This is a genomic window from Vibrio sp. FE10, from assembly GCF_030297155.1.
GTDB classification, from domain to species: Bacteria; Pseudomonadota; Gammaproteobacteria; order Enterobacterales; family Vibrionaceae; genus Vibrio; species Vibrio apostichopi.
Map to the genome: position 1 here is coordinate 1 of NZ_AP028067.1, position 230,686 is coordinate 230,686.

Annotated in this window: 194 protein-coding genes, 10 tRNA genes, 3 rRNA genes, 5 pseudogenes and 2 riboswitches; of the genes and pseudogenes, 129 read left to right on the top strand and 83 right to left on the bottom strand. The window is 43.6% G+C overall.

What is annotated here, in order from left to right; genetic code table 11:
- The 5 genes from dnaA (at position 1) to QUF19_RS00025 (ending at position 7,139) form a co-directional block, all read left to right on the top strand.
- The gene (dnaA, locus tag QUF19_RS00005; protein ID WP_065111976.1) at positions 1 to 1,422 is read left to right on the top strand and encodes a chromosomal replication initiator protein DnaA; all 1,422 of its coding nucleotides are present in this window, start codon (positions 1 to 3) and stop codon (positions 1,420 to 1,422) included.
- An 81-nt stretch (positions 1,423 to 1,503) separates the two neighbouring features.
- The gene (gene dnaN, locus QUF19_RS00010; RefSeq protein ID WP_017107516.1) at positions 1,504 to 2,604 is read left to right on the top strand and encodes a DNA polymerase III subunit beta; all 1,101 of its coding nucleotides are present in this window, start codon (positions 1,504 to 1,506) and stop codon (positions 2,602 to 2,604) included.
- A gap of 82 nt (positions 2,605 to 2,686) precedes the next feature.
- A complete protein-coding gene (recF, locus tag QUF19_RS00015; protein WP_017111752.1) occupies positions 2,687 to 3,766 on the top strand; it encodes a DNA replication/repair protein RecF in 1,080 nt (359 codons plus the stop codon).
- 17 nt (positions 3,767 to 3,783) lie between these two features.
- Positions 3,784 to 6,201, top strand: a complete 2,418-nt coding sequence (gyrB, locus tag QUF19_RS00020) for a DNA topoisomerase (ATP-hydrolyzing) subunit B (protein ID WP_286295251.1) — start codon at positions 3,784 to 3,786, stop codon at positions 6,199 to 6,201.
- 503 nt (positions 6,202 to 6,704) lie between these two features.
- Entirely contained in the window at positions 6,705 to 7,139 is a 435-nt protein-coding gene (locus tag QUF19_RS00025; RefSeq protein WP_017107513.1) for an Hsp20 family protein, read from the top strand.
- A 139-nt stretch (positions 7,140 to 7,278) separates the two neighbouring features.
- Here the strand turns inward: QUF19_RS00025 and QUF19_RS00030 are convergent, their stop codons facing one another.
- From QUF19_RS00030 to glyQ, 4 genes are all read right to left on the bottom strand, one after another.
- Complete coding sequence (locus QUF19_RS00030; RefSeq protein ID WP_286295253.1) at positions 7,279 to 8,532, bottom strand: valine--pyruvate transaminase; 1,254 nt, start codon at positions 8,530 to 8,532, stop codon at positions 7,279 to 7,281.
- A gap of 254 nt (positions 8,533 to 8,786) precedes the next feature.
- Positions 8,787 to 10,874 (bottom strand): alpha-amylase, encoded by a 2,088-nt coding sequence (locus QUF19_RS00035; RefSeq protein WP_286295256.1) that lies wholly within the window; start codon positions 10,872 to 10,874, stop codon positions 8,787 to 8,789.
- A 202-nt stretch (positions 10,875 to 11,076) separates the two neighbouring features.
- Entirely contained in the window at positions 11,077 to 13,158 is a 2,082-nt protein-coding gene (gene glyS, locus QUF19_RS00040) for a glycine--tRNA ligase subunit beta (protein ID WP_286295257.1), read from the bottom strand.
- 2 nt (positions 13,159 to 13,160) lie between these two features.
- Entirely contained in the window at positions 13,161 to 14,075 is a 915-nt protein-coding gene (glyQ, locus tag QUF19_RS00045; RefSeq protein WP_009848159.1) for a glycine--tRNA ligase subunit alpha, read from the bottom strand.
- A gap of 210 nt (positions 14,076 to 14,285) precedes the next feature.
- A riboswitch (yybP-ykoY riboswitch) is annotated at positions 14,286 to 14,461 on the top strand.
- Between the two features lie 34 nt (positions 14,462 to 14,495).
- Here glyQ and QUF19_RS00050 point away from each other — a divergent pair.
- Positions 14,496 to 15,050 carry a TMEM165/GDT1 family protein gene (locus tag QUF19_RS00050; RefSeq protein WP_286295259.1) on the top strand — a complete coding sequence of 185 codons (555 nt, stop codon included), beginning with the start codon at positions 14,496 to 14,498 and terminating at the stop codon, positions 15,048 to 15,050.
- Positions 15,051 to 15,201: 151 nt separating this feature from the next.
- Positions 15,202 to 15,456 (top strand): hypothetical protein, encoded by a 255-nt coding sequence (locus tag QUF19_RS00055; protein WP_004736676.1) that lies wholly within the window; start codon positions 15,202 to 15,204, stop codon positions 15,454 to 15,456.
- 83 nt (positions 15,457 to 15,539) lie between these two features.
- On the opposite strand, the gene tusA is transcribed toward QUF19_RS00055, so the two are convergent.
- Positions 15,540 to 15,791, bottom strand: a complete 252-nt coding sequence (gene tusA, locus QUF19_RS00060; RefSeq protein ID WP_017055492.1) for a sulfurtransferase TusA — start codon at positions 15,789 to 15,791, stop codon at positions 15,540 to 15,542.
- 149 nt (positions 15,792 to 15,940) lie between these two features.
- On the opposite strand from tusA, the gene QUF19_RS00065 reads away from it, so the two are divergent.
- Both QUF19_RS00065 and QUF19_RS00070 read left to right on the top strand, forming a co-directional pair.
- Positions 15,941 to 16,126 carry a hypothetical protein gene (locus tag QUF19_RS00065; RefSeq protein WP_004736674.1) on the top strand — a complete coding sequence of 62 codons (186 nt, stop codon included), beginning with the start codon at positions 15,941 to 15,943 and terminating at the stop codon, positions 16,124 to 16,126.
- A gap of 156 nt (positions 16,127 to 16,282) precedes the next feature.
- A complete protein-coding gene (locus tag QUF19_RS00070) occupies positions 16,283 to 17,224 on the top strand; it encodes a LysR family transcriptional regulator (RefSeq protein ID WP_102569450.1) in 942 nt (313 codons plus the stop codon).
- A gap of 109 nt (positions 17,225 to 17,333) precedes the next feature.
- Here the strand turns inward: QUF19_RS00070 and acuI are convergent, their stop codons facing one another.
- From acuI to fadB, 3 genes are all read right to left on the bottom strand, one after another.
- Positions 17,334 to 18,314: an acrylyl-CoA reductase (NADPH) gene (gene acuI, locus QUF19_RS00075; protein ID WP_017103120.1), complete on the bottom strand. Its 981-nt coding sequence runs from the start codon at positions 18,312 to 18,314 to the stop codon at positions 17,334 to 17,336.
- 242 nt (positions 18,315 to 18,556) lie between these two features.
- The gene (fadA, locus tag QUF19_RS00080) at positions 18,557 to 19,720 is read right to left on the bottom strand and encodes an acetyl-CoA C-acyltransferase FadA (protein ID WP_065111981.1); all 1,164 of its coding nucleotides are present in this window, start codon (positions 19,718 to 19,720) and stop codon (positions 18,557 to 18,559) included.
- A 26-nt stretch (positions 19,721 to 19,746) separates the two neighbouring features.
- Positions 19,747 to 21,918 carry a fatty acid oxidation complex subunit alpha FadB gene (gene fadB, locus QUF19_RS00085; RefSeq protein WP_009848167.1) on the bottom strand — a complete coding sequence of 724 codons (2,172 nt, stop codon included), beginning with the start codon at positions 21,916 to 21,918 and terminating at the stop codon, positions 19,747 to 19,749.
- A gap of 227 nt (positions 21,919 to 22,145) precedes the next feature.
- On the opposite strand from fadB, the gene QUF19_RS00090 reads away from it, so the two are divergent.
- From QUF19_RS00090 to QUF19_RS00140, 11 genes are all read left to right on the top strand, one after another.
- Entirely contained in the window at positions 22,146 to 22,769 is a 624-nt protein-coding gene (locus tag QUF19_RS00090) for a YigZ family protein (RefSeq protein ID WP_004736669.1), read from the top strand.
- Positions 22,770 to 22,803: 34 nt separating this feature from the next.
- Entirely contained in the window at positions 22,804 to 24,261 is a 1,458-nt protein-coding gene (locus QUF19_RS00095) for a TrkH family potassium uptake protein (protein ID WP_012602960.1), read from the top strand.
- Between the two features lie 9 nt (positions 24,262 to 24,270).
- Positions 24,271 to 24,798: a menaquinone-dependent protoporphyrinogen IX dehydrogenase gene (gene hemG / locus QUF19_RS00100; RefSeq protein ID WP_050649805.1), complete on the top strand. Its 528-nt coding sequence runs from the start codon at positions 24,271 to 24,273 to the stop codon at positions 24,796 to 24,798.
- Positions 24,799 to 25,327: 529 nt separating this feature from the next.
- Positions 25,328 to 26,882, top strand: a 16S ribosomal RNA gene (locus tag QUF19_RS00105).
- A gap of 123 nt (positions 26,883 to 27,005) precedes the next feature.
- Positions 27,006 to 27,081 (top strand) — tRNA-Glu (locus QUF19_RS00110).
- Positions 27,082 to 27,083: 2 nt separating this feature from the next.
- Positions 27,084 to 27,159, top strand: a tRNA-Lys gene (locus QUF19_RS00115).
- A gap of 24 nt (positions 27,160 to 27,183) precedes the next feature.
- Positions 27,184 to 27,259, top strand: a tRNA-Ala gene (locus QUF19_RS00120).
- A 29-nt stretch (positions 27,260 to 27,288) separates the two neighbouring features.
- A tRNA-Val gene (locus QUF19_RS00125) sits at positions 27,289 to 27,364 on the top strand.
- A 309-nt stretch (positions 27,365 to 27,673) separates the two neighbouring features.
- Positions 27,674 to 30,566: ribosomal RNA gene (locus QUF19_RS00130) — 23S ribosomal RNA — on the top strand.
- A 134-nt stretch (positions 30,567 to 30,700) separates the two neighbouring features.
- Positions 30,701 to 30,816 (top strand): 5S ribosomal RNA (gene rrf / locus QUF19_RS00135).
- Together the 16S, 23S and 5S rRNA genes with 5 tRNA genes alongside form the textbook arrangement of a ribosomal RNA operon.
- Positions 30,817 to 30,887: 71 nt before the next feature.
- A tRNA-Ser gene (locus tag QUF19_RS00140) sits at positions 30,888 to 30,978 on the top strand.
- 118 nt (positions 30,979 to 31,096) lie between these two features.
- Here QUF19_RS00140 and ilvY read toward each other — a convergent pair.
- Entirely contained in the window at positions 31,097 to 31,987 is an 891-nt protein-coding gene (ilvY, locus tag QUF19_RS00145; protein WP_286295267.1) for an HTH-type transcriptional activator IlvY, read from the bottom strand.
- 146 nt (positions 31,988 to 32,133) lie between these two features.
- Here ilvY and ilvC point away from each other — a divergent pair, with 146 nt between their 5' ends.
- Positions 32,134 to 33,618 carry a ketol-acid reductoisomerase gene (ilvC, locus tag QUF19_RS00150; RefSeq protein ID WP_017105790.1) on the top strand — a complete coding sequence of 495 codons (1,485 nt, stop codon included), beginning with the start codon at positions 32,134 to 32,136 and terminating at the stop codon, positions 33,616 to 33,618.
- A 276-nt stretch (positions 33,619 to 33,894) separates the two neighbouring features.
- On the opposite strand, the gene ubiK is transcribed toward ilvC, so the two are convergent.
- The 4 genes from ubiK to QUF19_RS00170 all read right to left on the bottom strand — a co-directional run bounded on the left by ubiK (position 33,895) and on the right by QUF19_RS00170 (position 39,107).
- Positions 33,895 to 34,146: a ubiquinone biosynthesis accessory factor UbiK gene (ubiK, locus tag QUF19_RS00155; protein WP_009848085.1), complete on the bottom strand. Its 252-nt coding sequence runs from the start codon at positions 34,144 to 34,146 to the stop codon at positions 33,895 to 33,897.
- A 120-nt stretch (positions 34,147 to 34,266) separates the two neighbouring features.
- Positions 34,267 to 37,389 (bottom strand): multidrug efflux RND transporter permease subunit, encoded by a 3,123-nt coding sequence (locus QUF19_RS00160; protein WP_286295270.1) that lies wholly within the window; start codon positions 37,387 to 37,389, stop codon positions 34,267 to 34,269.
- Positions 37,390 to 37,400: 11 nt separating this feature from the next.
- On the bottom strand, positions 37,401 to 38,507 hold the full coding sequence (locus QUF19_RS00165) for an efflux RND transporter periplasmic adaptor subunit (RefSeq protein WP_192889684.1): 1,107 nt from the start codon (positions 38,505 to 38,507) through the stop codon (positions 37,401 to 37,403).
- A gap of 18 nt (positions 38,508 to 38,525) precedes the next feature.
- Positions 38,526 to 39,107 (bottom strand): TetR/AcrR family transcriptional regulator, encoded by a 582-nt coding sequence (locus tag QUF19_RS00170; RefSeq protein ID WP_102437824.1) that lies wholly within the window; start codon positions 39,105 to 39,107, stop codon positions 38,526 to 38,528.
- 180 nt (positions 39,108 to 39,287) lie between these two features.
- Between QUF19_RS00170 and rep the strand changes: the two genes are divergently transcribed.
- Positions 39,288 to 41,306, top strand: coding sequence for a DNA helicase Rep (rep, locus tag QUF19_RS00175; RefSeq protein WP_017112130.1), 2,019 nt, complete (start codon positions 39,288 to 39,290; stop codon positions 41,304 to 41,306).
- Between the two features lie 70 nt (positions 41,307 to 41,376).
- Here rep and QUF19_RS00180 read toward each other — a convergent pair whose 3' ends face one another.
- Positions 41,377 to 41,790, bottom strand: coding sequence for a c-type cytochrome (locus QUF19_RS00180; protein WP_286295271.1), 414 nt, complete (start codon positions 41,788 to 41,790; stop codon positions 41,377 to 41,379).
- A gap of 297 nt (positions 41,791 to 42,087) precedes the next feature.
- Here QUF19_RS00180 and QUF19_RS00185 point away from each other — a divergent pair.
- The 11 genes from QUF19_RS00185 (at position 42,088) to QUF19_RS00235 (ending at position 51,773) form a co-directional block, all read left to right on the top strand.
- Positions 42,088 to 42,164: transfer RNA gene (locus QUF19_RS00185), tRNA-Arg, on the top strand.
- A gap of 48 nt (positions 42,165 to 42,212) precedes the next feature.
- Positions 42,213 to 42,288: transfer RNA gene (locus QUF19_RS00190), tRNA-His, on the top strand.
- Positions 42,289 to 42,364: 76 nt separating this feature from the next.
- Positions 42,365 to 42,441, top strand: a tRNA-Pro gene (locus tag QUF19_RS00195).
- Between the two features lie 44 nt (positions 42,442 to 42,485).
- Positions 42,486 to 42,561, top strand: a tRNA-His gene (locus QUF19_RS00200).
- A gap of 55 nt (positions 42,562 to 42,616) precedes the next feature.
- A tRNA-Pro gene (locus tag QUF19_RS00205) sits at positions 42,617 to 42,693 on the top strand.
- A 1,004-nt stretch (positions 42,694 to 43,697) separates the two neighbouring features.
- Complete coding sequence (locus tag QUF19_RS00210; protein ID WP_286295272.1) at positions 43,698 to 45,425, top strand: dipeptide ABC transporter ATP-binding protein; 1,728 nt, start codon at positions 43,698 to 43,700, stop codon at positions 45,423 to 45,425.
- A gap of 96 nt (positions 45,426 to 45,521) precedes the next feature.
- Complete coding sequence (locus QUF19_RS00215; RefSeq protein ID WP_017112128.1) at positions 45,522 to 47,075, top strand: ABC transporter substrate-binding protein; 1,554 nt, start codon at positions 45,522 to 45,524, stop codon at positions 47,073 to 47,075.
- 178 nt (positions 47,076 to 47,253) lie between these two features.
- Positions 47,254 to 48,231 carry an ABC transporter permease gene (locus tag QUF19_RS00220; protein WP_017112127.1) on the top strand — a complete coding sequence of 326 codons (978 nt, stop codon included), beginning with the start codon at positions 47,254 to 47,256 and terminating at the stop codon, positions 48,229 to 48,231.
- A 2-nt stretch (positions 48,232 to 48,233) separates the two neighbouring features.
- The gene (locus QUF19_RS00225; protein WP_017112126.1) at positions 48,234 to 49,172 is read left to right on the top strand and encodes an ABC transporter permease; all 939 of its coding nucleotides are present in this window, start codon (positions 48,234 to 48,236) and stop codon (positions 49,170 to 49,172) included.
- A 187-nt stretch (positions 49,173 to 49,359) separates the two neighbouring features.
- Positions 49,360 to 50,328 carry an SPOR domain-containing protein gene (locus QUF19_RS00230; RefSeq protein ID WP_286295275.1) on the top strand — a complete coding sequence of 323 codons (969 nt, stop codon included), beginning with the start codon at positions 49,360 to 49,362 and terminating at the stop codon, positions 50,326 to 50,328.
- Positions 50,329 to 50,531: 203 nt separating this feature from the next.
- Entirely contained in the window at positions 50,532 to 51,773 is a 1,242-nt protein-coding gene (locus QUF19_RS00235; protein ID WP_286295276.1) for an NADH:ubiquinone reductase (Na(+)-transporting) subunit B, read from the top strand.
- A 76-nt stretch (positions 51,774 to 51,849) separates the two neighbouring features.
- Here the strand turns inward: QUF19_RS00235 and QUF19_RS00240 are convergent, their stop codons facing one another.
- The 4 genes and pseudogenes from QUF19_RS00240 to QUF19_RS26405 form a co-directional block, all read right to left on the bottom strand.
- The gene (locus tag QUF19_RS00240; RefSeq protein ID WP_029223702.1) at positions 51,850 to 52,101 is read right to left on the bottom strand and encodes a DUF6482 family protein; all 252 of its coding nucleotides are present in this window, start codon (positions 52,099 to 52,101) and stop codon (positions 51,850 to 51,852) included.
- Positions 52,102 to 52,452: 351 nt separating this feature from the next.
- Complete coding sequence (locus QUF19_RS26395) at positions 52,453 to 52,806, bottom strand: transposase (RefSeq protein WP_353505917.1); 354 nt, start codon at positions 52,804 to 52,806, stop codon at positions 52,453 to 52,455.
- Positions 52,752 to 52,916 (bottom strand): hypothetical protein, encoded by a 165-nt coding sequence (locus QUF19_RS26400; protein WP_353505923.1) that lies wholly within the window; start codon positions 52,914 to 52,916, stop codon positions 52,752 to 52,754. The genes QUF19_RS26395 and QUF19_RS26400 overlap by 55 nt, the downstream gene beginning before the upstream one ends.
- Positions 52,917 to 52,964: 48 nt before the next feature.
- A pseudogene (locus tag QUF19_RS26405) lies at positions 52,965 to 53,249 on the bottom strand (transposase).
- Positions 53,250 to 53,443: 194 nt separating this feature from the next.
- On the opposite strand from QUF19_RS26405, the pseudogene QUF19_RS00250 reads away from it, so the two are divergent.
- Both QUF19_RS00250 and QUF19_RS00255 read left to right on the top strand, forming a co-directional pair.
- Positions 53,444 to 53,608 (top strand): annotated as a pseudogene (locus tag QUF19_RS00250) (Tn3 family transposase); the annotation flags it as partial.
- A gap of 214 nt (positions 53,609 to 53,822) precedes the next feature.
- Positions 53,823 to 54,263, top strand: a pseudogene (locus QUF19_RS00255) (IS30 family transposase); the annotation flags it as partial.
- A gap of 134 nt (positions 54,264 to 54,397) precedes the next feature.
- Here QUF19_RS00255 and QUF19_RS00260 read toward each other — a convergent pair.
- The 4 genes and pseudogenes from QUF19_RS00260 to QUF19_RS00275 all read right to left on the bottom strand — a co-directional run.
- Positions 54,398 to 56,365, bottom strand: coding sequence for an alkyl/aryl-sulfatase (locus tag QUF19_RS00260; protein WP_286295278.1), 1,968 nt, complete (start codon positions 56,363 to 56,365; stop codon positions 54,398 to 54,400).
- A 590-nt stretch (positions 56,366 to 56,955) separates the two neighbouring features.
- Positions 56,956 to 57,516: a transposase gene (locus QUF19_RS00265; RefSeq protein WP_286295279.1), complete on the bottom strand. Its 561-nt coding sequence runs from the start codon at positions 57,514 to 57,516 to the stop codon at positions 56,956 to 56,958.
- Positions 57,517 to 57,534: 18 nt separating this feature from the next.
- Positions 57,535 to 57,729: pseudogene (locus QUF19_RS26410) on the bottom strand (hypothetical protein); the annotation flags it as partial.
- A gap of 620 nt (positions 57,730 to 58,349) precedes the next feature.
- A pseudogene (locus QUF19_RS00275) lies at positions 58,350 to 58,451 on the bottom strand (IS5/IS1182 family transposase); the annotation flags it as partial.
- Positions 58,452 to 58,500: 49 nt separating this feature from the next.
- Here QUF19_RS00275 and QUF19_RS00280 point away from each other — a divergent pair.
- The gene (locus QUF19_RS00280; RefSeq protein ID WP_286295280.1) at positions 58,501 to 59,100 is read left to right on the top strand and encodes a transposase; all 600 of its coding nucleotides are present in this window, start codon (positions 58,501 to 58,503) and stop codon (positions 59,098 to 59,100) included.
- Positions 59,101 to 59,458: 358 nt separating this feature from the next.
- Here QUF19_RS00280 and QUF19_RS00285 read toward each other — a convergent pair whose 3' ends face one another.
- The 6 genes from QUF19_RS00285 to QUF19_RS00310 form a co-directional block, all read right to left on the bottom strand.
- Complete coding sequence (locus tag QUF19_RS00285; RefSeq protein WP_286295283.1) at positions 59,459 to 59,896, bottom strand: hypothetical protein; 438 nt, start codon at positions 59,894 to 59,896, stop codon at positions 59,459 to 59,461.
- A complete protein-coding gene (locus tag QUF19_RS00290) occupies positions 59,868 to 61,982 on the bottom strand; it encodes an integrase (protein WP_286295284.1) in 2,115 nt (704 codons plus the stop codon). The genes QUF19_RS00285 and QUF19_RS00290 overlap by 29 nt, the downstream gene beginning before the upstream one ends.
- Before the next feature lie 11 nt (positions 61,983 to 61,993).
- On the bottom strand, positions 61,994 to 63,682 hold the full coding sequence (locus tag QUF19_RS00295; RefSeq protein WP_286295285.1) for a hypothetical protein: 1,689 nt from the start codon (positions 63,680 to 63,682) through the stop codon (positions 61,994 to 61,996).
- Positions 63,679 to 64,881 carry a tyrosine-type recombinase/integrase gene (locus tag QUF19_RS00300; RefSeq protein WP_286295286.1) on the bottom strand — a complete coding sequence of 401 codons (1,203 nt, stop codon included), beginning with the start codon at positions 64,879 to 64,881 and terminating at the stop codon, positions 63,679 to 63,681. The genes QUF19_RS00295 and QUF19_RS00300 overlap by 4 nt, the downstream gene beginning before the upstream one ends.
- An 88-nt stretch (positions 64,882 to 64,969) precedes the next feature.
- Positions 64,970 to 66,322, bottom strand: coding sequence for a glutathione-disulfide reductase (gene gorA / locus QUF19_RS00305; protein WP_286295287.1), 1,353 nt, complete (start codon positions 66,320 to 66,322; stop codon positions 64,970 to 64,972).
- Between the two features lie 188 nt (positions 66,323 to 66,510).
- Positions 66,511 to 67,350, bottom strand: coding sequence for a 23S rRNA (adenine(2030)-N(6))-methyltransferase RlmJ (locus tag QUF19_RS00310; RefSeq protein WP_286295290.1), 840 nt, complete (start codon positions 67,348 to 67,350; stop codon positions 66,511 to 66,513).
- Between the two features lie 279 nt (positions 67,351 to 67,629).
- Between QUF19_RS00310 and prlC the strand changes: the two genes are divergently transcribed.
- Positions 67,630 to 69,672 carry an oligopeptidase A gene (gene prlC, locus QUF19_RS00315; protein WP_102437834.1) on the top strand — a complete coding sequence of 681 codons (2,043 nt, stop codon included), beginning with the start codon at positions 67,630 to 67,632 and terminating at the stop codon, positions 69,670 to 69,672.
- A gap of 153 nt (positions 69,673 to 69,825) precedes the next feature.
- On the opposite strand, the gene asnC is transcribed toward prlC, so the two are convergent.
- On the bottom strand, positions 69,826 to 70,290 hold the full coding sequence (gene asnC, locus QUF19_RS00320; RefSeq protein WP_009848066.1) for a transcriptional regulator AsnC: 465 nt from the start codon (positions 70,288 to 70,290) through the stop codon (positions 69,826 to 69,828).
- Between the two features lie 126 nt (positions 70,291 to 70,416).
- On the opposite strand from asnC, the gene QUF19_RS00325 reads away from it, so the two are divergent.
- The 3 genes from QUF19_RS00325 to QUF19_RS00335 all read left to right on the top strand — a co-directional run bounded on the left by QUF19_RS00325 (position 70,417) and on the right by QUF19_RS00335 (position 75,234).
- On the top strand, positions 70,417 to 73,539 hold the full coding sequence (locus QUF19_RS00325; protein ID WP_286298789.1) for an EAL domain-containing protein: 3,123 nt from the start codon (positions 70,417 to 70,419) through the stop codon (positions 73,537 to 73,539).
- A 218-nt stretch (positions 73,540 to 73,757) separates the two neighbouring features.
- Positions 73,758 to 74,537 (top strand): class I SAM-dependent methyltransferase, encoded by a 780-nt coding sequence (locus QUF19_RS00330; RefSeq protein WP_017109237.1) that lies wholly within the window; start codon positions 73,758 to 73,760, stop codon positions 74,535 to 74,537.
- Between the two features lie 121 nt (positions 74,538 to 74,658).
- Positions 74,659 to 75,234, top strand: a complete 576-nt coding sequence (locus QUF19_RS00335) for a hypothetical protein (protein ID WP_286295294.1) — start codon at positions 74,659 to 74,661, stop codon at positions 75,232 to 75,234.
- A 147-nt stretch (positions 75,235 to 75,381) separates the two neighbouring features.
- On the opposite strand, the gene QUF19_RS00340 is transcribed toward QUF19_RS00335, so the two are convergent.
- Entirely contained in the window at positions 75,382 to 76,260 is an 879-nt protein-coding gene (locus QUF19_RS00340) for a carboxylate/amino acid/amine transporter (RefSeq protein ID WP_286295295.1), read from the bottom strand.
- Positions 76,261 to 76,312: 52 nt separating this feature from the next.
- Positions 76,313 to 76,747, bottom strand: coding sequence for a universal stress protein UspA (gene uspA, locus QUF19_RS00345; protein ID WP_102437838.1), 435 nt, complete (start codon positions 76,745 to 76,747; stop codon positions 76,313 to 76,315).
- Positions 76,748 to 76,934: 187 nt separating this feature from the next.
- On the opposite strand from uspA, the gene ftnA reads away from it, so the two are divergent.
- From ftnA to QUF19_RS00365, 4 genes are all read left to right on the top strand, one after another.
- Entirely contained in the window at positions 76,935 to 77,462 is a 528-nt protein-coding gene (ftnA, locus tag QUF19_RS00350) for a non-heme ferritin (protein WP_017109234.1), read from the top strand.
- 68 nt (positions 77,463 to 77,530) lie between these two features.
- Positions 77,531 to 77,854 carry a universal stress protein UspB gene (gene uspB, locus QUF19_RS00355; RefSeq protein WP_102437840.1) on the top strand — a complete coding sequence of 108 codons (324 nt, stop codon included), beginning with the start codon at positions 77,531 to 77,533 and terminating at the stop codon, positions 77,852 to 77,854.
- A gap of 236 nt (positions 77,855 to 78,090) precedes the next feature.
- Positions 78,091 to 79,284 carry a BaiN/RdsA family NAD(P)/FAD-dependent oxidoreductase gene (locus QUF19_RS00360; RefSeq protein ID WP_286295298.1) on the top strand — a complete coding sequence of 398 codons (1,194 nt, stop codon included), beginning with the start codon at positions 78,091 to 78,093 and terminating at the stop codon, positions 79,282 to 79,284.
- A gap of 525 nt (positions 79,285 to 79,809) precedes the next feature.
- Positions 79,810 to 80,700 carry a LysR family transcriptional regulator gene (locus QUF19_RS00365; protein WP_286295299.1) on the top strand — a complete coding sequence of 297 codons (891 nt, stop codon included), beginning with the start codon at positions 79,810 to 79,812 and terminating at the stop codon, positions 80,698 to 80,700.
- Positions 80,701 to 80,710: 10 nt separating this feature from the next.
- Here the strand turns inward: QUF19_RS00365 and QUF19_RS00370 are convergent, their stop codons facing one another.
- The 3 genes from QUF19_RS00370 to QUF19_RS00380 all read right to left on the bottom strand — a co-directional run bounded on the left by QUF19_RS00370 (position 80,711) and on the right by QUF19_RS00380 (position 84,709).
- Positions 80,711 to 82,243 carry an AbgT family transporter gene (locus QUF19_RS00370; protein WP_286295300.1) on the bottom strand — a complete coding sequence of 511 codons (1,533 nt, stop codon included), beginning with the start codon at positions 82,241 to 82,243 and terminating at the stop codon, positions 80,711 to 80,713.
- 56 nt (positions 82,244 to 82,299) lie between these two features.
- Positions 82,300 to 83,472: an amidohydrolase gene (locus tag QUF19_RS00375; RefSeq protein ID WP_286295301.1), complete on the bottom strand. Its 1,173-nt coding sequence runs from the start codon at positions 83,470 to 83,472 to the stop codon at positions 82,300 to 82,302.
- A gap of 328 nt (positions 83,473 to 83,800) precedes the next feature.
- Positions 83,801 to 84,709, bottom strand: a complete 909-nt coding sequence (locus tag QUF19_RS00380) for a DMT family transporter (RefSeq protein ID WP_102437844.1) — start codon at positions 84,707 to 84,709, stop codon at positions 83,801 to 83,803.
- Positions 84,710 to 84,847: 138 nt separating this feature from the next.
- On the opposite strand from QUF19_RS00380, the gene rmuC reads away from it, so the two are divergent.
- From rmuC to tatC, 7 genes are all read left to right on the top strand, one after another.
- Positions 84,848 to 86,380 carry a DNA recombination protein RmuC gene (gene rmuC, locus QUF19_RS00385; protein ID WP_286295302.1) on the top strand — a complete coding sequence of 511 codons (1,533 nt, stop codon included), beginning with the start codon at positions 84,848 to 84,850 and terminating at the stop codon, positions 86,378 to 86,380.
- 65 nt (positions 86,381 to 86,445) lie between these two features.
- Positions 86,446 to 87,225 (top strand): bifunctional demethylmenaquinone methyltransferase/2-methoxy-6-polyprenyl-1,4-benzoquinol methylase UbiE, encoded by a 780-nt coding sequence (ubiE, locus tag QUF19_RS00390; protein ID WP_029222994.1) that lies wholly within the window; start codon positions 86,446 to 86,448, stop codon positions 87,223 to 87,225.
- Between the two features lie 98 nt (positions 87,226 to 87,323).
- Positions 87,324 to 87,929 (top strand): ubiquinone biosynthesis accessory factor UbiJ, encoded by a 606-nt coding sequence (locus tag QUF19_RS00395; protein ID WP_286295304.1) that lies wholly within the window; start codon positions 87,324 to 87,326, stop codon positions 87,927 to 87,929.
- Complete coding sequence (gene ubiB, locus QUF19_RS00400) at positions 87,926 to 89,560, top strand: ubiquinone biosynthesis regulatory protein kinase UbiB (RefSeq protein WP_139684797.1); 1,635 nt, start codon at positions 87,926 to 87,928, stop codon at positions 89,558 to 89,560. The genes QUF19_RS00395 and ubiB overlap by 4 nt, the downstream gene beginning before the upstream one ends.
- 54 nt (positions 89,561 to 89,614) lie before the next feature.
- The gene (gene tatA, locus QUF19_RS00405; RefSeq protein WP_004735565.1) at positions 89,615 to 89,869 is read left to right on the top strand and encodes a Sec-independent protein translocase subunit TatA; all 255 of its coding nucleotides are present in this window, start codon (positions 89,615 to 89,617) and stop codon (positions 89,867 to 89,869) included.
- 3 nt (positions 89,870 to 89,872) lie between these two features.
- Positions 89,873 to 90,280, top strand: coding sequence for a Sec-independent protein translocase protein TatB (gene tatB / locus QUF19_RS00410; RefSeq protein WP_286295312.1), 408 nt, complete (start codon positions 89,873 to 89,875; stop codon positions 90,278 to 90,280).
- Positions 90,281 to 90,428: 148 nt separating this feature from the next.
- Complete coding sequence (gene tatC / locus QUF19_RS00415) at positions 90,429 to 91,184, top strand: twin-arginine translocase subunit TatC (RefSeq protein WP_017109229.1); 756 nt, start codon at positions 90,429 to 90,431, stop codon at positions 91,182 to 91,184.
- A gap of 315 nt (positions 91,185 to 91,499) precedes the next feature.
- Here tatC and QUF19_RS00420 read toward each other — a convergent pair whose 3' ends face one another.
- Positions 91,500 to 92,261: a TatD family hydrolase gene (locus QUF19_RS00420; RefSeq protein ID WP_286295315.1), complete on the bottom strand. Its 762-nt coding sequence runs from the start codon at positions 92,259 to 92,261 to the stop codon at positions 91,500 to 91,502.
- A 208-nt stretch (positions 92,262 to 92,469) separates the two neighbouring features.
- Here QUF19_RS00420 and hemB point away from each other — a divergent pair, with 208 nt between their 5' ends.
- The 4 genes from hemB (at position 92,470) to spfP (ending at position 97,741) form a co-directional block, all read left to right on the top strand.
- The gene (hemB, locus tag QUF19_RS00425) at positions 92,470 to 93,513 is read left to right on the top strand and encodes a porphobilinogen synthase (protein WP_017107915.1); all 1,044 of its coding nucleotides are present in this window, start codon (positions 92,470 to 92,472) and stop codon (positions 93,511 to 93,513) included.
- Between the two features lie 75 nt (positions 93,514 to 93,588).
- Entirely contained in the window at positions 93,589 to 94,023 is a 435-nt protein-coding gene (locus QUF19_RS00430; RefSeq protein WP_286295317.1) for a GNAT family N-acetyltransferase, read from the top strand.
- Between the two features lie 678 nt (positions 94,024 to 94,701).
- Positions 94,702 to 97,500 (top strand): DNA polymerase I, encoded by a 2,799-nt coding sequence (gene polA / locus QUF19_RS00435; protein WP_286295318.1) that lies wholly within the window; start codon positions 94,702 to 94,704, stop codon positions 97,498 to 97,500.
- A 193-nt stretch (positions 97,501 to 97,693) separates the two neighbouring features.
- On the top strand, positions 97,694 to 97,741 hold the full coding sequence (gene spfP, locus QUF19_RS26540) for a small protein SpfP (protein WP_438356636.1): 48 nt from the start codon (positions 97,694 to 97,696) through the stop codon (positions 97,739 to 97,741).
- Positions 97,742 to 98,006: 265 nt separating this feature from the next.
- Here spfP and QUF19_RS00440 read toward each other — a convergent pair whose 3' ends face one another.
- The gene (locus QUF19_RS00440) at positions 98,007 to 98,612 is read right to left on the bottom strand and encodes a GTP-binding protein (protein WP_286295320.1); all 606 of its coding nucleotides are present in this window, start codon (positions 98,610 to 98,612) and stop codon (positions 98,007 to 98,009) included.
- Between the two features lie 232 nt (positions 98,613 to 98,844).
- Positions 98,845 to 99,504 (bottom strand): ribosome biogenesis GTP-binding protein YihA/YsxC, encoded by a 660-nt coding sequence (gene yihA, locus QUF19_RS00445; RefSeq protein ID WP_009848045.1) that lies wholly within the window; start codon positions 99,502 to 99,504, stop codon positions 98,845 to 98,847.
- Positions 99,505 to 99,652: 148 nt separating this feature from the next.
- Between yihA and QUF19_RS00450 the strand changes: the two genes are divergently transcribed.
- From QUF19_RS00450 to hemN, 5 genes are all read left to right on the top strand, one after another.
- Positions 99,653 to 100,270, top strand: coding sequence for a c-type cytochrome (locus QUF19_RS00450; protein WP_017109224.1), 618 nt, complete (start codon positions 99,653 to 99,655; stop codon positions 100,268 to 100,270).
- A gap of 557 nt (positions 100,271 to 100,827) precedes the next feature.
- Positions 100,828 to 101,466, top strand: a complete 639-nt coding sequence (locus QUF19_RS00455; protein ID WP_017107910.1) for a class I SAM-dependent methyltransferase — start codon at positions 100,828 to 100,830, stop codon at positions 101,464 to 101,466.
- The gene (yihI, locus tag QUF19_RS00460; RefSeq protein WP_017109223.1) at positions 101,466 to 102,026 is read left to right on the top strand and encodes a Der GTPase-activating protein YihI; all 561 of its coding nucleotides are present in this window, start codon (positions 101,466 to 101,468) and stop codon (positions 102,024 to 102,026) included. The genes QUF19_RS00455 and yihI overlap by 1 nt, the downstream gene beginning before the upstream one ends.
- 6 nt (positions 102,027 to 102,032) lie before the next feature.
- A complete protein-coding gene (locus QUF19_RS00465; protein WP_004735578.1) occupies positions 102,033 to 102,521 on the top strand; it encodes a DUF2489 domain-containing protein in 489 nt (162 codons plus the stop codon).
- Positions 102,522 to 102,803: 282 nt separating this feature from the next.
- Positions 102,804 to 104,195 (top strand): oxygen-independent coproporphyrinogen III oxidase, encoded by a 1,392-nt coding sequence (gene hemN / locus QUF19_RS00470; RefSeq protein ID WP_286295324.1) that lies wholly within the window; start codon positions 102,804 to 102,806, stop codon positions 104,193 to 104,195.
- A 119-nt stretch (positions 104,196 to 104,314) separates the two neighbouring features.
- Here the strand turns inward: hemN and gepA are convergent, their stop codons facing one another.
- From gepA to glnA, 5 genes are all read right to left on the bottom strand, one after another.
- Entirely contained in the window at positions 104,315 to 106,891 is a 2,577-nt protein-coding gene (gene gepA, locus QUF19_RS00475) for a phosphodiesterase GepA (RefSeq protein WP_286295325.1), read from the bottom strand.
- Positions 106,892 to 106,998: 107 nt separating this feature from the next.
- A complete protein-coding gene (gene glnG, locus QUF19_RS00480) occupies positions 106,999 to 108,402 on the bottom strand; it encodes a nitrogen regulation protein NR(I) (protein ID WP_286295326.1) in 1,404 nt (467 codons plus the stop codon).
- 110 nt (positions 108,403 to 108,512) lie between these two features.
- Complete coding sequence (gene glnL / locus QUF19_RS00485; protein WP_286295328.1) at positions 108,513 to 109,589, bottom strand: nitrogen regulation protein NR(II); 1,077 nt, start codon at positions 109,587 to 109,589, stop codon at positions 108,513 to 108,515.
- A gap of 168 nt (positions 109,590 to 109,757) precedes the next feature.
- The gene (locus QUF19_RS00490) at positions 109,758 to 110,333 is read right to left on the bottom strand and encodes a DUF4124 domain-containing protein (protein WP_286295329.1); all 576 of its coding nucleotides are present in this window, start codon (positions 110,331 to 110,333) and stop codon (positions 109,758 to 109,760) included.
- Positions 110,334 to 110,713: 380 nt separating this feature from the next.
- Complete coding sequence (gene glnA, locus QUF19_RS00495) at positions 110,714 to 112,123, bottom strand: glutamate--ammonia ligase (RefSeq protein WP_017107904.1); 1,410 nt, start codon at positions 112,121 to 112,123, stop codon at positions 110,714 to 110,716.
- A 564-nt stretch (positions 112,124 to 112,687) separates the two neighbouring features.
- Between glnA and typA the strand changes: the two genes are divergently transcribed.
- On the top strand, positions 112,688 to 114,520 hold the full coding sequence (gene typA / locus QUF19_RS00500) for a translational GTPase TypA (RefSeq protein ID WP_102437869.1): 1,833 nt from the start codon (positions 112,688 to 112,690) through the stop codon (positions 114,518 to 114,520).
- Between the two features lie 569 nt (positions 114,521 to 115,089).
- Here typA and QUF19_RS00505 read toward each other — a convergent pair.
- Together QUF19_RS00505 and QUF19_RS00510 are read right to left on the bottom strand one after the other, a co-directional pair.
- On the bottom strand, positions 115,090 to 115,620 hold the full coding sequence (locus tag QUF19_RS00505; protein WP_102437871.1) for an AAA family ATPase: 531 nt from the start codon (positions 115,618 to 115,620) through the stop codon (positions 115,090 to 115,092).
- Positions 115,621 to 115,640: 20 nt separating this feature from the next.
- Positions 115,641 to 116,282, bottom strand: coding sequence for a DUF2959 domain-containing protein (locus QUF19_RS00510; protein WP_017107901.1), 642 nt, complete (start codon positions 116,280 to 116,282; stop codon positions 115,641 to 115,643).
- A gap of 205 nt (positions 116,283 to 116,487) precedes the next feature.
- Here QUF19_RS00510 and QUF19_RS00515 point away from each other — a divergent pair, with 205 nt between their 5' ends.
- From QUF19_RS00515 to QUF19_RS00525, 3 genes are read left to right on the top strand one after another with little or no spacing between them, the layout of a single operon-like run.
- On the top strand, positions 116,488 to 117,429 hold the full coding sequence (locus QUF19_RS00515; protein WP_286295331.1) for a virulence factor BrkB family protein: 942 nt from the start codon (positions 116,488 to 116,490) through the stop codon (positions 117,427 to 117,429).
- Positions 117,401 to 117,835 (top strand): D-aminoacyl-tRNA deacylase, encoded by a 435-nt coding sequence (gene dtd, locus QUF19_RS00520; protein WP_285953018.1) that lies wholly within the window; start codon positions 117,401 to 117,403, stop codon positions 117,833 to 117,835. The genes QUF19_RS00515 and dtd overlap by 29 nt, the downstream gene beginning before the upstream one ends.
- A 16-nt stretch (positions 117,836 to 117,851) precedes the next feature.
- Positions 117,852 to 118,787: a bifunctional GNAT family N-acetyltransferase/hotdog fold thioesterase gene (locus QUF19_RS00525; RefSeq protein WP_102437875.1), complete on the top strand. Its 936-nt coding sequence runs from the start codon at positions 117,852 to 117,854 to the stop codon at positions 118,785 to 118,787.
- 49 nt (positions 118,788 to 118,836) lie between these two features.
- On the opposite strand, the gene QUF19_RS00530 is transcribed toward QUF19_RS00525, so the two are convergent.
- From QUF19_RS00530 to hslR, 4 genes are all read right to left on the bottom strand, one after another.
- A complete protein-coding gene (locus QUF19_RS00530; protein WP_286295334.1) occupies positions 118,837 to 120,813 on the bottom strand; it encodes an AsmA family protein in 1,977 nt (658 codons plus the stop codon).
- Between the two features lie 153 nt (positions 120,814 to 120,966).
- The gene (gene pckA / locus QUF19_RS00535) at positions 120,967 to 122,592 is read right to left on the bottom strand and encodes a phosphoenolpyruvate carboxykinase (ATP) (RefSeq protein ID WP_009848030.1); all 1,626 of its coding nucleotides are present in this window, start codon (positions 122,590 to 122,592) and stop codon (positions 120,967 to 120,969) included.
- 337 nt (positions 122,593 to 122,929) lie between these two features.
- Positions 122,930 to 123,823: an Hsp33 family molecular chaperone HslO gene (gene hslO, locus QUF19_RS00540; protein WP_286295335.1), complete on the bottom strand. Its 894-nt coding sequence runs from the start codon at positions 123,821 to 123,823 to the stop codon at positions 122,930 to 122,932.
- An 18-nt stretch (positions 123,824 to 123,841) separates the two neighbouring features.
- A complete protein-coding gene (gene hslR, locus QUF19_RS00545; RefSeq protein WP_004735595.1) occupies positions 123,842 to 124,228 on the bottom strand; it encodes a ribosome-associated heat shock protein Hsp15 in 387 nt (128 codons plus the stop codon).
- 287 nt (positions 124,229 to 124,515) lie between these two features.
- On the opposite strand from hslR, the gene gspC reads away from it, so the two are divergent.
- The 12 genes from gspC (at position 124,516) to QUF19_RS00605 (ending at position 136,109) form a co-directional block, all read left to right on the top strand.
- Positions 124,516 to 125,439 (top strand): type II secretion system protein GspC, encoded by a 924-nt coding sequence (gspC, locus tag QUF19_RS00550; RefSeq protein ID WP_286295336.1) that lies wholly within the window; start codon positions 124,516 to 124,518, stop codon positions 125,437 to 125,439.
- Positions 125,440 to 125,480: 41 nt separating this feature from the next.
- The gene (gene gspD / locus QUF19_RS00555; protein WP_286295337.1) at positions 125,481 to 127,505 is read left to right on the top strand and encodes a type II secretion system secretin GspD; all 2,025 of its coding nucleotides are present in this window, start codon (positions 125,481 to 125,483) and stop codon (positions 127,503 to 127,505) included.
- Positions 127,505 to 129,007 carry a type II secretion system ATPase GspE gene (gspE, locus tag QUF19_RS00560; protein ID WP_286295338.1) on the top strand — a complete coding sequence of 501 codons (1,503 nt, stop codon included), beginning with the start codon at positions 127,505 to 127,507 and terminating at the stop codon, positions 129,005 to 129,007. The genes gspD and gspE overlap by 1 nt, the downstream gene beginning before the upstream one ends.
- A gap of 1 nt (position 129,008) precedes the next feature.
- Positions 129,009 to 130,229 (top strand): type II secretion system inner membrane protein GspF, encoded by a 1,221-nt coding sequence (gene gspF, locus QUF19_RS00565; RefSeq protein ID WP_061023680.1) that lies wholly within the window; start codon positions 129,009 to 129,011, stop codon positions 130,227 to 130,229.
- Positions 130,230 to 130,317: 88 nt separating this feature from the next.
- Complete coding sequence (gene gspG, locus QUF19_RS00570) at positions 130,318 to 130,761, top strand: type II secretion system major pseudopilin GspG (RefSeq protein ID WP_004735601.1); 444 nt, start codon at positions 130,318 to 130,320, stop codon at positions 130,759 to 130,761.
- A 100-nt stretch (positions 130,762 to 130,861) separates the two neighbouring features.
- On the top strand, positions 130,862 to 131,455 hold the full coding sequence (gene gspH / locus QUF19_RS00575) for a type II secretion system minor pseudopilin GspH (protein ID WP_102343936.1): 594 nt from the start codon (positions 130,862 to 130,864) through the stop codon (positions 131,453 to 131,455).
- Complete coding sequence (gene gspI, locus QUF19_RS00580) at positions 131,442 to 131,816, top strand: type II secretion system minor pseudopilin GspI (protein WP_065106060.1); 375 nt, start codon at positions 131,442 to 131,444, stop codon at positions 131,814 to 131,816. The genes gspH and gspI overlap by 14 nt, the downstream gene beginning before the upstream one ends.
- Before the next feature lie 4 nt (positions 131,817 to 131,820).
- On the top strand, positions 131,821 to 132,588 hold the full coding sequence (gene gspJ / locus QUF19_RS00585) for a type II secretion system minor pseudopilin GspJ (RefSeq protein ID WP_286298793.1): 768 nt from the start codon (positions 131,821 to 131,823) through the stop codon (positions 132,586 to 132,588).
- Positions 132,572 to 133,621 (top strand): type II secretion system minor pseudopilin GspK, encoded by a 1,050-nt coding sequence (gene gspK / locus QUF19_RS00590; protein ID WP_286295340.1) that lies wholly within the window; start codon positions 132,572 to 132,574, stop codon positions 133,619 to 133,621. Before gspJ ends, gspK begins: the two co-directional genes overlap by 17 nt.
- The gene (gspL, locus tag QUF19_RS00595) at positions 133,590 to 134,819 is read left to right on the top strand and encodes a type II secretion system protein GspL (protein ID WP_286295341.1); all 1,230 of its coding nucleotides are present in this window, start codon (positions 133,590 to 133,592) and stop codon (positions 134,817 to 134,819) included. The genes gspK and gspL overlap by 32 nt, the downstream gene beginning before the upstream one ends.
- Positions 134,820 to 134,839: 20 nt before the next feature.
- Entirely contained in the window at positions 134,840 to 135,328 is a 489-nt protein-coding gene (locus tag QUF19_RS00600) for a type II secretion system protein M (protein ID WP_286295342.1), read from the top strand.
- A gap of 1 nt (position 135,329) precedes the next feature.
- Entirely contained in the window at positions 135,330 to 136,109 is a 780-nt protein-coding gene (locus tag QUF19_RS00605; RefSeq protein ID WP_286295343.1) for a type II secretion system protein N, read from the top strand.
- A 198-nt stretch (positions 136,110 to 136,307) separates the two neighbouring features.
- Here the strand turns inward: QUF19_RS00605 and cysQ are convergent, their stop codons facing one another.
- From cysQ to QUF19_RS00625, 4 genes are all read right to left on the bottom strand, one after another.
- Complete coding sequence (cysQ, locus tag QUF19_RS00610) at positions 136,308 to 137,135, bottom strand: 3'(2'),5'-bisphosphate nucleotidase CysQ (protein WP_102437898.1); 828 nt, start codon at positions 137,133 to 137,135, stop codon at positions 136,308 to 136,310.
- A 36-nt stretch (positions 137,136 to 137,171) separates the two neighbouring features.
- On the bottom strand, positions 137,172 to 137,723 hold the full coding sequence (nudE, locus tag QUF19_RS00615) for an ADP compounds hydrolase NudE (protein ID WP_286295345.1): 552 nt from the start codon (positions 137,721 to 137,723) through the stop codon (positions 137,172 to 137,174).
- A gap of 315 nt (positions 137,724 to 138,038) precedes the next feature.
- Positions 138,039 to 138,623 carry a Fe-S biogenesis protein NfuA gene (gene nfuA / locus QUF19_RS00620; protein WP_009848013.1) on the bottom strand — a complete coding sequence of 195 codons (585 nt, stop codon included), beginning with the start codon at positions 138,621 to 138,623 and terminating at the stop codon, positions 138,039 to 138,041.
- Between the two features lie 109 nt (positions 138,624 to 138,732).
- Positions 138,733 to 139,446 carry a ComF family protein gene (locus tag QUF19_RS00625; protein WP_353505919.1) on the bottom strand — a complete coding sequence of 238 codons (714 nt, stop codon included), beginning with the start codon at positions 139,444 to 139,446 and terminating at the stop codon, positions 138,733 to 138,735.
- Positions 139,447 to 139,539: 93 nt separating this feature from the next.
- Between QUF19_RS00625 and bioH the strand changes: the two genes are divergently transcribed.
- On the top strand, positions 139,540 to 140,316 hold the full coding sequence (gene bioH, locus QUF19_RS00630; protein WP_286295347.1) for a pimeloyl-ACP methyl ester esterase BioH: 777 nt from the start codon (positions 139,540 to 139,542) through the stop codon (positions 140,314 to 140,316).
- Positions 140,317 to 140,491: 175 nt separating this feature from the next.
- The gene (locus QUF19_RS00635; RefSeq protein WP_017107878.1) at positions 140,492 to 140,965 is read left to right on the top strand and encodes a hypothetical protein; all 474 of its coding nucleotides are present in this window, start codon (positions 140,492 to 140,494) and stop codon (positions 140,963 to 140,965) included.
- A 250-nt stretch (positions 140,966 to 141,215) separates the two neighbouring features.
- Here the strand turns inward: QUF19_RS00635 and QUF19_RS00640 are convergent, their stop codons facing one another.
- Both QUF19_RS00640 and greB read right to left on the bottom strand, forming a co-directional pair.
- Complete coding sequence (locus QUF19_RS00640; protein ID WP_286295348.1) at positions 141,216 to 143,546, bottom strand: Tex family protein; 2,331 nt, start codon at positions 143,544 to 143,546, stop codon at positions 141,216 to 141,218.
- A gap of 693 nt (positions 143,547 to 144,239) precedes the next feature.
- Complete coding sequence (gene greB / locus QUF19_RS00645; protein WP_019826456.1) at positions 144,240 to 144,722, bottom strand: transcription elongation factor GreB; 483 nt, start codon at positions 144,720 to 144,722, stop codon at positions 144,240 to 144,242.
- 178 nt (positions 144,723 to 144,900) lie between these two features.
- Between greB and ompR the strand changes: the two genes are divergently transcribed.
- Together ompR and envZ are read left to right on the top strand one after the other, a co-directional pair.
- On the top strand, positions 144,901 to 145,620 hold the full coding sequence (gene ompR, locus QUF19_RS00650) for an osmolarity response regulator transcription factor OmpR (protein ID WP_009848007.1): 720 nt from the start codon (positions 144,901 to 144,903) through the stop codon (positions 145,618 to 145,620).
- Positions 145,621 to 145,787: 167 nt separating this feature from the next.
- Positions 145,788 to 147,083 (top strand): two-component system sensor histidine kinase EnvZ, encoded by a 1,296-nt coding sequence (gene envZ, locus QUF19_RS00655; protein WP_286295349.1) that lies wholly within the window; start codon positions 145,788 to 145,790, stop codon positions 147,081 to 147,083.
- A 248-nt stretch (positions 147,084 to 147,331) separates the two neighbouring features.
- Here the strand turns inward: envZ and recG are convergent, their stop codons facing one another.
- The 4 genes from recG to gmk all read right to left on the bottom strand — a co-directional run bounded on the left by recG (position 147,332) and on the right by gmk (position 153,074).
- A complete protein-coding gene (gene recG / locus QUF19_RS00660) occupies positions 147,332 to 149,410 on the bottom strand; it encodes an ATP-dependent DNA helicase RecG (protein WP_286295350.1) in 2,079 nt (692 codons plus the stop codon).
- Positions 149,411 to 149,892: 482 nt separating this feature from the next.
- Positions 149,893 to 152,019, bottom strand: coding sequence for a bifunctional GTP diphosphokinase/guanosine-3',5'-bis pyrophosphate 3'-pyrophosphohydrolase (gene spoT, locus QUF19_RS00665; RefSeq protein ID WP_286295351.1), 2,127 nt, complete (start codon positions 152,017 to 152,019; stop codon positions 149,893 to 149,895).
- Between the two features lie 39 nt (positions 152,020 to 152,058).
- The gene (gene rpoZ / locus QUF19_RS00670; RefSeq protein ID WP_009848003.1) at positions 152,059 to 152,331 is read right to left on the bottom strand and encodes a DNA-directed RNA polymerase subunit omega; all 273 of its coding nucleotides are present in this window, start codon (positions 152,329 to 152,331) and stop codon (positions 152,059 to 152,061) included.
- Positions 152,332 to 152,450: 119 nt separating this feature from the next.
- The gene (gmk, locus tag QUF19_RS00675; RefSeq protein ID WP_017109197.1) at positions 152,451 to 153,074 is read right to left on the bottom strand and encodes a guanylate kinase; all 624 of its coding nucleotides are present in this window, start codon (positions 153,072 to 153,074) and stop codon (positions 152,451 to 152,453) included.
- A 324-nt stretch (positions 153,075 to 153,398) separates the two neighbouring features.
- Positions 153,399 to 153,498: riboswitch (purine riboswitch) on the top strand.
- Between the two features lie 58 nt (positions 153,499 to 153,556).
- On the opposite strand from gmk, the gene QUF19_RS00680 reads away from it, so the two are divergent.
- The 4 genes from QUF19_RS00680 (at position 153,557) to cspE (ending at position 157,085) form a co-directional block, all read left to right on the top strand.
- Positions 153,557 to 154,927, top strand: coding sequence for an NCS2 family permease (locus tag QUF19_RS00680; RefSeq protein WP_102279022.1), 1,371 nt, complete (start codon positions 153,557 to 153,559; stop codon positions 154,925 to 154,927).
- 199 nt (positions 154,928 to 155,126) lie between these two features.
- Positions 155,127 to 155,552: a phosphate-starvation-inducible protein PsiE gene (locus QUF19_RS00685; RefSeq protein ID WP_017109195.1), complete on the top strand. Its 426-nt coding sequence runs from the start codon at positions 155,127 to 155,129 to the stop codon at positions 155,550 to 155,552.
- A gap of 218 nt (positions 155,553 to 155,770) precedes the next feature.
- Entirely contained in the window at positions 155,771 to 156,403 is a 633-nt protein-coding gene (locus tag QUF19_RS00690; protein WP_192889752.1) for an alternative oxidase, read from the top strand.
- Positions 156,404 to 156,872: 469 nt separating this feature from the next.
- Positions 156,873 to 157,085 (top strand): transcription antiterminator/RNA stability regulator CspE, encoded by a 213-nt coding sequence (gene cspE, locus QUF19_RS00695; protein WP_004735656.1) that lies wholly within the window; start codon positions 156,873 to 156,875, stop codon positions 157,083 to 157,085.
- A gap of 327 nt (positions 157,086 to 157,412) precedes the next feature.
- Here the strand turns inward: cspE and QUF19_RS00700 are convergent, their stop codons facing one another.
- Entirely contained in the window at positions 157,413 to 158,279 is an 867-nt protein-coding gene (locus QUF19_RS00700; protein WP_286295353.1) for a YicC/YloC family endoribonuclease, read from the bottom strand.
- 248 nt (positions 158,280 to 158,527) lie between these two features.
- On the opposite strand from QUF19_RS00700, the gene rph reads away from it, so the two are divergent.
- Both rph and pyrE read left to right on the top strand, forming a co-directional pair.
- A complete protein-coding gene (gene rph, locus QUF19_RS00705; protein ID WP_004735726.1) occupies positions 158,528 to 159,244 on the top strand; it encodes a ribonuclease PH in 717 nt (238 codons plus the stop codon).
- A gap of 214 nt (positions 159,245 to 159,458) precedes the next feature.
- Positions 159,459 to 160,100: an orotate phosphoribosyltransferase gene (gene pyrE, locus QUF19_RS00710; RefSeq protein ID WP_286295355.1), complete on the top strand. Its 642-nt coding sequence runs from the start codon at positions 159,459 to 159,461 to the stop codon at positions 160,098 to 160,100.
- A 138-nt stretch (positions 160,101 to 160,238) separates the two neighbouring features.
- On the opposite strand, the gene lpxL is transcribed toward pyrE, so the two are convergent.
- From lpxL to coaBC, 3 genes are all read right to left on the bottom strand, one after another.
- Positions 160,239 to 161,219, bottom strand: a complete 981-nt coding sequence (lpxL, locus tag QUF19_RS00715) for an LpxL/LpxP family Kdo(2)-lipid IV(A) lauroyl/palmitoleoyl acyltransferase (protein ID WP_286295356.1) — start codon at positions 161,217 to 161,219, stop codon at positions 160,239 to 160,241.
- 21 nt (positions 161,220 to 161,240) lie between these two features.
- A complete protein-coding gene (gene slmA, locus QUF19_RS00720; protein WP_016768952.1) occupies positions 161,241 to 161,831 on the bottom strand; it encodes a nucleoid occlusion factor SlmA in 591 nt (196 codons plus the stop codon).
- A 138-nt stretch (positions 161,832 to 161,969) separates the two neighbouring features.
- Positions 161,970 to 163,211, bottom strand: coding sequence for a bifunctional phosphopantothenoylcysteine decarboxylase/phosphopantothenate--cysteine ligase CoaBC (coaBC, locus tag QUF19_RS00725; RefSeq protein WP_286295358.1), 1,242 nt, complete (start codon positions 163,209 to 163,211; stop codon positions 161,970 to 161,972).
- 222 nt (positions 163,212 to 163,433) lie between these two features.
- Here coaBC and radC point away from each other — a divergent pair, with 222 nt between their 5' ends.
- The 5 genes from radC to mutM all read left to right on the top strand — a co-directional run bounded on the left by radC (position 163,434) and on the right by mutM (position 166,489).
- Complete coding sequence (radC, locus tag QUF19_RS00730) at positions 163,434 to 164,108, top strand: RadC family protein (protein WP_280612585.1); 675 nt, start codon at positions 163,434 to 163,436, stop codon at positions 164,106 to 164,108.
- A gap of 292 nt (positions 164,109 to 164,400) precedes the next feature.
- On the top strand, positions 164,401 to 164,637 hold the full coding sequence (gene rpmB / locus QUF19_RS00735) for a 50S ribosomal protein L28 (protein ID WP_004728407.1): 237 nt from the start codon (positions 164,401 to 164,403) through the stop codon (positions 164,635 to 164,637).
- A 13-nt stretch (positions 164,638 to 164,650) separates the two neighbouring features.
- On the top strand, positions 164,651 to 164,818 hold the full coding sequence (rpmG, locus tag QUF19_RS00740) for a 50S ribosomal protein L33 (RefSeq protein ID WP_002535344.1): 168 nt from the start codon (positions 164,651 to 164,653) through the stop codon (positions 164,816 to 164,818).
- Between the two features lie 292 nt (positions 164,819 to 165,110).
- Positions 165,111 to 165,677: a hypothetical protein gene (locus tag QUF19_RS00745; protein ID WP_286295367.1), complete on the top strand. Its 567-nt coding sequence runs from the start codon at positions 165,111 to 165,113 to the stop codon at positions 165,675 to 165,677.
- Positions 165,678 to 165,679: 2 nt separating this feature from the next.
- Positions 165,680 to 166,489: a bifunctional DNA-formamidopyrimidine glycosylase/DNA-(apurinic or apyrimidinic site) lyase gene (gene mutM / locus QUF19_RS00750; RefSeq protein ID WP_286295369.1), complete on the top strand. Its 810-nt coding sequence runs from the start codon at positions 165,680 to 165,682 to the stop codon at positions 166,487 to 166,489.
- Positions 166,490 to 166,514: 25 nt separating this feature from the next.
- Here the strand turns inward: mutM and QUF19_RS00755 are convergent, their stop codons facing one another.
- Genes QUF19_RS00755 through QUF19_RS00775 form a run of 5 tightly spaced genes read right to left on the bottom strand, consistent with a single transcriptional unit; the run spans position 166,515 to position 170,799 of the window.
- Positions 166,515 to 167,453, bottom strand: a complete 939-nt coding sequence (locus QUF19_RS00755) for a glycosyl transferase family 90 (RefSeq protein ID WP_286295370.1) — start codon at positions 167,451 to 167,453, stop codon at positions 166,515 to 166,517.
- Positions 167,450 to 167,929: a pantetheine-phosphate adenylyltransferase gene (coaD, locus tag QUF19_RS00760; RefSeq protein WP_286295372.1), complete on the bottom strand. Its 480-nt coding sequence runs from the start codon at positions 167,927 to 167,929 to the stop codon at positions 167,450 to 167,452. Before coaD ends, QUF19_RS00755 begins: the two co-directional genes overlap by 4 nt.
- Positions 167,926 to 168,957 (bottom strand): glycosyltransferase family 4 protein, encoded by a 1,032-nt coding sequence (locus tag QUF19_RS00765; RefSeq protein ID WP_286295374.1) that lies wholly within the window; start codon positions 168,955 to 168,957, stop codon positions 167,926 to 167,928. The genes coaD and QUF19_RS00765 overlap by 4 nt, the downstream gene beginning before the upstream one ends.
- A gap of 1 nt (position 168,958) precedes the next feature.
- Positions 168,959 to 169,741 (bottom strand): glycosyltransferase family 2 protein, encoded by a 783-nt coding sequence (locus QUF19_RS00770; RefSeq protein WP_286295375.1) that lies wholly within the window; start codon positions 169,739 to 169,741, stop codon positions 168,959 to 168,961.
- Positions 169,742 to 169,749: 8 nt separating this feature from the next.
- Positions 169,750 to 170,799, bottom strand: coding sequence for a glycosyltransferase family 9 protein (locus tag QUF19_RS00775; RefSeq protein WP_286298794.1), 1,050 nt, complete (start codon positions 170,797 to 170,799; stop codon positions 169,750 to 169,752).
- Between the two features lie 95 nt (positions 170,800 to 170,894).
- Here QUF19_RS00775 and QUF19_RS00780 point away from each other — a divergent pair, with 95 nt between their 5' ends.
- The gene (locus QUF19_RS00780) at positions 170,895 to 171,584 is read left to right on the top strand and encodes a 3-deoxy-D-manno-octulosonic acid kinase (RefSeq protein ID WP_286295377.1); all 690 of its coding nucleotides are present in this window, start codon (positions 170,895 to 170,897) and stop codon (positions 171,582 to 171,584) included.
- A gap of 94 nt (positions 171,585 to 171,678) precedes the next feature.
- Entirely contained in the window at positions 171,679 to 172,242 is a 564-nt protein-coding gene (locus tag QUF19_RS00785) for a YrbL family protein (protein WP_286295378.1), read from the top strand.
- A gap of 84 nt (positions 172,243 to 172,326) precedes the next feature.
- Here QUF19_RS00785 and QUF19_RS00790 read toward each other — a convergent pair whose 3' ends face one another.
- The 7 genes from QUF19_RS00790 to rfaD form a co-directional block, all read right to left on the bottom strand.
- A complete protein-coding gene (locus tag QUF19_RS00790) occupies positions 172,327 to 173,346 on the bottom strand; it encodes a glycosyltransferase family 32 protein (RefSeq protein WP_286295379.1) in 1,020 nt (339 codons plus the stop codon).
- Positions 173,343 to 174,602, bottom strand: coding sequence for a lipid IV(A) 3-deoxy-D-manno-octulosonic acid transferase (waaA, locus tag QUF19_RS00795; protein ID WP_286295380.1), 1,260 nt, complete (start codon positions 174,600 to 174,602; stop codon positions 173,343 to 173,345). The genes QUF19_RS00790 and waaA overlap by 4 nt, the downstream gene beginning before the upstream one ends.
- The gene (locus QUF19_RS00800) at positions 174,599 to 175,774 is read right to left on the bottom strand and encodes a glycosyltransferase (RefSeq protein WP_286295381.1); all 1,176 of its coding nucleotides are present in this window, start codon (positions 175,772 to 175,774) and stop codon (positions 174,599 to 174,601) included. Before QUF19_RS00800 ends, waaA begins: the two co-directional genes overlap by 4 nt.
- Before the next feature lies 1 nt (position 175,775).
- Positions 175,776 to 177,095: an O-antigen ligase family protein gene (locus QUF19_RS00805; protein WP_286295382.1), complete on the bottom strand. Its 1,320-nt coding sequence runs from the start codon at positions 177,093 to 177,095 to the stop codon at positions 175,776 to 175,778.
- The gene (gene waaF, locus QUF19_RS00810) at positions 177,092 to 178,120 is read right to left on the bottom strand and encodes a lipopolysaccharide heptosyltransferase II (RefSeq protein ID WP_286295383.1); all 1,029 of its coding nucleotides are present in this window, start codon (positions 178,118 to 178,120) and stop codon (positions 177,092 to 177,094) included. The genes QUF19_RS00805 and waaF overlap by 4 nt, the downstream gene beginning before the upstream one ends.
- Positions 178,117 to 179,106 carry a lauroyl-Kdo(2)-lipid IV(A) myristoyltransferase gene (gene lpxM, locus QUF19_RS00815; RefSeq protein WP_286295384.1) on the bottom strand — a complete coding sequence of 330 codons (990 nt, stop codon included), beginning with the start codon at positions 179,104 to 179,106 and terminating at the stop codon, positions 178,117 to 178,119. Before lpxM ends, waaF begins: the two co-directional genes overlap by 4 nt.
- A gap of 182 nt (positions 179,107 to 179,288) precedes the next feature.
- The gene (rfaD, locus tag QUF19_RS00820; RefSeq protein WP_286295385.1) at positions 179,289 to 180,230 is read right to left on the bottom strand and encodes an ADP-glyceromanno-heptose 6-epimerase; all 942 of its coding nucleotides are present in this window, start codon (positions 180,228 to 180,230) and stop codon (positions 179,289 to 179,291) included.
- A gap of 152 nt (positions 180,231 to 180,382) precedes the next feature.
- On the opposite strand from rfaD, the gene QUF19_RS00825 reads away from it, so the two are divergent.
- Both QUF19_RS00825 and QUF19_RS00830 read left to right on the top strand, forming a co-directional pair.
- Complete coding sequence (locus tag QUF19_RS00825) at positions 180,383 to 181,546, top strand: nucleotide sugar dehydrogenase (protein ID WP_286295386.1); 1,164 nt, start codon at positions 180,383 to 180,385, stop codon at positions 181,544 to 181,546.
- Between the two features lie 141 nt (positions 181,547 to 181,687).
- Complete coding sequence (locus QUF19_RS00830) at positions 181,688 to 182,326, top strand: TetR/AcrR family transcriptional regulator (protein ID WP_065207325.1); 639 nt, start codon at positions 181,688 to 181,690, stop codon at positions 182,324 to 182,326.
- 317 nt (positions 182,327 to 182,643) lie between these two features.
- Here QUF19_RS00830 and QUF19_RS00835 read toward each other — a convergent pair whose 3' ends face one another.
- The 5 genes from QUF19_RS00835 to QUF19_RS00855 form a co-directional block, all read right to left on the bottom strand.
- Entirely contained in the window at positions 182,644 to 183,795 is a 1,152-nt protein-coding gene (locus QUF19_RS00835; protein WP_286295387.1) for a murein hydrolase activator EnvC family protein, read from the bottom strand.
- 204 nt (positions 183,796 to 183,999) lie between these two features.
- Positions 184,000 to 184,821 (bottom strand): serine O-acetyltransferase, encoded by an 822-nt coding sequence (gene cysE, locus QUF19_RS00840; protein WP_009847961.1) that lies wholly within the window; start codon positions 184,819 to 184,821, stop codon positions 184,000 to 184,002.
- A 183-nt stretch (positions 184,822 to 185,004) separates the two neighbouring features.
- A complete protein-coding gene (gene gpsA, locus QUF19_RS00845) occupies positions 185,005 to 186,042 on the bottom strand; it encodes an NAD(P)H-dependent glycerol-3-phosphate dehydrogenase (protein WP_286295389.1) in 1,038 nt (345 codons plus the stop codon).
- Positions 186,043 to 186,220: 178 nt separating this feature from the next.
- The gene (gene secB / locus QUF19_RS00850) at positions 186,221 to 186,688 is read right to left on the bottom strand and encodes a protein-export chaperone SecB (protein ID WP_009847959.1); all 468 of its coding nucleotides are present in this window, start codon (positions 186,686 to 186,688) and stop codon (positions 186,221 to 186,223) included.
- A 106-nt stretch (positions 186,689 to 186,794) separates the two neighbouring features.
- Complete coding sequence (locus QUF19_RS00855; RefSeq protein WP_016786319.1) at positions 186,795 to 187,229, bottom strand: rhodanese-like domain-containing protein; 435 nt, start codon at positions 187,227 to 187,229, stop codon at positions 186,795 to 186,797.
- Positions 187,230 to 187,809: 580 nt separating this feature from the next.
- Between QUF19_RS00855 and QUF19_RS00860 the strand changes: the two genes are divergently transcribed.
- The 9 genes from QUF19_RS00860 to QUF19_RS00900 all read left to right on the top strand — a co-directional run bounded on the left by QUF19_RS00860 (position 187,810) and on the right by QUF19_RS00900 (position 197,460).
- Positions 187,810 to 189,318, top strand: a complete 1,509-nt coding sequence (locus QUF19_RS00860; RefSeq protein WP_286295390.1) for a lipopolysaccharide biosynthesis protein — start codon at positions 187,810 to 187,812, stop codon at positions 189,316 to 189,318.
- Positions 189,315 to 190,235, top strand: a complete 921-nt coding sequence (locus tag QUF19_RS00865) for a glycosyltransferase family A protein (RefSeq protein ID WP_286295391.1) — start codon at positions 189,315 to 189,317, stop codon at positions 190,233 to 190,235. Before QUF19_RS00860 ends, QUF19_RS00865 begins: the two co-directional genes overlap by 4 nt.
- Positions 190,232 to 191,221 carry a nitroreductase family protein gene (locus QUF19_RS00870; RefSeq protein ID WP_286295392.1) on the top strand — a complete coding sequence of 330 codons (990 nt, stop codon included), beginning with the start codon at positions 190,232 to 190,234 and terminating at the stop codon, positions 191,219 to 191,221. The genes QUF19_RS00865 and QUF19_RS00870 overlap by 4 nt, the downstream gene beginning before the upstream one ends.
- The gene (locus tag QUF19_RS00875) at positions 191,208 to 192,332 is read left to right on the top strand and encodes a polysaccharide pyruvyl transferase family protein (RefSeq protein ID WP_286295393.1); all 1,125 of its coding nucleotides are present in this window, start codon (positions 191,208 to 191,210) and stop codon (positions 192,330 to 192,332) included. Before QUF19_RS00870 ends, QUF19_RS00875 begins: the two co-directional genes overlap by 14 nt.
- A complete protein-coding gene (locus QUF19_RS00880) occupies positions 192,313 to 193,587 on the top strand; it encodes a hypothetical protein (protein ID WP_286295394.1) in 1,275 nt (424 codons plus the stop codon). Before QUF19_RS00875 ends, QUF19_RS00880 begins: the two co-directional genes overlap by 20 nt.
- Positions 193,577 to 194,545 (top strand): glycosyltransferase family 2 protein, encoded by a 969-nt coding sequence (locus QUF19_RS00885; RefSeq protein ID WP_286295395.1) that lies wholly within the window; start codon positions 193,577 to 193,579, stop codon positions 194,543 to 194,545. The genes QUF19_RS00880 and QUF19_RS00885 overlap by 11 nt, the downstream gene beginning before the upstream one ends.
- The gene (locus QUF19_RS00890; RefSeq protein WP_286295396.1) at positions 194,542 to 195,504 is read left to right on the top strand and encodes a D-glucuronyl C5-epimerase family protein; all 963 of its coding nucleotides are present in this window, start codon (positions 194,542 to 194,544) and stop codon (positions 195,502 to 195,504) included. Before QUF19_RS00885 ends, QUF19_RS00890 begins: the two co-directional genes overlap by 4 nt.
- Entirely contained in the window at positions 195,504 to 196,370 is an 867-nt protein-coding gene (locus QUF19_RS00895; RefSeq protein WP_286298795.1) for a glycosyltransferase, read from the top strand. The genes QUF19_RS00890 and QUF19_RS00895 overlap by 1 nt, the downstream gene beginning before the upstream one ends.
- A 340-nt stretch (positions 196,371 to 196,710) precedes the next feature.
- Entirely contained in the window at positions 196,711 to 197,460 is a 750-nt protein-coding gene (locus QUF19_RS00900; RefSeq protein ID WP_286295397.1) for a glycosyltransferase family 2 protein, read from the top strand.
- Between the two features lie 132 nt (positions 197,461 to 197,592).
- On the opposite strand, the gene wecA is transcribed toward QUF19_RS00900, so the two are convergent.
- Positions 197,593 to 198,678, bottom strand: a complete 1,086-nt coding sequence (gene wecA, locus QUF19_RS00905; protein WP_286295398.1) for a UDP-N-acetylglucosamine--undecaprenyl-phosphate N-acetylglucosaminephosphotransferase — start codon at positions 198,676 to 198,678, stop codon at positions 197,593 to 197,595.
- Positions 198,679 to 199,038: 360 nt separating this feature from the next.
- Here wecA and QUF19_RS00910 point away from each other — a divergent pair, with 360 nt between their 5' ends.
- The 8 genes from QUF19_RS00910 to QUF19_RS00945 all read left to right on the top strand — a co-directional run bounded on the left by QUF19_RS00910 (position 199,039) and on the right by QUF19_RS00945 (position 209,754).
- The gene (locus QUF19_RS00910; protein ID WP_286295399.1) at positions 199,039 to 200,163 is read left to right on the top strand and encodes an LPS O-antigen chain length determinant protein WzzB; all 1,125 of its coding nucleotides are present in this window, start codon (positions 199,039 to 199,041) and stop codon (positions 200,161 to 200,163) included.
- A 504-nt stretch (positions 200,164 to 200,667) separates the two neighbouring features.
- On the top strand, positions 200,668 to 200,913 hold the full coding sequence (locus QUF19_RS00915) for a hypothetical protein (RefSeq protein WP_102503145.1): 246 nt from the start codon (positions 200,668 to 200,670) through the stop codon (positions 200,911 to 200,913).
- 139 nt (positions 200,914 to 201,052) lie between these two features.
- Positions 201,053 to 201,757 carry a YjbF family lipoprotein gene (locus QUF19_RS00920; RefSeq protein ID WP_286295400.1) on the top strand — a complete coding sequence of 235 codons (705 nt, stop codon included), beginning with the start codon at positions 201,053 to 201,055 and terminating at the stop codon, positions 201,755 to 201,757.
- Between the two features lie 21 nt (positions 201,758 to 201,778).
- Positions 201,779 to 202,699, top strand: coding sequence for a capsule biosynthesis GfcC family protein (locus QUF19_RS00925; protein WP_286295401.1), 921 nt, complete (start codon positions 201,779 to 201,781; stop codon positions 202,697 to 202,699).
- The gene (locus tag QUF19_RS00930; protein WP_286295402.1) at positions 202,699 to 204,984 is read left to right on the top strand and encodes a YjbH domain-containing protein; all 2,286 of its coding nucleotides are present in this window, start codon (positions 202,699 to 202,701) and stop codon (positions 204,982 to 204,984) included. The genes QUF19_RS00925 and QUF19_RS00930 overlap by 1 nt, the downstream gene beginning before the upstream one ends.
- Positions 204,985 to 205,680: 696 nt before the next feature.
- Positions 205,681 to 206,817, top strand: coding sequence for a polysaccharide export protein (locus tag QUF19_RS00935; protein WP_286295403.1), 1,137 nt, complete (start codon positions 205,681 to 205,683; stop codon positions 206,815 to 206,817).
- A gap of 154 nt (positions 206,818 to 206,971) precedes the next feature.
- Entirely contained in the window at positions 206,972 to 207,412 is a 441-nt protein-coding gene (locus QUF19_RS00940) for a low molecular weight protein-tyrosine-phosphatase (protein ID WP_286295404.1), read from the top strand.
- Positions 207,413 to 207,582: 170 nt separating this feature from the next.
- Positions 207,583 to 209,754, top strand: a complete 2,172-nt coding sequence (locus QUF19_RS00945) for a polysaccharide biosynthesis tyrosine autokinase (protein WP_286295405.1) — start codon at positions 207,583 to 207,585, stop codon at positions 209,752 to 209,754.
- Positions 209,755 to 209,952: 198 nt separating this feature from the next.
- Here QUF19_RS00945 and QUF19_RS00950 read toward each other — a convergent pair whose 3' ends face one another.
- The 3 genes from QUF19_RS00950 to QUF19_RS00960 form a co-directional block, all read right to left on the bottom strand.
- Entirely contained in the window at positions 209,953 to 210,288 is a 336-nt protein-coding gene (locus tag QUF19_RS00950; RefSeq protein WP_286295406.1) for a hypothetical protein, read from the bottom strand.
- A gap of 187 nt (positions 210,289 to 210,475) precedes the next feature.
- Entirely contained in the window at positions 210,476 to 211,054 is a 579-nt protein-coding gene (locus QUF19_RS00955; RefSeq protein ID WP_286298796.1) for an N-acetylmuramoyl-L-alanine amidase, read from the bottom strand.
- Between the two features lie 32 nt (positions 211,055 to 211,086).
- Positions 211,087 to 211,569, bottom strand: a complete 483-nt coding sequence (locus QUF19_RS00960; RefSeq protein WP_286295407.1) for a hypothetical protein — start codon at positions 211,567 to 211,569, stop codon at positions 211,087 to 211,089.
- A gap of 344 nt (positions 211,570 to 211,913) precedes the next feature.
- On the opposite strand from QUF19_RS00960, the gene QUF19_RS26470 reads away from it, so the two are divergent.
- The 17 genes from QUF19_RS26470 to QUF19_RS01040 all read left to right on the top strand — a co-directional run bounded on the left by QUF19_RS26470 (position 211,914) and on the right by QUF19_RS01040 (position 230,613).
- Positions 211,914 to 212,135 carry a helix-turn-helix domain-containing protein gene (locus QUF19_RS26470; RefSeq protein WP_434784912.1) on the top strand — a complete coding sequence of 74 codons (222 nt, stop codon included), beginning with the start codon at positions 211,914 to 211,916 and terminating at the stop codon, positions 212,133 to 212,135.
- Complete coding sequence (locus QUF19_RS00965; protein ID WP_434784913.1) at positions 212,113 to 213,009, top strand: helix-turn-helix domain-containing protein; 897 nt, start codon at positions 212,113 to 212,115, stop codon at positions 213,007 to 213,009. The genes QUF19_RS26470 and QUF19_RS00965 overlap by 23 nt, the downstream gene beginning before the upstream one ends.
- A gap of 130 nt (positions 213,010 to 213,139) precedes the next feature.
- Positions 213,140 to 213,460 (top strand): hypothetical protein, encoded by a 321-nt coding sequence (locus tag QUF19_RS00970; protein ID WP_286295408.1) that lies wholly within the window; start codon positions 213,140 to 213,142, stop codon positions 213,458 to 213,460.
- 389 nt (positions 213,461 to 213,849) lie between these two features.
- Complete coding sequence (wecB, locus tag QUF19_RS00975) at positions 213,850 to 214,974, top strand: non-hydrolyzing UDP-N-acetylglucosamine 2-epimerase (RefSeq protein ID WP_286295409.1); 1,125 nt, start codon at positions 213,850 to 213,852, stop codon at positions 214,972 to 214,974.
- 17 nt (positions 214,975 to 214,991) lie between these two features.
- Complete coding sequence (gene wecC, locus QUF19_RS00980) at positions 214,992 to 216,257, top strand: UDP-N-acetyl-D-mannosamine dehydrogenase (RefSeq protein WP_286295410.1); 1,266 nt, start codon at positions 214,992 to 214,994, stop codon at positions 216,255 to 216,257.
- A gap of 2 nt (positions 216,258 to 216,259) precedes the next feature.
- Positions 216,260 to 217,519 carry a lipopolysaccharide biosynthesis protein gene (locus tag QUF19_RS00985; protein ID WP_286295411.1) on the top strand — a complete coding sequence of 420 codons (1,260 nt, stop codon included), beginning with the start codon at positions 216,260 to 216,262 and terminating at the stop codon, positions 217,517 to 217,519.
- Positions 217,497 to 218,948 carry a hypothetical protein gene (locus QUF19_RS00990; protein WP_286295412.1) on the top strand — a complete coding sequence of 484 codons (1,452 nt, stop codon included), beginning with the start codon at positions 217,497 to 217,499 and terminating at the stop codon, positions 218,946 to 218,948. Before QUF19_RS00985 ends, QUF19_RS00990 begins: the two co-directional genes overlap by 23 nt.
- A gap of 266 nt (positions 218,949 to 219,214) precedes the next feature.
- Positions 219,215 to 220,057: a glycosyltransferase gene (locus QUF19_RS00995; protein WP_286295413.1), complete on the top strand. Its 843-nt coding sequence runs from the start codon at positions 219,215 to 219,217 to the stop codon at positions 220,055 to 220,057.
- A complete protein-coding gene (locus tag QUF19_RS01000) occupies positions 220,054 to 221,331 on the top strand; it encodes an O-antigen polymerase (protein WP_286295414.1) in 1,278 nt (425 codons plus the stop codon). The genes QUF19_RS00995 and QUF19_RS01000 overlap by 4 nt, the downstream gene beginning before the upstream one ends.
- A gap of 4 nt (positions 221,332 to 221,335) precedes the next feature.
- On the top strand, positions 221,336 to 222,454 hold the full coding sequence (locus QUF19_RS01005; protein ID WP_286295415.1) for a glycosyltransferase: 1,119 nt from the start codon (positions 221,336 to 221,338) through the stop codon (positions 222,452 to 222,454).
- Positions 222,444 to 222,974: an acyltransferase gene (locus QUF19_RS01010; protein WP_286295416.1), complete on the top strand. Its 531-nt coding sequence runs from the start codon at positions 222,444 to 222,446 to the stop codon at positions 222,972 to 222,974. Before QUF19_RS01005 ends, QUF19_RS01010 begins: the two co-directional genes overlap by 11 nt.
- Complete coding sequence (locus QUF19_RS01015; RefSeq protein ID WP_286295417.1) at positions 222,971 to 225,112, top strand: bi-domain-containing oxidoreductase; 2,142 nt, start codon at positions 222,971 to 222,973, stop codon at positions 225,110 to 225,112. The genes QUF19_RS01010 and QUF19_RS01015 overlap by 4 nt, the downstream gene beginning before the upstream one ends.
- Entirely contained in the window at positions 225,109 to 226,923 is a 1,815-nt protein-coding gene (locus QUF19_RS01020; RefSeq protein ID WP_286295418.1) for a heparinase II/III family protein, read from the top strand. The genes QUF19_RS01015 and QUF19_RS01020 overlap by 4 nt, the downstream gene beginning before the upstream one ends.
- 65 nt (positions 226,924 to 226,988) lie before the next feature.
- Positions 226,989 to 228,194: a glycosyltransferase family 4 protein gene (locus QUF19_RS01025; RefSeq protein ID WP_286295419.1), complete on the top strand. Its 1,206-nt coding sequence runs from the start codon at positions 226,989 to 226,991 to the stop codon at positions 228,192 to 228,194.
- A complete protein-coding gene (locus QUF19_RS01030) occupies positions 228,178 to 228,789 on the top strand; it encodes a sugar transferase (RefSeq protein ID WP_286298797.1) in 612 nt (203 codons plus the stop codon). Before QUF19_RS01025 ends, QUF19_RS01030 begins: the two co-directional genes overlap by 17 nt.
- Positions 228,786 to 229,412, top strand: coding sequence for an acetyltransferase (locus QUF19_RS01035; RefSeq protein WP_286295420.1), 627 nt, complete (start codon positions 228,786 to 228,788; stop codon positions 229,410 to 229,412). The genes QUF19_RS01030 and QUF19_RS01035 overlap by 4 nt, the downstream gene beginning before the upstream one ends.
- A gap of 25 nt (positions 229,413 to 229,437) precedes the next feature.
- The gene (locus QUF19_RS01040; protein WP_286295421.1) at positions 229,438 to 230,613 is read left to right on the top strand and encodes a DegT/DnrJ/EryC1/StrS family aminotransferase; all 1,176 of its coding nucleotides are present in this window, start codon (positions 229,438 to 229,440) and stop codon (positions 230,611 to 230,613) included.
- Positions 230,614 to 230,686 lie beyond the last annotated feature (73 nt).

The following is a 230,686-nucleotide window of genomic DNA, read 5'->3' on the forward strand; positions in this document are numbered from 1 at the left end:
GTGTCATCTTCGCTTTGGTTGCAATGCTTGCAACAGCTTCAAGAAGAGTTACCAGCTACAGAATTCAGTATGTGGGTACGTCCGTTACAAGCGGAGCTCAATGGTAATACTCTAACTCTATTTGCACCAAACCGATTTGTACTCGATTGGGTGCGCGATAAGTACTTAAATAGCATCAACCGTTTGCTACAAGAATATTGTGGTAATGATATTCCGCATCTTCATTTTGAGATCGGAAGCAAACGAGTGACTGCTCCAAAATCTGAGACTATCGCCCCAGCTCGTACACGTACAGCAGCCGATGTGGCTGCTGAATCGTCAGCACCTGCTCAGTTACAAGCTCGTAAGCCTGTTCACAATATATGGCGTGATGAAGAGCCCGTAGCGGTTGACCTTAACCACCGTTCAAACGTAAACCCAAAACATAAGTTCAATAACTTTGTTGAGGGTAAATCAAACCAATTGGGTTTGGCGGCGGCACGCCAGGTTTCTGATAATCCAGGTACAGCCTATAACCCGTTGTTTTTATACGGTGGTACCGGTTTAGGTAAAACGCACTTGTTGCATGCGGTGGGTAATGCCATTGTTGACAACAAACCGAATGCTAAAGTGGTTTACATGCATTCTGAGCGTTTTGTTCAAGATATGGTGAAAGCGCTACAAAATAACGCGATTGAAGAATTTAAGCGCTACTACCGTAGTGTTGATGCATTGCTTATCGATGATATCCAATTCTTCGCGAATAAAGAGCGTTCTCAAGAAGAGTTTTTCCATACCTTTAACGCGCTGCTTGAAGGCAACCAACAGATCATCCTAACGTCTGACCGTTATCCAAAAGAGATCAACGGGGTAGAGGATCGTCTTAAATCTCGCTTCGGTTGGGGTTTGACGGTTGCGATTGAGCCACCAGAGCTTGAGACTCGTGTTGCGATCTTAATGAAGAAAGCAGAAGACCACCAAATTCACCTTGCGGATGAAGTGGCATTCTTTATTGCTAAGCGTTTACGCTCTAACGTTCGTGAGCTCGAAGGCGCATTGAACCGTGTTATTGCGAATGCAAACTTCACTGGCCGTCCGATCACGATCGATTTCGTGCGTGAAGCACTGCGTGACTTACTTGCCCTGCAAGAAAAACTGGTCACCATTGATAACATTCAAAAGACAGTCGCTGAATACTACAAAATCAAAGTTGCTGATCTATTATCTAAACGTCGTTCTCGTTCTGTTGCTCGTCCACGCCAATTGGCGATGGCACTGGCTAAAGAGCTGACTAACCACAGTTTGCCTGAGATTGGCGATGCATTCGGTGGCCGTGACCACACGACCGTGCTGCACGCTTGTCGTAAGATTGCTCAGCTGCGTGAAGAGAGCCACGACATTAAAGAAGATTATTCGAACTTGATTCGTACCCTTTCTTCTTAATACACAGTATTCTTAACCTTAATAAGCAGAATCTTGGCCACGTACTATTACGCAGTGCCATTTAGACCGTAAGAGCAAGATATGAAATTTACCATTGAACGTAGTCACCTGATTAAGCCATTACAACAAGTATCTGGCGCGCTAGGTGGCAGGCCAACGCTTCCAATTCTAGGAAACCTACTGATTAAAGTAGAAGATAACGTGTTGTCGATGACAGCGACGGATCTAGAAGTTGAACTGATCAGCCGTGTAACGCTTGAAGGTGATTTCGAAGCGGGCAGCATCACCGTACCTTCACGTAAGTTCCTAGATATCTGTCGTGGTTTGCCAGACAGCTCAGTGATCACTGTGGTATTGGATGGTGACCGTGTTCAGGTTCGCTCTGGTCGTAGCCGCTTCTCATTGGCAACATTACCTGCGGCAGATTTTCCAAACATTGAAGACTGGAGCAGCGAAGTTGAAGTGTCTGTGACACAAGCTGAATTACGCGGTCTTATCGAGAAAACACAATTCTCAATGGCGAACCAAGACGTTCGTTACTACCTCAACGGTATGTTGTTTGAGATTGAAGGTTCTATCCTACGTAGCGTCGCAACTGACGGTCACCGTATGGCGGTATCACAAGCTCAACTTGGTGCGGATTTTGCTCAAAAGCAGATCATTGTTCCTCGTAAAGGTGTTCAAGAGCTAGTGAAGCTACTGGATGCTCCAGAACAGCCAGTAACGCTGCAAATTGGTAACTCTAATGTGCGCGCTGAAGTGAACAACTATGTCTTCACTTCTAAACTCGTTGATGGTCGTTTCCCTGATTATCGACGCGTAATGCCGCAAAATACCACCAAGACATTAGAAGCTGGCTGTGATGAGTTACGCTCCGCATTTTCTCGTGCTGCGATTCTGTCGAATGAAAAATTCCGTGGTGTTCGCGTTAATCTTGTAGATAGCGAGATGCGCATTACCGCGAACAACCCAGAGCAAGAAGAAGCCGAAGAAGTGCTAGACGTAACCTTTGATGGTGACGCACTAGAGATTGGCTTCAACGTAAGCTACGTATTGGATGTATTGAATACGCTACGTTGTGAACAGGTTCGAATCTCAATGTCAGACGCGAATGCGAGTGCGTTGATTGAAAATGCACAAGATGACAGCGCGATGTACGTTGTTATGCCGATTCGTTTGTAAGCCGTGTTTGTTTATACATTATGTTTGCTTATCAACAACGTTTGTCTATCGAGCCGTGATTGAAGATTAATATGAAGACGTTATGCCTTTATCGCGCTTAATCGTAAAGCAGTTTAGAAATATTGAAGCCTGTGACATTCAACCGTCATCAGGCTTTAACTTTCTTATAGGGGCTAACGGAAGCGGCAAAACCAGTGTCCTTGAAGCGGTGTATCTGCTCGGACATGGTCGCTCGTTCAAAAGCTCCTTAACCGGTCGTATCATTCAAAATGAGTGCAGTGAACTGTTTGTGCATGGCCGTTTTATGACCTCGGATCAATTTGAGCTGCCAATTGGCATTAATAAGCAGCGCGATGGCACCACAGAGGTTAAAATAAGCGGTCAAACTGGGCAAAAATTGGCTCAGTTAGCTCAAGTCTTACCTTTGCAGTTGATTCACCCTGAAGGGTTTGATTTACTAACCGATGGACCTAAGCATCGCCGTGCATTCATTGATTGGGGAGTCTTCCACAGTGAGTCGGGCTTTTATGATGCTTGGGGCAGGGTAAAGCGCCTCAATAAACAGCGTAATGCCTTATTGAAAACGGCGACGAACTATCGAGAGCTGAGCTATTGGGATCAAGAATTGGCCCGTTTAGCGGAAAGTATCAGCCAGTGGCGTGCCACTTACGTTGAGCAGCTTAAAGAAGTCGCTGAAGAAATCTGCGCGACCTTCTTACCTGAGTTTGAGATAAAGATTAACTATTATCGAGGCTGGGATAAAGACACTCCATACGCCGAGATTTTAGAAAAGAATTTTGAAAGGGATCAGCAACTTGGTTACACCTTTAGTGGGCCAAACAAAGCGGATCTAAAGATAAAAGTGAACGGCACTCCAGTGGAAGATGTCTTGTCACGAGGTCAGTTGAAGTTGATGGTGTGCGCGTTACGAGTAGCACAAGGGCAACACCTCACTCAAATGACAGGTAAGCAGTGCATCTATTTGATAGATGACTTCGCTTCCGAATTAGATAGCCAACGCCGAGCACGTCTTGCTGAGTGTTTAAAGGCGACCGAGGCTCAAGTTTTTGTAAGCTCTATTACCGCTGATCAGATTGCAGATATGCATGACGAAAATAGCAGGATGTTTCATGTGGAACATGGCAAAATAGAGCAAGGATAATTAGTCAGAGAGTAACTATGTCAGATAATTACGATTCATCGAGTATTAAAGTACTGAAGGGTCTGGATGCGGTACGTAAGCGTCCTGGAATGTACATTGGCGACACGGATGATGGTACCGGTCTGCACCACATGGTTTTTGAGGTGGTAGATAACTCTATTGATGAAGCACTCGCTGGTCACTGTAATGACATCATCGTAACTATCCATGAAGATAGTTCTGTGTCAGTAAGCGATGACGGCCGTGGTATTCCAACAGAATTACACCCAGAAGAAAAAGTATCAGCAGCAGAAGTAATCATGACGGTTCTTCACGCTGGTGGTAAGTTCGATGATAACTCGTACAAAGTTTCTGGTGGTTTGCACGGTGTTGGTGTTTCAGTAGTTAACGCACTTTCTAAGCAAGTTACTCTTACTATCCACCGCGGTGGCAAAATCCACACTCAAACATACAGCCACGGTGAGCCTCAAGCGCCACTAGCGGTTGTGGGTGACACGGACAAGACAGGTACAGAGATTCGTTTCTGGCCGAGTGAAGAAACCTTCACTAACATCGAGTTCCATTACGATATTTTAGCTAAGCGTCTACGCGAGCTATCATTCTTGAACTCAGGTGTATCAATTAAGCTGATTGATGAGCGCGAAGAAGACAAAATGGATCACTTCGAATACGAAGGCGGTATCCAAGCGTTTGTTGAACACCTTAACACCAACAAAACACCAATCATCCAGAAGATTTTCCACTTTGATTCAGAGCGTGATGACGGCATTACCGTTGAAGTTGCGATGCAGTGGAACGATGGTTACCAAGAAAACATCTACTGTTTCACCAACAACATCCCTCAACGCGATGGCGGTGCTCACTTAGCGGGCTTCCGTGCTGCACTAACGCGTACATTGAACAGCTTCATGGACAAAGAAGGCTTCTCGAAGAAAGCGAAGACTTCAACATCTGGTGATGATGCTCGTGAAGGTTTGACGGCGATTGTTTCGGTGAAAGTGCCAGATCCTAAATTCTCAAGCCAAACTAAAGACAAACTGGTTTCTTCAGAAGTGAAGTCTGCCGTTGAGTCTACAATGGGTGAGAAACTGTCTGAGTTCCTAATTGAGAACCCAGGTGAAGCGAAAATCGTTTGTTCGAAAATTATCGATGCAGCACGTGCTCGTGATGCAGCGCGTAAAGCTCGTGAGATGACACGTCGTAAAGGCGCATTAGATTTAGCGGGTCTTCCAGGTAAACTAGCTGACTGTCAGGAAAAAGATCCTGCACTGTCTGAACTGTATATTGTGGAAGGAGACTCTGCTGGCGGATCAGCTAAGCAGGGGCGTAACCGTAAGAACCAAGCAATCCTACCGCTTAAAGGTAAAATCCTTAACGTAGAGAAAGCACGTTTCGATAAAATGCTATCTTCTCAAGAAGTTGCAACGCTAATCACAGCACTTGGTTGTGGTATTGGTCGTGACGAATACAACCCAGATAAACTGCGTTACCACAACATCATCATCATGACCGATGCCGATGTCGATGGTTCTCACATCCGTACTCTGCTACTGACGTTCTTCTACCGTCAAATGCCAGAGTTGATTGAACGTGGTTACATCTACATTGCTCAGCCACCACTTTACAAAGTGAAGAAGGGTAAGCAAGAGCAGTACATCAAAGATGAAGATGCGATGAACCAGTATCAAGTATCTTTAGCTTTAGACAATGCAGAATTGCACGTAAACCCTGAAGCGCCTGCGTTTGCTGGTGAAGGCTTAGAGAAGCTTGTTCATCAATACAATGCAGGTATCAAGCTAGTTGATCGTATGAGTCGTCGTTACCCACGCGCATTGGTTCACGAACTGATTTATGTACCTCGCCTAACGGCAGAGCAGTGTCATGATGAAGCAGCCGTTGAAGCTTGGGGTAAGCAGCTTGTAGAGCAGCTAAACGGCAAAGAAGTGGGTGCGAGCCAATACTCTCTTGAAGTTGAAAAACACGAAGAGCTAGGTTTGAGCGTTCCTAAGATTGTAGTGCGTACACACGGTGTTACTCACGAACACGTACTCAGCATTGACCTTATCAACTCGAAAGAGTTTGGTAAGCTAGCGGACCTTTCTGAAGCTCTTAATGGCTTGATCGAAGAAGGCGCTTACATCAAGCGTGGTGAGCGTACTCAAGCAGTTTCTAGCTTTGTTGAAGCTCTGAACTGGTTAGTGAAAGAGTCTCGTCGTGGCTTAAGTCTACAACGATACAAAGGTCTAGGTGAGATGAACCCTGATCAGCTTTGGGAGACGACAATGGATCCTGAAACTCGTCGTATGATGCAAGTAACGATTGAAGATGCTGTTGGTGCGGATCTGTTGTTTACAACGTTGATGGGCGACCAAGTAGAACCGCGTCGTAACTTCATCGAAGAGAACGCACTTAAAGTAGCAAACCTAGACGTTTAGTATCTTTGATACTTCGCTCTTTCGCTTAATTTCTGTGTCAGAGGTGCTCACATACATTCGTATGCTCCGCGCCTCTTCTTTGAACTAAAACGAAATAGCTTCGTTTCAAAAAACTAAAATTTTAAAAAGCACTGTCCTTTGGATAGTGCTTTTTTGTATTTGTAAGGTACTGAAAAATATTGGATTGGAAAAATAATTGAAAATAATCCCTTGAAACTATTTTGCTCAATCCACATATCTAGTTGTGAAGAGGATGACTGTCTTGCTCTACAAGAGAAGAAACAGAACCTTCATTACCGCTGACGAAGTATCGCTCAATAGAGGATAACTTTGGCAGCACACAATTTAAAAATTGATTCATTGTCATGTCCCAGAGTTGTCACCAAATGAGGTGAAACCCGTGGAATGCGAACTGAATCCCTTAGCTGTTTACTGAATCACTCACAGGTTCGATCTCAGTAAAAATCACAGCTAAGACTATTGCTTACTAAAAGGATAGCATTATGAGAACTGTAGATTTCACTCCACTTTACCGCAACGCAATCGGCTTCGATCGTCTATTCAACATGATGGAATCGAACACGTCGAAAAATACTTCTGGCGGTTACCCTCCTTACAACATCGAGCAAAAAGACGAGAACAACTACCGTATTACTATGGCAGTCGCTGGTTTTGCAGATGATCAATTAGACCTTACTCAAAAAGAGAATATGCTAATTGTTAAGGGTGAGCGTAAAGCAGAAGCCGAGAAAACTTTCGTATACCAAGGTATTGCAGAGCGCGATTTCGAACGTAAATTCCAACTGGCTGACTATGTAAAAGTGGTGGGCGCAAGCATGGAAAATGGTCTTCTTCACATCGACCTAGAACGCGAAATCCCAGAAGCGATGCAACCACGTAAGATTGCAATTAATGGTAATAGCCTACTAGAAGGCTAAAGCTATTGGCTTAGCTCAATTGAGTTAAAGCGTATCGGGAAGTAGAAGTGAAAGAGCACCAGAACCTTGAAGAAGGTAGGTGCTCTTTTTGTATTTGGGTTACCGTTTTTGTATTTGGGTTGCAGGAAGCTAAAAGGTCTTATTGCTGTTCTGAGTAAGCCTTTTTCACTTCCTCAGCAATGATCGCAATACCTTTCTGCATCGCTTCATCATCTTGTACGTAGTTCATACGCAAGCACTGGTGAGCATGATCCCACTCGTCTTCTTGACCGATAAAGAAGTATTCACCCGGAACAATCAATACGCCGCGAGCTTTGAGGCGGTCATACAGCTCCATAGTGGTGATCGGCAGTTCATCAAACCATAGCCATAAGAAGATAGCGCCTTCAGGTTTGTGAATACGGAAGCGTGGGTCATCGATAGCTTGTTGTAACAACTCAACCGCGCGCAAAGATTTCTCTTTGTAGAAAGGCTTAATCACTTCGCTGCTTAAACGCAGTAGGTCACCGTTCTCAATCATGTGGTTAGCAATTGCGGGACCAACGCTGCTTGGCGCTAGGCTGATAATGCCATTCATGTTAGTCAGCGCTTGGGTGACCTCTTCGCTCGCAATCACGATACCGCAACGCACACCCGGCAGGCCAAGTTTAGATAAGCTCATGCACAGAATGGTATTTTCATTCCAGAACGGTTCCACATCTTCAAAGATGATGTTTGGAAACGGCAAGCCATAGGCATTGTCGATCAGTAGCGGGATGTTATTTTCACGCGCCAGTTTATCCAGTTTACGTACTTCTTCGTCGGTCAGCACGTTACCGGTTGGGTTGGTTGGGCGAGAAGCACAGATAGCGGCAACCGAGTCATCAACTTTTAGCTGTTCAAAATCGACGTGGTATTTGAACTGTCTGTTTTCAAGCAGCTCGATCTCTGGGTGGTACGAGATGAAAATATCGTCATCAATGCCAGCATCGCCGTAGCCGATGTATTCCGGTGCGATCGGCAGTAGGATTTTCTTGTGTGAACCGTCGGGCTGTTGACCCGCTAACAGGTTGAATAGGTAAAAGAAGCCGCTCTGACTACCATTCGTCAGGCTGATGTTCTTCTCGCTGATGTCCCAGCCATAAGTCTCTTTTAGCATCGCCGCTAATGACTTAATGAAGCTATCTTTGCCCTGCGGACCATCGTAGTTGGCGAGGGCGGCGATGAGTTCTCCACTGGCGAGCATGTCGGCACTGGCTTGGTTAAAGTAATCGAGCATGGCTGGGATAGCGGCTGGGTTACCACCACCGAGCATGATTGCGCCTGGAGTGCGCAGGCCATCATTCAAATCATCCATTAAACGAGTGATTCCAGAGTAACGATTAAACTTTTCACCAAACTTAGAGAACTGCATTACTTATTTTACCTAATTCATTGTGATTGCTTGTTATGTGTCATTAAGGCAGACCTTATGCCTGCCATCAGTGTATTCCTTGAACATACCGCAATGCTTTTGCGACGCATAGCGCCAAATGCTCTAACACGGAAAAAACTTCTATAAAGTTTAGCTAATGAGTGTTCGCTTTCTTATTGAACGAGTGTTTTGTGATCAAAAAAGGAGAAGCTGAGCTTCTCCTTTTAGTTTCTACGGTTTATTTCTATCAGCGTTTATTTAGCGCCGGTATACACAACCAACACCTTGTCATCTTTATATTGGCGCTCGAAGGCGTAATAGCCTTTGCTGTTGCGAATGATGTGCTTACCTTGAGCGACGGCTGGGTGGCGTTGGCGGAATTGGCCAAGGGTTTGCCAGTGTTCTAACAGTTGCGCTCGTTCGCCAGTGATTTGATCCCATGGCATATCTGAACGGGTTCCTTGCATTGGGTCTGAACCTGTTGCGCCGAAGTCTCGTGCAATTTCATCGCCGTAATAGATCTGCACGGCACCGGGAGCCAGCATCAATGCGTTTGCGGCTTTGGTTTGCTTGGCAAAGTCGCTGCCGTGCTGTGTCCAGAATAGCGAGGTATCGTGAGACGATAGGTAACTCAACACGTTGAACTCGCTGTCAGTGTTGATCTTGTCTGCGTAGCGGAGGTAATCAGCATCGAGATCGGATAGACACTTAAGCGCCTTTGGTGCGATATCGCTTTGGAATTCAAAGTTAATGATCGAATCAAAACCGTTAGCGAAGTAATCTGATTTCACCACGCTATGTGCCCACACTTCGCCTGTCATCCAGAAGGGCAAGTCATCTAAGGCTTTGTCTGGGTTATTCTGTTTCCATTCAGCTAGTGCTTGATTGGTGCTTTCCTTCAATTCAGCCCAAGCGTCCAGTTCAACGTGCTTGGCGGTATCAACCCTAAAGCCATCAACGCCGTATTCACGCACCCAATCAGATAACCAAGTGATTAGATGTTCACGAGGCGTTTTAAGTTCATCGGTCGCGCTGGTGGACTTGTTGCGATAGAAATTAGGTAGCCCGGTTGTCTCTGTCGATTCTGTTTTGAAATCGGGTAGATGCGCTAAAGACATGGTGAGGTTGTTGTAACCTGGTGAGTCATAAGCGCCGATATCGCTGCGTAGCCAAGCTTTGCCCCACCATTTTTCCCACGCTTCTTTATCGCTGTAAGAGATGTAGTTATTGAAGTAGTGCCAATTCTGGCCTGATTCTGGTTGCCAGTCTGTCCAATTTTCACCGAGGGTTTGTTTAGCTTGTTCATCAGTAAGGTTGAGTTTGCCAAAGTCGAACTCTTGCATATCAGCAAGTGTGGCGTAGCCAGTGTGGTTCATAACCACGTCCCAAACAACACGAATGCCTTTGCTGTGCGCGGTATCGATGAAGGTTTTCAGCTCGTCTTCGGTACCCATGTTGTCGTCAAGCTTGGTCCAGTCTTGATGGTAGTAGCCATGATAGGCGTAATGTTTGAAGTCACCGCGATCACCGCCACCAACCCAGCCGTGGATCTGCTCTAGTGGAGAGGTAATCCAGATAGCATTGGCACCGAGCGATTCGATGTAGTCGAGTTTTTCGGTTAAGCCAGCCAGGTCACCACCGTGGAAGGTGCCGATTTCATCTTGTCCGTCTTGGCTGCGACCGTAGCTGTTGTCGTTGTCAGGGTTGCCGTTGTGGAAGCGGTCGGTCATCACGAAGTAAACCGTAGCGTTGTCCCAACTAAAATCGGCTTTGGTTTCTGGTTCTACTTTCTCTAGTAGTAGAACACCTTGGCTGCTTTCTGCTGGCTGCATAGTGACGCTGCCGTTGGTTACGGTAGTTTGTGTGCCTGAAAGAGCATCTCTTACCAGAGTACCTTCATCAAAGGTTTGAGTAACATCGATGGTGGTTGGCTGGTCACTAGGTACTGGGCAGGCAAAGCTTTGTACTTGTTGCTGCTTTGGCTTTACCTGAACCGTCAGCTCATTGGTTTGTGGGTTGAGCGTAAACTGGTAGGTGTTTGCACGAAAGACCTTAATCTCTATTTCAGATTTATCGGCACAATCGTCTAGGCGAAGGGGTTTATTGAATTTGATGCGACTCTCTTCAGCCAGCGCAAAGTTGGTACCACAGGTATTTTGAGCGTCGCTGATAGAGAAGGTATAGCTACCTTTAGCGAGTTCTTGTTCTGCGAACACGGTGCCTTTACCTGTCGATTCAAATACGATGGTGTCGTTGTCAATCGTCAGCAGTAGGTTGTTGTCACTGGTTTGGCTGCATGCGCTGAGTGCGAGTATTGAAAGCGCGAGTACTGTTTTTTTCATTGTTCCCTTCCCCTGAATAAACAGGTTAGTTATAGCAAACAATGCCCTCTACAGTCCGAGTGCTGTTTCATTCAGTTGGTCAATAACACCTCTACAAACAAATGCTTGGTTCACAAAAACAAAAAGGGAAGCTTTCGCTTCCCTTTGGGTGTTTACCTTTGGTTGCTCAGAGTATGACTTAGAGCAACCGTCTCACTCGTGCTTATTTTTGCAGTAGAGAGATGTCTGCAATCTGTAGGAACAGGTTACGTAGGTTGTTCAGTAGCGTTAGACGGTTCTTCTTAAGCGCTTCGTCATCAGCCATAACCATTACGTTATCGAAGAATGCATCAACAGGTTCACGTAGATCAGCAAGCTTGCTTAGGGCTTCTTGGTAGTTGCCTGTTGCGAATGCTGGTTCTAGTGCTTCTGTCATTACTTCAACATTTTCAGCCAATGCTTTCTCTGCGTCTTCTTGAAGAAGCGTTAGGTCGATTTCAGCTGGTAGCTCGCCATCGAATTTCGCAAGGATGTTACCTACACGCTTGTTCGCTGCTGCTAGTGCTTCTGCTGCTTCCAGTTCACGGAAGTGAGAAACCGCTTTAACGCGTTGGTCAAAGTCAGCAGGCTTAGTTGGACGACGTGCTAATACCGCTTGGATGATATCAACGCTGAAACCAGCATCTTGGTACCATGCTCGGAAACGACCTAGCATGAAGTCGATAACGTCAGCTTCTACGTTTTCGTTGGTTAGCTTGTCGCCTAGTAGCTCTTTCGCTTTACCGATTAGATCAGTTAGGTCTAGGTTGTAGCCGTTTTCAACGATGATACGTAGCACACCTAGTGATGCACGACGTAGAGCAAATGGGTCAGAACCTTTTGGCGCTTGGCCAATACCGAAGATACCTACGATAGTGTCTAGCTTGTCTGCCATTGCGACTGCAGATGAAATACCGGTGCTTGGTAGGGTGTCACCCGCGAAACGAGGCATGTACTGTTCGTAAAGTGCCAGTGCTACTTGCTCGTCTTCACCATCGTGCGTTGCGTAGTGCATGCCCATCACACCTTGAGTATCCGTAAATTCGAATACCATAGATGTCATTAGGTCACACTTAGCCAGTAGGCCTGCACGCTTAGATTTCTCAACATCAGCATCGATTTGCTCAGCAATGTAGCCAGCAAGCTCTGTGATGCGGTCTGTTTTGTCTTTGATCGTACCCAGTTGCTTCTGGAAGATCGCTTGGTCTAGTTCAGCAAGACGGTCGATAAGCGGACGCTTACGGTCTGTGTTGAAGAAGAACTCAGCATCAGCAAGACGTGGACGTACAACCTTCTCGTTACCTTCGATTACGTGACGAGGCTCTTTAGACTCGATGTTCGAAACGAAGATGAAGTTTGGCAGAAGGCTTCTTTCAGCGTCACCAATCTCATGCGAATAAACAGGGAAGTACTTCTGATCGCCTTTCATGGTGTAAACCAAGGCTTCAGAAGGCACTTTTAGGAACTCTTGCTCAAACTTAGCAGTAAGCACCACTGGCCATTCAACCAAAGAGGTAACTTCTTCAACAAGGTCATCTTCTAGGTCAGCAATACCGCCAACCGCGTCTGCTGCTTTTTTAGCATCAGCAAGGATGATCGCTTTACGCGCATCGTAATCTGCCATTACTTTACCGCGCTCTTCTAAGATCGCAGGGTATTGGTCAGCAGAGTCGATTGTGAACTCTTGTTCGCCCATGAAACGGTGACCACGGATAGTACGAGCAGAAGCTACGCCTAGGATTTTGCCTTCAACAAGCTCATCGCCTAGTAGCACTGTCAGTGTTTTCACTGGACGGATAAATTGAATGTCTGAGTTACCCCAGCGCATTGCTTTAGGAATTGGTAGGCCAGCCAGTGCTTTCGCAGCGATGTCCATTACCAATTCTTGTACTGGTTTGCCAGCCACTTCTTGCTTGAAAAGAAGCCACTCGCCTTTGTCTGTTTTCAGACGGTCAGCTTGCTCAACAGTAATACCGTTACCACGAGCCCAACCTTGTGCAGCTTTCGTCGCGTTGCCTTCTGCATCGAATGCCACAGAAATTGCAGGACCGCGCTTCTCAACGACTTTGTCTGCTTGGCCTTCAGCCAGTGCTGTCACTTTAAGTGCTAGACGACGAGGTGCTGCGTACCACTTGATGCCTTCGTGAGAAAGCTCAGCAGTTTTAAGACCTGCTTCAAAGTTAGAAGCAAAGGCTTCTGCTAGAGAACGAAGTGCCGTTGGTGGAAGCTCTTCCGTACCCAGTTCAATTAGAAAATTCTTCGCCATGATTATTTATCCTTCTTACACATTGGGAAGCCAAGCGCTTCACGTGACGCGTAGTACGCTTCTGCAACAGCTTTAGTCAGGTTGCGGATACGAAGGATGTAACGTTGACGTTCTGTTACAGAGATAGCTTTACGCGCATCAAGGATGTTGAATGCGTGACCTGCTTTTAGAATGCGCTCGTAAGCTGGAAGCGGCAGTGGCTTCTCAAGCTCAAGTAGCTCTTTACACTCTTTTTCGCACTGGTCGAAGAAAGTGAATAGGAAATCTACGTCTGCGTGCTCGAAGTTGTACGTTGATTGCTCAACTTCGTTTTGGTGGAAGATGTCACCGTAAGTCACGTTAGAACCGTCTGGTGCTACGTTCCATACAAGGTCGTAAACAGAGTCTACTTCTTGAATGTACATTGCTAGACGCTCGATACCGTAAGTGATCTCACCCGTTACAGGTTTACACTCAAGGCCGCCAACTTGTTGGAAGTAAGTGAATTGAGTCACTTCCATACCGTTTAGCCATACTTCCCAACCAAGACCCCATGCGCCTAGCGTTGGGTTTTCCCAGTTGTCTTCTACGAAGCGAATATCGTGAACAAGTGGATCGACACCAAGAACTTCAAGCGAGCCTAAGTACAACTCCTGGATGTTATCTGGAGAAGGTTTTAGAGCTACTTGGAATTGATAGTAGTGCTGCAGGCGGTTCGGGTTTTCACCGTAACGACCATCGGTCGGACGACGAGAAGGTTGAACGTATGCCGTAGACATTGGCTCTGGGCCAAGTGCACGTAGACATGTCATTGGGTGAGAGGTGCCAGCACCTACTTCCATATCTAGTGGTTGAACAATGGTACAACCGTTTTGTGCCCAGTAATCCTGCAGCGCGAGGATCATTCCCTGGAAGGTTTTGATATCGTATTTTTGCATAGTCAGGTTCGCGCGATTCTTTTAAATGAATGATAAAAATAACCTCTGAGTATACCGAGATATTGGTAAAGCGAGTAGGGGTAATCTTGTTTAATTAGTGGTCTAAAATGTCGTTTAGTGGATTTTTTTGCCTTTAATGTTTGTTTTTCGGCACAAGTGGATATTTTGATAACTTTGACACTTGTGTTTGAAAGCGTGGGTGATTAAAATCTCGCGGTCTTTGGGGAGTAGCTTACTTATTCATATCCTATTGAATGAGTTCGTCCGTCAACATAATTGATGCAAAATCATCATGGCGTTCGAGGCAACCACCACCTTGGTGGCGCTTAGCAAGACCTTAGACAAGCATCGTGAACCGGGATGGGGCGCGAGGTTTGTCTTTGGTTAAATATAATAATCTCCGTCCCAAATGAGCATGTCGTGAGCGTTTTAGCAATTTCAATTACAACTGTCGCCTTAGCCGAGATCGGTGATAAGACTCAGTTGCTATCCCTTTTATTAGCCAGTCGATATCGAAAACCGTTACCTATTATTGCGGCTATTTTCTTTGCCACTATAGCCAATCATGCCCTTGCTGCATGGCTGGGGGTTGTGATCGCCGATTATTTATCTCCTGAAGTGCTTAAATGGGTGCTGGTGGTCAGCTTCGTTGCGATGGCAGGCTGGATTCTGATTCCGGATAAGTTGGACGATGATGAGCAGATCTCGAACCGAGGGCCATTTGTCGCCAGTTTTATCGCTTTCTTTATTGCTGAGATTGGTGATAAGACTCAGATTGCGACCTCCATTCTAGGGGCTCAATATTCGGATGCATTAATGTGGGTAATTCTCGGCACTACCATTGGTATGTTGCTGGCGAATGTGCCCGTGGTGATCATTGGTAAGTTATCGGCAGATAAAATGCCTCTTGATCTGATTCGCAAGATCACGGCTTTGTTATTCGTGGGTTTGGCTATCGCAGCGGCGTTCTATTAAGCGGTGGTATTGAGTCTTATTATACTCAACCAGTAGAGTAATGTGTTGTAGGTCATACTCTTATAGTATTGTGGGGTTTATCGAGCGAATGGACATATAACTGTCATACTTGTCATGATATTTTAATCTTGTGAGTTAAGAACACGAGGGCATGATTATGTTGACGCGTTATATGGGTATTACTCCACAAAGCCAAAGTTATCTCTTTACCTTTGGTCTTGCACTTACACTATTAGGCATGGTGTTGACGGACATGTGGCTACCAATGGTGGCGGGTTCGATGATCATGACCGGGCTTGCGGTAGAAGCTTGGATTCGGGTCGCGCATATTATTCCTATGCGAAAAGATATCCGAGAAATTCAGCATCAGCTAGAGCATCTGCAAAACAAATCTAGAAACGAATAAACAAAAAGCCGCTCGTACTCTGAGTTCCGTTGAAGAACATAAGGTACGAGCGGCTTTTTTGATGCTTGATATTTAGGTGAGGCTTATGCCTCCAAACCTTTTCTTATCAAATATTGGTAAGGCAAAGCTTCAGTCGCTTGGCCGACTAACTGATGATCCATAAAACGACAAAAGCTCGGAATATCACGAGTTGTCGAAGGGTCGTCAGCTTTTACCAGTAACACATCGCCATCCTGCATGTTTCTAATTGTCTTCCTGACCATCATTACTGGTTCTGGGCAACGTAGGCCTTCAGCTTCTAAAGTGTGGGTTGCCAGTTCAGGTTTGAATGTCATGGTTTGTATCTCTATATCTATCTAACGAGTGAATAATACGTCTGCAGAAAAAATATGCAATAAGTGCTTGGCAAACAGAATCATTTCCTATAACTTAGTTAACAAGTTGATAACAACTTGTAACAAAGGCAACTAGCTAAGGAGTGGCGATGTTGACAGGATTAGATAGATTAACAATTTATTCAGTTCTCTGTTTTATTTCTTTTTGTGCGTTAGTACTACGCTCATCGACAGAGACCTCTCTAATGCCAATCTTTGGCATAGTAGCAACGATTATTGGTATTTGGGTAGAGATGCGCCGTTGGCAAGGCATAGCCGAGGAGCAAGAGCACTAACCCGGATACAACAAGCAAATTCCGATACGACAACATTCCGACACTATCCCCAGATTTTCTTGGGCTTCCCCGCGTAATTGCGGGATTTTTTTTATCTAAAGCATGCTATAAACAACTTAGTGACCAATGATAATTGTATACAGCTAGGTAAGTGGCGTGGAATTAGAAGACATCTATCGTAGAGACCTGAATTTACTGGTCGCCCTAAAGGTATTGATTGAAGAGGGCAGTGTTAGTCAAGCCGCGCTTCGTCTTAACTTAAGCCAATCGGCAACCAGTCGAGTATTAGGTCGCTTAAGAGAACTACTCAACGATCCCCTGTTTACGCGCCAAGGTCAGCACCTTATTCCCACCAAGAAAGCACTCGAAATCAGCCAGCGCATTGATCAGCCTTTAGAGTCATTCCGCCAACTGCTTAGCCCGAGTGATTTCGATCCTTACTATTGCAGTGAGCGTTTTCTGATCGCGACCACTGACTATGCGATGCAAACCATCTTGCCGTATGCGTTACCTAAGATTTATGAACAAGCGCCGAACATTTCTTTGGAGTTTGCGCCACTGCAGCATGAGCATTTGTTTAAGCAGCTCAGTACTGAACGTGTTGATATGGCGATTTGTCGCCCGAGCGGCAGCATCGCACCACTTCATCAAGAAGTCTTGGGGCCAGTGGGCGTATCATGTTTGTTATCTAAAAATCACCCGTTAGCCGATCGATCGTTAAGTCTTGAAGATTATGTTTCTTTACCTCACGCGATGATTGCGATCAGTGATGGTGTTAAGGCTTTACTCGATAACGCTTTAGCTAATCAACAGCCTCGCAAAATGGTACTGCGCGCGTACCACCTTGAAGCTGCATTGGCGATTGTCGATAGAATGCCATTAGTGATAACTGTACCCGCTGATTTGGCTTATTTGGTGGCAGAGCGTTATGACTTAGTCGTCAAGCCGTTGCCATTTGAGTTTATGCCGTTTGATTACTCACTGATCTGGCATTCGCGCTGCGATTCTTCTGCCTCGCAACAATGGTTAAGAAGGGTGGTGAAAGAGGAGTGTGGTGAGTTGATTCAGAAGCGTATTGCGGATGTTGGCTTGGGGTAACTTAACTTAGATCTAGCTTTGGTTTAGTCGATCCAAATGACAAAAATGCAAAAGGGCTGATTATTATCAGCCCTTTGTTGTTCTGGGATATTTGAGCTTTAGCTGATTATTAAAGCTTTATAACTACGCGACCAGTGATTTGACCGTTAGTGATGTCTTCTGCCGCTTGAATAGCGCCATCTAAAGATACTTCTTTAGTCGCTTGGCCGTAGAAAGATTCAGGTAGCAGCTCAGCAAGTTGTTCCCACGCTTTAATACGTTTCTCACGAGGGCACATTACTGAATCAACACCTTGCAGGCGAACGTTACGTAGAATGAATGGCATTACCGTTGTTGGTAAGTCAAAGCCGCCAGCTAGGCCACACATTGCAACCGCACCGTTGTAATCAATTTGCGCCAATACTTTCGCAAGTACTTTGCTGCCTACTGTATCGATAGCACCAGCCCACAGTTGTTTCTCAAGTGGTTTTGCTGGTTCTTCTAGTTCAGCACGCTCAACAATGCGTGTCGCGCCTAGTGATTTTAGAAGCTCGCCATTTTCTGAAGCACGGCCAGTAACCGCTGCCACTTTGTAGCCCAGTTGGTTAAGTAGAGTGATAGACACGCTGCCTACACCACCACTTGCACCGGTTACTAGGATTTCACCGTCTTCAGGTTTGATGCCTGCATCTACGATAGCTTGTACACAAAGCATCGCGGTGAAGCCAGCTGTACCAATCGCCATTACTTTCTTAGCGTCTAGACCTGCAGGCATTGGCACTAACCAGTCACCATTTAGGCTCGCTTTCTCAGCCATACCGCCCCAGTGGCCTTCACCAACACCCCAACCCGTTAGAACAACTTCGTCGCCTGCTTTGTAGCGCGGGTCATCAGATTGTGAAACCACACCAGAAAGGTCGATACCAGGAACCATAGGGAAGTTGCGAACAATGCGCCCTTTACCTGTTATCGCTAAACCATCTTTGTAGTTTAAAGAAGAGTAGCTCACATCAACCTTCACGTTACCTTCTGGTAGTTGAGACTCATCAATTTGAGAAACTGATGCGATAGTTTTTTTGTCTTCTTGGTTTAGTACAAGTGCTTTAAACATGATCTGCTCCGTAGGAGGAATATTAGGAAACTGAAGTAACTTTAGTTGAATCGTTGGAGAAAAAATAATGAAACATCAACATTGAATCTATGCATTTTGTGCATAGATGTAGGTGGTGCTTTTTCTTTTGCCAAGTTCGCTTAACGAATCGATAGATTATCGGATACCGAGTAATAAAAAGTGCAGCTATATAAATATAGCTGCACAAAAGATTACCCTTCAAGTATTACTGTCAGTGATCGCTATGGGCGTTCAAATACCGTTGCAATACCTTGGCCTAAACCAATACACATGGTCGCTAAGCCGTATTTCACGTCTTGCGCTTCCATTAGGTTGATTAGGGTGGTTGATATACGAGAGCCAGAACAACCCAGTGGGTGACCGAGTGCAATCGCACCGCCGTTAAGGTTAACTTTCTCATCAACCACATCCAACAGACCTAGGTCTTTAGCACATGGCAGAGATTGAGCAGCGAACGCTTCGTTGAGTTCAATAACGCCCATATCTTCAATGTTCAGACCTGCACGTTTTAACGCTTTTTGAGTCGCCGGTACTGGGCCGTAACCCATGATTGAAGGATCACAACCTGCGATAGCCATCGACTTCACGCGAGCGCGGATCTTAAGGCCAAGCGCGTTGGCTTTATCTTCACTCATGATCAGCATTGCCGATGCACCATCAGACAATGCTGATGAAGTACCTGCTGTTACCGTGCCGTTAGCTGGGTCGAATACAGGACGAAGTTGAGATAGACCTTCAACCGTTGTTTCTGGGCGAATAACTTCATCGTAATCCAGAGTGAACAGTGAACCGTCTGCTGCGTGAGCTTCTGTTGGTAGGATTTCGTTCTTGAAACGACCTTCTACTGTTGCAGCTTGTGCTCTAGCGTGTGAACGAGCAGCGAAGGCATCTTGGTCTTCACGGCTGATGCCGTGCATCTTGCCAAGCATCTCAGCCGTTAGGCCCATCATTCCTGCTGCTTTTGCTACGTGCTTAGACATGCCTGGGTGGAAATCGACACCGTGGTTCATAGGCACATGACCCATGTGTTCGACACCACCTATCAAGCAGATTTCCGCATCTCCAACCATGATTGAACGAGCTGCATCATGCAAAGCTTGCATAGATGAACCACATAAACGGTTCACCGTTACCGCACCAATTTCAATCGGTAGGCCAGCAAGCAAAGCAGCGTTACGAGCCACGTTAAAGCCTTGCTCTAGCGTTTGTTGTACACAACCCCAGTAAATGTCTTCAATTTCGACAGGGTTTACTTCTGGGTTGCGCTCTAAAATGCCTTTCATCAAATGTGCCGATAGATCTTCAGCACGAGTGTGACGGAAAGCTCCACCTTTGGAACGTCCCATTGGGGTACGAAGGCAATCAACAACAACTACATTATTCATTTTGCTATTCCTTTTCCAAATGTGGGTTACAGAGAACTGGCTTGTTGGCCGTCGTAAAAGCTTTCGCCTTTCGCTGCCATATCAAGCAATAGTTGAGGAACTTGGTACATTGCACCTAAGTCTTGATAGCTCTTCGCCATTTCAACGAAGTTACCAATACCCACACTGTCTAAGTAGCGGAATACGCCGCCTCTGAATGGAGGGAAGCCTAAACCGTAAACCAGTGCCATATCCGCTTCTTGTGGTGTCGCGATGATGCCTTCTTCTAAACAAAGCACCACTTCGTTGATCATAGGAATCATCACTCGTTGGATAATTGTCTGGTCATCAAAGTCTTGTGGCTGTTGGCATACGTCAGCCAAGATAGGAAGAATGTCTTCAGAGAAGGTTTTCTTCGGGCGACCGCGTTTGTCTACGCTGTATGTGTAGAAACCGCTGCCGTTCTTTTGGCCGTATTTTTCAGCGACGTAAAGTGCGTCAATTGCATCACGACCTTCTTTACCCATACGTTCAGGGAAACCTTGCGCCATTACTGCTTGTGCATGGTGTGCTGTGTCTAAACCTACAACGTCGAGCAAGTAAGCAGGGCCCATTGGCCAACCGAACTTGCGCTCCATGACTTTATCGATCTTAGTGAAATCAGCACCGTCGCGTAGCAACATGCTGAAACCGCCAAAGTAAGGGAAAAGTACACGGTTAACGAAGAAGCCTGGACAGTCGTTAACAACGATAGGGGATTTACCCATCTTCGCTGCGTAAGCAACCACGCGATTGATCGTTTCTTCTGAAGTATGCTCGCCACGGATGATCTCAACTAAAGGCATGCGGTGTACTGGGTTAAAGAAGTGCATGCCACAGAAGTTCTCTGGGCGCTTCAAAGATTTCGCTAACAGGTTAATCGGAATCGTCGAGGTATTTGATGTTAGAACCGTGTCTTCACCAACCAAACCTTCTACTTCGCTCAGTACGGCTGCCTTTACTTTAGGGTTCTCTACAACGGCTTCCACAATCACATCTGACTGCTCAACACCTGCGTAATGTAGGCTTGGAGTAATAGAAGACAGAATACCTGCCATCTTGAATCCATCGAGACGACCGCGCGATAAACGTTTATTCAACAGCTTAGAAGCTTCATTCATTCCTAGATCAAGTGATGCTTGTGCGATGTCCTTCATCATCACTGGCACGCCTTTCAATGCTGACTGGTAAGCAATACCGCCACCCATGATGCCAGCACCAAGCACCGCTGCACGTTCAGTCGCTTTGTTGGCAGACTTACCCGCTTGTTTCGCTAGGCCTTTGATGTATTGGTCATTCAAGAATAGACCGACCAATGCTTTTGCTTCTTCAGATTTCGCTAGCTTAACGAAGTGTTTACGCTCTATATCCAATGCTGCATCGCGATCGCTACGGGCTGCTTCTTCTATAGCGATAACCGAAGTGATTGGTGCTGGGTAATGAGGCCCTGCTTTTTGAGCCACTAAGCCCTTAGCCATGGTAAAGCTCATCATCGCTTCTAGTTTGCTTAATGAAAGCGCTGATGTTTTTTGTTTACGGCGTAGCTGCCAATCAAGTTTCTCATTAGCTGCTAGAGAAACAGTGTTAATCGCTGATTCTAGTAGTTGGTCGGTTTCAACAATCGCATCTAACAAGCCAACTTTAAGTGCTTCATCAGCACGACATGCTTTGCCTTGCGTGATAATTTCCATTGCGCTGTCAGCACCGATAACACGTGGCAGGCGTACACAACCACCAAAGCCAGGCATGATGCCAAGTTTGGTTTCTGGTAGGCCTATGCTGGTGGTCTTGTCACCGATACGGAAATCGGTCGCTAAGACACATTCACAGCCGCCACCTAGGGCATGGCCACGCATCATTGAAAGAGTTGGGACAGGAAGGTCTTCGAGCTTGCTGAAGATTGAATTCGCGAATCTTAACCATTCATCAAGTTCTGCTTCTGGCTTAGCAAATAGGCCAAGAAATTCAGTGATGTCTGCGCCTACGATGAACGCGTCTTTGTTTGAAGTTAAGATTAAACCACGTAATCCAGCGTGAGCATTAAGAGCATCTAACGCTTTATCTAGTGATTCTAAAGTAGCAAGGTCGAGTTTGTTTACAGAGGCTGGCGCACAGAAGCTAAGTTCTGCAATACCGTCTTGTAATTCCTTTACCTGTAAGGTGTTAGCTTGGTAAATCATTGTCTATCTCCATGACATACAATCCACGATTGTTTGAGAGAATCTTGTTATCTTTCTATTATTGTAGAATACCTGGTAAGACCAGTTATCTTAGTCTGTACCTCTGCTTGGTGAATTTCAATACATTTTTTAAACAATTGTTTAACATTGTGCGATAGCACAGATCCTCTAACCCTTATTATTCACGCGTGATACACTTCGCCGCTCTTATTAATTAAGTTAACGATATGAATGAACAGCCCTATTTAATACCGTCTGCGTCGGCTCTGTTTGAAGAAGAGATAAAGAAGAGCGTCTTCATTACTCATCTTGCTCATACTCCAAGTGTAGAAGCTGCTAAACAGTTCGTAGAACAGGTAAAAAAAGAGCATTCATCAGCACGACATAATTGTTGGGGTTTTGCTGCAGGGCGACCTGAAGACTCAATGAAATGGGGCTTTAGTGATGATGGAGAGCCATCTGGTACTGCGGGTAAGCCTATCTTGGCGCAACTGTCTGGTTCTGGTGTCGGTGAACTGACGGCTGTTGTCACTCGTTATTCAGGCGGAATCAAGCTTGGAACGGGTGGCCTAGTAAAGGCGTATGGTGGTGGAGTACAACAAGCTCTCAAGCTGCTTCAAACTATCGAGAAAAAAATAACCACAAAATTACGGCTAGAGTTAGACTATGGCTTTGTGCCAATCGCGCAATCCATTATGGCTCAGCATCAGGCTGTTGAAGTCCAAGCGGATTATGGTGTTCAAGTTGAGCTTATTATTGAAATAGAGCTCCTTCAGGTAGATTCGTTTACCCAAACCATGATCAATAAAAGCGGTGCTAAGGCACTGGTAACGAAAGTCAAAGACAACTAGGAAGTGTGAAGCATTTTGCTTCGTTCAATAGCTCATGCAATTTCGCTCAATTATTCGAATCGTCGGATTATTATTAGCACTTTTTAGTGTATCAATGCTCGCACCTGCGCTCGTCGCACTGATCTATAGAGATGGTGCGGGTGTGCCATTTGTGACGACTTTCTTCGTTCTATTATTTTGTGGAGCAACTTGCTGGTTTCCAAACCGACGCTATAAACATGAATTGAAGGCGCGAGATGGCTTTCTTATTGTGGTGTTGTTCTGGACGGTAATCGGTAGTGCTGGTGCGCTGCCGTTTTTGATCGCGGATAATCCGAGTGTTTCGGTTACTGACGCCTTTTTTGAATCGTTTTCAGCATTAACGACGACAGGTGCAACTGTAATTGTTGGTCTCGATGACCTGCCTAAAGCCATTCTATTTTACCGCCAGTTTCTACAGTGGTTTGGTGGTATGGGTATCATCGTATTGGCGGTAGCCATCCTTCCTGTTCTGGGTATCGGTGGTATGCAGCTGTATCGTGCTGAAATCCCAGGCCCTGTAAAAGACAGTAAGATGACTCCGCGTATTGCTGAAACGGCAAAAGCGCTCTGGTACATCTATCTGAGTCTAACTATTGCTTGTGCAGTGGCGTTTTGGCTTGCTGGTATGAGCTTCTTTGATGCAATCAGCCACAGTTTCTCAACCATTGCTATTGGTGGCTTCTCGACTCACGATGCAAGTATGGGTTACTTCAATAGCCCTGCTATCAACATGATTACGGTCGTGTTCCTTCTTATCTCTGCGTGTAACTATTCACTTCACTTTGCGGCATTTGCTTCAGGTGGTGTGCATCCTAAGTATTATTGGAAAGATCCTGAGTTCCGCGCTTTTATCTTTATTCAAGTCGTCCTGTTCTTAGTTTGTTTCTTATTACTACTGAATCATCACTCTTACGATTCGTATTATGATGCTTTCGATCAGGCGTTGTTCCAGACAGTATCTATTTCAACAACCGCAGGCTTCACCACCACTGGTTTCTCTGAGTGGCCGTTATTCTTACCTGTGCTGCTTCTGTTCTCTTCTTTTATAGGTGGTTGTGCAGGTTCAACGGGTGGTGGTATGAAAGTCATTCGAATATTGCTGCTTACCTTGCAAGGTGCTCGTGAAATGAAGCGTCTTGTTCACCCGCGTGCTGTCTATACCATCAAGGTTGGTGGTTCGGCACTACCACAACGTGTCGTGGATGCGGTTTGGGGCTTCTTCTCTGCATACGCATTGGTTTTTGTGGTTTGTATGTTGGCTCTTATTGCTACGGGGATGGATGAGCTCAGTGCTTTCTCTGCCGTGGCGGCAACATTGAATAACCTTGGTCCTGGTCTTGGCGAGGTTGCGATGCACTTTGGCGACGTTAATGACAAAGCCAAGTGGGTATTGATCGTGTCTATGTTGTTTGGCCGTTTAGAAATATTCACCTTATTAATTTTATTGACCCCTACGTTTTGGCGTAGCTAAGGACATATTGTGGCAAAAGCTCTATTTTTGTATTCAAGCCGTGAAGGTCAGACCAAGAAAATCTTGAACTATATAAAAGAAGAAATGAATGAGTTCGAATGTGAGCTTCAAGATCTGCACACTGTTAATAATGTCGACTTTGCTCAGTACGACAGAGTGTTGATTGGTGCATCTATTCGTTACGGCCACCTTAATAAGAAGCTATACCAGTTTATTGATGCCAATCTTGCTCAGTTGCAATCAAACAAGGTCGCTTTCTTCTGCGTTAACTTAACGGCTCGTAAAGAAGACCAAGGTAAAGATACTCCTGAAGGTAGCGCTTATATTAAGAAATTTCTTCTCAAGTCACCGTGGCAGCCGACCTTGATCGGTGTATTCGCGGGTGCCCTCTATTACCCTCGTTATAATTGGTTCGATAAAACCATGATTCGCTTCATTATGAATATGACAGGTGGTGAAACGGATACAACCAAGGAAGTTGAGTACACGAACTGGGAAAAAGTCTCTTTATTCTCTAAGAAACTGCAAGAGATGTAAGAGAAAAGCCTACTTTTGAGGCGTTTTGTGCTCTTTTTAATCGAACGAATAAAAAAAAGAGAAAAACTTCAAAAAGGGCTTGCCAGTGTGATCGAAATCTCTATAATGCGACCTCGTTGAAACGGGAAGGCTTCGTAAGAAACCAAAACGAATCAGCAGGTCAAATTAGCCAAGCTAAGCGCTTGAAAAAAGTTTTGAAAATAGTGGTTGACACTAAAACTTAAATCGCTAAAATGGCCGTCCGATTTGAGCGAAGCTCAAAAAGGAAAAGCTCTTTAACAATTTAAACCTATCAATCTGTGTGGGCACTCGTTGATGAATATCAAAACGTTTTATCTTAGATAAAACAGATTCTTCGGAATCAAAATTGATTTCAATGAGCTGAGTGACCAATACGTTTAACTACTTGTAGTTATTCGGCACAGTCAATTCATTACCATTCTGTTGGAATGGTAATAGCTTTAGAATTACATGTTTACTTCGGTAAATATTAGTTTTGAAGTCAGTATTCGTTGAGTCACAAAATCTTAAATTGAAGAGTTTGATCATGGCTCAGATTGAACGCTGGCGGCAGGCCTAACACATGCAAGTCGAGCGGAAACGACAACATTGAACCTTCGGAAGATTTGTTGGGCGTCGAGCGGCGGACGGGTGAGTAATGCCTAGGAAATTGCCTTGATGTGGGGGATAACCATTGGAAACGATGGCTAATACCGCATAATGCCTACGGGCCAAAGAGGGGGACCTTCGGGCCTCTCGCGTCAAGATATGCCTAGGTGGGATTAGCTAGTTGGTGAGGTAATGGCTCACCAAGGCGACGATCCCTAGCTGGTCTGAGAGGATGATCAGCCACACTGGAACTGAGACACGGTCCAGACTCCTACGGGAGGCAGCAGTGGGGAATATTGCACAATGGGCGAAAGCCTGATGCAGCCATGCCGCGTGTATGAAGAAGGCCTTCGGGTTGTAAAGTACTTTCAGTTGTGAGGAAGGGTGTGTAGTTAATAGCTGCGCATCTTGACGTTAGCAACAGAAGAAGCACCGGCTAACTCCGTGCCAGCAGCCGCGGTAATACGGAGGGTGCGAGCGTTAATCGGAATTACTGGGCGTAAAGCGCATGCAGGTGGTTCATTAAGTCAGATGTGAAAGCCCGGGGCTCAACCTCGGAACTGCATTTGAAACTGGTGAACTAGAGTGCTGTAGAGGGGGGTAGAATTTCAGGTGTAGCGGTGAAATGCGTAGAGATCTGAAGGAATACCAGTGGCGAAGGCGGCCCCCTGGACAGACACTGACACTCAGATGCGAAAGCGTGGGGAGCAAACAGGATTAGATACCCTGGTAGTCCACGCCGTAAACGATGTCTACTTGGAGGTTGTGGCCTTGAGCCGTGGCTTTCGGAGCTAACGCGTTAAGTAGACCGCCTGGGGAGTACGGTCGCAAGATTAAAACTCAAATGAATTGACGGGGGCCCGCACAAGCGGTGGAGCATGTGGTTTAATTCGATGCAACGCGAAGAACCTTACCTACTCTTGACATCCAGAGAAGCCAGCGGAGACGCAGGTGTGCCTTCGGGAGCTCTGAGACAGGTGCTGCATGGCTGTCGTCAGCTCGTGTTGTGAAATGTTGGGTTAAGTCCCGCAACGAGCGCAACCCTTATCCTTGTTTGCCAGCGAGTAATGTCGGGAACTCCAGGGAGACTGCCGGTGATAAACCGGAGGAAGGTGGGGACGACGTCAAGTCATCATGGCCCTTACGAGTAGGGCTACACACGTGCTACAATGGCGCATACAGAGGGCAGCAAGCTAGCGATAGTGAGCGAATCCCAAAAAGTGCGTCGTAGTCCGGATTGGAGTCTGCAACTCGACTCCATGAAGTCGGAATCGCTAGTAATCGTGAATCAGAATGTCACGGTGAATACGTTCCCGGGCCTTGTACACACCGCCCGTCACACCATGGGAGTGGGCTGCAAAAGAAGTGGGTAGTTTAACCTTTCGGGGAGGACGCTCACCACTTTGTGGTTCATGACTGGGGTGAAGTCGTAACAAGGTAGCCCTAGGGGAACCTGGGGCTGGATCACCTCCTTATACGAAGATACTTACGATGAGTGTCCACACAGATTGATTAGGTTTAGAAAAGCAAAGAGAAGAAGAACTCCCAAGGTTCTTCGAAGTTTGTTTCTACTTTTAAAGTAGAGATAAATTAGCAGTGTCCCGTTCGTCTAGAGGCCTAGGACACCGCCCTTTCACGGCGGTAACAGGGGTTCGACTCCCCTACGGGATACCATTGGGTCGTTAGCTCAGTTGGTAGAGCAGTTGACTTTTAATCAATTGGTCGCAGGTTCGAATCCTGCACGACCCACCATTTCCTCCCAAGGAAATAAAATATGGGGCTATAGCTCAGCTGGGAGAGCGCCTGCCTTGCACGCAGGAGGTCTGCGGTTCGATCCCGCATAGCTCCACCATTCCTTCCATAAGGAATTAAAACTTTTATGGGCGATTAGCTCAGTTGGGAGAGCACCTGCCTTACAAGCAGGGGGTCACTGGTTCGAGCCCGGTATCGCCCACCATCTTTAAGCATTCTCGTAAGAGAGTATTTAAAAATGGGTTTGAAAGTTTAATACTTAAAACTCTTGCTCTTTAACAATTTGGAAAGCTGACTGATTTGATTACTTACGAGTAATTCAATCAAATTTAAAAGTTCTCAATGTTTATCTTTCATTAGATAAACACAACAAACACATTCAAGTGTATTGTATTCGAATCAAATTTATTTGATTCAATTGAGTCCGGCAAACAGTCATTAAGAATTAACCCTTCTTAATGACAACCAAAAACCTTGGTTAGTTGCCATACACTAAGACCCTTTCGGGTTGTATGGTTAAGTGACTAAGCGTACACGGTGGATGCCTTGGCAGTCAGAGGCGATGAAAGACGTAATAACTTGCGATAAGCCCAGATTAGGTAGTAATAACCTTTTGAGTCTGGGATTTCTGAATGGGGAAACCCACGTGCATAAGCACGTATCCTGTTGTGAATACATAGCAACAGGAGGCAAACCGGGGGAACTGAAACATCTAAGTACCCCGAGGAAGAGAAATCAACCGAGATTCCGAAAGTAGCGGCGAGCGAAATTGGATTAGCCCTTAAGCTTTTAATGATGCAGGTGAAGCCTCTGGAAAGTGGCGCAACAAAGGGTGATAGCCCCGTAACCGACACATCATAATCAGTGAAATCGAGTAGGGCGGGACACGTGATATCCTGTCTGAATATGGGGGGACCATCCTCCAAGGCTAAATACTACTGACTGACCGATAGTGAACCAGTACCGTGAGGGAAAGGCGAAAAGAACCCCTGTGAGGGGAGTGAAATAGAACCTGAAACCGTGTACGTACAAGCAGTAGGAGCACCTTCGTGGTGTGACTGCGTACCTTTTGTATAATGGGTCAGCGACTTAATTTTAGTAGCAAGGTTAACCGTTTAGGGGAGCCGTAGGGAAACCGAGTCTTAACTGGGCGTACAGTTGCTAGGATTAGACCCGAAACCAGGTGATCTAGCCATGGGCAGGTTGAAGGTTGAGTAACATCAACTGGAGGACCGAACCGACTAATGTTGAAAAATTAGCGGATGACTTGTGGCTAGGGGTGAAAGGCCAATCAAACCTGGAGATAGCTGGTTCTCCCCGAAAGCTATTTAGGTAGCGCCTCGGACGAATACTACTGGGGGTAGAGCACTGTTAAGGCTAGGGGGTCATCCCGACTTACCAACCCTTTGCAAACTCCGAATACCAGTAAGTACTATCCGGGAGACACACGGCGGGTGCTAACGTCCGTCGTGGAGAGGGAAACAACCCAGACCGCCAGCTAAGGTCCCAAAGTATAGCTAAGTGGGAAACGATGTGGGAAGGCTCAGACAGCCAGGATGTTGGCTTAGAAGCAGCCATCATTTAAAGAAAGCGTAATAGCTCACTGGTCGAGTCGGCCTGCGCGGAAGATGTAACGGGGCTAAGCTATACACCGAAGCTGCGGCTACGTACCTTAGGGTATGTGGGGTAGGGGAGCGTTCTGTAAGCCGTTGAAGGTGGTCTGTAAGGGCTGCTGGAGGTATCAGAAGTGCGAATGCTGACATGAGTAACGATAAAGGGAGTGAAAAACTCCCTCGCCGGAAGACCAAGGGTTCCTGTCCAACGTTAATCGGGGCAGGGTAAGTCGACTCCTAAGGCGAGGCCGAAAGGCGTAGTCGATGGGAAACGGGTTAATATTCCCGTACTTCTTACAATTGCGATGGGGGGACGGAGAAGGCTAGGTGGGCCTGGCGACGGTTGTCCAGGTTCAAGTATGTAGGCGGAAAGTTTAGGTAAATCCGGACTTTCTTAACGCTGAGATACGATGTCGAGCTACTACGGTAGTGAAGTCATTGATGCCATGCTTCCAGGAAAAGCCTCTAAGCTTCAGATTGTAAGGAATCGTACCCCAAACCGACACAGGTGGTCGGGTAGAGAATACCAAGGCGCTTGAGAGAACTCGGGTGAAGGAACTAGGCAAAATGGTACCGTAACTTCGGGAGAAGGTACGCTCTTATCAGTGAAGTCCCTTGCGGATGGAGCAGACGAGAGTCGCAGATACCAGGTGGCTGCAACTGTTTATTAAAAACACAGCACTGTGCAAAATCGTAAGATGACGTATACGGTGTGACGCCTGCCCGGTGCCGGAAGGTTAATTGATGGGGTTAGACTTCGGTCGAAGCTCTTGATCGAAGCCCCGGTAAACGGCGGCCGTAACTATAACGGTCCTAAGGTAGCGAAATTCCTTGTCGGGTAAGTTCCGACCTGCACGAATGGCGTAATGATGGCCACGCTGTCTCCACCCGAGACTCAGTGAAATTGAAATCGCTGTGAAGATGCAGTGTACCCGCGGCTAGACGGAAAGACCCCGTGAACCTTTACTACAGCTTGGCACTGAACATTGAACCTACATGTGTAGGATAGGTGGGAGACTATGAAACCGCGTCGCTAGATGTGGTGGAGTCGTCCTTGAAATACCACCCTTGTAGTTTTGATGTTCTAACGTTGGTCCCTGAATCGGGATTACGGACAGTGCCTGGTGGGTAGTTTGACTGGGGCGGTCTCCTCCCAAAGAGTAACGGAGGAGCACGAAGGTGGGCTAAACACGGTTGGACATCGTGTGGTTAGTGCAATGGCATAAGCCCGCTTGACTGCGAGAATGACAATTCGAGCAGGTGCGAAAGCAGGTCATAGTGATCCGGTGGTTCTGAATGGAAGGGCCATCGCTCAACGGATAAAAGGTACTCCGGGGATAACAGGCTGATACCGCCCAAGAGTTCATATCGACGGCGGTGTTTGGCACCTCGATGTCGGCTCATCACATCCTGGGGCTGAAGTCGGTCCCAAGGGTATGGCTGTTCGCCATTTAAAGTGGTACGCGAGCTGGGTTTAGAACGTCGTGAGACAGTTCGGTCCCTATCTGCCGTGGGCGTTGGAAAATTGAAAGGGGCTGCTCCTAGTACGAGAGGACCGGAGTGGACGAACCTCTGGTGTTCGGGTTGTCATGCCAATGGCATTGCCCGGTAGCTAAGTTCGGAATCGATAACCGCTGAAAGCATCTAAGCGGGAAGCGAGCCTTGAGATGAGTTTTCCCTGGCACTATAAGTGTCCTAAAGGGTTGTCGTAGACTACGACGTTGATAGGCAGGGTGTGTAAGTGCTGCGAGGCATTGAGCTAACCTGTACTAATTGCCCGTGAGGCTTAACCATACAACACCCAAGGGGTTTTGTGGACTCAGATGTACCAGACCTTGAATGCGTTTGAAGAGAAATAACTTTTAGATAAGCTTTCCAGATTATTTTGCCTTCAGTTTTTAAAAAACTGAAAGTAAAAGCAAAATTTGCTTGGCGACCATAGCATTGTGGACCCACCTGATTCCATGCCGAACTCAGAAGTGAAACACAATAGCGCCGATGGTAGTGTGGGGTTTCCCCATGTGAGAGTAGGACATCGCCAGGCTTTAAATATCGTTACTTGCATTCGCAATTAACAACATCATTAGTGTACTAATCTATTGATGACAATTTGTTGGAGGGATGGCTGAGTGGTCGAAAGCACCGGTCTTGAAAACCGGCAACCGTTAATAGCGGTTCTAGGGTTCAAATCCCTATCCCTCCACCACCATTGAAAAGCCCGCTGAGAAATCAGCGGGCTTTTTCATATCTGTTATTTAGAAAAACAAAAAAGAGCACTAACGTGCTCTCTCTATTATTCTCTTAACCAACATATCTAAGGTTAACTAGTCAGGGAGATACTTTCCTTCGGCGACTTGCCAGAATGCTCTAATTAGTGGGTTCTCCAGTTGAGACCGTTTACAACAAACGCCTAGTTCGAACGGTTTTATCGGTTCTATTTTTAAACGATCGACTTTATCTCTCACTGGACTGTTGTTAATGACGACATCAGGAGCGATACCCACTCCACAGCCTAGCGCTACCATACTTACAATCGCCTCATGCCCAGACACCTGTGCGTAAATACTGGGCTTTATCTTCATCTTTTTGAACCATGCATTCGCACGCTCACGAGCAGTACCAGCTTCTGGAATGATAAAAGGCACTTCATTCCAGTTTGGTTTATCTGATTGCAGCTGCTGGCTAAAGCTACTCACGCCAGATGGAATGATCACTGACAGTGGTATATCGCTGATGGTTTCGAATTCTAATCTTGAAGGCAAAATGTCAGGTTTAGCTGAAATAGCGATATCAGCCTCATCATTCAGTATCTTGTCGATGGATTGTGCTGGATCACCGGTAGAGAGCTTAAACTCAATATACGGATGAATAGCCCTGAACTCGGTAATGAGTTCAGGAAGGTGACTGTAGCTTGCTGTTACGGAGCAGAAGATGCGGATCTCACCTTTAAGCTCCTGTTCTCCGCCTTTTAGGTGAAGATTATATTGCTGCCACTCGCCAACGATGATCAATGCCACAGGCAACAGATGTTTCCCTGCTGGTGTGAGGTCAACACTTCGATTATCCCTGATAAGCAGCTCTTGCCCTGTTTCTTCCTCAAGCTTTTGTATCTGACGACTAAGGGCCGAAGGACTAACGTGCATAGCAGCAGCTGTTTTGCTGAAACTTTTACTATCACATAAATGTATAAATAATTGTAGAGATTTTATGTTCATGTTTTGCGATCGTTTCCATGTTGCATTTATTGCAATAACTAATTGTGAATATATCACTTTCAGCAACGGGGTGTCTGTTTTAGTATGAAGTCATTCGATAGAGAGATATCGACCTTACGGACTTATTTTTAAAGGAGTGCCCTACAATGGCTAACTATTTCAATACATTAAACCTTCGTGAGCAACTAGACCAATTAGGTCGCTGCCGTTTCATGGATCGTGAAGAATTTACGACTGAAGCTGAATACCTTGAAGGTAAGAAGATCGTCATTGTTGGCTGTGGTGCTCAAGGCCTAAACCAAGGTCTAAACATGCGTGATTCTGGTCTAGACGTATCTTACGCTCTACGCCAAGCTGCAATTGATGAGAAGCGTCAATCATTCAAGAATGCTGACGAAAATGGCTTTGTAGTTGGTAGCTACGAAACGCTAATTCCTCAAGCAGACCTAGTGATTAACCTTACTCCTGATAAGCAACACACTAATGTTGTTGAGACAGTAATGCCTCTAATGAAAGAAGGCGCTGCTCTTGGTTACTCTCATGGTTTCAACGTTGTTGAAGAAGGCATGCAATTACGTGCTGACCTTACTGTTGTAATGGTTGCACCTAAGTGTCCAGGTTCTGAAGTACGTGAAGAGTATAAACGTGGTTTCGGTGTTCCAACATTGATCGCTGTTCACCCAGAAAATGACCCTAAAGGCGAAGGCTGGGATATCGCTAAAGCTTGGGCTGCTGGTACTGGTGGTCACCGTGCAGGTTGCCTAGAGTCTTCATTCGTAGCTGAAGTTAAATCTGACCTTATGGGTGAGCAAACCATTCTATGCGGCATGCTACAAGCAGGTTCTATCGTATCTTACGAGAAGATGATTGCTGATGGCATCGAACCAGGCTACGCAGGTAAACTTCTACAATACGGTTGGGAAACGATTACTGAAGCACTTAAGTTCGGTGGCGTAACTCACATGATGGACCGTCTATCTAACCCAGCTAAAGTTAAAGCGTTTGAGCTTTCTGAAGAGCTAAAAGATCTAATGCGTCCGCTTTACAACAAGCACATGGATGACATTATTTCGGGTCACTTCTCTAGCACTATGATGGCTGACTGGGCGAACGATGACGTGAACCTACTAGGCTGGCGTGAAGAGACAGGCGAAACAGCATTCGAAAACTACCCAACTTCTGACGTAGAAATCTCAGAGCAAGAGTACTTCGATAACGGTATCCTTATGGTTGCTATGGTTCGTGCGGGTGTTGAGCTAGCATTCGAAGCAATGACAGCATCTGGCATCATCGATGAGTCTGCTTACTACGAGTCTCTACATGAGCTTCCACTAATCGCAAACACAGTTGCTCGTAAGCGTCTTTACGAAATGAACGTTGTAATCTCTGATACAGCTGAGTACGGTAACTACCTATTCGCAAACGTAGCAACACCGCTACTACGTGAGCAGTTCATGCCTTCAGTTGCAACTGACGTAATCGGTCGCGGTCTAGGTGAAACATCTAACCAAGTAGATAACGCGAAGCTAATTGAAGTAAACGAAGCTATCCGTAACCACCCTGTAGAGTACATTGGTGAAGAGCTACGTAGCTACATGAGCGACATGAAGCGTATCGCTGTAGGCGGTTAATTAGTCGCTTAGATACTGATAAATTTGCATAAAAAGCAAAGCAGTATCACTAGCTCCTTACAGGTTGGAGCTTTAATTAAGCAATACAAAATCTAATAAAAAGGCTTGGTCGCCGTTGACCAAGCCTTTTTGCTTTTAGGCGCAAAGTTTCAAATCAGTAGAACGGACATTGCTTGATAGGTCTTAGACGTCGAATTTCAGTTCTTGATTAAGCCTTAGAAATACAAAAGGGTTGGTGTTTTCACACCAACCCTTTCAGTTTTCTTGCTTTGTGGCTTACTTGTCAGCAATCTTTGCTTCTAAATCCGCTAGCTTCTGTTCCATCTCTGTCAGTTTCTGACGAGTGCGTAGAAGTACTTGTGTTTGAACATCAAACTCTTCACGGCTCACAACGTCTAACTTGTTTAGTTGGCCTTGGATAACTTGGCGAACTTTTTGATCTACATCTGAACCAAGCTCTTTGACTGGTTGAGGCATAGAGTCGTGGATCTGCTTAGCAATCTGTTCTAGTTTTTTTGGATCAAACATATCAATTAAAACTCCTGAATATTTCCTACCATTCTATTTAATCACACCGAAGAAGTCGCCTCTGGCGTATAAAAAAAGGCCACCGAAGTAGCCTTTTTAATTGTTAACACGACTTAGAGATTACTTATTATCAGCTAATTCTCTGTGAGCCGCTTTTGCTTCATCGACGCGAGCTAGTTTTTCTAGGTCTTTGTCTTCAACAAATATAGGTAGAGGTTTGTGCTTCTCTGCTAGGTAGCTGTAGATTACTGGCAGTACAAACAAGGTAAACAATGTACCGATTGCTAGACCAGCAACGATTACAATACCGATACTGAAACGTTGAGCCGCACCTGCGCCCGTTGCATACATTAGTGGGATTAGACCCGCAATCATCGCAGCAGTAGTCATTAGGATTGGACGAAGACGAACCTTCGCAGCTTCCATAACGGCTTCAATACGCGTCTTGCCATTGTGCAGTTGCTCTTCTTTTGCTACTTCACAGATTAAGATACCGTGTTTGGTAATCAAGCCGACCAAGGTTATGAGACCTACTTGTGAGTAGATGTTCATGGTCGCCGCGCCCCAAGCCAAGGCAATAAGTGCCCCACAGATAGCAAGTGGTACAGATACCATGATAACCAATGGATCTTTTAGAGATTCAAATTGAATCGCTAGAACCAAGAAGATAATAGCCAGAGCCAAACCAAAGGTCGCGTATAGTGCGCTGCCTTCTGTTACGTACTGACGAGCTTCACCCATGTAGTCATGGTTGTAACCGCTTGGTAGCTTGGTTGCTGCAATGTCTTCAAACCAATTGATCGCATCACCCATGGCTGCGCCAGGAGCTGGTACTGCACCAATCGTTGCTGAGTTTAATTGGTTGAAGTGAGGAAGAGAACGAGGCTCTGCCACAACATCAATCGTAATTAAACTGCCTAGAGGAATTGCTTTACCATCTGCGCCACGAACATAGTAGTTGTTCATTGATTCAGGGTTTAGACGGAACTTACGTTCAACTTGAGGGATAACCTCGTAAGAACGACCATTCAAGTCGATACGGTTTACGTAACCATCAGACATCATAGTACCTAGAGTGATACCAATGTCTTGCATCGTCACGCCGTAAGCGCCCGCTTTGTCTTTGTCGATATGGATCTTCATCGTTGCTGAGTCGTAGTTCAAATCAAGATCTGAATAAACGAACAGCGGGTTAGTAGATACTTCGGCTAAGATCTCTGTCGTGATTTGGAATAGGCTCTCGAAGCTGTTCGGTGTTGTAATAACAAACTGAACAGGAAGGCCTGAACCTGCGCCTGGAAGTTCTGGCATTTGGAAGGCTGTTACGGCCATACCAGGAACATCTTTCACCAAGTTACCAACACGGTTTGCTACTTCAGACTGGCTTGCTTCACGCTCACTCCATGGAACCATTGATGCAATACCAAAGGCTTGGTTTGCATTAGGAACACCAGTAAACACCTGCGCATACGCGACTTCTGGCTGATCAGACAGAAGGCTATTTACGTCATTCATGGTGTTTTGCATGTAGTCTAAGTTCGCATTCGAAGGTGCTGTACCCATCAGCATGATTACACCTTTATCTTCCGAAGGTGCTAACTCACTAGGGATGAACTTGAATAACAGTGGCAAACTTGCAAATACGATGATAGCGAAGCCAATGAAGACTGGACGATGCTGCATTACCGCGCCAAGCATACGCTCGTAGCGATTGGTCATGCCGTCTAGTACGCTATGTACCTTCTTCTCAAACTTGCTTGGCTCGGCGTGAGCTTTGAGCATTTTTGAACACATCATTGGCGATAACGTTAACGCCACAATACCCGATACAAAAACAGCACCAGCCAGGGTTAGTGCAAACTCTTTAAACAATGAGCCTGTGATACCACCCATCATTGCGATAGGAGCGTATACCGCACCTAGCGTTAGTGTCATTGCGATAACGGGTACTGCAATTTCACGAGTACCGATGATGGCTGCTCGGAAAGGTGACTCCCCTAATTTTATATGCCGGTCGACGTTTTCCAATACAACGATGGCATCATCAACTACTAAGCCGATAGCCAGTACCATTGCCAGTAGCGTCATTAGGTTCCAAGAGAAACCCATCGCCTGCATTACCATAGCCACACCAATTAGAGATAGTGGGATAGTAACGATCGGGATAAGAACCGCACGGAATGAACCTAAGAACAAAGTAATTACGACCAGTACAATTAATGCCGCTTCAAGAATGGTTTTAATAACCTCTTGAATGGATTCATTAATCGCAATAGTCGAGTCATACATGATATTCATCGAGATGTTACTTGGAAGGTTCTTCTCTAATTGAGGAAGAAGCTCAAGAACATCAGCGGCAATGTTGATAGGGTTCGCACTTGGTGCCGCGTTAATTGCTGCAACAACCGCTTCCTTACCGTTTGCACTCGCTCGGTAAATATCGTGGCTTTTCTCTAAAGAAACCTTAGCGATGTCAGACAGGCGAATAATTTCACCTTCACCACTTTTAACGACCAAGTTCTCTAGCTCTTCAGTGTTTGATACTTGCGTATCGGCACTGCCGTTATAAAGAACGAATTCGCCGGTAGCTTGACCTGTCGCTGATTGGTAGTTGTTAGCATCCAATACCGACATAACATCAGTCGCGGTTAAGTTAACAGCTGCCATTTTTGACGGATCTAGCCATACGCGCAGTGCGTATTTCATACCACCATAAAGGTCGACTTTAGATACACCATTCACCGTAAATAGCTGCGGGTTGATTACACGCTCTAGATAATCGGTAATTTGGCTTGATACGAGCTCATCACTGGTAAAGCCAATATAAAGTACCGCGGTCGTTGAACCGGTCGACATGGTTACGGTTGGATCTTCGGCTTCTTTTGGAAGCTGAGAACGCACCGAGTTTGTCTTGGCCAGTATGTCAGACAGCGCCGCATTCGGGTCGGTGTTCAACTTCATGTTAACTGTGATAGTTGAACTACCCAGTACCGAAGATGAAGTCATATAGTCGATATTATCCGCTTGAGCCACAGCCTGTTCGAGGGGCTGGGTTATAAAGCCTTGGATAAGATCGGCACTTGCACCGTAGTAACTCGTTGTTACGGTTACCACGGTATTCGTCATTTCAGGGTATTCACGCACCTGCATTTTGAAGATTGCTTGTAGACCAAGCAGCGCAATCAAAAAGCTGATGGATACCGCTAGAACTGGACGTTTAATAAAAACATCAGTAAAGCGCATTATGCCTCCAGTTACAGCTTAGGTGTTTCAGATGGTGGCGTGATCGCATCACTTTCCACAACCTTAACTTTGGCACCGTTACTTAGACGAACTTGGCCAGAAGTTACAACCGTATCGCCCGCTTTAACACCCTCAAGGATGTGAGCAATATCAGCGGTACGTTCACCTACTTTTACAACATGTTGAGCAACACGTTGAACACCGTCTTCTTCCGTTAGGATGTAAACATTGTCACCGTATAGTGTGAAGGTGATTGCTGTTTGAGGTAGTGTTACTTGGTTCTCTAGCTTAGGCAGAATGATGTTGGCACGCGCGAACATACCGCTACGAAGCTTGCCATCATTGTTTGGAATGTCTGCTTGAACTTGGATCAAACCACTTTGGATACTTACTGCCGGTTCGATTGCGCTGATAGAACCTTCGAAAGGCGTCTCAGGGTAAGCGTCAACGAAGATATCGATAGCTTGACCGACATTAATGCGTGAGATGTCTGTTTGAGAAACCGTAAAGCGCAGGCGCATAACACTGGTATCTTCTAAACGAACGATATCAGTACCTGACTGCAGGTATTGACCTAGATACACATTACGGATACCGACTTTACCATCGAATGGTGCGCGGATTTCACGACGTTCGATCGACGCTTTCAGGCTTTCAATATCAGCCGATAGAGAGAAGTAGTTCGCTTCTGCTTCATCGTATGCTTCTTTAGAGATAGAGCCTTTCTTGAATAGACCTTGGTAACGCTTGTACTTTGCTTTTGCAGCAGGTAAACGCGCTTCCGAACTTTTCAGGTTCGCTTTCTCAACATCTGAATCTAAACGAACAAGTTGCTGGCCGTTTTTAACGTCAGTGCCTGATTCGAAAGAGATTTGATCAATAACGCCGCTGGTTTCGTTAGCCAGTGTTACACCTTGGTTTGGTTCGATGAAACCAATCGCTTCAATCACTGGAATCCAGTCGATCGGCTGAACTTCAGTCACTGTTACCGGAAACTCTGGCTCAGGACGGTTTGCCATGTACTCAGCAATTTTTTGTTGTTTGAACATGTTGAACCCGATAACGCTGCCGAAAAGCAGTACAGCGATGAGTAACATGAAGAAAGTCCACTTTTTCATTATGGTCAAAACTCCGATCTAGTGTGTAATTATTGCGTCCCAACTGGCTTCAATGGCTGCTTCTAATGCGGCCTCATCCATTTGGTAAAAACCTAAAGAGTGCTTGCGTGCAAGTGACACGCTAGCGGCTAAACTTAAACCACTTAAAATTTCATTATTGAGTGGTTTAAAAATTCCTTGCTCTTTACCCTCGTTAAACAGTAGCTCAACTTGGGCAAACATTTTTCTTTCAAGTTCCCTAAATGCCATGCTATTTATTGCAGGTAGAGAATCGTACTGAACCCTGTTTTTGATTGCTGCAGGGTTCGTGCCCGCTAGGTTCCATATGTTTAACCACATAGTTCTATAACGTAGCTTTATTGAATCTGAATCATTAACACCATTTTGAACAGCGTCCGCGACTCTTTGAGTTACCTGAATGCGAACATCTTCAATTAAATGGTCTTTATCATCGAAATATCGATAAATAGTACCGGCAGCCACACCTGCTTCTTTGGCCAGTTTTTGCATTGATAAGCCTTGAAAGCCTACCTCGGCAATTAACTTTTCCGCAGCAGAGAGTATCTGTAAACGTTTATCTTGAGATGTATTATTGGTCATAGACTAATCACTAGTGAATGAACGTTCATTCATTATAGCCTGAATTACGTACATTTGTGCAACAGAGTTTTGCATAAATAGAGTAAAATTCTTGTGTAAGAGAGCATAGCATTCGTACCGTTGCACCATTATTATAGGCGCGCGTGAACAAATAGACCTTTTAACCATGTTGAGAAAGTAATGAAACTGAACCCAAGACAAGATGAAGCTGTGAAATACGTCTCTGGTCCTTGCCTCGTTTTAGCGGGCGCAGGCTCAGGTAAAACACGTGTAATCACCAATAAAATCGCTTATTTGGTTCAGGAATGTGGTTATAAAGCTCGTAACATTGCTGCGGTAACTTTTACTAATAAAGCGGCACGTGAAATGAAAGAGCGTGTTGGACAAACTTTAGGGAAAGGCGAGTCGAAAGGACTTATTGTTTCGACCTTCCATACCATGGGCCTTACGATCATCCGTCGTGAGTACAAAGCGCTTGGCTTAAAAGCGGGTTTTTCTCTATTTGATGATCAAGACCAGTTAGCTTTATTAAAAGAACTAACCGAGAAACAAATCGATGGTGATAAGGATTTGTTACGTGCATTGATGAGCACTATTTCAAATTGGAAAAATGACATGCTCACGCCAGATCAGGCGAAAGCACGTGCTCAAGGTGAACAAGAGCAGTTATTTGCATTCTGTTTTGAGATGTATCAAAAACAAATGAAGGCTTATAACGCATTAGACTTCGATGATTTGATCGCAATGCCTGTTTTGCTATTGAAAACCAATCAAGAAGTTCGTGAGCGTTGGCAGTCACGCATTCGTTACCTATTGGTCGATGAGTATCAAGATACCAACACCAGTCAATATGAATTGGTTCGCTTGCTTGTCGGTGAACGCGGTCGTTTGACCGTTGTTGGCGATGATGACCAATCTATCTATTCATGGCGTGGTGCGAAACCACAAAACTTGGTGTTACTTGGCGAAGATTACCCAAATCTACGCCTGATTAAGCTTGAGCAAAACTACCGCTCAACCAGTCGTATCTTGCGTGCGGCGAACATCTTGATCGCCAATAACCCGCACGTTTACGAGAAGTCGCTGTTCTCTGAGATCCCTGATGGCGAAAAGCTCAAAGTACTTAACGCCAAGAATGAAGAGCACGAAGCCGAACGTATTACTGGCGAAATCATTGCGCATAAATTTTTGAATCGCACTGAATACAAAGATTATGCGGTGCTTTATCGAGGCAACCACCAGTCTCGATTGATTGAAAAAGCGCTGATGCAAAACCGTGTGCCTTACAAGATCTCTGGCGGTACCTCTTTCTTCGCTAGAGCTGAGATAAAAGACATCATGGCTTACCTGCGAGTATTGGTGAATCCGGATGATGACAATGCCTTCCTACGTATTGTGAACACCCCACGTCGCGAGATTGGCCCTGTTACACTAGAGAAGCTGGGCAGTTACGCCAATATGCGAGGCAAAAGCCTATTTGAAGCCAGCTTCGAAATGGGGTTAGAACAGACATTGACCGGCCGTGGTCTAGAAAATCTGCGACGTTTTTCTGATTGGATTGTTCGTATCTCCGATAATGCTGAGCGTGGAAACACCGTTGAAGCGGTAAGATCCTTGGTTCGTGACATCAATTATGAAGACTGGCTCTACGAAACCTCTCCAAGCCCGAAAGCCGCAGAGATGCGAATGAAGAACGTGTCTGATCTCTATAGTTGGATTGTTGCCGATCTAGAAGGCGATAATTACGATAAAGAAGAGAAGACACTTCGCGAAGTGGTTCAACGTTTAACCCTGCGTGACATGATGGAACGTGGTGAAGATAACGACGATGCAGACCAAGTTCAATTAATGACGCTGCATGCTTCGAAAGGCCTAGAGTTTCCTTATGTATTCTTGATGGGGGCAGAAGAGGGCATTCTTCCACACCAAACCAGTGTTGATGAAGGTAATGTAGAAGAAGAACGTCGTCTTATGTATGTAGGCATTACTCGAGCGCAAAAAGAGCTGACTTTCACTAAGTGTCGTGAGCGTAGACAGTACGGTGAGTTGATCAAGCCGACACAAAGCCGCTTCCTAGATGAATTGCCTCATGAGGATGTGGAGTGGGAATCGGTGAAAAAGCCGCAGTCGGCTGAAGAGAGAATGGAAAAAGGTCAGGCACACATTGCGAATATTCGTGCGATGTTTAATAAGAAGTAATAGACAGAGTTTCAGGTAATAAAAAAGGTGACCTCATGGTCACCTTTTTTATATATCAATCTGTTTTGGCTTACAGGCCAGCAATCATGTGCTCGATAGCATCTTTGATTTCATCGTCAGAACAGTCCATACATGAACCTTTAGCAGGCATTGCATTGAAACCGTTGATTGCGTGATCTGCTAGGATGTCTCGGCCTTGTGCAATTCGTGGAGCCCAATCACCCGCATCACCAGTTTTTGGCGCACCGCTCACACCTGATGCGTGACAAGCAATACAGAAGGTTCCGTAAACTGCTGCGCCATCACGAGGGCCTGTTGGTTCAGCAACGACTGGCTCACTACCGATTAGGTATACTTGACCAACTGGTTTGATGCGCTCAGCAATAAGATCTTGCTCCGCTTCACTTAGGCCTGAAGCCATAACGCCAGTAGAAAAGGTTAAAGCTGCGATAACAACAGTTAAAATTCGACGAGACATATCCATTAAACTCACTTTACATTCCCAAGGTAAGTACGTGCTTACCAATTTATAGTGTTAGAGGGGTGTGTTGATTTAAGTTGCAAAAAGCGACTGTTAAATCAATGTAAATAATGGGTGATTATATCCTGATAAGTTGTTGCAATAAACAACAACTTATAAGCTCCAGAGGGTTGTAGTACTCAAATAAGGGGTTTATCACATATTAACTGTCGAAAAAGAGACCAAACAGAAAAAAAAGTTAAAAAAGTACTAGACGACCTTAGGTGATATACGTATTATTCCACTCCGCCGACAGGGCATGCGCCTGTAGCTCAGCTGGATAGAGCGTTGGCCTCCGGAGCCAAAGGCCGAAGGTTCGAATCCTTTCAGGCGCGCCATCCGGTCTCTTACTTCGGTAAGTGAGAATTGGCAAAAAAGAAACAATGGTGGCTATAGCTCAGTTGGTAGAGCCCTGGATTGTGATTCCGGTGGTCGCGAGTTCGAATCTCGTTAGCCACCCCATTCTTTCTTTACAAAATAACGGTAGCTTCGGCTTCCAGTGTTGACTCATTATTCCCAGAGTCGAGACGAAATTAGTCGGTGAATAGCGCAGCTTGGTAGCGCATCTGGTTTGGGACCAGAGGGTCGGGGGTTCGAATCCCTCTTCACCGACCACTATTTCAATAATCGCTTGATAGCGGTTATATAAAAAATTAGTGGTGGCTATAGCTCAGTTGGTAGAGCCCTGGATTGTGATTCCGGTGGTCGCGAGTTCGAATCTCGTTAGCCACCCCATTAATTTTGGTAGCTTCTTTGAAGTTCCCTGTTTGAGAAATCAAACGAAACGTCTCGGTGAATAGCGCAGCTTGGTAGCGCATCTGGTTTGGGACCAGAGGGTCGGGGGTTCGAATCCCTCTTCACCGACCACCTTAAGAAGCCTCGTCAGAAATGACGGGGCTTTTTTGCATCTGGAGTTTCGAGAGTTTGGGACCAGAAGGCTGGTGCGCCAGCCCAGTGGATCGCCAATCCGCAGGAAGCCCTGCCGCGCCGAATCCCTCTTAACCGATCGCTTAAGAAGCCTCAACTAGCCGTCCGCGTCAGAAATAAAGAGGCTTTTTTACATCTATCGTATCGGAAACTCTTCAATTGTTGATTTTAAGTGCTGGGAACTCGCTCATTCCGATATCTTGCGTAGCACCACTTCACTCCAGCGCTCTCTATATAAAACACCCACCATCGATTTTCTAGATTTTCACGCCTTAATTGAGATCAATGCTTTATGAAATGTGCAGATCTATATCTAATTTTATATAAATAAATCACTCAATTATTCGACAGGTTAATGAGTTTGGTCTAAAGACTTTTATGAAAAGTGAAAACTGACCCCAAATTTGCTCACTAAGGCCTGTATTTAACAACTTTCTTTACACCCAGTTGCTCAAAGTCTTCTCTAATTTATTAAACCTTTCGTTTTTCTTGTTTGTATTTGCTGAAGCAATAGGAGAGGTGGAATGTATGGCTAAATGAGATCTATCTGGTTGTTTTATTTGCTTAAATTAATAAAGTTAGCGTTTGTTTCTATAGTGTTAATTGTTTTTTGGAATAATTATTTGTTTTTAGTGACTGACAGTGAGATCTGCTTTGAACCATAAGTTTAACTCTACAAGTAAGTAGTAGTAAGGGATTTGTGAGTGTTTATTACCAACAATATGATGTTGTTTTTTCTTACTATATGCTATCTACGTGAATACTTATGTGGTACTTTTGCTTGCTAAGCGTTTAATGTCGACTTTTTATCCTATTTTTGTTGCTTTTCTGTGAATTATTTGCCAAATTGTCAACCGTATAAAATATCAGAACAATATTCTGGTAAGAATGGATTCAATTTTGCAGACAGGGCAGAGAGCTGCCAAAGCAGTAGAGGTCTGGTAATGTCACTTTTAGAAGTAAAAAATCTTCGTATCGAATACCCATCACGTCATGGTGTACACGCTGCAGTAAAGTCACTGTCGTTTAGCATTGAACGCGGCGAGATTGTCGGTGTTGTTGGTGAATCTGGCGCTGGTAAATCAACAGTAGGTAATGCTGTGATTGATTTGCTAAGCCCTCCCGGTCGTATTGCGAGCGGTGAAGTGTTCCTTGATGGTGAAAAAGTATCGGGTTTATCTCCGGAAGAGATGCGTAAAGTTCGCGGCTCTAAGATTGGATTTATCTTTCAAGATCCAATGACTTCTCTTAATCCTCTATTTACCGTAGAACAGCAATTAAAAGAAACCATCCATGCCAATATGAAGGTATCGGATGCAGAAGCTTATCAGCGTTCATTAGACTTAATGAACCAAGTGGGTATCCCACAACCTGAAAACCGCCTTAAACAGTATCCGCACCAATTCTCTGGTGGTATGCGTCAGCGTGTGGTTATCGCGATTGCATTGGCAGGCGAACCTGACCTGATCATCGCCGATGAACCAACAACGGCTCTAGACGTATCTATCCAAGACCAAATCTTAGGCCTGATTCGCGATCTATGTATTAAGAAAAACGTAGGTTGTATGTTGGTAACCCACGATATGGGTGTTGTGTCTAACGTGACTGACCGTGTTGCGGTTATGTATCGTGGTGATCTGGTTGAATTCGGCCCAACGAAACAAGTATTGGGTACACCTGAACACCCATACACGCACAGCTTGATTTCAGCCGTTCCTCGCTCAGACCGTAAACTCGACCGTTTCCCTCTTGTTAGCTACATCGAAGAAGCACACGAGATGGAAACCTTAGATGTAAAAAATCACTGGTTAGGTCAAAGCCAAGATCATCGTGAATACACAGGTCCGCTACTGAACGTAGAAAACGTTAACCTACGATTCACGACAAAAGATTCTTTCTTCGAAAGCCGTCGCGAGTATGTGCAAGCTTCAAACAACGTAAGCTTTGAAGTGCATGAAGGTGAAACCTTTGGTCTAGTGGGTGAGTCGGGTTCTGGTAAATCAACCATTGCACGTGTCATCGCAGGCCTATACGCACCTAACTCAGGCAAAGTAACCTTTGAAGGTGTCGATCTTACTGGCCTTAAATCTGAAAAAGAACGTCGCCCAATGCGTCGTCAAATGCAGATGGTTTTCCAAAACCCGTATACGTCAATGAACCCGCGTATGAAGATTTTTGACATCATCGCAGAGCCTATTCGTTTCCATAAACTGACTCGCAACGAGAACGAAACTCGTCAGATTGTTCATGACTTATTGGATCATGTTGGCCTTGGACAAATGGCAGGGGTTAAATACCCGCATGAATTCTCAGGTGGTCAGCGTCAGCGTATTTCTATCGCTCGTGCTTTGGCAACGCGACCTCGCCTATTGATTTGTGATGAACCAACATCGGCGTTAGATGTATCGGTACAAGCGCAGATCCTAAACCTATTAAAAGATCTACAAGACGAACTCAACCTAACCATGCTGTTCATCAGTCATGATTTACCGGTTATTCGTCAGATGTGTGATCGTGTTGGTGTGATGCAGATGGGTACGCTACTGGAAGTGGCGCCAACTGAGCAGCTATTTAACTCTCCACAGCATGAATATAGCCAACACCTAATTTCTTTAATGCCTGAATTTACAGGCTTACGAGAAGAAAAAGCAGTGGCACAAGCCGCAATATAAATTTCAGCAGGTTAGAGGCTTAGCCTGCCTGAAATACAATAACAGACGCAAATACAACAACTAGGGATCTGGATTCCCGCATGAAGGAGTTATGCAATGAAAACCATGAAAAGCAAATTAGCAGTAGCTTTGATGGCAGCTGGCCTAAGCTTTAGTGCAGCAGCAGCAGATATTACTGTTGGCTACGCAGCTGACCCAGTGTCACTTGACCCGCACGAGCAGCTATCTGGCGGCACACTGCAAATGTCTCACATGGTGTTTGACCCTCTAGTACGTTTCACTCAAGAGATGGATTTTGAAGGCCGCCTAGCGACAAGCTGGGAACGTGTCAATGAAACGACTTTCCGCTTTAATCTACGTCAGGGTGTTAAATTCCACTCAGGCAATGAACTAACAGCTGACGATGTTGTGTGGACATTCGAACGTCTACAAGCATCTCCAGACTTTAAGTCTATCTTCACGCCTTACGAGAAGATGGTAAAAGTGGATGACTACACAGTTGAACTAGTCTCTAAAGCGGCTTACCCACTAGTACTACAAACAGCAACTTACATCTTCCCAATGGACAGCAAGTTTTACTCAGGCCAAACAGCCGAAGGTAATGACAAATCTGAGCTAGTTAAGCACGGTAACTCGTTCGCTTCTACAAACGTTTCAGGTACAGGTCCATTCATCGTAACTCAACGTGAGCAAGGCGTTAAAGTAACGTTTGAGCGTTTCAACGATTACTGGGATACAGAAACGAAAGGTAACGTAGACAAGCTAACATTGGTTCCAATCAAAGAAGATGCAACACGTGTTGCGGCACTTCTTTCTGGCGATGTAGACATGATTCACCCAGTAGCACCGAACGATCACAAGCGTGTTAAAAACGCTAAAAACATCGATCTAGTGACGCTGCCTGGTACTCGTATCATTACGTTCCAAATGAACCAAAACAGCAACGAAGCGCTTAAAGATGTTCGCGTTCGTCAAGCAATCGTTCATGCGATTAACAATGAAGGTATTGTTAAGAAAATCATGAAAGGTTTCGCTACTGCAGCTGGTCAGCAAAGCCCAACAGGCTACGCGGGTCACGATGATGCACTAGTACCTCGTTACGACCTGAAAAAAGCAAAAGAGCTAATGAAGGAAGCGGGCTACGAAGATGGCTTTACGCTAACGATGATGGCACCAAACAACCGTTACGTGAACGATGCAAAAGTTGCTCAAGCGTCAGCGGCAATGCTATCTAAGATTGGTATCAAAGTTGATCTTAAGACTATGCCTAAAGCGCAATACTGGCCTGAGTTTGACCTATGTTCAGCAGATATGATGATGATCGGTTGGCACTCAGATACAGAAGATTCAGCTAACTTCAGTGAGTTCCTAACAATGACTCGTAACGAAGAAACGGGTCGTGGCCAATACAACTGTTCTGGTTACTCAAACCCAGAGATGGATGCAATTGTAGAAGCTTCTAACACTGAAACTGACCCTGTTAAGCGTTCTGAAATGCTGAAAGGCGTTGAAGCAACACTTTACAATGACGCAGCGTTTGTTCCTCTTCACTGGCAAAGTGAAGCGTGGGGCGCGAAGTCTAACGTAGGTGCAGCAGACGTAGTAAACCCAATGGTTATGCCTTACTTCGGCGACCTAGTTGTAAAATAATCTAGCTTGCTAGAATCGAGAGCCTGAAGCTTTTCAGGCTCTCGAATTATTAAGAAATAGATTTAAGTTTCGGTATTTGGTCTTCCTTCAGTCTGGCTAAATACCTTTTTTAAGACTGAAATTTTTTATCTAGTCGCGGATTTTGATTAGATAGTCATGGATAGATAAGGGGCAAGGAATGGTTACGTTTCTGGTCAAGCGCCTGTTTCAGGCACTGATAGTGATGTTTGTGATCAGTTTGGTGGCGTTTGCCATACAGGATAACCTGGGCGACCCGTTGCGTGAGTTAGTCGGTCAATCTGTTTCAGAATCGGAGCGTCAAGCGCTACGTGATGAACTCGGCTTAAATGATCCCTTCATTACAAAATACACTCGCTTTGTAGGCGCTGCTCTACAGGGTGATCTTGGTACTTCGTACTTCTTTAAGCGTCCGGCTGTGGACGTAATTCTCGATAAGCTAGTAGCCACACTAGAGTTAGTGTTTGGCGCTTCTATTATTATTGTTTGTCTGTCGATTCCACTAGGCGTTTACTCCGCTATTCACCCTAAGAGCTTTTTTACCAAGCTGATTATGGCGGGCAGTAGTGTCGGTATCTCGGTGCCTGTGTTCTTGACGGCCATTATGTTGATGTATGTCTTCTCTATCGAGTTAGGCTGGCTACCGTCCTTTGGTCGTGGTGATACGGCAAACTGGTTTGGTTGGGAATCTGGCTTCCTAACACTTGATGGCTTGGCTCACCTTGTGCTTCCAAGTATTGCTTTAGCTTCAATCATGCTACCGCTTTTCATTCGTCTCGTACGTTCTGAAATGCTGGAAGTATTGAGCTCGGAATACATCAAATTCGGCAAAGCGAAAGGCTTAGCACTAAACAAAATCTATTACCAACATGCATTGAAAAACACCATGCTACCGGTACTTACCGTTGGTGGTGTTCAGATTGGTACTATGGTGGCATACACCATTCTTACTGAAACGGTTTTCCAGTGGCCAGGTACAGGCTTCTTATTCTTAGAAGCGATCAACCGTGTAGATACACCGCTGATTACCGCCTACGTTATTTTTGTTGGTCTTATTTTCGTAGTGACTAACACGATTGTTGATTTGCTTTACGGTGTTATCAACCCAACCGTTAACATCACAGGGAAAGGAGCATAATCATGGAACAGACATCGACAGTGCCGTCTCGCTGGGAACGTTTTAAGCAATCTGACATTGTGTATTACTTCTTACGCGACAAAGTGGCAATGGTGAGTTTCGCCATTTTCTCAATTTTCTTAGTGATGGCTCTAGCAGCACCTATTCTAGCGCCAACAGACCCGTACGACGTGACATCGATTGATATCATGGACTCTGAACTTCCACCATCATGGATGGAAGACGGCGAAGATCGCTTCTTGCTAGGAACGGATGAGCAAGGCCGTGATATTTTATCGACCATGCTTTACGGTTCGCGTTTATCACTGACCATTGGTTTCTTAGCGGTAGGTCTACAACTGACGCTTGGTATCATCATTGGCTTGTCTGCGGGTTACTTCGGTGGCCGTATTGATAGCTTCTTGATGCGTTTTGCGGATGTTCAGCTCTCTTTCTCGACCATGATGGTTGCGATCATTGTGTCTGCCATCTTTAAGGCAAGCTTTGGTAGTGACTTCTATGCGCAATACGCTGTTGTCATGCTGGTGGTGATCATTGGTATTGCAGAATGGCCTCAGTATGCGCGTACCATTCGTGCATCAGTATTGGCAGAGAAGAAGAAAGAATATGTAGAAGCAGCTCGCGTGATGGGCTTTAAAGCGCCACGTATTATGTTCCGCCATATTCTACCGAACTGTTTGTCGCCAATTTTGGTTATCTCTACGGTACAGGTGGCAAATGCCATCATGTCGGAAGCGGCACTTTCTTTCCTAGGTTTAGGTTTGCCAGTCGACCAACCGTCACTGGGTGCCCTGATCAGTACCGGATTTAACTACATTTTCTCTGGAGCATGGTGGATCACAGCATTCCCAGGTGTGCTTTTGGTAACACTCGTTCTAGTGATCAACCTATTAGGTGACTGGTTACGTGACGTATTTAACCCTAAAATTTATAAAGGGTGATAACACGGATTGATTTTTAGTAAAAAAAATCACTAAACTAAGAGCCGTAAGCAATTACGGCTCTTTTTTTGCTTAATGGATCTGGAACTTAGTATTATTGACATGGTCAATAATACTTAAAATGGAATTCATGTTTTATCGACATAGAATCGGTAACAATTAGCCCGAGAGGGTTTAAGTGGTGGTTATGAAATTGACAATGAATGCTGTATGTCGTGCTGTGAGTAAAAATTATCGTATGGGGCTTATTGCTGCATCCCTCTTGGCATCGAGCCAGGTTAACGCAGAATCGGTTCTATGTGATGCTACTCAAGCAAGCACTAATCAATTACCACAGCTAGAACAATCATGTCCGATCGGTAAGGGTGTTTGGGGCAGCAAGGCGCCTAAACGTCATTCAGCTAATGAACTGTTTTGGGTTCAATGTGGCCTGCTTAATAAGCCTTTGTCATTGAGCCGAGCTAAGCCTCTTTATGAAAAGATCTCGACCAATGTATGGATGAAGCCTGAAGGCGGCGATTATCGCTGTCTGATTGGCCCTTATTCGACATTCTCTGATGCGAGAAAAGATCTGGCTCAGGTGCGTAAAGTGTCTGGATACAGCGAAGCCTTCATTCGCATGGTTGATAAGTCTCAGACCTCATCACAGCCTATCGTTGCAAAATCGGCAGAGCCAAAAATGGTTAAGCCGAAAGCTCCTGTAAAACCAAAACCAGCAGTGAAGCCTGCAGCGAAACCTGTGGCCACTACTTCAGCGGTAGCCGCAACGAGTGCAGCCGCAATCCAAGCGATTCCTAGTAATGGTTCAAGTTCGGGCAATGATCTCGATATCGAAGTTCGTGTGACCGCTAATGTTGCGGGCAACAAGTATGCGGTGCCATATTTGTCGGACCATAAACAGCAGTTTTATATGGAGCAGGGAAAGCCTTGGAGCCGTTTGGATTTTGGTAGTGCCGAACTTGTGTGTAATCAGATCGGCATGAAGTTGATGAATGAGCAGCAGTGGCAGAGCATTCTTGGCTCTAAAGTCATGGAAAAGCAGAACTGGCCAATGCACCTACCTTATTGGGGAGCGGATAAAAAAGGCCTGTTCACCAACGGTAACGTAAATCAGCTCAAAGGCTCTTCATTACTCAATGTGATGTGCGTGAAGTAACAACGACCGCTATAAGACTAAACAAGCCTCAGCCATTGCTGGGGCTTTGTTGTTTATGCGTCTAACTTTCTCAACGTCGGTTTTGTTGTTGAATTCTGACTCGTTTCATCAATACAAATTTGATTAAAAATCGCTAAAAATTGTTCAAATAGAGCAGTTGGTGCGTAGAAAACCATAACTCAAGCAATAAGGTGATTGAGATTATGAGTTTGAAGAAACGATTAGAAGACGTAGCCCCGCGTTTTGAAGCCGGAGGTAAGTACGAAAAGCTTTACCCAGTCTATGAGGCGTTTGCCACCATCTTTTATACGCCCGGCAACGTAAACCGAGGCTTGACCCACGTTCGAGATAGTATCGATCTCAAGCGTATTATGATTCTGGTGTGGCTGGCGACTTTTCCTGCCATGTTCTGGGGGATGTATAACGTCGGACACCAGAGTGTCTCGGCACTAACATCCAGTTATCAACTCAATGAGCTGACCTTGGTTATCGAGAGCAGCTGGCGCTTGTCGTGGGCATTTGGTGATGCTCAATCCTTGATGGCAAGTGGCTGGGGAAGTCAGATGTTGCTCGGCGCTCTCTACTTCTTACCCGTTTACGCGACGGTTTTCGTTGTCGGTGGTTTTTGGGAGGTGTTGTTTGCCGTTGTGCGTAAACATGAGGTCAACGAAGGCTTCTTTGTTAGCTCGGTTCTCTTTGCCTTAATTCTTCCGCCGACTATCCCGTTATGGCAAGCTGCGCTAGGTATTACCTTTGGTATCGTTGTCGCGAAAGAGCTATTCGGTGGTACAGGACGTAACTTCCTTAACCCAGCCCTTGCTGGTCGAGCCTTTCTCTATTTCGCCTATCCTGCCAACATGTCGGGTGGCTTGGTATGGGTAGCGGCTGATGGTTATTCAGGCGCAACGCCTTTAAGCCAATGGTATGAAGGCGGCAGCACTTCGCTTATGAATAACATGACAGGTGAGGCGATCACTTGGATGGATGCCTTCATTGGTAATATCCCAGGATCGATGGGTGAAGTGTCTTCATTGCTCATCATGTTGACGGGTCTGATTCTGATTGTCATGAAGATCGCCTCTTGGCGCATTGTCGCCGGTGTGATTGTCGGCCTCGTCGTGACGTCGAGCTTGATGAACTGGATTGGCTCTGATACCAACTCGATGTTCTCGATGCCGTTCTACTGGCACTTTGTGTTAGGCGGTGTTGCTTTTGGTACTTTCTTCATGGCGACCGACCCAGTTTCTGCCGCTTTTACCAATCAGAGTAAGTGGGCTTACGGGATTCTTATCGGCGTAATGACGGTCGGTATTCGAGTGCTCAACCCTGCTTATCCAGAAGGCATCATGTTGGCCATCCTGTTCGCCAACCTCTTCGCACCATTGTTCGACTTTGTTGTGAAAGAGCAAAACATCAAACGCAGACAAAAACGCACAGTACGATAAGAAATAAAACCCCAACGAAAAAGGCTTGCAGATGTGCAAGCCTTTCCATTTTTATCGCGATTGCTTTGACGTTGATTTAACTCCACTTCAAATCAATCTCGAACGGTTGGGTGTTACCACAATGCTCACCACACATTTCGTCGTAGGCACTGTTGTGAACTAGCATTGCCGATGCCACGCCTTGATCGCTAAAGTGGTCGCGTGCTTGGTTAACACTCAAAAACTTCATTGGGTGCTGGTGGTCGTCTTTGATTAACTGTTTTTGCTCGCCAATGATTTGGTAAGCCAAGTAGATCCCGCCTTCGAATGATTCAATTAGTAGGTTCATAACAAACTCCATTGCTGTTCTAGATAGGTCAGTATCTGTGTTACGTGGAGTTGAGCGGGAAGGTTCAAGAGTGGGCATAAAAAAAGCAGGCACAAGGCCTGCTTTTTAAGAGTTATCAACAATAGGCGTTGATTATCTCATGGTATCCATTTACTATTTAGATGTCACTCTGGGAAAAGTCTGGAAACCTTTACTAGATAAAGCGTCATGATGGCTTTCCAGAAAAACCGTGAAATTGAATAAAATTAGAGAAAAAGAAAGTCTGGAAAACTGATTTTCCAGACTAATCAGGCCTTGTTGCGCAATTAAATTTAGAAATAGAGCCCCCCCCCTCCCTGTTTCGCATGCTTTTTAGTCAACACGACAAGTTTCAGGCATGCCTAACCCAGTGAGCTTGTTCAACGCTTTTATCATCGCGTAAGTTTCACCCACCTGTGCATTGTAATTTCTTAAGCTCAATCGTCCTCCTAGCAACTGTTTAACTCGATACATCGCCGTTTCTGAGAGTGAGCGTTTGTGGTAACCATACCGCTCTTTCCAATACTTATTTGAGCCGTATAACTTCTGGCAGCCTACTGCAAGATTTCGAGGATGACCACGCTCCCAGAAGGCAGCCCCTTCTCTTGGGGGAATAAGCGCAACGGCTCGCTTCATCTTAATAGCAGCGTGACACGCTCTCGTGTCGTAAGCACCATCACCAGACACCTCAAGGATGCTTCGGCGTGTTTGTTAAGGACTTCGCCATCTGTAACCGTCGATAAACTTAGCTCGGCTGCAATAATTTCATGAGTGCTTGTATCAACTGTAATATGCAGCTTTCGCCAGACTCTACGCTTGCCGTCCGTACCGTGTTTTTTGACTTTTCATTCGCCTTCGCCATAAACCTTAAGGCCAGTCGCATCAATGGCTAGGTGCTGTATTGCTCCTTTCATTTTAGTCTTAAATGAAACCTCAACTTGCTTTGCTCTACGACTGATGCAGTGTAATGCGGACAACTTAATGGAACATGGGCAAGTCCAAATACTGAGTCGATAAATCCTGCAGCGCTCTCAATGGCATAGAAAAACTCGTTTCACCATGAGCGCTGTCGTGATAGCCAAATCACTGAACCGACGTGGTCTCCCGCGCTTATTCTGTTTGCTTTGCACCCACCCGCTTATCGCCTCTTCATCAATCCAAAAGGTCAGAGACCCGCGGTTAATGAGTGATTAGTTGTATTGTTTCCAGTTGATTGTTTTGTAACGAGGTTTAGGCATAGAGCTACGAGAGGTCGTGGACGTAGCTGATCAGCTCGTGAGTTCTTGATTTAGTTACACTAAATTACGCAACAAAGCCCTGTGCAATAGGAAACCTTAACGGAGATCAGTTACGGGGTGGAAATGATTATCAGGTTGAGCAATGGAACGACTGTGCCCGTCTGATTGCCAACTGCATAATTTACTACAATTCAGCATTGCTATCTGCCCTTGTAGAAAGTTTCGAGAAGCAGAAAAATGATGATGTTATCAATCTCCTAGCAAATATTTCACCAGTAGCCTGGGGGCATATTCAATTGACGGGACACTACGTCTTTGAAGAAAAAGAAGACATGCTGAACTTAGGAAGTATGATCGAAAGTGTCCACCCAATTACCTCAAACGCTGAGTTAGGTGATATTACTTCTGTGACTTAACTTAGCCATAAAATGAAGAATAAGCTTTTCGGGGAAGTGTGCGCAATACCCTTATAAACGCTCAGGGAGGGTTCGATCTACGATTAAGAACAGAATCGACATTAGCCAGCGTCCAGCAATCGCCGATGAAAAAACGGAAATGGGTCACGTGGAAATCGATACTATCGTCGGTAAAAATCATAAATATCAATTACTCACCATCGTTGATAAGGCCTATAAAGTCGTGACAATAAGAAGAATTAAAAATAAGTCTACAGAGGCGGTTATTGAAGGGTTTAAAGATGTACATCAGTCCACTCCCTATGAATTTAAGACCATCACGGTAGACTATGGAACTGAGTTCGCTGGTCATCAAGAAGTCGCGGAGATAACCAATGCTGGTTTTTACTTTACTAAGCCGTATAGTTCATGGGAGCGTGGTCTGAATGAGCACACCAATGGTCTCATTCGACGATTCCTCCCGAAGGGAACGGACTTCAACGACGTCAGTGTTTAGGGTTTTATTCACCAGCTCCCTTAGCAGCACTTGAATGCTGCATAAGGGGGCTGGTGTTGCGTTTCATGTGGCGGAGGGCCATTTAACAAAGCCATCGAAAATAGTATGAACCATTCCGACTTTGTCGTTTATGGTGTAACTACGCCAAACCATAATTCGAATTGATCAAAGATCGACATTAACTGCTTAAATTTTGCGGGATCTGATACTTTCACTTCACCCGTTTTCATTTCTTCAAGCAAAGTTGATTGCTTAGTGATCATCTTTTCAAATACATCACGGCTTAGCGTCACGGTAAAGGTCGCATCATCAAACTGACGATCTTTGTACGATTTCAAGACCGAGTTATTCAGTGCCATCGAGTACTTTCCATCATCTGTGACGTCGATGTTCACTTTCATATCCATGCCTTTGGCTGCTTCCGGTTTTACTGTCACTCCCAAATATTTCAAGAACTGATCAAATGGCATATTCACTGCAATCGCGGCAGTGCTAGGTGTCGCCACTGGTTTAATTCCCTCACGCAGCTCTTTTGCACCACCCAAGTAGTAGTTACGCCATGGACCCGATTCGGCTTGGTAACCCAATTGTTCCATCGCGTCGGCTTCCAGATAACGTGCATCTTTGTTATCAGGGTTCGTAAAGGTTACGTTATTTAGTAAGGTAACCGCCCAACGGTATTCCCCTTTAGCAATCGCCTGCTTGGCTATTTCGATCACTTTATCTTCACCACCAATGGCTTCGACGTATTTTTTTCCTTCTTCAGTCGGTGTTAGAGGGTTCAAATTTGCAGGGTTACCGTCCCACCATGCACCAAAGTAAAAATCATATGTAGCACGTGCATTGTGCGATACCGTGCCGTAATATCCTCGGTTATACCACTCTTTGTCTAATGACTCAGGCAGCTTTATCGAGGCCGAAATCTCATTCGGTGTGTAGCCTTTATTTGCTAAGCGTAAGGTTTGGTCATGAACAAACTTGTAGCTGTCACGAGTCTTGCTCAGCTGTTCTTTGATTTTGTCTTTGCCCCATGTCGGCCAGTGGTGCGACGCTACCATCACGTCGGCTTTATTTCCGTATGTGATCAAGGCTTCATCCACGTATTCAGCCCACTTGGAAGCATCACGAGTTTTCGCTCCACGTAAGGTCGAAATATTGTGAATGGTGTGGGTCATAACTTCGGCTGCCATCAACGTTTTGTATTTTGGAATGTAGAACATGAATTCTGACGGCGCCTCAGACTCTTGCGCCATCATGAAATCAAACTCCAAGCCATCGATGGTCTCAATATCCCCAGTTTCCGATACAGTCACCGTTTCTTTCAGAATACCCGGTGCTCCTGTCGAGGTAGTTTTGCCTAAACCACCATCCACTTGCCCCTTTTCACTCGCCTGCAACAAGTTACCGTACATGTACGAAGCACGGCGAGACATGGTATTACCTGCCATCAGATTCTCTGCAATTGAATGGTCGAAGAAGCCTTCTGGAGCAATCACTTCCACTTTGCCATCTTTAACGGCATCCTCGGTAGCCACGCCTAAAATGCCGCCAAAGTGGTCAACGTGAGAGTGTGTGAAAATTACTGCGGAAACAGGTTTATCTTCCACATGCTGCTTCAACAAGGTTAACCCAGCTTCGGCTGTTTCTGGTGAAATCAGTGGGTCAATCACGACCCAGCCTTTTTCGCCCCGAATGAAAGTCATCACGGACAAATCAAAGCCGCGCACCTGATACACGCCATCTTTCACTTTAAATAGACCAGTGATGTTATTTAGCTTGGCCATGCGTTGCAGTGATGGGTTAATAGTCGCAATGTCTTTTTCACCATTTAAAAAGTCATATTTGCTGAAATCCCATACCACGTTGCCATCTTTGTCTTTGATGGTTTTTTCTGGCCATTTTGCAATAAACCCTTTGCTTGCGGCATCGAAATCAGCAGTATTGGCGAAATCTAAGTACTGCTTCAGGGTTTCATTTTTTTGAGTTGTATACGAGGAGGCATCTTTAGGCTGATTCGTAATATCATTGGATGCCTGTGCATTCCACGATAAAACAGAAAGTACAGAGAAAGCGATGATACTGTGTTTTTTTTTCATTGTTATGTCCTTTCAATGACGTAGAGCTTCATATCATGTAAACGAATAGACCAAAAGGAGTGATATTGGGCATTGTTGCAACACTAAAACTTTGTGGTCTTTTTATACGGTTAGGCGACTCGGTAGCTATTGAACACCCCGAACAGGCTAACATTTCCTTTGACTGGTTTTCAATCTTTCTGCTGTGTAATGTATTGCCGATTATTTTCTTGTAACGTTGCATCGCCGTTTCTTAGATGTTCCTTTTTCCGTATTGCCGAGGCTCTGCCATCCTCTTTGGATTATGGACTTCATCAGCAAACATGTTGTCTTTCGGCGGAATAACAATCTCAGCCTCCGGGGAAATGCGCCTTTCACCAGCTGCGTTTTCCCCATCCTCCAGATGAAACGCAACGACTCTTGATGGCAAAATTTGACTTTTACATAACAGGAAGGAGTATGGCGCTCTTTAAGGCCCTCCGCCACATGAAACACTTATTGGCTGCTCCAGACACACGATTTGGGGTAGTTACCTCATAGCTACGTAAAGTGTCAACTTTTATATTCAACGTTCATAGTGTAGATACCATCTATCAGAAACGACCACAAACTTAATTTAAGGTTAATTCAGACTGATATCTTGTCTGATTTTTTATAACGCCAAAACATATTTGAATTAGCTTTCTCATAGCTGCACCTAACGCTTGCATTTTTGTCTTACCAGCGGCTAATAGCCGCTTTTTTTGTGCTTTGATATCGGGATTGTATTTGCCAGCGCTAACTGCAGCCAAAAATATTTTTGACCGAATTCGAGATGGGCCAATTTTACTCAATGTGGTTCTACCTTTAAATGAGCCAGACTCATTAAGCCTTGGCGTAAGACCTACAAATGCAGCCGCTTGCTTGTCTGTTGAAAAGCTCTTGGCTGAAAATAAATACACTAGCTCTCTCGACATGACCTTTCCGATACCTACAACACTCATAAGTAAATCATGATTTTTACTCATGAAGGGACAAGCCGAAATGATGACATCAATTTCACGTTCAATGTCCTTAATTTCATCATCTAAAATGTGGACAATTCGTTTAATTGATAACAGAACTCGCTCATGAGAACCACTGATTGTGCAAGCTTCAAGTCGGTTGCTTTCTCTCAAACGATCTTTTTCCAACGCTGACAGCCTACGAACTAACATTTTGATTGATCTTATGTTCTCCGTATCTGGCTTCCACAAAGAAACATGTTCATATTGTGCATCACCGTATCTTGCAAGCATATATGAGTCTGATTTATCAGTTTTATGAATTAACCCTAGCGATTGAGAGAATTTCTTCGCTTTACCTGGATTTGAAATAATGATTTTAAACCTGATGTGTGTAAATATAAAGCAATGGCTTCATGATAAACGCCTGTAGATTCCATCGTAATGACGATTTATTCGGGTGGGCATCTAGCTTGCTTTAACAACCAATCATTGATGATTGCATAATCGATTTTCCGATTTTTAAAACACCTAAATTTTCGACCGCTCTTGGTTTGATTTAGTAATAAACAGAAATCTAAAGAATCTTTGCTCACATCAATTCCAACATTTACTCTCATATCAACGACTCCACTTGTGCATACAGCGTCATTAGTTAACAACTAAGCGCTCGGATATCATCCAGTATTAGAGAAAGTAAAATCAGGGGATAATCTACAGTTCAATGTTAAACATTACGTGGTCAAGCATCCTCACTGATTTTAGAGCATGGAGGATAGCTAATCATCCAAAACTTTAAGATACAAGTAGTCAACTAAAATTGGCCACAATTTTGTAAGTTTCCTAGTACTGTCTTTCCGATTCGTTAGGTGTCAATCCACCGATATATTGATGGGGGTCTTACTTGGCTGTAATATCTAATGATGTAATTTGTAATAGATTGCCTAGCATTAACGACACTCCTATACGGTTTTGTTGCCTAATTAAATTTAGAGATAGAAAGACCTTGTTTCGTATGTTTTTTAGTCAACACGACAAGTTTCAGGCATACCTAGCCCAGTGAGCTTGTTCAACGCTTTTATCATCGCGTAAGTTTCACCCACTTGTGCATTGTAATTTCTTAAACGACCACGAACATAGCAGCTACGCTGCGATTGGGCACGTGATAGGTTTATGCGTATAATCAGGCTTTTCATTCGCTACAATTACGCCCCGATAACCTTTACTGACCATGGCTGCTCGCACTTCTGTCAATACCCATATCAACCTAGACCGCTTAACTTTCTCCTTGAGTACAACAAAACATGGCAACGCATGGTCGCGACTGACTCTACGCTGCGAGATATCGACGACGCAGAAACTCACAGCCGTGACTTTGATGAGTTTCGTCGTTTCATTAACACTCAACGACAACGCTTTTGGCATGTGCACTTTGCAAAGAAAACCCAGCATCCCAAAGCCACGATCAACTATCTTGGGCGTTACCTTAAACGCCCACTGATTGCTGGCGCAAAACTGGCTCATTATCGTGGTGAAGCTAACCAATCATTTCGTTATCTCGACCATCACACAGGGAAATATGAAACGGAGGAGATCAGCCAACTTAAGTTGATTAAACGTCTCATCCAGCACATCCCAGAGAAAAACTTTCGTATGATCCGCTACTTTGTTTTTTTGCCAATCGTGTGGTTGGAGAGAAGCTACCTAAAGCGCGTGACGCTCTGGGTATGGAGAGGTATCCGCCGCCGCCAGCACTTCGATATGGTCAGATAATGAAATCCTTTTTAAGAGTGGAGCCGTTGGAATGCATTCTGTGCGGTTACTGAATGCGATTTGTGGCTTTCCATGCAGGAGCAGGTCGGAGAAACATCGTCAATGAAGCTTTGAGTTGGCGTGGTGAGGGCATCGCATAGGGGAGATCTATCCAAAATGGGAGTTATCAACAACCTAGCTAATAGATAATATCGCTATCATCTATTTAAGTGATGGGATAGTTAATATTCCCGACAAATTAACTATCCCAATCTTCACAAAACTCCGTATTAGAGACTTTGAAATCGCTAAACATCAAGCAGTGAAAGTTGCGAACCGAGTTCGAGTGTAGCGCTTAAGTATCGTCAAACCTGAACTATTATTTACACTTTTCAGGAGAGGGAATCGCTGAGACTTCCGAATCGAGTTCGGAAATTTTGTATTGATACTGCTGAATCATTAAGGCCAGTTGGTTATGCTGACTGGCCATTTCACTTAATTGTTGTTTATAGTCTTCAGCTTGCTTGTAATATTTTTCTTTCAAGCGTTTTTCATTCGCTAAACGCTCTCTCAGGTTTGCGATTTTTTCTTCGTAGAGGTTTTGCTTTCTCGTTTTTGGTGAGCTCTTAATCGCTGTCTCTTTTATCGTTGAGACTATGTCTTTGTAGTAATATGCGGACCCATCACCTAACCCTGCTTCTTCTTCTACGGCTTTGACTGAAATCTTTCTATTTGGATCTATACGTTCGGTTTGCCCACTTAGAATACGCTTGAGCGCATTTTCAAGCTCAACCCTCGTAATTTGGGACTTGCTCATACTGGTCGCTTCCTATGTCGAATTTTTCGAATGGAATTTTAAATCGGTGCAGTACTTTTTCTGCCGCTCTAATCTGCGTTATGAAATGAGAATACATCGAACTTGTTAATGTGCCGATAGCATCCATATCTTTAACTTGTTGAGAGACCCAGGCATGACGTTTTTGCCAACTTTCAACTTGCTCTTGGCCGATGAGTTGGTTTTCACAACTCATGCAGTTTGCAGGTGAACTTATCTTATGCATCTGGCACTCATATCCTGCCATGCAATATGAGTGTAGTGTACCAACGAGATTTAGACGACCAGCTTTAACGTGCTCATTTATCGCATCCCAAGATTTATACTTTTGAGGAAGGGTCAGCCGATTCTTATTGATAGACCCTGCCATATGCCCCATAAGGTTGTTCGACTCCTTTCCTTCGTACCATTCATGGATTTTTTGTGTTGTAGACTCTTGAATAACATCGTTCAAGAAAGACTGTAATTCTGTGTCTATTTGTAGGGCTTTAATTTTACTTGCGAGCCCGCCTTCGCCATACCATTCTGTTGTAGGTAAGTCTAAATGTTTAAACTGCTGTTTAATTGCGATATCGCTGCAAAGATTGTGGCGTTTTGAAAATACAGCAAAAGTGCGACGAAGTTGATGGGTCGTTAATGGCCATACACAACCTTCAGCAATCCTTTCGTCAGCATGATTCGGTTCTCTATTTGGATTTATAACTTCAAATTCTATCAAGTCTTGAGCTGTAATAATTGCGCCAGCATCCTTACATAACCTGTTGAAATGTGTACGCATACTTCCGTCTTGACGAATAATTGGTTTTTGAGATTTTCTACCTTGCCCTAACCACAAACAACTTGAATCATAGTTGCTCATGGGGTCATCGTCTTCTAATAACTGAATTCTCATACATCTAGAAATGGCTTCTGCAAGTTCGATTGCTTTTCGTGCTAAAGGAGTTGTTACCCACTCGGCACGCTTCCCTGAACCTTGACTAAACTTATGCTGCTCAGACTGAAGAACAGTATAAGTACGCCCATATACTTCTTTTTCTTTATAACTGTTTGAATGAAGGCAGAATAACTCTGAGCGACGCATCCCCGTTAGTGCACCGCATACAATGTAGCAAGCCGTTTGTAACTCTATTACTTTCCCTTGAACTTTTACTGCGTGTCTTGGTAACAACATAGCTAGTTTAGAGTGCTCTAGGTGAGCTTGAAAAATACTACTATAACTAAAAGGTTGATGTTTATTGACCTCTACTCGATAGTCTGGAGAGGTTTCGTCTATCCAGTGCCAAGTGCCGACTTTAATTTTATCATCAACCCTTCTCTTACCTTCTTCGTAGTTTTGTCTCATATCATGTAGCAACTCGTGTAATGCTTCTTTGTGCGGATAGTACTTTTCGACTAACTCAAAGCAATGACTATATATCTTTTCCATTAGGCGAGTGGGAATTGCGTAGAACTGATTCTTACTGTCTTGTCTAGTTTTTCCAGTGGTCTCTTTAGAAAAAATAGTTTGTGTGTACCCATCTGGAAGAACTAGGTTGATGGGTAAATATCTTGCTATTTTTCCGGCATGCATAATTGCATTAAATAAGCCTTCTACTTGAGCGACACTGTAATTCTGGCTTCGAACGAATATGCAAAACTGGCTAAAAACCAAATTAGAAGTAAGGCTCCCTATAGAAGTATAACCTTCGCTATCTAGAAACTTATATACAATGCATAGCTTTGAATAACGAGCAATGAGAGTTGATGGCTTTATTACAGCCCCTTTTCTATGGTGACCTGCGACGTACAACCATGAGAAACAAATTAGCTTCATCTCTCTAGCTAAACTGTCATCTTCGATTTTGGAAAATACGATAGTTTTTTTATAGGTGACTCTTGCGTCAAGATAAGCTTGAAAATTCCATTCCTCATCTCCCATGTAACTTTTTGCAGAGCCATCATAATTTTTGGTGACAACAACGCTTTCTAGCTCTCGGTATTTTTTGTCTACATAAAGCTGAATTATTCTTTTGTACTCAGAAATGTTTTCTTGCAGGATATTTTTTGGTAGCTCAAAAAGAGGTGTCATGATGTATTCTCCTAAAAGTCGATATTGATGCCGTCTGGCCAAAGAGGATGACGGCCTTCGTTTTCAAGCTTTTTTTCTGCGAGCCTTTTGACCCTAGGATGAATTGTGAAGATTATGCGATTAATTGATGCGAGGAGGTCGGAGTAATTGTTGGAAAAATGCTGTTCGTCTAAATGATAAACCTTTGAGTCCTTGATTGATTCTCGATAACTTAAAAGGCACCAAATGTCTTCGACATTCTCTATTATCACTTGGTTTTCACAGTTGAAGCAGTTGTGAATGTCCGAGCACGCTAGGTGATCAACAACAAAGTCCTTTGGATTAAAGTGATTTCTTCTCCGATATTTATCGACATGTGCAGAGAACGCATTCTTACACCCAGTGCCAAGTACGGTTTTTTGACCATTAGACTCAGAGTATTTGTTTAAAAACTCTTCATACGGGAGAACCTCAATACCTAGTTCTTTCTTTGCATGTTCTTTTGCTTGATTAATATCAGAGCACTTTGCTACTCCTTCTATTGTGTATGTCGCTGCCAGAAGCTGTTTTTCATTTTCTACAGTATTGCCCGATGAATAGTGTTTATTAAATGTGCGAGGAGTGTTTCCCAATAAAAGAGATGTCTCTACTGCGTTGCCAGTCTTTGCTAAATATCGATAGCTACCACTAGCTCGGAATCTCGATGCTGTTGGTCTTAGAGGTTTATTGTCATAGGTCATCAGAGAAAATGTTTGCTGCAGCCAATTTGAGAATGTTTGAATATGACCTTGTTGCAATGGTGCTGCTTTTCCTGCTTTGCATTGATATAGCAAGTGGGAATCGGTTGATATAGACGTGCTAAGTTTAAGAAGTTGCTCAAAAAAACGTAGAGCTATCTTGGGGACGTGGTAAGTGCCATTGTCACCAATTGAAACTGATACAAACTTATTTGCTCTAGGTTTCAATACACTTTGCTCAAACCAAGCTCCGCCTTCATAAATTTTTTCTTTTGGCTTGGTCATGTTTAGTAGCACGGTTGTGTTTCCCCATGTGTAATACGCTAGTAAGAAATAAGCTGCGCTAAAACATTTTGTTATTGGAGAGGTAATATCATGGGTAAACCCTTGGTATATAAAGGTTCCAATACGTTTATTGGTTGTAGCTTGAAGGAATTTTTCGGGTTCATCTAAGATTTGTTTTGATAGCTGATTAAAAAAACGATAAATGACTTTTATAAGAACATTTAACTCTTGATCGGAATAACTTTCTGTTGGGTTTATTTCAGAACGAAATAAGGTATAAGGCGAGAACCAAGTTGAGCTTGGGTTCCCCAGTCTTTCTAAACATTTTTTTACACATGAAATCTGCTTTCTAGCGGAGTTCACATTCATTTTTTCAATTCTAACTTGTTCTATTAAATGCCTTTCTAAAGACTCAACTGCTTCCTGGCTCTCAGGTCGAAGGTTCTTTGAATCACAATAACGAACAAAGAGAGCAAAGTCTCGAAGGTAGCTTTGTTTGGTAAGATCTGAATATTCATTGGTATCATTAAAAAATCGATACCAACGTAAAACATCATCATCACGATTTGCTGGCCTTGCTGATTCAAAGCTCCTTTTAAAGGCTACACCATGATAAAAAAATCGAGTGAAATCGTATGTAAAATACTGATCAATACCGGTGCGCATTCTTATGGTCAAAATAGGGGGAGAATAGCTCATTTAAGTGACTCCTCTAGAATCTGGTCAAGGAGAACCATCGCTGATTGATTAGCTTTCTCTTTGCGAAGGTATTTAAGGTATTTCCATGTTGTTTTGTCATCCTTGTGACCCATCCAAGCCATTACTAGCGCAAGCGCATCACCAACAGCTAGATGCTCTAAAAGAGCATCTAACCGGTAGGTTCCATAAGTTGCTCTCAAGTCATGTGTTCTATGATCGAATGATGTTTGAAACCTGTTCTTAATCTCTTCTCGTAGACGGCGAAAATACTGTTGAATATTATTGCTACATAGAGGCATTCCACGATTATTGAGTAAAAGAGTAGAGTGCTCTTGGTTGGTCTTTTTTGCTCGATTGAATCGACGTTCTGAGACGCTGTAATAGTACATCCTTTGCATCAGTGAAAATGGAACTTCGACCTTTCTGGTTTTCTTGAATTTTGTGTGCACCCCATTGGAGGGGCCGATTTCTACTTCGAATCTCTTTGAGTTGGGGGCTGGTTTTTCTACGGAAGCAATAGAGAACGTGCATGCCTCTTCGACTCTTAACCCTGATTGAATCTGTAATAGTTGATGAATAATGAATTCTTCAGAATAGTTTGTTAAGCAGGTTGCAAATTGAGCAAGTTCTTCTTTTGATAAAGGATTAAGTCTTTGGTTTTCGTTTTTGGCTGGTTTTCTAATTCTTAGATCTGTGGATCGAACAACAAATTTAGGGTTGTTGTGGCTCATCATCCCTGTGTTTGCGATATGAACTAACTGGTAGTTAAACGGTTTATTATCTTCCGTAAAAGTTATAAAACGTTCGTGAGCCGCCCATTCATAAAACTTAATAAGTTGCAGCATATAGAGGGATGCAGTTGAGTATGCGATCTCTCCCTTTTTAGCTGCGTTGAGTAAGTTATCGTTTCTAAATCTGTAAGTAGGCTTTAGGTAATCTGTAGGAGGAAAAGCATTCCAGGCACATCCAGTATCTTCAAGAAATTGCCAGTACCTTTTCATTGCTCTAACGCAGCAAGAAATGTCAGATGCGCTTCTGATATTTTGAAGATAATTTAACCAGAGATTTACGGGAAGAATATACTCATTTTCGTTTGAGTAGAAAGTTGGAAAGCCTTTTAGTAAGAAAGACTTTGAGATTTTTGACGCAGGAAATATGCGAGGAACATTGAAATCTTTCGAGTGGATAACCGTAACCATACTAGCCTCGCAGAGTGTTGAACTCTATTGAGGCTAGTATGTTTTCCAGACTTTACAAATCTAAAGGGTAGATTTTCCAGACTACGATCTACATGGTAACAAACTCTTCGCTGCCCGTTGGGTGGATAGCCACAACAGAGTCGAAATCTGCTTTGGTTGCGCCCATCTTCATTGCAACGCCGAAGCCTTGAATCATTTCATCAACAGTGAAACCGATGCCGTGTAGGCCGACGACTGTCTCTTCTTCGCCTGCACATACTAGCTTCATCTTACAAGGTTGACGGTGTTGAGTGACTGCTGTGTACATTGCAGTAAAACCAGACGTGTAGACCTTGATGTTGTCTTTGCCGTATTGCTCTTCAGCTTCTTGAGTCGTTAGACCAATTGTGCCGATAGGTGGGTGGCTGAATACAACAGTAGGAACGAGCGCGTAGTCCATCTTCGCGTTTGTTTGGCCGTTGAATAGGCGCTCAGAAAGCTGACGACCTGCTTTAACAGCAACAGGTGTTAGCTCGATGCCGCCTTCCATGATGTCGCCAACACAGTAAATGCCAGGAACGTTTGTTGCTTGGAATTCGTCTACTTTGATGTAGCCACGGTCGTTTGTTGCAACGCCAGTTGATGCTAGGTTGATAGCGTCAGTTGCTGGGTGACGGCCGATAGCCCAAATTAGGTGATCAACGTTTTGAGTGTTGCCATTCTCAAGGTGCAGAGTCAGCGTACCGTCTGCTTCTTTCACGACTTCTTTAGGAACAGAGTGCGTGTGAAGTGTTGGGCCTTCCGCTTCCATTACTTCAACCAATGTCTCAACGATCATTGGGTCGAAGCTACGTAGTGGTGACTCTTTACGACAGAACAGGTGTGTTTCTGTGCCAAGTGCACTTAGTACGCCTGCGATTTCTACTGCGATGTAGCCCGCGCCGATAACAGCAACACGTTTAGGTTGCTCCATCAGGTCGAAGAAACCGTTTGAGTCGATACCGTGCTCTGCGCCAGGGATGTTTGGAATGGTTGGACGACCACCTACCGCGATCAGGATGTGATCTGCAGTGTAGTGTTCACCGTTAACTTCAACGGTCTTCTCATCGACAAACTTAGCAAAGCCTTTGATTACGTTTATTTTGTTGTTACCAAGAACGCGATCGTAAGACTGGTGAATACGACCAATGTACGCTTGACGGTTTTCAACCAGTTTGCCCCAGTTGAAGCCTTTTACGTCAACGTCGAAGCCGTAGTCTTTTGAGTATAGGTTGATCGCTTCAGCAACTTGAGCACCGTGCCACATAACTTTTTTAGGAACACAACCAACGTTTACACAAGTACCACCAAGGTCTTGAGCTTCGATAAGTGCAACTTTTGCACCGTGCATTGCTGCGCGGTTAGCTGATGCGATGCCGCCTGAACCGCCGCCGATACAGATGTAATCAAAATGAGTCGCCATTACTTTCTCCATTTATTGAGGGTTGTGGGCACAGTGAGCGCACTGGATACCTACGTCCTATAGATTCTTAAATTATCTAATTATTATATTGAGGGCAGATCGGTTGAACTCAATCTCCCTGTTTAAAATTTATTCGTATACGTCACAATCTGTTGAAGATTCTGCAAACTATGACGTTAAGTTCGAGGTTACTCGGGTACGATCCACTCTACTTTGAAGTGACCGGTTGCCGGCGCAATTGCTTCCTTCAAGAATGGAAGAATTTCGTTCATTTGGCTTTCTAGTTTCCAAGGCGGGTTGATAACAATCATGCCTGATGCTGTCATGCCACGCTCGTTGGTGTCTGGTGATACGCCAAGTTCGATTTGTAGAATCTTGTTAATGCCTAGGCCTTCAAGTCCTTCGATCATGTCTTCGATATCACAGCGGTTTACCACTGGGTACCAAATTGCGTAGATACCGGTTGCCCAGCGCTTATGGCTTTGAGCAATCGCAGTCACCACATCGCGGTACTCTTTTGCCAGCTCATAAGGTGGGTCGATAAGCACTAAACCACGACGCTCTTTTGGTGGCAGACTGCCCTTTAAGCGTTGGAAGCCATCTTCTTTGTAGATAGACACCTGACGATCGCGGTGGAACTCTTGCTCAAGCAGCGGGTGGTCTGCAGGGTGAAGCTCAGTCAGTACCATGCGGTCTTGGTCGCGCAGGTGTGAACGTGCAACACGTGGTGAGCCCGGGTAGAAACGCAGTTTTTCGCCATTGTTGAGTGCTGAGATAGACTCAAGGTAGCTTTGAATATCTTCAGGAAGTTCTGTTTGTGCCCAAACGCGTGCAATACCTTGTTTGTATTCGCCCGTTTTTTCAGACCATTCATGCGTTAAGTCGTAACGACCTACACCAGAGTGAGTGTCATGATAAACAAAAGGCTTATCCTTCTGTTTCAAAGAATTAAGAATAAGGCTCTGTACGATATGCTTTACTACGTCGGCATGGTTACCCGCGTGGAAGCTGTGGCGATAACTTAACAAATTAAACTCTCGTAACACTCTCGAATTAGAGTGTGGTTAGTGTAGGTGGGGTTAATCAGACTATTATAACCCTCAATGGACCATAAATTCTCGATCAATTCAGGAACAGTCGTTCGCAATATGCAGTTAGTTATTGGTTCTGCTATTGAAATTTGCCTTCATGGGCACTATTTAATAACTATTCGCAGGTGATTTTTTAGGGCGCCCCTTAGCCTGATGACTGTAAGACGACCTCATTACAAAAAAGACGAAAGTCTCTAAAGCCAAAGGAATGTTTATATGTCTAATCCGCTATTAACCTTCACGGACTTACCTCCGTTTTCACAGATCAAACCTGAGCACGTTAAGCCGGCGGTTGAGCAAGTGATTGAAGAGTGTCGCAACAAGATAGAACAAGTACTTGAAGGTAATACTTCACCAAGCTGGGACAACCTTGTTGCTCCGATTGAAGAAGTGGATGATCGTTTAGGCCGTATTTGGTCACCAGTAAGCCATATGAATTCTGTGATGAACAGCGATGAGCTGCGTGACGCTTATGAGAGCTGCCTGCCTGTGCTTTCTGAGTACGGCACGTGGGTTGGTCAACACAAAGGTTTGTTCGAAGCTTACAAAGCGATCAAGGCGAGTGAAGCATTCTCGGCATTAGACCAAGCTCAACAGAAAACCATTACTGACGCACTGCGTGATTTCGAGTTGTCGGGTATTGGCTTACCTGCAGACGAGCAGCATCGTTACGGCGAGATCAGTAAGCGCCAGTCTGAGCTAGGTTCTCAATTCTCAAACAACGTGCTTGATGCAACCATGGGTTGGAGCAAGCAGGTAACAGACGTGGCTGAACTGGCCGGTATGCCTGAGTCGGCATTGGCAGCAGCACAAGCCGCGGCGGAAGCTAAAGAGCAGGAAGGTTACCTACTGACTCTAGATATCCCTTCATACTTACCAGTGATGACGTACTGTGATAACCAAGCGCTACGTAAAGAGCTGTACGAAGCTTACGTAACTCGCGCTTCAGATCGCGGTCCAAATGCAGGTAAGTGGGACAACACTGAGATCATCACTGAACAACTTAAGCTGCGTCACGAGATCGCTCGCATGCTGGGTTTCAGCACCTACAGCGAGAAATCATTGTCGACCAAGATGGCAGAAACGCCAGACCAAGTACTTGGTTTCCTTAACGACTTAGCAGTAAAAGCTAAACCACAAGGTGAGCGCGAAGTAGAAGAGCTACGTCAGTTTGCTGAGAAAGAGTTTGGTGTTTCTGAGCTAAATCTGTGGGACATCGCTTACTACAGCGAAAAACAAAAACAGAACTTGTTCGAGATCTCTGATGAAGAGCTTCGTCCATACTTCCCTGAGTCGAATGCAGTTTCTGGTTTGTTCGAAGTACTCAACCGTGTGTTTGGTATGTCGGTGACTGAGCGTGAAGGCGTGGATACATGGCACGATTCAGTGCGCTTCTTTGATATCTTTGATGCTACAGGTGCACTGCGCGGTAGCTTCTACCTAGATTTATACGCACGTGAACATAAACGTGGTGGTGCTTGGATGGATGACTGTCGTGGTCGTCGTATTACTCAATCTGGCGAGCTACAAACACCTGTTGCTTACCTAACGTGTAACTTCAACAAGCCTGTTGGTGATAAACCAGCACTGTTTACTCACGACGAAGTGGTTACGTTATTCCACGAATTTGGTCACGGCATCCACCACATGCTAACGCAAGTTGAAGCGGGCGCTGTGGCTGGTATCAACGGTGTGCCTTGGGATGCCGTTGAGCTACCAAGTCAGTTCCTAGAAAACTGGTGTTGGGAAGAAGAGGCGCTGTCGTTTATCTCTGGTCACTTCGAAACGGGTGAAGCGCTACCTAAAGAGATGCTAGAGAAGATGCTAGCGGCGAAGAACTTCCAGTCTGCAATGTTTATCCTACGCCAGCTAGAGCTTGGCCTGTTCGATTTCACGCTACACACTGAATACGATCCAGAAGTTGGTGCTCGCGTACTAGAAACGCTAGCTGACGTGAAGTCTAAGGTGTCAGTACTGCCAAGTCTTGATTGGAACCGCTTCTCACATAGCTTTGGCCACATCTTTGCTGGTGGCTACAGCGCAGGTTACTACAGCTACCTATGGGCAGAAGTGCTATCGGCAGATGCGTTCTCAGCATTTGAAGAAGAGGGTATCTTCAACACTGAAACCGGCAATCGCTTCCTGAACAACATCCTTGAGATGGGTGGCAGTGAAGAGCCGATGGAGCTGTTCAAACGCTTCCGTGGTCGTGAGCCTCAAATCGATGCGATGCTTCGTCATGCTGGCATTCAAGCTTAGGTTAGTGATTCCCTTATATTGTTAGCTGCATAGCTTATATTAGGTAACAGAGCTTAGATTCGTGGCTACATAAGTTAGATAAATTAAAGGCTGAACATTGTGTTCAGCCTTTTCTTTTTGGGTTACCCAAACATAATCTAGTGCGTGTATAGATTATGGATTCACGTTGCGATTGATTGGGTTTTGCAGCGAGATAAGGGTCTCAGTCGATTGAACCTCGTCGATCGCCTGCAATTTATCAATCAGCACGAACTGCAATTCTTCTATCGATTTACACATCAGCTTAACGAAAATGTTGTAGGCGCCGGTGGTGTAATAAGCCTCAACCACTTCGTCCAATGCGTTTAGTTTAGCAATGGCTGAATGGTAATCGCGGGCTGCATTGAGGTTGATACCAATAAAACAACACACGTCGTAACCCAGTTTTTTTGTGTTTACCACAACCTCGGTTCGCTCAATAATGTCGGCCGATCTCATCTTTTCGATACGAACGTGAATCGTCGCGGGGCTGACATCGAATTTCTTTGCCATTTCAGCATAAGGCGTGCGCGCATCTTCCATCAAAGTTTTGAGAATGGCACGGTCTAGGTCATCCAGACGAGCAGTAGTTGTGGACATGCGTAACCCCTTATATCGAATGAAAATAGCCTGGCTAGAGTACATATCATAGCCAAGGGTGATAATATTAGCAGCAACGATGATGTTAAGGTGAATTCAGTGCGATTTTGGTTGTTATTTCTTGTGGTGTGTTGGAGTACTTTTGCTTCCGCGCAGACAAAAGATGTCTTGGTGATCCACTCTTACCATCAAGGTTTTTTCTGGACAGATGATTTCCACAAAGGGCTAGCGGCAGAACTTGATCGAGATGGTCTCTCTTATCGTGTCGTTTACCTCGATAGCAAGCGCTCTCAAAATCCGGAATATCTTGAGCGTGTTTATCAGCTTTATCACACCAAACTACTGCATGAAGAGTTTGCTGCCGTTGTCGTCAGTGACAATAACGCGCTCAACTTAATGAAGCGCCTCGCGCCCGATCTCAAAGGAACGCCTGTTATCTTTGGCGGCATCAACAACTTCTCTCCTGAAATGATTGAAGGCTTGAACGCAACAGGCATTAGTGAAGATATTGATTTGGCGGGTAATATTGAGCTGATCAAGCGTCTTCAATCGACAGTCAAAAAAATCTATATTGTCACCGATCACTCAGTGACGGGCGAAGCCATTCGTGCCCAAATCGATCTGTTTGTTAGAAAACACCCAGATTTTTCCGATCTCGTTGAACACTATGTTCCTGATTCTTATCAAGAGCTCGTGACATTTTCTCAACGTGCCGATCTCGGAAAAAGCTTGCTGTTTTGGGCGTATTACCGCGATGCAGATGGTCGAGTCAGCAGCGATGAAGATTGGCGCGATCTCAATACACAGACTCAAATGCCACTGTATATGGTGCATGACTTGGGGCTTGGGTTCGGCGCTATCGGAGGCGTGATTCAGAGCGGTGAGACTCAAGGTCGAGATACTGGGCGTGTCCTATTGAACGTGTTGGCTAACCCAACAAAGCCACTTCCCCCAGTGGTAGCTGGAGCTCCAGAAATAAAGATCGACTATCAACAGATCTCTCGTTGGGACCTAGGCGCAGAGAATGAAGCCTCGGTGACTTTCCTAAATAAGCCTAAGTCATTCCTCGCGCGCTATCGCGATGAGATTCGTACGATTGGTTTGCTATTTTTAGCCATGGCGTGCGTGATTGCCACCTTGGTGTATTACCTCAACCGACTGAAGAAAAGTGAGCGGGCAAGCCGAAAAAGCCAAATGTTGCTTGAGTCGATATTCGATCAAAGTCTGCAATTTATGGGCATTATCGACAAAAATGGGGTGCTGTTGTCGAGTAATAGCAAGCTGCATGAGCTTCTTTACAACCAAGGCTACAAGCTTGGTACCCCGCTTCAAAATCATCAGCATTGGGAAGAGTCTGCACGTGAAATCTTGAAGGAGTATTTTACGAGTAAAGAAACGCCGCCTGCGTTGCGCTTTGAAGCTGAGGTGTGGTGTCGTGATCGCGGTGTGATGGTACTGGAGATTTCACTGAAATCGATGCCGGGCAATGAAGAGGATGACACCCAGTTCTTATTTGAAGCGCGTGATGTGACTTCTCGTAAACTTGCTGAAAATAAACTGTTCCAACGTGAAGCGAACCTCAAGCTGTATTACGACAAGCAACCCGTGATGATGATTACGCTGGATGGCAACAACCGTATTCAGCAAGTAAATCAGTTCGCTGAAGAGGTGTTAGGTTATCCGTTGGAGCAATTACTAGGCCATCGTCCAAGAGAGTTCTACGTCGATGAAAATGCGATGATCCCGCGTCATATCTTATTGCAACCACAGCACAAGGTTCGTGGCGTTTGGCGTCGTGATATTGAATATCGTCATGCGGATGGCAGCACAATCTGGATTCGTGAAAACATTCGTCCATTGGTTGAGTCTGATCAGTTGCTGATAGTCGGCGAAGACATCACCGAGACTCATGAGCTTTCAGAAAAGCTAGAGTATCAGGCTCGCTATGACTTGCTGACCGATACCTTCAACCGTAATCATTTCGAACAAGAACTGCAAAAGGCGCTCAAAGAAGTCGAGAGCCACATGCGAACTCACGCGATGTTGTTCTTGGATTTAGACCAACTTAAGGTCTTAAACGATACCGCAGGCCATGAAGCGGGTGATGCGGCGATCCTGTTTAGCGCCAAACTATTGGAAGAGGTACTGCCGTACAACACGGTATTGGCTCGAATGGGTGGTGATGAGTTCGCGGTTTTACTGAAAGATTGCACCGAGAGAGATGCGATCAATGTGTGTCGCAGTATCATCTCGATGATGAGCGAGAATCCGTTCCTGTGGGGTGATATTCGCCTTAACCTGACCAGCTCTATCGGTATCCGATTGATTGATCATACTGCGGCTTCACCACAAATGGTGCACGCTCAGGCCGATGCCGCTTGTCATGCAGCAAAAGAAGAAGGGCGCAATCGCTATAACCTTTACCATCAAGATGATGAAGATATCCGTCGTCGTCACCTTGAAATGGAGTGCGTTAACCTTGTCCATGAGGCCTTGGCCAATGACCGTTTAGAGTTGTTTGCACAACGTATCCTTGGTTTAGACAAAGACAGTCAGAAAATGCACTTCGAGATCTTGGTGAGAATCAAAAACATCAAGGGTGAGTACATCTCTCCTGGGATCTTCATGCCCGCCTCAGAGCGTTATAACATTGCGCACTTGATTGACCGTCGAGTCGTGAGCCAAACACTGGCTTGGTTAGAACATCGACCTGAGGTGATAGATGAACTTGGAATGTGCTCTATCAATCTGTCCGGTCATTCGATGGGTAACCGAGAGTTCGTTGAATTCTTGATTGAAAGCTTGGCGAATTCGTCCGTGCCTTGTCATAAAATTTGTCTAGAAATCACCGAAACGGCAGCGATGAGCAACATGAAACAAGCAATCAAGTTCTTCACTAGAATTAAAGAGCTTGGCTGCATGATTGCGCTTGATGACTTCGGCTCAGGCTTATCATCATTTGGCTACCTGAAGAAATTGCCGGTCGATATCGTGAAGATTGATGGTCTGTTTGTGCGCGATATCGATGTCAACGAAATGGATCATGTGATGGTTCGTTCTATCAATGACTTGGCCAAGCAGATGGGTAAACACACGGTGGCAGAGTTTGTTGAAAACACTCAGATCATCGACAAGCTGATCGAGCTCGGCGTTAACTATGCGCAGGGCTACATTATTGGTCGACCTAAGCCACTCGCAGAGCTCGTTGAAGAGTTACAGCAAGAACGAGCACTAGAGCACTTAGATTAAGTGAACCAAGCGACACGATGACTATTCTTTAGCTTTAGTATTAGCTTTAACACTTACAGCGCTAACAGCTTGCTGCGTTAATACTTTCAGAGCTAATGGCTTTCAGAGTTAATAGCTTGCAGAGTTAATAGTTTGCACCGCTAATATGTATTGTTGAGGCAATCAGGTAAACTGGTTGCCTCTTTTGTTTTGAATACTACTGTCTGTTGGAGACGACCTTGCAACTACAACTGATTTGCGAAGATGCCACCCAAATCGATCATCTAAATGACTTAGCGACCCGTTGGAATTTATCTCATGATGAAAACAGCGATTTCGCTTTGGTACTGACTAGCGAGCGACTTGAGTTACGTAAAGTCGATGAACCGAAGCTTGGCGCTATCTTTGTTGATTTAGTGGGAGGCGCGGTCGGTCACAGACGTAAGTTTGGTGGTGGTAAAGGTCAGGCAATTGCTAAGGCAGCAGGTCTAAACAAAGGCGCAACACCAACTATCTTAGATGGCACCGCTGGTTTAGGACGTGATGCGTTTGTGCTGGCTTCGTTGGGCTGTAAAGTACAGATGGTAGAGCGACATCCAGTTGTCGCTGCATTATTGGATGACGGCCTGCAGAGAGCGCAAAAAGACCCAGATATCGGCGGTTGGGTGAGTGAACGCATGAAGTTGATTCATGCTTCTAGCCATGATGCCCTAGACAAGCTTAGTAACGATCCTGACTTCGAACAGCCAGATGTAGTGTATCTCGACCCTATGTACCCGCACCCTGAGAACAAAAAGAAATCGGCTTTGGTTAAGAAAGAGATGCGTGTATTCCAATCTTTGGTTGGTGCAGATCTGGATGCCGATGGCTTGTTTGAGCCTGCGATGAAGCTGGCATCAAAGCGCGTTGTGGTCAAAAGGCCGGATTACGCAGCATGGTTAGACGAGCAAAAACCAAGCATGGCAATCGAAACTAAAAAGAACCGTTTTGATGTCTATGTGAAAGCATCAATGACTTAGAGACACGCTAAGAAAGTTTCCCGTCATAAATACGATAAATTGCCATTTAACACTTGCGATAGTCGCGTTACGGATGTATATCTAACTAAGAATCATTATTATTCTTAGCTGGAGTTGTAGCATGGCTAAACGCTTTTGTAAGTTAAACCGTCGAGATATCACCGAACACTTGGGAGAAATCCACAGTTTGGTGACTGAACCAAAGTTCGTGTGCCGCTCTTGTGCGCGCTCATCGTCGGATCAAGCGAATCTATGCAAACCGACAGCCATCCCACCGATTGATTGCCAGAATAAACCCGCGGAAGAAAAAGTCGCGTGTGGTCTACTTGCTGAAACATTGCCAACGCCAGAAGTTTCTCTTATCGAGGTAATGGACAGCGTTGAGCCAACGGTACAAATCTTTGACCCTGCTGCCGCAGAAAAAGCGGATAAAGTCGCGTTGAAAAAAGCCAAGCTGAAAAAACTGATGGCGAAGGCGAGCGGCGATGAGAAAGCTGAACTCAAACAAGCGAAGAAAGCGGCGAAGAAACAAGAGAAGTACAACAAAAAGCTAGCGAAGATGATTAAGAAGCAGCAAAAGCTTTTTAAGAAAAGCCAAAAACTGGAAAGTGACCTTGAACGTATCAACCTACAACTTGATGACGTTGCTTTCACTGAAACCAAGACTCAGGTCGTGAGCCACAATCACATCCACTGAAGTTAATTCGAAGAGCTTATTGCTACACAGATGATTTAAAAAGAGCGACCTACGGTCGCTCTTTTGCTTTCTGGGTATTATTTAAAATAAGAATCTTGCTAGTCAAACAAAGCTTATTCGCTAAATACAGATTGTTAGTTCAACGCGCTAGGCGTTGACAGCATCTCTCGCAACACGCTTCTTAACCCAAGTTTCATTAACCCATAAAGACAGCAAGATAACCCCACCACCGATGGAAAGTCGTACCAAGTCGACATCTCTATTCCAAATAAGGATATTCACAACAAGGCCTGCTGGGACTAACACATTGTTCATCACGGCAAGTGCGCCAGCATTGACCATGCACGCGCCTTTGTTCCACATAAAGTAACCCAGTCCTGAAGCAATTAAGCCGAGGTAGAGCAGGATTCCCCATTGAAGGGTAGTCGTAGGCAGTTTTTCAGGATTGCCCAGTAGCATGAAAGCAACCGAAGCCACACACAGAGCGCCTAAATAGAAATAACCAAACACCGTGTGTTGAGGTAATTCAGTCGCTTCTTTCTCCATCACCACCTTGTAGCCAACCTGACCGATAGCAAAGCATAGGTTCGCGCCTTGCACGACAAGGAAGCCGACTAAAAAGTTTTCGTTGATGCCTGCGAATTTAATGAACACCGCGCCTAATACCGCAATCGCGGCGGTCACTAGGTACCAAGGTGAGAATTGCCCTTTGAGAAAGTCATAAATAAGCGTGACATAAATTGGGGTGAAAACAGTAAACAGAAGGACTTCAGGCACCGACAGCAGCAAGAACGACTGATAATAGAAGCAATACATCAGCCCAAGCTGAATACCACCAATAGCCATCAATTTAGCGATCAGCTTACGTGAGACACCACGAAACTTAAGGAAAGGAAGGAATACGAGACCCGCAAGGGCAACACGCATCAAAACAGAGAACCAAGCATCAACCTGACCAGCAAGGTAAACACCGATCAGGCTAAAGGAGAAGGCCCATAGGAGGGTAACACCAGCTAAATAGCTCATAGTAAAACTTCGTTAATAAGATATGAGCTGTATGTTACCTAACCTTAAATCATTAGTCTTCTGAATCTCTTAGAGGCACGACCAGCATATCAACCGGAGAGGCGTTGATCAGTTGTCGTGTTGATGAAAGTAGCTTGCTCCAGAAATCTTGATGGTGACCACAAACCACTAAATCAACATTGAACTCATTGATGGTGTCACACAGCTCATGGCTCAGGTCGCCACTGCCCACTAAGGTGTGGGTGATAGGGTATTGAGCATGTTCAGCAAAATTTTGTAGCTGAACTCGAGATGCTTCCATCGCGTTATGCTGAGTTTCTGCCATGTTGATGTCGATAAGGCCGGTATACAGCTCGGCATAGTTAATATCAATATGGATAAAAGAGACTTTTGCCTCCAATGGCTTAGCCAGTGCTACCGCTTTATCGACAATCAATTTACTGTCATCAGATAAATCGACCGCAACCAAAATATGTTTGTAACTCATATTGCTACCTCCCTATTCATTGTCTAATTAAAGATTAGCACTATGCGATGGCTTTTTTTGCTGAAGTGATCTCATATCCATCGTCTTGCGTACTGGTTCTGTAAATTGTTGGTTAAGTAATGGTCAGCGAGATATTAATTAAATAGTGATATAGTAGAGAAAACTAAGGTGTAATCAGGAGACTTAAATGCTGTCTAAAACAATGGTTGATCAACTCAACGATCAAATTAATCTAGAATTTTTCTCATCCAACCTATACTTACAAATGAGTGCTTGGTGTGAAGACAAAGGATTTGAAGGTGCAGCAGAGTTTCTGCGTGTTCATGCAGTAGAAGAAATGGAACACATGCAGCGTCTTTTCACTTACGTTAGTGAAACAGGTGCAATGCCAATTCTAGGTGCGATTGAAGCGCCAAAACATGAATTCGACAGCCTTGGTGCCGTGTTCCGTGAAACATACGAACATGAGCAAATGATCACTGAAAAAATCAACAAACTGGCTCACGTTGCTTTCACATCACAAGATTACTCAACCTTTAACTTCCTGCAATGGTACGTTGCAGAGCAACACGAAGAAGAGAAGTTGTTTAAAGGTGTATTGGATAAGCTAGAGCTCGTTGGTGAAGACGGTAAAGCACTGTTCTTTATTGATAAAGACCTAGCGCAATTGGCAAAAGATGGTTCATCTTCAATTATGGAAGCTCCTGCAGTTTAGGCTGTAAGAAAAAGACACTGATTATCTTTTTCTTTTGAGTCTTCCCTTGAAGATGTAGGGAGGAAAGGATGATCAGCGGCGACACTATTCTATTTGCACTAATGGTTGTGACATGTTTGAACTGGGCGCGTTATTTTACCGCGCTAAGAACACTCATTTATATTATGCGAGAAGCACATCCTCTACTTTATCAACAAGTAGACGGAGGCGGATTCTTCACAACTCATGGCAATATGACCAAGCAGGTTCGCCTGTTTAGTTACATCAAAAGCAAAGAGTATCACCATCATCACGACGAAGTTTTTACGTCGAAGTGCGATCGTGTGAGACAGTTATTTATACTCTCTTCCGCTCTGTTGGGTGTGACGTTGCTGTCTTCATTCATCGTTTAAATTCCAGATGAATTGAGTGATTAACTGGATCTCAATTCGTTGAATCAGCCATCCACTTTATGTTGTGGGGGCTGACAGGAATTTGCACGAATGAACATCAATTGCAAAGTTGAAAATTGCCGTTAGAATAGCGAGCAATTAGTAAGGATGTGCTGTTTTGCACATCCTTTTTTATTGGTGGCGTTATGGGCACAAGGCGTGCTTCGTGATGCAAAAGTGAAGAAAGCAGAACCGCAATGAGTGAAAAATTTGACGTAATCGTAATTGGCGCAGGTGCAGCTGGCTTGATGTGTGCAGCAGAAGCAGGCAAGCGCGGCCGACGAGTGCTCGTCGTAGATCATGCAAAAAAACCGGGCAGAAAAATCCTTATTGCTGGTGGCGGTCGCTGTAACTTTACTAACTATGATGTCAGCGCCAATAACTTCCTGTGTAATAACAGTCACTTTGTAAAATCAGCACTTTCTCAATACACCAACTGGGATTTTATCTCGATGGTGAGCAAGCACGGTATTGAATTTGAAGAACGCGATCACGGACAACTGTTCTGTGTGAATGACCATAACTCAAAAGATATCGTTACCATGCTGCTAGCAGAGTGCAAGCAAGCAAAGGTTGAAGAGCGTTACCGTTGTGATGTTCATTCGATTGAGAAAACAGACGCTGGCTTCAAGATGCATCTCAACACCGATGAAGTTGAGTGTGATTCATTGGTTATTGCAACTGGTGGCCTTTCCATGCCAAAACTGGGCGCGACGCCATTTGGTTATAAAGTGGCAGAGCAGTTTGGTTTATCTGTGGTGCCAACAACTGCAGGTTTGGTGCCATTTACTCTGCATAAAGAAGACAAAGAAGCCTTTGCTGAGCTTTCGGGAATCGCGATTCCTGCCGAGATCACGGCGCAAGACGGCACTTTATTCAAAGAAGCATTGCTGTTTACTCACCGCGGCCTATCTGGTCCATCGGTACTGCAAATCTCTTCATTCTGGAAAGCGGGTCAATCGGTTTCTATCAACCTAGTGCCTGAAGTGGACGTCGCTGAGCTACTTGAAAACTCTCGCGAGAAACACCCAAATCAAAGCCTAAAAAATACCTTAGCGAAAGCATTACCAAAGCGTTTCGTTGAGGTGTTGATTGATCGTAAAGAGCTTGAAGACAAGCCGCTTAAACAGTTCAACGAAAAGCAGCTTAGTGGCATTGTTGAGCACCTAGAGAACTGGAAAATTGCGCCAAATGGCACTGAAGGCTACCGAACTGCCGAAGTGACTTTAGGCGGTGTAGACACTAATCACCTCTCTTCAAAAACAATGGAATGTAAGACGGTCTCTGGCCTCTACTTCATCGGTGAAGTAATGGACGTAACAGGTTGGTTAGGTGGCTATAACTTCCAATGGTGCTGGAGCTCAGGTTTCGCAGCAGGTCAGTGGGTTTAAGAGTGAGAGACAACCGGTTTGTCTCTTAATCGTGACTGCCACTAGTCATCCCTCGACAGTAGCTATTTGGCATTCTTACATTTAGTTTCTTTGGTGACTAAATTTCAACTTTCAAACCAAAACTCAATTTGTAATCGTCTTTATCGGGCTCTGAGTTGTCAGAGCCTAGTTTGGATAACATATATGCTTCACGGTTAATTTAACTTTAAAATCTAAACCCGCAATAACTTCCTATCTAACGCTAAATTGTTAACGCACCCACACCTCATGGAACGCTGAACAACCATAAACATCAGTAAAGTCCAATTCCTTAGTCACTTCGCGATCTAAATTGGAAGGGCACAGAACGGTTGTGACGTTTTCAGCTTGATATGATTTTTAATGAGAAGCCACACACATTGTAGTAACCCATGACGCTGAACTGACTCTATCGCTTTGTGTGAATCTTATATTGTGAGTCTTCTTATTGATGTTTCGTAATCGATAACTTTGTGCAAAGAAAATACTTAAGGTGGTGTCAGTCTTATGGATGTGAGTTATCGACAACTTAAAGCGTTTATTACTCTTGTTGAAACTAAAAGTTTTACAGCCGCGGCTGAACAAATACACATTACGCAATCTGCATTGAGCCAAATGATGCAAAAGCTTGCGGTACAAACTGCCTCAGAACTTATTGAGAAAAGAGGCCGAAAAATACTGCTAACTGAAACTGGTCGTACTTTCTACCAAGAAGCTTTGTTCATTGTTAACCGTTTGGATAAGTGGGAGTTGGAAAATAAAGCTCGTCAGCAAGGCTACCATCGAACGCTGGTTATCTCGTCTTTGTATTCAATGTGTTCTTCATTGGTTCCAAAAACCATCAGTGAGCTGAAAAGAACGCACCCATCTTTTTCGTTTCGGTTAATTGAGGAGCGAGTCAATGATATCCATAATTCAGTTCTAGAAGGACGTGCGGATATAGGTATTGGTACTCCCCCTAATAACTCGGAACTAAATTTTGAACTGCTGTTTCGTGATCACTTATGCTTTACCTGTAATAAGGCTCATCACTTGAGTGCAGAGAGTGAAGTCAACTGGAAGCAGGCTCATCAATACGCATCCATAGGTATCAGTCCAGGAAATAGTTTAAGGACACTTGCTGATCAGGCATTTATACGAGCAGGCCTTACCTATGACCCTGAAATTAGTGCGTCTCACACTTCAACATTGCTTGGTATGATCGATAGCGGTTTAGGTTCTGCTATTTTATCCTCAACCATCGCTTCATTACATGCTCATGAGAACTTAAGGTTTATCCCAATAGTAAAACCAATTCAATATCGTTCAATTGGGCTAATTACGAGAAAAGAAACTCACCGACAGATCATCGATGAGTTTAATCTAATGCTCAGAAAGCAAGTCAGTCTCAAACTGTAGTTTACGCGGTCTACATAGGTCCAACAGGTAGACCTAGCATGGTATAGGTCAAGAATACAGCTCCCCAGATCGTAAATAGAAAGAATGCGTATGGGACCATCATAGCTAGAAATGTACCGAATTTTACGTTGGGGTTATATTTGGCTATCAACGCTAATACCATCGGCACGTAAGGGTTTGTTGGAGATATAATATTGGTTGTTGAGTCTGCGATTCGATAAGCCATCTGAGTATATTCAGGTGATATATCCAGTAGCATGAATAGTGGAATAAAGACTGGAGCCATGATTGCCCATTGAGCTGAACCACTGAAAACAATCAGATTCATGAACCCTGCAAGTATCATAAACATGGCTAACATTAACAGCTTTGGTACTTCAACTTGAGCGAGCATTTCAGCGCCATTCACCGCGAAAAATATAGCCAAGTTAGACCAATTAAACCAAGCAATAAATTGGGCAATAACAAAAACTAATACGATGTAGCCACCAATACCATGCAATGACTTCGCCATCAAATCGGGCACATCACTCGCTTTCTTTATCTCTCCTGCTTTTACACCGTAAACGACGGCATTCATAATGAAAAACGCCATAATTATTGGGATTATGCCAGTAAGGAAGGGAGACGGAACTAAGCCGCCATCGGCATTTTTCAATGGTGAATCACTTGGAAACAGTAATGCCACCATTCCTAGTATGAAAACAATTGATGCGTACCCAGACCATTTTAAAGCTCGTTTTTGAATGTCGGTGACACTATATGTCTCAGTATTTTCAGTACTCAGTGGAGACTCTTCGGCAGAACGTTTTGTTTGCTTATCAAATCGTGGTTCTATGTATTTGTCTGTTATGAGTGTTCCAAGTACGACCAAGAGAGGTACCGAAAGGAGCATGAAGTACCAGTTAGCCGCGGGGCTAACTTCTACAGGTTCAACAATACGGGCTGCTTCTGTTGAAATACCGGAGAGTAAAACATCCGTTCCTGCGATAAATACGTTGGCAGTAAAGCCTGCGGCCACAGCAACAAAGCCTGCAGCAATTCCTACGACAGGGTTTCGATTGGTTGCAGAGAAAATGATGCCAGCTAAAGGAGGCACTAAGATAAACGCCGCATCAGATGCTAAGTTACCGATGATCCCGGTTAGAAATATAGAGGCGGTTACGAAGTTTTTGGGTGCGTTTAAAAGCGATTGCTTAATAGCTGAGTCTGCTAATCCTACTTCTTGAACAAGCCCTACCGCGAGCATCATGCAAAGTACCAAACCAAGAGGTTTAAACGCGATAAAATTTGATACAGCTGAATTTAGAATGTACACAAACCCTTCGCCACTGAGCAGGTTTTTTACTTTGATTTCATCTCCGCTCAAAGGGTGCGTTATATTCCCACCAAAATTCGACACTATCCAAGACAAGAATATGACCGCTAAGCATAAGGTAATAAACATATAGAATGGATGGGGTATTCGGTCACCAAACTTCTCAATACGATCAATTATGCTGACTTTCTGAGGGAGTTGTTTTTGCTCTAGTAAACCTGACATTTCACACTCCTGTGATTATTGAGGGTCACCGTGACCCCTGTACTAATTTTTATGAGCTAGTTTTGTTGAAGTAGAGAGATGAAGTATGCGGCTCCGGTCGGTAACACTCGATCATTGAAATCGTAGTTCTTGTGGTGCAAGCCTATCGTTTCTCCATTGATGGTTAATCCGTTGCCGATGAACCCATAACATCCCGGTACTTGGTCTAGAAAAAAAGAAAAGTCCTCACTGGCTAATAAAGCCTCACATGTTGCGTTAACCTGATCATTACCAACGACTGAAGAGGCGGCTTTCACTGCTGTCTCGACTTCGGGGAAGCTGTTGACGGTGGGTGGGTGAGATATTGGACCTAGGGAGAATTGTGCGGTCATGTCGAAAGCCATGGCAGTGTGAGAAACCAAAGTATCAAGTTGAGAGACCAAGCGGTCTCGCACATTTTGGGAGAGAGTTCTGAAGGTGCCACTCATTTGAGCGGTATCAGCGATAGCGTTAGTTGTCTCACCGCAATGTAACTGTGTGACTGAAACGACAAGCGGTTCAAACGGGCTATAAGTTCGACTGACTAAGCCTTGTATACCTTGATAAATATGGGTCGCAACTAATAAAGGATCTTGAGTGTTTTGTGGTAGGCCCGCATGCCCACTTTTGCCATTAATCTGAATAAAGAGACGATCGGAACTTGCCATTATCGGTCCTTCTTTGAATGCGAAATGCCCTTCTGGTATTCCTGGCATGTTATGAAGTGCGTAACATGCATCTAACGGATAGCACTCAAGTAAGCCATCCTGAAGCATTTTTTGCGCGCCACCAACGCCTTCTTCAGCGGGTTGAAAAATGAGTACGGCTTTACCATTAAATTGACGATTTTTTGCGAGGTATTTTGCTGCATATAGCAGCATTGTGGTATGTCCATCATGCCCACATGCGTGCATTTTTCCTGCCTGACAAGAACGGTGAGAAAAGCTGTTTTCTTCGTGGATCGGCAATGCGTCCAGATCGGCTCTTAAGCCTAAAGTTTTTCCGTCACCGAGTACCCCTTGGATAACCGCAACAACGCCTGTTCCTCCAAAGCGAGAGTCTATTTGTTCAACGCCATATTCCTTGAGCTTGGCGATTACCATACTTTGTGTGTTGTGCTCTTCAAAACCCAGTTCTGGGTGTTGATGAATATTTCGTCTAATTTCTACCATTTCTGGTAGCCACTCTTCTAGTTCTTGTAATAGGGACACGTCATTTCCTTGGGTAACATTTTCATAACATATAATCATGACGGTGTCGTATTACCTAGTTGGATGCGTAATAGTCTTATTAGTAAAACTTATAGCAATCTATATCGAACTTTTTGATGTGGTGTTTTTGAGTATCGGAGGTGTTGGGGTTATTCGCTGAAAATGACTTCAGTGAAATATTAGTTAACTAATATGACTCTAGAGGTAGATGCTTAATAATTAAAATAAAAATGGCGAGTCATAGGACTCGCCATTTTTGTCTTTAAAGCTTGCTATCGCTGATCACTTTGGAGAGTGAGTATTGCGAGAGTTTTAGTTTCGTTAGTTATCAACTTTCAGGGCTGAGGTTGTTTTTCTTCTTTCCCCATTTGATCTGCTGGATAACAAGACCAGCAATTATCAGCATCAAACCAAACAATGTTGCCGGGTGAATCTCTTCGCCAATAATGGTTGAAAGTAGCATTAGCGAGATAAATGGTGAGGCAAAAATTAGGTTGCTGATACGTGCCGTATTGTTGGTTAGCTTGAGTGCTGATAGCCACAAGACAAAGGTAATACCCATCTCGAACAGGCCAACGTAAGTCACCGCCATCCAACCTTTCGCTGTTATTTGGCTAAAGCTTTCACCTTCGTAAATAGTTAAACCAATCGCGAATGGCAACGCCACTAAGAAACCAAGCAGCACGCCAACCACAGGGTCAGCTTTGTTCTTAGTATTTAAAATCCAGTAACCCGCCCACAGCAACGTGGAAAGCAGAGCCAGTGCTACACCGAGTGGGCTATCGAACTGCATGCCTAACACATCACCTTTGGTGGCAATCACTACCACACCTGCATAGCTGAAGGTACACGCCACCCAATCTTGTTTACGAATTTTTTGCCCTAGAAATACCGCTGCCATTAAAGTCAGCGTGATCGCCCAACTGTAGTTGATGGCTTGTGCTTGAGATGCAGGCAACAGGTCGTAGGCTTTGAATAGAATCAGGTAATAAGCTAGAGGATTCACTAAACCAAGCAGTAAGTAATACCAAGGGTTTGAAAGAAACGTAGTACTCAGTTGAGAGAGCTTGCCTTGAAACGCACAAACGGCGATCAGCGCAATCGACGACACAATGCTGGCGATGGTCAGCATTTGAATCGGTGAAAACTCAGCAAGGGTCAGCTTAAAAGCAGTAGCGACTGTTGACCACAGCAATACCGCAGCAAGGCCAAAGCCCAAGGCACGACGTTCGTTCATAGCAACTCATTCTAATTTGATGGGACAGAATACGGAGCGCCTAGTCTATCTGTCGAATTTTAATACGGCAAACTGGACATTTATCCAGTATCAAAATACCATTTAATGAGTTATTTCCAATTAGGCTAAATCATTATCATGCAATGGATTATCGAACATCAGGCAACGCTTATGGCTGCTATTTCCGGCGCGCTCGTCAGCGGCGGTGTGGTGGGCTGGTGGATCAAACAGAAGTTCTCTTTTCAGCAGCGACTTCTTGAACAGCAACTCGAGTCCGACCGTTTGCTGCATGAGTCTCAACAATCTCAGCTCAAATCCTCGCTCGCAGAGGCGCAACAAGAGCTCAATGAGTTGGATGATGACCGAGACAAAGCGGCATTTGAACTTAAGCAGGCACATGGCAAGGTGATGGCTGCGATGGAGAAGCTGCGCTATTTTGAAGCCGTGAAGCAAGAGCGTCAGCAGTATGCCGATGATATCAATGTTCTTAAGGAGCATAAGTCTGAGTTGGAGGCAGAGCTTCGCGAGCAAGAAGCTAGGCACGACCAAGAAAATCTCGCCAACAGTGAAAAACTACAGCTGTTAGAGCAAGCAGAATCTCGATTGAAGCAACAGTTTGAACTGTTAGCAAATCAACTGTTTGAGAGCAAAACCGCCAAGGTCGATCAGCAGAACAAGCAGAGCCTCGAAGGTTTGTTATCACCGCTGAGAGAGCAGTTGGAGGGCTTTAAGAAGCAGGTTAATGATAGCTTCAGTCAAGAAGCCAAAGAGCGTCACACCTTAGTGCATGAGCTTAAAAACCTGCAGCGCCTCAATGAGAGCATGACGCGTGAAGCGGTTAACCTGACTCAGGCGTTAAAGGGTGATAATAAACAACAAGGTAATTGGGGTGAAGTGGTACTGGCTCGTGTGTTGGCGGATTCTGGCTTACGAGAAGGCCATGAATATCAAACTCAGGTGAACTTGCAAAACGATGCCGGCAAGCGTTACCAACCGGATGTGATCGTACATTTGCCACAAGATAAGCAGGTGGTGGTGGATTCGAAAATGGCTTTGGTGGCATTTGAGCGCTACTTCAACGCTGAGACCGATCAACAACGCGACGCAGCACTGCGTGATCATTTAGCTTCATTGCGCGCGCATATTAAAGGCTTGAGTCAGAAAGATTATCATCAGCTCAAAGGCATACAGAGCCTTGATTATGTATTGATGTTTATCCCAGTCGAACCAGCATTCCAAGTCGCGATTCAAGCTGATCCTAGCTTGGTCAAAGACGCGATGGAACAAAACATTATCTTGGTCAGCCCTACGACCTTGCTGGTGGCACTGCGTACCATTGATAACCTGTGGCGTAACGAAAGACAGAACCAGAATGCACAAATCATTGCAGAGCGAGCTAGCAAGCTTTACGACAAGCTTCGCTTGTTTGTTGATGATATGGAAGGTCTGGGTAGCTCATTAGACAGAGCCAACCAAAGCTACCAAGGTGCCATGAATAAGCTGGTGACTGGGCGTGGTAACGTGATTCGTCAGGCAGAAAGCTTCAAGCAATTGGGTGTTGAGGTGAAGAAACCTATCTCGGTTGGCTTGGCGGAAATTGCTCAAAATGAGGCTTTTTCAGAAAATGCCTCCTTAGTAGAAAGACAACCCGCTGAGGATAAAGTAAACTAATCGGCCGCAGCGCCTCTAAATAGAGAGTGTACTGTCGATGAGAACTTACCATGGTAGATAACAGCATTATGGACACAAGCGTGCAGACAAATTCAGCAGTAGAGTCAGAAACCACACACTTTGGTTTCGAAACAGTCGCGAAAGACCAGAAAGTCGCGAAAGTAGCAGAGGTATTTCACTCTGTAGCCGCTAAATACGACATCATGAATGACTTAATGTCGGGTGGTGTTCACCGCTTGTGGAAGCGATTCACGATTGATTGCAGCGGCGTTCGCCCGGGTCAACGTATCCTAGATCTTGGTGGTGGTACTGGTGACCTGACTGCGAAATTCTCGCGTATCGTTGGTGAAAAAGGCCACGTGGTTCTTGCTGATATCAACAACTCAATGCTGAATGTTGGCCGCGATAAACTGCGTGATAGCGGCATTGTTGGCAACGTACACTACGTTCAAGCTAATGCTGAAGAGCTGCCATTCCCAGACAACTACTTTGATTGTATTACCATCAGCTTCTGTCTGCGTAATGTTACCGATAAAGACCAAGCGCTGCGTTCAATGTACCGCGTGCTTAAGCCAGGTGGCCGTCTGTTGGTTCTTGAGTTTTCTAAGCCAGTGCTTGAACCACTATCAAAGGTTTACGATGCATACTCTTTCCACCTATTGCCAAAAATGGGTGAGTTGATTGCTAACGATGCAGACAGCTATCGTTACCTTGCAGAATCAATCCGTATGCACCCTAACCAAGAAACCTTGGAAGGTATGATGCAAGAAGCGGGTTTTGAAAATACTAAATACTTCAACCTAACGGGCGGCATTGTTGCGCTGCACCGCGGCTACAAGTTCTAGTCGAACTTGGTAGCAGGCTCGTAGAGTGTGCTAAAAAATAAGAATAAAGATAGAACGGATAGGTTAACGCTTATCCGTTTTCAAAGGTAAGGACAGTCATGCCATTTGATCCATTGGTCACCGCGGTTATTGAAACCTCTTTAAACACTCTTGTGAACGATGATCCAGCTTTGGTTCGTCGTTTGTCTCGTTTAAAGGGGCAGATCATTCAAGTTAATTTGAAAGAGCTGAATAAAACTCTCACTTTCGTTTTTAGCCAACAAATTGATGTGTTGTCTGACTACGAAGGACAACCTGATTGCTACCTATCTTTGAATTTATCGGTACTGCCAGAACTGCGTGAGCAATCGAATATCACCAAACTGATCAAGCAAGATAAGCTGATCTTAGAAGGTGATATTCAACTGGCTCAGAAATTTGCTCAGCTAATGACAGACTGCAAGCCTGACTTGGAAGAGTGGCTATCGCGCGTGACGGGCGATGTGGTTGCTCATACCTTGGTACAAGGCGTTAAGAATGTTGGTGGCCTTGTTGCTAAACAAGCCACTAAGCATCAAAACCATCTCGCTCAGGTATTAACTGAAGAGTGGAAGATTGCACCAGCGGCCTTAGAAGTTGTACATTTTTGCGATCAGGTTGATGACGTGAAAAGCTCAGCTGCACGTCTTGAAGCTAAATTGAACGCTCTGTTGGAGAAAGCATGACCCCAACAGAACTGAAACGTCTTTATCATATTATCAAGGTACAGTTGGAATACGGCCTTGATGAATTGATGCCTGAGCACCAGTTGACCAAAGCCCCTTTGTTGGCACGAAAGTCTCTGTTTTGGCTCAAGAATAAACATCAAGATAAAGAGTTAGGTCACCGCTTGCGTTTAGCGTTGCAAGAATTAGGGCCTGTTTGGATTAAGTTTGGTCAGATGATGTCAACGCGTCGCGACCTATTTCCTCCTCATATCGCTGATCAGCTGGCGCTATTGCAAGACCAAGTGGCGCCATTTGATGGTCAATTGGCTAAGCGAGATATGGAAAAAGCCCTCGGTGGTAGCCTAGATAACTGGTTTACCGACTTTGATATCGAGCCACTGGCTTCAGCTTCTATCGCTCAGGTGCATACTGCGAAACTCAAAGAGAACGGTCGTGAGATTGTTCTTAAGGTAATTCGCCCTGATATTCGCCCGGTGATTGATGCAGATCTAAAACTGATGCACCGAATGGCGCGTATAGTCGCTAAGTCGCTTCCTGAAGCACGTCGTTTGAAACCTGTTGAGGTAGTTCACGAGTACGAGAAAACGTTACTGGATGAACTAGACCTGCGCCGCGAGGCAGCGAATGCGATTCAACTACGACGTAATTTTGAAGGCAGCGAAGAGCTGTATGTACCAGAGGTTATTCCTGATTTAAGCAGTGAAACCTTGATGGTGTCAGAGCGCATCTATGGTATTCAAGTTTCAGATATTGAAACGCTGAACGCCAACGGCACTAACATGAAATTGCTGGCTGAACGTGGTGTGACGGTATTCTTCACCCAAGTGTTCCGCGACAGCTTTTTCCATGCAGACATGCACCCGGGCAACGTATTCGTTAACCCAGAAAATCCAGATAACCCGCAGTGGATTGGCTTGGATTGTGGCATTGTCGGCACGCTTAATAGCGAAGATAAGCGTTATTTAGCCGAAAACCTGCTGGCTTTCTTTAATCGAGATTACCGAAAAGTCGCCGAGCTTCACGTTGATTCGGGGTGGGTTCCACACGATACCAACGTCAACGATTTCGAATTCGCGATTCGCATGGTGTGTGAGCCGATTTTTGCAAAACCACTTGGCGAGATCTCATTTGGCCATGTGTTGCTAAACTTATTTAATACAGCAAGACGTTTCAACATGGAGGTTCAACCTCAGTTGGTGCTTCTGCAGAAGACCTTGTTGTATGTGGAAGGCCTAGGCCGCCAGTTGTATCCGCAACTTGATTTGTGGGCAACGGCTAAACCTTTCCTTGAAACCTGGATGATGAATCAGGTGGGGCCGCAAGCTGTGATTAACGCAGTAAAAGAGCGCGCGCCATTCTGGGCAGAAAAACTGCCAGAGCTGCCAGAGTTACTTTATGACAGCTTGCGCCAAGGTAAAGCGATGAACCACAGAATGGATCAGCTTTATCAAGGCTATAGAGATAGTAAGCGTCAGCAAGCAACTGGAAAGTTTTTGTTTGGCGTTGGAGCAACTTTAGTCGTATGCTCCGCAATATTAGTTTCAAGCCCTTATGAGCAGCTATCTATGGGCTGTGGCATCGCAGGTGTCACATTTTGGCTGCTAAGTTGGCGAGCTTACCGTCGTTAGACAGTAGACTTCCTTAATATTTTTTATGTGTAGACAGACCCGAGGACAATGACAATGGGTGGTATCAGTATTTGGCAACTTCTAATCATTGCTGTAATTGTAATTTTGCTATTCGGAACGAAGAAGCTGCGCGGCATGGGCGGTGACTTAGGTTCAGCGGTTAAAGGCTTCAAAAAAGCAATGAGCGATGAAGATAAGCCTGCAGATAAGAAAGATGCAGACTTTGAACCAAAGAATATTGAACAGCAGAAGAAAGAAGCTAGCGCTGAAACAACTGCTGAAACAAAGAAAGACAAAGAGCAGGCGTAAATCGTGTTTGATATCGGTTTTTGGGAACTGGTATTAATATCTGTCGTTGGGTTAGTGGTTTTAGGGCCTGAGCGTTTGCCCGTTGCAATTCGCAGTATCTCCAAGTTTGTTGGGCAAGCGAAAAGCATGGCAAATAGTGTGAAAGATGAACTTTCTCATGAGCTTAAGGTGCAAGAACTGCAAGAAAACCTACGCAAGGCGGAAAAAATGGGTATGGAAGATTTATCTCCAGACCTAAAAGCGTCAGTCGATGAACTCAAGCAGGCCGCTGCTGAGGTTCAACGTCCGTATGCTAAGCCTGAGTCTGATAAGCCAAGTGAGACTAAACCTAGTGTCACGGAAACTGTTGAATCTGAAACCATTCAGGTCAACAGAGAAGCTTCAGCACCGTCAGATAAGAAAGCCGAATAGTCTCGCAAGGAGGAGTCGCCGGATACTTGAGTCGCTAGATGTTTAAGTCGATAGCTATTCAAGTAGATATCAATTCAAGTGGATACCAATTCAACTGGATAGATAGGTGTGCGGCTCCTTTTCGATCTTCCTGTTTAAGAGGTTTGACATGTCTTCGACTGAGCAGACACAGCCTTTAATTAGCCATCTTCTAGAACTGCGTAATCGCTTACTACGTGCGATTGTTGCGGTTCTGGTGGTGTTTGTTGGGCTAATTTATTTCGCTAATGATATTTATGAGTTCGTCTCTGCACCTTTGGTAGATCGCTTACCTGAAGGCGCGACGATGATCGCAACCGATGTTGCTTCGCCATTTTTCACACCTTTAAAACTGACCTTGATCGCGTCTATATTCCTCGCGGTTCCGTTCATTTTGTATCAGGTGTGGGCTTTTGTCGCTCCGGGCTTATACAAGCATGAGAAGCGCTTGATCATGCCGTTATTGGCTTCAAGTTCATTGCTGTTTTACTGTGGAGTGGCGTTCGCTTACTTCATTGTATTCCCGTTGGTATTTGGCTTTTTTACCGCCATATCATTAGGAGGAGTAGAGTTCGCGACCGACATATCGAGTTACCTTGACTTTGTACTCGCGTTGTTCTTTGCCTTTGGTATTGCTTTTGAAGTGCCAGTCGCGATTATCTTGCTATGTTGGACGGGTGCAACGACACCTAAGGAACTGGCAGAGAAGCGTCCTTACATTGTTGTGGGTGCGTTTATTGTCGGCATGATGCTAACGCCGCCTGATATGATCTCGCAGACACTGTTGGCGATTCCAATGTGTATTCTGTTTGAGATTGGCCTGTTCTTCGCGCGTTTCTATGTGCGCAAACCAGATGCCGATGAAGAGGAAGAAACTGAATCTTAATTCGCAAAGTGCTGTAAGAGCATAAGCGTGAGAGTCCTTCAGCAAAAATCACATAATAAAAAAGCGGCCTTGGGCCGCTTTTTTATTATGTCTGTTTATCGAATCTTTAACTGATAGCCACAGTTCTGACATATATAGAGCTCTTTAATTCCTAATATTTTATGCCATAGAGTTCGATGTTGACGTTGTAAGTGTTGTGAATGGTCACACATAATCAGCTACCTCCATATGCAGGTGATTGATAGTATACACATCACTTTGTTTTAACAAATAAATAGGCTATAAATTCATAAAATTAAGTTATTAATAGTTTTATCATAAATTAAACAATGACTTAGCATTTGTGGTGGTTATGATTTCGACTTCTTCAAGGGTAATTCCGCGCAGTTCAGCGATGCGTTTTGCGACCAATTCTGTGTACGCGGGCTCATTACGTTTACCTCGATTTGGCGCTGGCGCTAAATAAGGGCAGTCTGTTTCGAGAATGACGTAATTCATATCCAGGTGTGGAATCACCTTATCCATCCCTGAATTCTTAAAGGTCGATACGCCACCTAAACCTAGGTGAAAGCCGAGCGCGTTGATCGCTTGAGCTTCCTCTAAGCTGCTGCCAAAACAATGGAACACACCACGTAAGCTGCCATCTTGTTCTTGGCGAAGCAGGGCAAGTGTCTCTTCAATAGAATCACGCGTGTGGATCACGACAGGTAGGTCTAGATCTTTTGCCCACTGCAGTTGAGTCACAAACGCCATCTCTTGTTCGGCCTTAAAGGTTTTGTCCCAGTACAGGTCGATACCGATTTCACCCACGGCGATAAAATCATGCTTACCAAACCAAGCTCGAATGGTTTTCAAGGTCTGCTCGATATTCGCATCCACATAGCAAGGGTGTAAGCCCATCATTGAACGACACACCTCAGGGAATTGTGCTTCCGTCGCTAACATGGGTTCGATAGATTCTAAATCGATGTTAGGTAATAGAATCGTATCAATACCTTGGGCAAGTGCGCGCTGCACCACCTGTTCGCGGTCTTCGTCGAATTCACTCGCGTAAATATGGGCATGGGTGTCGATCATTATTTTGTCCTGAAAGCGGTCTGTACTGAGTTGTCATGAGTATACGGCAGTGTGAGGAGAAGGTCATTTTTTGCCATTTCTCCCTTTTTTTGAATGGGTTTTTCGCTTTACTGCTAGCGTCCTGAGCCATCAGTGATATGCTTTTGCCAGTATTTAGCACTTTTCATATCTAAGCATTTTGGTGTTTAGACTAGGCAAGGAGAATCTAGTGTCTGTTTCAATTCAAGGTCAATTCCCAGGTCGTCGTATGCGTCGTATGCGTAAACATGACTTTAGCCGTCGCTTAATGGCAGAAAATCAATTGTCTGTAGATGACCTAATCTACCCAATGTTTATCTTGATGGGTAAAGAGCGCCGTGAGCCTGTAGAGTCAATGCCAGGTGTTGAGCGTCTGTCTATCGACCTTATGCTTGAGGAAGCGGATTACCTGTCAAAATTGGGTGTTCCTGCGATTGCTTTGTTTCCGGTAGTGAACCAAGATGCGAAAAGCTTATGTGCCGCTGAAGCTCATAACTCTGAAGGTTTGGTGCAACGTGCAGTGCGCTTACTCAAAGAACACGTGCCAAATATGGGCGTTATTACTGATGTAGCACTCGACCCGTTCACCACTCATGGTCAAGACGGCATCATCGATGAAGATGGCTATGTGATGAATGACGAGACGACTGAAGTCTTGATCAAGCAGGCTCTGTCTCATGCTGAAGCGGGCGCAGATGTCGTTGCACCATCAGATATGATGGACGGTCGTATTGGTAAGATCCGTGAAGCCCTAGAAGAAGCGGGTCATATTCATACCCAAATCATGGCTTACTCTGCGAAATACGCATCGTGCTACTACGGTCCGTTCCGTGATGCGGTCGGCAGTGCTTCGAACCTGAAAGGTGGTAACAAGAAGAACTACCAGATGGATCCAGCAAACAGCGATGAAGCGATTCACGAAGTGGCCATGGATCTTAATGAAGGTGCGGACATGGTGATGGTTAAGCCAGGCATGCCTTACCTAGACATCGTGCGCCGTGTTAAGCATGAGCTGCAAGCGCCGACTTTCGCTTACCAAGTGTCTGGCGAATATGCGATGCATAAAGCTGCGATCCAAAATGGGTGGCTGAAAGAGCGCGAAACCGTAATGGAATCACTGTTGTGCTTTAAGCGTGCTGGTGCTGATGGCATCCTGACGTACTTCGCTAAAGATGTCGCAGAGTGGCTTGCTGAAGATAACGCGCAAGCTGCTGAGCACCTGCAAGGCAAGTAAGTATCAAGCAAAACATATGATCACCAAAGGGTTGGCCGTTGTGCCAACCCTTTTGTTTTATGAGGATGAAACAAGATGTCTGTCATTGTGCGTGAAGGCTCATTAGAAGAGGTGGTTTCTGTTGTTGAACAGATTACCGAGTTTGCCAAAAAAGAGAGTGTAGCGTCTTTATCGGAGCGATTAGCGGGTAAAACAAGCCTGATCCTCGTTGCTGAAGAAGCCGGTGTGTTACAGGGCTTTAAGATCGGTTATGAATTGGATGAAAACACATTTTATAGTTGGTTTGGTGGTGTTTCATCATTGGCGAGAAACAAGGGTGTGGCGCAAGCGCAACTTGATGTTCAAGAACAGTGGGTGAAGCAACAGGGCTATCAACAACTGAAAGTGAAATCTCGTAATCAGTTTCCAGCCATGCTGCGTTTGTTATTGAGAAATGGTTACCTAATTGAAAAATTAGAAGAAAAAGAAGACATTAATGCCCATAGAATTCATTTTTTGAAGCAAATTTGAGCACTGTTGTTAACGGCCTATAAATTAAATGAGATTTATTATCATTTAAGTGTTGACTATTAAATGAGAATCATTATTATTAACTTTGTCTTAGGGAATGAGGAAATGTTCACAAGGATGTTAAGTACTCAAGTATCTACTTGGCTACCCAACAGAATTCTCGCGAACTTGTACTAAGTTCTTTTTGACACGACATTGCTCACATTGCTTCCAGTGTAATTTATAGCTTTTAGGTAAAGCTGTGATATTCAATTTGAATAGCTTTACCGGTTTTTGCTAGGCGACATCTTCGGGTGTCGCTTTTTTTATATCTCAATTTCAACAAGATGCATATTTAGTGGCACGTATTTTTATGAATAAAACGCCATCAGCATTCTTTTCCACAATCCAAGATCGAGAAAAGATCGTTGATCATATGTTCGATCTGTAAATTAGTTCTTTATTTTCATGTGTTTATATGTGTTTTTTGCTTGGCTTAGTCGAGTTCTCAACAGGGTGGATAAATAATATAAACAGAGTTATCCACAGATGGACCTTGTCGCGGAACAAAAAATAACAATAAATTGATTACAACGAACACAATCGAGTCAACGGATAAGGATCGACAACGTAGAATCCAATTAGCAGACGTGGCATCCTTAACAGATTATTTCTGTACTTACTGGATACACAAACATTATGGCTCGTATTCCTGATAATCCATTGATCCTGATCGATGGCTCTTCTTACCTATATCGCGCGTTCCATGCTTACCCTGGCACCATGAGTAATGGTGATATCCCAACCAATGCTGTTTATGGCGTGGTTAACATGCTGCGCAGCATGATGCGTCAATTTGCTTCTGATCGTATTGCGGTTATTTTTGATGCGAAAGGGAAAACGTTCCGTGATGATATGTACCCAGAGTACAAAGCAAACCGTCCACCGATGCCTGATGATCTTCGTTGTCAGATCGAGCCACTGCACAACGTAATTCGTGCAATGGGTCTACCGCTTATCTCCATCCCTGGGGTAGAAGCCGATGACGTGATTGGTACGCTGGCTTCTCAAGCTTCCGCGATGGGCATGCCTGTTCTTATCAGCACTGGCGATAAAGATATGGCCCAACTGGTTGATGAGAACGTTACTTTGATCAATACCATGACTAATGTCGTGATGGATCGTGAAGGCGTTATCGAGAAGTTTGGTATCCCACCAGAGTTGATCATCGATTACCTTGCTCTAATGGGCGATAAAGTCGATAACATCCCAGGTGTTCCGGGTGTGGGTGATAAGACAGCAACGGCATTACTGCAAGGTATTGGTAGCATCGAAAAGCTGTATCAAAACCTTGATGATATTGCGGCGCTTGGTTTCCGTGGTTCGAAGACGATGGCTAAGAAGCTGGCTGATAATAAAGCCAATGCTGACATGTCTTACGAACTTGCGACGATTAAACTCGATGTTGAATTAGAAGACACGCCAGAGTCTCTTGTTAAAGCACAACCAAATACTGATGAACTCATTAAGCTATATGGTCAACTGGTCTTCAAATCTTGGCTGAACGAGCTACTTGAAGGTGGCAGTGGCGTAGTTGAAGCGGATGAGAAATCTGGCTCGGTACGCAGCAGCACGACATCAACCACTTCTACTGTAGAAATGAATACCTCTGCAGTGACGATTGACCGTAGTAACTATGAAACGATTCTAGATGAAGCGTCATTCAATGTATGGCTAGAGAAGCTCAAAGCCGCAGACGTGTTTGCCTTTGATACCGAGACTGACAGCCTAGATTACATGGTCGCTAACCTTGTGGGTCTATCATTCGCAACCGAAGAAGGCGTAGCCGCTTACATGCCTGTCGCTCATGATTACTTAGACGCACCACAACAATTGGATCGCGATTGGGTGCTTGAGCAGCTGAAACCGATTCTAGAAGATGATGCACAAGCGAAAGTGGGTCAAAACCTGAAGTACGATATGAGTGTGTTAGCGCGCTACGGTATCGAGATGAAGGGCATTAAGTTCGATACCATGTTGGCGTCATACGTTTTCAATAGCGTAGGTGGCAAGCATGACATGGACAGCCTGGCGCTGCGTTTCCTACAACACAGCTGCATCTCATTTGAGCAAATTGCAGGTAAAGGTAAGAAGCAACTGACTTTCAACCAGATTGAGCTGGGTGAAGCTTCTCCATATGCTGCGGAAGATGCTGACGTGACTTTACGTCTTCATAACCGCCTGATGGAAAACATCGAGAAAGATGAAAAGCTAAAATCGATCTATGAAGAGATCGAGGTACCGCTAATTCCTGTGATGTCTCGTATTGAGCGCACCGGTGTATTCATCGACGACATGTTGTTGGGCGCTCAATCGCAAGAGATTGCGGTTCGTCTTGATGAGCTAGAACAGAAAGCTTACGAGATTGCAGAGCAAGAGTTCAACATGAACTCGCCAAAACAGCTGCAAGCGATCTTGTTCGAAAAGATGGGTCTGCCTGTTATTAAGAAAACGCCTTCTGGTGCCGCTTCGACTAACGAAGAAGTGTTGCAAGAGTTAGCGTTGGACTACCCATTGCCTAAGTTGATCATTGAGTATCGTGGCCTAGCGAAACTGAAGTCGACTTACACCGATAAACTGCCGAAGATGATCAATGCGGAAACGGGTCGTGTTCATACGTCTTACCATCAAGCCGTGACCGCGACGGGCCGTTTGTCTTCGACCGATCCAAACCTACAGAACATCCCAATTCGTAATGAAGAAGGTCGTCGTATCCGCCAAGCATTCGTTGCACAACATGGTTGGAAGATCCTCGCGGTCGATTACTCTCAAATTGAATTGCGTATCATGGCGCACCTATCGGGTGATAAAGCGTTACTGGAAGCATTCCAACAAGGCAAAGATATCCACGCGGTAACCGCTGCTGAGATCATTGGCGTTGATATTGAGAGTGTGACCACTGAACAACGTCGTCGTGCTAAGGCTGTTAACTTTGGTCTTATCTATGGCATGAGTGCCTTTGGTTTGGCTAAGCAGCTGGGCATTCCTCGTGGTGAAGCACAGCATTACATGGATACTTACTTCGAACGCTATCCTGGCGTAATGCAGTACATGGAAGACACTCGTAGCGCTGCTTCAGAGCAAGGCTTTGTTGAAACCATTTACGGTCGTCGTTTGCATCTTCCTGAAATCCAATCTCGTAATGGCATGCGTCGTAAAGCCGCTGAGCGTGCGGCGATCAATGCGCCAATGCAAGGTACGGCGGCAGACATCATCAAGAAAGCGATGTTGTTAGTGGATGAGTGGATCCAAGCAGAAGGCGATGGTCGTGTGAAGCTATTGATGCAAGTACACGATGAATTGGTATTTGAAGTTCAAGAGTCAGCTTTAGCCGAAATTGAAAGTAAAGTACAACAATTGATGGAGTCAGCTGCTGATCTAGAAGTACCGTTAGTCGCGGAAGCAGGCCACGGTGACAATTGGGATCAAGCCCACTAATCAGTTTTCGACCTTATTGACTAAATTAGTATGAGCCAGTGCACAAACACTGGCTTTTTTTTGTCTCGAATAAAGTTGAGTCGTAGAAAGGGTTTAGGTGTTTTAATAAAACATTCATGAAAAAAAACTACAAAAATTGTTTTCATTTCTGAGCAATTGTTGTACATTAAATCTCGTAGGGTACAGAGGTAAGATGTTCTATCTTTCAGACCTTTTGTTTCACGTTATTGGATTAGGCTGATTCAGCCGCCCCAGCCAGCATTTGGCTGGGGCGTTTTTTCTTGTGCGAAAGAAAAATATTTCCAACCTATAATTCCCTCGTTAATCGGCTTCTTTTTAGTACCTTTTCTCTTCTTCTCGAAACTTTCTCTCTATCACTTGATTTGTCTTAAATCTGGAATTTGATCAGCAATTGGTAATTTAAATCCGTCTTTAAGTGGTTTGTTTTATTCTTGGAAATAACTTTTATTTTACAAGTTACTCATAATGCATTGATCACTTACGTCTTATTTATCAGTGCATTGAGTGGGTGAATGCTCAATGTAATCCATGATTTCTTGTTGTTTTTCGGTACTGAATTTCAGTGCTTCGGCTGTGATCTGTATTGAGTGCGCCATGGAAGAGATGTTATGGGTCGCTTTCACCAAGGTTTGCTGCATGGGTTTAAGGATAAGTAGATAGATAGCGGTCAACGCGATAACAATGACCGTGATCACCGCCGCCAACGCAATAATGATTTTAGTTTGGATGTCATCTAGCAGTAATTGACTGGTTTTCTTAAAGGCGATTCGAGAATTGTCTAAGGCTTGCGGCAGTTGGTTGAGGGATGTTTTGGTTGAACTGGCGAGCTTATTAATGCTCTCAACAGTTTGATTTAATGCTTGCTGCTGGTCATCGCTGAGGTTGGGGTTGTTGACGATGGCTTGCAACGATTGTGATATCACCTCGAGAGATTCACTTGCCTCCTGAGCGTACTTCTCCATGCCGTCGAGATCTAAGGTCATATCAACATTGACCAGAGCGGCCTCGGTCTTGGGCTGTTCCGCTTCAGACGTTGCACCGGAAAATGAGATTAATATAAGCGCGATGGTCGCCAAGGGTTTTTTCCACATGAGTATTCCTTTCTCACTGTTCTGTTTGTCAAAGGTTGTCTTTTAGTATGGTTCACTTCTCTCACTTCTAACTGATTAATCTTGTCTTTAACTCTCAAGATCTAGGTTTAACTCACTAATTTGTGGGTAAAAAATACCCCACCTATAAAAGGCAGGGTATTGATAAGGCTAAATCACGGGTTGTCGTCAGTGCTTTAACCTCTAATTATAGATAAAGCTCTATATAGAGAAACTACTCTGAGTCGTTTTGCTCTTCGTCAGCTAACTCATCAATGATTTGATCGGCAAATACCGGAGCAAACCACTCATCCATCTTGGCACGCAGTTGGTCAACGCCGATGCCCTTCATTGAAGAGAAGACATCAACCGCAACATCACCACCGAAAGATTTCGCATCGTTACGGATTTTCAGTAGCTGTGCTTTACGCGCGCCACTCTTCAGTTTGTCTGCTTTTGTTAACAAAACCTGTACTGGGATGCGGCTATCGATAGCCCAGTAGATCATTTGTTGGTCAAGGTCCTTCATTGGGTGACGGATATCCATCAATACCACTAAACCTTTTAGGCTTTCACGTCGTTGTAGGTATTCACCTAGCGACTTCTGCCATTTTTTCTTCATCTCAAGCGGTACTTGAGCGAAGCCATATCCAGGCAAATCGACAATATGACAGCCGTCGGTAACCTTAAATAGGTTAATTAGCTGAGTTCGACCTGGGGTTTTACTGGTTTTCGCCAAGCTTTTTTGGTTTGTAACGCGGTTTAGTGCGCTAGATTTACCAGCATTGGAGCGTCCTGCAAACGCAATTTCGATCCCTTCGTCTTCTGGTAAGTGACGAATATCAGGTGCACTGGTAATGAAATGCGTGTTTTGATAATGAATTTTTACGCTCACTGTTAACTCCATCTCGACTTTGTGTAGTCGATTGATTACTTTTTTGTGAATTTGTGTAAAATAACCGTGCTCGGCATAAGGTCGCCTATTGTACCATGAGTGGCAACATAGAGTGGTACTGGAAGCTTGATAATTATAATGGAATGTCATGAAGAAATTAGCGCTAATTTTGAGTCTTTTAGCCAGCTGCTCAGTATGGGCTCAAGGTAGTATTGAAGCTGGTAAAGCCAAATCACAAACATGTGTTGCCTGCCACGGTGCTGACGGCAACAGTCTGATCACGCAGTACCCTAAACTGGCTGGTCAACATGAGAAGTATTTAGAGAAGCAACTTAAAGAGCTTAAGCTAGGTATGACGAGTGGTGGTAAGCAAGGTCGTTATGAACCTGTAATGGGTGCAATGGCGATGCCTTTATCTGAAGAAGATATGGCTGACCTAGCGGCATACTACGCATCTCTACCTATCTCGAACAACTCTACACCTGAAAATGTTGTAGATGAAGGTAAGGTTCTTTACACCGCGGGTAACGCAGAACGTGGCGTAACGGCGTGTATTGCTTGTCACGGTCCACGTGGTAACGGTACCGAGCTTTCTGGTTTCCCTAAGATTTCAGGCCAACACGCAGATTACATCAAGGCTCAACTTGAGAAATTCCGCGATGGTAGCCGTAATAACGACATGAATGCGATGATGCGTGATGTAGCTAAAAAGTTAACAGACGCAGATATTGATACCTTATCGAAGTACGTTGGTGGTTTACACTAATATGTCGGTTTCTTGTTCTTAGCCAGAACAAAGAAATGTACGTTCGAGCAAAATTGAAGAGACGCCCCAATCAGCAATGGTTGGGGCGTTTTCTTTTGTATTGATTTTATTTATGCGTTTTCATCTCATGTCTAATTTATCAATGTGTGATCGATTTGTGTACGAAAGTGTGAAGTCGCACTCTTGTAGTCTTTTTGTAACACGGTAAAGTAACCGCCATCAGCTAGGAGCTGACTTAGATATGGATGGTCATCTAGTCTAACGGTATAGACAGAAACGGATCAGGCTAGGACAGCCCAGCAACAAGGTGTTAGAAAAGGATAGCCAAAACTCATCAGGACGATGAACAACAAATAAATTTGGCATGGAAAGCACCAATAACAAATGGAGATTTGTGTACCAAGTTGAGTATACAAATTTTGGCCGATATAGGCAGATTTAGAGAGCGATAGGTTTTCCTATCGCTTTTTTTATTGATTTGATGAAAAAACACCCAATACCCCTCCACTATAAACTCAGTTTCTGGTATGTTTCGCATCCCTGTTTAAGGATGTGCTATGTATACTTGTCCCTTATGCCATCACCAAGGCGTGAATCACTATTTTGAAGACAAACGTAGAGCGTATCTACAATGTCAGCAATGTGAGCTGGTATTTGTTAAACCTGAACAAAGGTTAGAAGCAAAAGAAGAAAAAGCACACTATGATCTCCATGAGAACGATCCTAGTGATGCGGGCTACCGCCGCTTTTTATCTCGCATCGCGGATCCCTTAACAGACAAAATTTCATCTAACTCACAAGGGTTGGATTTTGGTTGTGGCCCAGGCCCTACGCTATCTATTATGTTAGAAGAAGCCGGACACACCATGGAGTTGTACGATATTTATTACCATCCAGAGACTTCTGTGTTGGAGAAAACGTATGACTTTATGACTGCTACCGAAGTGATAGAGCACCTTTATCACCCAGACAAAGTGTGGCAGCAATGGTTGAATTTAGTTAAACCCAAGGGCTGGATTGGTCTCATGACTAAGCTAGTAATAGACGTAGATGCGTTTGCTGGTTGGCACTATAAGAATGACCCGACACATGTCGTCTTCTTTAGTCGTCAAACATTCCAGTTTTTGGCCGAGCGGGATAAGCTCGAACTAGAATTTTTTGGAAGTGATGTAATTTTACTGAGGAAAGTGCAGTAATGGGTCGTAGTAAGAAATCAAGAAAGCCGGGAGCACTTGGCGCTCCTGAACCTATGGTAACAAGAAACCGTAGTGAATCTGATGTTGAAGGTCGTGAACGCAAGCGTGTTAAAAAGCGCAAAGGTCTTAAATCTGGCAGCCGTCACTCAGATGGTAGCGAAGCGAGACAGCGTAAAGCTGCACAAGATCGTGACCCTCGTTTAGGCAGCAAGAAAAAAATTCCGCTGATTGTTGAGCCTGCTAAGAAGCCGACGAAACAAGAGCGTAAGCTGTCTAACGAACAAGAGTTAGAGATGCTTGAGAATGATGCTCAACTGAACACATTGTTAGATCGTATCGAAAATGGTGAAAACCTAGGTGCTGGTCTACAGAAGTTCGTTGATGAGAAACTTGATCGTATCGAACACCTAATGGGCCGTCTAGGTCTGCTAGAGCCAGAAGACGATGAAGAAGAGATCTTCGAAGAAGCGCCTGTTGTCGCTAAGAAGAAGAAAGCAAGCTCTGACGAAGACTTGTTGTCTCAATTCGAAGATATCGATTTAGACAGCTTTAAAGGTTAAGACGAAATGAATGTAACCTTATTAGCAATTGCTGGTGGAATTATCATTCTCGGCTTGGGCTCTTATGCAGGTTACCTTCTACTTCAAGTGAAGAAGCAGACGGAGTTGCAAAAGCAGCATCAAGCACTTGCCATTGAAAAACGTAACGCAACGATTTACGACAACGTAAATACTTTGTGTTTAGCGGGTATTCAAGGCCAGTGTGATTTACCTGAGATCAGTATCCGAGTGTGTATCATTATGGATAATGTTCAGGGTGATGAGCGTGTCGATTTTGATTCTGAATATCCTGCTCTTTCTGAGCTGTACCATATCGTTAAAGATATGGCGCGCGGAGACGGAAGGCAGGAACTGACCAAGAAAGAACGCATGCAGCAGAATCTCACACGCCACAAGGCGGAGACTCGCTTGAATGATGCGGTTATCGAAGATTTGAAAAGGTTGCAGGAGAAGGTTAAGCCTCTCAACAATCAAATCAATATTCAGATGATCTAGTCACTGAGACTTTTAATATAGAGGCTTGTTTAATACACGGCGTTCTTAAGACACCTTATCTTTACAGATAGTATTAAATGAGCCTTCTTACCTTTTGCACCTTTTTATTTCGGTGCATTGTTAGTGATCAAGCTAGCAGTTCTGAGTTTTTATCTGAAAAAAAGATTTTGTCTTGAAACGTCCTTACAAGTCGTGTGGCAAAATAACCCGTCTATATTTTAATGTATGTAAAATGATTTGAGAGACCTTAGGTTCTCGCGGATCTAAATTGGAATTACCGCTATGTCGAGCAAGCCAGTAACAACGAATCAGCAAATCGTTTGGGATCAAGAAATCTTAAACAAGTATAACTATTCGGGACCTCGTTACACTTCATACCCAACTGCGTTGGAGTTTCATGAAGCGTTTACCGTCGCTGATTACGACATGGCGTGTACTCAGTACCCAGAGCGTCCTCTCTCTCTTTACGTGCATATCCCATTCTGTCACAAGCTTTGTTACTACTGTGGTTGTAACAAGGTCATTACTCGTCACTCGCATAAAGCCGATGAGTACTTGGATGTGATCGAACATGAGATTCGTCAGCGTGCTTCTTTACTGAATGGCCGCGAAGTGACTCAACTTCACTTCGGTGGTGGTACGCCAACATTCTTAACTAAAGCTCAAATTACTCGTTTGATGCTGATCCTACGTGATGAGTTTAACTTTACGGCTGATGCTGAAATCAGTATCGAAGTTGATCCACGTGAAATCGAATTAGATGTGCTTGATCACCTGCGTAGCGAAGGCTTTAACCGCCTGAGTATTGGTGTCCAAGACTTCAACAAAGAAGTGCAAAAGCTGGTTAACCGTGAGCAAGATGAAGAATTCATCATCGCGATGGTTCAGCGTGCCAAAGAGCTGGGTTTCCGTTCAACCAACCTAGACTTGATCTACGGTCTACCAAAGCAGACTCAAGCGTTATTTGCTGAAACATTGAAGCAAGTGCTAGAGATGAAACCGGGTCGTTTATCGGTGTTTAACTACGCGCACATGCCGCAACTGTTTGCTGCGCAGCGTAAGATTAAAGATGAAGACTTACCTGAGCCGAAAGAGAAGATGGCTATCCTACAAGATACCATTGAGACTTTAACGGGCGCGGGCTACCAGTTCATTGGTATGGATCACTTTGCTTTACCAGAAGACGAGCTAGCCGTTGCACAGCGTGAAGGTATTCTGCATCGTAACTTCCAAGGCTACACGACCCAAGGTGAAGCTGACCTAATTGGTTTCGGTGTTTCAGCTATCTCAATGGTCGGTGATGCTTACGCACAAAACCAAAAAGAGCTGAAGAAGTATTACGCACAAGTTAACGACCTTCGTCACGCGCTTTGGAAAGGTGTTGCTCTAGACAGTGACGACCTTCTACGTCGTGAAGTGATCAAGCAGCTTATCTGTAACTTCAAGCTTGATAAAACCATGATTGAATCTGAGTTCTCGGTTAACTTTAATCGTTACTTCAAAGAAGATTTAGGGCTACTGCAAACCTTCGTTAACGATGAGTTGGTTGAAGTCGACGACAAAGAAATCCGCGTGACTCTACGTGGTCGTTTGTTGATTCGTAATATCTGTATGTGTTTCGATAAGTACCTACGTGCTAAGGCTCGCCAACAGCAGTTCTCTCGCGTGATCTAATCGCTCGATTGAGAATAGAAACATAAAAAATGCCAGCATCCATGCTGGCATTTTTGTATCTGTGTATTGCTACCCTAAGGCGGCCTACCACTTGGCTAGGTAGTGCTCTCTTTGGTACTTTATTTTCCCTTGGTATCCTGTTTAGCCTTGGCATTCTTTTGAATATTGATGAGGTCGGTTGGCCACTGATCAAACGGGACCGGACGGCTGTATAAGAAGCCTTGCGCGAGTGGGCATTGCAGTTGTTTGAGCAAGTCAGCCTGCTGCTGAGTTTCCACACCTTCCGCAACCAAGTTCACCTTAAAACCTTTGGTTATGTTGACGATAGCCGCAACGATTGAGCTGTCTAAGCTTTCTTGTTCGAGCTTACACACGAAGCTACGATCAATTTTAAGGCAATCAAATGGCAGCTTCTGCAGGTAGGCAAGCGATGAATAACCGGTGCCAAAGTCATCAATCGCAATCGAAATCCCCAGGGCTTTGAGTGTCAGCATGTTATCGATGATGGTCGGGTCATTGTCGACGATTCGTGACTCCGTGATCTCCAACGTCAGGTTTTGGGCGGGTAACTTGGTATCACGCAGCGTGTTTTTAACCAAGTCAATGAATCCGCTTTCACTCAGTTGGTCGACAGACAAGTTAACGTGAATAGAGAAGTCTTCACTCCATTTCCCTGATTCGATCGCGATGGCGGTATCTCGACAAGACTTATGCAGAATTTGCTGGCCAATGTCGTAGATGAGCCCTGTCTCTTCCGCGAGTGGAATGAATTCCAATGGTGAGATAATGCCTTCATCAGTGATCCAGCGGGCTAGGGCTTCAGCGCCGATTGTTGAACCTGATTCTAGGTCGATAATAGGTTGGTAAAAGGGTTCGAATTGTTGCAGTTCGATCGCTTTGTTGAGGCGGGCTAGCATCTTGGTTCGGTGCCTAGAGGCATTGCCCATTTCTGGACTGTAGATGCTGACACGCGCTTTATCCTGCTTGGCATTGCTCAGTGCAATACTGCTGTTGCGCAGCCATAAGGTAATGTCTTGGTCATTTGAAACGTGAACGACACCAATGGACACCTTAATCACCACACTTTCTGATTCCATAGAAAATGGCGAAGCAAAGGTTTGGAGTAGTCGGTTAGCAAGCAGCTGAACGTCATCGTCTTGAGTTACATTGGGTGCGTAAATCGCGAATTCATCGCCACCAGTACGAGCCAACAAGTACTCCGTTGGCAGAATGCCGCGCAATCGAGCGGCTGCGATGATCAGCAGTTGGTCGCCATTGTAATGGCCTAGACTGTCATTGATATCGCGGAAACGATCGATACCAACCAAATAAAGCGTTCCTTCCTTTGTTTCGGTGCTTTTTTGGGCGGCATCAATAAAGCCTTCTCGGCTATACAATTTGGTTAGTGAGTCATAGGTCAGTTGAGACTGTAATTGCTGGAAAGAAGCCTTTAAGTTGTTGGCCATCTCATTGAATGCTGCCACTAGCATACTGGTTTCGTAGATATTACCCGGTTTCGGCATGCTGCTATTCCAATCGCCATTGGCTAGGCGTTTTGCTGCGTCGGCGGTTGAGGTTATCGGTCGAATTACGCGATTAAAGGCAATTAGCCCAGCGATGATGCCAATACAGCTGAGCGCGAGCCCAAGTAGCCAGCTGTTTCTTTGGTTTTCTGGTAGTTCACCGAGCAGGTTGGACTCAGGGATCGACATGCCAATAAACCAAGTGATGCCATGCTCATCTTCAAAAGGTGTGAGTTGGTTGAAGTATCGTTGGCCGTCGAGATTAAAGCTGAAACGTTGAACGCTCATGTTTTCAATCAAATGGAATTGGTCAACGTAGCTGGCGCTCTCTCGTATGACGGGGTTAGCGCTTTCTGTTGCGAGGAGACGTTGGCCTTTGTGGGTCTTTCCGGTTCCCCAAGACACGACACTGCCACCTTCTGAGTGAGCAACTAAACGTTGCTGGTTGTCGATGATGTAGACAGAGGCATCGGTATTATTTTTCAGATCTCTCAAGAACGCGTTGAAGGTATTGATCTTGATATCGCTGACGATAACCGCTTTAAATTCGTTGTCATCATAAATAGGCGCAAGTGCTGACAGGGTGATCTCTTGGCGTTCATCGGCATTGGCGTAAATAGGCGACCACACGGCTTTTTTCTGATTAACAACTGGAGTATACCAAGGGCGTACTCGCGGGTCATACCCTGAGATGACGGAGCGAATGTCTTCACTTATCTTGCTGCCACGGTAGATAACCAACTGATCTTGAGTGCGGTCATCCTGCACCATCAGGGTATAGCCATCGTTTGCTTCTTTACGAAAACCCACATAATTGCCATCTTCAGAACCAAAACCAATTACATCAAGTTGCGGAACAGCCGTGAAGTGATCGGAAAACTTATAAAGAATGTAATCTTGAACCTTGCTGAGATTGCCAGCTTGGTAAAGGTGGTGATAGCCAATGTTGTGGCTGAGTGAGAGGTTGGCGTGAAACGGTTTTTCTAAAAAATCGGACAGGCTTTTATGAACATTGTCAGTGAGTGATGCTAGTTGACGTGCACTAATATCACTCACCATCTCTTTGTAGCTTTGTTTTTGAGTGAAAACCATTACGCCCATAGTGAACAGAAAAATCATCACGAATGGGAGAACCACCGCGGTTCTCAATGTAATTTGTGTTTTCAAAGACATCTTTAGCTACAACTTTAGTGAATGGCATACCTTAATTGTACCGACACTATTCAAACCAAGCGACCCTTTTTGGGTTAAAAAGTAGCTGCATCGAAAGTCATATCAGGTCAGTACAGTTCTTTGAGCTTACGGGTTAGGGTGTTTCTTCCCCAGCCTAAAACCTTGGCAGCATCTTGTTTATGACCATTGGTATGGTTGAGTGCAGCCTCTAGCAGTATACGTTCAAACTCTGGCAGAGCATAAGTCAGCAGCTCCTTTTCTCCTGAATCAAGCGCACACTTTGCCCAATTAGCCAGCAGTTGCTGCCAGTTATCACCAGAGCCTGAAGTGGTCACCACTTTCTCTTCCAATAACTCAGGAGGCAGGTCTGAAGGCAATATTTCGCTACCGCTGGCCATCACAGTGAGCCAACGACAAATATTTTCCAGTTGACGCACGTTACCTGGCCAATTCAGTTGATTGAGCTTTAGGATCGTCTCTGGGTGCAGTGTTTTTACTTCTACACCGAGCTCTTCGGCGGCAGAGGCTAAGAAGTGATGAGTCAGTTTCTCAATATCTTGCTTACGTTCACGCAGCGCAGGAATATGGATTCGAATCACATTCAGTCGATGGAAAAGGTCTTCACGGAAACCCCCCTCATGCACCAGTCGCTCTAAATCTTGGTGGGTTGCCGCAACGATACGTACATCAACCTTTACCGCAGAGTGACCGCCCACTCGATAAAATTGGCCATCCGACAAGACACGTAGCAAGCGGGTTTGAATGTCGAGTGGCATATCCCCGATCTCATCCAAAAACAGGGTGCCGCCGTTGGCTTGTTCAAAGCGTCCTTGGCGAACACTGTTGGCTCCGGTAAAGGCGCCCTTCTCGTGGCCAAACAGCTCGGATTCGATCAAGTCTTTAGGTATTGCTGCCATGTTGAGGGCAATGAATGGCTTCTTTGCTCTCGGGCTGTGGCGATGTAAGGCGTGCGCTACTAACTCTTTACCCGTACCGGACTCACCATTAATGAGAACAGAAATGGACGAACGAGATAAACGGCCAATGGCGCGGAAAACTTCTTGCATTGCGGGCGCTTCACCGATGATTTCGGGTGCGTTGGTCTCTTCGACCACTTCGCTGGCTTGTTCACGCTTCTGTTCTTGACTGTGTGCGATTGCTCGTTCTACCAAAGTCAGCGTCTCATCGATATCAAACGGCTTCGGCAAATACTCAAAAGCCCCTTTCTGATAAGCATTCACCGCAGCATCAAGGTCAGAGTGCGCGGTCATGATGATCACTGGCAGGTCAGGAGAACGCTGGTGAACTTGATGCAACAGCTCAATCCCGTCAATGCCAGGCATGCGAATGTCCGATACCAATACATCTGGCGTTTCGCGTTCAAGCGCCAGCAGCACGCTCTCTGCGTCAGCAAATGTTTCGCACTTAATATCCGCAGATGACAGCGTCTTTTCTACGACCCAGCGTATAGAACTGTCGTCATCGACGACCCAAACGTATCCCTTACTCATAATTCAATTCCTTTGCAGCCAAATCTATTGTGATAATCATTGTTGTTTTTATTGTTTGGTATTCGTTGTTGCCGATGAAACGTTGTTTCCAGTGGGAATCAAGGCTTCGCTTATATCGGCAAATAAATCGTGAAAGTGGTGTTACCTGGCCAGCTTTCAACGTCTATTTTCCCGTTGTGCTGATCGATCAGGTTTTGAGATATCGATAGTCCTAAGCCAGTGCCACCCTCGCGCCCACTCACCATTGGGTAAAAGAGGGTGTCTTTTAATTCATCGGGGATGCCCGGGCCGTTATCGCTGATCTCAATGCGAGCAGCGAGTTTATGTCGCTTGCCATGGATATTGGCCTGGTGCACCGTTCTGGTGCGAATGGTGATTTTACCGGACTCTTGCGTCTTCAAAATCTGTGCAGCGTTACTCACGATGTTGAGCATGGCTTGTTCAACTTGCGCAGAATCCATCACTATCGCCGGCAGGCTAGGGTCGTAATCTCTTTCGATAGCGAGTGTCGAGCCCGCTTCAAGTTCTACTAGTTGTCGAACTTTTTCTAAGATTTGATGAAGGTTCTCTTCGGTTTTTTTGCCTGGTTTTTGTGGGCCAAGAAGACGGTCGACCAAGGCTCTCAAGCGATCGGCTTGTTCAATAATGATCTGTGTGTATTCATTAAGAGACTGATCGGGCAACATTTTTCCAAGCAGCTGCGCCGCTCCTCTTAAACCACCTAATGGGTTTTTGATTTCATGAGCTAACCCGCGCACCAGTAGCTTCGCAGCTTGTTGTTGTGCGTGTTGGTTAAGTTCTTGGCTGAGGCGTCTTTGTTGGTCTATCTTGCGCATCTCCACTAGTAGCAAGGTTTCACGCTGCCATGAAATAGGGCTTACGGTGACTTCTAGCATCAGTGGGCGGTTGTCGACGACAAAGGTAACGTCGCTGTCGGTAATGCTTTGGCCACTTTGTAGAGGCTGAGTGAGAAGCGCTAAGTCGAGGGAAGCATGTTGAATCAACTGGCTTAGTGGGTGATCGACGATGCGTCTCGCGCTTTGAGAGAAGAGTTGTTCAGCCGCAGGGTTGGCGTATCGCACGAACAATTGCTCATCGAGCATCAAGGTCGCGGTCACCATATTGTCGAGAATGGCGTTGGAAAGATGATGTGTATCTATGCTGTCGCTTTGGGCTGATCGATTCACTATTTCGTCCTTGAACTGGTGTTTTTCTCACTGCACCAAATTGGTGCGTAGCTGAGTTCAAGTATGGCGCATATCAACCAGAAGCTAAAGATAATTCATTAGAGTCGCTAAAAGCTGCTTCGATTGGGTGAAAAGTAGAGGAAATTCAGTCTCTTTTAACACATTGGCCTACTTGAGCGTCGCTCGATGTAAATACACGGTGACTGGACTAGTAGATGCAATAAGCTTGCCGCTTCTATGTGCTTGAATTGCAATGGTGTGAGTACCTCGATCGATGCCTTTCAATTCCCAAGTTGGCTGGGTTTGCGGAGCACCATAACGACGGCCATCGAGCATTAGTTGCAACTGCTCACCAATACCTAATTTTCGGTTGAGTTCGATCTGAATGGGGATTAAGCCACGGTTGTTACGGATGGTTTGATCATGAATGGGAGTCAGCATGGTTAGCGTTAGCTGAGCTGGAGCCTCGCGTTCCGTAGTTTTTGTTTCTTGCTGATTTTGGGCGGGTGTTGCCGTTTTAGATGTAGATGTAGATGGATCTGCAGCGTCAACAGGCGTTGAGGCCTCAAATTTAGGGGCTGGCGCTGACGCTTGTACATCAGGCAGGCGAAGAGATTTAGCACCTTGATCGGTTGGGTTATCACTAAAGTGGAGTACGCCATCTTCGTCTACCCAGGTATATACCGTTTGAGCAGAGCACGAGAATGCGACTGTTAACCCAATTAGGAACAGTATGTTTTTCATATCGTTAGCCTCTTTCCACCGTTAGGTGTTTTCACGTTTGGCGTTGGTTTTGTTATTGATTTTATTGTGTTTATAGCAACAGCCTCTGAGGGCTTTTGTTTAATACCAATCAAAGTAAGTTAATGTTCACAAATAGCGTAGGAAAAAGACTTGAGAACGAGGCAGGATTTTTCGATAAGTAGTTATTCTACAATCAAAAATTCTAACGACGTTATCGAGTGTTTTAACAAGCTAGGGTGAGCAGTTATTTACTACGATTAGTATCGAATATGGTACGAGGAAGGGGAGGTAGGGAGAATAGAAAAAAGGCCCACCTGCGAGGCGAGCCTAATATTTTTCTAGAGTTTCTTACTTATTGCAGTAAGAAGACCGACTAAAAATTAAACTGAGTAGTACAGTTCAAACTCAAGTGGGTGTGTCGCCATGTTAACGCGTTGTACATCGTCAGATTTCAGTGTGATGTAAGAATCAATGAAATCGTCAGAGAATACGCCGCCAGCTGTTAGGAATTCACGATCGGCGTCTAGAGCTTTAAGCGCTACTTCTAGAGATTCAGCAACTGTTGGGATTTCAGCCGCTTCTTCTGCTGGAAGGTCGTATAGATCTTTATCCATAGCTTCGCCTGGGTGGATCTTGTTCTTGATACCGTCAAGGCCAGCCATCAGCATTGCTGAGTAGCATAGGTATGGGTTAGCTGCTGGGTCACCAAAACGTAGCTCGATACGACGTGCTTTCGGGCTTGGTACTACTGGGATACGGATAGAAGCAGAACGGTTACGTGCTGAGTAAGCAAGCATTACCGGAGCTTCAAAACCAGGTACAAGACGCTTGTACGAGTTTGTTGATGGGTTAGCAAATGCGTTGATTGCACGAGCGTGTTTGATTACACCACCGATGTAGTAAAGCGCCATTTCAGATAGGCCGCCGTACTTATCACCAGCAAACAGGTTAACGCCGTCTTTTGCTAGAGATTGGTGAACGTGCATACCAGAACCGTTATCGCCAACTAGTGGCTTAGGCATGAATGTCGCTGTTTTACCAAATGCGTGAGCAACGTTGTGTACAACGTACTTGTAGATTTGAGTCTCATCAGCTTTTGTTGTCAGCGTGTTGAAGCGAGTTGCGATTTCGTTTTGACCCGCAGTTGCTACTTCGTGGTGGTGAGCTTCAACAACTAGACCCATCTCTTCCATTACTAGACACATTGCAGAACGGATGTCTTGAGAAGAATCTACAGGAGCTACTGGGAAGTAACCGCCTTTAACGCCAGGACGGTGACCTTTGTTACCGCCTTCGATGTCAGAACCTGTGTTCCAAGCTGCTTCTACGTCATCAATCTTGAAGAAAGAACCAGACATGTCATTTGAGAATTTAACATCATCAAATAGGAAGAATTCTGGCTCAGGACCGACTAGAACTGTATCTGCAATACCAGTAGAGCGTAGGTATTCTTCAGAACGTTTAGCGATTGAGCGAGGGTCACGGTCGTAGCCTTGCATTGTTGCAGGCTCAAGAATGTCACAACGGATGTTTAGCGTTGCGTCTTCTGTGAATGGGTCAAGAACTGCAGATGATGCGTCAGGCATCATTACCATGTCAGATTCGTTAATGCCTTTCCAACCTGCTACTGAAGAGCCGTCGAACATTTTACCTTCTTCAAAGAAGTCAGCGTCAACTTGGTGAGAAGGAATAGAGATATGCTGCTCTTTACCTTTTGTATCAGTAAAACGTAAGTCGATAAATTTAACTTCGTTCTCTTGGATCAGGGATAGTACATTTTCTACTGACATCTTGGATAACCTCCAGTGTTATTAATTCGGTATTAGCTCGATTCGGTTGAAACCAGCATTGATTAATGTCTGTATGTGCATTAATCGATGCTGATTTGTCTATTGCCAAAAGCGTGCCAAAAAAATTATTCCATTAATTTCAATTGCTTAGTTGTTTTTGTTTGCGTTTACATTCGAGTTTTGCACCAAAATGATCTCTGCGTGCACTATATTGGTGCAATGCGCTTGATGTGCACCAATATGATGAATCACAAACGAATACCATTCAGCAACGAATTGAGTACGTTGTCAATCCACTTTTCTTTTTCGGGGTAGATTTGGCTCGAAGTTAGCGCGCAATGATTTTAAAAATCGTACGAATTTAGCTGTTCTATACTGTATTGAATCGATGTTAAGCGAATATGAATCGCTAATAGAGAAAAAAGCCTTGGTTCAGATCACATATTTCTGGGTTTTTTTCTAAAATCTGGTATATTATTGACCGTTTTTTAAATCAAGCTAGCGGTTATTATCCAAACAATTGAGATAATTGACGGCTACCTTTTATGAGTGAATCGAGAATCCATGTCTACTCCACAGATTGATAAGTTAAGAAATATCGCGATCATCGCGCACGTTGACCACGGTAAAACGACTTTGGTTGATAAACTGCTACAACAGTCAGGCACTCTTGAGTCTCGTGGTGAAGCTGAAGAGCGTGTCATGGATTCGAATGACATCGAAAAAGAGCGTGGCATTACAATCCTTGCTAAGAACACAGCAATCAACTGGAATGATTACCGCATCAACATCGTAGATACTCCGGGACACGCGGACTTCGGCGGTGAAGTTGAGCGTATCATGTCTATGGTTGATTCAGTTCTTCTGATCGTAGATGCAGTTGACGGCCCAATGCCTCAAACTCGTTTCGTAACGCAAAAAGCATTCGCACACGGCCTTAAGCCAATCGTTGTTATCAACAAGATTGACCGTCCTGGTGCTCGTCCTGATTGGGTTATGGATCAAGTATTCGACCTTTTCGACAACCTAGGTGCTACTGATGAGCAACTAGACTTTACTGTTGTTTACGCTTCAGCTCTAAACGGTTGGGCAACAATGGAAGAAGGCGAAGTTGGCACAGACATGGAACCACTGTTCCAAGCTGTTGTTGATACAGTAGACGCTCCTGCAGTTGACCTTGACGGTCCTCTACAAATGCAAATTTCGCAACTTGATTACAGCTCTTACGTAGGTGTTATCGGTGTTGCTCGTGTTACTCGTGGTTCGGTTAAGCCAAACCAACAAGTAACTATCGTGAATGCTGAAGGCAAGAAACGTAACGGTAAAGTAGGTACTGTACTTGGTTACCTAGGTCTTGAGCGTCACGAAGTAGAACAAGCTAACGCTGGCGACATCATTGCAATCACTGGTCTTGGTGAGCTGAAAATTTCAGACACTATCTGTGACGTAAACAATGTTGAAGCAATGGAACCTCTATCTGTTGATGAACCAACAGTAACAATGACTTTCCAAGTAAACACTTCTCCGTTCGCGGGTAAAGAAGGTAAGTTTGTAACTTCACGTAACATCCTTGAGCGTCTTGAAAAAGAATTGGTTCATAACGTTGCACTACGTGTTGAAGAAACTGAAAGTCCAGACCGTTTCCGCGTATCAGGCCGTGGTGAGCTTCACCTTTCTATCCTGATCGAAAACATGCGTCGTGAAGGCTTCGAGCTAGCAGTATCTCGTCCAGAAGTAATCATCAAAGAAGAAGATGGTCAGAAAATGGAACCGTTCGAAACGGTTACTATCGATGTAGTTGAAGAGCACCAAGGTGCGATCATGGAAAGCATCGGTCTACGTAAGGGTGAGCTAACAGATATGGCACCAGATGGTAAAGGCCGTGTTCGCATGGACTTCATGATGCCTTCTCGTGGTCTTATCGGTTTCCAAACTGAATTCCTTACAATGACGTCTGGTTCTGGTCTTATTTACCACTCGTTTGATCACTACGGTCCTTACAAAGGCGGTATCATTGGTCAACGTAACAACGGTGTTCTAATCTCGAACGCAACGGGTAAAGCTCTTACTTACGCTCTATTCTTCCTTCAAGCTCGTGGTCGTCTATTCACAGAGCACGCTGATGAAGTTTATGAAGGTCAAGTAATCGGTATTCACAACCGTTCAAACGACCTGACAGTAAACTGTCTAAAAGGTAAGCAACTAACGAACGTTCGTGCATCTGGTACTGATGAAGCACAAGTTCTTTCTCCACCGATCAAGCACACTCTAGAGCAAGCTCTTGAGTTTATCGATGAAGATGAACTAGTAGAAGTAACGCCACTAAACGTACGTATCCGTAAGAAGCTTCTTACTGAAAACGAACGTAAGCGTGCAGCACGTCCAGCTAAGGCTTAATTGCCAGCTGACTAGCTTCTAGCTAAGTAGATAAGAAAGCCCCGAGTAGCCTAGCTGCTCGGGGCTTTTGTTTTATGTGGCGTTAGCATAGATACGGGTAAACGAGATGCGAGATACGAAGAGCATGTTCCATATCTATGCATCGAGTCGTCATTCAAGAATCGAGGGACGAAATATCTGTAATCTTTCTTTTAAGGCGTCCAAGAGATTCCCTATCACGCTCGTTCCTCGCTGTAGGGAATGACTGTGGGTTTGTTTAGATTCGAGTTAACGAGATGCGAGATTCGAAGAGCGTGTTTAGATTGGATATAGCCAGATACTAAGAAGGTGAGATCTTCGATACCTGTTCTCTTTCATCCATTTCTACTCATCGAGTCGTCATTCCAGAATCGAGGGACGAGATATCTGGAATCTTTCTTTTACGGCATATAAGAGATTCCCTATCACGCTCGTTCCTCGCTGTAGGGAATGACGGTGGTTTGTTTAGATTCGAGTAAACGAGATGCGAGATACGAAGAGCGTTCAAGTATTCGTGATCATCAATAGGGAGGGACGACCGAGTTGGGGAGCTAGCTTTTGATACCTAAGTGGCTTTTAACAAATAGAACCCGTTTTTCGACTGACATAAATGGAACCTCGACAATCTCATAGCCAAGCTCTTGATAGATTCTAACTAACGCGTGGTGAATCTCTAATGCTTCTTCAAACGGGTAGGGGCGCACTTCATCTTGAACATAGATAGAAGCTTCAGGGCGGCAGAATAGGGCTTGAGAGTGATAGCCTTTACTCGCTTCTCGGTAGTTCTCATCAATATCGAGGTTCGCCTGAGCTAAGTAACCGCAGATATCTGGGATAGCACGATCGAGAAACGCAATCGGATGCTGGTTAGCCTGTTCCTTTTGCTCGCTCATGACGGTCAGACACAGGCGAGCAAAGCCCGGAAGGTCTAACCAAGGTAGGATGCCATCGGCCAGTTGACTCTGCTGTTCAATTAACTGTCGAGAAGATTCCGCGAAGGTCGGGTAACCCATGTCAGCCAAGGCATTAATCAGCGTTGTTTTTCCGGCTCCGGGACCGCCAGTAATAATGATTGGCTGCATCGTGTTGTTTCTCTGTAGATCTACTTCTGGTTCAGTTGAGCTAAGAATTTATCCGATTCTGCTATCGCCGCATTCATCTGTTCTATCGCGTAAGCGATGTCTTTTTCTAAGCTCATAAACTCACCCTGCAACGAACCAACGGCACTCGCATTGAGGTTATGCTTAAGATAAAGCGTGTTGTCGCGAAGAGTGTTGAGTACCGGATCCATTTTCTTCTCGGCCCGTTTCATCGCTGAAAGCATAGTCTGGTAAGACGATTTGGTTTCACGCAGCTTCTTCTCACTTGAACGACGCAGTGAATCGCTGGTGTAGAGATCTAACTCACCCTGCCACTCTTCAAACAACGCATCGGACACATCTTCAATCGCAGCAATGCGGTCACTGACATTTTGAGCCGCTTTCTCGCTGTCTTGGTATTTATCATTAATCTTGTTGTACATGTCTTCAAGGTCGCCACCACTGAAGTTAGTCAGGCTACTCAAGGCTTCAAGTGCGCTGGTAAACTCTTCCTGAGCATCCTGTTGCGACTCTTTCGCGTCTTCTACTCTGTCGACCATAATGTCACGCTTGTGGTAACCCACTTGCTCCATGGCGGAGTAATAAGCTGACTGGCATCCAGTAAGAGTAAAAATAGAGAGGACTATAACTATTAAATAAGGCATCCTAGTTTCCTATAGTTAAATAATATCAATCGTAGTAAATAACTGCTCAACCTAGCTTGTTAAAATGCTCGATAACGGCGTTAGAATTTTTGATTGTAGAATGACTACTTATCGAAAAACTCTTCCTTGTTCTCAAGCCTTTTTCCTACGCTATTTTTGAACATTTACTTACTGTGATTAATACAACGGAATATTAATTAGGACTATGAACGAGTTACAAGGGAGTTACAAGTTGAAGATAAAAAAGGTCGCCACACTCAGTGTTCAGTTTTCTCGCTATCTTTTGGCGCGAATGACGCACGATAGGGTCAACGTGAATGCGGGCTATTTGGCGTACATTACCTTGCTCTCGATCGTACCGATGTTGACGGTTCTGCTCTCTATCTTGTCGTCATTCTCCATCTTTGCTGATGTCGGTATCGTGATTCAAAACTTCGTCATTACCAACTTTGTTCCAGCGTCAGGGGATGCAGTACACGGTGCTTTGTTAGAGTTCGTTGCCAATACCGGAAAAATGACGGCGGTGGGTAGTGTGTTCTTATTCATTGCAGCACTGATGCTGATCTCCAATATCGATAAGAACCTCAACTACATCTGGCGTGTTAATGAGAAGCGACGTGCGGTGTTGTCTTTCTCTATGTACTGGATGGTGCTGACGCTTGGGCCTATTTTGGTGGGCGCGAGCATTGCTGCGACTTCGTATGTAACATCGCTAAGTCTGCTACAAAATGAAGTGGTGTCTGGTGCCTTTAATACCGTGATCCGCAAACTCCCTTTGATTCTCTCTTTCTTCGCGTTCTTCGGTTTGTACCTGTTGGTTCCCAACAAAAAGATACACTTTTCTCATGCAGCTGCGGGCTCTCTGGTTGCAGCTCTGTTGTTCGAACTCAGTAAGAAAGGCTTTGCAGCCTACATTACACAATTCCCTTCTTACCAGTTGATTTATGGCGCATTAGCGGCGATTCCGATTCTTTTTGTCTGGGTGTATTTGTGTTGGTTGATCGTGCTAGTGGGTGCAGAGGTAACCGCTGCCCTTGGTGAGCACGAACAGTGGAGTGACCCGCAAGAAATGGTACACTCAACGGATAACGACAAAATTACAGAGCAAGGAAACAACAGTGATAGCACTGATCCAGAGAGTAAGTGAAGCTGCCGTCCGTGTTGATGGCGAAGTAGTGGGTGAGATTGAGCAAGGCTTATTGGTTCTATTAGGCGTAGAAAAAGGTGATGACGAAACCAAAGCCAAACGTTTGATGGAACGAGTGACCACTTATCGTGTCTTTGGAGATGAGGACGATAAAATGAACCTCAATGTGAAGCAGGTTGAAGGTAAGGTCTTAGTGGTGTCTCAATTCACTCTGCCTGCCGATACGAAGAAAGGCACGCGAGCGGGCTTTTCTCGTGGTGCTCACCCTGAAGATGCTGAGCGTCTTTACAACTATTTCTCTGACCAATGTGAATCAGTATTGCCAACAGAACGTGGCCGATTTGCAGCCGACATGAAAGTGTCGTTAGTTAATGATGGTCCAGTGACATTCTGGCTACAAGTTTAGGCTTAAAGGAATAAGCATGTTTAAACTCATAACCCCAACCACCGAAAATCAACTGAACAAGTATTACCATTTTCGTTGGCAGATGCTCCGTGAGCCTTGGCGAATGCCGGTAGGCTCTGAGCGCGATGAATATGACGCCATGAGTCACCATCGCATGATAGTCGATGGTCGAGGTCGCCCGATGGCGATTGGACGTCTTTATATCACCCCAGATCTAGAAGGTCAGATCCGCTACATGGCGGTTAAGAATTCTCGCCGCAGTAAAGGTATGGGTTCGTTGATTCTCGTTGCGCTTGAATCATTGGCTCGCCAAGAGGGCGCAAAGCGCTTGGTGTGTAATGCGCGTGAAGATGCGATCTCGTTCTACGAGAAGAATGACTTTGAACGTCGTGGTGAGATTAACGATCAACGCGGCCCTGTACGTCACCAGCAGATGGTTAAGCACCTTGACCCAATGGCTGACGTATTGCGTAAACCTGATTGGTGTAACGAGCTTCAGCAGCGTTGGGAACACCAGATCCCGATCAGTGACAAGATGGGCATTAAGATTAACCAATACACCGGTTATCAGTTTGAGTGTAGTGCTCAGTTGAATCCCAATTTGAACCCTCATAACACCATGTTTGCAGGCTCTGCCTTCACTCTAGCGACCTTAACGGGCTGGGGCATGACTTGGCTACTGATGAAAGAACGCGGCCTGACCGGTGACATCGTGTTGGCGGATAGTAATATTCGTTACCGTCACCCGGTAGAACAAAACCCAGTCGCATCGACCTCATTGGATGGGATCAGTGGAGACTTAGATCGTCTTGCCTCTGGCAGAAAGGCTCGTATCATCATTCACGTAACCATTCACAGTGGCGACGTGGAAGCGGTAGAGTTTACGGGAACCTATATGCTGATCCCTGATTACAAAAAGATACTATCAACAGATTCGAATGTGAGTGAGTAGCTAACCGCACCACTCATTTTGTAAGAGCTGAAGATAAATTTTGAAAGCGCTACTCCTCAGGAGCGGCGCTTTTTTGTTGGCAGTCGTTAATCTCAGAATATTCAACTTGGTCGAGCTTTCCTGAAATTTGGTGGCATGGGTCGGAAAGGGTAATGGAGAGCGAGTGCTGCTCTTGTTCTAGCAAATCGAGTTCGCCCGAGACCTCACCATTCAGTGTTTGAACCCTCTGCGAACCTTCCTCTTCTGCCGATGCACCAATAATGTGCATTGGTTTGAGAGTAAAGCGGCCACGGTCAAAATTCGCGTTGAGCTCAGGGATCTCAAACACGTTATCGGTTGATGTTTCAGACAGCGTGTCGTTAAAGGTCATCACGCCTTGGCGCACGCTGCCCTTGAGTTGACCTGTGGTTGAGTAGCCCAGCATCAGCGAATCGCCGTACAAACCTGCGGCTTGAAGTTCGAATTCACCATAGCCTGTCGCATCCAGTGGTAACTCAAGCTGCTGTAACATGGGTGATATAGGTAACCCGTCAGCAGAGATGTCTAGGCTCCACGGTTTACTTACTTGGTTAAAGTCGAGCGTTGCATTCGCTTCAACATAGCCATGCTTTAGCGGCATAAACAGGCGTGTCAGTGTCCATTTGCCTTGATCGCTATTCATTTCAACCACAGGCTGAGCGCTGAGAATATTCTGGTAGCTGGCATCATTGGCGCTGGCCATTAACTTGCCTTGCCACAACCCTAGCTTTCTATCTTGCAGCAATTGAACCTGATGCCCCTCGACATGAAGCCCTGAAACCTGCCAGTAAGGTTTTTTTGCAAGTTGGATGAGTTGGCTACGCTCTATGTTTAGTCGATGAATAGAGGCTTGCTGTAGCTGTGTAAGCCAAGGGATTAAGCGAGTGACCGGTAGATTTTCATCTTGGCTTTCAGTAATCCATTTTATGCCCTGAACATCAAGCTGCGCGAGTTCAACTGAGCTTGGTGTTACCACCCCGTTCATTTGGATGCTGCCTTGTCGCCATTGGGTATAGAAATCCTCAATCAGGATCTGCTCAGGCTGGAGGCTTAGTTGGATACTCGGGTCGACGAACAAGTCATCATCAATGGTGACGCCCTCTGCTTGTAGGGAAAAGGTGGCTTGTTGCTGCTGCCACAGCTGAAACGGTAACTGAACATTTTCTAATGAAGCATCGAAGCCAGCTAAGTGGCCATTTTTCCATTCCACATCGCTACGCAAGATATCTAAACTGTTGATGTGGTTTATTTGGATGCCTTTTACGTTCCAATTTTTGCTTAATAGGTTTTGGGTTTGTTGTTGATCGAGCCTTAAGCCGTCAGCGGTTACATTCACCAGCGACCAACCTTGCTGATACTGTTCCGCTTGCCCAGAAATCTTAGCCCCTCGCCATTCAAATGAAGCGCCATAAAGAGTGCTGTCATTGGGCTTTAGATCGAGATCAATCAATAAGTTGTCAAAGGCTTCATCTTGCCAATAGAGTTGTGCGGCAGTGAGTTGTGTTTTTCCGTAGGGCAGTATTGAGCTGTGGTTATCCCAGGTGGGATCGGAGATCTGCAGGTCGATGCCACGCGCATTAAAGTCTGGTGTTGAAAAGTCTAAGTCATGAAGAGCGAGCTGGTGGAGCTTGATATGTTGCTGCGCGAACAAGGGATCGAGAATCTTTAGGTTATTGGTATCCAGTTGCAGGCCGCTGATCAAAACAGAATCCAACACTAATTGGGCTTCTGTTACAGAGTAAGGACTGAACCAGATATCGATCTTGTCGACGTACAGAGGTGGCTGCTTTTCTGGTTGGGCTTGAGGCAGGGTAATGCCCATTAAAGTGATGTGATAAGGCGCCTGATACTCAACATCCTCAATGAGTACAGGTTGTTCAATCGTATGCTTGATAAAAAAGTTAGCAACATCCGCACGGTATTGCGTCTGCAGGCTTAATAGCAACGCTGCGATAGTTGCAACGGCGATAGCCAACACAATGCCGAACACCATGAATACCTTTTTCATTCCCTGAAAGCCTTAAATTTCAATTGTCTCAAAACAGAGTGGAACAAAAAGGGTCAAGCATCAACAAAAAAGCCCCTCAAAAGAGGGGCTTGCTACAAAAATATCATTTTAAATTGGGCGTTCGCTTTTGGCTAAGCCCGAGCAGATGGTGGATTAGTCGAGTTGAGGACCAGCGGCAACCAGCGACTTACCTTCAGCGTTGTCTGTGTACTTATCAAAGTTGTTGATGAAGCGTTCCGCTAGATCTTTCGCTTTGCTTTCCCATTGTAGTGGGTCAGTGTACGTATCGCGTGGGTCAAGAATCGCAGGGTCAACATCGTGCAACGCTAGCGGTACTTCTAGGTTAAACATCGGGATAACCTTAGTTTCGGCTTGGTCGATTGAGCCATCTAGGATAGCGTCGATGATGCCACGAGTATCTTGGATCGAGATACGTTTGCCTGTGCCATTCCAACCAGTGTTCACTAGGTAAGCTTCAGCGCCAGCCGCTTCCATGCGCTTCACAAGCACTTCAGCGTACTGAGTTGGGTGAAGAGTTAGGAATGCCGCACCAAATGCCGCAGAGAACGTTGGTGTTGGTTCAGTAATACCACGCTCTGTACCTGCTAGCTTAGCAGTGAAGCCAGATAGGAAGTGGTATTTAGTTTGCTCCGGAGTCAGCTTAGATACTGGTGGTAGAACACCAAATGCATCTGCTGTTAGGAAGATAACTTTTTGAGCATGACCGGCTTTTGATACTGGCTTAACGATGTTGTCGATGTGGTGAATCGGGTAAGAAACACGAGTGTTCTCTGTTTTAGAACCGTCATCAAAATCGATAGAACCATCGCCACGAACCGTTACGTTTTCTAGCAGCGCATCACGACGGATTGCATTGTAGATTTCTGGTTCCGCTTCTTTAGATAGACGAATCGTCTTCGCGTAACAACCACCTTCAAAGTTGAAGATGCCATCATCGTCCCAACCGTGCTCATCATCACCTATTAGCTCACGCTTAGGATCCGTTGATAGGGTTGTTTTACCGGTACCAGATAGGCCGAAGAATATCGCTACATCGCCTTCTTCACCAACGTTAGCACTACAGTGCATTGAAGCAATGCCTTGCAGAGGAAGAAGGTAGTTCATCATTGCGAACATGCCTTTCTTCATCTCACCGCCGTACCAAGTACCACCGATGATTTGAACGCGCTCTGTTAGGTTGAAAGCAACGAAGTTTTCAGAGTTTAGACCCTGTTTTTCCCAGTTAGGGTTCGTTGTTTTAGCACCGTTCATTACCACGAAATCAGGTTCGAACGTTGCTAGCTCTTCGTCAGTTGGACGAATGAACATGTTCTTAACGAAGTGCGCTTGCCACGCTACTTCAGTGATAATACGTACACTTAAGCGCGTATCAGGGTTAGCACCACAGTAACCGTCAATGACAAACAGGCGCTTGCCAGATAGCTGAGTTGTCACAAGCTCTTTCAGCTCATCCCACACTTCAGTTGTAATTGGTTTGTTGTCATTTTTGCCTTGATCTGACCACCACATGGTATCGCGTGTAGTGTCATCTTTAACGATGTATTTATCTTTTGGTGAGCGGCCAGTAAAGATACCAGTGTCAACCGCAACAGAGCCTAGTTCCGTTACTACGCCTTTTTCGTAGCCTTCCAAACCTGGCAGTGTCTCTTCAACGAATAACTGCTCGTAGCTAGGATTACGAAGAACTTCAGTAACGCCAGTCAGTCCGTGCTTAGTTAGATCAATTTGTGCAGCCTTAGTATGTTCCATAACGGTCATAGGTGCTCCTTGTAGGATATTTTGTAGGGATTTTGTATTAATTTTTTATTGTTATCTGCTCACCATGCTAGCAACGAGACTCTGGGGAAACAGGGATACAGCTCAAAAAGTATCCATATTAATCTTGGGGTTTTAAGCGTCTCGTCACATATTGGCCTAACTAGTCTATCCTGTACGCAAACCTTTGCGCTAGGGGCGAGAACATTATTAATTGATTAAAATTAAGCGGTGATTTTATTACGAGATGTTACGGAGTTTGCGCTATTTTGATCACAAAAAAGGCCAGCTGAGCGCTGACCTTTGTGGGGTAAATTACGTGTTTTTGGTACGCTGTAAATTAATGAACCGTATTGTCGCCTTTATCTGCTGCTTCTGCGTACAGAGCGTCAACGTCGTTCTTATCAAAAGAGTAGTTTGTGCCACAGTAATCACAATGAAGAGCCACACTTCCTTCAGTGCTGATGATGTCGTAGATCTCTTCTTGAGCAACAGTAATGATAGCCGCACCGCTGCGTTGACGAGAACAACCACAGAAGAACTCAACCGGTTGTGGGGTAAATACCTGAACCTTCTCTTGGTTGTATAGACGGTACAACAGGTCATTTGCTTCTAGAGAGAACAACTCTTCATTTTTTACGGTGTCAGTTAACTGTTCTAGGTGTTCGAAGTCATCTGGCGTACCGGTACCGTCAGGCATAACCTGCAGCAGCATACCAGCAGCGTGTGCTTTGCTTTCATGTTCGCCCGTGCGTAGCCATAGACGAGTCTTTAGCTGTTCAGAGTTTGCGAAGTAACCTTCAAGTACTTCAGCAAGCGTGTCACCTTCAAGACCAACGATACCTTGGTAACGTTCACCTTTTTTAGGATCGATAGTGATCACTAGGTGGCCTTTACCCATCAGATCGTGCAGGCCAGCGTCGTCAGCAATGTCACCGTCAAAGCGAGCAACACCACGGATCTTCTGATCGTTATCGCCATTAATAACAGCGAGAGATACTGGGCCATCACCTTGCAGTTGCATCGTGATAGAGCCTTCAAACTTTAGAGTCGCCGTTAGTAGCGTCGTTGAAACCAGTAGCTCACCCAACAGCTTTTGTACTGGCGCTGGGTATTCCTTGCTAGAAATAATCTGTTGGTACGCTTCGTCCATTTGTACCAATTCACCACGTACTGATAGGTCTTCAAATAGGTAGCGATTTAAAACATTACTTGTAGACATTGGGTCTGCCATTTGGCTATTCCTTCTAGCTTATTGAGTCTTGAACTTGATGATGTCACGACGTTGCTTTTTGTCTGGGCGACGTTCTGGTGCTGGGCTATGAGCATTGAGCTTGCGCTGTTGTGCAAATTCTTCTCTTTTTGCCAAGCTTTCGGTGGTTTCTTCATAGAGTGTTTGAGCGACTGGCGCTCCGCCACGGTGTGCGGATATTTTCTCTATGGTGACCGTCTTTTCTTCATTACCTTGGCGCAGAGTAATTACTGCACCAAGTTCTACGATTTTGCTGGGTTTGCTGCGCTGACCATTATAGTGGACTTTGCCACCATCGACCATGTTGCGAGCAATTGAGCGAGTCTTATAAAAGCGTGCTGCCCACAACCATTTATCGAGTCTGACAGCTTCATTAGTCGTTTTCATATAGGACAGTGCCTTTTCAGTTAGAAATGAATGCGGTTTAACTGTAATGAACAGTGCGCAACATGTTTTTGATGATGATTTTCACATTAAGTAGAAGCTTTAAGTGGAGGCGGGTGGCATTTTTTTCAAGTCATATTACAAAATAGCCATGTTATGCCGATTTATAGATTTGCTATGATATAGTTCAGGATCTTATGCTTAAATAAGCTCGGTATCGAACGAATGAATAAAAAAGCTGAAAGTTTAATGATTTGCAGCGTTTGTCGTCATGAAAAGGGGCAAGGAAAGTGAACTTTTTAGAGCTCAAAAATAGCGTAGGAAATTCTCCTGTGTTGAGCCGCTTATTAGAGAATGGATTTGTACTTCAGCAGAAACTGAGTCTAGCTACGTGTTGTGTGTTGATTGCAGCTTCTGCATGGATTTTAGGACAGCTTGCATGGTTTATCGAACCTGCCGAGCAAACAGTCGTACCTTGGAAAGCAACCGCTTCATCGTCTTCTGCTCCTCAATCGACTCTTGATATCTCCTCTTTGCAGCAGAGCAACCTTTTTGGTGCCTATAACCCAACCACGGCTCCTGTGGTTGAGCAACAAGTTATCCAAGACGCACCAAAGACACGATTGAATCTGGTTTTAGTGGGTGCGGTTGCCAGCTCTAACCCCAAATTAAGCTTAGCTGTGATTGCGAATCGCGGCACACAAGCAACCTACGGCATTAATGAAGAGATTGAAGGCACGCGAGCTAAGTTAAAAGCGGTATTAGTCGATCGCGTGATTATTGATAACTCAGGTCGAGATGAAACCTTGATGCTTGAAGGCATTGAGTACAAGCGTTTGGCCGTTTCAGAACCTGCGCCACCTCGCGCCTCTTCTTCTGTGCGTGGCAACAACCCCGCTTCTGCAGAAGAGAAGCTTGATGAAATTAAAGCGAAGATAATGAAAGATCCGCAACAAATCTTCCAATATGTTCGACTGTCTCAGGTGAAGCGCGATGATAAAGTGATTGGTTATCGTGTGAGCCCTGGCAAAGATTCAGAACTTTTTAACTCTGTTGGGCTCCAAAACGGAGATATTGCCACTCAGTTAAATGGACAAGACCTGACAGACCCTGCTGCTATGGGCAACATATTCCGTTCCATCTCAGAACTGACAGAGCTAAATCTGGTGGTCGAGAGAGATGGTCAACAACATGAAGTGTTTATTGAATTTTAAAACTTTGCGTCTAACGAAGGACGAAAGTGTAGGAGAAGTACGTGAAGCATTGGTTTAAGAAAAGTGCATGGTTATTGGCAGGAAGCTTAATCTGCACACCCGCAGCCATCGCGAGTGATTTTAGTGCCAGCTTTAAGGGCACTGACATTCAAGAGTTTATTAATATTGTTGGCCGCAACTTAGAGAAGACGATCATCGTTGACCCTTCGGTGCGCGGGAAAATTGATGTTCGTAGTTACGATGTGCTCAATGAAGAGCAATATTACAGCTTCTTCTTAAACGTATTAGAGGTTTACGGCTACGCGGTGGTCGAAATGGACTCGGGTGTTCTTAAGATCATCAAAGCGAAAGATTCTAAAACGTCGGCAATTCCAGTCGTTGGAGACGGTGACACGATCAATGGTGACAATGTTGTCACACGTGTAGTGACCGTTCGCAATGTTTCAGTACGTGAACTTTCTCCTTTGCTTCGCCAGCTGAATGACAATGCAGGTGCGGGTAACGTTGTGCATTACGACCCTGCCAATATCATTCTAATTACTGGCCGCGCAGCCGTTGTAAATCGTTTAGCCGAGATCATCAAGCGTGTTGACCAAGCGGGTGATAAAGAGATCGAAGTCGTTGAGCTAAAGAACGCTTCTGCGGCAGAAATGGTGCGTATTGTCGATGCATTAAGCAAAACCACCGATGCGAAAAACACACCTGCATTTCTACAACCTAAATTGGTTGCCGATGAGCGTACCAATGCGATTCTTATCTCAGGCGATCCTAAGGTACGTAGCCGTTTAAGAAGGCTGATTGAACAGCTTGATGTTGAAATGGCAACTAAGGGCAACAACCAAGTAATTTACCTTAAATACGCCAAAGCAGAAGACTTAGTCGATGTACTGAAAGGCGTATCGGACAACCTGCAATCAGAGAAGCAGACATCAACCAAAGGCAGCTCATCTCAACGCAACCAAGTGATGATCTCAGCACACAGTGATACCAACTCTTTGGTGATCACTGCCCAGCCAGACATCATGAATGCGCTGCAAGATGTGATTGCACAGCTGGATATTCGTCGTGCTCAAGTATTGATTGAAGCCTTGATCGTCGAGATGGCAGAAGGTGACGGCATTAACCTTGGTGTGCAATGGGGTAACCTTGATACTGGTGCTGTGATTCAGTACGGCAACACAGGTGCATCGATTGGTGGTGTCATGGTTGGTTTGGAAGAAGCCAAAGATACTGAAACGACCACCGCGGTATATGACTCTGATGGTAACTTCCAGCGTAATGAGACCACTACCGAAAAGGGTGACTATTCAACTCTAGCTTCTGCGCTTTCTGGCGTTAATGGCGCTGCAATGAGTGTCGTTATGGGCGACTGGACAGCGTTGATCAGTGCGGTAGCAACCGATTCAAACTCTAACATCCTATCTTCTCCGAGTATTACCGTGATGGATAACGGCGAGGCTTCATTCATTGTGGGTGAAGAGGTGCCTGTTCTTACTGGTTCTACAGCAGGTTCAAGTAACGATAATCCATTCCAAACGGTTGAACGTAAAGAAGTGGGTATCAAGCTGAAAGTAGTGCCACAAATCAATGAAGGCGACTCGGTTCAACTGCAAATAGAACAAGAAGTATCGAACGTATTAGGTGCAAACGGGGCAGTAGATGTTCGTTTTGCTAAGCGTCAGCTAAATACGTCAGTGATTGTTCAAGATGGTCAAATGCTGGTGTTGGGTGGTCTGATTGACGAGCGAGCGCTGGAAAGTGAATCTAAGGTCCCATTCTTAGGTGATATCCCTGTACTTGGGCACCTGTTCAAATCAACCAGTACTCAGGTTGAGAAAAAGAACCTAATGGTCTTCATCAAGCCAACGATTATTCGTGATGGTATGACAGCTGATGGTATCACCCAGCGTAAATACAACTTCATCCGTGCTGAGCAGCTGTATAAGTCAGAGCAGGGCCTGAAACTGATGGATGACGATAACATCCCGGTATTACCTAAATTTGGTGCCGACATGAATCACCCGGCTGAGATCCAAGCCTTCATCGATCAAATGGAACAAGAATAATGGCTGAATTGGTAGGGGCGGCAAGTACTTATCAGCGCTTGCCGTTTAGCTTTGCGAATCGCTACAAGATGGTGTTGGAGTATCAACATCCAGAGCGCGCGCCGATACTTTATTATGTTGAGCCACTGAAATCGGCGGCGATCATTGAAGTAAGCCGTGTTGTGAAAAATGGCTTCACGCCACAAGCGATCGGTGCAGACGAATTTGATAAAAAACTGACGGATGCGTACCAGCGCGATTCGTCGGAAGCTCGTCAGCTAATGGAAGACATTGGTGCCGACAACGACGACTTTTTCTCTCTAGCGGAGGAACTGCCTCAAGATGAAGACTTGCTTGAATCGGAAGACGATGCACCAATCATCAAGTTGATCAATGCGATGCTGGGTGAGGCGATCAAAGAGGGTGCTTCGGATATTCATATCGAAACCTTCGAGAAGTCATTGTCTATCCGCTTCCGTATTGATGGCGTATTACGTGATGTTCTTGCACCAAGCCGCAAACTGGCTCCGCTGTTGGTTTCACGTGTCAAGGTTATGGCTAAACTGGATATTGCAGAAAAACGCGTGCCACAAGATGGCCGTATCTCTCTGCGTATCGGTGGTCGAGCGGTTGATGTTCGTGTTTCAACCATGCCTTCTTCGCACGGTGAGCGTGTGGTAATGCGTCTGTTGGACAAAAACGCCACTCGTCTAGACTTGCACAGTTTAGGTATGACAGCAGAAAACCATGAAAACTTCCGTAAGCTGATTCAGCGTCCACACGGTATTATCTTGGTGACCGGCCCGACAGGTTCAGGTAAATCGACGACCTTGTACGCTGGTCTGCAAGAACTCAACAGTAATGAACGAAACATTTTAACCGTTGAAGACCCAATCGAATTCGATATCGATGGCATTGGTCAAACACAAGTGAACCCTAAGGTTGATATGACCTTTGCGCGAGGCTTACGTGCCATTCTTCGTCAAGATCCTGATGTGGTTATGATTGGTGAGATCCGTGACTTGGAAACCGCAGAGATCGCTGTCCAAGCCTCTTTGACAGGTCATTTAGTTATGTCGACTCTGCATACCAATACTGCCGTCGGTGCGATTACACGTCTGCGTGATATGGGCATTGAACCTTTCTTGATCTCTTCTTCACTGCTCGGTGTTTTGGCTCAGCGCCTGGTTCGTACCTTATGTAACGAATGTAAAGAACCTTATGAAGCCGATAAAGAGCAGAAGAAACTGTTTGGGTTGAAGAAGAAAGAAAGCCTGACGCTTTACCATGCCAAAGGTTGTGAAGAGTGTGGCCATAAGGGTTATCGAGGTCGTACCGGTATTCATGAACTATTGATGATTGATGATTCGGTACAAGAGTTGATTCACAGTGAGTCTGGAGAACAGGCGATTGAGAAGGCAATTCGTGGCACAACCCCAAGTATTCGTGATGATGGCTTGAGCAAAGTTCTGAAAGGGGTAACGTCCCTAGAAGAAGTGATGCGTGTGACCAAGGAAGTCTAGTATGGCGGCATTTGAATACAAAGCGTTGGATGCCAAAGGCAAGAGTAAAAAAGGCTCTATTGAAGCCGATAATGCTCGTCAGGCTCGCCAAAGAATAAAAGAGCTTGGCTTGATGCCAGTTGAGATGACCGAGGCTAAAGCAAAAACAGCGAAAGGTGCTCAGCCATCGACCAGCTTTAAACGCGGCATTAGTACACCTGACTTGGCTTTGATTACGCGTCAGATATCAACGCTAGTCCAATCTGGAATGCCGCTAGAAGAGTGTTTGAAAGCGGTAGCGGAGCAATCTGAAAAGCCACGTATTCGAACCATGTTGTTGGCGGTTCGCTCTAAGGTGACGGAAGGTTATTCGTTAGCGGACAGTCTGTCTGATTTTCCTCATATCTTCGATGAGCTGTTTAGAGCCATGGTCGCAGCTGGTGAGAAATCTGGCCACTTAGATGCGGTATTGGAACGACTGGCTGACTACGCTGAGAATCGTCAGAAAATGCGCTCTAAGCTGCTGCAAGCGATGATCTACCCAATCGTGCTGGTGGTGTTTGCGGTGACGATAGTCTCTTTCTTGCTCGCCACTGTCGTGCCTAAGATCGTTGAGCCGATTATTCAGATGGGCCAAGAACTTCCTCAATCGACACAATTTTTATTAGCATCGAGTGAATTTATTCAGAATTGGGGTATCCAATTACTGTTGTTGACCCTGGGTGTGATTGTTGTTGTGAAGACCGCGCTGAAAAAACCGGGCGTTCGTATGAGTTGGGATCGCAAACTATTGAGTATCCCGCTGATCGGCAAGATAGCGAAAGGGATCAATACCTCTCGTTTTGCACGCACACTCTCTATCTGTACATCGAGTGCGATTCCAATCCTTGAAGGGATGAAGGTCGCGGTTGATGTTATGTCGAATCATCATGTGAAACAGCAAGTGTTACAAGCTTCAGATAGTGTTAGAGAAGGGGCAAGCCTGCGTAAAGCGTTGGATCAAACCAAACTTTTTCCACCGATGATGCTGCATATGATCGCCAGTGGTGAGCAGAGTGGTCAGTTGGAACAGATGCTGACAAGAGCGGCAGACAACCAAGACCAAAGCTTTGAGTCGACGGTTAATATCGCCCTAGGTATCTTTACCCCAGCCCTTATCGCGTTGATGGCAGGCTTAGTGCTGTTTATCGTGATGGCGACGCTGATGCCAATGCTTGAAATGAACAATTTAATGAGTGGTTAACGTACTGCTCATCAGACGTTAGTTTTTGGATTATCGAGAAGAAGGACATCATTTCCCTTAACTCGCTATCTGCAATTTGGAGAAAATAATGAAAAATAAAATGAAAAAACAGTCAGGCTTTACCCTATTAGAAGTCATGGTTGTTGTCGTTATCCTTGGTGTTTTAGCAAGCTTTGTTGTACCTAACCTTTTGGGCAACAAAGAGAAAGCAGATCAACAAAAAGCCATTACTGATATCGTGGCGTTAGAAAACGCGTTAGACATGTATAAGTTGGATAACAGCGTTTACCCAACAACGGATCAAGGCCTTGATGGATTGGTAACAAAGCCAAGCAGCCCAGAGCCTCGTAACTACCGTGACGGTGGCTACATTAAGCGTCTGCCTAACGACCCATGGGGCAATGAGTACCAATACCTAAGCCCAGGTGATAACGGTACTATCGATATCTTTACGCTTGGTGCTGATGGCCAAGAAGGTGGTGAAGGTATCGCTGCGGATATCGGTAACTGGAACATGCAAGATTTCCAATAAGCTTCGGTTTATTGTCGCTTGATAAGTTCCTGTTGGTTGAACAGTTCGTGTTAGTTGATACGTTATTGATGGTTGGACGTAAACAGATGGAGTCTACAAGGTGAAAACTAAGCAAACACAGCCAGGTTTCACCTTGATTGAGATTCTTTTGGTGTTGGTACTACTGTCAGTAACGGCGGTCGCGGTGATCTCGACCATCCCTACCAATAGCAAAGATGTTGCTAAAAAATACGCTCAAAGCTTTTATCAGCGAATTCAGCTACTCAATGAAGAGGCTATTTTGAGTGGCTTAGATTTTGGTGTTCGTGTTGATGAAAAGAAATCGACCTACGTTTTGATGACTTTGAAGTCTGATGGTTGGCAAGAAACTGAGTTCGAAAAGATCCCTTCTTCAACTGAATTACCAGAAGACCTCGCACTGACGCTAACACTCGGTGGTGGTGCGTGGGAAGACGACGATCGCCTTTTTAATCCGGGAAGCTTATTTGATGAAGATATGTTTGCGGATCTTGAAGAGGAAAAGAAGCCAAAGCCACCACAGATCTACATCTTGTCGAGTGCTGAAACGACACCGTTTACGCTTTCTTTCTACCCAAATACCGGTGATACCGTGCAAGATGGCTGGCGTATTCGAGTGTTAGATAATGGTGTGATTCGATTGCTAGAGCCGGGAGAAGAAGATGAAGAGGAATAACCGTTCTCCTTATCGTTCTCGAGGAATGACTCTGCTTGAAGTATTGGTTGCGCTCGCTATCTTCGCTACGGCGGCGATCAGTGTGATTCGTGCTGTCACCCAGCACATTAATACACTCAGCTATCTAGAAGAAAAAACCTTCGCAGCAATGGTCGTTGATAATCAAATGGCCTTAGTGATGCTGCATCCTGAGAAGCTTAAAAAAGCACAGGGCACGCAAGAGTTAGCGGGAAGAGAATGGTTCTGGAAGGTGACTCCCATCGATACCAGCGATAATTTATTAAAGGCGTTTGATGTGAGTGCGGCAACCAGCAAGAAAGCGTCTCCAGTCGTTACGGTGCGCAGTTATGTGGTTAATTAAGAGAATGTGGTCAACTAAGAGCATGTTGTTAATTAAGAACAGCTCGTTAACTAAAAGCATGTCGGCAAATAAGCGTACGCCGCGTAAACAAGGTCTATCTTCAAAAGGGAGAGGCTTTACCCTAATTGAAGTCTTGGTCTCGATTGCTATCTTTGCCACGCTAAGCATGGCGGCTTATCAGGTGGTTAATCAGGTACAGCGAAGCAACGAGCTCTCAATCGAGCGCAGTGCCCGTTTGAATCAACTGCAACGTAGTTTGGTTATTTTAGATAATGATTTTCGCCAGATGGCGGTGCGAAAATTTCGTACCAATGGTGAAGAAGCATCATCTAAGCTGATCTTAATGAAAGAGTATTTACTGGATTCCGACAGCGTTGGGATCATGTTTACTCGCCTAGGTTGGCACAACCCACAACAGCAGTTTCCTCGCGGTGAAGTCACGAAAGTTGGCTACCGCATCAAAGAAGAAACACTTGAGCGTGTATGGTGGCGTTACCCAGATACGCCTGCAGGCCAAGAAGGTGTGATTACCCCTTTGCTTGATGATGTCGAAAGCTTTGAAATTGAGTTTTATGACGGGAGTCGCTGGGGTAAAGAGTGGCAAACCGATAAGTCCCTGCCGAAAGCGGTGAGGCTCAAGCTGACACTGAAAGACTATGGTGAGATAGAGCGTGTTTATCTCACTCCAGGTGGCACCCTAGAGCAGGCCGATGATGCTTCAAGTAATGACTCTTCAGGCAGTAGTGAGGGGAATAATGACTCATCGAACTAACAAGCGTATAGCAACAAGGTCAGCCTTGGGACGCAAACAGCGTGGTGTCGCACTGATCATTATTTTGATGCTATTGGCGATCATGGCCACCATTGCTGGCAGCATGTCTGAACGTTTATTTACCCAATTCAAGCGGGTTGGTAATCAATTGAATTACCAACAGGCCTACTGGTATAGCATTGGTGTGGAAGCGCTTGTACAAGACGGCATTAGGCAAAGCTACAAAGACAGTGATACCGTGAACCTAAGCCAACCATGGGCGTTAGAGGAGCAGGTGTACCCATTGGATTATGGGCAAGTCTCAGGTCGAATCGTTGACGCTCAGGCGTGTTTTAATCTCAATGCCTTGGCTGGCGTAACAACGACTTCAAGTAACCAGACACCTTATTTAATCACGGTTTGGCAAACCTTATTGGAAAACCAAGACGTTGAGCCTTATCAAGCTGAGGTTATCGCAAATTCCAGCTGGGAGTTTGTTGATAGTGATACCCGCACTACCTCTTCGTCTGGCGTAGAAGACAGCACCTATGAAGCGATGAAGCCATCTTATCTGGCGGCGAATGGCTTAATGGCGGATGAATCCGAGTTACGAGCGGTTTATCAGGTCACTGGTGAGGTGATGAATAAGGTTCGCCCATTTGTTTGTGCGCTACCCACTGATGATTTCCGATTGAATGTGAATACACTGACGGAAAAACAAGCCCCTTTATTGGAAGCGATGTTTGCTCCAGGCTTGAGTGAATCGGATGCCAAACAGCTGATAGACAAGCGCCCATTCGATGGTTGGGATACGGTCGACGCATTTATGGCTGAACCTGCTATTGTTGGCGTGAGTGCCGAAGTCAGCAAAAAAGCGAAAGCATATTTAACTGTAGATAGCGCCTATTTTGAGCTAGATGCAGAGGTATTAGTTGAGCAGTCACGTGTACGAATACGGACGCTTTTCTATAGTAGTAATCGAGAAACAGTGACGGTAGTACGCCGTCGTTTTGGAGGAATCAGTGAGCGAGTTTCTGACCGTTCGACTGAGTAGCGAACCACAAAGCCCTGTGCCGTGGTTAGTTTGGTCGACAAGCCAACAAGAAGTGATAGCAAGTGGCGAACTGTCTAGCTGGGAACAGCTCGATGAGCTAACGCCTTACGCTGAAAAGCGCAGCTGTATCGCTTTATTGCCGGGAAATGAATGCTTAATTAAGCGTGTTGAGATCCCGAAAGGTGCTGCTCGCCAGTTCGACTCTATGCTGCCGTTTTTGTTAGAAGACGAAGTGGCACAAGATATCGAAGACTTACATCTGACCATTTTAGATAAAGACGCGAGTCACGCTACCGTGTGTGGTGTCGATCGTGAATGGCTAAAACAGGCTTTAGAGCAGTTTCGTGAAGCCAATATTGTCTTCCGTAAGGTGCTGCCAGATACACTCGCTGTACCTTTTGAAGAACAAGGTATCAGTGCGTTGCAGATAAACCAGCATTGGCTACTGCGCCAAGGAAACTATCAAGCGGTATCGATCGGCGAAGCATGGTTACCGATGTTCCTGCAAAGTGACTGGGTTGTCGCTGGTGAGGAAGATCAAGCGACGACAATTTTCAGCTACACCGCGATGCCGAGCGACGACGTTCAGCAGCAAAGTGGTGTGGAGTGGCAGGCTAAGCCTGCGGAATTGGTGATGTCTTTATTGAGTCAGCAAGCGATCATAAGCAGCGTAAATTTACTGACTGGCACCTTTAAAACCAAATCTTCATTCAGTAAATATTGGCGTGTTTGGCAGAAAGTGGCGATTGCTGCTTGTTTGCTGGTGGCCGTGATTGTGACTCAACAAGTGTTGAAGGTTCAGCAGTATGAAGCGCAAGCCGAAGCTTACAGAGCTGAGAGTGAACGTATTTTTAGAGCTGTGCTGCCAGGTAAACAACGAATTCCGACAGTAAGCTACCTTAAGCGTCAGATGAATGATGAAGCTAAGAAATACGGTGGCTCAGGCGAGGGTGACTCCTTACTCGGATGGCTAGCGCTATTGCCAGAAACCTTAGGCCAAGTGAAATCGATCGAAGTTGAAAGCATTCGTTATGATGGCAACCGTTCTGAGGTTCGACTTCAGGCTAAAAGCTCTGACTTCCAACACTTTGAGACCGCAAGGGTGAAACTCGAAGAGAAGTTTGTCGTTGAGCAAGGGCCATTGAACCGTAATGGCGATGCCGTATTTGGCAGCTTTACTCTTAAACCCCATCAATAACCTGCGTAAGGAGATCAGTGATGAGAAATATGATTGAACCACTCCAAGCGTGGTGGACTTCAATAAGTCAAAGAGAGCAACGATTAGTCGTTGGTTGCTCAGTTTTATTGGTGTTGGGTGTCGTTTATTGGGGGGTATTACAGCCACTCAGTCTGCGAGCTGAACTGGCACAAAGCCGCATTCAAAGTGAGAAGCAACTTCTGACTTGGGTAACGGACAAGGCCAATCAAGTGGTTGAACTACGAGGCAACGGTGGCATCAGTGCCAGTCAGCCTTTAAACCAATCTGTACCTGCCTCTATGCGCCGTTTTAATATCGAGCTGATACGCGTGCAACCACGTGGTGAGATGCTGCAAGTGTGGATTAAGCCTGTGCCCTTTAGTAAGTTCGTTGACTGGCTGACATACCTGAAAGAAAAGCAGGGTGTTGAGGTTGAGTTTATGGATATTGATCGTTCTGATAGCCCCGGGGTTATTGAGATCAACCGACTACAGTTTAAACGAGGTTAATGTGAAACGCGGTTTATCTTTCAAATATGGCCTGTTATTCAGCGTCATTTTTATCGTTTTCTTCTCGGTAAGTTTGTTGCTGCACTTGCCCGCTGCTTTTGCTCTCAAGCATGCGCCCGCTGTGCGTGGTTTAAGTATTGAAGGCGTTGAGGGCACCGTTTGGCAAGGTCGCGCTAACAATATTGCTTGGCAGCGTGTCAATTACGGCTCAGTGCAGTGGGACTTCCAGTTCTCTAAACTATTCCAAGCTAAAGCTGAGCTCGCGGTTCGCTTTGGTCGTAACAGCGATATGAACTTATCCGGTAAAGGGCGTGTCGGGTACAGCATGAGCGGTGCTTACGCGGAAAACTTAGTGGCATCCATGCCAGCAAGAAACGTGATGAAATATGCGCCGGCTATCCCAGTCCCCGTTTCTATTGCAGGGCAAGTTGAACTGACGATCAAACACGCAGTTCATGCTCAGCCTTGGTGCCAATCGGGTGAAGGTACGCTTGCTTGGTCTGGTGCCGCAGTCGACTCGCCAGTGGGTTCATTAGACCTTGGCCCTGTGATTGCGGATATTACCTGTGAAGACAACACCGTTGCAGCTAAAGGCACTCAGAAGAGTGAGCAAGTGGACAGTGAGTTTTCAGCGAGTGTAACGCCAAATCAAAGCTACACCTCGGCGGCATGGTTTAAGCCGGGTGCGGAATTCCCGTCAGCGATGCAGAGCCAGCTTAAGTGGTTGGGCAATCCCGACAGCCAGGGTAAATATCAGTTTACCTACCAAGGTCGTTTTTAACCCGATCGACTTCTGAGCTAGCATTCGCTGGTTATCAAATTACGAGGTATAAAAAATGGGCACCTCAATGAGGTGCCCATTTTGTTTGAATACTTAACTACTTAACTGCTTAACTACTTAACTACTTAACTACTTAACTACTTAACTACTTAACTACTTAACTACTTAACGGCATGACCGCGACCAAAGCCGTCGAGTTTAGTCTTTACCTTGTAAGATTTCTGCCCAAGGTAGGTCTGCATCACCAAGCACAATGAAGTTTGGATTCTCTAGAGTATCCCTTTCATTGTAAGAGAGCGGCTCTAATTGAGTGCTTAGGATTCGGCCTCCGGCTTCTTCAACAATGCACTGGGTTGCCGCTGTATCCCACTCTCCGGTTGGCCCAATACGTAGATAACAATCCACAGCACCTTCTGCGACTAAACATGCCTTAAGTGCTGCTGAACCTAGAGGAACTAAGTCGTAATTCCAAGCAGAGCTCATGCGGTTAGTGATGCGATTGATGTCTTGGCGACGACTTATCGCCATCGCGATGGATTGGTTTGGCAGTTCGTGGCGGTGTGTCTTAATCTTCACACTGTCATTAAGGTCTGGGATCTTCCAAGCACCTTTGCCACTGTAAGCGTAATAGCTCACACCTGAAACAGGCGCGTACACGACGCCCATAACTGGTTTGTTATGCTCAATTAGGGCGATAATTGTCGCGAAATCACCACTTCTTGCGATGAATTCCTGCGTACCATCGAGTGGATCAACCAACCAGTAGCGATCCCATTGAGAGCGTTGCTCTAGGCTGATGTCGGCATCTTCTTCGGATAATACGGGAATATCAGGCGTTAGCTCACTGAGTTTTTTTAATATCAGCTTATGCGCAGCAAGATCAGCACTGGTTACCGGAGTGTCATCACTCTTGGTGAACTCTTCGTAATCCTTTTTCTCATAGATCTCTAAGATGAGCTGTCCAGCCGATCGAGCAATCTCAATGACTGGAGGGAGGAGGTGAGACAAATCTTTTGTTATTGGCATAAATATTCTCTTACTCTTCGAGCGAGCCTGAATGTTCTAATTATTGTTTAATACACGAAGGGCTAATAGTAGGGCTGTAATGCTGCGAGCCTCACAGAAGTCGAGATGCGTTAACAGTTCTTCGGCTTGAGCAAGTGGCCAGCGGACAATGTCTAGTGGTTCTGGCTCATCACCTTCTAGCTTCTCTGGGTAGAGTTCTTCTGCGATAAACAGCGTCATTTTGCTAGAGAAATAAGAGGGTGCGAGAATCACTTCTTTTAAAGGCGTGAGTTTATTAGCGCCAAAGCCAATTTCTTCTTTTAGTTCACGAACCGCGGCTTCATTTGGCTGTTCGCCGGGATCAATCAGTCCTTTTGGGAAGCCGAGTTCATAGCGTTCAGTACCCGCTGCGTATTCACGCACCAGCAGAATATCGCCCTGCTCAGTAATCGGAACTATCATTACTGCGTTGCGGCCGCTAGGCTTCATGCGTTCGTAGGTACGCTCTACACCGTTGGAAAAGCGTAAATCGAGAGACTCGATAGAGAATAGTTTTGATTGAGCGACAGTTTGTTGAGCCAAAATTTCTGGCTTGGTCCTTTTTGTCATTGCGCTCGCTCCTTAGCTCATTGGAATTCTTTCTTATAAAGTCATTCTAATATAGGGGAAATAGAGTTGAGTTCCTAGATCCTAGTTTTCATATCCTGAAATTATTGAATCAGGAACCGATTGCGATCACTTGAATACCTTACTCTAAATGGTAACGCACCTGTCATTATTGCCATTGAACGGGAAATAGACGGTTCGGAAGTACTCTTGTTGTTTTAAACACAAAAAAAGGTTGATGCTTGCGCATCAACCTTTTCATTGAATCTTTAACTTTCTACTGCCTAAGACTGATATGAATACCTAGTCGTAAAGTGATTAGTAGTAAGAATGCTCACCGCGATCATGCTCAGTTGCATCACGAACGGCAGTCAATTCACCTTCGAATTGTTGAAGAAGTTCTTTCTCGATGCCTTCTTTAAGCGTTACATCAACCATAGAACAACCGTTACAACCGCCGCCGAATGCAACGATAGCCGCACCTTCTTCAGTGATCTCTACTAGGCTAACGTGACCGCCGTGGCCAGCAAGCTGTGGGTTTACTTGTGTTTGGATTGCATACTCAACACGCTCTATCAACGTTGCGTCGTCTGATACTTTACGCATCTTCGCGTTTGGTGCTTTAAGTGTAAGTTGAGAGCCCATTTTGTCTGTAACGAAGTCAATTTCAGCTTCATCTAAGAATGGTAGGCTTAGCTCATCGACATATGCAGAGAAAGCTTCAAAAGAAAGCTTTGTGTCAGACGCTTCGATAGCATCTGTTGGGCAGTAAGAAACACCACACTCAGCGTTTTGCGTACCTGGGTTTACCACGAACACACGAATGTTTGTACCTTCAGGCTGCTGTGACAGCAGATTGGCAAAATGAGTTTGAGCGGTTTCTGTAATAGTAATATTTGACACGACGAATACCTGAGTAGATTTGTAGGTTATTAGCGCCATTCTACTCCTGTCAGATTTGTAATTCAGCCCTTTTTTGTTGGATTGCTGTACAAGTAGCGATTCTCACTATTTATCCAGAGGGCTCAGGAGTGCGGCAGATACAGTAAATATCAATCCTTTTCACGCCCACTTCAAGTAGTAATTGGCATAATTGATACACTGTACTGCCTGTGGTTACAACATCATCAATTATTGCAATGTGAGGATAATCAGTCGCTTCAAAGTCGCGATGAAGAAACGTGAAAGCACCATTCAGGTTACTCAACCTTATAGACTTGGTTAACCCTTGTTGAGAAAGCGTGGCGCGATTTCGCCGAAACAATACATCACTTTTCACCCCTAATTCTTGAGCGGTATAGTTTGCCAATAACTGGCTTTGGTTAAAGCTGCGTTGAATGTATCGAGTCCAATGTAAAGGGACACTGGTAATCAGCGGGGCTGGATGGTCAATGCGTGAGGCTAGTAACTTAGACAGATCGCGAGCAAACCAAAACTTATCGGAATACTTCATCTGCTGAATATAGCGCGCGGTTGGGAAGGTGTAATCGCCCACGCAATAGAGACGATGCCATGGCGGAGGTTGAGATAGGCACTGACCACATTGTTCGACGGTAGTGAGGGTTTTTAAGCCACACCGCTGGCAGCGCGGTACTGGCTCGAAGAGATTAAGACAATCATGACACCATCGCGGATGAGCATCATGGGGGGATTTATCCAATTTACATAGGTGACATTGAGGTATGACCAGCCGTGGTGTGTGTTTTTGTAGCCAATCAGATAACATAGCTCGCAGTGCTTTTGGGTTATGGTGTTCTTTTTACTCACCATACTGAAACGTACCCTTGATGGTGGATGAAATAAGTAGGGAATATTGAGAATGAGTGACGCGTTATATTGGCATGTTTCAGGACAAGGACCCGATTTGGTACTGGTCCACGGCTGGGGAATGAACGGTGCGGTATGGCAACAAACCGTGAATGCGCTAGAAGCTGATTTTCGAGTACATGTGGTGGATTTACCGGGGTATGGACATAGCGCGCATTGCCACGCTCAAGATCTCGAAGAGATTGCTCAACAACTGATTGTCGACGCTCCTAAGCAAGCGATTTGGGTGGGTTGGTCGCTGGGTGGGTTGGTCGCAACACACATGGCTCTCCATCACTCAGACTACGTGAGCAAACTGGTGACTGTCGCCAGCTCCCCTAAATTCGCCGCCGCAAAAGAACCCGTATTATGGCGAGGCATTCAGTCAAACGTATTAACCGCATTCACCGAGCAACTGGTTGAAGATTTTCAGACCACCATCGAACGCTTTATGGCGCTGCAGGCCATGGGCAGCCCTTCTGCAAGGCAAGATGTTAAACAACTCAAGCAAGCCGTGCTTTCACGTCCGTTGCCAAATCCTGACTCTTTATTGGCTGGCTTAAAGATGCTGTCTGATGTCGACCTACGTGAACAATTACCTCAGATTTCAGTACCGATGCTGCGCTTGTATGGTCGACTGGATGGTTTAGTGCCAATAAAAGTCGCCAAGGATTTGGGCGCCGCACTGCCTCATACCGAGCAATACATCTTTACTCAGTCCTCGCATGCGCCATTTATGACTGAAGCGGATGCCTTCTACAGTGAACTGATCAGCTTTGCGCAAAAATAATCGCTAAATTTATAGCTGGCTTGGTCGATATATAATCTAACCAAAGCGTTGCATGATACTCAGACCTCACTCTCTCCTGAGCTGATTGCGGTAAGTTTTGGGCTATGCCTGTTGTGTAACTCAGCACAGCAGTGTTATGGCAATAGTGATGGGCGATTCTTGAGGAGAGTTCGCGATGATTGTGTCACCTGCAACTGCAGTAAGTGTGCCACTGATCGCCCCATCCGTTAATGTGCAAACAGAGCAAGTTGCGCGTGATAATAGAGTTCGAGAGCCTGTCGCTCCCGCAGTAGCATTGGCCAAAACCAATGCAGAACGAAAGGTAAAACCGGACGATAAACGAAGGCAGCAGTCGGCTTGGGATCCTTCAGACCATCCTGGTTATGAAATGGATAATGAGTCAGAAGCCAATTCGATTAGCCATGAAGAGCCTCAAGATCCTTTTGATAGGTTATTCAGCTTGTTGGCACTGAAGACATACAGTGCTGACCAAGGAAAAGGCTATACCATGCGTTTCCGCCTGCCAAAGCATGTTTTAGATGCGGCGATCCAGGAGGGACAGATGGAGAAACGACGTAAGGTCATAAAATACCATTATGGTCATGCTGTTGCGCCTCATGCTCCATCAGAAATGCTGATTGTGTTGTAATTATACTCTTCATACTTGAAGCCGCAGCGTTGTTAACTGCGTAAGTTCACCCTAATTACATAGAACCCCTATGCTCATAGGGATGAACTTACTTGTTGCCTAGCTGCAACCCCAATTATTTCGAGTATAAAATACGTAGAATACAGCTCAGCTTCGATGTCTTTTTTGAACACATAATAAAAACCTGCATACCCTAAGGGATGCAGGTTTTTTGTTTTAGGCGAATCAGTTTGCCAGATGCGCTAACGGATTATTTCTTCGCTTTAGCAAAGGCAGCTGCGAAAGCACCGCCCATCGCAGCGTTTTGTTGCGGCTCCTCACGACGGCGTTGTCCGCCTTGTGAGTTTTGATTCGGTCGGCTTTGCGTACGAGGCGTACTTGAACGTTGAGCTCGGTTATCTTGCCCAGGTTCATCTTTCATGCGCATGCTTAGTGCAATACGTTTACGCTGAACATCCACTTCCATCACCTTCACTTTCACGATATCACCGGCTTTCACCACTTCACGTGGGTCAGCGACAAAGCGATCGGTCAGTGCTGAAATGTGTACCAAGCCGTCTTGGTGAACACCAATATCAACGAACGCACCAAAGTTAGCCACGTTCGACACCACACCTTCTAAGATCATGCCGGGTTCTAAGTCAGACATACTATTTACGCCATCGGCGAACGTTGCTGTCTTGAACTCAGGACGAGGATCTCGACCCGGTTTATCCAGTTCTTTGATGATGTCGGTTATTGTCGGTACACCAAAATTCTCATTAGTGTAATCAACCGCATGTAAACCACGTAAGAAGTCTGTGTTACCTACCAGAGACTTGATGTCTTTCTGGTTTTTCTCGGCGATGGTTTTCACCAATGGGTAAGCTTCTGGGTGAACCGATGATGCATCTAGAGGGTTTTTACCATCCATGATACGCAGGAAGCCCGCACACTGTTCAAAGGCTTTTGGCCCCAAACGTGCGACTTTTTTCAAGGTAGTACGTGCTTCAAAGCGACCGTTTTCATCACGGAAGTCGACGATGTTTTGAGCGATGGTGCTAGAAAGGCCTGCGACACGGGTCAGAAGCGCGGCAGATGCGGTATTCACATCAACACCAACGGCGTTTACACAATCTTCGACAATCGCATCTAGGCGCTTAGCGAGCATTGTCTGGCTAACGTCGTGTTGGTATTGGCCCACACCGATCGATTTAGGGTCAATCTTCACAAGTTCTGCCAGTGGATCTTGTAGACGACGCGCGATAGATACCGCACCACGAATCGATACATCCATGTTCGGGAATTCTTTCGCCGCTAACTCAGAAGCAGAATAAACCGAGGCGCCCGCTTCACTAACAATGATTTTCTGTGCTGTAAGGTTGCCGCGCTTAATCACATCAGCAACAAAGCTGTCTGTTTCGCGTGAAGCGGTACCATTACCAATCGCAATCAAATCAACATTGAACTGGCGAACCATCTGCTCAACAACGTGCGCAGACTTGTCGTATTGCTTTTGAGGTGGGTGAGGGTAAATGGTCTCTGTTGCCAGAACCTTACCGGTTGAATCCACCACGGCGATTTTCGAACCAGTACGTAAACCCGGATCCAAGCCCAAGGTTGCACGAGGACCAGCAGGTGCCGCCATCAACAAGTCTTTAAGGTTAGTTGCGAACACTTCAATCGCTTCGATTTCACCGCGTTCTTTCATCGCGCCCATAAGCTCAGTTTCCATGTGCATGGAAACCTTGATACGCCATGCCCAGCTAATCACTTGCTTACGCCATGCGTCTGCAGGTGCGCTGCTCAGGGTTATACCGTAGTGATCAGAGATGATGTTTTCGCAGTACGAACCACGGACACCTTCTTCTTGTTCAGGGTCAGCATTCATCGCCAACGTTAGGAAGCCTTCATTACGGCCACGTAGCATGGCAAGCGCACGGTGAGAAGGTACTTTATTGAGTGTTTCGTTGTGTTCGAAATAGTCTTTGAACTTCTCGCCAGCTTGCTCTTTGCCTGCCACGACACGTGAAACGAGCTCAGAGTTACGTGTTAGATGTTGGCGAATCTTTTCAAGTAGGTTTGCGTCTTCTGCAATACGCTCCATCACGATCGCACGTGCACCATCCAGTGCCGCTTTAGTATCAGCAATGCCTTTATCGCTGCTGATGAAGTTAGCGGCTTCGGTTTCAGGATCGTGCTGTGGTTCATTCCAAAGTGTATCGGCAAGTGGCTCTAAGCCTGCTTCGATTGCGATTTGACCTTTAGTACGACGCTTTGGTTTGTATGGCAGGTATAAATCTTCAAGGCGCGTCTTGCTTTCGGCTTGAGTGATGTCACGCTCCAGTTCTGGCGTGAGCTTGCCTTGGTCTTGAATCGACTTCAGGATCGTTTGGCGACGATCGTCGAGCTCGCGAAGGTATGAAAGGCGACTATCAAGGTTACGTAGTTGGGTATCGTCTAAGCCACCCGTGACTTCTTTACGGTAGCGGGCAATAAAGGGAACGGTGTTACCGTCGTCAATTAGGTTTACTGCGGCGGTGACTTGCTCTGAACGAACATTCAGTTCTTCAGCAATCAGTCGACAGATAGCTTGGCTCATCCGATGAATCTCTTATTTAATATCATGACAAATACATGGGGGTGAGCGTACGCTTTTTCTAGCTTTGGCTGTGTAATTATCCTGTCAGAAGTCGAATTTCCGTTTGTGATACCCACTTTGTGCGAGATCTCTCACACGTGGTGTGCGACTAAGTCACTTTAAATCGATGTGATCGTCTTAAAATATACGTAAGTTATTGATTTTATTTGGTTGTGTGTTTGTGGGCGTATTTCTTACCTGAAATGTTTTTTGGGACTGTCTAGGAAACTTGTCCAAATGCCGTAATATTTAACTTGTCGACAGGGAGTTGGCAGGAACAGGAAAAAGCCTAATGGACTAGGTATCTTCAGGATGAAGATTTGATTGCTTAGGATGAGTGGTCAGCAAGGAAGTTATAATCTCTGGATGAGATTCGCCAGTCAGGATGACAGGCTAGAATGGACACCGCTAGGATGGCGATGAACAAAAAGGAAATTGGTTAAAGGATTTAGCCACTATCAAGGAAAGATGCAGGGAGCACCTTATCTCGAAGAGATAAACAGTAGCCGGATTGCTGCGATAGAGACTTAACCCCGTCAGGCGAAAGCCTAGCGGGGTTTTCTTTTATCTGGCGTTTGTGATTTTGCCTGCTCGTTTTGTGATGACCGGTTTAATCACGCTAAGCAATGCGCTATATGCAATAAGAAATAAGCCCTAAGCGTTGTCTGCGTAGCTAATTGAATTAATGAACCACTCTTTATCACCTTCCGGTGTGGTTACCGTAAACTCATCATCCACTTCTTTCTTGAGCAGAGCTCTTGCCATTGGTGAGTCGATAGAGATATACCCTTTAGCATCGCCGTAGATCTCTTCAGGTCCTACAATGCGAAACTTCTTAATTTCCCCATCATCATTCTCAATCTCGACCCAAGCACCGAAAAATACCTTACCTTCTTGTTGCGGCGAGTAATCCACGATAGTGACATCAGGCAGGAACTTGCGTAGAAAACGCACTCGGCGATCAATCTGACGAAGTAAACGCTTATTGAACGTGTAATCTGCGTTTTCTGAACGATCTCCAAGGCTTGCAGCCCAAGTGACTATCTTAGTAATTTCAGGACGTTTCTCGTGCCATAAGTGGTCATGTTCTGCTTTGAGCTTGTTATAACCTTCTCGGGTGATAAGTTTGGTTTTCATAAATCTGACTTAATGAAATGATGATCTAAGATAGAATATATAGAAAGGCAACATACGTTAACAATTATTTAGGCGACTTTTTCTCCAATAATGTTACATTTTTAATGTCTTATACCAATATACAATGTACCAAGAATGCTTAACCTTAGGTTTGAGCTTTAATAGGTGGAACCATTACATGCAAGAAAACTACAAAATTTTAGTGGTCGATGACGATGCTCGTTTACGTGCATTGCTAGAACGCTATCTGTCAGAGCAAGGCTTTCAAGTGCGTAGCGTGGCAAACAGTGAGCAGATGGACCGCCTGTTAACCCGTGAAAATTTTCACTTGATGGTATTGGATTTAATGTTACCGGGCGAAGACGGTCTGTCGATCTGTCGTCGTCTAAGAAACGCAAACAACTCGCTACCAATCCTAATGCTTACAGCAAAGGGTGACGAAGTGGATCGCATTGTGGGTTTGGAAGTAGGTGCTGATGATTACCTGCCAAAACCGTTTAACCCGCGTGAACTGCTTGCTCGTATCAAAGCGGTAATGCGTCGCCAAGTGATTGAAGCACCGGGCGCGCCAAGCACAGAAGAGTCTGTGGTTGAGTTTGGTGAGTTCCGCCTGAACCTAGGTACGCGTGAAATGTTCCGCGGTGAAGAGCCAATGCCTCTTACCTCGGGTGAATTTGCGGTTCTGAAGTCACTGGTCACTAACGCGCGTGAGCCAATGTCTCGCGATAAGCTGATGAACATGGCTCGTGGCCGTGAATACTCAGCGATGGAACGTTCTATCGATGTTCAGATTTCTCGTCTGCGTCGTCTTGTTGAAGAAGATCCAAGTAAACCTCGCTACATCCAAACGGTGTGGGGCTTGGGTTACGTATTCGTTCCAGATGGCAAAGCTGTGTAATCTAGCTTTATAAGCTCAAAAGCGGCTTTATCGATTCTGTGAATCAGAATTCTTTATTTACGGGTCATCTCATTCATATGTGATGGCCCGTTTTCTATTCAGCACAAGGGTTTAGAGTTATAGTTTCACTATGTCTCTGTTTCTTCATCCCTCATTTTAGGTCTCCTATGCGCATACGTAGCTCCTTTACTCAGTCGATAGTGCTCTTCTTAACCTTACTAGTTGCTAGCCAAGTTTTTTCTTATTACGCCGTGTTCAACTATGCCTTGATGCCGAGTTTGCAGCAGTTCAATAAGATTCTGGCTCACGAGTTAAACCTAGTATTGGATCAAGGCAGCGATATCGAAATCGATGCGCCACTGCGCCAGCGTGTGCTTGAGCAACTCGGGGTGACCGTTCACGCCAAAGACAGCGAAGCATCGGGTGAGTATTACCATGCGATGGCGATTGACCTAATGAGTGAGGAAATGACCAAAGAGTTAGGTTCTGAAACGGAAGTTCGGCTGATTCTAGGCAAAGAGAGCTATGTACTGTGGATGGACATCGATCAGCTGCCTAATTCACTGATTCGCATTCCTCTGTCTGAATTACAAGAGGAAGACTTCGCGCCTCTATTCCGTAACAGCCTGATCATGGCGTTGTTGATTGTTGCTGGTGGTTGGTTGTTTATCCGATTACAAAACCGTCCGTTGATTGCGCTAGAGAAAGCGGCGCAAGGAGTAGGGCGTGGCGACATTCCACCGCCACTTCCAGTACAAGGTGCACAAGAGATTCGCTCGGTAACCCGAGCCTTTAATCAGATGTCGAAAGGCATTCAAGAACTTGAAGAAGATAGAGCCTTGCTGATGGCGGGTATCAGTCACGACCTACGTACGCCACTGACTCGTATTCGCTTGGCGACCGAGATGATGTCGCCAGAAGACAGCTATTTAGCGGAAGGAATCATCAGTGATACCGAAGAGTGTAACGAGATCATCAGTCAGTTTATGGACTACCTAAAGCCCGTTGATCGAGATTCATTCCAAGCGGTATTTGTCGATGATATTGCCCGTGAAGTATCCAGTTCAGAGGGTGGCTACGAGATACAGATTGAGACCGACATTCCGGAAGCAATGAAACCCGCATTAGGTAACCCAATTGCGATGAAGCGTGCCGTGAGTAACTTGGTGGTGAATGCCCTGCGTTACGGCAATGGTTGGGTTAAGGTCTCTACGGGGATGACGGCCGACAATAAACTGGCTTGGGTAACCGTTGAAGATAATGGCCCAGGGATCCCGCAGGACCAAGTAGGTAAGTTGTTTGAACCGTTCACGCGTGGTGATACCGCTCGTGGCAGTGAAGGTACTGGCTTAGGTTTAGCGATCGTTAAACGTATTGTCAGCCAACACCAAGGTGCAGTGGTGGTTAATAACCGCAGTGAAGGTGGCTTAAAAGCGCAGATCAGTTTCCCTGTGAAGCCCTAGGTTTGAGTTAACGATCTGAGTTGGTTAGGGGCTGGTGATAGATCCCCGACTCGGTCATTCTTCCCTCTCGGGGATGACGAATTGCTAACCATGGACTTTGATGATGACAGTTTACTTTGATCGTCATTCCCTATCGTGAGGAACGAGCGAATAGGGAATCTCGCTCTTGCTTGATGAAAGTAACGCACATTAAAAAGGCTTCCTTGAGGGAAGCCTTTTTACGTTTTGGATGACGGTCACTTTGCTCATTAAGCCTTAGAGTAAACATCGCGTTCACCCAACCAACGGTTGATGATCGCCTTGGCATTGTCTGGGTAGCTATCGTGAATATGACGAGCAATACGCTGGACTTCAGGAATTAAACGTTGGTCACGAACTAAGTCGGCAATCTTGAAATCAGCCAAGCCAGTTTGTTTGGTACCAAGCAGTTCACCAGGACCACGAATCTCTAAATCACGCTGAGCAATAACAAAGCCATCGTTACTTTCACGAAGTACCCCTAAGCGCTTCTGAGCGGTTTTAGACAGTGGAGAGTGATACAACAATACACAATGGCTTGCGACTGAACCACGGCCAACACGGCCACGTAGTTGGTGCAGTTGTGCTAGGCCTAGGCGTTCTGGGTTCTCGATGATCATTAAGCTCGAATTTGGTACATCCACACCGACTTCAATTACGGTTGTCGCAACCAAAAGGTGCAGTTTGTTGTCTTTGAATTCTTGCATCACGGCTTGTTTCTCAGCAGGCTTCATTCGGCCATGAACCAAACCGATTTTCACCTCAGGCAGTGTGCGTTGCAGCTCTTCTGCTGTGTCGGCAGCGGCTTGAGCTTCTAATACTTCCGATTCATCAATCAGCGTACATACCCAATAAGCTTGTTTACCTTCATTGAGACACGCATTACGCACGCGTTCAACAATGTCATCACGTTTGGTATCAGGAATCGCGACGGTTTGAATTGGGGTTCGTCCCGGCGGCAGCTCATCAATAATCGAGGTTTCAAGATCGGCATAGGCTGTCATGGCGAGCGTTCGTGGAATCGGTGTTGCGGTCATCACCAGTTGATGAGGGTAATAACCTTGCTTCGCGCCTTTCTCACGCAGCTCTAGTCGCTGGTGGACGCCAAATCGGTGCTGCTCATCAATGATCACTAAACCAAGATTTTTGAATTCGACATGCTCCTGAAATAGGGCATGAGTTCCCACCACCATTTTTGCTTCACCGCTAGCAATTCGTGCCAGTTCGGTTTCGCGAGCTTTGCCTTTGAGTTTACCTGCTAGCCACCCAACTTGAATGCCCATAGCTTCAAACCAGTTGGCAAAGTTAATTGCGTGCTGCTCTGCCAGTAGTTCGGTTGGTGCCATTAAGGCGACTTGCTGACCGTGTTCGAGTGCGCGAACCGCCGCCAGTGCAGCAACCAAGGTTTTACCTGAGCCCACATCACCTTGCACTAAACGCATCATAGGGTGCGGCTTTTCAAGGTCAGCCTCGATCTCTTTGGTTACTCGTGCTTGTGCGTTGGTTGGCGAGAACGGCAGCTGAGCCAATAGCTTGTCTTTGAGGGTGTTTACCGGAGGAAAAGGCATTGCCTTGTCTTGCTGCCCTTTACTACGGACTGACAACATCGATAAGTTTTGAGCCAGTAGCTCTTCCATAATCAGACGCAGTTGAGCGGGGTGTTTACCTTCATCAAACTGCTCTAGGTCAATGCCCGGAGGTGGTCTATGAATGATATGCAAAGCTTGTGCGAGGGTGATTTGGTGGTCGTATAAACCTGATGGTAAAAGCTCATTAACCGCGGCCTTGTCGATTAACTCTAGAGCTTGATCGGTAAGGTTACGCAGCGTGACTTGTCTTAACCCTTCGGTGGTTGGATACACTGGAGTCAGATTGGCTTCAACATCTGGCTGTTGCCTAGGCGCAAAGAATTTGTAGTCAGGGTGGACGATCTCAAGCCCCATATTACCGCGCTTGATCTCACCATAGGCATGGACTTGTTTGCCTTCGGCAAAGTTATTCTTCATACCTGCGGTGAAGTTGAAAAATCGTAGGGTAATGGTGCCATTCCCATCACTGATTTTTACCGCCAACATCTTACGTTTTCCGAAAATGGTATCGACATGCATTACCTTGCCTTGCACCGCAGCCCAAAGGCCTGCGTGCAGTTTTACGATTGGGTAGATACGAGTTCGATCTTCATAGCGTAGTGGCAGGTGAAACAGCAGGTCTTGTACGTTGTTAAGCCCAACCTTTTCCAGTTTCTCTGCGACTTTTGCGCCGACTCCAGACAAAGAGTTGAGAGGGATAGCAGATAAAAGCTGTGACATAACAAGGCTCATAAACGTAAGAGAGATAATCTATTCAAGCATTTTACTGGATTTTTGTACAGGGTAAAGCTTAGAAGCAGATACGGGATGAGAGTGAACGAGATTCGAAGAGATTAAGAGCGGATACGGGATGCGGGTAAACGAGATACGAAGAGATTAGGAGCAGGTTCGGGATGCGGGTAAACGAGATACGAAAAGATTAAGGGCAGATGAGGGATACGGGTAAATGAGATACGAAGAGATTAGGAGCAGGTTCGGGGTGCGAGTAAACGGGATACGAATAGATAAGAGTAGATTCGGGATGCGAGATACGAAGAGATAAGGGCAGATGCGAGATACGGGTAAGCGAGCTAAGAAAAGAACAGGGCGGTACAAAAAATTAAAGCAGACTCGAAATACGGAGAGTTGAGTAGTGAAAAGCTTGTGCTCTTCGCATCTCGAGACTCGTATCTCTCATCTGCTTTATCTGTCTGCTTTTAGATCTAGTTCTTGCGACGTCTTACTTTGAGCGCGTGTGGCATCACACGGAGCTTTTTCATAATACTTGCAAGGTGAACACGATCTTTGGTGGTCAGCAAGATAGTCACTGTGTACAGGCGTCCATCACGTTCTTCGGTTGAAATACCGTGAATGTTTGAGCCCGTTTTAGAGATAACGTTCGTTAACTCAGCCAGTGCACCTTGGTGGTTCTGCAGATCGATCTGAAGTTCAGCCGTGAACTCTTGATCGTAATCGTCAGACCATTCTACCGCCATGTATTTGTCTGGTTCTTTTTGGTAGCCACGAACGTTTGGACACGTTTCACGGTGAACCACAAGGCCACGACCTGGAGATACATGAGCAATGATATGATCGCCTGGGATCGGGTGACAACAATTTGCAAAAGTCAGTAGTAGACCTTCAGCCCCACGGATAGCTAATTTCTTCCTAGGCGCATCGCTGTTGTTTTTCACTTCAGTCAGTTCGTCAGCATCACCCAGAAGGCGACGAGCAATGACGATACTCATCAGCTCGCCAAGACCAATCGATGCTAGTAAGTCTTCAACGCTTTCTAGGCGTAAGTCAGACAATACATGCTCGAGGTTCTCTTGGCCGATATCGGCAATAGAGTGTTCGCCAAGTGCGTGATTCAGTAGACGACGACCTAGCGTAATCGACTCTTCACGGCGCATTGTCTTCAGGACCTGACGGATCTTAGTACGAGCGCGTGAGGTCACAACGTAGTTGAGCCATGCTGCATTCGGACGTGCGCCCGGAGCACTGATGATCTCAATGGTTTGACCGTTCTTAAGCGACTTGCTGAGTGGGTAAGGGTTCATGTCGACACGAGCACCTACACACATGTTGCCCACATCGGTATGTACCGCGTAAGCAAAATCGACCGCTGTTGCACCCGCAGGAAGTTCGACGATGCGACCTTTCGGCGTGAACACGAAGATCTCATCTGGGAACAGATCAGATTTAACGTTTTCAATGAATTCGAATGAGTTACCTGCGCTTTGTTGAAGCTCAAGTAAGCTCTGCATCCAACGCTGTGCTTTAACCTGTGCGGTTGTCCCATTGCTGCTGCGTGAGCCACTGCCTTTATAAGACCAGTGTGCTGCGACACCTTTGTCGGCCATTTGCTCCATATCTTCGGTACGGATCTGAACCTCTACAGGTACCCCGTGAGGGCCGATCATTGACGTATGAAGAGATTGGTAGCCGTTGGCTTTTGGTACCGCAATGTAATCTTTCATGCGGCCCGGACGTGGCTTGTACAAGCTGTGAGCCTGGCCAAGTGCGCGATAACAAGTGTCTGGGGTATCAACCACTACGCGGAAAGCGTAGATGTCCATAATGGTGTGAAAGCGCTGTTCTTTGGTTTTCATCTTGTTATAGATTGAGAACAAGTTCTTTTCACGACCCACGACGCGAGCAGACAAACCGACTTCTTCAAGACGGCCTTCAATTTCGCTATGGATACGTTGGATCATTTCCTTACGGTTACCACGCGCAGCTTTCACTACATTTCTGAGTACGCGATAACGGTTCGGATAGAGGGCTTCAAAGCCCAACTCTTCTAGCTCAGTCTTGATGTTATGAATACCAAGGCGATGAGCGAGCGGAGAATAGATCTCTAGGGTTTCACGAGCAATACGACGTTTTTTGTCAGGACGAAGTGCCCCAAGCGTACGCATGTTGTGAGTACGGTCAGCTAATTTGATCAAGATAACGCGGATGTCTTGCACCATGGCGAGAACCATCTTGCGGAAGTTCTCTGCTTGCGCTTCTTTGCGATCACGAAATTTAAGCTTATCCAGCTTAGATACACCATCAACCAATTCAGCAACGGTATTGCCGAACTTTTCCTCTAGATCTTCTTTAGTGACATCACAATCTTCGATGACATCATGAAGCAAGGCTGCTTGTAGGGTTTCGATATCCAGACGCATTTCTGCCAGGATTCTTGAAACAGCTACAGGGTGGATAATGTATGGTTCACCGCTTGAACGGGTTTGCCCTTCATGGGCGTCTCTCGCTACCACATAAGATTGACGCAGAGCCTCAATTTGAGGCTCTGTTAGGTATTCTTGGGCAACGTCTTTGAGGCTATCGAATAGATACAAATTAAAGGCCCGGAAGGTTAATTAGTTCGAATAACGCTATTAACGAGTGTGAGCGATGCTGCTTACTGCTGCTAGTTCAGCCGCTTCTTGCTCTTGTTGCTCTTGACGCTCACGAGCATCTAGTACGTCTTTAGTGATAAGACCTTCTTCGATTTCGCGAAGAGCGATAACCGTTGGCTTATCGTTTTCTTCAGGCACTAGTGAATCTTTGCCGCCAGTTTGCATTTGACGTGCGCGGCGAGCCGCAATAAGAACTAGGTCGAAACGGTTGCCAACTTTTTCAACAGCGTCTTGAACAGTTACGCGTGCCATGAGGACTCCAAATAGTAATTAACTAATAAATTTTAGATGACGAGAAAGTATACAAGTTTAACTAGAGACTTTCTAGCTCACCGTATACTTATCTCAATGGAAAATCTAGGGGATCTAGATTATTCCGCTAATAAAGCAGTAAGCATGCCGCTGTATTTAGCTGCTTGCTTATCTTCTTTTAAGCGCTCCGCACGAATGATTGCTCTGAAGTCCATTAAGGCTGCATCAAAGTCATCATTCACGATCACATAATCGTATTCTGCATAGTGAGAAATCTCAGATTTTGCTTCGCTCATGCGTTTCGCAATAACTTCGTCGCTATCTTGACCGCGAACATTCAAACGACGCTCTAGCTCACCATTTGATGGTGGAAGAATGAAGACACTCTTCGCTTGAGGCATTTGTTCACGGATCTGACGAGCACCTTGCCAGTCGATATCTAGGAATACATCGATACCGCGGTTTAGGTTTTCTTCAATCCAAACACGTGAAGTGCCGTAGTAGTTGCCGAATACTTCAGCATACTCTAGGAACTCACTCTTCTTGATGAGATCTTCAAAGTGATGTTTCTCTACAAAGTGGTAGTGAACACCATTTTCTTCACCAGGGCGCATACCGCGAGTGGTGTGTGAAACAGATACCTTCATTGCGTAGGTTGGATTGGTTTCCAGCATTGCTGAGATCAAGCTCGATTTACCTGCGCCACTAGGTGCAGATACGATGTAAAGAGTACCTATGCCCATCTGTATATTTCCACTGTTGGTTGGATTGAGTGAGGGCGATAAACCGACACTATAAAAGATAGCACTGACCCTAATTTTTGTACCGATGGTTACGTCTATAAAGGAATAACGAGTAAAACTAATAGGTGCAACTGGTGAAAATTAGGTCAGAAAAATGGAGGCGAAGAGTAGCATATTTAGGTGATTGAGAACAACTGACTTGATCGTTATTTATTCTCAAATGATCCTTTGTCTGATCTTCATATAAATGTAATGACCTATCATGTTCAGTTTTTTATGTGATCTGAACAAAAATTGTTGAAGTTTTAATCTCAATCCTTACAATCCGCGCAAACGATTAAATGCTGTATATATCTAGTGATATGGACTAGATGTTTCTACTACCGAGCCTACCTTGGTGACTACAGTTTTTAGTGTAGAGACCCCTCTATTCTCACAGCATTTGAATCTCAAATTTCTTAATTTATTACATAGGTTTTGTTGTGAATACCGACTCCACCCTGAAAGCCCAGAAAACGTCTGGCTCGCTTGACACCATGTTCAAACTCTCAGAGAGAAAGACCACGATCAGCACTGAGCTATACGCAGGTTTTATTACCTTCTTAGCGATGAGTTATATCTTGGCGGTTAACCCAGCAATTCTGGGTGGCATCCCGGGAATGGACAAAGGGGCAGTATTTACGGCAACCGCTCTTTCAGCGGCTATCGCAACGCTTATCATGGGCATTTGGGGTAACTACCCAGTGATGCTTGCTCCGGGCATGAGCATGAACGGCTTCTTCAAAGGCTTATTGTTAAGTGGTTCAGTTGCAGTACTTTGGAATGAAGCGCTATTTGGCATCTTCCTATCGGGTATCCTTTATCTTGCTTTCTCATTGACCAATATTCGTAAGTCGATGATTGAGTCGATTCCTGAAGATTTAAAGTTGGCGATTACCGTGTCTCTCGGTTTGTTCATTGCTTTCTTAGGCCTTAAGAATGCAGGTATCATCGTGTCTAACCCGTTCGTATTGGTTGGCTTAGGTGACATCTCTGATCCACAAGTGGTTATCGCTTATGTGAGTATCTTCATCGCTCTGGGCTGTATGGTTCGTGATATTAAGCTGGCAACGTTTATCTCGTTTGTTTCGGCGATTGCATTGACGATTTTGGCTGACGTGTTCTTAGGCACATCAAATGCTCCTATCCCAGACCAATTCGTTTCAATGCCACCAAGCATGGCGGGAAGCTTCGGTGCGATCTTTGATTTTTCAGCTTTCACGCCTGAGAAAATGTTCGATTTATTGTTCATCGTACTTATCTTCCTGATTGTCGATTTCTTCGATGGCTTAAGCACGATTGTTGGTGTTGGTCGTGATGCGGGTATCATCGACAAAGATGGCAAGGTACCAAACGCGAAATCAGCTTTGGTTGCTGATGCGGGTGGTACGGTGATTGGTTCGATTCTTGGTACGACATCTATCACCGCTTTCTCTGAGTCTGGTATCGCTTCTTCTCAAGGTGCGAAGACAGGCTTAGCGGCAGTGATGGTTGCGGGTTTGTTCCTAATCTCGCTATTCCTATACCCAATTTTCTCTATCTTCTCGGCGGCAATGGTTGCGCCGGCGATGGTTGTGGTGGGCATCTACATGGTAGGTCGTCTTGGTCAGATTAACTGGGAAAAGAAAGAGTCACGCATTGCAGCTTTCTTCACCATCATGTTCACCGTTTTAAGCTTCTCACCAGCAAACGGCATGGCGATGGGCTTCATCAGCTACGCATTTACTATGGTTGTGGCAGGTAAGCGCAAAGAAGTTCACCCTCTTATCTACGGTCTGTGTGTGGTGTTCTTAACTTACCTGATTCTACTATAAGGCTAATTAGCCACTACCACTAGAAGTCGTTAAGTAAAAGACCAATAGATGGCTCTGCAGTGAATGTGGGGCCATTTTTGTATCTGTTACTTGTTTGGCTCACGTTTAATTGATGATGTTATCTTAAACTTGAGAGTGCGCGACTTATATTGATGCATGCTATTGTAGAGATTGGATTAATTATTTTTGAAGAGTGACTATGCCTTCTCACTTACCTAAGTCTTTTAGTAAGCCTTTCCTTAAGGTTTTCCACATTCTTGAAGCCGTTCTATTGGTGGCGATCACACTGGCGACACTGTTTGCCATGATGGAAGAGTTCATGCACGTCTTTGCGGAACGTCGAGTGCAACTGACCGACATTCTTCTGATGTTCATTTACTTGGAAGTATTGGCGATGGTTCAGCAGTTTGTGATGAACGGTAAGATCCCGGTGCGATACCCGATCTACATCGCGATGATGGCGATTGCTCGTTACATCACCTTAGGTATGAAAGAGTTAGATGCAGTACTTATCGTTTGGTTGTCTGTCGCCGCATTTATCTTAGCCGCAGCCACACTGTTGATTCGAGTCGGGCATCATTACTGGCCATATGTCGATCTTCGAACCAAGCAGCCGGATGAGTAAATCAATCAGGTAATAAGCTACGCAGACTAAGAGCCCAGCCATGTTGCTGGGTTTTTTATCCTCTAGTTTAAGTCAATAAGACTGTTATGTGTCTTTATTTTAATTGAAGTTACTATGTCAATATGACTCTTATTGTTTTTTTCTCCTTGCTGAATAAGGGTTTGTGTCTTGGCATGAATGTTGATTAGTAGGTATTAGACTCATATAAGGAACACGCTATGCATTTTGAAAGCACTCATTATAAACCTGAAATTTTCTCCGAAAAGGTTGCACTTCTTGTTACTCGACTTCTCAAAAAGACACTTAACTTGTTTTATGGAAAACACTTAGCCAAACGAGCGATGTTGTTGGAAACCATCGCTGCTGTGCCGGGTATGGTGGCAGGAGTCTTCAACCACCTCAAAGCTCTGCGCCGCATGAAAGACGACGGTGGTTGGATCAAAGAGCTATTGGACGAAGCGGATAATGAACGGATGCATTTGATGATTTTTCTTACCGTTACCAAGCCGTCTATTATAGAACGCATTTTAGTGATGCTATTACAGTTCATCTTTCTACTTATCTATGGCGTGATCTACTTAGTCTCATCTAAAACGGCACATAGGATCGTTGGTTATTTCGAAGAGGAAGCTTGTAATAGTTACTCTGAATATATCTCGAAAATTCAAGATGGCACGTTGCCCAACCATCCCGCGCCTGAGATTGCGATTAAATACTATCGCTTACCCGAGAATGCCATGTTTTTGGATGTGCTTTTCTGCATAAGAGAGGATGAAGCCAAACATAGAGATAAGAATCACGACATTGCCGATCTCTATAAAACCCAGGACTTACCCGATCACCAGTGTTAGTCATTAAAAGACAGAGTTATGACAAATAAAGCTCAACAACCAGTAAATAAAGTCGTCTTAATTGCCTTCAAATTCTGGGATTAGGTTGATCTTTTCTGTGGGTTCGAGAAATACGCTCTTACTTGATAGTGAGCGCTTTAGGGTGCGTACTATGAGTAAATTTTTTGAGATCAAAGTCTTATAAATTAGGCTCTGCGGCATAGCAGGGCTTTAATAAAAGCTAACCGAACAAAAAATCATCAATTTTTTCAAATAAAGCTTTACAACCCGGCTCAGATCACCAAGAATGGCGTCGCTCTGTTTTCAGAGTTATTAAATGAAACATCCAGTTGTAAAGTAAAACCCTTAGTATTGCTTCATTGTTATTCTCAGTGTTTCCCTTGGCTTCATAGATACATTAAATAATTCAAGCTTTCAGCGCATCGCACTTTTGGCGATTAATTTTTTATTTTTATATAAGGGACACATCATGTCTAACAAAACAAACGGCGTAGTAAAATGGTTTAACGAAGAGAAAGGTTTCGGTTTCCTAACTCAAGACAACGGCGGCGCTGACGTATTCGTTCACTTCCGTGCTATCGCATCTGAAGGTTTCAAGACTCTTAAAGAAGGCCAACAAGTGTCTTTCGAAGTAGAGCAAGGCCAAAAAGGTCTTCAAGCTGCAAACGTTGTAGCTCTATAAGATTTTAAGTCGGCGCAAGTTGCATTAGCAACTTGCGTCACTTTCTCCCTCAAATCTTTCCCCTCTAGTTCCACCTGTAATATCCCCCTCAAAATATTCTAAAATCCTTTGTTACATCCGCTTCTATGTTTTATCTATAGCTGTATCTATCTCTTGCTCCAAACAAATCTCCTGCGTAACAACCTGCTCAACTTACTCATCCTGATTGTCATTATTGTATCCATAAAAAAGCCCCTAAAACTAGGAGCTTATCTTGATCTAATCAACACTGTTAGTTAATCAACACTGATTCAGCTAATGGCTATTCAGCGTGTTACTGACAAACTGTTATTCAATGTTCTGGATCTGCTCACGCATCTGTTCGATAAGAACCTTAAGCTCTACGCCAGATGCTGTGATGTCTGTGCTGATAGACTTAGATGCTAGCGTGTTTGACTCACGGTTGAACTCTTGCATCATGAAGTCAAGCTTACGGCCACAAGCGCCACCTTTCTTCAATACTACATTCGCTTCTTTCACGTGAGAGTCTAGACGGTCTAGTTCTTCTGCCACGTCTGACTTCTGAGCCAGTAGAATAAGCTCTTGCTCAACGCGAGAACCTTCAAGTTCAATTTTCGCATCTTCAAATTTGGTAAGAAGACGCTCACGTTGCCATTCTAGGATCTCAGGCATGCGTGCACGAACTTTAACTACTTCTTCAGTGATTGCATCTAAACGCTGAACGATTAGCGCCTTCATGTTCTCGCCTTCACGAGAACGAGCGTCAATGAACTCTGCGATTGCATCGTTGAATGCTTCAAGTAAATCTTTGTTGATGGCATCCATATCTTGCTCTGGAGTTTCCATCACGCCAGGCCAGTTCATGACTTGGAATGGGTTCAGACGGCTGTCTTCACCTGTCATGGTCATTACTTGGTTAGCAGCATTGATTACTTGCTGAGCCAAACCTTCGTTAATGCTTAGCTCGCCTTTCGCTGCTGGGTTTGCTTCAAAACGTAGGTTACATTCAACCTTGCCGCGAGCTAGACGCTTACGGAAACGCTCACGTAGGATTGGCTCTAAACCACGGAACTGTTCAGGCATACGGAAGTAAGTTTCTAGGTAGCGTTGGTTTACACTACGGATTTCCCATACTGCAGTACCCCAATCGCCTTTTACTTCTTTGCGTGCGTACGCGGTCATACTATAAATCATCGAATTTTCCTGTCTTTTATCATTCTGAAAATAACGCGCACGCATAGTATCACGATATGGTGTGCTCCCGAAGCTTGTCGCTTTTCACTATAAATAGCCTTTCATGATAAATAGCTTTGAACGGTAAATAGATTTGAAAGATAAACTGCTATATAATCTTGCCCCAATCAAAACTGTCTCACCCCTTTCTTAGGTGATGCACTCTTTCGATAGTAAATCACTTCAGACTGTTAATAAGGTAGATACCAATGCGTCCAAATGACCGCGCTGTAGATCAAATTCGTCCAATTAAAATTACTCGTAACTACACAGCTTATGCTGAGGGTTCTGTATTAGTTGAGTTCGGCAACACTAAAGTTCTATGTAATGCGACGGTAGAAGAAAACGTACCGCGTTGGTTAAAAGGCCAAGGAAAGGGTTGGGTAACGGCTGAATACGGCATGCTGCCACGTGCAACGCACACTCGTAACCGTCGTGAAGCGGCGAGCGGTAAGCAAGGTGGTCGTACGATGGAAATCCAACGTCTGATCGCTCGTAGCCTACGTGCAGTTGTTGACCTGAAAGTAATGGGTGAAATCATGATCACTGTCGATTGTGATGTTATCCAAGCAGATGGCGGCACTCGTACTGCTTCTATCTCAGGTGCAAGCGTTGCAATGGCTGATGCTATCAACAGCCTACTAGCAAGCGGTAAACTGAAAAAGAACCCAATGAAAGGCCACGTAGCGGCAGTTTCAGTGGGCATCGTTGGTGCACAAGCACTGTGTGACCTTGAGTACGTTGAAGACTCAGCAGCCGATACCGATATGAACGTTGTAATGACGGAAGACGGTAAGATGATTGAGATTCAAGGCACCGCAGAAGGCGAACCGTTCAGCCACGAAGAGCTGATGCAGCTTTTAGCCCTGGCGAATAAGGGCATTACCGATATCGTCGAAGCGCAGAAAGCTGCGTTGGCCGATTAGTTTTTAATAGCTCCCACATTGGGGGCTATTTTTTTATCTTCGTCGTATTCGCGCCCTCCGCGTTGTTAACTGCGCTTGCTCACCCGAATCACTTACTACTCGTAAGCTCACGGGGTTCGCAAGCTTGTTGCCTAGCGGAAAGCACGACTACTTAGAAGATACTGAGATGAGTTTAAGTTAATTAAGTTTTATTGGATAAACGTAGAGGAAAAACATGAAAGCATATCAACGTGAATTTATTGAATTTGCACTAGAGAAAGAAGTACTTAAGTTTGGTGAGTTTACTTTAAAGTCTGGCCGTAAGAGCCCTTACTTCTTCAATGCTGGATTGTTTAATACAGGTCGTGACCTTGCACGCTTAGGTCGCTTCTACGCAGCAGCATTAGCAGATTCAGGTATTGAGTTCGACGTACTATTTGGCCCTGCATACAAAGGTATCCCAATCGCAACAACAACAGCGGTTGCACTAGCGGATCACCACGATGTGGACACGCCTTACTGTTTCAACCGTAAAGAAGCGAAAAACCACGGTGAAGGTGGCAACCTAGTGGGTAGCGAACTTGAAGGTCGTATCATGTTAGTGGATGACGTGATCACTGCGGGTACTGCGATCCGTGAGTCGATGGAAATCATCCAAGCAAACGGCGCTGACTTAGCGGGTGTTCTGGTTGCTATCGACCGTCAAGAGAAGGGCAAAGGTGAGTTGTCTGCGATTCAAGAAGTAGAGCGTGACTTCGGTTGTGCGATTATCTCAATCGTTAGCCTGACTGACCTGGTGACTTTCCTTGAAGAGAAAGGAACAGACGCAGCACATCTTGAGTCAGTAAAAGCGTACCGCTCTCAATATGGTATCTAATGCCTGAAGTTCTGAACCTGATGGTTTAGATACCTAGGTTTAGAATTTCAAAAAGAGAAAGGCCTGAGAGATGAAATTCTTTCGAGCCTTTTACTTTTCTATTGAGGTGAGCTGCTTTCTTATCTGAAGATAGGCGCTCTATTTGTAGCGGATGCCGCGTTCAACTTCTGGATCTTCCATAGTCTTGAAGCGCTTGTGTAGCCACATCCATTGCTCTGGCGCTCGTAAGATGATCTTCTCAAGATAACTGTTCATATAAGTTGCAGCCGCTTTCTCATCTTTCTGCGGATAGTTTTCTTCGATTGACTCATCAGCCATGATTTCATATTTGCCGTCGGCATTTCTAAAACCAGACCCCGGAACAAGTGCACATCGGCTAGTGTAAGCCAGAATACTGGTGCCTGTTGTGGTACACGCATCAGGTACCGCGAAGAAAGGTACAAACACAGACTTGCTACGGCCGTAATCATGATCCGGCAGGTAGAAAAGGATCTCACCCTGACGCAGAATTCGAATCATGCGTTTCACGTCTTTTCGGTGAATCAGACGGTTGCCGTTTTGAGTACGACCACGGTATTGAATAAATTCATAAGCCGGATTGTTGTGCGGGCGATAAACACCTAAACCTGAAATACCAAGAACAGCCATTGCTCGGGCGGTGATCTCTAGGTTTAAGGCATGTACACAGCACAAAAGAACGCCTTTGCCATTGGCTTTGTGCGTACGCAGCATCTGAGTGTCTTTGTCTACTAGGATGCGCTTGAAGCGCCACGTAGGCCAAAACCAAGTAATGCCAGTTTCGATCAGTGCCATACCGGTGTTCTTGAAGTTCTCACTGACCATTGCTGCGACTTCGTCTGCTGGCTTATCTGGGAAGGCAAGCTCAAGGTTACGTGTTGCGACTGCCACACGCTTTTTGCCATAACGAGCGCCAAGAGAGCCTAATGAACGGCCTAACAGCAGTAATACACGGTAAGGTAGAACGTTAACGAGAAAAGCCAGTAACCCAAAACCGAACCAAACTCCCCAATGTTTAGGGTGGAGCAAAGCCAAGGTAAAAGGTGGCTTAGTAAGAACGTGTTGTGCGGTGCTGTTTTCCGGAGAAGTTTTCGTCGTCATAACCATCACTTAAGGTTGGGTTTACTTAATTTGAGCGCTCAGCAGTGCCCAGTAAGCATCAAAATTTTCGGTTGGTTGATATTTGAAATCAGAGCGAACAAATCGATTCAGACTGCCTTCAACCTGACCGAGTAGTTGAGCCGCTAAGATTTTCTCATCAACCGGGAACGATTTCCCTTCACGAAGTTTTCTTTCACGCAGGATTTGTCGAAGCTGAGTTTCAATACGCTCAAAAAGCTGATTGATTCGTTCACGCAGGCGCTCATTTTCAAACATTAGAGCATGGCCCGATAAAATACGAGTCAATCCAGGATTACGCTCAGAAAAGACCAAGATAAGCTGCATGACTAAGCGAATACGCTCAAGTGTGTCTTTCTCTTCATCTAGAATACGGTTGATTCGAGACATCAACGCTTCTTCAATGAACTCGATTAAGCCTTCAAACATGCGTGCTTTACTTGGGAAGTGGCGGTAGAGAGCCGCTTCAGATACGCCGACTTGCTTGGCCAATTTTACCGTTGTGATACGAGAAGCACCTTCGGTCGATTCCAACATTTGTGCCAGTGCTTGCAGGATTTCTTCACGACGGTTTGATTTTCGAGTACCAGCCATCTATTTACTTCCTTTCCTAAAGATGAGGATTGAGTGAAGCAGGATTATAAACACCATTCAATTCTGTTCCTAGTTTTGTAAGACCTAGGTCAACAGAATCGAGAGGTGTCAGCAGATTGTCAGAGCGAAATTGCGCGTTTATTCGACAATAAGTTGTTGGATCTGATCGAGGATCTTAAAACCAAGTGTGTCTTTGCTATCAAGAGGCAAAGATTTATCACCGCCTTTCCAATAAAGGTGCAATTCATTGCTACTGCTATTGAAGCCTTGGCCTTCGACAGAGACATCGTTGGCGCAAATCATGTCGAGGTTCTTTCTTTCCAGCTTACCGCGAGCGTATTTCTCTACATCTTGAGTTTCTGCAGCGAAGCCTACGGTAAATGGACGGCCTTCGGTCATTGAGGCAACAGAAGCGACAATGTCTGGGTTCTTAACCATTTGAATAGTCATGTCATCTTCACCATCCACTTTTTTAAGCTTCTGGTCTGCGATGGTCTCAGGGCGGTAATCGGCAACCGCAGCGCAGCTGATGAAAATATCGTGCTGAGCAGCGTTGGTACTAACGGCATCAAACATCTGTTGTGCGCTGTCGACATCAATACGATTAACCTTGTTCGGCGTTGCTAGTGATACAGGGCCGCTGACTAGAGTCACTGTTGCGCCTTGTTTAGCGGCTGCTTCAGCCAGTGCATAGCCCATTTTACCTGAGCTGTGGTTAGTAATGTAACGCACAGGATCGATGGCTTCACGAGTTGGACCTGCCGTAATCAATACAGAACGGCCAGCAAGCGGTTTAGGTTGGAAGAAGTCTTCACAACGATGTACGAGTTGCATTGGTTCTAACATGCGACCCATACCGACATCACCACAGGCCTGTTCACCAGCAGCGGGTCCCCAGATCTCACAACCACGACGTTTTAGTGTAGCGATGTTCTCTTGAGTTGCAGGGTTGCTGTACATTTGTTGGTTCATTGCTGGAGATACCGCAACTGGCGCATCGGTTGCTAAAACCAAAGTGGTCAGTAGGTCGTTACCCATGCCTGCGGTCATACGCGCAATCAGATCAGCGGTTGCGGGTGCTAATAACACGAGGTCAGCCCATTTCGCCAGTTCGATATGTCCCATGGAAGCTTCAGCAGCAGGATCAAGCAAACTATCAGACACTGGCCTTCCAGAGACGGCTTGCATGGTGAGAGGAGTGATGAACTCCTTGGCTGCATTCGTCATGACGACTTGTACCTGCGCGCCACGTTCAATTAAGCGTCGAGTCAGTTCGGCACATTTATACGCAGCGATACCACCACTAATGCCAAGGAGGATTTTTTTTCCAGCTAGGCCTTGTTGGTCAGCGTTACTCAGTTGATTAACCAATGTTTGCATGATTCTGTTCCTTAATTTCTCTGGGCTAACGATATCAGAACAAAGGATTAGTGCCTAGAAGCAGAGCTCGAACAGATTTGATACTCATCAAGTTGGTGTTATCAAACCTATCAATTACACGGTTTTGCTAGCGACTCGTTTCCTTTTCTCTTTATCAAAGGATCTCTGGTTGCAAGCTCATTAAGCTGACGGGTCGTATTCATGACCTTAAATAGCCTTTATATGCCTATAAGTAAGATGCCTGTTGAGTCGATGCCAAGAGAAAAGTTACTGAGTCGAGGGCCTGATTCTTTAAGTGATGCGGAGTTGTTAGCGATATTTCTTCGAACGGGCACACAAGGAATGAATGTTTTAGAGCTTTCTGACAAGTTGATCAAAGATTTTGGTTCGCTGCGCCAACTTTTTTCTGCAACCGAGACTGAGTTTTGTGCTCATAAAGGGATGGGGCAGGCGAAATATGTCCAATTGCAGGCTGTTTTGGAGATGACGCAACGTTATTTAGCTGAGACTTTATCTCGAGGGGATGCGTTAACCAGTCCAAACCATACCAAACTGTATCTTTCGAGTATGTTGCGCGACCGCCAGCGAGAAGCCTTCTATATATTGTTCCTAGATAATCAAAATAGGGTAATAAAGGACGAAGTTATGTTTGAAGGAACCATCGATGCCGCATCGGTATACCCGAGAGAAGTAGTGAAACGGGCGCTTCATCATAATGCAGCCGCTTTAATCCTAGCGCACAACCATCCTTCTGGTGTCGCGGAGCCAAGCCAAGCAGATAGGCGAATTACACGTAGATTAACCGACGCATTGGCGCTAGTGGACATCCGAATTCTCGACCATTTTGTGGTTGGAGATGGCGAAGTTATCTCTTTTGCAGAGCGTGGATGGATTTGAATCACATTTTAGGTTGTTAGTTGCGTTAAATCTGCTATCATTCCGCCCACATTTTAGAACCTTAAATCAGCTCTGATTACTCAAATAGCTGCCCTGTTCAAAAAAAGATCACGAAATCCTTAAAAAGGATCTGTTCGGGTCTTGAGCAATGCATGTCAAGTTAGTATAATACGCGACCTTTGATAGCCTTGAATGGATTTTCCATTATGGTTTTTACCTCTATTTTCAGAATTGATAGAGAGGTTCGGCCACCAAGGTTGATATCGAGCTGAAACGATTTGGAGAGACATTCATGTCCCGAGTATGTCAAGTAACTGGTAAGCGTCCAGTAACGGGTAACAACCGTTCACACGCACGCAATGCTACCAAGCGTCGTTTTCTGCCGAACCTACAAACTCACCGTTTCTGGGTAGAGAGCGAAAAACGTTTTGTTAAACTACGTCTAACTGCTAAAGGCATGCGTATTATTGATAAGAAAGGCATCGATGCTGTTCTTGTTGATATCCGTGCACGTGGCGAAAACGTTTAAGAGGAATTAAGCAATGGCTAAAGGCATTCGTGAGAAAATCCGTCTAGTATCTTCTGCTGGAACTGGTCACTTCTACACAACTGACAAGAACAAGCGTAACATGCCAGGCAAATTTGAGATCAAAAAGTTTGATCCAGTAGTTCGCCAGCACGTTATGTACAAAGAAGCTAAAATCAAGTAATTGATAGCCCCTTTGTCTCTTCTTTTATAGAAGAATAAATTAAAAACCCAGCTTATAGCTGGGTTTTTTTATGCCCAAAATTTGGGAAGTCCCATTGTTTTGAGAAGCTTAAGCTTTTTCGAGAAGACTCAGTGTTTTTGATAGACGTAAGTTTCATTGGCTCAATTTGGCACCTACCGTACAGACGGTACACTTTCCGATGGGCTTATATGATAGAAAATTGCTCAACATAGAATGTGTCGCCATTTTCACGATATACTGAACACTCAATAGGTTAGATGAGCAGAATCAGATGAGATATCGTGGACGTCGGTGGAACAACATACTCATGTTAAGCGTGATCGCTTTTATTGGGGTGTTAAACCTGCCAACATTGATCAAAACGTACCTTATCGAACCTGAGCCTGAACTTCAGGTAAGCAGTCCTTATCCTTACCTCTTAAACCCAACAGCAGAACTTCAAGCCTTACATTTTTCTAAGTGGTCGGTAGTACAAGAAGACGGCCATTGGATTTATCAAATGAAAGAACCGGCATTAGAGCAAAGTGTGAGTGCCCAAGAGTTATCGCAACGCTGGCAGCAGCTAGTAGGCACGGAAGTCGACTCTAAAACCTATACTGACCTTACTCCCCAGCTGAATACGCCACACACCATTGAAGTATGGTATCAAGATCAAGAAGAACCACAACGCATTACCTATTATCAACTGCCTGAGTTTTGGTTGCTAAAAAACTGGAATGATCAGTGGCTGGCGGTGTCTATTGAAGAGAGCTACTTGTTTCCAAGCTTTGGCTCAGACCAGTCATTTAAGTCAGACAAGCTATCTACATCAGACAAACTACCTAAATCGGACGACTAACTATGCCTGAATTACCTGAAGTCGAAGTAAGCCGCATGGGGATCTCGCCTCATTTAGTCGGTGAGAAGATTAAATCCCTGACTTTTCGAACGCCTAAGCTGCGCTGGGATATTCCTCAAGAGCTTAAGCGATTAGAAGGGCAGGTGATTCGCTCTATCTCACGCCGAGCTAAGTACCTATTGATAGAAACTGATACAGGCACAGCCATTGTTCACCTTGGTATGTCTGGTTCATTACGTGTTTTAGATGCCGATTTCCCGCCAGCAAAACACGATCACGTAGATCTTAAGTTAACCAATGGCAAGATATTGCGTTACAACGATCCGCGTCGCTTTGGTGCGTGGTTATGGTCGGCACCGGATGAGATACATACTGTGTTACTTGGTTCTGGCCCTGAACCACTAACCGATGACTTCAACGCTGATTACGTTGCTGAGAAAGCAGAAAAGCGTAAAGTTGCCGTCAAACAGTTCATTATGGACAACAAAGTAGTGGTCGGTGTGGGAAATATATACGCCAATGAAGCGCTGTTTTCTTCACGAATTCACCCTTTGCGCCCAGCAAGCAAAGTGACAAAAGAAGAGTGGGCCTTGTTAACCAAAGAGATCAAACAAGTACTCGCGACTGCCATCAAACAAGGCGGTACCACACTCAAAGACTTCGCCCAAGCGGATGGTAAACCGGGATACTTCGCTCAAGAGCTGCAAGTTTATGGAAAAGCGGGTGAAGAGTGCCCTAGTTGTGGTGAGAAACTTGAAGAGCAAAAAATCGGACAGAGGAATACGTTTTTTTGCTCTCAATGTCAGGGCTAACTATGTTGATGGGACTAGAGTTTAGTTAGACTTGCTGCCCTGACTTATCAAAGTATTTTTTAGCAACAAGTAACGATATAAGGCGTTCCTGCTTTGTATTCTTGAATTGCTCAACCCACAGGTTTGCGTTTTGGATTATTATTTCCGCTTCTTCAGGGTGCTCTAAGTAATAATCCATTTTCTGGACAAGGTCAGAGAAATCATCTTTAACTTCAACAAAATGGATTCCAGCTTTTAGTTTGCCTTCCATAAACCAAGTTTCGTATTGAAGCTTAGGAGTAAAGCAGAGGGAATTAGAAGACATTATCCATTTTAAGTTAGTTGCAACGTCGCGGCCTTCTAAACTGATAATAAATTTGTACTCTAGCTGCTCTTCTAATGACAAAGGACTTTTTTTATATTTACTTCGTTTTGGATCTGCTTTTAAAGGGCGAGTCTCACCAATGTTGAATCTTGGGTGATCTACGTACATTTCTAACAACTTTAGGCGGTTAGCCCTAAACCCAGCACCACGCCAAACGGCCATATCCTTCTTACTTTTATATGGTTTATCCTTATCTATAAATACATAGTGCCTGATTGCGTTGAGCTTGAGGATTATCGAATTATCATTGTTTCCTTCGATCGGACGACTTTTTAAAAAACTAGGTTCTTTGGGGACTGTTGTTACATCCCCATTAACATAGCTAAACGCATACTTATTGGGGAAAGCTTTAACGACTTTGAGCAGGTCATAGTAATAAGTTGTGCCACCTGTCTTAGTGAAGTCTCGTACTAGTGTTGAGTTTGTTTCAGGTAACTCAAAGTTGGATTCGAGTTTACAATAGTAGTCAACGCGTTGTTTAATGTAATTTTGATCGTATTTAAATGCGGAATCTAAAGTTTTTTTTGCGTATTGGCGAAAAAAAGCAGCAGGTAAAATAGTAAGTAAACTATTTGATAGGTAATACTTTAGTTTTCTCATGACTTTAGCTTATGTAAGAGAGCTTGATTAACAGGGGCGGGTACAAATTGAGCAACATTTCCTTTGTGTATTGCAACTTCTCGGACGATTGTTGATGAAAGAAATGCATACTCTTCACTTGGGGTTAAGAAAATACTTTCAAGCTCAGGAAGGAGTTTTCTATACATACTGGTTAAACCAAATTCATACTCAAAGTCCATAGTTGTGCGTAAGCCTCGAATCAGAATATTTGCTTCTTGCTCTCTCGCGAAATCTACTAGTAAACCACTAAAGCCCACAACAGAGACATTTGTGAGATGCTTACATGACTCTTGAACTAGATTAACTCTCTCATTTAGGCTAAACATGGTTTTTTTTGATGGGCTTGCGGCTACGCCTATAACTAGAGAGTCAAACATGCCAGATGTGCGCTCTATGATATTAAGATGTCCATTAGTTAAGGGATCAAAAGTTCCTGGATAAATTACATGTTTCATTTTTTGACCTTCTTATAAATATTTTCGTATTTCTTAGCTGCTGAGCCAATATCAAAAAATTTTATTTTCTCTTGCCCACCTGTTTTTAGCATTGCTTGAAGACTTGCGCTTTGTTCAATTTTTACAATGGCATTCGCTAAAGCTATCGGGTCATCTGTATTTATGAGTAAGCCGCTCGTTCCATGAGTTATTATATCTGGTATCCCTCCTGTATTTGTAGCAATTACAGGCAGTCCTGCTTTAATACCTTCCAAGATGACAGAGCCAAGCCCTTCACTATGTGATGGATGTATTTGTAACTGGGCGGCCGCAAACCAATCCCCCATGTTCGATTGTTTACCTTCAAAGCTGATATTCATGGCGTCACCAGCTATCCTCTCCAAATTGTCTCGTTCCTTCCCATCCCCAAGAAGTGCAAGATGTATATGAGTATGGGTCTCGGACAGTTGCTTCATGGCTTTTATCGACACATCAAATGCCTTGTGCTTAACCATATTTGCAGCATGGATAATTAGGAACTTATTCTCAAATCGTTGCTTTAACTTTTCAAGGTTTCGATCATTTACATTGTAACTTACCGGGGAACTTGCAATTTTATAAACCGTTTTATGAGGATATTTATCTTTGATATCGTTAACTATTTCTGAACTTAGACCTACAATCGAAGAAGCTCTTGAGTAAGCTAGATTTGCGAAGAACCTTTTCTTAAGAGAGTTGTCAATTCGGCGTGTAATTATATATGGGACTTTATAGAGCATACTTTGAATTAACGCCCAATAGATAGCTCTTCCTTCATGCACATGAATTAGCTTGCAGCCATCAGTAATAGATCTAGAATGCTTTTTTAGGTAGTGTGTTGACGGCACCAATTTACAGCTTAGCTGGCTAACTGCGGTGTAAAATGGGCTTATGGGGTTAGCAACTACTGTAAGTGAGTACCCTAGCTCTATTTGATGTTTGATCAAAGTGAGAGTTTGGTTTTCTCCTCCATGATAGCCTGACGCCAAATTGACGTGACAAATATGCATTCTACCAGACCTTATTGAAGTCAGTTTTCTCTAAGACTTTTGGATCGCGTTGCATCTCTAATAGTTTGGCATATTTTAAATAGCTATTTACCGCAGAGCTTAACGCTACTGTCATCCCATCAGTGCCCCCTAAGAAACCTTTCTGAAAAACAAATTTTCGAATGAAGGCACTTAAACCATGTATAAATGGTGATATCGAGTTTGCTCTTTTACCTTTTTGATACATTATCTTTGCTGCTCGGCCGCTAAAGTCTCTCCCAGGCTTAGCGAAAAGTTGTCCAAGGTTTTCGAATGAATAATGAATTAGGTCTGCATCAAGTTGGCAAGGGTTATTTGCTTGAACTGATGCATGTTGTTTAACTGCTGAAAAGCGAGTTTTATTTCTATTATACAAACGGATACAAAAATCGGGGTACCAACCACATTGTTTAATCCAACGACTGCCAATGTAGTTACGTCGACGGAAAGCAAATGCGTCATGTTCGGTTTGCTTTAGGTTAAGTGCGTTGATTGAGTCTACACACTCATCGGTGAGGCGCTCATCAGCATCAATACTAAGTATCCAATCATTACTAGCATAGTCTAAGCCTACGTTTTTTTGGATACCATCACCTAAATAAGGTTGCGGGATTACCTTTGCGCCGAGTTTAGAAGCCAACTCCACTGTATTATCGGTGCTTTCTGAATCAACAATAATCACTTCATCGCATACTCTTTGTAATGAAAGGATACATTCTTCAACATTTTTTTCTTCATTTAGAGTTATTACTACGCCTGTTATCATCGGTTAACCTATTTTTTATTAAGAATGTTGTCAGCGACACTGTTGAATTTTTCTATTACTTTATATGATGGAATTCTATCCATTGCATTTTTGTCTTTGACGCGAGTTCGCCAGTCGAGATCTTGGCTATTTTTCCCTGTCTCAGAGAAAATGGCTTCTTCATAAACAGATACAACATAGTTGAGGTAACGATATGGCCCTACTCGGCCTGGGTTATGGTGTGCATAGAGGCCAATCACAGGCGTTTGCATAGCATTAGCCATGTGGGTTGGACCCGTATCTGGAGCTATTACCATATTTACTTTATCAATCAACGCTAACATTTGCATGATAGAGCTCTGTCCAACTAAGTTTAGGCAAGGTTCTGTAAGTTTTTGCTGTATTTCTTCTGCTAGGTCGATTTCAATTTTTGCGGGGCTGCCTGCTAGTATAACGTTCCAACCTGCTTCCCTAGCATGGTTGATTACATCAACATACCCTTGAGCATGCCAGTTTTTGTAAGCTTTACTCGCTCCGGGAACAATTAATAAATTTTTTTTTGCTATTAGTTGAGCATCGGCCCAAGTAGCATGTTGCTTTTCGTAAAAAAGTGACCAACTTAATGTATGTTTTACTACACCTATGTGTTGGGCAAATGCCATCATCCCGTCGGCTACATGAAGAGAAGTGGGAGAGTCTACTTTAGTACCAGTAAACAAGGTTTGAAAATCTTGGCTACGGTCTGATGTAAATCCAAGTTTATACTTGGCTTTTATTCCCAAAGTGGCGACGCTAGCACGAAAAGCGGATTGCATATGAAGTAAAGCATCGAAACTTTTACCTCTAAGTTGCTGCCACAATTTAAGATATTCTCTCCACCCACTTTTTTTGTCAAAAACTATCACATCGACACCATCGATAGCTTCTAATAATTTAGCTTCTAAGCTTCCGGTTATCCATGTGATTTCTGTATCTGGCCATTGCTTTTGAATTGCCTGCACCGTCGCAATTGCGTTACAGACATCCCCTATTGCTGATAGTCGTAAGATGCATATAGAGTGTGGGGGGGATGTGAACAGGGCCATAGCTTTAACTCTAGTAATTGATTCCCAATAATTATGCAGTTGGGCTAGAAGAATGTAAAATAAAACTAAGAGTATCGAAGGGTAAGCTAATGAAAAAAGTTAAGCTTGATAATCAAGTCATCTGGTTTGATGAATCGTTGATTTCGGAAGAAAAGCTAAGCCATGCTTTTGAGCCAGCATATTGGCAGCAACAAGGGAAAATAATCGGAAGTGCAATGGGGCGAGGTACTACCTGGTTTGTTGAGTTAGGTACAATGCAAGGTGCGTTACGTCATTATCGACGTGGTGGTCTATTTGGTAAGCTGATTAAAGATAGTTATGTGTTTATTGGTGAAAACAAGTCACGAAGTTTTAAAGAGCTTGTATTATTGAAAAAACTAAAAAAATCAGGTGTTAATGTACCAACCCCAATCGCAGCAAGAATTGTAAAGCAAGGTCTAACTTACAGCGCTGACTTACTTAGCGAGAAAGTACCTCATGCTCAAGATCTTGCTTCTCTATTGAGAAAGCATAAAGTCCCGGAAAGTACTTATTATAAAATAGGAAATGAAATTCGGAAAATGCATGCTGCGCAAGTTAATCATACTGATCTCAACATTCATAATATATTAATCGATGATCAGAGTCAGGTTTGGATTATAGACTTCGATAAGTGTAATAGCCAACTTGGAGACGCTTGGAAGCAGGGTAATTGGGATAGATTGAAGCGGTCTTTTTTAAAGGAAAAGGCTAAGGAAGCAATTAATTGGGATGAGAACGACTGGAATTATTTATTCTAGTTATCTAGTTATCTAGTTATCTAGTTATCTAGTTATCTAGTTATCTAGTTATCTAGTTCGTCTTAATTATAAATTTAACTTAAATAGTGATGAAATGATAATTTTACATGAAGCTGACTTTTTGACAGAAGGTTATACAAGGAAGTGCTATATTAATCCTGATGATAAAAGTCAAATACTAAAGATAATAAAGCCTGAGTGCGGTAAGCAGTTAGACATTAATGATATTGAAAAATTTTATCTATCTAAAGTAAAGCATCACGGGATAATTGCTGAATGTTACCAAGAAGTTGAGACAAACCTTGGGATAGCGATGGCTTTTGAACATGTTGTTGACTTCAACTTTGAAACTTCTAAATCAATAAGCTATTACCTTCGTGAGGGACTTATTTCTAAGTCAAAAGGGAAGACTTTGGTTGCCAATTTGTTCGACTCTGCAATTAATTTAGGTATATATGTTAGAGATACTAATTTAGACAATATTTTGATGATAAAAAATGAAAAAGGTGAATTTTCTACCATATTTATTGATGGTTACGGCGGTATTACTTTCGATTATAAACTCTATCGAAATATATATTTTAAATTCCTATCGAAAGCTAGGACGAAAAAAACAAAAAAAAGAGCTTTAGAGAGAGTTGATAATAATGTTTTTTAGAATAATGTTATTTAATGGTGTGTGTTTTGAGGATTTAATTGAGGTGTATGAAGCCCACCTCAATCAAATCCTTATATGGCATTTTTATTTGGTTAATAAATTCATGTGATTCACTCTTTCCTTAAAAATATCACTATTTTGATAATCACCTTTGTAAGTTTGTTTAGATACATAGGATAATTCGAACTTTTCTAGTTCATCATTATTTACCACATGATTATTGCTTGTTGAGTTAAATCTAGCCCATGCGTCAATCGTCTCCGATTGTTTAAAGGCTTCATTAAAGAAATAACCAACAGAAAAGTATGGCATAAAGCCAACTTTTTCAGCTTTAAAGACAACATCTGCGTAAAACCTTTCGTTGTCTCGGTCACTTAGACCTAACGATTTTATGCGGTTCGATAGCATTAAACTGTTTACACGAGGTTTAAACAAGTGAGACAGAAACAATTCTAAAGTTTTTTTTATGATGGGTGAGCTTGGGGGAGAGGCAAGGAACCAAGCCTCAATTGGTCTGGTTTTATTGCTATTATGTCTAAATGCAAAAAACTGAGCTTTTTCTATTTCATAATCCAGCCATGAAGATAAAGGCTTTAGGCAAAAGGTTGTCGTATCAGCCCAAACCCCCCCCTGAGTGGCGAGTAGGTATAATCGAAGAATATCGGCTTTCATTGCAAAGCCTAGATTAACAGTAGCAATCTTAAATATAGCGTTGAAATCAAAACCTAAAACATCATTTAAATTATTATCATTTAGTAGTGTAACATTATAATCAGGGTTGAGTTTTATCCATGACTCTACGCTGACTCTAACAACTTCAGGAGCTTCTTCTAACGGAGAGTTCCAATATAACCAAATTTTTTTAGGTGTATTATTAAATTTATTATTAGTGGGTTTATTTGTCGCAGAGTATAATTTTTCCAACCCATCTTCAGCTATGTTTATTGAGTTTTTAATGTCTGGATTGTTAACATTATAAGATTTTTTTATATTAATGTTATGAAGTTGATTGTATTTTCTACTTAAGTAGGGTATGTGTTTACGTAGGAAATAAAAACCTTTCTCAAATGTTCTTGATTTAATTAGTTTATCTATTGTTATCATAATATTATATTATCTAATGTTCGTTGAATGGCACCTTGCTGAGTCTTAATGAAACAAGTTGCATTGCCTGAAATTTTATTTGCATAATCCGAGTCGGACAATAAATTTATTACATGATTTTTTAATTCTTTTTCTGTTGTGATAATGCAAGCACCTCGATCTCTTAGGGTATTTACGATATCTGAAAAGTTAAAATAGCTTGGACCTGTAATTATTGGTTTTCGAAGCGACGCAGGCTCTAGTATATTATGTCCACCAACTTTATCACCTAAAAGGCTCCCACCCATAAAACAAACGTCAGCACATCCGATAAGAGGCAGCATTTCACCCATTGTATCGGCAAGATAGACTTGAGTTTGCTGGGTAACCATATCACCTTCAGTGCGACGTGCCGTAATTAGATTTAGCTTTTTGCATAAAGTGGACACATCATCGAATCGTTCAGGGTGACGGGGAACTAGTATAAGCAATGCACCTTTTAGGTGTTTACAAATAAGTTTATGTGCAGTTAATATTTTTTCATCTTCCCCTTTATGTGTACTTGCGGCTACCCATATTGGTCTGCTTATACCAAGTTGATTCCGAAGTTGATTCGCCTGTTCAATGATTTCTTTGGTGATATTAATGTCATATTTAATTGAACCTACAACTGTCAGCTTATGTTCAGGAATACCTAATTGTAAGAACCTATCTTTATCTGAATTTTGTTGGCAGATAATCAGAGATAGGTTGCTGCTTAGCTGTTTGAAAAAAGAAGAGAATAAAGAGTAATTTTTATGAGATTTTTCAGATAACCTTGCATTTATCACTGTAATAGGAATAGATGCTTTGTGGACCGTGTGTAAAGTGTTTGGCCAGAGCTCAGTTTCCATTATCAACAACTGACATGGCCTCACTCTCTTTAAGAAATTTTTTATACACCAACCAAAATCTATAGGCATATAACGATGTGTGACAAGGGTACCTAGTTTTTTTGCTTGTTCCGCCCCAGTAGATGTTGTTGTTGTCAATACTATTGGGAGGTTAGGCTCTTGCTCTTTTAGCTTGCGAATAAAAGGTATAGCAGCGATAGTTTCTCCGACAGAAACTGTATGTATCCATAACGGCTGTTGCTTGTAATCTAGATACTCACCAAAGCCAAAATGTTCTATCCAACGTTTTCCAAACTTTGGCTTGTTCGGTCGTTTTCTATAGAGACCAAAAAGTAGAATAGGGCTTAGTATTGTAAGAAGAAAACAATAGAGCGTCCTTATCATTGTAAATCTCGTTCTGTAAAGTGAGTAAGAAACTCTTTCGCTACGTTCTCATCATTAAAATTATATAAGGTCTCGTTAACAAAGCGATCGAAGTCTTTTGTCCACGGATGTTCTATTGCGGACTTTATGGTTTGGGCTAGTTCTTTTGGAGATTCTTTTGTTAGAAAACGCTCAAGTTTCCCCTGCATTATTTGCTTAACTCCCCCTCTACTTTCAGTACAGACAACCATCGTACCACAGGCAAGTGCTTCAATTAAAACCATGCCTAATCCTTCAAATTTGGAGCTAAGTACAAATAAGTCTGCTTGCTCATACCAAGGAAAGGGGTTTGTTTGTAAACCTTTGAAGTGCACCATCTCTTTTAGACCTAGTCGCTTGACTAACTCTTCCAAAGCACTACGCTCTTCACCTTCCCCTACGATGACTAGGTCCTGAGTTACCCCTAGATTCGTTCGAGAGTAAAGATAAGCTTTTATTAGAAGGGGAAAGTTTTTCTGTGGGACTAAACGTCCCAAACCAAGTATATAAGGTTTGGGGTGTAGAGGTTTACTTATAGACTTCTTATTAATTAGATTAAGATTGTTAGGGTTATTTATCATTACGGCTTTTTTGGGAACTATATGATATTTATCACAGAGCTGTCGAAAGCTATCTAATGCACCATCGGAAACACAACTAACATTACGTTGAGAAAATAAGTTATTGAATGCCCATTTAGATAAGCTTTTATACCTATTAAATTGTTGAACATTTTCACAAACAAAAACAAATCTAGAATCTTGTAAAGGCCAAATATGTTCAAATGTCCCTTGTCCTCTAAATATTACCAAGTCAAAATTACCTTGTTTTTTTTCAAGTTTTTTTAATTTATATCTAAATGCAATAGCTTCTGCGTAAGCAAAAACGATGGAGAAGCTCTTTCGGAAGATAATGTTAGATAATTTTGATAAAAATAACCAAAAAAAACCCACTCCGGATGATAATACCATCTTCTTTAGATTGAATAGATGTATGGGTATTGTCTTATCGTCTGGTTTGAGCGTTACTTTTTTATCTCTTAAATAAATTAAATGTGTTTCATGCCCGGAACTTTGATAAGCCTCGGAAAGGTTTACGGCGACTCTTTCCATTCCACCCATCTTTAAGGTATTTACTACTATAGCGACTTTCATTTTATAACTCCTTTTTGTTTTTTAAAGAGGAAGTTAAATAAAAAGTATACAAACCTGCAAAAATAATATTATGGGTAAAGACACCATAGGTTCTACCGTTAAATGTCTCAAAAAAATTAATGCAACTCCAGAATGCAATGAAAACCAAAGAAAATAGTGTAAAAGGTTTAATGTTGCTGTCTGATTGCTGCCTGATTAATAAAGATTTCGCTAACCAATAGTACATGGCATAAATAATTAAAAGCCCTAAAATACCATAAGATACGAGTACTTCAATGTGATAGTTGTGTAAGTGTCCAAAGCCTTTAAGTCGACCTTGAAATTTTTCTGATTGTTGAATCACAAGGCCGATAGTCTCAGGGCCTGTCCCTAAAATAGGTCTCTCCTTTATCCATTGGCTAGCTTCCAACCATGAATTGAGTCGAATTCCGATACTAGACATTGGTATATGATTTACATCACCTGAGATTATTGAATTCCATGTTTTGTGCTCTTTTAATACTCTATTTTTAATGAAGTCAAGTTGCCACAAGGAAATGAGGCTAATAGCCAAAACTAGATATACGAGTATTACACCTTTTGCTTTGGTTGCTTTGGTTGCTTTGTAGATAATGGTGTGGAAAATAGGCAGCATTAATATACTTATCATTAGTGCTACCCACGCTTGTCGGGATTGAGAAGTAATAATTACAAATGCAGAGAAAACGATTGCCCCAAGTATAGTGGAAACTAGTAAGAATTGGATGATGACATTTATGTTTGACTTTTCTATTCTAATTTGATTAAGAATAAATACTAAAATAAGAAAGCAAATGCTCGCAAACATTGATGTAAATTGGGAATTTTTAATAGAAAAATCGACTCTGTGTCCAGATAATGCTTTGGTTATTTCATTTGTGAAATCTGAATGGACAACACACCCAACAATAAAACCTATTATAAAAAACGACCATAATATATATATGCGACTTTTTTTACCTTTGAGCCAATAAGCGAGGAAAATAAACGTAAATAGTTTTGCCAATCGATCGATTTTTGGTGCCTGATTTGCAAATTCTGGAAAATATATTATAGAATTTATCCAGCTAAAGATTTGAACCGAAATTGCAAGAACTAATAAAATAACCATAGGGTCTTTTGAAAATTCTTTACGATAGATGAAAATAATAGGTATAGATAATACTATCAGTATATTCCTTGATATTTCACCAACGTGTTCAAAAGGTACTACGGTTAAAGAATATAGATATACAAAAAATAAGCATATTTTCTCAAAGTTTTTACTAGAAAAAATATTATTGGCATAGGTCATTGAGGTCATTGTATTTTATCGATAACTAGATTTGAACTTAGGTTCTTGAGGCACTTTAAATGCTTCAATGGACATTCTCGTTTAAAGCAAGGTCTACATTCTATATCAATGTTGATGATATCAACGCTATTTGCCAGCGGAGGTGTGTAGTTTGGAGATGTTGAACCATAGATTCCAATAACGTGGCAACCAACAGAAGCTGCCACGTGCATCAACCCTGAGTCATTACTGACTACTACTTCACAGTTAGCTAGTAGATCTACCGCTTCAATTAATGTTGTTTCTCCGGCCAATACCTGTACGTGCTGCTGTAGTTCTGGTGCAATTAAAGACTTAATTTCGTTGCACGTTGAGGCATCTTTTTGTGAACCAAATAGCCAAACTTGTTTGCCTAACTTACATGCGTGTTGAGCAACTTCTGCATACTTTTTAGTTGGCCACTTCTTTGCTGGCCCGAACTCTGCACCGGGACAAAGCCCTATAGTATCTTGTCGAGTGTTCAAAGAAAATTTAGTGAAAGTCTCTAATTGTTGTGTTCTATCAATCATTAACTTTGGTTTGGGTAATGAACTTAATCCTCCTAAATTATGAGGATTGTCCATTCTACTTTTAGGGTAAGCAATTGCAACATAGCGCTCTACCATATATTGAAAATCTTTCATATTGGTTCGGATGTCATTTAACAATCCGTAACGGAACTCACCTTTCCAACCAGTACGTATAGGGATGTTTGCGAACCACGGTATCAGAGCTGATTTTGCTGATTTAGGGAGAACATAGGCTTGATCATATTGCTTTTGACGAAGTGATTTTCCCATTTGACGTCGCGAGGCAATGTCTAACTCTCCATGGCCAATTGGCATTTCGATTGCTTTGTTTACTTCGGGCATACGCTCTAGTATTTGCTTACACCACCCTGGCGCGATTACATCAATTTGACACCCGGGGTGCAGCTGTTTTAATACAATATATAACGATTGTGACATTACCATATCACCGACCCAAGACGGACCTATAATTAATATCTTCTTCATTTCTTAATTTGCCAATCAGTGTTGTAGCGAGGTTTAAACAAGTTATAGAAGTTCGTTCCATCTTGCTGTGTATAGAGAAGTTGCAGAATCCACATATATTGCTCAGGCTTAGGTTCTACAAATGTCTCAATAGCTTGGTTCATCGCTCGAGCATCTGCTTGTTCTTCGCTTTGCAGTTCAAGGGCTGGTAAAATTTCTAATGAATACTTTCCTATTTCAGGGTCGATGGATGCAAAAAGCGGAACCATCTTAGCTCTAGATAACTTAGCCAATTTACTTAGCCCTGGTAGGGTAGCTTTCGTTGTATCAAAAAAGCTAACGAACTCACTAAGCTCAGCTCCATGGTCTTGATCTGGAAGGTAATACCCCAAATAGCCATCTTTTATTGATTTGATAAATGGCTTTATTCCACCAGAGCGTTCATACACACGACCGCCATATTGAACTCTTTGACGATGCATAAGCCAATCAGACACCGGGTTCTTTTGCTTCTTTGCCATTGCAGAGACAGGGAGGCCCATCGACGCAAGCATTACTGCTGGAATATCAATAGCCCATGAGTGTGGGACTAATAATATGACATTTTCACCGTTATCAGTGTGCTTGGTTAGGTTTTCTTTCCCAACGAATTCACACTGCTCCTGTAACCAAGATTTTGATTTTAAAGTCAGTAAGCTAAAGCGAAGTACAAAAACACTAGCTGTGTATAGCGTCTTATAAATTAATTGCTCACGCTCTTGAAAACTGAGGTTAGGAAAGCAAAGCTCAAAATTCACCCGGGCTCTATGAGCTGGGCCTTTTTTCGATTTAGATAGTTTTAAAGCAATAATGCGCGCTAACCATTGATGAAAGCGTAATGGAAGTAGGGCTACTGGGAGTGCCAATATAACGGCTAACCAAGTTCCCCATAGCTTAGGAGCGAGGAATGCCCATCGAAAGCTAGGGTTGTAAGCTTTTGGATCAAAGTCATCGCGTTGATTTGTCATTTAAAATCACTAACCTTAAAAGTTACTTAGCTTTTCTATACCACTTTACATTTATTGTATTCGAGCAAGATATAGAGTACTTGCTTGCAGCACTAATCTAATTTTTGTCTTGCCTGGTATTAGACGTCAGGAGAGCGGGGAGTGTTGTCCCCGCCCGCCCCCCCTCTAAGTTTAATGTGATGTTACTTATTTACAATTTGCATGTATTGAGCAACGCCTTGCGCTACGGTTTTAAATACCACATCACAGCCTGCTGCTCGAAGTTTTGTAAGATCAGCTTGAGTAAACTCTTGGTAAGCGCCTTTTAAATGCTCAGGGAAAGGAATGGTTTCGATTTCACCTTTACCGTGGTGCTTAATTACCGCTTTGGCAACTTCGTTAAAAGACTCTGCGTTACCAGTACCTAGGTTGAAAATACCTGAGACACCATTTTCTAAGAACCATAGGTTTACTGCTGCAACATCGCCGACATACACAAAATCACGCTGGAATGTTTCGCTACCTGCGAACAGTTTCGGATTCTCACCGGCATTCATTTGATTGTTTAGGTGGAAAGCAACAGAGGCCATACTACCTTTGTGATCTTCACGTGGGCCGTAAACATTGAAGTAACGGAAACCAGTAATTTGAGGCAATGTCTCGTTATGCGCTACAGCGTCCGCGGTTAGGCGGCGAACATAGTTATCAAATTGTTGTTTAGAGTAACCGTAGACATTTAATGCGCCTTCGTACTCTTTCTCTTCGATGAAAGTCTCTGTCTCACCGTAAGTTGCAGCTGAAGAGGCATATAGGAATGGAATTTCACGCTCAACACAATAATGCAGTAACTCTTTTGAGTACTCATAGTTGTTGAGCATCATGTATTTACCATCCCATTCGGTCGTTGCCGAACAAGCACCTTCATGGAAAATAGCTTCAATAGGGCCGAAATCATCGCCAGCCATAACTTGAGTTAGGAAGTCGTCGCGATCCATGTAGTCAGTGATGTCTAGGTCTACAAGGTTCTTGAACTTTTTACCGTTCTTGAGGTTGTCGACAACTAGAATATCGTTGCGGCCTGCGTCATTGAGTGCTTTCACAATATTGCTCCCGATCATGCCAGCCCCACCAGTTACGATAATCATATTTTTCCTACTCTCTTGAATATAAAACTACCACGAGTATAGCAAGGAATGGATAAGGCGAGCTAGTGGAATAATTCCCCAATCAGAGTATGATACTGCAAGCTAAGTTATAAATTATGTTGAGTTAATTACTCAAAACTATAGGTATTAGTATGAAAATTGCAGTAGCTGGGACAGGATATGTCGGCTTATCAAATGCGATGTTATTAGCACAAAACCATGAAGTTGTAGCTATCGATATCATTGAAGAAAAAGTGACCATGCTCAATAACAAACAATCACCGATTGTCGATAATGAGATTGAACATTTTCTATCACGCAAAGTACTGAACTTTAGAGCGACAACTGATAAGACTGCCTACAAAGATGTCGAATTTGTCATTATTGCAACCCCAACAGATTATGATCCCCAAAATAACTATTTTAATACGTCTTCTGTTGAGTCTGTTATTAAAGATGTTATGAGCATAAACCCTGATGCGGTAATGGTTATAAAATCAACGGTCCCTGTAGGTTACACTGCGCAGATTCAAGAAGAGCTAAACTGCAAAAACGTTATATTCTCACCAGAGTTTTTACGTGAAGGTAAGGCTCTGTACGATAACCTACACCCATCACGAATTATCGTAGGTGAGTGCTCTGAGCGAGCTAAGGTGTTTGCGAATCTGCTGGTTGAAGGCGCAGAAAAAGAGAACATCGATGTTTTGTTTACTAACTCGACGGAAGCGGAAGCAGTAAAGCTATTCTCAAATACTTATCTAGCGATGCGTGTGTCTTATTTCAATGAGCTCGATTCTTACGCGGAAGCGCATGGTTTGGATTCTCGTCAGATCATCGAAGGCGTTGGTTTAGACCCTCGTATTGGTAATCACTACAATAATCCTTCGTTTGGCTACGGTGGTTACTGCTTACCTAAAGACACCAAGCAGCTATTAGCTAACTATCAAGATGTACCTAACAACATTGTGGGCGCTATCGTTGACGCTAACCGCACTCGCAAGGACTTCATTGCCGATTCTATTATTAAGCGCTCGCCTAAAATTGTCGGTATTTATCGTTTGATCATGAAGGCCGGCTCGGACAACTTCCGTGCATCGTCGATTCAAGGGATTATGAAGCGCTTGAAAGCTAAAGGTATTGAAGTGGTGGTGTTCGAACCTGTGTTAGAAGAAGAGCATTTCTTTAACTCGAAGGTTTATTCTGACCTAGAAGAGTTCAAGGCTGTATCGGATGTGATTGTTTCTAACAGAATGGTCGATGAAATATCAGACGTTGCAGATAAGGTGTACACACGAGACCTGTTTGGCAGTGATTGATTGTAGTAGCTGTTGGTTATAGCTGTGATTAATTAAAGATGAATTTTAGCTAATGCTAATTAGACCAGATGTTAACAGCTCGATCTATCCGTTTAGTGGCGATATACTGAACCTCTAAACGGATAGGGATACTAATTACTAATGAAAACACGTGACAAGATTGTTTACGCTGCTCTAGAGCTTTTTAATGAGCACGGCGAGCGCAGTATTACGACCAATCATATTGCTGAGCATATCGAGATTAGCCCTGGTAACCTCTACTACCACTTCCGTAACAAACAAGAAATTGTCCGTGATATCTTCACTCTCTATTCAACAGAGTTGCTTGAAAGGTTCACGCCGATTCAAGGCCAACAAGAAAGCCTGACGCTACTAAAGACCTACTTAGATTCTATCTTCACACTGATGTGGAAGTACCGATTCTTCTATGCGAATCTGCCTGAAATATTGTCACGTGACGAAAAACTCCACCTTGATTACATGGCCGTGCAAGAAAGATTGCAAACCAACCTTGTCGATATCATGAGAGCCTTTGTTGAGTTGAATTTGCTAAAAGCAACGGATACGGAAATGAAGTCGATGGTCACTTCTCTTCACTTGATCGCATCGGGTTGGTTAGCGTATCAGTCTGCGATGTCTCCAAAAGCTCAGATCACTGAGCAAGTTGTACATCAAGGAATGTTGCAGATGATCGCGACCGTTAAACCGATTGCGACTGCTCAAGGTTTTGAACAGCTGACATTATTGGAAGACGGCGTGAGGGCGTTGAACTCTAAGTAGAAAGATACGAGTAATCGAGATACGGGTAACGAAGAGCGGGAAAGAGCAGATTCGAGTAACGGGATACGAGTAAACGAAAAGCAGGGTAGAGCGACGACGAGGCTCCGTTTTTCATGTAACGTTTTACTCTGATTTGTATCGGATTTTAAGTTCTTTGTGTCTCGGTGACTCGAACCTTGCGTCTGCTCCTAAGCTCTTCGTATCTCGGTTACTCGCATCCCGCATCTGCTTTTAAGCTCTTCGTATCTCGGTTACTCGCATCCCGCATCTGCGTTTAAGCTCTTCGCATTTCGATTACTCGAATCCCGCATCTGCTCTTACCTAACCAACCAACTCTTTGGATTCTGAGCTTGGCTGTTTCGACGAATCTCAAAATACAGTGATGGGCGTGTTTGGCCGCCAGTATCACCTGCAAGGGCAATAGCTTCACCAGCTTTAACCTTGTCACCTTCTTTCTTTAAAAGTGCCTGGTTAAAGCCGTAGAGCGTCATATCGCCTTTACCGTGGTCAAGTAGTACCACTAAGCCATAACCACGCAAGTACTCTGCAAATACTACTGTGCCTGAGTAAACAGACTTAACTTGCTGACCGTACTTGGCATTGATCACCATGCCTTTCCAATTTACTTGGCCTGTTTGGCGAGAACCATAGTTATGCAGAACTTTGTCTTTGATTGGCCAAGGTAGCTTGCCTTTACGTTTAGCTAAACCATCCATAGGAACGGCGTTACGTCTTTCGCGAGCCGCTTTCTCTGCTTTCGCTATTTCAGCTTTCAGGCGAGTCTCATTTCGTTGAAGTTCAGCTAAGTAGTTTTTGTCGCCAGAAATATTCTTCTTAATACTACCAACGGTTTTCTTACGTTGTGTTTGGGTTTTGGCTAGCGTATCGCGCTTGGTGGTTTGTTGTTTTAACAGTGTTGCTATCTGTTCTTGCTCAAGTTGACGCTGTTTATGGCTTTCTTCTAATTCAAGTTGCGTCTGTTCAATCGTTTTGATTGTTGCGGAGCGAGCTTTGGCAAGGTGTTGGTAGTAGTGACTGATACGATCTTCTTCCACGCCTGTGTTGAGGATGTGGGAAGAAGCTTTAGCTCGACTTGTCATGTAGTAAGTTTGAATCAGTTGTTCTAACTTGTCGGTATGGACTTTTTTCTGAGCAGTAAGAGCTTTAATCTTGGTGTCTAAGTTGGCAATATTTGCATTGGCCGTATTGAGTTGCTTTTTACTGTCTAGAATCGCTTTTTCAAGCGAAGCGATGGATAGCTCTTGTTTCTTGAGGTTTGCTTGTAGGCTATCGAGTTTTTTCTGCTGTGAGGAAAGGTTTTTTTGCTGACGAGATATTTCGCTCGATACGCCTTTAAGCTCACCCTGAGAGGCAGCAAATGACGATGTAGATACAAGAGCAACACAAAGGCTGGCAGATATCAAAAGAACAGTGCTAATTGCTTGGACTGGTTTTATCATTATCGTCATTTTGCTCTTATTCATTATCAACAGCCGCTTTTAAGTCTTCTCGCGTTTCGGTTACTCGTATCCCGAACCTGCTCTTAGTCTTTTCGTATTTCGGTTACTCGAACCCCGAACCTGCTTTTAGTCTTTTCGTATCTCGGTTACTCGAATCCCGTACCAGCTTTTAAGCTCTCCGCATCTCGATACTCGTATCCCGTTACTGCTGTTTTATATCCCATCACCATGGATGAAGTTTTGTGAGCGACCGTTGAAGCCTTGGTCCATATCCAAAGACGGCTTGTCAGTTTTTGGTTTGCCGACAATTTTTGCTGGTACACCTGCCACTGTAGTATGAGGCGGTACGGCTTGTAGAACCACAGAGCAAGAACCAATCTTCGCGCCTTCACCTACTTCAATGTTGCCGAGTATTTTGGCGCCGGCACCAATCATCACGCCTTCGCGAATTTTAGGATGACGATCGCCTCCTTCCTTACCGGTACCACCAAGGGTCACGTCTTGAAGGATAGAAACATCATTTTCAACGACGGCAGTTTCACCAATCACAATGCCTGTCGCGTGGTCGAGCATGATCGCTTTGCCGATACGAGCGGCTGGGTGAATATCCACTTGGCAAGCAACCGAAATTTGGTTCTGTAGGTAAGTGGCAAGTGCGATACGACCTTGTTTCCATAGCCAGTTAGCCACTCGGTAACCTTGCAGAGCGTGGTAGCCTTTCAGATAAAGCAGAGGCATCGAGTACATCTCGACCGCAGGATCTCGATTTACCGTCGCGCAAATATCACAAGCGGCCGCATCGATAATAGATTGATCCTGCTTAAATGCTTGTTCAACCACTTCACGCACTGCCATTGCAGGCATTGACGCTGTCTTAAGCTTGTTTGCTAGGATGTAGCTAAGGGCTGCGCCTAAACTTTCATGGTTGATAATGGTGGCATGATAAAAACTAGCAAGCATAGGTTCTTGCTCCGACTGCTGTCGAGCTTCCTTCACAATGCATTGCCAAACTTTTTGTTGTTCACAGTGTTTCATTTTACCATCCATTATTTTTAAGGGGCAGATGCGAGTGAGCTTAGAAGAACAGATTAGAGTCGCGAGATGCGAGTAACGAAAAGCATATCCGTCGAACTTTGAATGTGCTCTTCATCTTTCGTATCTCGTTTATCCGAATCTCTCTACTGCTCTTGCGTTACCCATATCCCGTATCTGCTCTTATTATCTTTCTGACTTTTTGTCTCGAGCAAGTAAGTCTTGTGCTGCTAAGTGTGCATCTTTCCCTTGATACAGCACTTGATAAATTTGTTCAACAATTGGCATCTCGACGCCCATGCGTTCTGATAATAACCAAACTTCTTTGGTGTTGCGATAACCTTCGACAACTTGGCCAATTTCTTCTTGTGCGGTATCTACGTCTTTACCTGAACCTAAAGCCAATCCAAAACGACGGTTACGTGATTGGTTGTCGGTACAGGTTAGTACTAAGTCACCCAATCCAGCCATGCCCATGAAGGTCTCTGGCTGTGCACCAAGTGCTGCGCCCAAGCGACTCATTTCAGCTAAACCACGCGTGATCAGTGCTGTACGAGCATTGGCACCAAAGCCAATACCATCCGACATGCCTGCGCCAATTGCGATAACGTTTTTAACCGCACCGCCAAGCTGCATGCCAATGAAATCTGAGTTTGCGTAGACACGGAATGTTTTGCCACAGTGAATCTTCTCTTGCAGCTCTTTTAGGAATACTTCATCAGGTGAAGCAACTGAAATTGCAGTCGGCATGCCCATCGCTAACTCTTTAGCAAAAGTAGGACCAGATAAAACAGCCAGTGAGTAGCCATCACCAAGCACATCATGCGCGACATCTTTAAGTAAACGACCGGTTTCTGGCTCTAAGCCTTTAGTTGCCCAGCAGATACGAGAGCTTGTCGTTAAGTGTGGTTTCAGGCTATTTAGAACGATACCAAACACGTGGCTCGGTACAACAACGAGAAGGTCACGACTTGCTGTTACTGCTTTCTCAAGATCTGATTCGATGATTAGGCTTTCTGGGAAGTCGATATTTGGCAGAAACTCATTATTCGCACGCTCATGCTCAAGGAGGTTCATATGGGCAGGGTCATGTCCCCAAAGAACAACATTGGCACCGTTACGCGCTAGAGATATCGCTAAAGATGTCCCGTAAGAGCCTGCGCCAATTACAGTCATAGTGATCTCTTTGCCGTAAGCGTTCGTCGTGCGAGTTGTTTCTGTCATGCTTCCACCTAAAAATAATGAGGAAAATCGAAGAGTTCTGAAAAAGCTATCCACTAAAATAAGAAGAGCTTTCAATCTTAGTACAGTGTAAAGAAAAAATGCACATCGCAGAAGTTACGATGTGCATTTAAAAGCTAACTAGCGCTTGAAACGTTAGAGTTAAGTTCTACTTTGAGACTTAAGCCTGTTCGCCTTCAGCTTGTTGAGCTTGGTTCTGTAGATAGTTCATGAACAAAGCATCAAAGTTTACTGGAGCTAGGTTCAGTTGAGGGAACGTACCTTTAACCACTAGGCTAGAAATCGTTTCACGAGCGTATGGGAACAGGATGTTCGGGCAGAATGCACCTAGGCAATGAGCCAGTTGACCAGCTTCCATTTCGCTTGCAGAGAAGATGCCGCCTTGTTGAACTTCACAAAGGAACGCCGTGTCTTCTGCATTCTTAACCGTAACAGTTAGACGTAGGATTACTTCGTAAACGCCTTCGCCAAGTTCACGGCTTTGAGTGTCTAGATCCAGTTTTACATCTGGGTTCCACTCTTTCTGAAACATGTCTGGAGAGTTTGGCGCTTCGAAAGATACGTCTTTTAGGAAGATACGTTGGATTGCGAAGTTTTGTTGTGCGTCTTGTTGTGCTGCTTCAGCCATTTTCTTGTCCTTAAAAAATTTAAATTAGGTTTTGTTCGTCATACCTGCCGGACAAAACCTTAAAGTCATATTCGTGTAATCAGGTCAGCTTACTTTTTGCTTTGAACTACTTCTTACCTTTAACCAAAGGTAAGTTAGCTTCGCTCCAAGCCACTAAGCCGCTTTTCAGCACACTTACATTCTCGAAGCCCGCTTTAACCAGTAGGTTTGCGCTTTCTTGAGCGGTTTGACCTGTCTTGCATACTACGATGATTGGGTCTGCTTTGTGGCTTTCAAGGCTACCAAAGCTATTTGCTTTGATGTCTGACGGCAAAATGTGAACTGCGTCCGTAATATGGCCCTTTTTGAACTCATCCTTAGTACGAATATCAACCACAACACCGTTTTCACGGTTAATCATGTGTGTGGTTTGCGCTGCCGTGATCTCTTTGTAGGCTGCGTTTGATGTCTTGATAACGTTCGCAATGATGGCAACAACCAAGCCGATCCATACGATGGCTAAAATCATATTCTCTTGAACAAATGGAACTAATTCTTGCATATCTTGAACTCTTATTCGTTATTGGGCGAAAAACTATAGGTCAGGAGTATAGCGAGAAAGGGGGGGAGAATACAGAGGGAGTATGTTGTTGTAATTAACAGTATTGGTGACAGTTCATGGGGTTAACCTTCTTTGACCCTAGATCCCACTTCGAATACTTAATGGATTGATCAATCGGCAGTTAGAATGGCCTTTTTGTATGCCAACTTATGCGAAGACCAATTCTACTTTTCGCAAGTGTCGCTCCGCTCAAATGTTGCAATAAAACGAGTTTACTGAGGGGATGAGATTATCATGATAAGAATACAAGTTTTCACTTTGTGATCCATATAAGTACACGTGCTCTCCCATGGATATACCAGTAAAGCGAAGTCAGTAAAGAGATCTCGCATAAAGTTTAAACTGGTTAAAATGCACTTATTTTGCTAGCATTTGGTGTTCTATCCGTCATTAAATGTGAACTCAGTATACACACTAACAAGATTTTGCTTTTGGGAGCTAGACCTAAGGGCGGTAGCGTATCTGATGTGTGAGTGTTGGAACCCGACAATGTTAAAAATATTGAAAATGTTAAGTCTTTATGCGTACTAAAAATAGTATAATAAATATAGTTGCTACTTATGCTAACTTTACTATCAGTACAATAGCGAGACTAGCTTATAGATACTATTTTATTACAATACTTGGAGTTGAGTATTTAGGGTTAAATGCACTATATACTAACCTTATATTCTTATTATCAGCGGGTGAAATGGGGGTCTCCCAAGCAATTTCATTTAGTCTATATAAACCAGTTTCACGAGGTGAAGACAGTAAGATTTTAGAAGTTATTGTATATTTGAGGAAAATATACTTTTTGATTGGTGTTGGAATATCTGTTGTAGGTCTATGCCTACTTCCATTATTACCACTTATATCTAAGGAAGTGGATTCCTTACCTGGCGCATATGTTGTATTTATTCTTTTTGTAGTCAATGCGTCTTCAACATACTTCTTTACACACAAAAGAATATTCATTACAGCTTGTCAAAAAGGTTATATGATCGCTCCATACCTGATCGCCTTTCAGGTGCTAGATTTGGCAGTGAAAATACTTCTGTTACATTTGTTTGAGAGTTTCGAATTGATTTTAATAAGTCAGATGATAGTGAAATTTATCGAATGTTACTTTGTGAATAGATTTATTAATAGAGAGTATCCAATATTAAACCTCATGAAGGGAGTTCAAACTTCTAAAGAGACAAAGACAGAAATTAAAGGGAATGTAATATCTTTAATGTTCCACAAGTTTGGTGATGTGATATTAAATGGTACTGATAATGTTATCGTTTCTAAATTTCTAACTGTTTCTGTTCTAGGATTGTTCTCTAATTATATATTGATAATGCAAACGCTCGTAACCTTATTGAGTCAAACCTTTAGTGCGGTAATATCTAGTGTTGGGAATTTAATTGTCACTAAAGAACAGGATGAGATAGAAAAGATACTCAAAGCACTTGAATTGGCGGGTTTTTTTATATTTTCTTTTTTCTCTGTGTATTTATACTTGTTTGCTGATTATTTTATTAAATCTTGGCTTGGGGAGGAATATTTGATAAATAGTAGTTTGCCTTTATTATTGGCTGTTAATTTATTTTTATATGGAATGAGAATTCCGATAAATACGGTTAAGTCAGCTGCGGGACTTTATGTTCAAGATAAATATGCCCCAATGATTCAAAGTGTAATTAATATCGCTTTTTCTGTTTATTTAGTTAATGACTTCGGAGTTGATGGAGTTGTTATGGGAACGATTATCTCAGGCGTCCTTGTCCCCCTATGGATTAGACCTCTGGTTGTTTATAGAAATCTTTTAACAAGGAAATCTTTGAAGGTTTATTACTTAAGCAGCCTTAGCTATGCGGTGGTTTTTTCTTTAACGCTATGTATTTCATCTTACTTATTCTTTGATTTCGCTTATGTTGAAAATGAGGTTGTAAAAGGTATTTTGCTATCTCCATTAATTGCCTTGATATTGTTATTACCTTACTTTAAACGAAGTGAATTCGATTTTCTTTATCAGCGTGTAGTTAGAAGGTTTATTAAATGAGCTCTCCCTTGGTCTCAATTATCTCACCATGCTTTAATGGTGAAAGATATATAGACCGATTTTTGGAATCGGTTTTATCTCAAGACTATGAATCTATTGAGTTGATAGTTATTGATGACGGTTCTACCGACAAAACCTTATGTAAGCTCTATAGCTATAAAGACCGATTTGAAGAAAAAGGTTATAGATATAAAGTTTTGGTGCAAGATAATCAAGGGCAGTCGTCCGCTATAAATAAAGCTCTTCCTTTCGTTAAAGGGCAATTTTTGACTTGGCCTGATTCCGACGATGTGCTTACTAAGAGCTCTATTTCAAGAAAAGTAAGTTATCTCGGAAAAAATAACGATGTTAACATCGTTCGAAGTGATGTGGAATTTATTGATGAGGACCATTCTCACCTTTACTATGCTTCTGATAGATATCATTTTCGTACAAAAAACATATTCGAAGACTTGATTTTTGAAAATGATGTGTACTTTTGTCCAGGTGGTTACATGATTAGGATGAGTTGCTTTGATTGTGTTTTTAGCAATCGAAATATTATTGAATCCAGGGCGGGACAGAATTGGCAAATGCTATTACCAATATGTCTGAATAATATATGTGGATATATAGATGAAGTAACGTACCGCTATGTAGTAAGGAGAGGGTCCCACTCTAGGAGTAGCTCTACTTATTTAGAAAAGAAATCTAAATTCGAAAAACATCAATCTCTCTTGATTGATGTAGTCAACATGCTAGGTATTTCAGGATATATTTCTCCTATTAAACATAAATACCAGATGAAGTTCATATATCTTGCATGTGAATATAATAAATTTTATGAGGCTATTGTCATAGTTAAAAATAACATTAGTCTAATCAGTATTTTTACTTTTCTTAAAGCTATTTTAAATCGATACCGGAATAAATCATGATTAGCTCTATTAAACGCATCCTAGGTCCATACAAAGAAAAGTTTCATTTGTGGCAATGTGCAATATTTGATCTTAAGAGGTTTGATAAGTTCTACTCAAGTAAGTACGACTCGGACCTAACATGTGAAAATTTATCTGCGTGGATACTACAAGATAAGCATCGAATAGAAAAGGCTTTGACATTGCCTAAGCCTAGGTTGAATTTTGGTGAGATTGCAGTTACTCGTCTGACAAAAAACCTACACAAATACTTTTCTGAATACGGCACTGGAGAGGAGTTTTTCTTTGGCGTCGGTGCCCTCCGTGCTTACAAAGAATTCCACGAAAACAATGGTGTGTCAGTTCCCCATTTCTTCAATCCGGGCATCTTGGAAGCTTATTTTGATGATAAAGAAAGTTCGAGAGTGGGAACATTGGGTAATTCTGATTTGAATAAATTGCATGCTGATCATTATACTCATGTTTTCCAAGAGTTTTGCTTGGAACGATACAGTTGTCGAAACTATAGACCTGACTTGGTGGGTGCTGAAAAATTCAAAAAAGTTATGGATTTGGCTATTAAGGCTCCATCAGTCTGTAATCGACAGCATTGGAAAGTCCGAGTTTTTACCGGAGAAGAAAAAAATATTGTGCTACAGCATCAAAATGGAAACCTTGGCTTTACTGAAAATATACCTCATGTTGCATTGATAGTTAGCGACTTATCTGCGTTTTATAAGGCCAACGAAAGGAACCAACCTTTTGTCGACGGTGGCATATTTGCAATGAACTTCATTTATGCATTACGTGCTTATGGTATTAGTTCTTGTGCATTAAATTGGTGTAATGATATTGCTGTTGATAAGAGCTTTTATAGCCAAGGTTACCTCGTCGACTCAGAAACCGTTGTCTTAGCAATCGCATTTGGCTATGAGTCAGAGGTAGCACGTTTAGCTAAATCACCAAGAAAAAATGTCCAGGAGTTCTACCAGTATGATGCATCGTAAAGTAGGTATACTAAATTTTCAATATTCTACACATAATTACGGAGCTGTTTTACAAGCATCTGCGTTAGAGCATGTTATTAAACATGAATTTAATATCCCAACGGAGCATATTGATTTTATACCAGTGCCGGTCAATGAGACTTCACGATTAAGGCAGTTTATCGTGCGGGCTCTCAAGCAGTTGGGGGTAACAAACCCTAGAAAAAGGCCAGATATTGCTAATGAACAGGTATTTGAGTGTTTTAGAAAAGACTTCATAACTAGAAGTGCAACTACACTTTCTGATAAAAGTGCTTTTGCAGGACAATATAGAGGTTATTCTCATGTTGTTGTTGGTAGTGATCAAGTTTGGCGAACCAGTTATACAAAACAAAATGCTGATTTGTTTTTCTTACCTTTTAGAGGTAGAGGTCCAATAAAAATTTCATATGCGGCAAGTTTTGGCGTAGATTTTTGGGAGGAAAGTAAGTACTTCAAAAACTCTGAGTTCATGGAATGGTTAAATGATTTTGATCATGTTTCAGTGAGAGAGGTTGCTGGTATTGATATTTGTAGCCAGAGTTTAATGTATACAAAAGCCATGCATGTGCTTGACCCTACTCTATTGGCGGGACTTGATTTTTTTGAATCGATACTCCAGCATTATGAACTGGCAGGTAAACCTGAGAGTCAAACCCCTACAGTGGCTTACTATAAGTTGGATGTTGATCGTTCTTTCAGTGATGCCGCCGAATCTTTAGCCTCAAAGCTAAATACACAAGCAGAGAATTTTTACTACAAACCTAATGGTAATGGATATGAGTACTTTTCCGTACCGGAATGGTTAGGTAAAATCAAGTCAAGTCAAGTTGTGTTGACTGATTCCTATCATTGTATTTGTCTTGCTATCTTGTTTAAAAAAGAATTCGTATGTGTGTCGAATGCTTCACGTGGAGTTAGTCGATTAGAGAGTTTACTCGGAATGGTAGGGTTAGAAGAGCGGCTAGTCTCCTCACCAGATAATATTGAGAGCGCTCTCGAAAATCCGATCGACTATGTGTGTGTTGAAAAAAAATTAGAGGCGCTTAGAGTTGAATCGAAGAGGTATTTACATGACGCTCTTAACATCTAAATTGAACTACGCCTTTTGTGCTTTGGTGTTATTTTTCTTTTTGTACACGTTCAGAGTTCCATACTTGGGCAATTCTGCCATTATTGCGGTACTTATTTCTTTAGCATATGTAATATTTACAAATAAGCTAGGTGCTTTTCTCGGTCTTATCCTCCATCGAAATACGATTTTTTATGTAGGGTTAGTTTCCACTCCTTTTGTATATTATCTGATACTCACTATATTTTTAGGAGAAATGGATTTTAGCTATTTGACACAGTATAAGCGATTAGTCTTCTATTTTTTTGGTTCATCTGTTGTCTCAATCTTCATTTCAAGTTTGGTTGATATAGAGCGTCATAAATTGGTTAAAATATTTCGAACAGTTGTAGTTATTCAACTTTTGATCATGCTGACGGCTTTTTTTGTTCCCGCGTTTAGAGAGCTTCTAGCATTGACCAAACCTGAAGATTTAGTTCTTGTAGCTAATCGATATAGTGATGGCGGGGTAAGAGGGTTATCTCTCTCTGGTCCACAGTTTTTTGGATTGGCTGTTACTTTGTCTTTTCTTCTTTTCTTATTTGTAGTTGATGAATATAACAACAAAAATAGAACATATATGTATATGTTCTATGCATTCATGTTGTTATTCTTTATGTCCGCTGGTCGAGTTATCTTGGTCGCTGCTGTGGTATTTTTTGTCTACCTATTATGCCAGAGTAGAATAAAGTCTTACTCTTTAGTCTTACGTTTTTTGTTTTTTTCAGTGATCGCTGCGATCGTGATGGTTGCTATTTATTATTTGGTTCTTCCTTATTCATTCAAGGTAAGAATAGATAATTTTATTGGGTTTACATTTGAATTTATTCTCAATTATCTCGAAAGCGGTAAGTTAGAGACCTCATCGACAAATCACTTACTTGAAATGTATTTCCCAATATCTTTGGAAACGTTTGTTTTTGGCGATGGTCGATATTCAGGTACACTTACCGGCTACTATATGAATACGGATAGTGGTTATATGCGTCAGATTCTTGCCTCTGGTATTATGAGTTTGGTCTTATTTTTCTTTTCTACTGTTTATTTACTTTATTTTTGCGCTATTGATATTTGCCGAAATAATAAATCGGCAGTTTCTGGTGTATTATTGTCATCAACTGTTCTTCTTTTAATTTTCCAGTATAAAGGCGAGGTTTTGGGGTACTTTCTAAACTTACATATGATTCTTTGGGTGTTTTATTTTACTTATAGGTATAAAAAAATTAATGAGTATTAGTATTATTATCCCAGCTTATAACTCGGATAGATATATTGTTGAGGCTTTAGACTCAATTACAAAGCATAATGAGTGTGACCTTGAAATTATTGTTATTGATGATGGATCGATCGACGATACAAAGAGCCTAGTTGAGAGTTATATATCAGAAGATTGTAGGGTGCGGTATGTTTATCAATCAAACCAGGGGCAATCCGTAGCTAGAAATGTAGGTCAAACCTTAGCTAATAAGGATTATGTCCTTTTTATGGATAGCGATGATACTTATGAGCCTGGTTCAATAGATCGGCTTTATCATCAGGTGGTTTCTAACCGGTTAGATGGCCTTTTTTTTGAGGCAAAAGACTTCGATGAAATGAATGGAGAGAGTGGCATCAAGTTTGATTACTCACGTCCTACTCAAAAGAAAGGTGCTGTGGCGACAGGTCAAGAGTTGTTTGTTGACTTTGTTTCCGAAAATACTTTAACTGTCTCTCCATGTTTGTACTTGATTCGACGAGAAATTGTAGGAAAGATAAGTTTCTTTCCTAATATTCATTATGAAGATAACTTATTTACTTTTCAGTTACTTATGTCTGAATCTCTCAAGAGGTGTCAAACACTAAATGAGGCTTTTTATAATCGAAGAGTTCGTTATGGTTCTATAATGACGGGAGAGAAGACAAGCAGACATCTAGAAGGTTATTATCAGGTTTATTTAGGTGTATGTGATTATATTAGAGAGAATCGAGAACAACTTCATGGGGATCTTTTGATTTGTATATTACGTTTTAAGGCTCGATTAATGTACAAAGTCTCCCTTGCTTTAGTGGAAACAAGAAATTTGTATTCATTAAGAGGGTTAAAAATAAGATACTTCCTTTTTTGTCATGTGACTAAAAATATTCGTTACCTGAAAAGTAGTCAGTTGTTTTCAATTTTAATTCCAGAAGTTAATTTAGTTAGAGGTTTTCTATGAGCCGATTGTTTTTCTATATAAAAAAAGGCTTTGCCGATCTATTTAACCCATTGATATATAGTCCAGTTTACGGTGAAGATACGTTACAGTATTATTATTTAAAGTATGAATTACCCTCGTTATTAGACGGTAGAAGTCAGAAGTTTAGCTTTGATGACAATAACATCCCGATAATACCTCATTACATTGACTCATCCTCAAAGAAAGAGGGGGGAGAAGGCTTTCATTATTATCCGATTGCAATAGGTCAACTTGCGCTAGCCTACTTGCACGATTACTTAGATAGTAAAAAGGCTGATAGCTTAACTACATTTCTAACTTATGCTTCATGGTTTGTTGATAATCAGGAAGATAACGGTACTTGGTTAGCGCAAACTAATGTTGACAAATATGGTGTAGAGGCTCCTTGGGTATCTGCAATGACACAAGGACGAGCACTTTCTGTTTTACTGAGAGCGTATCGAATGACTGGCGACAATAAGTATTTAGATTCTGCAAGTTTGGCATTTGAGGCATTGCTATCTGATTCAAGTTTTGTAAAGTACTATAAGGAAGGGCTTTTCTTACTTGAGTATCCAAGTAAATCAACACCTAGGATACTTAATGGATTTATTTTTGCGTTATATGGCATAGTGGACTTTTCGAGAGCTGTGCCAGGTGATGAGAGGTGCAAGGAAATACTTGAAAGTTCAAGGCGGAGTTTGCTTGAACATTTACCGTTGTACGATAACGGGTTCTGGTCTGTATATGATCTTGATCATATCGATTATCAGAAAACAGTGAATATCTCAACGGTACATTATCATTTTATACATATATCACAGCTGCGCACACTCGCAGATATTTATGACGATTCTAGATTTAATGAAGTTGCTACGCGATGGGATGGATATTATCGTAATAAACTTTCACTGTTTAGGATCTATTTTGTTAAAGCGAGAAGATTGTTTAAACTGTGATGAAGATATCGATAATTATTCCGACTTATAATTCTAGTAGCTACATTAAGAAGTTACTAAGTAGTATTCCTATTACTCAGAATGTTGAGATCATCATCGTGGATGATTATTCTTCTGATATTGCTGAACTAAAGATGGTCGCTTCTTTATTTTTCAACGTTGATATTTATTCTAACAATGGTACAAAGGGTGCTGGTACATGTAGGAATATAGGGGTAAATCATGCTTTAGGTGAATTTTTAATTTTTGCTGATTCAGATGATTTTTTTGATGCTGATGTTGAGTTAGTTTTTGATAATATCGATGAACTAATTCCAAAGAATTGTGAGGTAGGGTATTTTAAACCATTTTCAATTTCAACATGCGGAAAACCTTCCTCTAGACACGAAATGTATGAGAGATTAGTCAAGTTACATTTGAAATGTAATTGCGAATATGTGAGGTACTGGTTCCATGTACCTTGGTCGAAAATTATTCGTCGCAACTTTGTTCTTAGTCACCAATTAAAGTTCTCTGAAACTATGGTATCCAATGATGTTATTTTTTCACTATTAGTTGGGATAAAATCGACGTCTATTATTTCACACAATCTAAGTTTCTATACCGTTCTTGAAAGGGAAGGATCTCTTACTAAAAATCCTAGCTTTTTGATGCTAAATCAAAGGCTTGATATTGTAAGAGAATATAATGCTTTATTGAAGGAATATCGATTAAGTGAGTATTGTATTCCTGAGGTTATTTATTTGATAAAGATGTTTAAGTTAGAACCGACCAAAGTCGTCAAATTGGCTTGGAAAGCCAATAATTTATTTCCAAATTTCACTTATATCAGATCAAGGATAGCTAATCGATTATGTAAAAAATGATTATTTGCTAGATTATTTTTATGATAACCTTTTTGACCATTAAATTTTAATTATATTTAGGGTTTCAATATCGATAGTTAGATATTATATTACCTGCCTATAGAATTATCAATTTTAAAATTAGTAAAGAGTGAAGGTAACCGATAAAACCAGTAATGCTTGGTAGTCAGAAGTGAACGTTATCAAGCACGGTTAATTGTTGTATGCTGTTAGGTATAGATATCAATATGTAGCTAAATGAAAGTAAATTAGGGGCAATTGAACTGAGTTTTTCTAGCGTGATTTTTTCAGAACAAGAATTGATTCAGTTTAACTTCAGAACTTACAAGTAAGAGGATTTATGTTAGTTTCAATCATTACAGCAACCTATAACTCCAGTGGTCATATACTAGAGACTTATAATTGTATTGTTGGTCAGTCTCATTCTGATTGGGAGTGGTTAGTTACAGACGATTGTTCAACTGATAATACAGTCGATATATTGAATGATATTTCTCAACACGACAATAGAGTCAAGGTTTATCGAAATTCCGTTAACTCTGGTGCGGCTGTGAGTAGAAATAATTCACTAACAAGCGCAAATGGAGAGTTTATTGCTTTTATTGATAGTGACGATACTTGGGTATCTAGTAAGTTAGAGTTACAAGTTGGTTTTATGGAAAAGCAGAATGTAGACTTTTGCTTTACTGCTTATCAACTTATGGATGAATTCGGTGTGCCTTTAAATACGTTTGTGGATTCTAAGCAAGTCGGTGCTTTTACTTATGAAGATATGCTTAGGAAAAAGGCGACTTTAGGTTGTTCAACTGTGCTTTTACGCAGCGCAAGCTTCATTGATCTACAAATGCCCTTAATTAGAACAGGCCAAGACTATGCTACTTGGTTGAAGCTATTAAAAACTGGCAAGGACGCTTATGTTTTTCCTAAGGCCCTTACTAACTACCGTATTATGCCCGGCTCTATATCTAGAAATAAAGTTAAGAAGGCTATGAGGCAATGGCAGATATACCGTCATATTGAAAAACTGACGTTGTCTAAGAGTCTAATTTGTTTTTCTTTTTATGCATGGAGAGCTGTGTTTAGAAAGTAATATATAACTTAGAGTGAATTTTGTTATTGAAGTTAGAAGTTAATGGCTAGTATTTATTAATGTTAGCCCATCTGTGATTTATGTATTGATAATGTTAAAAATTATTTTTTGGAATAAAATGTTTTAGCTACACTAATCGAATTTATTAGATTTAGGCATGCACGAAGCATACTTTCTAATGTGCGCTGTAATCTTCCATATATTGCTTAAAAGAAAAAGGTATATCAAGAAACATATTAAAAAAGTATAGAGCATAATATATTCAGGAACCCCAATCATTTCAGCGTAGATCCCAACACCAGCATATAGAGCTGCGATAGTACAAATAAGAATAAGTGTTTGGGTTGAGCTCAAGCCTAAACGTTGAAAAATATGATGTAAGTGATCGCGGTCGGGCTTAAATGGTGAATCACCTCTTCGAATGCGACGAATCATGATTGAGGCCATATCCATTAAAGGAACAGCAATAAGCCATAGTGCGGTTACTGGTCGTAGAGGTGGCTTTGTTCCGTTTTGGCTAGAAAGTAATAGCAACCAAATAACGGTAAAACCGATAAGCATGCTACCTGCATCTCCCATAAAAACCTTTCTTTTCCTACCGAAAGCACCTAGGTTCAGTAAAATATAGGGGATTATAACTACAACAAGTACAAGACAAATATAAGCTAGGTTTGCTTGTCCATCATGGTTAAGCATAATTCCCAGTCCACCAAAGGTTACTACTGCTAGTCCCCCTAGAAGCCCATCTATACCATCAACCATATTAAAAGCATTGATTGCTCCTACCACAGCTAAAACGGTCACTAAGTACCCAAACCAACCAAGCGTAACCACCTCTCCTGATCCTACAATGTCTCCGATGGTATTAAGTTCAATTCCACCAACGACCATCATAGCAATTGAGAGGGCAGCCTGAATAACGAAACGTAATTTAAAACTCAAGTCAAACTTATCATCTAACGCACCAATACATACTAAAAGTAAAATGCATACAGAATATAGCTCAGCATTTGGTAGAATGGTTGGGTTGTTAAACAGAAAGTAGAGAATTGATATACAAATAGAGATCCCACCGACTAGGGGTACTGCGCCACTATGAAGTTTACGAATATTAGGTTTATCGACTAACCCAATTCTCTTTGCAAGTTTACGCATAGTAAAAAGGGTCGCAAGAGAAAAGAAAAATAGAAAAGAGAGATCAAGTAATGAAATGAGCACGACTAACCCTGATAGTGTATGTGGAGAACAGATTTTAGTGTATTTGCATTTGATATAAAAGGGGGGAGGCGGAGTCCCCGTGATCTTTTCCTACTTAATAGCATGAACTTCACGTTAAACCGCGTAATTCTATCGGTTATCGTATGTGATTAGGGGGGGAATGTAAATGTCAATAGCCTCATGGTGTACTAGATATACTGGTCGATTCTCTTGCTCTTATACGTAACCATTCGAATGACTGTTAGGATTTTCTATATTTTACACAACTTCACCATTAAACTGTACAGATCGAACAATACTAAAAGAATGCAGTGTGCTAGCATCCGAACACTACTAATTCAGATGTTTGAGAGATTGAGAGTGAAGCCTAAAGTACAACCACAACCATACTCCCCAGAAAACCCACCAATGTATAATATAGATCGTGAAATTGATCCTAGAGAGCTTCTCAGGGTGCTATGGGAGGGAAAGTTAATCATCATATTAGTTACTGCTTTATTCGCGATTTGTAGTATAGGCTTCGCTCTCACTGCTCAAGAGTGGTGGTCTTCTAGTGCTAGAATAACAAAGGCTCAACCTCAGAACCTAGCAGCTTATCAACAACAAGTTAGGCAATTTCAACCTGTCTTCAACGTTTATCAAGATGACGGCACGGTTATTGTGAGTAGTGAACTAGAGAGTTTGGTTAACTCTAGAGTGTTATTTCAACGTTTTGTAAACGCTTTTAATTCTGTTAATAACAAGCGGGATTTCTTGGACCAGAGCCCTGATTTTGAAAAAGTCAAGGATGCTCTTTTTGCTGAGAGCACTGGAATGACCGAAGACGCTATCCCTGCGTTGTATTCTGATTGGTTCGGGAAAATTACGGCATCTAATGTCGATAAAAAAGATGACAATTCACCCTACGTCATGACTTTTCAGACTATGACAAAAGAAAGTAGCTTCGACTTGCTTACTGCTTATATTTCTGAAACTGAATCTAAAGTTCATCAGGACGCGTTTAATAATTTGCAGGCCGTAGTTAGCGGTAAGCGTAATGAGTTAATCCAACAGAAGAGAATTTGGGAAACTCAGGCGAAAAATAAATTGTTAGTGGAAACTGAACGAACGAAGTATGCCGCTGATATAGCACGAGCTGCTGGAGTGGATAGTCCAATTCAGACTGGTAACGATAATGAACTATTTGGTATCGATCTGGGGTTGAAAGGTTTGGAGGCAAAAGTCCACGCTTTGGAATCAATAAAAAATCTCAGCGTCATTGAGCCTCGCCTACAGCAGATAAATGCAAAATTGGATATGTTGAAGAGTCTTGAAATAGACAGAAATGCTGAATTTCAAACATTCCGTTTCCTTGAGAATGTCCAAAAACCGATTACTAGAGATAAACCCAAGCGCGCTGCGATTGTTGTCCTTGCTACATTAATTGGTGGGATGATTGGTGTGGCAATTGTGCTGATACGCTTCGTGTTTAGAAAAGAAGATTAACTCCCATTCAATGGCTAGTCTCTATACACTAGCCATTTTTTATTCCCCCCGCATACTATCCCCTGAGCCAAGACTGCATAATGAATAGCTATCGTAATTCCAACCAAATACCTATCCCTAAAATTTGGCGGAGTAGGGTGCTTCCACTTAATACATCGAATGCCAGGCAGACCTCCGAACATCATTCAAACCGTATGAGGCAAAGGCTTTACCCTCTAAGCTTAACAATGAGATTATGCTCTCAGTTTGATATTGGTGTTCTGCTTTTCATTAGTTTCTACCTTGTATCAATATAACTTTGTAGTTCTACACATAACCTCGCAGACCATTTTTATGTGACGCTATTTCCTAAATAATGCTTTATAAGGTATTGCTTATGATTTACTCATTTACTTGATTGTGGTTATTATCTATCATGATCAATCAGTTGTTTAAGCTGAGCAACTGATTGAGGGTGTGAAAATCATCCTCTACATATAAACGTTTATATCAATGGAAATCATTATGAAAAAGATGGCTCTAGCAGCTGCATTAGCAGTTAGCTTCTCAGGTGCTGCATTTGCAGCTGAAACTACAGCGGCAGCGGGTGCTGGTTCAGGTACTGGTACAGCAGCAGGCGCTGGTGCATCTGCAGCAGCAGCTGGCACAGCAACAACAGTTGCAGTAGCGACAGCAGCAGTAGCGGCAGCAGCAGCTGTAGCGGTTGCTTCTAACGAAAGCGGTGCAACAACTACAACAACTACTCGATAATTTTTGAGTAATACATGTTTTAGTTAATGTATGTTTAAAACCATTTTATGTGAAAGCATAAAGTGGTTTTTTTATATCTAATGGATTAATTTTCCATATTGGACAGCAGCAACCAGATTGCTAGGAAGCAGAACTCGTCATGCTTAAACCTCTAATCATATCTCTTGGTCTTTTTCTTGCTGGTTGTTCTCAGCAGTTTCAAGACGTTAACTCTACTTTTGATGAAGCCTTTTTTGGAAGCTCTGATGTTGAGCTATCCAAGGAATACATTCAAAACTTACCTTATTCCAGCATTTATGCAGAAGTGAATGACCAAGGTAAAATCTTCATGGTCTTAGCGTACGTCGGTGAAAACCCTCAAACGGGCGCAGAGCAGTTAAAGTGGATGTCTTCTGACAAAGCGATGATCGTCACTGAAAATGGACGCATCGTACAAACGTTATTGCTTCCTTATGAAAACCTCTCTGGTTTGGCATTCCAATCGTTGGATACATTCTCTTCTGCAAACAGCTCGTCACCAGGTTCTTCTTCTGCGTTTGATGTGTCCGCTAACCCCGGTGCCCAAAAATGGCAAGCGGTTTACGACTGGCAACCCAACTATCGATTTGGCTACAAAGCAAACATCACCCGGACGTATGCGGGGAATCAAACGGTAGAAACACCGTTAGCGTCTATCGATACTAAGAAGTTCCAAGAAAAGATTAACTTCCCTATGTTAGAGCAAGAGATCACCAACGCATATTGGGTCGACAGCAAAGGCAAAGTGGTCAAAACCATACAGTATTTAGGTCCTGATATGACAAGGCTTGAGTTAACCGTCCTTAAGCATTATCAAAGCAATTAACGAACAGGGTAATGAATTAAAATGATGAATTATATTAGTCACGCATCAAAAATGACGGGGCGTCGGTTGCCATTGGTGAGAACTTTATTAACGGTGAGACCTACGTTAACGATGAGAGCTCTGTTGACGTTGAGTGCGTTGTTATCTCTGTGTACTTTTAGCTACGCTTCTGCGGCATCTAACGTTGTTACGCCCTCGATTAAAACAACAATTGAGCTTCCGCTTCAAGGTGTGACGCTTGAGTATAAAGCTAATGTTCGACTGCTTCAGGTCTTAGAGGACGCAAATGCTAGCGGCAGTATTGGTTATTTCCCCCTTTCAGCTCAACTGTTTGATAAAACACATACTGAATATAACAAAGTTATCGAAGCCAAAAAACGCAATGTATTTAACCAACTTGACGCTTTCTCGGTAGAAGAACCAGAAGCAAAATTAGTAAAGCAACAATTAGCTTCTTTCCAATATCTCAATCGAGTTTTTATTGAATTAGACCGCAATGCGGTTATCTCGCAATCAGATAAGAACCCGTTGCTTGTTTCAAGTTCTAATGCTAACAAGCCGTCGTCTGCTGCCATCAAAAGAGCGTCGACTAGCGAAACTCAAGCCTTTTCTCTGTACTTACCACAACGACCAACTTCCATTCAGTTGATGGGTGTAATGAAAGAGTCGGTAACAATGAATCTGATTGAACATGGAACGTTGAATGATTATCTAGACGCATTATCAAAGGGTTTTGTGGGTGAATCAGCAGATAAAAGCGTGGCTTATGTTGTTCAGCCAGATGGCGTGGTACAAACCATTCAATACGCTTACTGGAACGAACAGCCGGTTTATTTAGCACCAGGTGCCATCGTATTTATGGCGTTTTACTCTTTGCCATCGGAATACTCAACGTTGAACCAAGATATTGTCGACTTGTTACGTCATAAGGTTGGCCTGTAATGCTGAAACAGAAATCATTCCCTCTATCGGTAGTGTGCACATCGGTTACCTGCGCCTTGTTAATGACCAACAGTGGCTTTGTATTTGCTGCAGATACGGTTTTTGCCGAAACAACCATTGATCCCTCTTCGATTCGAGCAGAGAAATCATCATTCGACGACACAGAATACAGAACGTCGCAAATGAACTTTGGTGGTGTTGGCCTAATGCAAATGCCAACAGGCCGAATGGCGCCAGAAGGGGAGTTTAACTTTAGCACTTCGTTTAATAACGAATACCATTTTTATAATGTCAGCCTGCAGGTGATGCCTTGGCTTGAAACCACGATTCGTTATACACAAGTGCAAGATCTGCTTTATAGCGGAGGTGGAGACCAAGATTGTTCACAAAACTCATTCAGTGGTTGTAACAAACTTGCTGACAAAGGCATCGACTTTAAACTGCGTTTAATCGAAGAAGGATACTACTTGCCGGAAGTGTCGGTAGGCGTGCGTGACTTCGGCGGTACAGGCTTGTTTGATGGCGAATTTGTCGCGGCAACCAAACGCTTTGGCCCTGTTGATTTTACCTTGGGCATGGCTTGGGGATACATGGGCACCAGTGGCAACTTCATTAACCCATTGTGTAAAGCCAGTGATAAGTATTGTGAACGCCCTTCTGACTATAAAGGCAATGGCGGCAGTGTCGATTTTGAACGCTGGTTTAAAGGTGATGCTGCGATTTATGGTGGCTTTGAATACCAAACTCCTTATAAGCCGCTAACCTTAAAGCTTGAATATGATAGTAATGATTACTCTCAAGATTACCCTGTAGTACGTGGTGGTGTCGACATGACACAACATACGCCATGGAACGTGGGTGCGGTGTACCGTTTCACCGATTGGGGTTCGGCTAAAGTCAGCTACGAGCGAGGTGATACGCTAACCCTTGGTTTCGATCTCTCTACCAATTTCAATGAAATGTATTCCGTGTGGCGAGATACTGAAACAGCAGAGTTACGCCCGAGCGGTGTCGAGACGGTTGATGACATTGATATGGCGGCCCTTGCAAGCCAACTTGAAACGATCGCTGGTTATGAACAAGCGCAAATCTTGGTCGACGATAACAGCATTGTGGTAAAGGGCACTCAGGTTAAATATCGAGACAGAGATATCGCTGTTGAACGCGGTGCGACCGTGATCGCGAATGCGGTGCCAAGTTACATTGATACTTACAAAATCATCGAAAACGATAAATCGATGGAACTCACCGAGACAACGGTCAATGCCCCAGCATTCAAAGCGGCGGCGAACAACCATTACCTTAATGCTCAAACCCGTGATGCTTCACACACTCACGAATTAGAACGCAAGAAATCCGTTATCTATCATGATGGGCGTGAGCGATTCGATGTGTCGGTTTCACCAAACCTAGCTCAATCGTTCGGTTCAGCTGAAAACTTCTACTTATACAGCTTGGGTTTATACACCAATGCTTCGTTCTGGGCGTTAAACAATGTCGAACTGTCGGGTTCTCTGTACGTTAACTTAGTCGACAACTACGACAAGTTTAATTACGAAATCCCATCAGACGGCACTGACCAAACGCCAAGAGTAAGAACCTTGTTCCGCTCTTACGTTGACGATCCGGTTCGCTTAGACCGTTTACAACTGACGTGGTTTGAAGACTATGGCAGCGGTGTCTACACCCAAGCTTACGGCGGTTACCTAGAGAGTATGTTCGCAGGTGTAGGTGGCGAAATTCTTTATCGCCCATTCAACCAAAACTGGGCCATTGGCGCAGACATGACGGCAATAAGCCAGCGCGATCCAGAAAGCTGGTTTGGAACGTTTGATGAAGAGATCCAAGTCAACCCAGACGACAGCAGCCGAACGTACAAAGTGATCGACAAAGGCACGACGGGCTTTATTACCGGTTACTACACCCCACAATGGGATTTCTTGAGCGATACCTTGCTTAAAGTAGGCGTCGGTAAATTCCTTGCGGGTGATATCGGTACTCGTGTCGACTTCTCTAAGCAATTCAAGAGTGGTGTGATTGCTGGCGCGTTTGTCAGCCTAACCGACATGACAACCGAAGAATACGGTGAGGGCAGCTACACCAAAGGCTTCTACGTATCGATTCCGTTTGATTTAGTCACCGTGAAACCAAGTTCAAGCCGCGCTGGCTTCACCTGGTTACCGATCACTCGTGATGGCGGACAAGTACTGAATAAACAGTACAACTTGTTCGATCAAACCGATGCGCGCTCACCTTGGTTCCAAAGACCAAGTAGCGTTAAGTAGATCGAAAGCAGATGCGGGTAACGAGTAAGCGGGATACGAAGAGCGGGGAAAGAGCAGTATCGAGATTCGGGTAACCGAGTTTTTAAGAGCTTTAAAGCTGGTGAGAGTAATTAAGCCTGCGACGAGCCTAGCTTTTGGTTCTCCCCCTTGAACGCCGTTCGTTTGTGAGCGGTGATGTTCATCAAAGGGGGAGTTAGAGGGGGATGTTAATCTATGTGTTACCAACCCCTCCCAGCCTCCCGTCACGGCTTTACCCTGCTCTTAGCTCTTTGCATCTAGTTCACTCGCATCCCGCATTTGCCCTTAGTCTGTTCGCATCTAGTTCACTCGCATCTCGCATCTGCTCTTATCTACATTTAAAACCATTCAACTAGGTTGATAATAACCACAATTTGTGGATAATGCTTACGGATTAAACTAACCGTATGCAAGCGCACTTTTTTTGCTACGTTTTAGACAAAATACGCCTATTCAAATTCCATATTGATAGGGGCAGATTAACTACGCAGTGTGATGTCGCGGAATATCAAGGGGCGGTAGCGTTCCTATCTTTGATATTAAGATGGAAGCGAGGTCACGGTAATGACTCTCCTTAACTCTCTTAAATGCTGCGTAGCTGATAAAATTGTTTGTTCTAACTTCTTTGGGTGTCCTTTGGGATATCACGACACATTCCGTTTCTATGACTTGGTTAACATGAAGATTAATAAAAATCGTCTCCTTTTAGCGCTCCTTCCTGCATTACTCGCAGGGTGTACTACTCCAGGAACTCACCTTTCTACTGGCAACAAGAATGTGATTCAGCCTTCAGAGGAACAACAAGAGTCTGATATCTCTGATGTGGTTAACCTTTACCCACTGACTGCTCAATCAGTATCGAGTTACCGAAGCGAATCTTTATCGGTTTCCCAAGCGAACCCGACGTTAGATGTTGATATTGCAAAGTATGAATACCAAGTGGGCGTTGGTGACATCTTAAACATCACCATTTGGGATCACCCTGAACTAACCATTCCTGCGGGCTCTTACCGTAGTAGTACCGAAGCGGGTAATTGGGTTCATGCAGACGGCACCATCTTCTACCCATACATTGGTACAGTAGAAGTGGCGGGAAAAACCGTTCGTGAAGTGCGTACTGATATTGCAAGTCGCTTAGCTAAGTACATCGAAAGCCCTCAAGTTGATGTTAACGTCGCTGCTTTCCGCTCAAAGAAAACTTACATTACTGGCGAAGTGTCTAAACCTGGCCAGCAGCCGATTACCAATATCCCTTTAACGTTATTGGATGCCGTGAACCGTTCTGGCGGTTTGTCTGAAAATGCCGATTGGCGTAATGTTTCATTAACGCGTAATGGCGTAGAAGAAAACCTCTCACTTTACGGCTTAATGCAACGTGGTGATCTAACCCAAAACCGCTTATTGCAAGCCGGTGACATTGTTCATGTGCCGCGTAATGATAAGCAGAAAGTGTTTGTGATGGGTGAAGTGAAAGAGCCTAAGTTATTAAAGATTGATCGCGTAGGAATGAGCCTGACTGAAGCGCTCAGTAATGTTGGTGGAATAAATGAACTAACAGCGGATGCAACCGGCGTGTTTGTTATTCGAACTTCGGATGATAAATCCGAGCGTATGGCAGATATCTACCAACTCAATATAGAAGATGCATCAGCATTGGTGATTGGCACCGAGTTTGATTTAAAACCTTATGACATTGTTTACGTTACCGCTGCGCCAATCAGCCGCTGGAACCGTGTTGTGGGGCAGTTGCTTCCAACCATCAACGGATTTAATAATTTAACCGAAGGTGCGTTACGTGTTCGTAACTGGCCTTAGGCTAAGATAGAACAGTAATCAGGTCGCACTTCACGTGTGGCCTGATTTTTTATGTTTAGAAGTGCATTTGGTTTATGAAGTGCATTCGGCTTATAAGTATATTTAGTTTATAAGTACGTTCCGCTTATAAGCCCATTACAGTTAGAAGTCAGTTATGTTTAATAAAATTTTAGTGGTCTGCGTGGGCAACATTTGTCGTTCCCCGACTGGAGAGCGAGTTTTACAAAACTTGCTGCCTAATAAAGAGGTGGCTTCTGCTGGCATCGCTGCTGAAAAAAGCCGTTTAATTGGTAAGCCAGCAGACGACACGGCGATTTTAATTGCCGCTGAAAATGGTGTCGATGTTGAAAATCATCAGTCTCAGCAAGTTACACCACAGCTTTGTGCCCAGTATGATTTGATATTGGTGATGGAGAAAGGCCATATGGAGGCGCTCACTCAAATTTCACCGGAAGCGCGTGGTAAAACCATGCTGTTTGGTCAGTGGATTGGCCAGAAAGACATTCCAGATCCGCACCGTCAAAGCCGTGAAGCGTTTGAATACGCTTATAAGCTGATTGACGAAGCTGCACTGGCTTGGGCAAAAAAACTGTAGGTTTAAATGCAGTAGATTTTAGATGCAGTAGGTTTTAAATAGACAGCTTTTTAAATGTCATGCTCTATACGTAGGCTTGGCTAAGCCACCAACAGAATCATATAAAAGAGAAGTACGCGGAGCGTATATATCGTCTCTTAAATAGCAATAATTTAGGAAGTAGCAATCTGATGACAACACAACCATCTCAGCAATCACACACAGATAACTCTGATGAGATAGATTTAGGAAAACTGTTTGGTATCTTATTAGATGCTAAATGGTTAATCATGCTCACCACATTTGCTTTTGCTGTGTTTGGTATTGCGTTTGCCCTGCTTTCAACACCGATATACAAAGCCGATGCACTGATCCAAATTGAAGAGAAGAGCTCTGGCGGTATTTCATCGATGGTCGGCGACATGGGAGACATGTTCTCTCAGGAATCTTCGGCGACGACAGAAGTGGAGATCATCAAATCGCGTATGATTTTGGGCGAGACGGTTGATAAGTTTAACCTTACTACTGTTACATCACCGAACTACGCACCCATCGTCGGTAAAGGTTTTGCTCGCTTAACTGGCGACATTAACCACATCGCAGTAAGCCGTTTGACCTTGCCAAGCTACGCGAGCGAATATGCTCACACGATTCAGATTGTTGATGCTGAACAAGGCACTTACCAACTGGTACGTGACGATGAACGCGTTATCTTAAAAGGCAAAGTGGGTGAGCTAGCAACATCCGATGATTACAGCTTGTTTGTGGCAGGTTTTGAATCGCATAACGGTTTTGAATTCTCGATTGGGCAACGTAGCCGATTACAAGCGATCGAATGGTTGAAATCTTCTTTGTCTTTGTCTGAGCAAGGAAAGCAAACCGGCATTCTGAAGCTGAGTTTTGAAGGCGAAAACAAACAGCAGATTTCTGATCTCCTTAACCACATTAGTCAAATTTACTTCTTACAAAACGTGAAGCGTAACTCAGCAGAAGCAGAAAAGAGCCTAGAGTTCTTAGAGAGCCACCTTCCGGGCATTAAATCTGAGCTAACCGGCTATGAAGACGTATTAAACAATTATCGTCAAAAGAACGAATCGATCGACTTGGGTTTAGAAGCACAATCCACCCTGAAGGTAATGGTAGAGCTTGAAGCGCAATTAAATGAACTGACGTTCAAAGAGAGCGAAATCAGCCAACGTTTTACTAAAGATCACCCAGCATACAAAGCCCTGCTTGATAAACGTAAAACGCTATTAGGTGAGAAAGAGCGCCTAAACAAGCAAGTACAAAAACTACCAAAAACACAACGTGAAGTACTGCGTATGACACGTGATGTTGAAGTAAATCAACAGATCTACATCCAGCTTTTAAACAAGGTTCAAGAGCTAAGCATCATCAAAGCCGGTACCGTCGGTAACGTTCGCATCTTAGATGACGCACAAGCCTATGCTCGCGCCGTTAAACCGAAGAAGCCGTTGATTGTTGTATTGGCGACGCTACTGGGTGGCATGTTAAGTGTCGCGTTTGTATTGGTTAAAGCGGCGTTCCACCGTGGTGTTGAAAACCCAGACCAAATTGAACAAATCGGCCTTCCGGTTTACGCAGCCGTACCAAAATCTGATTTACAAATTGAACTGACTAACCGCTTTAAATCGAAGAAAATACAAACAAAAGGCGTTCAGGCACTGCTTGCCGAATCGAACCCTGCTGATCTTTCGGTTGAAGCACTGCGTGGCCTTCGCACCAGCTTGCACTTTGCGATGCTGGAAGCGAAAAACAACGTCTTGATGATCTCTGGCCCAGCACCGGGTATCGGTAAATCATTCATCTCGACCAACTTTGCCGCAGTAGCCGCAAAAACAGGCCAAAAAGTGCTGTTGATAGATGCCGATATGCGTAAAGGTTACTTACAACAAAGCTTTGGTGTGAACTGGGATAACGGCCTTTCTGATGTATTGAGCAGCAAACAAGAGTTCGCTCAATCAGTGAAGTCGACGCCAGTTGAAAACCTCGACATTATTACTCGCGGCCAAGTGCCACCCAACCCATCTGAACTGCTGATGCACCCACGCTTTGCAGAGCTAATGGAATGGGCTTCAAAAGAGTATGACTTGGTGATTGTCGATACCCCACCAGTACTCGCGGTAACCGACCCAAGCATCGTCGGCGCCTTCGCTGGTACCACATTAATGGTTGCTCGTTACGGTCAAAACACCATTAAAGAGATCGATGTGGCTCGTAACCGCTTCGAACAATCAGGCATCGAAGTGAAAGGCGTTATCTTCAACGCTATCGAGAAGAAAGCATCGAGCTCGTATGGCTACGGCTACTACAACTACGCGTATTCGAGCGATAAGAAGTAGATAAGAGCAGTAACGGGATGCGAGTAACCGGGTAAACGAAGAGCAGAAAGGCAGATACGAGATTCGAGTGGCGAGATACGAAAAGCGCCACTCGAATCCGCTCTTCATCTCTTCGTTACCCGTATCTATTATTTATCCACTCGCATCTGCTCTTTTAGCTTTTCGCATCCCGTTTACTCGCTACTCGAATCTGCTTTTCTACTTCTTCACCACCCCACCAGTTAAATACAATCCAATCGCCGCTAACACCGGGTAGCCAAACGCTTCATTGGTCATTTCCCCCAATGGCTTCCAATCGTAGCCGTGCATGCAGCCCAGAATCACCATCACATGCAGTGCCACATAAGGAATGGTGAACAACAACACAATGTAGCGCTGTATTAACTTAAAAGGTTCATACGCTTTAAGCAGTGCCAGCTTGTGCTTCGCTTTTTCTTCATCAGTAAAAAACATCGCATCTCCTGTGTTGGTGAGTGCATCTAACCCTTTGTTAATGGAAGACTGACTCCCGAATATTCTTCCGAACAATGTCATACTGCTCCTTGGTTTATTGATTGGCTTTGACCGCATGTATAGCCTTTGACTGTATAACCCTCTCTCTCTTCACCTCTGCTTTTCCGCTCTTCGAATCTCGCTATCCGTCACTCGCATCCGCTCTTCCAGCTTTTCGCATCTCGATACTCGAATCCCGCATCTGCTCTTCCTGCTCTTCGCATCTCGTTCACTCGCATCCCGTATCTGTCTTTAAAACCATAACCGGACACGCTTTATTCACTCCCCAATCTTTATGCCCCTTAACATTCTCATCTGAAATCAAGAACTGCTCTTGCAGTGCAGCCATCAAACCAAATAATGCCTTACGCTGCGCAAGCGTGAAGTTATCTTCTGGTTGCAGCTTGGCATTACAACCGCCGACCAAACAAACCCCAATATTGCCTTTGTTGTGTCCCTTCACATGCGCGCCGGTTTGTGACAGTGGCCTGCCAAGTTCGACATCCCCATTGCGACGAATAACAAAGTGATACCCGACATCGCGCCAACCTCTCTTTTTATGCCATCGGCGAATCTCGGCTACGTCTACATCTTGCTGTGGCGGCGTGGCGCTACAATGCACAGTAATAAAAGAGTATGGCGGGCAATGAGGTAAGCGGAGTAAAACTGAAACCAAGCTTAGAGAATAGGAAGCAGGAGATAAGCAAGGCTCTAACGAAGGGATGAGCTCTGTAGATCCAGCCTGTTCTTGTAAGTCAGCCCGCTCTCGTGAACCTGCTGGCTCTTGCGAGCTAGCTCGCTCTTGCAAACCGGTCGGCTCTTGCAAAATAGCAGGCGCTTCTAACGGCTGGTGTGAAACTCGATCAGTTGCTGGTGGAGTGTGTGACAAAATAAATCCTCGTGTTGTTGTAACCAGGTGACTAAAGACGTTGATAACGAACCTTTTAAATTTGGGTGTAATGCGATGTGTTGTCGCAAACTGGCGGCTACGGTTTTGGCATAACCGGTGTGGTGGCTCACATAACGTAAATACATCACGCAATAACCCAGTGGCGCTTCACGCCTTGCCCGGCTGATCATCCAACAAACATCCTCGTAGCTGGGGTCTTCAAAGAGCTGATTTTCAAAACAGTCATCTTCGGAGCGCTTTAGTTCTTCATTCGGCCAATCGTCATAAACTTTGTCTTTATAAACCCCAGCGTCACTGCACCTATCACTAAAAAATAACGACTGGTTCGACCGAATGAGGGAATAAGCTCGGCACTCGATGCTCGCCATACCGGGTTGATACGCTGAAATAAAAAGAGAAACTATCGCCTTCATTAAGCACCTTATTGCTGTATGGGGAGGGCAATGTACTGCAACATTCTTGATTGGGGTTGGCGGTAATAACGCGAAAACGGAGGAACACAGAAAAGTGAGAGATGCTTCGAAGGTTATCAGCTTAGGTGTTGTTCTTGTTGCATATCAATGAGAGCAAGCAGGAAAACACTTTTTGTTACTTTTTATCCCGCCTCATCTTCGCCCCCAATGCCTAAAAAAGTGGTGTTAATAACTTGTTATGCAAACGAATGGCTCTAGCCAGATCTGCCCAATCGCCAAATCAAGGGTAATAGATAGATCAAGGCAATCACTAGACCAATACCAATTAACAAGGAGCGTTATCCATGTGTGTTTCTCTAATACTTTCTTTCATCCCCTTAAAAACCGGGTCGCCGATCAGCAAGTTGGTGTTATTAAAATTGGCCGATAATGCAGACGCGCGCGGCGTGTGTTTTCCATCCTTAAATTACTTAGCGCAATATTGCGAAGTATCGGTAAGAACCGTTAAACGACACGTTAACGAGCTCGAAAAAACAAGGGTTTGTGAAGCGGATAAAGCGGTTTGATGATTCAGGGCGCCAACGCAGCAATATCTATCAGCTGCGCCTACCCAGCGACAACCACATTCAGCAGGCCGATCTAGACCAAACGGATAGCAACCTAAACAACGCCAATGTAGACCTAACAGACTTACCGCCAGCCTCATTAGCATGTACGCAGAAAAAAGAGCGAGCAAAGAAAATAGAACATGCGCAGAAAACCGATCATTCAGACACCCTCCTGGGTGACTCAAGATCCAACACGGAGAGTGATCATTCGGCACTCATAATCTTTCATAAAGAACATAAAACAGACATTCCTTGTAAAACAGCCCCAGATCTTGAAACAGCCTTGTCCCTTGAAAAAGAGCCAACGATACCTCAAACCACCACTCCCATACCCCAACAGAATGAAGCCGTGATTCACCTGCTCACCAAGGAAGGCAGCGCGCCGATTTATCATGAGTTCTACAAAATCTTAGAACACACCTACCCAAAGTTAGATGTGCTGCAAGAACTGCATGCCATGCAAGCGTGGCTGTACATCAACCCCAATAAGCGCAAGCCCTTCGAGCACATTGGCCATTTTGTGAATGGCTGGCTAAGAAGAAGCGCCCAAGCCAAAGCGAAGCGAAACTCATCGCCGGTCTCTAAGCAAACAAGGGCGGGTAAACCAGTAAGAGCTTCTACACCAACCAAGGCAGCTAAACTCCAAAAGGCCGCGCAAGCAATAGGTTCCGAAAAAGCCATACAGGCCACCAAGCCCATGGAACCACAACACCCCACGCCTGTTACTCAAGCCTTAACGGAATTCAAAGCCACCAGTAAAACCAATCCGTTTGAAGAGCGTATCAAGACACTCATCCAATCTAAATCGTCCGGCACGGATTCCAAGCAGTGAGAATCCAGCTTTTCAGGGAAACCTTGGCTCAAGCAGCCCAATGGTTAGACAACTCCATAGCTAAGCAAAACCAGCATAAGCACATCTAACAAACGTGACGAGATAAAAATAGAATGAGGGATAGGGCACCATGGACTATACCAGCCTAAAAAAACTGACAACAAAAGAAAAAGTCACCATTTTAGAAAAAGAGGTAGCGCGAGTGGAAGGGCGCATTGGCGAGTTCTTGAAACTGCTTGTTAGCCACTACCCACAAGGGCTAACACGCACAGAGATTAAAGCGTTACTGGCGGTAAACAACAACCCAAGCTTCGTATCTTTGTACCGCAACGGCAATATCTTCATTGATATAGAAAAGCGTTATTGCACCACAGCACAAGAAAACCGCTACCACATAGGGACCCAGCTTCTGCAAGACGTACAATGCTTTAGGTGGATAAACGCGTGGTGAGAGATTTGTCTAAATAGGGCAAATTTCAAACTGGTCAATATGCACTTACTTTGCTAGAATGCGCAGCAAATTAGAAACCGTATGAAAACCGCATAATAGCGAGTAAACCATCAAACCTTGCCTGTAGGAGCCAAACCTAAGGGCGGTAGCGTACCCAAATGTAATGGATAGCAAGTTAAAAGTGTTCCAAGTTACTGAAAGACTGTTTTTTGTTGCCTATTGGGGCGGTTCTAAGAAAGTTAGCAAAATCTGTGTTTTATAAGGGACGGTTTAAAATAGACTGTCTAAAAATGAATAAAAAATGTCTCAGTGGCTTCAAAGAAGTTGAGACAATAAGTTTAAAAAAATCACTTCTTTTAATTTCATCAGTTGGTTGGAAACTCAATAAAATGACTAAGAAAAAAATTCTTACGGTTTTTGGCACGCGTCCAGAAGCCATCAAAATGGCACCTCTTGTTCATGCTCTAGCAGCTGATGATCGCTTTGAAGCAAAGTGCTGTGTTACCGCTCAACACCGTGAGATGCTTGATCAAGTATTAGATCTATTTGAAATCACGCCTGACTACGATTTGAATTTAATGAAAGCGGGCCAAACCCTTAACGAAGTGACCGCGCGTATTTTGTTAGAGCTTAAACCCGTACTAGAAGAATTCAACCCCGATGTGGTTTTAGTACATGGTGATACGGCAACGACGTTTGCCGCTAGCCTAGCGGCTTACTATGAGCAAGTCGCTGTAGGACATGTTGAAGCAGGTCTTCGTACGGGCAATATTTACTCGCCGTGGCCAGAAGAAGGTAATCGCCGTTTAACAGGAGCGTTAACCAAGTATCACTTTGCACCGACTACAACGTCAAAAGAAAACCTGCTTAAAGAGAACTTCGATTCAGAAGATATTTCAGTAACAGGTAATACCGTAATTGATGCCTTGCTGATGGTAAAAGACAAAATTGATACAGATAAAGATCTGAACGCTACACTTGCTGCTCAGTTTCCGTTTTTAGATGAAAATAAGAAGCTCATTTTGGTAACTGGTCATCGCCGTGAAAGTTTTGGTGGTGGTTTTGAGCGTATTTGTGAATCGCTTGCTATCACAGCTAAAGCGCATCCAGAGACACAAATACTGTATCCAATGCACCTCAACCCAAATGTGCGTGAACCTGTCAATCGCATTCTTGCTGGGATTGATAACATCCATCTTATTGAGCCTCAGCAATACTTACCATTTATCTACTTAATGAGCCGCGCGCACATTATTTTGACGGACTCGGGCGGCATTCAAGAAGAAGCCCCTTCATTAGGCAAGCCTGTATTGGTGATGCGCGATACAACAGAGCGACCAGAAGCGGTTGCTGCGGGGACGGTAAAGTTAGTAGGCACTGATGTTGGCATGATTGTTGACAATTTAAATCAGCTCCTAACGGATGAAAGCGTTTATCAAGCGATGAGTTTTGCACACAACCCATATGGTGATGGTAAAGCTTGTCAAAGAATCTTGAACGAATTAGAAAAATAAAAATTTAGGAAATCAGAATGTCTTTTGAAACAATTTCAGTTGTAGGCTTAGGTTACATCGGGCTGCCGACAGCAGCGATGTTTGCATCCCGTAAGAAAAAAGTAATTGGTGTTGATGTAAATCTACATGCAGTTGATACTATCAATCGTGGTGAGATTCACATTGTAGAACCAGATTTAGATATGTTGGTAAGCGCAGCTGTTCAACAAGGTTACTTAAAAGCAGTAACAACTCCTGAAGCAGCGGATGCTTTTTTAATTGCAGTCCCAACACCATTTCTTCCAATTGATAATGATGGTGATATTCCAAAACCTGATTTGCGTTATATCGAAGCAGCATCAAAAGCAATTGCGCCTGTACTTAAAAAAGGCGATTTAGTGATATTAGAATCGACATCACCAGTCGGTGCTACAGAGCAAATGGCAGAGTGGTTAAGTGAAGCACGTTCTGATTTAACATTCCCACAAACACACGGTGAAAGTGCAGATGTTAACGTTGCACATTGCCCGGAGCGCGTTTTGCCAGGCCATGTTGTTACAGAGCTTGTACAGAATGACCGTGTGATTGGTGGTATGAGTAAGCGCTGTTCAGAACGCAGTGTTGAGCTGTATAAAACTTTTGTTATGGGTGAGTGCGTTATCACCAATGCTCGAACAGCCGAAATGGCCAAACTGACAGAAAACTCATCGCGAGACGTGCAAATTGCTTTCGCAAATGAGCTCTCAATGATTTGTGATGATCTAGATATCGATGTATGGGAGCTCATTGCTCTAGCTAACCGCCACCCTAGAGTCAGTATACTTCAGCCTGGTCCTGGTGTCGGAGGACACTGTATTGCAGTTGACCCTTGGTTTATTGTATCTAAAACACCAGAGATGGCCAAGATTATTCACACTGCCCGTAATGTAAACGATCGTAAACCAGAATGGGTAGTTAACAAAGTAAAACTAGCTGTGGCAGACTTTTTGAATGCCAATACCACCAAAACAGAAAAAGACGTAACAATTGCTTGTTATGGACTTGCTTTTAAGCCGGATATTGATGACCTAAGAGAAAGCCCTGCATTAAATATTGCTAAGTCTATCGTCACGATACACTCAGGCACTGTCCTTGCTATCGAGCCAAATGTCGACAGAATTAATATTGATCGACTTAAACTTGTTACTATCGAAGAATCACTGACGATTGCAGATATTCATGTACTACTAGTCGATCATAAGCAGTTTAGAAAAATTAAGATTAATGATCCATTCATAGTAGATACTAAGGGTATCTGGAATTAGAAGTGTTATATAAGTATGTATTTGGTAGCACTGCTGCTTCGCTGATAAGATTACTAGCATTCTTTATATTGATTAAAACTCTTGGAGCAGAAGAGTATGGTGTAATAGCATATTTCTTAACGATATCAATAATAGTATCTAATGTGGCACTACTTGGTTCATATAACAGCTCTATAAGAAGAGTCATAGATAATGAAAGAAAAGCTCATGTTCTGTATTTATCTATGGTTCCAGTTGTATTTACGATAGTGATTTTCACAGTTACTTCTTATTTTTTCGTCAGACAAAATTTTGAATTATTACTACTAATTTTTTTCTCTGAAATACTTTCAACAGTATTGTTTAGTTTTTTTTGTGCATTATTAAATACTATTAATAAGTATGAGATTTCCGCTGGTTGTCGATTATTAAATGCTATTGGTTCCTTAACCGTGAGTATCATTGTTTACGCACAAGAGTTCGATAAGGTTGAATGGGCTGTATTAAATGTTATAAATGCGATACTTTCAGCAAGTGCTGTTTTGCTATGTTTTTGTTTTTGTTATAGGCCATTAATAGGTAAGAAAAATGAAGACTATTCAGTGAAATATCTAATCAACAACATAAGAAATAACAAGTGGGTAACAATTTCTGTTTTTTCTAGGACAGCATTTTTTCAGTCAGATAGAATTATACTAAATTTCATCCTTAATCCTGAAATTTATGGAATATATAGTATATGTATCCGGTTGATATCTTCATTTTATTTACTTATCTCAAATTTAATTCATTACTATGAGGCAGAGTTCTATAGGAAGGCCAAAGTTGGGTTTAACGAAGTAATAAAATTAAAAGATCTTGTCACATCAAAATCAAATAAAATCGCTACGATACTAATTATTCTAAATTTTTCACTAATTGTTTTTTTGTTTTCACTATACAAATTTAATAGCGACATATTTTTTTTTCTAGGCGCCTTCATACTCAACGATTTTAACTATACAGTCTTTGTACCCATGTATATTGTGTTACTATTTTCACTGTATCCAATGAGTAAGTTTTGGATATATCTTTATATGTTAAACGGATTAGGTTTAGAGAAGCTTAGGGCTTTAGTCTTAATGTCTCTAATATTGATTTCGTGTTTTATTGTAGGTGCAAGTTCTAGTGTCAGCTATTACTTAACACCTTTTTCAATTGTAATTAGTTATTACGTGGCATGCTATGTGATAAATAGAAGCACAATTTATTGGTATGATAATGGAAAAGTTAAGCAAGATTGATATTCTTGAAAAGATTGGCGGTATTTATAAAGATAAACTTCAAAATGAAGAATATGAAGTCATTGAGATGGATCCTCTTGATTTAATCTCTGAAGATAGATTGGATATCGTTTTAAAATTATTGTCAATACCAAGAATAATAGGGGTTAATAATTCTGAATACCTTTTTGAAATATATAAAAAGCATATTAGATGCATAACCGAAAATACATTTAGTGAAAATGGCTCCACAACAAAGCTATCATTGGATGATTTTAAGTCTGAGTTTAAACAGGTATGTGAATCGATTTCTGAAAATGGGTTTAATGATACATTATCTTTAATCCCTGTTGATGGTAATTCTTCACCAATAAATGGTGCACATCGTGTAGCTGCTGCAATTTACTATAAAGTAAAAGTTAAAGTCGTAATTATACCAGAACTATCTGCCAAGTATGATGCAGAGTTTTTTAGAAAAAGAGGACTATGTGAAGACATTATTGAACATGCTTTTTGTAGACTGGTTGAGATCAGTCGGAAGTATGTATGTGGATTGACTTGGCCTGCATCTAAGATTACAGATACGACAATTAATTCGGTGATAGAAGATATATGCTACCTAAAATCTTTTAACATAAATGAGAGGGGGATGCATAATATAATTTGTGAAGCTTACAGTTCTGAGCAATGGCTAGGTACACCTGAAAATAGCTATAAAGGTGCTTGGAAAAAAGCTTTACCTTGCCTTGGCGATAAAAAAAATAAAATTGTAAACTTCTTTATTATGAAAGTCGGGAACAATGATTTAGTAGAAATCAAAGAAAATATTAGACAAGAATTTGGTATTGGAAAACATTCGGTTCACATATGTGATGATAATTTTGATTCATTGAGACTTTCAAGATATATTCTAAACCCACATTTCATCAAAATAGTTAATAAAGCTTCTCACTATAGATATAGTACTTTCATTGATAAATTGGAAAAGCTAAAAATGGAAATCGGAAATAAAGCTATACCTGGAGACCAGTTACTTCTCGATGGAAGTACTTTATTAGGTGTTTTAGGGCTTAGAGAACCTAACGATCTTGATTTTTTGTCATCTAGTGATTTTCAATTAAAATGTGCAGATAGTCACAATAGATACTTATACTTATATCAAAATAACATGGATGAGCTTCAAGGAAACCCTAGTAATTACGTTTACTTTTACGGTTTAAAGTTTATTGGAATATTACCATTAATTGATTTTAAGCGAAACCGTTCTGAAGCAAAAGATAATATTGACATAAGTCTCATTAAAGGGTTTGGAGAAAATAATTTATATTCAAAATTTATGGTGTTTTTTAAAAGCAAATTTTATTTTACAAAATTGAAAGTTAGAAATTTTACAGTTAAATTAATAACATTATTTGGTTTGAAAAATATTTTAAAGTCGATTATCAAATAAATTAATTTAAAATTTTCTTAAGTGAATAATTTACATTCTAATTTTATAAACATTTATATAAGAGTAAATGGTTGGAATTTGTCTTAGATAGATTAAAAAATGTATATGATAAATTGAACTTATATATTACTAGTTATAACGTAATGAAAGCTCTTTAGGTGTTGTGAAGTGTAAAGTCTCTAGGATTTTAAGCTATATGATTAAAAAATCATATAGCTAACTGGCTTTTATATAAATACTGTGGTTGAAAGATATAGGATAAATTTATGGGTAAAGTAGTTGAAGTATCAGTAGTGTTACCTGTATATAATGCTGAGAAATATATTCATGATGCTATTGAATCGACGTTAAATCAGACTTACAAAGATTTTGAACTAATTATTATAGACGATGGTAGTACTGACCGCTCGTTAGATATTATTAATAGTTTCGAAGATGAAAGAATAGTCGTGGTTTCACGAGATAATAAGGGCTTAGTTGCAAGCCTAAATGAAGGCGTGAGTCTTAGTAAAGGTAAATTTATTGCTCGAATGGATGCGGATGATATCAATCATCCCAAAAGACTAGAGATACAAGTGAAGCAGTTTTCTAGCAATAAAGACTTGGTTTTGCATTGTTCAAATGTTCGTTATATTGATAGTTTTGGTGTTGTGACAGGTTTTTCTGGTGTTCCATTGTCAAATCGAGGACTAAAGAAAAAACTTAGGCGCGGAAATTGTATTTTTCACCCTTCTGTAATGTTTCTAAAAAGTGCATTTGATATTGTTGGTGGTTACGATAGGGTAGTAGATAAGTATTTTGAAGATTATATTCTTTGGCTTGATCTCAGTCGAAAGGGTGATTTTAAGTGCTCTTCAAAATCACTTCTAGATTATCGTATTTTGACTACTTCCTTATCAAGAAATCAACCTGATGCAATAAAAAAAATCTACCATAAAGTGATACGTAACTATGGACACTATCCAGAATTACATGATGATTTCAAACTGGCTCTAACAGATACCAATATCAGTAAATTGGATGCTAAAGTTAGAGAAAATAAGTTTTTAAGTTTCTTTACGAAGTTTCCAAAAATATTAATTTTTGAAATGAGTGGTTTAATTAAGTGATTGAGATATTGATAGTTTGTAATGCCTTAGTTTGGTTTGCTCCAATTCTAAGGTATAGAGATAAAGCTTTCTATTTTATGCTAGCACCTTTGTTTTTAATTTCTTCTGGGTATTGGATTTACCCTCTGCTAATTGAAATTTTAGGTATGAACTATAGTGTGGTTATTAATGTTGATCATATTCAAAAAGTTTTGAAATATAGTGTTTTGGCTGGTGTTTGTTTTCATTCGGGTTTTTTTAGTAGAAGGAAATTTACAGAAGACATTGTATTAAAAAAAATTGATTTAAATAAACTATTACCACCAATAAATATTGGAATATTTTTAAAACCAATTGTGATATTGATACTAATTTATAGTTATTATGAAGCACTTGGAATGATAGGAATATCTGATCGAAAAACATTTGTTTCGGAAATAAGGCCATTTTGGTATGATGTTTTACTCAGAATTAACGCGCTGCTTCTTTTTATAGTCGTTTTATTCGATTTTAGAAAAAGTAACAGAGTCCGACCATTTTATTTTTCATACTTTATTATTATTTTTCATATAATCTTGGTTGGTTTTGATGGTGGGCGGCGAGATGCGATTATCCCTATTTTTGGAATGGTAACGGTACTTATTGTTAGCTATTTAAACAAAGGGTTATCTAAGAAAGATATTCATCGATTACTGTTAATGGTCATATTTTCAGTAGGCCTTTCTTCGTTTTTTGCATTAGGGCGCTCACTACCTGTTGGTTGGACGATTCTCAGGAGCTTTGATGGGTTGAGCAGTTTTGACCCTGGATATTTTTTAGTTTACATATTAGCGCCTATGCCTACGCTGCATGTTAATACCGCAATGTCGGCATTTGTTGACTCTTATGGTTATCAAGGTATCTCATCTTATTTATCAGCTATCGGAAATACGCTTTTTCCTCGATTTATATTTCAGCATTATCTATTTGGCGAACCTTTAGCATTATCGCTACAGGATAAATTTGGTTGGTTTGGCTTCGATTTTGGTTTTCTTGCTGAGGGTATATATAGCGGAGGTTGGACAACAGTCGGTGTCACACACTTTATTCTTGGTGTAATGTTTAAAAAATCTCTCAAAGGAATTTATAGCAATTCTGTCTATTATACATTTTGCTATATTGCACTAATTTTTGCTATAACAAACTCATTTAGATCAGACTTTATGAACTTTTCAAAGTCTTTTCTATATATTTGGATAGCGCTTTCACTGGCATATCTGCTATTAAATCGTTTAGCTAGACTCTCACAAAGGTAGTTTAATGAATAAAAAATACTTGATAAACTTATACCCAGTTTCTCTTGGTGGAGGGTTACAAAATGCTTCTTCATTTATCACTATGTTGGCAAGTGATAATAAAAGACGAAAAGATTCGGTTGTTGTTGTTAGAAAAAATACGACTTTGGAAAGACTTTGCATCGAAAGTGATATTGACGTTTTATCTGTAAGTGATTCTTTTTTAGGGCGAATTTTCATTGAATTTTTATATATTAAATATTTATGTGTGAAGTTTGAGATAGAAAGGGTATTTACTTTGTTTGGAAATACACCATTAAACAGACCAAGTTGTAAGTGTATATCTGGATTTGCATACTCCAATATAATTGAGAAGAATGTTGATTTTTGGTTTTTCCTTAGTCGACGGAGTAAGTTATTAGCGCGTATAAAAGATTGGATTAGACTTAAGTCATCTTTACGTAGTGATGTTATTATCCTCGAAACTTATCATTTACACAAAATTGCAAAACAAAACCGAACATTTAATAATGTTGAGTTAAAGGTAGTTCAAATGTCGCCTAGCTCAATGTTAAATAGTTTAAGTGCTTTGAATCGGAATGATGTGTTAAGTGATTTAAAGATCGAGTACAACATACTCTATTTATCAGGCGCTCATCCAAATAAAAACATTCATCGTCTAGCTCCGATCATACTCGAGTTAAACTATAAATTGAATATAAAATTGATAGTCACTTTACCAAAGTCTGATTACACTAATACCGTAACTTCTGCTTTTTATTCTATGGGGATTATAGATAAACTGAAAAACATAGGCCCAATCACTCCAGATCAGGTTGGATCCTGTCTTGAAAAATCAGATTTTATAATAAACGTAGCAAACTTGGAAAGCTTTAGCAATAATTGGGTAGAAGCTTGGGCGAGTGGTAGGGTTCTTATATGTAATGACAAATCCTATGCATATTCATCTTGTGAAAATGCGGCTATATATATTGATTTAGATGACCCCAAAAAAGCTGCAGAATTAATCATTTCAGCTTTTTCTAAAAAAAATGAACTTCAAAATGCAGGTAATGAGCTATTAAAGCGTTTACCTTCTGCAAAAAAACGATACGAAGATTTTTGGCATGTTATTGAAAAGTAAAGTAGTCCGTAATGAGTTGGTTATTTTTGTAGAGAGTCTATCGTGGCTAGTCTTTCTATTACCAAGATTTAGAGTCCTTAACTATTTGAAGTCCATGTATTTGAGAATATTTTTCTCCGCAACAGTAGGTAAGAGGGTAGTTTACTATCCTGGAATATGGGTATTTAGTGGCAGGAATTTAGTCATAGGCAATGATGTCGATTTCGCAAAAGGTGTTTTAGTTACAACAGACGGTGGGTTAGTTATTAAGGATAGAGTTCTTATTGGTTATGGAACAAATATATTGACATCTAATCATAAGATTCCAAATGGTAAAGATAAGATCTTTGGCGCAGGTCATATAAAAAAAAGAGTCATTATAGAGAATGATGTGTGGATTGGTTCAAACTGCGTAATACTGCCAGGAGTTACTATAGGAGAAGGTAGTGTAGTTGCTGCTGGAAGTGTAGTAACAAAAGATATACCAAGTTTTTGTATTTGTGCAGGAGTTCCTGCGAAAAAGATAAAGGATAGAGGATGAAGCAAATATTACAAGATATGGCTAAAGGTGGGTCAAACCTTGTTGATGCACCGGCTCCCAAAGCGACGCGCGGTAACATTTTAATTGATACATCAATCTCGCTGATTTCCGCAGGTACTGAGCGCATGCTGGTAGATTTTGGTAAAGCTAGCCTATTAGATAAAGCACGAAAGCAACCGGATAAAGTTAAAATGGTACTTGAAAAAGTACAAACGGATGGGCTGATGACAACGGTTGAAGCGGTTCAGTCTAAGTTGGCTCAACCATTACCGCTTGGTTATTGTAATGTAGGTGTAGTTAATCAAGTAGGCGCTGGTGTTACGGGTTTTAAAGAAGGCGACCGTGTTGCCTCTAACGGTCCTCATGCTGATGTGGTTCGTGTACCTAAAAACTTGTGCGCACTTGTTCCAGATAACGTTTCAGATGAAGAAGCGTCTTTTACTGTTGTTGCTAGTATTGGTTTACAAGGTATTCGTTTAGCGGAACCTACTTTGGGCGAAGCGTTTGTTGTTACTGGCGTTGGCCTTATTGGTCTGTTAACCGTGCAACTTCTACGTGCGCAAGGCTGCCGTGTTCTGGCTATCGACTTTGATGAGGCAAAGCTTGAGCTTGCGAAGCAGTTTGGCGCTGAAGTTTGTAACCCTGGTAAAGGTGAAGACCCAGTTGCTGCTGGTATGGCGTTTAGCCGTGGGAATGGTGTGGACGGTGTCATTATAACGGCATCGACAAAGTCAAACGACCCAGTTACCCAAGCCGCGCGTATGTCGCGCAAACGTGGTCGAATTATTTTAGTGGGTGTAACGGGCCTTGAATTAAACCGTGCTGACTTCTATGAAAAAGAACTGAACTTCCAAGTTTCTTGTTCTTATGGTCCTGGTCGTTATGACCCAGATTATGAAGACAATGGCAATGATTACCCACTAGCTTTTGTTCGCTGGACTGAGCAACGTAACTTTGAAGCTATTTTGGATATGATGTCATCTGGCCAGGTTGATGTAAAACCGCTTATTACACATCGATTCAAGTTTGAAGATGCTCCTAAAGCTTATGATTTGTTAACCTCTGATAAATCAGCATTAGGTATTTTGCTGCAATACCAAAGTGAAATTAACGCAAGGCATCAGTCGACGGTTGAGCTTGATACAACAGCGACATTTGAAGCGAATAAGCCCGTTGTCGGGTTTGTTGGCGCTGGTAACTATGCATCTCGCATGCTTATCCCTGCCTTTAAAGAAGGTGGTGCACAGTTACATACCATTGCGACATCTGGCGGTATTAACGGCGTAACGCACGGTGAAAAAACGGGCTTTGCTAAAACCACTACTGACACCGCCGCGATGATTAATGATTCTGAGATCAATACCATTGCCATTGTTACCCGTCATAATAGCCATGCTAAGTTTGTATGTGATGCATTAAATGCGGGTAAGAATGTTTTTGTTGAAAAGCCATTAGCGATCACTCTTGAAGAGCTTGCTCAAGTTGAAGCAACGTATTACTCAGTTGCAAATCAAACGGCAGCACCAAAGTTAATGGTGGGCTTTAACCGCCGTTTCTCTCCTCAAGTTCAAAAAATGAAAGAATTGCTGTCATCAGTTAAAGAACCAAAGAGTTTTATGATGACTATGAACGCTGGTGCGATTCCTGCAGATCACTGGACGCAAGATAATGATGTCGGTGGTGGACGTATTATTGGTGAAGCTTGTCATTTTATCGATCTAATGCGCTTCCTTGCAGGCTCAGAAATTACGTCAGTACAGTGTCGCCGAATGGGTGATGTTGATAGTGTTGATATCACGGAAGATAAGGCTGCTATTATTCTTGGTTTTGCTGATGGTTCTTTCGGCACTATTCAGTATTTAGCAAATGGTGCGGCTAGTTTCCCGAAAGAGCGTATAGAAGTTTTCGCTGCAGGCCGTGTTTTACAGTTAGATAACTTCCGTAAACTCAAAGGTTTTGGCTGGCCTGGATTCAAGACAATGAATCTTTGGAAGCAAGATAAAGGTCAAACACCGTGTTCTGCAGCTTTCCTTGAATCGATTGAGAAGGGCACAGAAGCGCCGATTACAGCACGCGAGTTGTTTGAAGTGGCCAAAGTAACCATTGAAATTGCTGAGCAGTTACGAAATCAACGATGAGCCTTAAACTAAAAGCGCAAACTGCAAAAGATCTGGGATTTTTGAACTTAGCGCGAGTCGCTATCTATCAAATCGGTGTCCGAAGTGGATTGAATCCTGTTAAGCGTCTTTCTCAAGCCCCTGCTCCGGGGCTTTTGTTTCGCCCCATGGCGTCTTTAAGCCATAGTAACTGTGTCGAACAATACAAACTGTCTCCATTTGGTTGGTTGCCAAATTTGTCTGTGAGTGAACTGAGGTGGGATCAGAGTGTATTAACTGAGCATCACTTCTCCGAGATGAATAAGCCTTGGTTTAGCTTGGCTGACTTTGATTCAAATGTTGGTGATATCAAAGGTATTTGGGAGGCATCAAGATTTGATTGGGCTCTGGGTTTAGCGAGAGACTATCTTGCAGGTAGAGATGCTGCTTTAGAAGAACTTAACGCTACCGCTAGAAGTTGGATGGATCAGAATACGCCTTATTTGGGTCCAAACTGGAAGTGCGGACAAGAAGCCTCAATACGGGTCATGCACTTAGCATTTACCGCTAAACTGCTTAATCAAGTTCAGAAGCCTGAACCAGCACTTTTGGCATTGATAAAAGCACATCTACAACGAATCGCGCCAACGATCTCTTATGCTGTAGCGCAAGACAATAATCATGGTACATCAGAGGCAGCAGCTTTGTTTATTGGTGGGAGTTGGTTGGTTGTTAATGGGGATAAAAGTGGCGCTTGTTGGCAAAAGCAGGGGCGTAAGTGGCTAGAGAACAGGGCGAAACATCTTGTCGCTAAAGATGGGACATTCAGTCAATACTCCGTGAACTACCATAGAGTCATGCTAGACACCTATTCGATGGTAGAACTTTGGCGCCGCGAATTAGAACTTGAACCATTTACTCAAGAATTGATCGAGAAAATGGGTCTCGCCACTCAATGGCTTTACCAGTTAACTGAACCATCAACTGGCGATGCCCCTAACCTTGGCCACAATGATGGTGCTCGCTTATTGCAGCTCTCGAGTAGCGATTATCGAGATTTTCGACCATCTGTTCAGTTAGCCGCTGCCATCTTCCTTCAAGCAACAGCATGGCAAAATCAAGGTGAGTATGATGAGGCGCTTTCTTTATTGCAGATTAAAAAACCAGAGAAAGTCCTATCTAAGCCTACATCGTTTCATTTTCAACACGGCGGCTATATTGGGTTGAGAAATCAGGCTGGTGCATTTGCCTTATTCAACTACCCTAAGTTTCGATTTAGGCCTGCACAAAACGACGCGCTTCACGTTGACCTTTGGTTAGATGGCATCAATCTATTACGCGACGGTGGCACGTTCAGCTACAACGCGGGGCAAGACTACATTGATTACTATGGCGGAACACAAAGTCACAACACGATTCAATTTGACGGCAACGAGCAAATGCCAAGGCTTAGTCGCTTTTTGTTAGGGGCTTGGTTGAAAGCAAAGGATGTTAGCTTTGATGAGCATAAGTTAACTGGGCAAGCCGGTTACCGAGACTATTTGGGGTGTGAGCATCAGCGGCATATCTCTCTTACGGAAACCTCTCTTACGGTAAAAGACCAAGTGCAAGGCATTGAAAGTAAAGCAACCCTTCGATGGCGACTAAGCCCTGATAATTGGGTGGTGCAAGGTCGCAAGGTGACGAATGGCAATCACGAGATCAAAATCGATAGCGACGTAAAGATTGATCGTTTAGAAATTGTAGAAGGCAGAGAGTCCCGTTATTACTACCAAGAAACTTCTATCCCCGTTCTTGAGGTAGAGATTTCGTCAGATGGCAACATTACAACAGAGTACCAATTTCACTCATGAATATTCTTTATTTTCATCAACACTTCTCGACACCAAAAGGTTCGACTGGAATACGCTCCTATGAAATGGCTAAGCGCCTGATCCATCACGGGCATAATGTTACTATGGTTTGTGGTACTTACGGTGGCGGCGAAACTGGCCTTGATTCTGTGTTTACCACGGGCAAACGCGAAGGCATTGTTGATGGTATTCGCATCATAGAATTTGATTTGGCTTATTCAAACTCAGATAGCTTTTTAAAGCGCAGTATGACGTTTGTTAAGTTTGCCTTGAAAAGTATTGGCCTTGCCTTTACTGAAAAATATGATGTACTTTTTGCAACCACAACGCCTCTTACTGCTGGAATTCCGGGTATATTTGCTCGTTGGTTGCGTGGCAAGCCATTTGTTTTTGAAGTGCGAGATCTATGGCCAGAATTACCCAAAGAGATGGGGGTAATCAAAAATCCTATCATTCTGGGACTGATGTCTTTCTTAGAGTGGGCATCCTACCGTAGCGCGCATCGTTGTATTGGTTTGTCTCCAGGTATTGTTGAAGGCATTAAAAAGCGTGGCGTAGATGAAAGCAAAGTAACGATGGTGCCTAATGGCTGTGATTTATCTATCTTTAGCCAACCAGGCGAGCTTTGGCGTCCTGAGGGAGTTAAAGATAACGATCTGATGGCGATTTTTACAGGTACTCATGGCATGGCAAATGGTCTTAACGCTGTTTTAGATACGGCTGTTGAGCTCCGAAAGCGGGGCCGAGAAGACATTAAGCTAGTTTTAGTTGGGCAAGGTAAATTAAAGCCTGAACTAGAGAAACGAGCGGCAAAGTTAACATTAGATAATGTCGTGTTTCACCCGCCGGTAAATAAAGAAAAACTGTCTGGTTTAATGGCAAGTGCAGACGTAGGTATGCAGCTATTAGCGAATATTCCAGCCTTTTATTACGGGACATCGCCCAACAAGTTTTTTGACTACATATCTGCAGGGTTACCAGTTATAAATAATTACCCAGGTTGGTTAGCGGGAATGATTGAGCAAACACAATGTGGATTTTCTGTTCAGCCGGAAGACCCGAAAGCGTTTGCTGACGCGTTAGAAAATGCGGCAGACCAAAGAGAAGCTTTAGCTAAAATGGGAACGAATGCCCGTCAGCTTGCTGAAAGCCAGTTTGACCGTTCTCTATTGGCGGATAAATGGGTTGAGTGGGTGACTAATGTTAATGCAACAGATGCTAATGAATCAAAACTGACTTCTTCAGAGGTAAATGATGAAAAGACTGTTTGATTTTCTGGCGTCTCTTATTGCACTTATCTTGTTAGCTCCTGTTATTGCTTTCGTCGCTTGGAAGATTCGTAAAAACCTTGGCTCTCCCGTTTTATTTCGGCAAACACGCCCTGGATTGAATGGAAAGCCATTTGAAATGGTGAAGTTTCGCAGCATGAAAGATGCGGTTGATGCTAATGGCAATCCGCTACCAGACGACGAGCGTATGACACCGTTTGGTGACAAATTGCGTTCAAGCAGTCTAGATGAGTTACCGGGCCTTTGGAACGTTTTGAAGGGTGATATGAGTTTAGTCGGCCCTCGTCCTTTATTGGTGCAATATCTTCCCCTTTATAACAAAGAGCAAGCTCGCCGCCATGATGTTCGCCCTGGGGTAACGGGATGGGCTCAAATTAACGGGCGTAATGCAATCAGTTGGGAAGATAAGTTCGAATTAGACGTTTGGTATGTTGATAACCGATCCCTTTGGCTGGATATTAAAATTCTTTTCCTAACGGTAAAAAAAGTCTTTGTAAAAGAGGGCATATCAGCAGAAGGGCACGTTACTATCGAACCTTTTATGGGCTCATCGCATAAAGGTAATAACCAATCATGAAAAGCTGCGCCATTTTAGGTGCCAGTGGGCACGGAAAAGTAATCGCCGAGATAGCCGAACTGAATGGTTATCACAATATTGTCTTTTTTGATGATCGTTGGCCAAGCTTAAAATCCGTTGAGCATTGGTCTGTGTCTGGTGATACAAGTACGCTTCTTTCTAACGTGAAAGAGTATGACCTGACCGTGGTCGCGATTGGTCACAATGCGACTCGCAGCGCCAAACAACATGAGTTGAGCCAAGCGGGAGCGACCTTTGATGTGCTTGTTCATCCTAGTGCGTTGATAAGTAAATATGCCATCATCAACGTTGGGACTGTGGTTATGGCGAATGCGGTCGTGAATCCTTTTAGTCATGTTGGTATAAGCTGCATTATTAATACGGGTTCTACCATCGATCATGATTGTAAGCTCGCTGATGGCGTCCACATTAGCCCAGGTGTTAACTTGGCGGGGGGCGTTGAAGTTGGCAAAAATACTTGGATTGGAATCGGTAGCCAAGTTAAACAACTTGTTGCTATTGGGTGTGATACCGTTGTTGGTGCAGGTTCAACGGTTATCAATAATGTTCCAAATTTTAAAACCGTCGTGGGCTCTCCAGCTCATGAGCTTATCAAATTATAAAAATCAAAACTGATTAGGTGACATCGTGCTTAATACATCATTTTCCCCATGGCCTTCGTTTACTCAAGAAGAAGCGGACGCCGTAAGTAAGGTTGTACTTTCAAATAAAGTAAACTATTGGACGGGTCAAGAAGGTCGTGAATTCGAAAAAGAGTTCGCGGCTTGGGTTGGCTGTGAATACGCAGTGGCTCTAGGTAACGGGACGCTAGCGTTAGATGTTGCATTGAAAGCATTTGGGGTTGGTGCGGGGGATGAAGTGATCACTACATCTCGTACTTTCTTAGCATCGGCTTCGTCAATTGTAACGGCTGGTGCGACACCTGTTTTTGCCGATGTTGATCTGAACAGCCAAAACATTACTGCAGAATCTATTGAGGCGGTATTAACGCCAAAAACCAAAGTTGTGATTGTTGTCCACCTTGCCGGCATGCCAGCCGAAATGGATGCAATTATGGCGCTTTCTGAACAGCATGGCTTCAAGGTAATTGAAGATTGTGCTCAGGCACACGGCGCAAAATACAAAGGCCGCAGTGTCGGTACGATTGGTCATATTGGTGCGTGGTCTTTTTGCCAAGACAAGATCATGACCACAGGCGGTGAAGGCGGCATGGTAACGACAAACGATAAAGATCTATGGTCGTTTATGTGGTCTTATAAAGATCATGGTAAAAGCTATGATGCTATTTACAACCGCGAACACCCACCGGGCTTCCGTTGGCTTCATGAAAGCTTTGGTACCAACTGGCGCATGACAGAAATGCAAGCGGTTATTGGTCGTATCCAAATTAAACGCATGGCTGAATGGACGCAAAATCGTCAAGCGAATGCTGCTGCGATTGAAGCTGCTATTGCTGGTCTCCCTATTGTTCGAAGTGTGGATATTCCAGAATACATTGAACATGCCGAATATAAGCATTATATGTTTATCCGCCCTGAGCATCTACAACCAGGTTGGACTCGTGATAAAATTGTTGATGTTATTGTTGAACAGGATGTCCCTGCCTATCAAGGCAGTTGTTCAGAGGTTTACCTTGAAAAAGCATTTGATGGTACAAGTTTTAGACCTGAAATGCCGTTAAAGAACGCGGTTGAGCTAGGGGAAACCAGCTTAATGTTTTTAGTGCACCCGACTTTAACTCAAGAAGAAGTGAATAAGATGGCTAAGGTTATTCGTGCTGTTTTACTAGAAGCACAAGCTTAATTATCCTCACCAGTAAAAAGAGCTTTTTCTTTCAGCATCTTTGGTCTCAATATTATTGGCTTATTTGTTTGAG

Excerpts from the sequence above, each read along its gene's own strand:
- recF (WP_017111752.1), top strand. The coding sequence starts at position 2,687 with ATGCCTTTATCGCGCTTAATCGTAAAGCAGTTTAGAAATATTGAAGCC.
- QUF19_RS00505 (WP_102437871.1), bottom strand. The coding sequence starts at position 115,620 with ATGCAGCCAATCATTATTACTGGCGGTCCCGGAGCCGGAAAAACAACG.
- cspE (WP_004735656.1), top strand. The coding sequence starts at position 156,873 with ATGTCTAACAAAACAAACGGCGTAGTAAAATGGTTTAACGAAGAGAAA.
- QUF19_RS00440 (WP_286295320.1), bottom strand. The coding sequence starts at position 98,612 with ATGTGGAAAAAACCCTTGGCGACCATCGCGCTTATATTAATCTCATTT.
- QUF19_RS00745 (WP_286295367.1), top strand. The coding sequence starts at position 165,111 with ATGAGATATCGTGGACGTCGGTGGAACAACATACTCATGTTAAGCGTG.
- envZ (WP_286295349.1), top strand. The coding sequence starts at position 145,788 with ATGCGCATACGTAGCTCCTTTACTCAGTCGATAGTGCTCTTCTTAACC.
- typA (WP_102437869.1), top strand. The coding sequence starts at position 112,688 with ATGTCTACTCCACAGATTGATAAGTTAAGAAATATCGCGATCATCGCG.
- waaF (WP_286295383.1), bottom strand. The coding sequence starts at position 178,120 with ATGAAGAAGATATTAATTATAGGTCCGTCTTGGGTCGGTGATATGGTA.
- QUF19_RS00055 (WP_004736676.1), top strand. The coding sequence starts at position 15,202 with ATGATTATGTTGACGCGTTATATGGGTATTACTCCACAAAGCCAAAGT.
- QUF19_RS00945 (WP_286295405.1), top strand. The coding sequence starts at position 207,583 with ATGACAACACAACCATCTCAGCAATCACACACAGATAACTCTGATGAG.
- dnaN (WP_017107516.1), top strand. The coding sequence starts at position 1,504 with ATGAAATTTACCATTGAACGTAGTCACCTGATTAAGCCATTACAACAA.
- QUF19_RS00860 (WP_286295390.1), top strand. The coding sequence starts at position 187,810 with ATGCGTACTAAAAATAGTATAATAAATATAGTTGCTACTTATGCTAAC.
- ubiK (WP_009848085.1), bottom strand. The coding sequence starts at position 34,146 with ATGTTTGATCCAAAAAAACTAGAACAGATTGCTAAGCAGATCCACGAC.
- QUF19_RS00285 (WP_286295283.1), bottom strand. The coding sequence starts at position 59,896 with ATGAGCAAGTCCCAAATTACGAGGGTTGAGCTTGAAAATGCGCTCAAG.
- gyrB (WP_286295251.1), top strand. The coding sequence starts at position 3,784 with ATGTCAGATAATTACGATTCATCGAGTATTAAAGTACTGAAGGGTCTG.
- glnG (WP_286295326.1), bottom strand. The coding sequence starts at position 108,402 with ATGAGTAAGGGATACGTTTGGGTCGTCGATGACGACAGTTCTATACGC.
- QUF19_RS00900 (WP_286295397.1), top strand. The coding sequence starts at position 196,711 with ATGTTAGTTTCAATCATTACAGCAACCTATAACTCCAGTGGTCATATA.
- fadB (WP_009848167.1), bottom strand. The coding sequence starts at position 21,918 with ATGATTTACCAAGCTAACACCTTACAGGTAAAGGAATTACAAGACGGT.
- coaBC (WP_286295358.1), bottom strand. The coding sequence starts at position 163,211 with ATGCAAACATTGGTTAATCAACTGAGTAACGCTGACCAACAAGGCCTA.
- QUF19_RS00805 (WP_286295382.1), bottom strand. The coding sequence starts at position 177,095 with ATGACCTCAATGACCTATGCCAATAATATTTTTTCTAGTAAAAACTTT.
- gspE (WP_286295338.1), top strand. The coding sequence starts at position 127,505 with ATGGCTGAATTGGTAGGGGCGGCAAGTACTTATCAGCGCTTGCCGTTT.
- QUF19_RS00180 (WP_286295271.1), bottom strand. The coding sequence starts at position 41,790 with ATGGATATGTCTCGTCGAATTTTAACTGTTGTTATCGCAGCTTTAACC.
- tusA (WP_017055492.1), bottom strand. The coding sequence starts at position 15,791 with ATGACATTCAAACCTGAACTGGCAACCCACACTTTAGAAGCTGAAGGC.
- QUF19_RS00430 (WP_286295317.1), top strand. The coding sequence starts at position 93,589 with ATGTCTGTCATTGTGCGTGAAGGCTCATTAGAAGAGGTGGTTTCTGTT.
- QUF19_RS01025 (WP_286295419.1), top strand. The coding sequence starts at position 226,989 with ATGGCTAAGCGCCTGATCCATCACGGGCATAATGTTACTATGGTTTGT.
- QUF19_RS00525 (WP_102437875.1), top strand. The coding sequence starts at position 117,852 with ATGTTTAAACTCATAACCCCAACCACCGAAAATCAACTGAACAAGTAT.
- secB (WP_009847959.1), bottom strand. The coding sequence starts at position 186,688 with ATGGCTGAAGCAGCACAACAAGACGCACAACAAAACTTCGCAATCCAA.
- QUF19_RS00890 (WP_286295396.1), top strand. The coding sequence starts at position 194,542 with ATGAGCCGATTGTTTTTCTATATAAAAAAAGGCTTTGCCGATCTATTT.
- QUF19_RS00960 (WP_286295407.1), bottom strand. The coding sequence starts at position 211,569 with ATGAAGGCGATAGTTTCTCTTTTTATTTCAGCGTATCAACCCGGTATG.
- QUF19_RS00925 (WP_286295401.1), top strand. The coding sequence starts at position 201,779 with ATGATGAATTATATTAGTCACGCATCAAAAATGACGGGGCGTCGGTTG.
- gpsA (WP_286295389.1), bottom strand. The coding sequence starts at position 186,042 with ATGACAGAAACAACTCGCACGACGAACGCTTACGGCAAAGAGATCACT.
- pyrE (WP_286295355.1), top strand. The coding sequence starts at position 159,459 with ATGAAAGCATATCAACGTGAATTTATTGAATTTGCACTAGAGAAAGAA.
- QUF19_RS26470 (WP_434784912.1), top strand. The coding sequence starts at position 211,914 with ATGTGTGTTTCTCTAATACTTTCTTTCATCCCCTTAAAAACCGGGTCG.
- acuI (WP_017103120.1), bottom strand. The coding sequence starts at position 18,314 with ATGTTTAAAGCACTTGTACTAAACCAAGAAGACAAAAAAACTATCGCA.
- QUF19_RS00395 (WP_286295304.1), top strand. The coding sequence starts at position 87,324 with ATGCCATTTGATCCATTGGTCACCGCGGTTATTGAAACCTCTTTAAAC.
- QUF19_RS00065 (WP_004736674.1), top strand. The coding sequence starts at position 15,941 with ATGTTGACAGGATTAGATAGATTAACAATTTATTCAGTTCTCTGTTTT.
- QUF19_RS00380 (WP_102437844.1), bottom strand. The coding sequence starts at position 84,709 with ATGAACGAACGTCGTGCCTTGGGCTTTGGCCTTGCTGCGGTATTGCTG.
- polA (WP_286295318.1), top strand. The coding sequence starts at position 94,702 with ATGGCTCGTATTCCTGATAATCCATTGATCCTGATCGATGGCTCTTCT.
- QUF19_RS00210 (WP_286295272.1), top strand. The coding sequence starts at position 43,698 with ATGTCACTTTTAGAAGTAAAAAATCTTCGTATCGAATACCCATCACGT.
- cysQ (WP_102437898.1), bottom strand. The coding sequence starts at position 137,135 with ATGCCAATAACAAAAGATTTGTCTCACCTCCTCCCTCCAGTCATTGAG.
- QUF19_RS00920 (WP_286295400.1), top strand. The coding sequence starts at position 201,053 with ATGCTTAAACCTCTAATCATATCTCTTGGTCTTTTTCTTGCTGGTTGT.
- hslO (WP_286295335.1), bottom strand. The coding sequence starts at position 123,823 with ATGGCAGACCCAATGTCTACAAGTAATGTTTTAAATCGCTACCTATTT.
- QUF19_RS00455 (WP_017107910.1), top strand. The coding sequence starts at position 100,828 with ATGTATACTTGTCCCTTATGCCATCACCAAGGCGTGAATCACTATTTT.
- QUF19_RS00800 (WP_286295381.1), bottom strand. The coding sequence starts at position 175,774 with ATGAAAGTCGCTATAGTAGTAAATACCTTAAAGATGGGTGGAATGGAA.
- QUF19_RS01020 (WP_286295418.1), top strand. The coding sequence starts at position 225,109 with ATGAGCCTTAAACTAAAAGCGCAAACTGCAAAAGATCTGGGATTTTTG.
- QUF19_RS00290 (WP_286295284.1), bottom strand. The coding sequence starts at position 61,982 with ATGACACCTCTTTTTGAGCTACCAAAAAATATCCTGCAAGAAAACATT.
- glnA (WP_017107904.1), bottom strand. The coding sequence starts at position 112,123 with ATGTCAGTAGAAAATGTACTATCCCTGATCCAAGAGAACGAAGTTAAA.
- QUF19_RS01005 (WP_286295415.1), top strand. The coding sequence starts at position 221,336 with ATGAATAAAAAATACTTGATAAACTTATACCCAGTTTCTCTTGGTGGA.
- QUF19_RS00170 (WP_102437824.1), bottom strand. The coding sequence starts at position 39,107 with ATGACCAATAATACATCTCAAGATAAACGTTTACAGATACTCTCTGCT.
- rph (WP_004735726.1), top strand. The coding sequence starts at position 158,528 with ATGCGTCCAAATGACCGCGCTGTAGATCAAATTCGTCCAATTAAAATT.
- ilvC (WP_017105790.1), top strand. The coding sequence starts at position 32,134 with ATGGCTAACTATTTCAATACATTAAACCTTCGTGAGCAACTAGACCAA.
- lpxM (WP_286295384.1), bottom strand. The coding sequence starts at position 179,106 with ATGACAAATCAACGCGATGACTTTGATCCAAAAGCTTACAACCCTAGC.
- gepA (WP_286295325.1), bottom strand. The coding sequence starts at position 106,891 with ATGTCTTTGAAAACACAAATTACATTGAGAACCGCGGTGGTTCTCCCA.
- lpxL (WP_286295356.1), bottom strand. The coding sequence starts at position 161,219 with ATGACGACGAAAACTTCTCCGGAAAACAGCACCGCACAACACGTTCTT.
- QUF19_RS00515 (WP_286295331.1), top strand. The coding sequence starts at position 116,488 with ATGAACGAGTTACAAGGGAGTTACAAGTTGAAGATAAAAAAGGTCGCC.
- gmk (WP_017109197.1), bottom strand. The coding sequence starts at position 153,074 with ATGGGCATAGGTACTCTTTACATCGTATCTGCACCTAGTGGCGCAGGT.
- QUF19_RS00640 (WP_286295348.1), bottom strand. The coding sequence starts at position 143,546 with ATGAGCCAAGCTATCTGTCGACTGATTGCTGAAGAACTGAATGTTCGT.
- QUF19_RS00875 (WP_286295393.1), top strand. The coding sequence starts at position 191,208 with ATGATGCATCGTAAAGTAGGTATACTAAATTTTCAATATTCTACACAT.
- QUF19_RS00360 (WP_286295298.1), top strand. The coding sequence starts at position 78,091 with ATGAGTGAAAAATTTGACGTAATCGTAATTGGCGCAGGTGCAGCTGGC.
- QUF19_RS00935 (WP_286295403.1), top strand. The coding sequence starts at position 205,681 with ATGAAGATTAATAAAAATCGTCTCCTTTTAGCGCTCCTTCCTGCATTA.
- QUF19_RS00600 (WP_286295342.1), top strand. The coding sequence starts at position 134,840 with ATGAGAAATATGATTGAACCACTCCAAGCGTGGTGGACTTCAATAAGT.
- nudE (WP_286295345.1), bottom strand. The coding sequence starts at position 137,723 with ATGACAAAAAGGACCAAGCCAGAAATTTTGGCTCAACAAACTGTCGCT.
- QUF19_RS00280 (WP_286295280.1), top strand. The coding sequence starts at position 58,501 with ATGCGTATAATCAGGCTTTTCATTCGCTACAATTACGCCCCGATAACC.
- QUF19_RS00940 (WP_286295404.1), top strand. The coding sequence starts at position 206,972 with ATGTTTAATAAAATTTTAGTGGTCTGCGTGGGCAACATTTGTCGTTCC.
- QUF19_RS00165 (WP_192889684.1), bottom strand. The coding sequence starts at position 38,507 with ATGAAAAAGTGGACTTTCTTCATGTTACTCATCGCTGTACTGCTTTTC.
- QUF19_RS01030 (WP_286298797.1), top strand. The coding sequence starts at position 228,178 with ATGAAAAGACTGTTTGATTTTCTGGCGTCTCTTATTGCACTTATCTTG.
- QUF19_RS00300 (WP_286295286.1), bottom strand. The coding sequence starts at position 64,881 with ATGGTTACGGTTATCCACTCGAAAGATTTCAATGTTCCTCGCATATTT.
- QUF19_RS00160 (WP_286295270.1), bottom strand. The coding sequence starts at position 37,389 with ATGCGCTTTACTGATGTTTTTATTAAACGTCCAGTTCTAGCGGTATCC.
- QUF19_RS00700 (WP_286295353.1), bottom strand. The coding sequence starts at position 158,279 with ATGATTTATAGTATGACCGCGTACGCACGCAAAGAAGTAAAAGGCGAT.
- QUF19_RS00095 (WP_012602960.1), top strand. The coding sequence starts at position 22,804 with ATGCAATTTCGCTCAATTATTCGAATCGTCGGATTATTATTAGCACTT.
- gspK (WP_286295340.1), top strand. The coding sequence starts at position 132,572 with ATGACTCATCGAACTAACAAGCGTATAGCAACAAGGTCAGCCTTGGGA.
- QUF19_RS00755 (WP_286295370.1), bottom strand. The coding sequence starts at position 167,453 with ATGAGAAAACTAAAGTATTACCTATCAAATAGTTTACTTACTATTTTA.
- mutM (WP_286295369.1), top strand. The coding sequence starts at position 165,680 with ATGCCTGAATTACCTGAAGTCGAAGTAAGCCGCATGGGGATCTCGCCT.
- QUF19_RS00995 (WP_286295413.1), top strand. The coding sequence starts at position 219,215 with ATGGGTAAAGTAGTTGAAGTATCAGTAGTGTTACCTGTATATAATGCT.
- ompR (WP_009848007.1), top strand. The coding sequence starts at position 144,901 with ATGCAAGAAAACTACAAAATTTTAGTGGTCGATGACGATGCTCGTTTA.
- rep (WP_017112130.1), top strand. The coding sequence starts at position 39,288 with ATGAAACTGAACCCAAGACAAGATGAAGCTGTGAAATACGTCTCTGGT.
- glyQ (WP_009848159.1), bottom strand. The coding sequence starts at position 14,075 with ATGCAAAAATACGATATCAAAACCTTCCAGGGAATGATCCTCGCGCTG.
- hslR (WP_004735595.1), bottom strand. The coding sequence starts at position 124,228 with ATGAAAACGACTAATGAAGCTGTCAGACTCGATAAATGGTTGTGGGCA.
- QUF19_RS00230 (WP_286295275.1), top strand. The coding sequence starts at position 49,360 with ATGAAATTGACAATGAATGCTGTATGTCGTGCTGTGAGTAAAAATTAT.
- QUF19_RS00625 (WP_353505919.1), bottom strand. The coding sequence starts at position 139,446 with ATGTTATCTGATTGGCTACAAAAACACACACCACGGCTGGTCATACCT.
- QUF19_RS00855 (WP_016786319.1), bottom strand. The coding sequence starts at position 187,229 with ATGCAAGAATTAGTTCCATTTGTTCAAGAGAATATGATTTTAGCCATC.
- ftnA (WP_017109234.1), top strand. The coding sequence starts at position 76,935 with ATGCTGTCTAAAACAATGGTTGATCAACTCAACGATCAAATTAATCTA.
- cysE (WP_009847961.1), bottom strand. The coding sequence starts at position 184,821 with ATGAAACACTGTGAACAACAAAAAGTTTGGCAATGCATTGTGAAGGAA.
- ubiB (WP_139684797.1), top strand. The coding sequence starts at position 87,926 with ATGACCCCAACAGAACTGAAACGTCTTTATCATATTATCAAGGTACAG.
- QUF19_RS00335 (WP_286295294.1), top strand. The coding sequence starts at position 74,659 with ATGGCTAAACGCTTTTGTAAGTTAAACCGTCGAGATATCACCGAACAC.
- QUF19_RS00825 (WP_286295386.1), top strand. The coding sequence starts at position 180,383 with ATGAAAATTGCAGTAGCTGGGACAGGATATGTCGGCTTATCAAATGCG.
- QUF19_RS00765 (WP_286295374.1), bottom strand. The coding sequence starts at position 168,957 with ATGCATATTTGTCACGTCAATTTGGCGTCAGGCTATCATGGAGGAGAA.
- gorA (WP_286295287.1), bottom strand. The coding sequence starts at position 66,322 with ATGGCGACTCATTTTGATTACATCTGTATCGGCGGCGGTTCAGGCGGC.
- QUF19_RS00780 (WP_286295377.1), top strand. The coding sequence starts at position 170,895 with ATGAAAAAAGTTAAGCTTGATAATCAAGTCATCTGGTTTGATGAATCG.
- rmuC (WP_286295302.1), top strand. The coding sequence starts at position 84,848 with ATGCAATGGATTATCGAACATCAGGCAACGCTTATGGCTGCTATTTCC.
- QUF19_RS00915 (WP_102503145.1), top strand. The coding sequence starts at position 200,668 with ATGAAAAAGATGGCTCTAGCAGCTGCATTAGCAGTTAGCTTCTCAGGT.
- QUF19_RS00950 (WP_286295406.1), bottom strand. The coding sequence starts at position 210,288 with ATGACATTGTTCGGAAGAATATTCGGGAGTCAGTCTTCCATTAACAAA.
- rpmB (WP_004728407.1), top strand. The coding sequence starts at position 164,401 with ATGTCCCGAGTATGTCAAGTAACTGGTAAGCGTCCAGTAACGGGTAAC.
- hemN (WP_286295324.1), top strand. The coding sequence starts at position 102,804 with ATGTCGAGCAAGCCAGTAACAACGAATCAGCAAATCGTTTGGGATCAA.
- QUF19_RS00770 (WP_286295375.1), bottom strand. The coding sequence starts at position 169,741 with ATGATAACAGGCGTAGTAATAACTCTAAATGAAGAAAAAAATGTTGAA.
- QUF19_RS00260 (WP_286295278.1), bottom strand. The coding sequence starts at position 56,365 with ATGAAAAAAAAACACAGTATCATCGCTTTCTCTGTACTTTCTGTTTTA.
- QUF19_RS00930 (WP_286295402.1), top strand. The coding sequence starts at position 202,699 with ATGCTGAAACAGAAATCATTCCCTCTATCGGTAGTGTGCACATCGGTT.
- gspJ (WP_286298793.1), top strand. The coding sequence starts at position 131,821 with ATGTGGTCAACTAAGAGCATGTTGTTAATTAAGAACAGCTCGTTAACT.
- gspG (WP_004735601.1), top strand. The coding sequence starts at position 130,318 with ATGAAAAATAAAATGAAAAAACAGTCAGGCTTTACCCTATTAGAAGTC.
- QUF19_RS00240 (WP_029223702.1), bottom strand. The coding sequence starts at position 52,101 with ATGAACCTACTAATTGAATCATTCGAAGGCGGGATCTACTTGGCTTAC.
- QUF19_RS00030 (WP_286295253.1), bottom strand. The coding sequence starts at position 8,532 with ATGCAGTTCTCTAAGTTTGGTGAAAAGTTTAATCGTTACTCTGGAATC.
- wecB (WP_286295409.1), top strand. The coding sequence starts at position 213,850 with ATGACTAAGAAAAAAATTCTTACGGTTTTTGGCACGCGTCCAGAAGCC.
- QUF19_RS00685 (WP_017109195.1), top strand. The coding sequence starts at position 155,127 with ATGCCTTCTCACTTACCTAAGTCTTTTAGTAAGCCTTTCCTTAAGGTT.
- fadA (WP_065111981.1), bottom strand. The coding sequence starts at position 19,720 with ATGAATAATGTAGTTGTTGTTGATTGCCTTCGTACCCCAATGGGACGT.
- tatC (WP_017109229.1), top strand. The coding sequence starts at position 90,429 with ATGTCTTCGACTGAGCAGACACAGCCTTTAATTAGCCATCTTCTAGAA.
- QUF19_RS00465 (WP_004735578.1), top strand. The coding sequence starts at position 102,033 with ATGAATGTAACCTTATTAGCAATTGCTGGTGGAATTATCATTCTCGGC.
- QUF19_RS00510 (WP_017107901.1), bottom strand. The coding sequence starts at position 116,282 with ATGCCTTATTTAATAGTTATAGTCCTCTCTATTTTTACTCTTACTGGA.
- uspB (WP_102437840.1), top strand. The coding sequence starts at position 77,531 with ATGATCAGCGGCGACACTATTCTATTTGCACTAATGGTTGTGACATGT.
- QUF19_RS00450 (WP_017109224.1), top strand. The coding sequence starts at position 99,653 with ATGAAGAAATTAGCGCTAATTTTGAGTCTTTTAGCCAGCTGCTCAGTA.
- uspA (WP_102437838.1), bottom strand. The coding sequence starts at position 76,747 with ATGAGTTACAAACATATTTTGGTTGCGGTCGATTTATCTGATGACAGT.
- QUF19_RS00870 (WP_286295392.1), top strand. The coding sequence starts at position 190,232 with ATGATTAGCTCTATTAAACGCATCCTAGGTCCATACAAAGAAAAGTTT.
- QUF19_RS00420 (WP_286295315.1), bottom strand. The coding sequence starts at position 92,261 with ATGATCGACACCCATGCCCATATTTACGCGAGTGAATTCGACGAAGAC.
- QUF19_RS00885 (WP_286295395.1), top strand. The coding sequence starts at position 193,577 with ATGAGTATTAGTATTATTATCCCAGCTTATAACTCGGATAGATATATT.
- QUF19_RS00970 (WP_286295408.1), top strand. The coding sequence starts at position 213,140 with ATGGACTATACCAGCCTAAAAAAACTGACAACAAAAGAAAAAGTCACC.
- QUF19_RS00865 (WP_286295391.1), top strand. The coding sequence starts at position 189,315 with ATGAGCTCTCCCTTGGTCTCAATTATCTCACCATGCTTTAATGGTGAA.
- QUF19_RS00835 (WP_286295387.1), bottom strand. The coding sequence starts at position 183,795 with ATGACGATAATGATAAAACCAGTCCAAGCAATTAGCACTGTTCTTTTG.
- QUF19_RS00785 (WP_286295378.1), top strand. The coding sequence starts at position 171,679 with ATGATAATTTTACATGAAGCTGACTTTTTGACAGAAGGTTATACAAGG.
- QUF19_RS00340 (WP_286295295.1), bottom strand. The coding sequence starts at position 76,260 with ATGAGCTATTTAGCTGGTGTTACCCTCCTATGGGCCTTCTCCTTTAGC.
- gspF (WP_061023680.1), top strand. The coding sequence starts at position 129,009 with ATGGCGGCATTTGAATACAAAGCGTTGGATGCCAAAGGCAAGAGTAAA.
- QUF19_RS00880 (WP_286295394.1), top strand. The coding sequence starts at position 192,313 with ATGACGCTCTTAACATCTAAATTGAACTACGCCTTTTGTGCTTTGGTG.
- rpoZ (WP_009848003.1), bottom strand. The coding sequence starts at position 152,331 with ATGGCACGCGTAACTGTTCAAGACGCTGTTGAAAAAGTTGGCAACCGT.
- glyS (WP_286295257.1), bottom strand. The coding sequence starts at position 13,158 with ATGGCGAAGAATTTTCTAATTGAACTGGGTACGGAAGAGCTTCCACCA.
- QUF19_RS00215 (WP_017112128.1), top strand. The coding sequence starts at position 45,522 with ATGAAAACCATGAAAAGCAAATTAGCAGTAGCTTTGATGGCAGCTGGC.
- waaA (WP_286295380.1), bottom strand. The coding sequence starts at position 174,602 with ATGATAAGGACGCTCTATTGTTTTCTTCTTACAATACTAAGCCCTATT.
- QUF19_RS00895 (WP_286298795.1), top strand. The coding sequence starts at position 195,504 with ATGAAGATATCGATAATTATTCCGACTTATAATTCTAGTAGCTACATT.
- QUF19_RS01015 (WP_286295417.1), top strand. The coding sequence starts at position 222,971 with ATGAAGCAAATATTACAAGATATGGCTAAAGGTGGGTCAAACCTTGTT.
- tatA (WP_004735565.1), top strand. The coding sequence starts at position 89,615 with ATGGGTGGTATCAGTATTTGGCAACTTCTAATCATTGCTGTAATTGTA.
- QUF19_RS00025 (WP_017107513.1), top strand. The coding sequence starts at position 6,705 with ATGAGAACTGTAGATTTCACTCCACTTTACCGCAACGCAATCGGCTTC.
- QUF19_RS01035 (WP_286295420.1), top strand. The coding sequence starts at position 228,786 with ATGAAAAGCTGCGCCATTTTAGGTGCCAGTGGGCACGGAAAAGTAATC.
- coaD (WP_286295372.1), bottom strand. The coding sequence starts at position 167,929 with ATGAAACATGTAATTTATCCAGGAACTTTTGATCCCTTAACTAATGGA.
- QUF19_RS00790 (WP_286295379.1), bottom strand. The coding sequence starts at position 173,346 with ATGATAACAATAGATAAACTAATTAAATCAAGAACATTTGAGAAAGGT.
- QUF19_RS00830 (WP_065207325.1), top strand. The coding sequence starts at position 181,688 with ATGAAAACACGTGACAAGATTGTTTACGCTGCTCTAGAGCTTTTTAAT.
- QUF19_RS00295 (WP_286295285.1), bottom strand. The coding sequence starts at position 63,682 with ATGAGCTATTCTCCCCCTATTTTGACCATAAGAATGCGCACCGGTATT.
- bioH (WP_286295347.1), top strand. The coding sequence starts at position 139,540 with ATGAGTGACGCGTTATATTGGCATGTTTCAGGACAAGGACCCGATTTG.
- rpmG (WP_002535344.1), top strand. The coding sequence starts at position 164,651 with ATGGCTAAAGGCATTCGTGAGAAAATCCGTCTAGTATCTTCTGCTGGA.
- QUF19_RS00365 (WP_286295299.1), top strand. The coding sequence starts at position 79,810 with ATGGATGTGAGTTATCGACAACTTAAAGCGTTTATTACTCTTGTTGAA.
- prlC (WP_102437834.1), top strand. The coding sequence starts at position 67,630 with ATGTCTAATCCGCTATTAACCTTCACGGACTTACCTCCGTTTTCACAG.
- greB (WP_019826456.1), bottom strand. The coding sequence starts at position 144,722 with ATGAAAACCAAACTTATCACCCGAGAAGGTTATAACAAGCTCAAAGCA.
- QUF19_RS00490 (WP_286295329.1), bottom strand. The coding sequence starts at position 110,333 with ATGAAAAACATACTGTTCCTAATTGGGTTAACAGTCGCATTCTCGTGC.
- QUF19_RS00370 (WP_286295300.1), bottom strand. The coding sequence starts at position 82,243 with ATGTCAGGTTTACTAGAGCAAAAACAACTCCCTCAGAAAGTCAGCATA.
- QUF19_RS00235 (WP_286295276.1), top strand. The coding sequence starts at position 50,532 with ATGAGTTTGAAGAAACGATTAGAAGACGTAGCCCCGCGTTTTGAAGCC.
- QUF19_RS00220 (WP_017112127.1), top strand. The coding sequence starts at position 47,254 with ATGGTTACGTTTCTGGTCAAGCGCCTGTTTCAGGCACTGATAGTGATG.
- rfaD (WP_286295385.1), bottom strand. The coding sequence starts at position 180,230 with ATGATTATCGTAACTGGTGGGGCTGGCATGATCGGGAGCAATATTGTG.
- slmA (WP_016768952.1), bottom strand. The coding sequence starts at position 161,831 with ATGGCTGGTACTCGAAAATCAAACCGTCGTGAAGAAATCCTGCAAGCA.
- ilvY (WP_286295267.1), bottom strand. The coding sequence starts at position 31,987 with ATGAACATAAAATCTCTACAATTATTTATACATTTATGTGATAGTAAA.
- QUF19_RS00225 (WP_017112126.1), top strand. The coding sequence starts at position 48,234 with ATGGAACAGACATCGACAGTGCCGTCTCGCTGGGAACGTTTTAAGCAA.
- gspI (WP_065106060.1), top strand. The coding sequence starts at position 131,442 with ATGAAGAGGAATAACCGTTCTCCTTATCGTTCTCGAGGAATGACTCTG.
- QUF19_RS00635 (WP_017107878.1), top strand. The coding sequence starts at position 140,492 with ATGATTGTGTCACCTGCAACTGCAGTAAGTGTGCCACTGATCGCCCCA.
- pckA (WP_009848030.1), bottom strand. The coding sequence starts at position 122,592 with ATGACCGTTATGGAACATACTAAGGCTGCACAAATTGATCTAACTAAG.
- QUF19_RS00690 (WP_192889752.1), top strand. The coding sequence starts at position 155,771 with ATGCATTTTGAAAGCACTCATTATAAACCTGAAATTTTCTCCGAAAAG.
- QUF19_RS00035 (WP_286295256.1), bottom strand. The coding sequence starts at position 10,874 with ATGAAAAAAACAGTACTCGCGCTTTCAATACTCGCACTCAGCGCATGC.
- QUF19_RS00530 (WP_286295334.1), bottom strand. The coding sequence starts at position 120,813 with ATGAAAAAGGTATTCATGGTGTTCGGCATTGTGTTGGCTATCGCCGTT.
- wecC (WP_286295410.1), top strand. The coding sequence starts at position 214,992 with ATGTCTTTTGAAACAATTTCAGTTGTAGGCTTAGGTTACATCGGGCTG.
- QUF19_RS00990 (WP_286295412.1), top strand. The coding sequence starts at position 217,497 with ATGGAAAAGTTAAGCAAGATTGATATTCTTGAAAAGATTGGCGGTATT.
- recG (WP_286295350.1), bottom strand. The coding sequence starts at position 149,410 with ATGTCACAGCTTTTATCTGCTATCCCTCTCAACTCTTTGTCTGGAGTC.
- asnC (WP_009848066.1), bottom strand. The coding sequence starts at position 70,290 with ATGTCCACAACTACTGCTCGTCTGGATGACCTAGACCGTGCCATTCTC.
- yihI (WP_017109223.1), top strand. The coding sequence starts at position 101,466 with ATGGGTCGTAGTAAGAAATCAAGAAAGCCGGGAGCACTTGGCGCTCCT.
- radC (WP_280612585.1), top strand. The coding sequence starts at position 163,434 with ATGCCTATAAGTAAGATGCCTGTTGAGTCGATGCCAAGAGAAAAGTTA.
- QUF19_RS00090 (WP_004736669.1), top strand. The coding sequence starts at position 22,146 with ATGAATGAACAGCCCTATTTAATACCGTCTGCGTCGGCTCTGTTTGAA.